The sequence below is a fragment of the Thalassoglobus sp. JC818 genome (assembly GCF_040717535.1).
GTDB lineage: Bacteria > Planctomycetota > Planctomycetia > Planctomycetales > Planctomycetaceae > Thalassoglobus.
This window is the reverse complement of sequence record NZ_JBFEFI010000001.1, coordinates 57,672-288,357: the sequence shown is the minus strand read 5'-3', so window position 1 is coordinate 288,357 and position 230,686 is coordinate 57,672. Positions and strand designations below refer to the sequence as shown.

Below are 230,686 nucleotides of genomic sequence, written 5' to 3'. Positions count from 1 at the left end.
CGGTCGTGTTGTAATGCTTGTCGAAAACAACTCCGTCGTGAGCGAGCCGGTCAAGGTTCGGAGTCTGTACATCTTGGTTTCCGTAGCAGCCGACCGAGTAAGTACACAAGTCGTCCGCGAACAAAAAAACAATGTTCGGACGCGTTTCGGAATCCTGACTCATACAGTCATTCGCGACGGAATTCATCGAGAGAATCACCAGCACGGCAGCAAGATGAAGTCGGAAAGAATTCAGCATTTCGAGCGACTCACATTAGATAAACAAGACGTTGACGGTCGGTTCGGTGACTCTTTTCTGTTCAATGCATGCTAAGAGACAGCCATTCAAAAACAGAAATGAACCGACAAATGTTCAATCTGAACAATCGAATTCAGCAGGCAACATAGAGATATTGCAAATCTACTTGAACCCACCCTCTGGTTGAAAGACACCCTCACCATTGAGAGCGTCCAATTCCACTCGAAGCCCGGAATCGCGAATGGTGCGATCGATGGTGAAGGTCAAAGTTCGGTGTCCTTTGTCCAATTGGATTGGAGCGAGAAGATCGTCGATCGGGGCTCCATCAATCCAGAGTTTGAGGCCATCGGAGCTGTTGAGTTTCAACTGAGCTTTTCCCGGAACGAGAACATTCACGTAGCTGCGCAGGAAGGTCTTATTGCCAGCTGGGAAGTCTTCCGGAGGAAGTTCTCCATCGACCTTACTGAATGCGGTCAACCACTCCGAGCCGTCTTCCGGAAGATCATCGTATTCAGAAGCCGAAACGACTTTCCACTTGCGGATGACCGGTTTTTCGTTGTTGGCGTAAGGCCCCGGCTTCCCAAGCTCGGAAAGAAACCTCACCAGGTCGAGAAACTCCTGACGTCCGTGTAATTGATCCGCGAGCCCTCCCGGCATGAGTGAACTCGAGGGGACCTCGTCTTCGATCTCTTCAGTCGAAATCCGGATCTCTTTTCCAGATTCGGACGAGTCGCGGACGATCACTTCATCCTCATTTCGAAAAGTGACAACTCCTGTCAGTACCTTTCCCGAAGTGAGAAGAAACGAACGTGCTTCGTAGTGCTCAGCAATTGCTGAATTTGGTTCCAGGATCGATTGGACGAGGTACTTGGTTTTGGCAGCTGCTCCAACAGCCACGAGGTTCGGACCGATTTCAGCGCCAGCGGGTCCAATCGCATGGCAACGAGTGCAAGCTGTACTCTTGCGACGATAGATCAATTCACCATTCGCTGGATCACCATGCTTCTCAGCCTCGGCAGCCAGTGCATCGATATCCTCAGCGAGCAGCAGGGCAGCCAGAGATTCTTCCGGTTTCACTGGCGCGAAGATGTCGACCAACTCGTTTGAGAGCAGTCCAGTCTCTCGATGAAAATTACTGACGCTCGCAAGAACTGCTGGGTGAATCGCCACATCCTGTAGCTTTTCGCTCAAGAGTTGATCACCGTTCTTTCGCAGCAAAATAAACTTAACGAGCTTCGCAGCATCGACCTGTTGCGGATCTTCCTGAAGCAGGTTCGCTGCTGCAGCAACGCCTTGAGATAAATCAGCTTGAGCCAACCCAGCAGCGGCGACATAGCGAGTTTCGATGTCTCCTCTTTCGGCGAGTTCGAGCAGCGGCTTCTCGTAACGTTGCTTGCTGGTGACAGCAAGAGCGACGGCAATCGCCTGTTTGACGTCCAGACTGACTGCATCGTTTTCAAGCAACGACAATTCATCACGACCAGCCATCCCCCAACTTCCAAGTGCCTCCGCCGCACGAATTGCAATGACTTCATTCTCGTTGTTGATTAATTCGCGAAGTCCGCGAAATTCTCTTCTGAGTGATTTTGATGCTTCACGTGTCGACATTTGCTCGAGGGTTTCAAGCATCGCGATCGTGGCGGCATCAGATTTCAGCCCGCCATTTCGAGTGAGAGCACTTACAATGGTCCTGATGTCGTCTTCACTGCCTGCGCTGAGCAACTGAGCCTGTATCGAGGCGGTCTCCTGATCAGATGGAGCCTCAGAGTTTAGAAACTCGGAAAGTCGTTTCTGAAATCCGAGGCCGGTACTTCGTTCCACAAATTCACGATGAGTCGACTTCGCAAATCGCAACTTTCCAGAGTCGAGAAGCGGTCGCCAATAAGGTTCGAGAGCTGCCATCGTTTGCGGAAGCGCTAGATCGAGGACGGGGTCACCCGGATGATCAAGTGAATTCAAAGCCGCCAAAAATGCCGCCGCGCGAGGGATAAATCCCGCTGACAAAACAGCTTCCATGCGCGTTCGAGGAAAAGGATCACCAGCTGCGACTGCGATCATTCCGACCGGATCGGACAGATCTTTGTGCCAGTAACGTATCACTCTCACACCCGCACTTCGGGCGTTGCCGTCTTTGGCAGCAAGCACACGCTTCAGAATGTCTTCGCTGACACGCTCGACGTTCTGGCAGGCCCACATCGCTTCCACGAGATGATGGTCATAGTTCGGATCATCTTCTTCGAGGGATTCAACCCATTGTTCTAAACCAATGAGAACTTCGTCCGCGTCGCACTCGCTTAGCTCTTTGCGAGCTTGATGTCGCGTCCAGGTTTCTTCGCTTTTCAGGTTCTCAATGAGTTCCTCAACGGGGATTCCGACGAGCTTCGGCTTTGCAACCAGCGGTCTTTCTTTGTGAGTAATCCTCCAGATGCGTCCATGATCGTGATCGCGACGAGGATCACGAAAGTCGTGTTGCGCGTGATTGATGATGGAGTTGTACCAGTCTGCGACATAGATCGCCCCGTCCGGACCGATCTTCACGTCGACCGGTCGAAAATTCGGATGCCGTGAACTGATTAGAGGTTCCAGCACGTTCGCGCTGAAACCAGCACCATCTTCAATGAGTTGATAGCGAACGACCGTCCGACTTTTGAAGCGTCCCGTCAGTAGTTGTCCACGAATGTCGTCTCCGACATGCGACCCGGTCGCGAGATCTCCGCCGCATTGTTTTTCGGTGCTGATGAGAGGTTGAACTCGCACAGCATCTTCGCTGTTGCCGGTCGCGGGAGAGAGATACATGATCCGCGGATTGTTGACCATGAATGACTGGCCCCAACGATCAAAAACGTGGCCCCAAGGATTTCCGCCAGTGCCTCGGCAAAACATTTTTAACTCCCGTGTCCGAGGATTAAACTGATACACACCTCCATTAAAATTCCTCAGCACTCCGTACTGAGTTTCAACTTGGGCGTGCAGGAAGATCCCTTCCTGAAAGTAGATCCAGCCTCCGGGACCGCGACGCCAGGCGCTGATCGAATGGTGGCTGTCTTCGATGCCGAAACCAGTCAAAACGAGTTCCTTCACATCGGCAACATCATCTCCGTCAGTGTCTTTGAGAAAGAACACATCAGGCGACTGGGCGACATAGCACCCACCGTTGGCCAGTTCGATACCGGTAGGAAGATAAAGTCCATCGGCGAATACGGTCGACTTGTCAGCGACTCCATCGTCGTCGGTATCTTCAAGAATGATGATCTTGTCGTTGGCGACTTCGCCCGGTTTCAATTGAGGATATGCCCACGAGCATGCGACCCACAATCGCCCGTGGGAGTCCCAGTGCATGTGAACCGGGTTCGCAAACATCGGATCAGCTGCAAAGAGATTCACCTGGTAGTCAGGGAGCAGATCAAATGTTTCAAGCTGTGATGCGGGATCGTGATTGTTCATCAACTCAATGTCTGCACCCTTTAAATTCGCAGTGCGAATGCCGCTTGCATCTTGAGCAGAGACTGCATCCGCGGAAGCGATTATAACGAGGAACAGGCAGGTCCAGATCACTGGATAAGATGGTCGATTCATATCTATGGCGAGCGCTTTGTTGAGGCGACGGTTTTCGATTGTGTATTCAAGCGGACGATTTAAGAAATTCATCCCCTTCGCTGCAGATCGAGTTAGAGACGCGCTTGGCTTTCCGCGTATTTAGTCAGACGTACGCGTCAGACACCAGTTCCGAGTTTTTAGCTCGATCCCGGCACGCAGTTCTTCATCCAGATCATTGGCAAGCTGGTTGAATTCGATGACTTCCTGAGGAAGCGCCTGGCCACTTGGTGAAGTGCGACGTTCACCAACAATGTGAACCTGATTGAGAGCTTTCCAACTGTAGGTAAACTGCAGGTTCTTGTCGTTCACGACTGATCGGAACTTCTCCAGTTCCTGGTGTGCTGGAGAGGAATCGATCGCAACTCCTTCCGCCCAAGCTTCGGCAGTGGCTGTCACGATGGATTCTCCATCGATGGTGAGTTGATATCTTCCGGAGCGGAGATGATCGACGATGAGTCGATCGCGGACGAAATCGAGTTGCGGCGGCAACGGCACTGCTGTCGGCGGGGGCAATCGCGGAGGAGAAGTTTCTTGAACACGGAAGAAAAACTTCGAATCAGTTGTCGACAAATCACTGATGGCGACACCGTGAGAATCGGTTGTCTGCGTTTCCGCATCGATTCGCAACGTCCAAGCCTGCGAGTCTATCGAACGTTCGTTCGCGAGCAGCTGATTTAAGAAGCTGTGGCTGATCGCCCAATACCCGTAGTCGTTGAGGTGAATTCCGTTGTTCGTCAGATTCGGTCCTTCCGACTCTTCCATCAGGTATCGAGACGTCTCGAAAAGATCGACAAAATGAATTTTCGCATCACTGGCGACTTCTTGCATCGCCCAGCGATAGGCACTGAGTTCCTCATTGCGTTTGTCACAATTGGGAGTCAGGCTGCCAAGGTCTTCGCAGGCAATCGGCGAAACGAGTATCAGCCGCACTGTTGACAATCCGTTGTAGGTCTTGCCTGCATAAGCGTCGATGAGATTTGCCAGCTGGCTCCGAAACTTTTCGAGGCCATTTTCCCCAGCAAACGATTCACCCATACCGAAGCACGCGATGATTACGTCTGTCTTGTGTTCTCGCAGCGTTTTTTCTTCCGTTGGAAAACCGGTCGGACGATCTCGGGCGCTCACCATGTCGCCACCCCAGGCAAGGTTGCGAATGGAAATGGGATTGTCGCGAGTCTGCTGCAACAGCAACGTTTCCAGATAGCCGTGAATTCGAAGCTGATCGGCAAACGTATTTCCAACAATCGCGATCCGATCACCCGGTCGAATCGGAGGCTCAGCAGCTGCAGACAATCCGATGGTGAAACAAATCAGAAACGCGGAAAGGAGAGGTGTTCTGAGCATAAGTGTGGAGTCATTCCATGTACTTGATTGCAATGAGGTCGAACAGCCTATCAGTGGAAGCAGCAAGCCTCGTCTGTCTCTTCGTTTCAGCGGCGCGGTTTCTTGTCTGCACGCTCAATTTGCCAGACTGAAATCTTCTCGTCAGCACCGGGAAGGGTAAGATCGAGGGACCAGTGAGCTGCGTTGACGAGCATTCGTACAAATGACTCTTCCGCAAAGTCCCCTGTGTGTCCGAACGAAGTTCCAAAGACTTTCGCCCCCCATTCGTTTTCCCATGCCCAAGCGACGACGTCTTCCTCGTGCGGCTGAACTTCGATTTTGCCGAATGCCCTGTTGATTGTTCTCGCTTTCCCATCCCCGGAGCCTTCGACGAGCGGGATGCATCCACTTTCCAGTCGCGTCAAGTAGAGAGTTCCGGGAGAGACCCATTTTCGCTTGGACACGTTTGCCATAATCGGATGGCTTAAGCCTTCCTCAACCACACGAATTTCCGTTTCGCCTGCTTGATGCACGACGTAGGGAGTTCCCAGGACTCGTCGGCCAAATCCATCGTTCCATTCAGATCGTGGATGCTCGGCAGGATATTTGAACGAGTGATTCGCGGTGCGAAGTCCGATCACCGGTTTTCCCGACTTGATGTAATCCTCGATCGGTTGCCACTCTTCATCCGGAAGCACGAGAAAACGCATGAAGAAAATGGCGAGATCCGCGTCAGCGAGTGCTTCAATTCCAGGAAGAACATTTTCCGTTTTCTTTTCCGGATCGCCCTCCCCCATCACGACGGTCGTTCGGAATCCAAACCGTTCGAGTTCCTTGGCGAAGACAGGCATCGAGAGTTCCGGGGAATAATGCAATGTGCCGACGACAATTACGGCATGCGGTGCTTCTTGATCAGCTGCCTGTGCGTCTCTTGGCGTCAGCCTGCCCAGCATAAGCATCAGTACGAGTGCAGCGAGAACGGGACCTCTTCGACGGTGCAGCTTCATAGAGAGATATTTCCTGTTTGTACCGATGAGGTATCTATGGAATAGAAGTTGATCCCCAACGATGGATTTCACGGGCTGCTTCTTACCGACTTCACAGCATCAATGATTCTGGCTTTCTGTTATCGAAAGCTCAAACCTACGGTCCTGATGTTCCCTCGTGAGTGGAGCTAACACTCTCGCAGCGATGGAATCCATCGAAGTGCCTTACAGAACCTTGTCGCTAAGTTCGGGAGTGTGATGTGCGAATTTCAATTCCCGTACTTAATCAAGAGAATAGTCGTCACTCCCACGCGGATGCTGTTCTTGAAGGTTCCTTCACAGCTCATCACTTTGATCACTTAGCCCAACGGTCGAATCGATAACGAGCAAACCGAAATGCATTCGTTGAACCTTGATTCAAGGCGATTCTCGGGAATCCGCAGTGTCGAGAATCTGGTGGTTTGACCGGTACTCTCCAGGAGTTTGACCGGTTGCGCGTTTGAAGACAGCACACAGTCGTTCTTTGTGCCGGTACCCTGCCAGTGGGGCGATCTGTTCGAGTGTCAGATTCGTTTCGCGGAGAAGTTGTTGAACTCGGGCAATTTGCGTGGCTGTGATTTCTTCATGAATCGAGCGATTCAGCAAATTGCGAAAACGGCGTTCGAGTTGTCGACGCGAGAGATTCGTGTACTCGGCAACGTCCTGAACTTTGATTCCCTCGCAAGCATGTTCTCGAATGATGCGGCAGACTCGGGAAATCTCGCGGTCATCAATCGCGTTCACCTGAGTGGAAAGCCGCTGCACAACCCGGGCAGGTTTGACGAACTCGACCGGGGCGATTTGCGCCTCTCCTTCCAGCATGTGCTTTAATGTTTCTGCTGCTCGAAATCCGACTCGGTGAGCGTCCGGTCGAATGCTCGACAGTGGTGGGTCACTCAGCGGGCAGATCGCGTCGTCGTCATCGACTCCGATCACCGCAAGGTCGTCTGGTACAGCGATTTCGAGGTTCTGGCAAATATTTAGAACATGCTGTCCGCGAATATCGTTGCAGACGAACAGTCCCGTGGGGACTTTCAGAGATCGCAACCAGGCGGACATCTGGTCCACGTCGACGAGACCGGTCTGCTCAATATCCGTCAGCGTTTTGTTGATCGAACCGGGGGACTGATACGAAGCGAACGGGCATCGCGAGTCGGCGGCGAATTCTTGAAAATGTCGCAATCTGTTCTCTGAATAGTGAGCATTCTGAAATCCGCAGAACGCAAATCGACGAAAACCTCGCTCCCAAAGGTGCGTGAACGCGAGGCGCGCGACTTCACGATCGTCGGTTTCAATTTGAGGAATCCTCTCAAAAAGACGCCTGCATCGAACGTCAACAATCGGAACATTCAACGCTCGCAGTGGAAGAATTGTGTGAGTATCAACGCGTGCGATGACACCGCTGAGTGAAGAATTTTGCCACCATTCTGGGAGTCCCGCATCGATCGACATTTCCTGGTGTAGCAGCGACCAGTTTGTGCGAGTGCGGGCGAAATCAGAGATTCCCCGAAGAACATCTCGGCCGTAAGATCGTGATGTCTCGACGAACAATCCGATTTTCGGTCGAGATAGAACTCTCATGAGTTGCTCTCAAATTGAGAAGCGTAGGCGATGTCGCAAAATGTTAATGTGATGTCGCATTCTATCCTCGACGGAATTCGCTCGCGAGTGCTAAACTTGTGGATGTTCCAAGATCATGTTTGAGGTTCAATTTACGTCGCAGAGCTTGGAAACCATTCGAGTGAAAACTCAGAATCCCCGCCATGCGCGTCCTGTCGCAGTTCATTCAAGTTGGAGCGTTCATGCATTTGGTTTGGACGAGAATTGTTTGCTTCTTGTGTTGCTTGTCTGCTGTTCTGCTGACTCTTCAGTCTGTACAGGCTGAAGACCAGAATTTTTCTGCAGCAGAGCTCGAGTTCTTCGAAAAGAAAGTCCGGCCGATTCTGGCTGAGCATTGCTATTCGTGTCACAGTGTGGACGCAAAAAAAATTCAGGCCAGCCTGCTCGTCGACAGTCGATCTGCCCTCCTTACTGGAGGAGACTCAGGCGAAGCCATTCTCCCCGGAGACCCTGACTCCAGCTTGCTGATTGAGGCCGTCAAATATGAATCGTACGAGATGCCTCCCAAGGGAAAGCTTTCCTCGGACGACATTCAGGCACTCGAAGACTGGGTTCGCATGGGAGCTCCCTGGCCCGACGAGGAAGCACCGACAGCCGCAGCAGCAACTCCAAAGTTCGACCTGGAATCTCGTCGATCAGAACATTGGGTCTGGCACCCGATTCGAAATCCGGCGATCCCTGAAGTCCAGCACGAGTCGTGGCCTAACAATTCGATTGATCACTTCATTCTCGCGCAGTTGGAAGATGCGGACCTGCAACCGACAGGTGACGCCAACCGCTCTGCTTTGATCAGACGGTTGTATTTCGACTTGATCGGGTTGCCTCCCACACCCGATGAGGTAGCTGCTTTTGTTGAAGACTCATCTCCTCAGGCAGTCGAAGATCTCGTCGACAAGCTCTTGGCGTCCCCACATTTTGGTGAACGCTGGGGGCGACACTGGCTCGACCTTGTTCGCTATGCGGAGTCGCGCGGGCATGAGTTTGATAACGATGCTCCGAATGCCTTTCAGTACCGCGATTACATCATTCGTGCGTTAAACTCCGATGTGCCACACGATCAATTGATCCGGGAGCACATTGCCGGCGACCTGCTTCCCAATCCGCGATTGAACGCGGAGAAAGGCTTCAACGAATCTATTCTCGGAACCGGTTTCTGGTTTCTCGGAGAATGGGTCCACTCGCCTGTCGACATTCGTAAGGATGAGTCCGATCGGTTTGACAACATGATTGATGTCATGTCGAAAGCGTTTCTCGGCATGACTGTCTCATGTGCGCGGTGTCATGATCACAAGTTCGATGCGATTTCCACAGCCGACTATTACTCCCTCTCTGGATTTCTGGAAAGCAGCGACTACCGTCAGGTGCGGTTCGAATCGCTTGAGCACAATCGAACTGTCGCAGTCAAGCTGGCCCAACTTGATGCAGAGTATCAAGCGAAAATCTCTGCAGAGTTGAGTAAGCGAAATGTCGCAACACAACGTTCAAAACCCGTGGACGAATCGCTGCGACAACTCGTCGTTATCGATTACGGAACTGTCTCTACTCCTGAATATCTGCAGGACGGATTTATCTTTGCGGCCCAGCCAAAGCGAGCTGGTGAGTTTTACTGGTCCGACGAAGGGGGCGAGTTGTCGCTCCGACTTTGTACGGAAGATGCCGCCATCAGTGACCCGATCTGGAATCAACTCGAATCGGTGTGGGAGAAAGGCGTTCATAACAAAAGTCGACTCGTCTCATTTCCTCGCAGCGGTCGAACCTTACGAACACCAACGTTTACCGTGACTGATGGGGATGTCGCTTGCAGAGTCCGAGGGGAAGGTCATGTCGTGGCTTGTGTCGATTCACATCGACTCATCGCCGGACCGCTTCATGGCGAAACAATCTCGAAAATCCATCCTGGCAGCGAATGGACTCAACTGAATCTGCAGCGGTACGTGGGACATCGGATTCATCTGGAGTTTACCCCTTCCGAAGGAACTCAGCTTCAGGTTTCGCTCGTTACACAGGGTGCTACGCCCGAACAACGTGAGGAGTTGAGCCGTCGAGTCGAGGCACAACTGACCGAGGAACAAACGAAAGCTGTCGACTCGTTTCTTGAAGGAGATGGCAGCGATCTGGTCGCCGAATGGAAAGCGGAACGTGAACGTCTTCAGACTCAGATCATGAATCGTTCTCAGCTTGCGATGGCAATGATGGACGGCACCGGGGAAGACGGAAAGATCCTCATTCGCGGCAATTCGTCTAACCCGGGAGATCACGTTCCTCGGCACTTCCTGACAGCTGTCGCAGGTGAAGAAGTCATGGAAATTTCAGTCGGCAGTGGTCGACTGGAACTCGCTGAGAAGATCAACGCGGCTGACAATCCGCTCACAGCGCGGGTGGCAGTCAACCGAATCTGGCACTTCCTGATGGGACGTGGAATTGTGCCGACGACGGATGACTTTGGAGTTCTGGGAGAGCGTCCAACCCATCCGGAGTTGTTGGATCATCTGGCGGTAAAGTTTGTGAATGATGGACGAAGCATCAAGAAAATGATTCGCGAAATCGTCCTCTCACGTGTCTATCAACTGGACTGCGTCCCCGTGGCGGAGTCCCTTCAAGCTGATCCAAAAAATCTCCTGTGGCACTATCGCCCGCCGAAACGGCTCGAAGGAGAAGTCATCCGCGACGCAATCTTGTCGATGTCTGGACGTCTCGATCCAACATTGTATGGAGAGCCTGTTCCAATTCACTTGACGCCATTCATGGATGGACGAGGACGCCCCGGCAGCAGCGGGCCGTTGGATGGAGATGGGCGACGTTCAATCTATGTCGCAGTGCGAAGAAATTTCCTGTCGCCATTCATGTTGACCTTTGATACCCCAGCCCCATTTAGCACGATGGGACGCCGAAACGTTTCCAACGTGCCGGCGCAGTCGTTGATTCTGATGAACGATCCATTTGTTGTTGAACAGTCCAAAATGTGGGCTGCGCGAGCGATGCAGGAAAATGATTCAATGGATTCGAGACTCGAATGGTTGTATCAGACAGCATTCAGCAGATCACCGACTGCGAATGAAGCTGCAGTTGCTATGGAATTTCTGACAGCTTCGAACACGAGTTCAGGTGACGCAAATGCCGAACGTACTGCTTGGGAAGATCTCGCGCACGCTTTGATGAATACCAAGGAATTCATCTTCCTTCGTTGACCAACGCATTCCTGAATCATCGCTGAAGACATTCGATAGAAGAGAGACTCACTCGACAGAGTTGGTAAGAAATCATGTCAAAGAATCACTTGTCATTCCCTTGTCAGCGTTACCGGCAAACGCCAACAACCCGGCGCGAGATGCTTCGTCAATGCGCAAGTGGATTCGGGGCGGTCGCTCTTGCTGGTCTTGCCAACAGCCCGGCCTTTGGCAACATCTTTGAGAATGGCACCGAACTCGGTCAGCCCGATCACGGACCTCATCACGAAGTTCGCGCGAAGAATGTCATCTTTCTGTACATGGATGGCGGGCCGTCTCAGATTGATACGTTCGATCCGAAGCCAATGCTCGATCGCTACGATGGCAAAGATCCCTCACAGCTGTTCGAAGTCGAACCGACACAATTCAACAACAACGGAAATGTTCTGGCGAGTCCGTGGAAGTTCCAGCAGCACGGTGAGTCTGGAATTCCCGTCAGTAGTCTGTTTCCGAATGTGGCCGAATGCGTGGACGAGCTCGCCGTTATTCGATCGATGGTCTCCGAGTTCCCTGAGCACACGTTCGCAAACTATTTTCTTCACACGGGAAGTGGTCTACAGGGTCGCCCGAGCATGGGGGCCTGGGTGAATTATGGGCTCGGAAGCGAATGCCAGAATCTGCCCGGTTTTGTGGTGCTTAACGGCGGATTGATTCCTCCCGGAGGACTCGATTGTTTCGGCAGCGGATTCCTGCCTGCGAGCTATCAGGGGTCTGTTTTCAAGCCCTCAGGCAGCGGCGTCGCCAATATTGAAAGAACGGAATCGTCCTCAGATCAACAGCGAAGCAAGCTGGATTTGATCGACCGGCTGGACCAGTTGGTCATCGAGGAATACGGGCACCATGACAGCCTGGAATCGGCCATCAAGAATTATGAACTCGCTTACGCGATGCAAATGGCCGTGCCGGAGGTGATGTCTCTCAGCGACGAGCCAGAACACATTCAGAAAATGTATGGAATGGAATCTGAATACGAGCCGACGCGGATCTACGCCGCTCAGTGTTTGATCGCACGACGAATGGTTGAGAAAGGAGTGCGATTCATCGAATTGACCTGCCCGAATGTTGGCGGGGATCGTTGGGACCAGCATGGGCAGCTCAAGAAAGGTCACGAAAATAACGCTCGAGCAGTCGATCAACCGATCGCGGCCCTGCTCAAAGACCTTCGCCAACGTGGAATGCTCGACGAAACTCTGGTTGTCTGGTCAGGCGAATTTGGGAGAACTCCCTTTGCGCAGGGAAAAGATGGGCGAGACCATAACCCGTTCGGATTCTCGGTCTGGATGGCCGGTGGCGGTGTTCGGCCCGGGACGATTTACGGAGCGACCGACGAATGGGGATACAAAGCCATCGAGAACCGGGCGGAAATTCATGACCTGCATGCCACGATGCTGCATCTCATGGGCGTCGACCACGCACGTTCAACGTTCCGCTTCGGCGGGCGAGATATGCGGCTCACCGACGTCAAAGGCCACGTCATTCACGATGTGATTTTGTAGTCGGTCATCGCTTTCGCACCCAAGTGTTCGTTAACTCGTTGACGAAGACTGCCTTCACTCATGCCCATTGAAGCAGTCTGGAATCTCTTCCGAGAAGCGATCGCGAAGTTTGTCCAGGTTCTGAGAAGCTGAACCATGCTGAAGAATTCAGCTTACGATTTCTCGAGGCGCAAAAAAAAACTTTCCGCCCGGATTTCTCCGGACGGAAAGAAGGCCCACTTCACTGGATCTGACGGCGGAATCATCGAAAATCTTTGAGTCCAAAATTGTCAGCCGACCCGCGCCCCGGCCCGGGTCGCAGATCAATCACAGTGTCATATGCAGGTTGTTGAGAGGTGTTTGTGAACGCCTCTACTATTCCAAGCGAGAACGGAGCCTGGAATGTGCCACGAAAGTGACAAGTTTCTTCGGATTTCCGAAAATTCAATTTGCACAGCCCGTTTTTTGACCTTCGAGGCACGATTTTCGAGGAAACTAGCAGCCTGTGCGAGAGATTTGCCGCTATCTCCGCTTTGAGCCGATAGCCGTAAACTCTTCGGGAAAATCGACCCTGTCAAGAAATGAGTGAGTGAAGAATGTTGCCGTGGACGTCCGTCAGGCGGAAATCTCGACCGGCGTGGCGGAAGGTTAACCGCTCATGGTCCATTCCAAGTTGGTGGAGGATCGTAGCATGCAGGTCGTGGACTTCGACCGGATCTTCGACGGTGTATTTTCCGATTTCGTCAGTGACACCGTGAACGTGGCCGGGTTTGAAGCCTCCTCCGGCAAGCCAGACGCTGAAGCAATCACGGTGATGCCCGCGCCCGTTGCTGCCTTCTTTGGTGGGCGTTCGTCCGAACTCCGTGGCCCACAAGACGATTGTCTCATCGAGCATGCCGCGTTGTTTGAGATCGGCAAGGAGTGCTGCGGTCGGCTGATCGACGTTGTAGGCGAGGTCTTTGTGTTCGTTCATCTCCCCGTGTGAGTCCCAGTTCGGACGAGATCCGGTGTCGATTAATTCGATGAATCGCACTCCGCGTTCCACGAGACGGCGTGCAACCAGACATTGCCAGGCAAAGTCAGCTCCGGGGCCTTTGACTTTGCGATCGATCCCGTACAGGTTGCGGATGTGTTTGGGCTCATCGTTGAGATCGAATGCTTCCGGAGCGGAATGCTGCATTTGGAAAGCCGTTTCGAAGGATTTGATTCTTGCTGCGAGGGCTGTGTCATGCTCGCGGGAATCGAGATGCAGCTTGTTCATGGAGCGAACGAGGTCGAATTCGAGGGTTTGAAGTGATTCGGTTTGTCCGGGCGCCCTCAGATTGGCAATTGGGTTGTCGCCGGGAATGACTCGGGTTCCCTGATGAACCGCTGGCAAGAAGTCGCTCGCGTAGACTTGAGTTCCCCCGTACGGCAAGTGAGGAGCAATCACGATGAAGCTTGGAAGATTCTGGTTGAACGTCCCCAGTCCGTAGCTGATCCATGATCCCATACTCGGTCTCGCGAATGTCGGAGAACCGGTATGCATTCCGAGAGTCGCTTCTGAGTGATCGAAGTGAGACGCTTTCATGGAGCGGATGAGGCAAACTTCGTGCATCATTTCACGCAAATGCGGAAAGATATCGCTCACTTCGGTTCCGCATTCTCGGTTGGGTTTCGCTCCGAAGAGGTTGCCCATCAATTTGTCTTTTCCCGAACCGTCGCGACCGTTTGCTGTCGACTTGGGGTCGAAGGTGTCGATGTGCGAGACACCTCCAGTGGCGTAAATGAAAATGACAGACTTCGCCGGTGCCGGTCGATGAGACAGTCGAGACCGCGTCGGATTGTCTTCGGCCAGAAGCTGAGAGAGGACGCCTGGCATCAGAAGAGATCCGCCAAACAGTGAGCGGATCATGGTTCGGCGGTGGAGGTTGGGAATTTGCATGTCAATCAAATGGATGTGAGTTTGGATTCTGACAATACAGGACAGCCGTTATCGCCGGTCAATCGATGTACAGGAACTCGTTAAGTCGCAGTAAACTTCGCACGAGGCTCGCCATGGCAGTTTTTTCCTGATCGCCATCGGAAGGAACTGCAGCTATGACTGCTGCAAGGTGTTGTTCCATCAATTCGATTTCTTCTGATGACGGATCACGGCATAAGATCGTTTTGAAAATGTGTTGCAGGTCGGCCGGTTCGGAGTTTTCGCCATCAATCCACATGGCAGACATTTTGTCTGCCTGCTCATGCAGAAACTCATCGTTCACAAAGTAAAGAGCTTGCAGCGGAGTCACCGACTGGTCTCGATCGCTGGTGCAGACGTTCGGGTCTGGACCATCAAACGTTTGGAAGTATGGCTTGGCGGTGAGACGCCGAGTCATCAGATAGACGCTGCGCTTGTTGCTGGGATAGTCGTCTTTGAAGGGGTGATGCTGGGTGTACTTCCACTTCGAATATGGAGGAATCGCGTACGGTTCGGTCTGTGGTGACGGGTCAAGCTCATGAGACAACGTGAGCAGAGTGTCGCGGATCGACTCGGCGTCGAGTCGTTGTCGGTGAAATTTCCAATAGAGAGTATTGGAAGGATCCGTCTTCAAGTTTTCACTGCGATCTTCGCTCGAAAGCTGATACGTCCGCGAATTCATGATCGTGCGATGAAGGTGCTTGATCGACCAACCGTTCTGCATGAAATCGGTCGCCAGCCAGTCGAGTAGATCGGGATGTGTGGGGACCTGGCCTCGCAGGCCAAAGTCACTCGTACTGGGCACAATTCCAACACCAAAGTGGCGTTGCCAGACGCGATTGACAATTACTCGCGCTGTGAGAGGGTTGGAGGCGTCGGTGAGCCATTCCGCGAGTTGGCGGCGTCCACTCTGGTCGTCCGCTTCTGATGCGCTCAGCCTCTGACCGCCGAGGACTTCTGGGAAGTGTCTCGGGACGACTGCTCCGAGTCGATCGGGTTCACCTTTGATTTGCACACGCGAGTCGTGGGGATTCGCATCCTGCACAGCGTACGCAGATGGAATCGGTGGGATTTCTTTCAGGTGATCCGCCAGCTTTTCTCCAGCACGCCGTGCACGAATGAGCATTGCGTCAAGCTCGTCTCGCATCTTTCGTTGTTCGTCGACAGTGGCTGTCAATGCTTTCGCGGCATTCTCAATCGATCGTTCTTCGCAGTCGTCGAGGAGTTTTTTCAACTCGTTTTCGAGTTGGGTTGTTTTCTCTTGAAACGGGCCAGCAATGGCGTCGACTTCCGACTGGCTGACGAGTGGAACAAGGTCGTGCTGTGTTTGGAAAAGTTCAAGTCCCGGGAACGGGTAACGGGTACTCGAGAAGATTCCGTAGAGACCGTAGTAATCTCGAGTCGAGATGGGGTCGAACTTGTGATCATGACAGCGGGCGCAAGAAATCGTCAGGCCGAGTACGGTGCGACCGAGATTGTCGATGGTGTCTTCAATTGTCAGGTGCCACGGATATCTTTCGACCAGCGAGCCAAACCTTCGAGACATTGCGAGATACCCGGTCGCAATCGAGAGTCGATTGCGCTCTTCGCGGTCCTCAGCTGGCAACAAGTCTCCTGCGATCTGCTCGGTCAGAAAACGATCATACGGGAGGTCGTCATTGAACGACTCGATGATGTAGTTTCGGTAGAGGTAAGCCTGAGGGATCGGGAAGTCCGAGTTGTCGCCAGCTGTGTCCGCATATCGAACCCAGTCCATCCAGTGCCGTCCCCAGCGTTCACCGTAGGTCGAACGCGAAAGCAAGTCATCAACCAATTTTGCAAACGCGGTGCGCTGGCCCTGCTCTTCAACTGCTTGGAGGAAGTTGTCAATTTCCTCGGGAGTCGGTGGTAGTCCGGTCAGCCCGTAAGTTGCTCTGCGAATTAAGGCGACGGGAGAAGCATCAGCGACAGGCTGCAAGTGTTCCACTTCGTGTTGCTTTTGCAGAAATCGATCAAGCGGAGAGTATGGCCAGGATTCGTCTTCGACTTCAGGAGGATTTGGAGAAGCGATTGGTTGAAATGACCAGTGGTCTGACAAGACCTCAACTTCGTCGTTGTCGGTTTTTGGCCACTTAGCGCCGTCAATAATCCATTGGCGAATGACTTCAATTTGCGACGGTGAGAGTCGATCCCCGTCGGGAGGCATCTGCAATTCTTCGACGGACGTTGTGACTCGCTGGAAGATTTCGCTTGAGTCGAGGTCTCTGGGAACGACCGGCATTTCTCCCGAATCTGCCTCGTGAAACACGGTCTTGCGGTCATCAAAGCTCAGGCCGCCGTTGCGATCATCGGCGGAGTGGCAATCGGAACAGTGCTCCTGAAAAATCGGCAGCACTTCCTTTTCGAAATCGACACCACAGCACGTGCTGGCGAAACATCCGAAGAGGAACAGTATCGAAAATTGATTCACCCAAAATCGCATTGTCGTGAATACTTCCAAGGTCAAACGAATCAAAAAGTTGCGATCAGTATATCTTCGACACTCAGCATTGTAATCTCTGATTCGAAAGAATGTCGTTCCGTTTGTTCGGGATGCTGAGCGGAAATTGAGGACTACAGGCCATTTTCCGCCCGTTTAAGTGGCCACATCGGTCGCTGAGGCAAGCCAAACTGCTGCGATGCTGATTGACAAACGATCAGTCCATTTGATGCTTCTTCATTTTGTCGCGAAGCGTCTGGCGATGGATCCCGAGGATTCGCGCCGCTTCCTGGCGGTTTCCGTTCGAGAGCTGCAAAACCTCCTCGAACAGGAGTGGTTCTGTCCGTTCGAGGAATGCATCGTAAAGGCCTGAGGTGATTTGACCGTCGCTTTGAGAGTCTGCCTGATGACGGACCCAGTCACGCACGGTGTTCTCAAGTTTGTCGAGTGGATGGGCATCACGCGAAAGCTTGATTGACGGCGATGCTTGAGGAATCCGATCCGCGGTGAGTTGGCCAGAGCGCGTGGCGAGAACGGCTTGCTCGATGACGTTTCTCAGCTCACGGACATTCCCGTGCCACGGCCGTTTGGCCAATTCTTCAATGGCAGAATCAGCGAGCGTGACGCGTCCCTGCGGATCGACTTCTCTCATAAACTTGTTTGCAAGAATTGGAATGTCTTCCGTTCGCTCGCGAAGTGGCGGAATCTGAATTTGATAGACATTGAGGCGGTAATAGAGATCTTCTCGAAATGTTTCCTCAGCCACCATCGCTTCCAGATTTCGGTTCGTGGCTGCGATTAGGCGAAAATCCGTTTGCCGCGGCTCGTTGCTTCCAACTGGTGTAATGATCTTGGACTCCAGGACTCGCAGCATTTTCACTTGCAGCGGAGGAGAGATGTCACCGATTTCATCAAAGAACGCAGTGCCTCGATGTGCTGCTTCGAGCAGCCCGACTCGATGATCGACTGCTCCGGTAAAAGCTCCGCGAGCATGCCCGAACAGTTCACTCTCGACGACCGATTCATTGAATGCGGGGATACAGACTGGAATGAAGGGTTGCGTTGCACGCTTGCTGTATCTGTGAACGGCGGCGGCGACGAGTTCTTTTCCTGTTCCACTTTCGCCGGTGATAAGAACCGGGACATCCTGATCGGCGACAAGAGCAATGTGTCGATAAATAGCTTGCATCGCCGGCGATGATCCGAGCAGAAGATCCGTTTCCTTTGCGTCTCCCACATCTCCAGAAACGGAGGTCTCAGTAGAAGCGTGAGTCAATGCTCGACTGACTGCCTGCGTCACTTGATCGAGGTCAAATGGCTTGAGCAAGTATTCGAAGGCGCCGCGGTGAATTGCCTGGACAGCGGTTTCCAGATCACCGAATGCCGTCATCACAATCACAGGTGTCTCTGCGTTGTTCTCACGGAAGTGATTGAGCGCGGAGAGGCCATCCATTCCAGGCAGACGCACGTCGAGCATCACGAGATCGGGAGACAACTGGTCGAAGTTTTTGAGTGCCTCTTCAGCAGTCGATGAAACTGTTACATCGTGGCCATCTTCGGACAGAGCCTGTTGAAGAGCCCAGCAGATTGTTGGTTCGTCATCGACGACAAGTATTCGACTCATGAAAGTAATCTTCGAAGTGGTGGCTACGATCTAAAATCATCTACTGACGGAAACATCGACGATGAGTTTCAGGTCAGTCGTATGAAAATGGTATTGGGGCACGATCAGCGTTTACGGGAATCAGCCTTGCGATGGAGAGGTTGAGGCTAATTCATCAGTTGGGCACGGGAGAACGAATCGAAACGTCGTCCGCTCTCCTGAAATGTATTCCAGGGAGCCTCCGTTGTCTTCGGCAGCTTGAACCGCAAGCGCCAGACCGAGTCCTGCTCCCTCGGGTTTCGTGGTAAAAAACGCCTGAAACATCTGTTGCACTACCTTGGGCGGAATCGGAGGACCTGTGTTGGAAATCTCGATGGCAATCTGTTGCTGATGGACACTTGTGTTGACATGCACTGATCCGCTCGGCCCAGTCGCTTCAATGGCATTAATGAGGATGTTCAGAAACGCACCGCGAAGTGCATCGGAATCTGGAACCGAACATTTAATGTTACTTGTCTCTGAAGTGAGTTCAATTTGCTGATGCACACACAGTGGTTGAACAAGCGATATAGCGTCAGCGAGAAGTTCTCCCAGTTGTCCGGGGACTGTTCGGCTCGAATGTCCTCGAGAAACGCGGAGCAGCGCCTTCATTTGCTCCTCAGTCAGTGAGAGTTGTTTTAAAGCGATCTGAATGGACTGATCTTCGGATTGCGGACATCGACGTTGATGAAGTTGAATCGAGACACGCGCACCAGTTAATGAATTTCGCAACTGATGAGCGAGGCCACCGACCAATTGCGTCAACATGAATGATCTCTCGGTGTCCTTAAGCTGATCCAACGACTGGTCGAGTGCAGACGACATGCTGTTAATCGACTCAGTCAGTTCCCGCAGTTCATCATCAACCGGAGAAAGCGGGACGGGAGTAAAGTCTCCGTGGGCGATGCGTGACACCTGTGACTGCAATTGACGAATTCGATTTGAGAATCGGCTGGCAATCCACATCGACAAAATCGTTGTCAGAAGAACGAGTGCGATACCAATCAGAATGGGCGGCAGGATCGCCTGCGATCGCGCAGCTTGGAATCGACTTTCTGAGTAAAGGATCAAGACTCGGTTTCGTTGCGTGCCTGCTTTTCGTGTCACCAAACGAGAGAGATACCGTTGCCCGAAGAGTGTTTTGATGGCTGTGGAATTCTGTGATTGTGCGTCGGAAATCTGATTTTGTTGTCGTTGGATGGATGCCTTAAGGGTGGTGCCGACAATCTTTCCCTCGTCGTCGAGAACGATGAGGTGTGCCGTCGACAAGCGGTGCAATTCTTCGAGGATCGCTGGAGTAAGTGGGTAGCTTGCTGACTCGATTGTTGAGGTGACTCCATCGAGTCGTGAATGCAATTCGCGGTCAACTTGTTGAATGGCTGTCCAGACGGCGAAGGCAGCGACGATGGCGATGGTCACAATCTGAATCAGAACGAACGGAACCAGGATCTGATTTCGAATGGGCCAACGCATCTTGGTCTCGGTTACGGGCAGTTGATCAATCAAGGGTGAAAGAGTTTGACTGATTCACATGAGCATGCACAGGGACTGATTGACGTTTACGCAATCTGACAATAGAGCTCTCCCGAAAACCGCCGTTGGGGAGTTTCTCGCCATCATGGCGAAGTGTTCGCCAAGATTCAGCGTGTCTTGTGGCTCAAATCAGAAAATTCGACCCGAAATCCAGGCAATTTCCCCAGTCAGAGCATTTGTCATTCAGCGGAACGATATTTGTTGATCACAGCCTCTCACATTCGGAATTCCCCACTGTAGAAATTGCGAGCAGACCAAGAGACGCTCTTCAACATGGAGTACGCAGAATTGTTGATTCGGAAATCAAGACAAAAGGGATTTACTCTCATTGAGCTATTGGTCGTGATTGCGATCATCGCGATCCTGATCGCCCTGCTCCTTCCTGCCGTTCAGCAGGCAAGAGAAGCAGCGAGACGAACACAGTGCAAGAACCATCTCAAGCAACTCGGTCTTGCTGTCCACAATTATATGGACGTCAATCGGTACCTTCCCCCGGGAGCGTCCATCGATCTGTCTGTGACCAATACCGCGAACAACGGGTCATGGGGAGTTCATGGACGTATTCTCCCGTATCTTGAGCAGGGGAATCTCTACAACGGCGTCGATTTGTCGACGGCATGGGATTTCCAAGCTGCGATTGATGGCGTCAAAATTCCGGTGTATGCCTGTCCGAGTGATCCGGGTAGCGATCGCGCCCGTGATCCAGGCGGCGGAAAAGTAACGCTCTATCCGACCAACTATGGATTCAATTACGGAACGTGGTTCGTTTTTGATCCCTCGAACAGAAGAAAAGGCGATGGGCTCTTCGCGCCGAATGCGAGTTGGAGTTTTCGAGACGCGGTTGACGGGTCTTCAAACACATTACTCGCGGCAGAAGTGAAAGCGTGGACGCCCTATCAGCGAAATGGGGGACCTTCGCAAGTCACGGTCCCTCAGAATGAGACTGAAGTCGAGGTTGCCGTCGCATCTGGAGTGCAGTTCAAAGACACAGGACATACCGAGTGGCCAGACGGTCGAGTTCATCACTCCGGAGTCACGACGACACTTCCGCCGAATTCACGGGTTGTCTACAACAATGGAGGAGCGGAACACAACGAGATGGACTACAACTCCTGGCAGGAAGGCAAAGATGGCGCGAACGGAAATCCAACGTACGCAGCCATCACTTCTCGCAGCTTTCATACAGGGACCGTGCAAGTTGTGCTCATGGATGGAGGGGCTCGAACAATCAGCGAGAACATCGACCTTGGTGTCTGGAGAGGTTTAGGAACTCGGGCTGGTGGTGAAATCCTTGGTGAATTCTAAATCGGTTTCATCGAGTATTCACAAAATCTGAACAGTGAATGCTGATGCTCAATGAAACCTTGTGAAGTGCAAACAGGGAGAGCGCGACGTGCGTTCTCCCAGTTTGCTTTTTAATTCTCAAAACGAACTCAAGAGTGAATCACAACGGTCTTCGATTCGGTCATTTCTTCAATCGCATATTTCGGGCCTTCTTTACCCAGTCCGCTGTCTTTGAGTCCACCGTAAGGCATTGAGTCTGTTCGCCACATTGGGCCCCAGTTGATGTGGATGTTGCCGCTTTGGACTTCTTTTGCGAACCGGACGGCTGAGTCAATATCTTGAGTAAAGATGCCAGCGCTGAGTCCGTAACGCGTGTCGTTCGCCATGCGGATGGCGTCATCAATATCACGAGCACGAGAAACCGCGACCCCAGGGCCAAAGAGTTCGTCGTTGACGATTTTCATGTCCGGCTTCGATTCGAGGATCAACGCGGGACTGACGAAGGCTCCGTTTCTTTCGCCTCCACAAGCCAGTTTAGCACCCTGCGAAACGGCTTCCTGAATCCATTCTTCCACTCGCACAGCATCGCTCTCGCGGACCATCGGACCCATTTGGGTCTCTTCCTGAAGTGGATCACCTGCGACAATGCTTTGAACTTTCGGGATGAGCCGCTGCATTAACTCGTCGTGCATGCGCTCATCAACAATTAAACGTTGGGCGGAGATACAAACCTGACCAGCGTTTGCATAACCGCTGGCAACAACGGCATTGACGACCTTATCTAAATCAGCATCGGGAAGAACGATTAAGGGACTGTTTGATCCCAGTTCCATCGTCACTTTTTTGATTCCTGCAGCATGACAGATTTTTTCACCGACTTCCTGGCTTCCAGTGAAGCTGATCTTTCGGACTCGGTTGTCGCTACAAAGCTTGGAGCCAATCGTGCCGCCCGATCCAGTAAGCGTCGAGATACCCTTGGCCGGAAGACCCGCTTCGAGGAGCAGCTTGACGAACTTTAGAGCGACAAGCGGAGTATCACTCGCCGGTTTTAAGATCACCGAATTGCCCCCGGCAAGAGCCGGTCCAACTTTGTGGCAAACGAGATTGAGAGGGAAGTTGAAGGGGGTGATTGCTGCAACGACTCCGCATGGCACACGCAGCGTAAATCCGAGTTTGCCCGAAACACCTTCTCCTCCATCGAGAGGGAGCACTTCACCCGTCAGGCGTTTGGCTTCTTCCCCGCTGAGTTCGATTGTCTGACGTGCCCGGTCGACCTCGGTTCTGGCCTCATGAATTGTTTTGCCCTCTTCCTGGCTGAGCGTCCGCGCGAGGTCTTCGCGGTTCTCGACCATCAAATCCGCAGTTCGGCGGAGAATTTCAAATCGTCGATAGCCTGACAGCTTGGCCATCTCAGGAGCGCCCTCGACGGCAGTGACCAGAGCGGTCTCGATGTCGTCGGCGCTCGCCTTGGGAACTGTGTCGATGACTTCTCCCTTGGCGGGGTTGAGGACTTCAATGCGATCATCTCGATCCTGCCACTGACCGGCGAGGTAAAATTCCATGACAAAGTAACTCCGGTTGAACGTTTTGAGAACGACACTTACCCGATGTCTGTTGGCGGTGTCTCGTGAGCTTCTTGAATCTGATCGATCAGCAACAATCGCTCCGATTCAGAGATCAATTTCGACAGCTGGCATTCTATCAATTCCTAGAGCAGGTTGCTCTTTCCTGTGCACTCGCTTGCACCGTTTCACAAGATAAAAGGCTGTGCTTGCTCATGCACACCAAATCAAAAAAAGTTCGAAACAACTTGTCCGAAACGAATTGGCGACTTCACACGAACTCCGCGCGTTCGGTGAAACCTCTTGAGAAGGGAGACATGTCGGTGTGGCAGCGAGCAAATTGTTCGAGAATCTTTCAACGATGCGTTGAAGTGGTACGTAACTACTTTCACATTCGACCGCTTTCGGCATGTCGGATGTGACTCCACTTCAACTTCATTCAGAAAACGGAGTGTGGCATGATGAATCCTTCGTCAGACGATCAATCCACTCCAGAGCAGACGAACTCCAATCGTGAAGATTCGTCAGATCACGTCGATGGTAGCAATTTGCCCGAGGAAAGCGGCAGTCTGGAAGTCTCCTTTCAGACGCGGGGCTGGCGACGCATCTCCTCGGAGAATCCGTTCTATCTTCTCAGCGCAGCTTTGGTGATTCACAGCACCGGGCTTTCCATTGTCTCCACTTCCGAACTCGACCAGTATTTTTTGCTTTCACTCATTTCCGGATATCTGCTGCTTGTCGCTGGTGTGGCGATCTTTCTGGTGCGTTTCTGGAAAGTGTGGGACGATGCGAGGTCTCTCTTCCTGATTCCCATCTTGCTGATGTTCGAACTTTCTCTCGTGTTCGACCGGCCACTTTCATCCGGTGAAAATAGTGGAGTCTTTGGGCTTCTGATCGTCGTTGCTGGCAGCTTGTTTCTTTCGGAAGTTGTGATTCGTCTGTCCAAAATTCGTCTCCCGATGATTTATCGTGGCCCCTTTTACATACAACTCTCGTTGTTGTTAGCTTCGGCTTTCATTCCGTATGCCGTCGAAGCAACTCAATCTCCAGCGATGGTCCGATGGGCGATCTTCAGCGTGAGTGTTCTCGCTGGGATTTCGATGTTGACGCTCATTCCAGCTGTCAGAAGCGGTCGGGAAAAGGTTGAAGAAGCAGGCTGTCCTTGGATCTGGCCGTATCATCCGTGGGCGCTATTCGTAGTCGTTTGGGTTTGTTTTGGGCTTCGAATCTACCTCCTCTCGATATCATTCGACCCAGCGTGGGAATTAAATGCGAGTCAGGCCTACGAAAATCGACAGACGATGTTCACCGGGTTGCTGCTTGTTCCGATGTTATTGGGGATCTGTTGGCTCGCGATGGAAGCAGCGATTGTGCACAAGAGTCTGTTCGCCAAGTGCCTGGCCTACACTCTTCCGTTTGCGTGCATTGTGCTGACTTCTTTTCCTCAGCAGTTAAACCCTGCAGCAGCTAATTTTGTGCGAGACTTTTCGTCACTGCTTGGACGACCCGTCATTGTGGCGAGCGTGGCGAGCATGTTCTTGAGTCTGATTTACTGGGCCAGAGGACTGCGATTTGGAAGGCGATGCACGGTCTTCGCGCTCATGTTGCTGGCGTGGGTGTCATGGGATTCTCAGCTACCAATAACGTCCAGTCAGGTCAGCGTCCTCTCTTTTGCCGTAGCGTGCTGCATTCTCTTTGCTGAGGGGATTCGTCTGCGAAGCTCTCAATTGGTGCTCGAAGCATGTTGTTGGTGCATCTTGGCACTCGGTGAAACGAGAGTTCTGACAGGTTGGCCACTGCCTGAAGTCGAGATTCAGGTTCACCTGGTTCTTCTGTCCATTCTGCTCACTGCTTTGATGATTCGAGACGAACTCATCGTTGGCCTGTTTGGCTTCGTGATGTTCTTGTTCACGTTTGGGGCCGTACGGATGGCACTCTGCAGCTTCCTGGGAGCTTACGACATCATGTTCGCCAGCATGTATCTGGCTGGGCTGCTGGCCTGCATGATTCTCGTTGAGATTGTCGTCAGAAATCCTGAGCTGCGAGTAGTAACATTCATCGTCGGGGCATGTTTCTATCTGAGCATCTTCTGGGAAGGTGGAAGATATTTGCAGCAGAACCTCGACTGGAATGGTGTGCAACCCTTCATGCTTGGGCTGTTGATGTTGCAACTCGGTGTGACTGTCAGTGCTTATAAATCCGGAAACCTTGCAAAGATCTTCGGGGGTGAGAACAGACTTGATCAGAGCCACGGGGGAGCGTGACGAAGGTCATGCTTGATTCTTATTGCTTCAAAATTGAATCGAGCGACTCGGAAATTTTCTTGTTTTCGAAATACGGATCGTCAAAGTCTTCTCCGTATTGCTTCAATGCGTGCGCCAGTCGTTCAGCGACTCCTTCGGTGCCAGGGCGACGATAGAAGTTGAGGAGTTCATCCGGATCGTCCACTGCGTCGAAGAGCCACGGGTCGTCGTTCACGGAGACAATCAGCTTGTATCGGCTGTCAATCGCTGCGACCCATTGAGGGCGTTGACCGGCATTCCGCAAGAAGGTGACTTCGCTTTCGCTTGAGGCATCCGGCGCTGGTGCAGAGATTTTTGACGCAAGATTCCGGCCGTGGTCGTCCGGATTTTCTGCGAGGTTCAAAAGTCCCATGATGGTCGGTGTCAGGTCAACCGTGCCGACTGGTTGTTCGTAAACCTGCTTTGCTGCAATTCGATCAGGGAGCCGGAAAATCATTGGGACGCGTGCTGAACCTTCGTAAGGATTCCCTTTGTTGTGTCGATCGTGTTCGAAGCACAGGTCGCCATGATCACTCGTCAGGACGATCAAGGTGTTATCGAGTTGGTTCGTTTCCTTGAGTCGATCGAGAATGCGTCCAATGTTGTCATCGATGCACTGCACCATTCCGAAGTATGACGACATTAGAGAGCCACGAAACGGAGGATGTGCAGCGTTCGGATCTCCTAACCAAAGTGGCGGAGGGAGTCCGGTATCGTAAGTTCGTGGCGGCTTGAAGCGGAGGCTGTCAAACCGGTGATCGTATGGAGGCCGCACTGTGTTGGGGCCGTGTGGATCGGGGTAACTGATGACGGTCAGAAACGGTTTGTTTTCGTTTTCGTCCGTAATGAATTCCAACGCGCGATCGGTGAGGAAGTCGGTTGAGAATGTTGTCTCGTCTGCACCATCGACGTCGTAAGTTGGTTTGCCGTTCTTTCGGGCTCCGACTTCCGGAATGCCGTCTTCGATCACAAATTTCTTCCAGTGTCCGCGATTGAACATGAACTGTTTGTGTTCAAATCCACCATCGACTTTGGGAGCCCATTCGGGCTTTCCGGTTCCCCCAAGATGCCACTTTCCAATGAAGGACGTTCGGTAACCAGCAGCGTTGAGTCGATCCGCGAGAGTGGGAATTGAGCGATCGAGGACAAGGTCATTGGCGGGGACACCGGTTGCATGCGGATATCGACCGGTGATCATCGCTGCTCTGCATGGGGAACAGACTGGTGAGGTTGCATAGGCACGTGTGCAGATCACACCTTCATCTGCGATGCGGTCGATGTGCGGAGTCGGAACAACGGCATCTTCACCCCACATCTCCCCTTGCCAGCGTGGCATCTGGTCGCGGTAGCAACCGAGAGTTCGAAAGTTGTGCTCGTCGGTGATGATCAGCAGGACATTCGGACGATCGTTCCCGAAGCTGCGAGAATAGAAAAGGCTGAGCAAAAGTGTCGTCAGAATGAAGCTGCGGATCGAAAGTTTCATTGCATGCCTGGTCAGTTGGGACGTACATCGAACTGAGACAAGTCGGAGAATTTTCGAATTGTCTTCATCACTTCGCACAAGCAAACAGTACACAACGGATTCGAAGTGTCCAAGCGAATGCGTAGGCAAACACAAGTTGCTCAAACGAAAAAGCCCTGTGTGTTTACACAGGGCTTCGTTTGTTGAGGCGAGTTTCAACTACCCTTCAATCTCGTGTGAGATGAGGAAGTCGTTGGGGATCTCGTACTTCTTCTGAGCGACGAGGGCAAAGTAGTATAGCGGGACGCCTTCCATCGAGAGTCGGTGCCGGTACTTTTCGAGATGATGCAGGTTGAGGTACTTGGAGAAGATCAACTGGCGAATCAATCGAGAAAACCCGGAGTTGTCTTCATGATCAAGAAATGACTCTTTGATGTTGAACGCGACCCATCCCCCGGGGCGGACAAGCTGCAATGCCTGAAAGAACGCTCCGCACGGAATGTCACCAAATCCAAGTGCGGCGACTGAGGTCAGGCAATTGATCGACCAGTCATCGAGATCACGAAGTTGCTCATCATTCAGATCAGTAAAGTCAGCGACGTAGTATTCGTCGTAGACATCCGGGCGATCGCGATAAGCTGCCTGTTTGGCCTGCGGAATAATGTCGGCTCCGACGAGTCGGGCGACACCGTAACGCTTCAAAACTTCTCCCATGATTCCGTTGCCAGCACCGAGATCGAGCACTCGTAACTCAGTGAGATTCTCGCCGATCTCCCCCACTGCATCGTTCAGAATTTTTCCGACTCGCTCTGGAGAGGTACACTTGAGGCGTTCGTAGAAGACCTGCTCGTAGAGACCCGGCCGCAAGTAGATTTCATCGTAGTCGTGGAAGCGAATCTTTTTTTCCTGGCCATCTTCGGTGAGTAAGAATGAGACTTCATCCTGTCCGAGATGGTGAGATTGTTGGGGAGGGAATTGAATCTGATATCGTTTTTGCATGGAATCGGTGGGTGTTTAAACTCCTGAAGGCTGTCACGGAATGAGATCTCACAGACCCGCAGAGTCATCTCCAAACGCTTTCGGAGAGAACCCTGAACAAGTCAGGAACATAAGGGCGAGACTGTCACGAAGCGTGATTAATCTCTCTTCGCTTGAGCTCGTTGCTCTTTCCAGTGCACTCGCTTGAGCGGCCTCACTCATTCAAAAGCTGAGTTTGCTCGTGCGAGTCAGTGCAAACCGGATCAGAAAATGCTCGAAAGCATCAAGCTCTTGCTGGTGCACTTGACTGAATTGTTCGGAATGGTAGTCACCTTGTTGTTTGCTCGTGCGAACTCACGATGACCATTTCGAAGAATGCACTCACGGAAGCGATAATGAGCCCATTGTGGCGGTAGAGGGGCAAATGTCAAATGCCTCTTTGAGAGGTGCGACACTCGAACGCGCAGAAGTGTGAAACATTCAAAGTGTCGGTAGATCGAACATGTTCTTCATCGCGAATGAACAAAGATGTGTGATGATTCAGAGTGATGAGTCGTTCGATTCGTTGACTGCGACCAGTTCGCGATGAGAGGGTTCCGGGGCGGAAGTCGGTTCGGGCGACGTGTAGTTGCCTCGGAAATCCATCCATCGTTTCGCCTGGAAATCATACAGCTTGCAGCGTTTGACTAGATCGAGATGTGCCCACGGGGACCATCGAAACACGATGATCTTCCCTTCTTCGCTTTCTTCGAGAACCTGCTGTGCTTCCTTCAGGTGATACAAAGGAATTGAGGGGCGCGCGTGATGAGCGTTGTGTTCCATAATCCAGTGGAAGATCGGATTGATCGGCCCCGGAAAGATGACATGCACAGCCGACTCTGCTTGCGATGACTCTCGTTTCCATTCTGATTGATCGTTGTACCAAACGAGTTCAGGGTGTGTGTGATGCAGGTAGATGACCAGCGACATCATCGTATTCCACACAGCGAACGGGATCACCGCTCCGAACAGCAGAGCATTCCACATCGAATGTGATTCGTGAAACCATCCCGACAGACCGCCGACGACTAAGAACGCCAGATAGGAGAGTCCGCAAATCGAAACAAAAGCGATGTCGAGCAGGTAAACGGTCTTGTATGTTCCTCGCACTTCTTTCCGCGACGGAAACATGATCTTCTTGATCCAGAACTCGATGAAGTAATAAACGAAGATCCCTGCCCAGCTACGGTAAAGCCGATACAGAAATCGATTCGGTTTCGAGAGTGATTCATATTCCGCCAGCGACAACGGAGTCCACACGTAGTCGCGTGGGCTGAGATTCGTCCAGCGGTGATGAGTGTGGTTGTGGACCAGAATCCACAGGCTGAAAGGGTGCAATGCCGGGAGAGTCGACAGCCTTCCCAAAAAATTGTTGAGCCAGCGATGGGGCGTCAAAGACTGGTGACCGGCATCGTGTCCCACCACAAAGAGAAGCGAGATCATGAGTCCAGCGATCAGGGACGAGAGAAGTTGCCCGACAGGATGTGAAGCCGTCAAAGCATAAGCAAGTGCAGCGACGAGCACGACTGCGTCCAGCAGAAAGAACGCGATTCCACCGATAGCGGATCGCCGACTGAATGCGACTGTCTCTTTGTGTGTGAACGGCATCGTTTCAAAAGGTCAACGGAACACTTCGTTTGTGTTCTCGATCACATGCATCACTTGGCAACGAATTGAAGAAACCAGAGAGAACGGATTGTCAGTTTACGCATCTGATCACTGAGAACAATCCGAGAGTTGGGATTCCGGGCGAACAAAGAGACTTCTAGATCTGTCGATGTCGGATTTTCTGGACAATCCGTCAAATGAAGCAGACGTCTCGGCTCAAAGAGCTCGTTGTCAGGTGCTGGAGAAACTTTGATTCTTCGCGAGTCGTTGTCCCAGTACATAGCCAACCAAGCTCGAGAATGTTCCGGTCAGCTCGGTCGGAATCATTGTCGGTAGAGAATCGGGGGGCCAAGGATAGCCACGATGGATCAGCCAGATTCCTGTGCCCAGCCCGACAGAGAGTAAACCTGTCAGTTCTCCTTTCGGCCGTCCAAAGAGTCCCATCGTGAAGGGAACGAAGAGCCCGACGAGTGCGATTTCGAAAGCAACATCTAATAAGTCGAGAATCTCTTGCCCGAAGAAGGCAAACGGGAGGCTGACAGCAGTCACAGCGACGACTGACCATCGGTCGATGGCAAGCTTGGATGACTTCCACCAATTGAGTCTCCCGAGAAGATTGTGCGCGAGCAGCGCAGAGGGAGACAGCAATGCACTCGTGCAAGTGGATACGAGAATCGAGATGAGCGAAACGACAAACAGACAAGTCATCGGTGTGGACAGCAATGCATCCGAGAGCGCGAACAAAATTCCACCACCATCATGATCTGGAAGCAGAATGCGTGAGCCGAGTCCGATCCAGACTGGTAGCAAACCGAAAAAGAGATAGATCACCCCAGCCAAAACGCAAGCTTGTTGTGCAGTGCGGGCACTGTTCGACGCGAAGACACGTTGCATTAAGTCCTGGCCAGGTAGGTTGCCGAGGACTCCATTCATCCAGGTGCCAACCCAGAAAGCCATGGCGATAACCCCCGCTTCCGGGAGGAGTGTTCGATGCTCTCGAGGAGTGACTTCCCAAGCATGGCGAAAACCATCAGCGACGGACCCATCGCCGAACTGCGACATCAACACCGCGAAAAGCACGATCAGGCTGATGAGCACGAGGATGATTTGCAGCGTGTCCGTTAACGTGACGGACCACATACCTCCGCTCATTGTCAGGAAAAGCACGAAGGCTGCTGCCACGAAAATTCCGGTCGATGCTGAGATCGGAAAGTAGTGATTGAGGAGCGTTCCGAGTGCGATGTACTGAGCAGCAATCCAAGGAACGTAACCGGCAGCTTGGACAAGACTCGAAATGAATTCTGTTTTCGGTCCGTAGGCTTGAGCGAACAGGTCACCGGTCGTCAGAAGCTTTCGGTTCCAAAGTGGTTTCGCAAAGAAAACACCAGCAACGATCAGCGAGACACCCGAAGCAAACGGATCGAGGATTGTGCCTCGCATCCCTTCATCTCGGGCAGCGTCACTCGCACCCAGAACAGTAGCAGCGCCAAACCATGTGGCGAGCAATGTTCCCCAAGCCAGCCAAAGCGGCAATCGTCGACCAGCGACGAGATAGTCTTCCTCAGTATTCACTCTGCTTTGAGCATAGCGGCCCAAAGCGATCATGATGATCAAATAAACAAGCAGCGAACAGCCGACCCAAAGTTCCATGAGTGATCCAGAAAGACCTGAGCATGACGAGGAGAATGAAGCAGGCCGAAGCGTGGCGAACGGCGGATTATGGCGACGGAATTCGTCCGCCGCTAGTCTTCTTTCTCCTCCGTTTGGCAGCTATCTCACTGGGCAATGAAACCGCCAAATGGATCGAACGAGTTCTTCTGATTGTTTATTGATCGCTTCACGTGCTAGACCGGTCGGCAGCGCTCCGATCCTCGTCGGACTCCCTTGCCCGACTGCCTATTCATCACCGGTTGGTCGAGAATCTTCTTCTCGAAAGATGTCAAACTCAGGTGCTGGGCAGCGTCCTTTTGCTTGGTCATAAACGAGGCGAAGCGAAGCCTTGCTTTCCGGGATCAAGCCGTGATCTCGTGTTGTTGCCCGCCACTCTCTCAGAAGTTGGCGATGACTCTCCAGTGTCGACTGAAAGTCAGGATTGGCTGCGAGATTATTGATCTGATGCGGATCGGCAATCACATCATAGAGCTCTTCGGCAGGGCGACTTCCAGCATCGTGATAGCTGGCTTGAAGCGGAGAAAGTTCTCCAGCTTCGAAGAGAGTTCTCAATTCAACGATCGTCGGAAACCGGTCTCGGTATTGCGACTGGTAGAGCGGACGGTCGTTCGTCTCGTTGTCGATATAACGAAACTGATTCGTTCGAACCGCACGAATTCTGTCGACGGCAATTCCGCATCGGTCTCTTGCTGAAATGACGTACTTGCGAGGCTGTTGACTGGCGGAAAGCAGGTCGTGTCCTTCCATGTATCCCGGAATGTCGAATCCCGCCAAAGCCAGAGTTGTCGTCGAGATATCAATTCCACTGACAAGATCCGTCCGAACTGCTGGTTGCGAAGCAGTGGAAGAAAACCTTTCAGGGATGCGGATGATCAGCGGAACTCTCGTTCCTTCTTCGTAGAGGAACTGCTTCGATCTTGGAAGCGGAGATCCGTGATCGGTGAAAAAGAAGACAATCGTCGTTTCCCACAGGTCATATTCCTTCAGCGCGTCAATGATCGCTCCGACCTGTTGATCGGTGTAGGCGATTTGCTCGTAATGACGAGCGATTGCATTCCGAAAGATTTTGTTGTCTGGATACTGAGGAGGGACAGATACCTCGTCTTCGGCGATCCGACTCGAAGAGGGAAATTTGCTTCCGGTCTCCCCTCCCCACTTTCCCCCAGCGAGCTGAATCTGCCCGAAGAATCGCTTGCCCCGCAATTGAGCAAGCCAGGACAGATCACTGCCTGGCAGGTGGCTCTTAAATCCCGGACGTTCAAACTCTGGTGAATACATTTGCTCACGCGGTCGTGCAAAGTTGTAATCGTCCTTGGCTTCATTGAACGTCAAGTATCCTGCTTCGCGAAAGAGTTCCGGAACGGTCACGACGTTTTCCGGGAGCGGATCTTTGATCATCGTGCGATGTTGATGAAGCCCGAACGTTGTCTGCATTGTTCCGGTGATCAACGCGGAGCGAGTTGTGGAACAGACAGGTGAAGGCATGAACGCGTTTTCGAAGAGAACGCCGGATGAAGCGAGGCGGTCGATGTTGGGAGTTTGTGCAAGCGAGTCGCCGTTGCATCCGAGCCAGTCGCTCATGTCATCGACATAGATCCATAAGACATTTGGACGCTGGCTCACGGATTCCTCTGCGTGAGCACAGTTGCTTACCAGACATGCCACAAGGACGAGTGAAGTGATGATCGCAAGTGATTTCGTCGGCAGACGCATTATTCCGAGTCCTTCGCAGCAGGTGTTTCGACAGCTTGAAGTAGTTCGTTGAGTGGCTGTATTTCTGGTTTGTACGAGAGCGCCAGCATCCAGAAAGTCCGCATGAAAGAAACTCCAACGACGATGAGAATCAGAGAAATGAACCAGGTCTTCGAGAGTGGTTTTCGACTTACAAGCGGAGCATAAACTCCGAAGATTACCAGGCCCAGCCCGAGCAGACTGACGAAGGCGAACATCAACTGAATTGCTCGACTTCCTGAGAAAGACACAGCATCCGGATTCGCTTGAGACACTTCTTGCTGAATCTTGTGAACGAGCTTTTGAAACTCTTCTCGATGGTTCGATGCCTTCTGTCGATACTTCTTCGATCCCATTCCGATATAGCTGGTCGAGATAATCTCGATCGATCTTCCCCAGCGAGGAATGAGTCGACACGCCTTCATGGTAAACAGTCGCCCGTCTTCCGTTTCTGCTTCTCCCGAATCAAAGACCTGAACCGTTTTGATGTCGCTGAATTCGAGGAAGCGTATCGGTCTTCCATCATGTCGCGAAAGTTGCACGCCGCGCTCGGTCAACTCGATCAGATGCCCTGCTGTGAATAAGTGCTTGCGAAACCGATAACTCATAACGCTCGCTTGAATGATGGTCACATGTTGAATTGTTGACGGGTCAGCTTCCGCTGTAATGGCTTCAAATGGCATAGCAGATATTGGCAACGATTGAAACGTGCCGCCTCGAGTTGCCCGAGGGCGTATGTCCTTCAATCACTCTGAGAAGTGTGCAGAACACGGAGTGATTTCATCCGCTGAAGTTCCAGCTTCCCCCACGATCGATGCAAGTATAGACACGAGTTGAAATGTTGCTTTAGAGCGCACTTTGGCTGTTTTCGGAGCAGTCGAACTTGGCTACCGATCGGCGTTTTCATCTCTTTTTCCTCAGAAACGAAATCGGATTGAACAATTTCCCGGTGAAATGTGTTCAGACGTCACAAGTCACGGAGGTGAAGTCTGATCGATCAATTGGCACGGTTCGTGCGACAGTTGCTAACCCATATCTAACGTCAAGTCTTTCGAGTTCATCGAAAACGTTTCCCAATCAGGAAGTTCACCGAAATGCGAACGTTTTACAGCGTTGCGGCGCTCATCATGTTGATGTCGAGTCACCTCTACGCAGGTTCGGCAATCTGGGGGCAAGAGACATTGAGGGCAGGTTGTATTTGCAGTTTCTCTGATCTCGATCGCTATGCGAGAGCATTATCTCTTCAGAAAGCTCCCGAGAGTCCCGAACTCCCGGATTCAATTTCGAATTTGTCGTATGACGACTACCGAATGATTGCTTTTCGTCCAGAGAGAGCGATCTGGTGGAATCAGTCAAAACCGTACTGGTTCGAATTGTTCCATCGAGGATTTGTGCATCGCAACAAAGTCAACGTCAGTCTGATCCACAATCAGACCGAAACGAAATCACCAAGTGAGGAAGCTGTTCCTTTTGACCCAACTTTCTTTGAGTATCGAGGACCGCTGGCCGGTCGAAACGTCCCTGCCGATACCGGATTCGCGGGCGTGAAAATCGTCGGCCAGTTCCCGAACGCTGACGACGGTCAGGAGATGCTCACGTTTTTAGGAGCGTCTTATTTCCGAGCCCGTACTGCAAATACAGTTTACGGATCTTCAACGCGAGGACTGGCGCTGGATGCTGGGACGGATAAGTCCGAAGAATTTCCCGCCTTTACCGACCTCTGGATTGTCGAGCCCGAACCTGAACAGAAAACGCTAACCGTTCTGGCTTTAATGAATAGCGAATCTGTCGTCGGAGCATACGAGTTCGAACTTCAACCCGGCACGACGAACACGAAGGTCGACGTCCGAGCGCGACTTTATTTTCGAAACACTGATTGCAAGATCGGGATGGCTCCACTGACAAGCATGTGGATGTGGGGAGACGCGATTGAACCACCTCCACTCGACAAGAGACCGTCAGTACACGATGCCGACGGATTAATGATTGATGCTGGTGACGCTGGAACAATCTGGCGATCTCTCTGCCGTCAGAGTTATCCCTCACTCTCGAAATTCGAGGTAGCGGAACTGCACGGGTTCGGCCTCATTCAACGTGAGCGACGATACAGCCGTTATCTCGATGACGAAGCTCAATATCACCGACGTCCTGACGTTTGGGTGAAGCCTAAGAGTCCGTGGCTCAACGGAACTGTGGAATTGCTCGAACTGCCCGCACCACATGAAGGGCATGACAACATCGCCGCCTTCTGGGTCCCTGGCGATCAAATCAAAGTCGGTGAACCTGTGGATCTGGAATATGAAGTTCAGTTTCGCTCTGTGAAACCAAGATCGAGCGAATTCTTGGCACGGGTTGTGCGACATTCTTTATCACGAAATGAAGATGGGACGATCGACGTACAACTTCACTTTCGTGGATCAGCGATTAAAGAGCTTTCGGAGCAGACTCCGGTGTCACTCGACCTACTCACCGTTCGCGGCGAGGTTGTTGAGCAACAAAGTTGTAAGACAAAGACCGGCTGGCGAGTGGACCTGAAAATCGACCCGATTGAAGTCACAGCCCCGGTTGAAATTCAGGTCACTCTGAAAGACTCGAATCGGCGGCTCTCCGAAACCTGGTCCGGTTTGTGCTCTCATCAAGTTCCGAAGTATCAATTTCCGCAGGTCTATACACGAATCGACTAATTCGACTTAACAAGTTTCTGAGTTCCAGTAACTTGCGGGTGAAACACTAAGCAATCTTCACTGGCGCCTCGCAAAGCCAATTACCTTCGTTTCACAATGATCACATCAAGGAGATGGTCATGAATAGTTACAGCTCAACTAAGAAGTTCCCAGAAAACGCAACTCAGGTCATTGCCGAACGTCACGCAGTGCCGCCTGAAGTGCCATTGCAATTGGGCAATCCAATGCAACTTGAATCAGTCCGTATGTTCTCAACGGACTTCTGGGCAGGCGTTCTCACGACGCTCACCGTCTCAGGTCTGTGGAGAGGCTAACAGTCCTTCCGCAGAACTTCGGACAACTGTGGTGAGTTGATCCGTTCAGAAGTTGCCTTATCAGACGCTCTAATTTCTCGAAGGCATCTCGATCGACGTCGATGAATCGGACCCGTGTGCGCGGCGAAGGTGCGCAGTATCTCATGCTGAGTGGTGACAAGATGGTCAATGTAAAGCAAACACTTCCGACTCGACCTCATTGGGGTACTCGCACTGTGCGAGTTCTCCTCGCGGTGCTGTCGATTCTTACAACGTCATGGTTATCTCTGGAGTATTTGACGTTCGTCTTTCACGGCGAATTAAACATTCTGGAGGCAGTCAGCGTTGGTCTTTTTTCCATTCTCAGCCTGTGGATCAGCTTCGCATTCTGGGTCGCGACGATTGGCTTCTTGACTCTCGTTGCTCAGAAAATGTTCCGGATTCGTCATCGAAGTGAAAAGCGACCCACATCTGGTGAAACGTTGCAGACACGCAATGCTATTCTGATCCCAGTCTACAACGAATCACCCGCGATGGTTTTTGCGTCAATTCGCGCCATGGTTGAAAGCCTGGTCAGCACGGGGCAGCACAAGCACTTCGACTTCTTCGTGTTGAGCGACACTCAGAAGTCGGAAATATGGCTTCAGGAAGAACGTGTGTGGGCTGAGACGGTGAAGCTGATTCCGGATGGAATGTCACTGTTCTATCGCCGTCGAATAAAAAACGTGTCGCGGAAGGCGGGTAATCTCGCCGAATTCTGCCGTCGCTGGGGCGGCGGATATGAGCACATGATTGTGCTCGACGCAGACAGCGTAATGGAGGGAAAGACGTTGGTGGAAATGGTCCACCGCATGGAGACCGATTCGCACTTAGGGATTCTGCAAGTTCCACCGAAGCCTGTACAGCGAACGAGTCTCTTCGCGAGGCTGCAACAATTCGCAGCGACGATTTATGGAGCGGTCTTCCTGAAGGGTTATGAAACCTGGACTCAATCAGAAGGGAACTATTTCGGACACAATGCGATCATTCGAATCGCAGCTTTCTCTGAGCACTGCATGCTGCCTGTTCTGCCGGGGAAAGCTCCTCTCGGCGGAGAGATTCTAAGTCATGACTTCGTCGAAGCGGGTTTGATGTTGAAGGCGGGGTTCAAGGTTGAAACTGCGGATTTGGGCGGAAGCTACGAAGAGTGTCCGACTACAGTCGATGATTACGTCATTCGTGATCAGCGGTGGTGCCAAGGAAACCTACAACACGCACGTCTGTTAATGTGCTCGGGGTTTGAACGTCCCACGCGTATGCACTTTGCGACCGGCGTGTTCTCTTACCTCTCTGCAGGTCTCTGGATCCTGTTCATGTCAACGAGCTTCCTGGGGGCATATTTCGATTCAGCGAATGCTGGATCAACAGGGAGCGTGGCACACCTGTTCCTGACGATGTTTGCGATGCTCCTCGCCCCAAAAGTGTGGAGTTTCGTTTGGAACCTCATCCAGCCAGAACGATTGAAGTCGTTGGGGGGGGCTGGGAAACTCTTCGTCAGTCTTCTGCTGGAAATCCTCGTTTCAATCCTGATCGCGCCGATCTTGGCGATCTATCACACTTCATTTGTCGTGTATGCGATTCTTGGGAAGTCTGTGCAATGGAGCTGTCAGTCGCGAGATGACCGGGATGTGGCATGGAGAGATGCAGCGACGCGATATTGGCCACACACGGCCCTCGGAGTCGTACTCACGCTGATGAGTTTCTCAGCATCTTTGTCGTTCGGTTTGTGGATGCTTCCGTTCACTGCTGGGCTGATGTTGTCGATTCCGCTGATCACCCTGCTCGGCAGCGCTCAGCTGGGAGTCGAAGCGAAGGAGCGCGGATTGTTTCTGATTCCTGAGGAAACCAACCCGCCAGAACTCTTGAAGCAACGAAGTCAGTACAGGAACGAACTCTTGGCGACCATTCGTGAACATGACTTCAGCAACGAACTCTTTTCTGACCCCGATTACATTGATCTACACTTAAAGATCTTGACGGAGACCTGCGGGGAGTCGGAAGAAAACTCGGCGATTGAAGGATTCGACTTTGAGGACTGGCCGACCCTAAGTGAACAGCAACGTTTGGCGATTTTGTCGAATGCCCACGAAATCCGTCGAGCCCGTCAAAAACTGAGCATCAGTCAAGGCGTTTGAACGGTGTGACTTAGTTGCTTTGACGATTTGCAATCTGGGAAGATTGAGTTGGGCAGATCACCCAATCGGGGGGCTGATGGCGGTGACAAGATTCAAGGGGGGGATCTGTCTCCGCGCAATCGGCCCCCGGCTGGCCCACTGCTTGGGAGGCTGATCTTCAGTTGAGTCCGATTGTCTCGGCTCTCGAAAACTTGTGTTTCGATGAGAACGGAATTTTAATCGCTTACAGATTTCAAGTTGCTTGTGGATCTGGCGCTTTCCGGCACATCTGCTGGGGCGGTTTTCGAATCATTCTGAAGACCGACCGCAGGAGGTTAACGCTTTGAGTTCGAAGGTCGGCTAGAATCGGAACCAATCAAATTCGAAAAACGAAGAATTGTCGCTAGTTGCACGCTGGATGGGACTTACGTGGTCTTGGTGCGGTCCCGGACTGAAGGAATTCGGCAACGAGTTCGTAATCGTAGACCGATTGAACTTCGGTTAGCCTGTTGCCACTTAGGTTGAGATCGGAAGACGCGGCAAATTTGAAGACTTCGCCGCTTTCCGGATGCTCGAAGAGAGAAATGGAATGCACGTAAACCTGGCAGTTCGTGCGGTTGTGTAGGATTTGAATCTCTTCCAGGCCAACTTGTTTCACCGTTGAGTGAAGTCGATTGAGTAGCACTTGTGATTCCGCACCGGAGTAATCACCTGCAAACGGGATCGCAACATGAGAGCCGGGAGCCTTCCAGCGGAAATCTGGACCAGCAATCGGATTCTCTCCGACAAAAAAGAAGCTGGAGTCATTCAACAAGACTGATTGCAGGAAGACTGCTGCAAACGATGATGGATGATCAATGAAGTGATCTGCCGTGAGAGTCAAATTGTTGAGATGAGGTTGTTGCTCGGCGAACTGATTGAGAACTTTTGCAAGTTTGTCGAGCAAGTCTCGATTTGCCCGCTTGCGAGAGTATTCAATGTTGTAGACCGTACGGAGACTCACTCCCAGTGCGGCAGCGAGGTCTTTTCTCTTGAGGTCAAGCTCATCCAGGTAGTGGGTGAGATGGCCGGGAATGGTCTGGAATCCTGTTCGCGGTGCCGGCATCTAAAAATCTCCCAAAAGTCCGTCGTCGTGGTGAGATCACCTATGATGAACGGATGACATCAGCCGGGATTCACTTCCCTTCCAACGGCATTGTGCAATCAGTTGACTTCAAACTGGTTGTAAAACCGGTCAAAGGGAAGCATCAGTATTGAAAAACATGCAAGGCGCGTTTCGCAGTATTTCAATTCGACCGAAAAATTCTTTGCCAGTGATTTTTAGCGGTTTGAGGCAAACCGATTGATGAAATCTACTAATTAAAGAGGAATCGATTTCACACGGTGTGTCAATACCGCACACTCAGATCGGTAACTTCACTGGCAGTCTGTGCGCAAACTTCCGGCAGCAGCTTACAGCTTTGTTGTCGCGTAGAAGTCTTGCATGCTGATGTACATGAACGCAGCTGTCGCGATGCTGATTAAAAGCAGGGCCGCTCCGATCCAACGCGTCCGCTTGATCTGCCACCACATCAAGACACCAGAGAGTGCCCACGTGACCATCGCAATTGCCATCGTGTCAACAAACAACGACCACAGGCTTCGTCCATTCCAGTGTGGAGATTGACCGTGCGAAGTGTGCAGTCGCATGAAAAACGCTCGCGGGGTAAATCCGTCGTCACCATTGTAGTGAGTCACATCAACATGGCCGTCCTTCAGGACGTAAGTTACGCGGGCGAGTTCTCCATCGACCGTGGCCAGAAAGTTGAGCTTTGCCCATCCAAATGGTTTTGGGTTTCCGGAAGTGATCCCTGCTTCGTCAAGAAGGGGGCGCACCGAATTCAAAGCTGAAACGTGAGGATCGTTGTCGATCTTGATGAAGCTTTGAAGGTCTTCGATCACCGGAACGGGTGTTTCAGGATTTTCCGGAAATGTGACGAGATGCGATTCCTGGGTGACGGGATCGATGTGAACGACGTGACGTTCTCCGTTGGCGAAAACTTCGAAGAGCAGATCCCCTGTGAACTCTGCTCGTGAGTTCTCTGCGAGGAGGATTTCGGATTGCGGGGTCGCAGCTTGGAGAGTATCGACGACCTGCTGCGCGAATCCTTCCGGAGTCGGAAACTCTTTCATCGGAGTGGTTGCGATGACCTCTTCCGAGAGTGGCTGCATCGCGACTTCTGGAAAGAGCCATTGGTGGTTGTACATTGCGCCCGTGATGCCGTAGAGAAGAACCCACGGCAGGAGCAGCAGTCCCGAGTAGAGATGAATTCGGCGGATCAACTGCATCAACCGAGTTGAAAGGCGTTTTGGTCGACGCGAATTGCCGTTTGTCTGAGTGGTGGTCTCTTCTTCGAAGCTGGCTTGTTCGGGATTTTGCATAATCTGAGTTTCAACTTGGTGAGGAATCTGCGCGCATGTTCGATCGGAATCGTACGGTCAAGTGCATCGGAATATCAAAGCCAGCAGGTTCTGTCGCTGCCGGAGAATTTACACTCGCTGTCGGTGGAGTACGTCGTTTGCGGCCTTTTGCTGGAAAATTCTTCGAGTTTGAAGGCTCGGTCCCAGTATTGTGAAGTTCTGGTCGCAGGTCGATTGTTTCCTCGAAAAAGAACAGTCAGAATCACGACGGTGAACCCATTGGCCACGTTCGATCACATGGATTGAAAGCCAGACACCTCGTCACAGGTCATAGAAAGCGCCGAATCTATGCGTCTCTTTTTGCTGGGATTGATGATCACTGCGTTCGGGAATTCGAACGTAATCGCCGCCGGTGAACGACCGAATATCGTTCTGATTCTCGCTGATGATTTGGGATTTGAGACCGTCGGCTGTTACGGAGGAACTTCCTACGCGACACCGAATCTCGATCGATTGGCCTCGGGCGGGATTCGTTTTGATCGGGCCTATGCCCTTCCCCTTTGCACCAACACGCGGATTCAATTGATGACCGGTCGCTTGAATCTTCGGAACTGGAAGGCCTTCGGAATTCTGGACCCGGAAGCGACGACGATCGGACATCTCTTACAACGAGCTGGCTACAAAACCTGCATGGCTGGCAAGTGGCAACTTACAAGCTACGACCCTCCGGACTATCCCGGAGCAGAGCTTCGACGGAATACCGGCATGCTTCCGAAGGATGCTGGTTTCGATGAATACTCGCTGTGGCACGTCGGGCACACGGAAGACAAAGGTTCGCGGTACGCTGACCCAGTCATTGTTCAGAACGGAGAAGAACTGACCGGAACTTCCGGGAAATATGGTCCGGATATTTGGTCAGACTTCATCGGTGAGTTTATCGAGCAGAATCAGGAGAGACCATTCTTCGTCTACTACTCGATGGCACTTCCGCACAATCCGATGGTTCCCACACCCGATAGCCCGGAATGGAACGACCCGGAGAAGCGTCATGTCGAAGAGACGCGACTGGCGAAAGACATGATCGAGTACACCGACAAAATGGTCGGAAAACTTGTTGCGACACTCGATGCTCTTCAGCTCCGCGACAACACGTTGGTCCTCTTTTACAGCGACAACGGCACAAACGTACGAGTCGCATCCCGAATGGGAGACCGAATTGTTCGAGGCGAAAAAGGCAAGGCGACCGAGTTAGGAATTCGCGTGCCAGCAATTGCGAATTGGCCAGGTACGATTCAAGGCGGAGTTGTCTCCAAAGATCTGGTCGACTCCGTTGATCTGCTCCCGACGCTTCTCGACGTTGCAGGGGCCGGCGAACTGATTCCAGAGAACGTCGACGGCATGAGCTTCGCCAATGTTCTCACTCAGGAAGAGTCGGGCAGTCGCGAGTGGGTCTACATTCATCAAGACCCGCGTCCGGGATGGGACAAAGATCGCTTCGAACTGATTCGAGTTGCGATCGGCGAACGCTTTAAGCTGTACGAAGATGGTCGACTGATCGATCTCGCAAGCGATGTCTTTGAAGAAAACCCGCTCTTCGTCGCTGACGATTCTCCGAAAGAGCGTGAAGCCCGCATCGCATTGCAGAAAGTTCTCGACTCGATGCGACCCTACCCCATTTTTGATCCCAGTCGCGTGCCTCGTTCGGACCCGTCACAGGTTTTTGAACGCTATCAGTTTCAGGATCAGGGCGGAGTCATCGTCGTTGAAGCTGAGATGATTCCGATTCAGCGAGATGAGTCATGGGCGATGGAAATAGCTCTCCCGGCTGCAACAGGAATTGGCTACTTGAGATCGCTCCGTTCACAGTCAGATTCTCCTGAGTCCGGAGTCACGAAAGTGAGCCTGAATGCCAACATCGAAGGCGAGTGGCGAGCGGCGGTCCGTGTCCGAAGCGATCACCCGGAGTCAGGTCACGAAAACTCATTCTGGATGAAAGTCGCTGATGGTCCCTGGATGGTCGGAGTTCTGCCGAAGAACGTCGCTTCGGGAGAATGGGGCTGGGTCGATGAATTCACTGTCATCGACGACCCTACAGAGCGTGTCGATCAGTGGAGGTTCGAAGAGCTTGCGAATGAAATATTGATCGCTCCTCGGTCACCAAATCTGAAGATTGATCGACTGGTCTTCTATCAAGACGATCGAAAGGATCTGGCCAAAAAACTCACTCTGCCGGTTTCTGACTTCCATCCCTGGTCGAGCAAATACCCCGCTCCTGGCGAAGAAGTGGGAACAACCCCTTAGCGGTCTCGCACGAATGCTTCTGAGCAATAGCCTCATTTCCAGGCTTCTAGAGGTGGGGCGGGTCAACTTTGCGTAGACGTATTAGAGTACGTTGATTCTTTGATGAGCACAGCTGAGCCCGCGGGTTGATCGGCGATTCTTGCCGCTTCGAGGTCGGTTTGTGCCGATCTTCTGCCTCACTTCTTGGGGGCTGAGGTGTTGGATAATGGTTAACTATCAGGCTTTGCGGCGGATTCGGTGGCAGGACTTGAGCTTAAGTTCCAATTGATGAAGAAAATCAGTTGAAGTACTTAGGGCCACGCTTCCCGATTCGTATGAGTGCTCTTTTGACCTCGAGAAGCGATTCCCCAATGCTCTACTGACTCAAATCGATGAGATTCCATGTTGTTCCCGTCTCTCCGCAGCAGCTTGTCGCAGATCTTCTTTGCATCAGCCATCGCGTTTACGATTCAATGCTCCGGGCTTGTTGCACAAGACTTTGTGCCGTTCGGCATTGATTCGGCCGCTTCGGAATTCACCGAAACGGACTGGATCTCGCTTCCTGGTTCAAAGTCGGAGGAAGACGCTTCATCCGCACCCCGCCAGCAAACGTTTCCCGCCAATCGGTCCACCAGGTGGTTTTCAGGGACTTCTCAAGCTGGGCAGAACTCCACTGAGCAGGCACAGAGTCCTTCCGATTCGTGGAATGGACAGGAATCACAATCAAGTGGCAACTTCACGTTGATGCGATCGCGCCGACCGGTTCGGACTGAATCGCCAGGAGAGATTGAAAACCCCGCCAACGCGAACAATTCCGTAACTGGCGAACTCAATTGGCAGTCGGGGCAACCGCAGAATTTTTCCGGGAATCAACTGGCCCCGATCGTCCAAGAAGCGACTCCAATTCGTTCCTACACTCCCTCGTTTGAGGCAGGCGGATTCAAGTCTTTGGAGAATCCATCTCAAGAACGTTCCAGTGAAGCTGCGCCATCGAAAGTTCACTTCGACCAGCAGGTGACTCCTGTTGCGGCGGTGAACGACAGCGGAGAAACCGCTACTTCGGACTCCAATCAACCACTGGAGAAACTTGCAGTTCCAGCAGCAAGCACAGATGCCGGATCTGAAGCTCCCGCTGAAGAGGCTCCTGTTCAAACTGCTCAAGCTGAATCTGGTGTCGGAGCTGAAACGGCCAGCGAGTTGACATTGGAGGAAATCGGACGAAAACGATCTGTCGCGGAATCCGCAGAGGTTCCCGAAGATGTCAAACCTGTTGTCCTTTCGCACTACGCGAAGGCCACGGAGTTTCTGAAACTCTCTGAAGATGCCGCCAATAAAGCTGTGGCTTACAAGGCTGAGATCGACGCTGCGACGGCTTCCATCGATGAGCAGAAGGGAAAATTGGGCAAGGAGTTGGCACCGCTTTCCCTCACCGCAGGAGATGCTGACCTCGCCACTCTTGAACAACAACTCATCGTCGAGCAGGAAATGCTCAACACGGCTTCGAAGAGCCTGGAGGACTGGGAGTCTCGCTCCAAGGTTCGTAGCGAACGCCAACCGCAGATGCCTGTCATCATCAACCAGGCTCAGGAGAAAATCGCTAAACTGAAAACGCAAATCGGAGCAGCTCCAATTCCTGGAGAGCATCCTCTCGTCGCCGAAGCTCGTCGAACAGAACAGACGGCCCAACTGAGACTGCTCGAAAAACAGCTCGATCTCTATCACGTCGAACAGCTTCGTTATGAAGCACTGAAGGACTTGTTTCCGCTCCAACGCGACAACCTCGTCCGTGAAAAAAAACACGCGACCAAACGACTGGAAGCTTGGAAGGAGCAGATCTCCACAGCTCGTCGTCTTGAGTCCGAAGCACAAGCCCGTGAAGCTCGACGAAAGTTGCAGGACGCGCATCCTGCACTCCGGACGCTCGCGGAGCGAAACGCCACATTGACCGAAACACGCACGCAATTGCAGGATGAACTGACGTCAATTGCGACCGACCTCGAACAGGTCTCTGAGCAACTCGAATCTGTGGAAACGGATTACGCAACGGCCAAGGAAAAGGTCGACAGAGTTCAGAACGAACTGACGACCGCGATTGGTTTGTATCTTACTAATCAGCGCGATCACCTTCCCAATGTCGATCGATTTCTTGCGATGAGAAAATCAGCCGCTGAACGGGCTGCTCAGTGGCAACAAGAGTTGATGCTTCTCGAAGATGAGCGCGGCCGCTTCGGTGACGTGGTCGAGGTGGCCAGATCTCTCGCAGAGAATCATGAAGAATACGGTTCATCCACCGAGATCGAAGAGATGGCTCTGACGCTCGCTCAGGATCGTCGGAAGTATCTTGGCGACCTGATTGGCGACTATAACTCCGGACTCCGAAATCTGGCCGATCTGGATGTACAGGCTCAGAACCTCGCAAAACTGGTAGAAGAGTTTCGCTCTTACATTGATGAACGGGTCTTATGGATCAAAAGTGCTCCAGTCGCGGAATGGGGAACGTTCGAGCATGCTTTGGAAGGGGCAATCAAGTTTGGCTCTCCATCACAATGGGTAAATGTTGTTACCACGATTGTGAATGCACTCGTGCAACGTCCCGCACTCTCAACGACGATCATTGTTGCGTGTATCCTGCTTGTCCTCTTGCGTTGGCAATCCTTGGGATGGCTTCGAAAGATCACGTCTCGAGCCGACAAGCATGAGCTCTCTCCGATGGTCGCGATGCCAGCGGCACTCGGATTAACAGCTTTGATTTCGATTGCCATTCCTGTCGCCATCTTGCTGACATCGTGGTTAATTCAGACCTTTGCAATTTCGAACGATCAGTTTTCCACAGCCCTGGCGACGTCTCTACTTCGTGCAGCTTTCTATGCTGGGACGATCGAGCTGTTGCGACAACTCACGCGTCGCGGAGGAGTCGGCGACTTCTTCCTCGGTTGGCCCGATGAAGTCACCGCTCGAGTCTATCGCGCGTTGACGACGCTCATGATTCTCACGACGCCACTCGTTTTGATCGATGGTGTTGCGATCCACTTCAATGACGGTCAGTACGTGCAGTCGTTGGGGCGAGTCATGTTCGTTTCCGGAATGATCGTGCTGACGTTTGTTATGTATCAAGTCGGTGCTGCGATCACGTCTTTGCTGTCGACCGGCAACCACAAGCGTTCAAGAATGATCTTCCGACTCGTGAATGCAATCATTCTGTGCGGACCGACAGCATTTTCTGTCCTGTCTCTCATGGGATATCACTACACAGCCAAGAAACTCCTGTTCCGTCTCGAGATGACACTTCTTCTCGCTGCCGGACTTGTGGCTGCGTTCTCGTTTGCCAAAAAATGGGTGACCGCTGCGAACCATCGTTTCGCGTTGGCGAGCCGCTTCCATCGACGACACAATCAGGCGGGCAAGAAGTCGGAAGTTGAAGTCGAGAATGCCAGCCCGGAGTTACATCCTCATCATCTTTCCGAGCAAATCGGTCGATTTGCCAGCGGTCTGGCGATCGTCGTCTTTCTCGTCGGTGCGTGGAACATCTGGATTGAAGTGCTTCCCGCAGTGCAGTCAGTTAGCAACGTCGAGTTGTGGCGAACGACTGCCCAAGTCACTGAAGTTGTGGATATCGGAGAAGGACGTTCGGAAACTCAGCTTGTGACTCGTGCTGTCCCGATCACGATTTCGAAGTTGATCTTCGCAGTGATTTTCCTGGCGATGACGTTCGTTTTCAGTCGTCATTTGCGAGCTGTTCTCGAAGTGCTTGTTTTCCGCACGTTTACGATGGATGACGGAGCAAAGCATGCGGTCACGACGATCGCAGGTTATGCATTAACCCTGGCGGGAGTAGTCACTGCCTGCCAGACGATTGGTGTCGGCTGGTCGAGTGTGCAATGGCTGTTGGCCGCATTGACAGTCGGTTTGGGTTTTGGACTTCAGGAGATTTTCGCGAACCTCGTTTCTGGTCTGATTCTGTTGCTTGAACGACCAGTTCGAGTGGGCGACGTTGTCACGATCGATTCCGTGACCGGAACCGTCTCGAAGATTCATATTCGAGCCACGACGATCGTCGACTTCGATCAGAAAGAATATATCGTTCCCAACAAAGAGTTCATCACTGGGCGGATGCTGAACTGGACGTTGTCAAACAAAACCAACCGCCTTCTGGTTCCCGTTGGCGTTGCCTACGGAACAGACACCGACAAAGCCCGTCAGTTGATGAAGGAAGTCGCAATCGCTCACCCAGTTGTTCTGGACGACCCCGCCCCATCCGTCACCTTTGACAGCTTTGGCGACAGCGCCTTAAATTTAACACTGCGTTGCTATCTACCGGATCTTAAAGATCGATTGGCGACATTGACCGAAATTAATCGAGGGATTGATCTCGCGTTTCGCGCGAATGATATTGAGATTCCATTCCCACAAATGGATCTTCATCTCAACGAAGAGCAGGTCCTCAAAATGCCTATCAATGCAGAAATCGCTGGCCCCCCTGCTCCGCAACTTCGCAAAGCGGGTTAGGATTGGGGAGGAATCATTTGCTCTCGACTTGTTCGAAAATGATGATTACAGGATCGCATTCACGGAATGCGATGATCTGGTGATTGCCATGCGGAAGCTGCACATCATTGGAAGGAAGAACTCCGGGAAAACGACACTCGTTGAGGATCTCGTACGGGTACTCACCGGTCGTGGTCTGAACGTCGGGACGGTGAAACACACACACCACCATCACGAGTTCGATGTCCCGGGGAAGGATTCCTTCCGCCATCGTCAGGCGGGGGCGCGCGTCGTTGGGCTGATCGGACCGGAGATGGCGGCTGTTTATCGTGATCATCAAGACTGCTCGCGCGAACAAGCTCTTGAGTGGATGTCACCTGCATTTAATGAATGTGACTTCGTTCTCATCGAAGGAAATCAACACACCACCGCTGCGAAGATCGAAGTGTGGCGTGAAGCTGTCGGTCAGCCGGCATTAATTACTTCCGATCCGACGATTCATGCTGTCGTCACTGACGACACTTCTCCGCTCGAAGACTGTCGGGTCTGGAAAAGAACTCCAATTGAACAATTGGCGGATCACATAGTGAGTTTTCTCAACTCCGCTGAATGATCAAGTGCTCTAAACTAACCAATCTGGTTTGAAGATCATCAGAACTCCGAGGATGAAGATCAATAGTCCGCTGATCAGCTTCAGCCAGCGGCCTTCTTTCTCTTGAAGCTTTCGCTTGCCGAGAGTGGCGACTGCGATCACAACCATGACGCTGTCGTCAAACATGTAAGCGATATTGTACAGAGCCAGGTAAGCATAGTTCTTCCACGCGGAGTAGCCCTGCATCGTCAGGACGTTCGTGTAAAGCGCTGGAAGCCCAGCTGTACACAGCAGCTCGACAATATTTACGAGCACTGCCAAGACGACCGCACCCGCAAGAGCTGCCCACATTGTCTCGGCTGTGATGATTTTTCTCGCTCTGGCGTAGATGCCAGGCTTTGCCGAATCGGGAATGGAAAGCGAAACACCTTGGCGAAACGCGAAGAAGTCTTTGATGTGAATTGCCCCCACGATCACAGAGAGAATTCCCAGAGTGAGCTGAACTCCTCGCAGGTATCCGATGAGCAGAAAGACATTCAGCCAGGCCGCCATGAATGCGAAGTAGGCCAATCCAGAGATGAGAACGAAAACGCCAGCAATGGCGAACATCTTTGTTCGGCTTTGAAGATTCACGAGAAGCGAAAGGAGGAACAGAAGCACCCACATTGCACATGGATTAAATCCATCTACCAGCCCGATAGCGATTGTGAAGGCAGGCATTCCGATTTCGCGGGCATTGATCAGACCGAAAACGGGCAGGTCCACGGTCTGCTTGTCAGAGGGGCCACTCGTGTCCAGATCATATGGCAACGGTGCATCTTCTCCAGTTCCTTCGATTGAGGGCGCGCCTTCTTGTCCACCCGGCGGTGGAGGCAGTGAATCCCCCGGAACAGGGAGGTCTGAAGGCCCCGAGGATGGCGGAGGAAGTGGAAGATCACCGCCTGGAACGGGAAGTTGTGAGTCGCTGGCGGGAAGTGGGAGTGGAGAATCAGTATCAGGCGGCGGCAAGTCTAGCTCACCATCACTCGCAGTCAGAACGGCGACGAATGAGATCAGCCACCCGCCTGCGTACGCAAGCTGTGCTCGTGGAGTCTTTAGTACGAACTGAAAGACTGTCGAGCCATCGAACGGACGACCGTGAAGAGGAATTTCCTTCGGCGTCGAAGGTGAGTGATCAGAGAGAAGCTGCGAATCGTTTAGTTCGCGTTCACTGTTTCGGCTGAACTTTTTTTTTGACTCGCACAACTGCGTGACCAATAGTCGAGCGTTTGCAGGATCTGCTTTCCGGTCGTCGATTCGCGATCGAACCCAATCGTCAATCCATTGCAGTAGTGAATGACCGGAAGACTAGCGGCCCGTTGTCCGTAGCGTCGCACAATGCCTTGCATTTCCTGATTGGCAGCCTGACTGGTGATCACTTCTTTGTAGACGATCTCAAGCGCGGGATAACGCGAGCCGTATTTGGCGAGGAACGCTTTCGTTGCAGCACAGTGAGGACAGCCGTTTCGGACATATGCGGTCATCCTCAAGATTTCATTGAGCCGAGTTTCGAGTTGATCCGGACTCTGAATGTCTGCAGCGACGTACTTCATCCCATAGACAGCCGGAAGTTTGACATCGGCAAGTCGGAAGTGTTTAGCGATCTCGTCGAGGCGCGTTCTCACGTCCGGAGATTCGTTCAAGTCACGGAAGTGGAGAATCAAACCACCTCGCTGGGCTGCAAACTCGCGCAGCTTCGCCTGAAGTTCCGCAGCTTCGTTCTGTCCGGAGTCGTAGAAGAATTCGATCGAAAAGCATTGTTGTGACGGTTCATCTGCTGCCAGCAGGCCGATCGGAAGAACGCAAAAAAGAACGACACTCCAGAGATGAGAGCGCACAGCGAATGGCGTCAGAGACAGCACAGAAGCTCCTCCTCAAGTGATTTCACGGAAACACGATCGACCCACTCAGCCTGCCATGCTTCGGACGGATAATCAAGGAAGAAGTTCAGAGCGCGGACGCGATTCTGACGTTCGAGGGGCTTCTGCATACTTGCAATGGCAGAATCATCAGACGGACTCTGATCCATCCGATCGTAACGCTCGGCAGAGATTGCGTAGTATCTCATTCGGTTCAATGGGAGGATGACACGTGTTCATACTGAGTCCACGAACGAGCTTCATCGGACTGGAACCACTCGAAGATTGTCTATCCCAACCGATCTGTTGCAACATGATAGTGAGGATCTTCAGAGACGTTGACTTCGACGAACTCGCCTGCACGATCCAGCAGCTGACGACATTCCTCACTCAAGTGAGTCAGGTGAAGACGTTTGCCTGCGTTGTCGTACTTCTCGCTGATAGAGTTGATCGCTTCAAGACCTGACTGGTCGTAGACTCGCGAAAAGTAGAAGTCAATCACGACGTCGTCCGGGTCGTTCTCGAAGTCAAACAGGTCTTTGAATGAGCTGACCGATGCGAAGAAGAGCGGGCCGTGAAGCTGATAGATTTTGCTTCCATACTGATTGAATTTGACGTCGGCAAAAATGTGAGTCGAATGCTTCCAGGCAAAAACCAGTGCCGAAACAACAATCCCGAGGATCACAGCTGTTGCGAGATCATGCATGACGACGGTGTAAGTGGTCACGAGAACCATGACGAGAACGTCGCTCGTCGGCATTTTTTCGAACATCTTAATTGACGCCCACTCGAATGTTCCGATGACGACCATGAACATGACACCCACAAGGGCAGCCATGGAAATCTGTTCGATTAGCGGTCCGAGGAAAAGCACGAAAATTAATAAGGCGACTGCTGCAGTGATTCCGGAAAGACGCCCTCGACCACCGGAGTTGACGTTGATCAGCGACTGACCAATCATCGCACATCCGCCCATTCCACCCATCAGGCCACAAAAGAGATTCGCAGCCCCCTGCCCCAAACACTCTCGGTTTCCCTGCCCTCGTGTCTGGGTGATTTCGTCGATAAGGGAGAGAGTCATCAGCGACTCAATCAGGCCGACGCCGCACAGAACAATTGAATACGGCAGGATGATCCAAAATGTATCGAGGTTGAATGGAACCAACTTGTACTGCAGGAAAAACGGCAACGGGAGTGAACCGCTGATGCCTCGCGCCGAGTTCGGTGAGGCAGCAGCGACAGCCAGTTCGTCAGCAACCGTCTCACCGCTTTCGGTTGCCTCGACTTCATTCACTGCGACGGCAACCTCCTCCGTTGAATCAGCCGCGCCACTTTCTGAGTGATGCGAACCATGTCCGGTGGAATTCTCGGCTGCGGCGAGGTTCGTTCGCAACATGTCTCCCACTGTCGCAATGTAGTGCTGCCCCTCAACATGTTCGATGTTGTGATTAATCCCGAGTGAAAGAAGCGTCACGACAACAATCGCTGCAAGAGAAGCTGGGACGGCACGAGTTAATTTCGGGAGAAGCCAAATAATGGCCATTGTCACAGCGACCAGAACGAGCATTACAGCCAGTCGCGGTCCGCTGAGATAGACCAATTCGCCGGAGCCGGAAAGCGTTTTGAAACTGCCCAGCTGTGCTAATCCAATCACAATTGCCAATCCGTTCACGAACCCCAGTTCCACTGAGTGCGGAACCATTCGAATGAGCTTTCCAAGACCCAGCAGGCCAGCCAGCACCTGTAGCACACCGCACAACATCACTGCCGGAAAGAGGTATTCGATTCCATGTTCGGAAACCAATCCGATGACGACGACAGCCATCGCTCCTGTTGCTCCCGAGATCATCCCCGGACGACCACCGCACACGGCGGCAATCAGGCCAACGAACGCGGCGGAGTAAAGTCCAATGAGTGGGGAAACGCCGAGCAAAAATGCGAAAGCAATCGCTTCGGGAACGAGTGCCAACGCGACTGTAATCCCCGAGAGAAGATCGCTTCGAACTGACTCAGAATTCTGACGAAAGAAATTGAGCATGGTCTTTTCTGTGCGGTATTCAGGCTGCAACGTGCTGAGCTTTGCGCTGAGACAGCAAATTTACGGACGGTAATTGTGCGAACAGTAGTGGTTGTGCGTGACCGATCTTCAGATGGAAGAGGTCAGTGAAAGAGGCTTGACTATGAAATCGCGTCGCGTTCAGAGGGACTGTGAAAGAAACAGTCGCGCGGCAACTTCTGTGATGCGGTGCATCAGTTGGCCGGTCGCGGAAGAGTCAAGGTGGCGTAAACATGGCGGAACAATAACGACCGGCATGACGAGCGGCAACTCAAAAAGAAGCAATCATCTCAGAGACTCGAGTTTCATCGATACGCAGCGTGTGACAATGGTTTTGACGCGATGAAAAGCGTATCAAGTATTGTTACGTGCTGATGCGTTGATGTAATTCGATCAAGAAACAGCCATGCTGTGCTTAAACGTACCGATGAAGGCGTATCCATTTATTCTGTCGCTGGGGTTTGACTTCTCATGTTTTCTGCTTGGGAGATCACAAGGAGGCAAGAGCGCGCAATGTGACAATTCAGCCAGGTTCCGAAGTCGTGTGGTCCCACAGCCCCTTTCGTTCAAGCAATCGGGTGCGATGGCGTGCGAGCCGCATTGGTGCCCGTTGAACCGATGAATGATGTCTGCTTTGCCGAGTTCTGTCGATGTTGGCTGGCTCCCAACTTGGAACCGAATGACCTGGTACTGAAGAATAGCTTGAGTGCTCACCAAAATTGCCTTAAGCCGTCCAGAGACTACCTCCGAAACAACGACGGCATGGGCGATCGGAATGTCCTCGACCACGAACAAGAAGGTGTGCAGTGGCCTCGAAATTGAAAGAATGAAGCGTCACGCGGATACATCGATTCGATGATGCATCCGCGTGATCCTCTATCAGAATCTCGACGGACTGTCACACAACAAGCCACTCAGCGGATTAAGAGTTGGACACTCCCTGACGCCGAGATCGACGAGCGAAGAGTGTTAAAGTTCCGAGGCCGAATAGAGCAAAACTGGTCGGTTCAGGGATCGTAGTAACTTCGACAGACAGTTCTGAAATGAAATCTGGGCCACCGATCGGAGCGGGGGTGAGAGATCCAAAGGAGATGCGGACAACATTCGGTTCAATGATCGGAACAGGGTTCGTTACGAACGCACGTTCATCAATGATGAAATCCAAAAACTCTGGAACTCCGTCCAGGAATTCGAGGCTTGGTTCGTCAGGCAGGTCGATATCGTCTGATTCTGTAAACGTCTGGCCGAAAATCGTAAACTCAATCATCAAACCGGATAAAAAATCAATCTCTTCATCACCGATTCCAGTGAGAAGTGAATCGTCGTACGTGAAAGATCCTGTACCGACTGTGCCTGCAAACGGCGAGGAAGCGTCAACGGTTGCGGTAAACGTCTTCGTCACCATCCCAGCATCGGAAACCGAGGTCGCGGTGGCCATGGCGACCATAACGAGTAGATGCCCAAGTTTTCTCACTGCAAATCTCCCCATAAAATCAAATGAATTCAGCAGCATGCAAAACACCATCGTTTCACACTTCTAAGACTGAAGGGTTCGACATGTTCCCAGCGAGTATCAAGTTGCCCGTTTACGAAAGTCAACGTGTTTTTCTCAATGTTCCCAAAGTTGTTTTTCCAGTCCAGAACTAGACTCTTCTCAATGATCGATGGCGTGAATGACCGCACGTTATCTCTGAATTGAAGTTCAAGAAGTCGCTGAAAGGTGCGGAAGGTCGATCGATCGGAGTTCAGAACCCGGTGATCAACAGCCGAATTCCCGGAACTTCGCCTTCAAGATTTTCCCCGAATCACTCGACTAAGGAGGAATCTAACTGACGACGGCGCATTTCGGACTCTGAAGGTTTCGAGATTGAATTTTCGTCCAATTCGCAACTTTTCATTTGCGTCTGTCAGACTGTCGGAAGACTTGAGACCCAGTTGCGGTACGAAGTCTCGACACTCCGCCGAGCAGGGGCACTCAAACGTCGATTGACTGGCCGACTCGTCAAGTTGGAACCGAACAACCTGATGTCGATGTACAACTTGAGTGCTCACCAATCAACGGCAGTCTTGGAAGCGATCCGTTCGGCTGGAGCAGACCTTCATTTGGTGTCACCGTGTTTTCCTGATCTCCCTCCAATTGAGTAGATCATCAGCGAGCACTATGAACACTTTCGTGAACTGGCCGCATGCTGCCTCCGCTTCTTCTGAAACAACGACGGCATAGATAATCGGAATACCTTTAGTTGGCCGGTGCTTTTGCCGAACGTCGGTTGTCAGTGACGAGGAGCGGAGCTCGTCGGCGATACGGAAGCTCTAATCGACGAATGTTTGTTGACAATTTTCCGGCGCGGTAAGACTCCGCGATTGCTACTGGAATCTTGGCTTCCGCGAGGACCACTTTCGCTCTGTTCTCTTGTGTACGAGAACGCATTTCCTGCTCATAAGCGACAGCCATCGCGCGTCGCTTTTCAGCAGCTGCACGAGCGATTCGAATATCAGCATTGGCTTGGTCGATTTGCAGAGATGCGCCGATGTTGCTGCCCACGTCGATATCTGCGATGTCGATCGAGACGATCGCGAAAGCAGTCTGTGAATCGAGTCCCTTGGTGAGCACTTCTCTTGAGATCGCCATGGGGTCCATGAGCGCGTCTTGATAAGTGTCACACGATCCGATTGCTGACACAATCCCCTGACCGACGCGTGCAATGACAGTTGTTTCAGTTGCTCCGCCGATCAATTGAAGCAGGTTTGTGCGAACGGTGACGAGCACGCGCACTTTGAGTTGAATTCCATCTTTTGCGACACCATCTAGTGTGTCCTGGTCTGCAACTTCCGGGTCGGGACAGCGGATCACCTTGGGATTCACGCTGACTCGCACAGCTTCCAGAACATCGCGTCCAGCCAGATCGATCGCTGCTGCTGTTTCCCAATCGAGCGGAATACCAGCGCGATTTGCCGCGATGAGGGCGAGAGTCAGCCGTAGAACATCTCCGCCAGCGAGATATTGGGCTTCCATCGCTTGAGTCGTGATATTGTCAATGCCTGCCTGAACGGCCATGACACGGCACTGCATGATGACTCGCGGATTAACGTTTCGCAGAGACATTAAAAACAGTTGAAACAGGCCAATGCGTGCTCCAGAGACAAGCCCCTGCAGCCACAGTGAAAAGTATCTCCACACGATGGCGACAAAGATCACACCTACCGCGCACAACAGGACAACGAGCCACGTCGGAAGCATACTCGCGGACTTTCAAAACTCGAGTCCGATCCTGAAAAGAAAACAACAGCGGACTGGCGACCGCAATCGATCCGATTTGGAACCACTCGATGACAACATAAACTTGGATACACGCTTTACCAGCAGGTCGGCACACGGAGGAAATTCGACCTGATGAATTATAAGCGTGGCTGCAATAGTCAGATGACGATGCGAAACATCCGTCAGGCTGTAAGTTTCAATGTGGCCAGTCGCTGTCGTTAAAATTCTCGAACATACCTGAAAGGCAGTCTGACCCGGAAAGAGAACCAACAAGTGTTAATTCTGCTTTCAAATCAGCACCGCACTTTCAGTTATGTCAGAGTGTTTTTTGAAGGAATTGCCGAAGCAATTTCCATTCACGCAGTGCGGACGTTTTCCGCACGTGGTCCTTTAGGGCCCTGGCCCACATTGTAAGTCACTCGCTGACCTTCACGAAGGTCGTCGTATGCAACGCCTTCGAGTGCTGAGCTGTGGAAGAACATGTCTTTTCCACTGCCGTCATCGATGAATCCGAATCCTTTGTCGGTGATTCTTTTGATTGTGCCTTCTGCCATCTCTGTAATCCAATACTCTCAAAAAGTGATCGTGCTGACGCTGACGGATGAAACACTCAATCGTCGTGCCTGCACATAACAAGTTTGATCACTCATGAATCTGGTGGACGCTTTCACTGTAAGGTTTTGTGAACGGCGTCCACTTTAGATTCATCAGTCGATCCGGGTGCTTTCAGTAAATCGAATTTGCTCTGCCGGTGAAGAAAGTTACTTCATAGCGTTGCGATGTATTCTGGTTCATTAAGTCGTCGGTTTCGCGTCGCGTTGACGTCGTGGAAACTTTGGTTTCGAACGTCGTTTCTTCTTCACGCCCGACGGTCGCCCTTCAGAATTCGAAGTTGTTGAGACAGTCCGATCCGATGAGTACCGACGCTTTGACTTTCCGTTTTTGGAATTCTTGTCACTCGACGATGAGGGACGACTTCCGTTATGTCGGCGAGGTCCACCATGACGACCTTTGCCGCCTCCGCCTCCATTTGGACGACCACGTCGACGCTCTGGTCGTGGGAAGTCTGGATCGACAGGAATTTCCTGTCCGATGAGTCGTTCAATTCCACGCAGTTCGCGGAATTCTTGCCCCGAACAGAACGTCAATGCAATGCCTTCGGCTCCAGCTCGTCCCGTGCGTCCGATACGGTGCACGTAGTTCTCGGCTTCCATTGGAAGGTCGAAATTGATGACGTGGGTAATTCCCGTGATGTCGATTCCTCGAGCAGCAACATCCGTGGCGACGAGAACGTCGACACGTTTGCGGCGAAATGCTTCGAGTGCCTTCTGGCGAGCGTTCTGCGACTTGTTTCCGTGAATCGCGGTCGCACGAATTCCATCGTCCATAAGCTCTTCAGCAACTGAGTTCGCTTGACGCTTTGTCTTTGTGAAGACGAGCGTCTGGCCAACATTTTCACCCGCCAAGATTTTCTGAAGGGTCTTCAACTTGTCTCGCTTTTCGACAAACAAGACCTGCTGCGCGATCTTCTCCACGCTTGTGGTCTCCGGCGTCACGTTAACGTTGACCGGATCCCGCAGGAGGCTGTTAGAGAGTTCAATGATCTTCGGTGAGAGAGTCGCTGAGAAAAAGAGCGACTGTCGCTGTTCTGGAAGCTGTTTAATGATCCGCTTCAGGTCGGGAAGGAATCCCATGTCCATCATGCGGTCAGCTTCGTCCAGAACGAAGACCTCGAGACGGTCGAGTTCGATGTGCCCTTGGTTCATCAGGTCGAGCAATCGGCCCGGTGTGGCAACGAGAATGTGAACTCCTCGTTTCATCGAACGCACTTGTTGACGTTGGCCGACGCCACCATAAATCAGGGCGTGTCGCAGTCGGAGATGGCGTCCATACTTGCTGCAGCTGTCGCCGATTTGAATCGCCAGTTCGCGAGTTGGAGCGAGAATCAGAGCGGACGGCCGGTTGGGGGTCGCTTTGCGATTTCGTTTTCCAAGCATGTTGAGGATCGGCAAAGCAAACGAAGCGGTTTTTCCGGTTCCGGTTTGAGCGCAACCCAGAACGTCTTTCCCCTCAATGGCTGGGGGAATGGTCTGTGCCTGGATGGGAGTTGGAGTCTTGTAGTTTTCGTCAGCGAGAGCACGCTGGACGGGTGGGATCAGATTCAGTTCTTCAAACGTAGTCAAAATGTTTCTTTCTATAAGTCTTGTGAGGTAACACCGCTCGTTAGCAATGTTGGCGATTTGTTTCGATCCGCAGTTTTCGCAGAAACCATCCAATGGTCTCAAATTGAGAAGCTCACTTGTGACTGCGTTTTGATCTCACAGTTGCCTGCGATGAACGAATGGCCGGACCGGTTGCCCAGAAGAACTTCAGTGACAATCACTTGCCAGGTGGATGACATCTGTTCGAGTGATTCATTCTTCTCTGCTCATTCACAGGATGCATTTTTGTTGGCATCTTCTTGCGATTCCCTAAAAAACCTGCGAATAATCGAATTCGAAGATCATACAGACAGGAATCACAGGTGAATGGCCGCAACCGGGATAATTCACTCCAGACGATATTGTCTCGGATGTGAATCAGGATTTCGTCGGACCGGTTCGATTCGTTGATGAAGCCACAACGTCACCATCACGGGAAATTGTGGATCGGAAATGTGAACAATAGAGGCTCGGCAGAAAGAAAAATCATCTTCTGCAGAAAGACCGCTAACCAAGGAATTCTGACCAAACAAGAAAGATTCAGAACTCGGAGCGTTGTCTTGCAACGCAGGCGGCTTCCCAGAGCGGTCAACACAACCGATAGTTGGCAGCAGTTCGGCATCACTTACAGGTCAATGCCAAAACAACGGGACTGCAAAAGGATCCACCTTTGCTCCAAAATCCCGCTTGATCGGAAAACGCCCTCACTCACATGAATAACGCTACTCGCTTGATTCCGACCATTTTGATTCAGTAGACAACTGAACATCTCTACCGAATCTGCAATAACAATATCAATGACAACTCACAACGCCAAGTCAGAAATAACAATTTTTAATCCACTTTGGGCGATCTCCCGTTGATTGTTGGAGACTCTTCAAATTTCGTAGACTCCAAACGGCAGAGCGGAGGGTGACTGAAAAGCGGAGGTGTCAAGAAGCTTGTCACCCTCAGTTTCACTTTCTGCATCAGCCCGCTGAGGAGTTTGGTAACGTCGATCGATTGAGGGCACAATCGGCAGAATACAAAATCTTTGACCATCTTCCCCTACTCAGGTTCACTCATTTCTCAATGGATAGTCATCCGAAGATGCAAGATCCCAATTCGCAACCTTCGTCCAGCCATCACCCGCTTCCCCGCAGGCAGATCGCGCTGCAGTGTCGGCCGGTGGTGAATCGATTTGTGCGGAAAGTGCAAGACGATCTCAGCGATAACCTTGTTGCAGTTGCTGTTTATGGTCCGGCAGTGACCGAGATTTATGATGTGCGATATCATCGGGTACACGTTCTGATCGTCACCAATCAGCGTGACGTCAACGGTCTTCTCGCACTTGGTGCATCTTCTGGACAAGCGATTCAGGAAGGCATTGCGCCTCCGTTGATTCTCACTGAGAAAGCACTGACAGCTTCCTTTGATGTCTTCCCGCTTGAGTGGTTGGACATCCACCAGTTTCATGTGAACCTCGTTGGAGAAGATAAACTCGCAACCGTCGACTTTGACCACTCGGATGTTCGCCTGCAGTGTGAACGGGATCTACGAACCCTCGACATTCAAATTCAGCGAGGCATTCTCGCCAGTCGCGGAAATCGAAAACGTGTCGAGCGGATCGAAGATGCATCTCAAGACACTCTCGTTCGCGTTCTTCGCGGGATCGCTTGGCTGACAGGTGATAGAAAAGCTTACCTCCCTCTTCCACTCGTTCAACGCTGTGAGGTGCTTCTTGGAAAGTCGCTCCCCGGGTGCCGACAGTCGATCGACCACGAGGGCCGCCACGATTTGCAAACACTCGGCCAACTCCTCGACGAACTCGGACATCTCGCAGGTTGGATTGATGTTGTTTAGAACTCATTTACAGAGGGGCGTTTTCTCTCCGATTCAGCAAACAGAACAAACGTCGCGATCCACATGGTTGAGGAAAACGCTGACGCCACGGGCGGTCATTGTCTGCGCAGTGATTCTCTCTTTTGTGTTTTGGGGAACGCCCAGACTAATTGCTCAAGACATCGTTCCCGACGACGGCACCTTCGTCATTGACCAGGTGGGAGTGTTTACTCCCGAAGAGGAACAGCGACTGGAAGGCTATCTCCGCGAACTCGAGCAGAAAACGACTGCTCAAATGAAGGTGCTGGCTGTCGCGACAACTGGAAATCTCCCAATCTTCGACTACGCCCAGAAAACGTCCGAAGCGTGGAAACTCGGAACAGAGAAAGAAGACAACGGTGTTTTAATTGTGCTTGCTGTCAGTGATCGCCAGGTGCGCATTCAGACCGGATACGGGATCGAACCGATTCTCCCGGACAGCTGGTGCGGGACCAATTCTCGCGATGTGGCGAAGCTCTATTTTCGACAGGAGCAGTACGCGACCGGTCTCACTGAGCTTGCTCTGCGGGCTGCGACCAAAATTGCTGACGAACAAGGTGTCGAACTGACCGGTGTGCCTCAACGACGAGCTGCTCAAGGCGAGGAAATGAGTCCCCTGGCCTTCTTCGTGCTGATGGTCATTCTTTTCATTATTTTGTCCAATATGGGAAAGAGGCGAGGACCACGTGGACGGGCCGGAAACGGTTGGTGGATCGCCCCACATTCAACCTGGGGGAATGGAGGCCGATCGTTTGGAGGAGGAGGTGGAGGTTTTGGAGGCAGCTTCGGTGGAGGCGGAGGATTTGGCGGCGGCGGAGGAGGAGCGAGCTGGTAGCTTTTTCTGTAGTCACGAACTTTCACAATATGCACCCGCATACTTCGAATATACGAACAGTCGGTTCCCACCCTGTTCTATTTAATTCTAAACGAGATAAAAGGCATTCCTGATGAAGTCGATAATTCCTGTGTTAATTGTGCTTGGACTGATTGTTGTAGGTATCGGAGGTTGCGCAGTCTCTGGATACAACCAGGTGATGTCTCTGGATGAGAAGGTCAAGTCGAGTTGGGCGCAAGTAGAGACTCAACTTCAAAGGCGATACGACCTGATTCCGAATCTGGTTGAAACAGTCAAAGGTGTGGCTGCGCAAGAAGAGTCGATCTTCGTCGGAGTCGCCGAGGCGCGAAGCAAGTACCAGAACGCTACAACGATCAATGAGAAAGCTGCAGCAGCTTCTGGGTTGGAGTCAGCACTTGGTCGACTTCTCGCAATCCGGGAAGCTTACCCAGAACTTCGCAGCAACGAGTCCTTTCTCAAGCTTCAAGACCAACTGGAAGGAACTGAGAATCGAGTGTCGGTTGAACGTGGACGGTATAACGAAGCTGTTCAATCGCTGAATTCCTACATCCGCGGGATTCCAGGAAGCCTCTGGGCTTCGTTCGCAGGCGTTGAGAAAGCAGAGTACTTCGAAGTCGAATCAGACGCTGCACGCGAAGTTCCAAAAGTCGATTTCGGCGAATCGTCCAAGGAAAGTGCAGCCACAAGAACGCAATCGCAGAAAGCCATCACTCAGGAAATCGCACGCAATCGGGTCGGCATGAGCATTCTGCTGTCCTCTTGAGTTAGTGACTGTCGGGAGTTTGCAACGCTTCGATTGTGAGTTTGAACGAACACACCCTGCAAAGAGAGATGAACCTCTTTGCAGGGTGTGTTGCTTTTTCAAAGGTCTTCTTCAACTTCGGTTCAAATGAACTTCAGTTGAGTTATCTGAGACGCGGAAGATTTGAGCATCTTCGGATTTGATTTGCACTCTCTCGTTTCACTTGATGGAACAGCACAAGCGAATGCACAGGAAAGCGCAGCTTGCTCTAGTTTCCGGTTGGAAGCGGAATCTTCACGCCATCTTCTTCGAGTTGCTTTCGAACCCATTGGAACCGCTGATATTCGCTCAGTGTCAGCGGGCCTGTGTACGTCTCGCTTTGCTTTTTACGAGGAGGGTACTTGAGGTAAGTCTTCATCAGGTTGGAGACCTGCTCGTTATAAGTAACAGCCACCCAGGTATGCTCCGTGAAGTTGTTCATGAAGACGTCGTATCGTTCCTGAGGGTCTTGCAGCAAGTCGAAGACTTGAGGAACGGTCGCAACGTACTTATCAGCACCCTTCCATCCGAGGTTTGAGTCGACGGAAAGGCCACCGGTGGCTTGTCCATCATCACCACGCAGATTCGTCACGAATTTGTACTGATTCACGCGAACCGCACCAGGAGACAATTCGTTCTCGGTGAAATAGTACCACGCTGTGCGATCTGACTTTCCAGTGCCTGTCAGAACTGGTGTCATGTCGTAGCTGTCGAAATAGATGGGCTCCCCTTCGCGGTCGTTTTCGGGGAGTTTGGCTCCAGCGACTGAAGCGAATGTCGCCATCAAATCGAGACCGCCAACAACGTCATGATTTCGAACGCCTGCTTTGACTTTTCCTGGCCAGACGACGATGGCTGGAACGCGATTGCCACCTTCACGGACAGTTCCTTTTGTTCCTCGGAAGGGAGTGTACCCTGAGTCAGGATACACATCTTGCCACGCTCCGTTGTCTGTGGTGTAGAAGACCAGTGTGTTGTCATCGAGCTTCAACTCACGAAGCTTATCCATCACGTTCCCGATCCGTGCATCAAGTTCGACTGTTGAATCGGCATACTTGGTTTTGGAAATCGACTTGTGCTTAAACTCAGGAGCAGGCAGGTTGGGTTGATGATTCTTCATGAAGTTGATGTTGATGAAGAATGGCTGCTCCGGATTCTTCGCCGCATCTTCCAGAAACTTAATTCCGGACTGCTCGACGTATTGATCGAGGAAAGGGATGCCGACGATGCCTTTGTCGGGGGTGTCGACGTACTCTCCGTTGACTTTCCAGTCTTCTTTGACGGGTTGCCCAGCGAGTCCAGATAACGAGCCTTTGGTGACTTTGTTAAACATTGCGCGAAGGTCATCGCTCATGTCCGGAAACCAGTTCGGGTCTCCGTATGTGTAGGCATTTAAGTGATAGAGAAAGCAGTGCTCCATCACGTCGTAGCCCTGTGCATTCGGGAGTGCGTAGTCTGACTCTCCCAGATGCCACTTACCGGTGAAGTAGGTTTTGTACCCGGCCGTCTTCAGCACGGAACCGAGAGTCCATTCTGCAGCGGGAAGTCCGCCTCCTTGTCCTTGGAAAGCAACAGTTGTCATTCCGCTACGGTTTGGAATGCGACCTGTTTGCATCGCAGCACGACCAGGAGTGCAACTGGGCTGTGCATAAAACGAGAAAAATGTCATTCCCTCGGCAGCGAGACGGTCGAAGTTGGGGGTCGGCATCCCGCGGCCTTCCCCTCCCCCGTAAGGACCAAGGTCCCCGTAACCGGTATCGTCGGAAACGATCAACAGGATATTGGGTTTCTTGGATTGACCAAAGGCAGGACCTGCAGCGACGAACATCAGCAAAACAGCCAATTGCGCCCGCAGCATCCAACTCAGCGACCATGGAACTTTCGGCATCGAATCTCCTTCGCGTAGAAAAATGATCGGCCTTCATCGAAAGCCGACTGCTTAAAAGTCACGAATATCATTTGCCAAGACAATCGCGACAGACTTTCTTTGATTCTGACTTTCGAGTGCGAACTGCCCTGTTTGTCAGCCTTCTCGAAGGCTACTTCACGCCAACGGAATTTCAACATCATTAAAAACGATTGAATAGATATTCACAGGAATCACATCGGATCCGAAGTTTGAGGAAAGGCTGCGGAAGTTTTCGATAGCAAACTCTGAACGCGACGTGTTGAAATAGATGGGCGAACGTGTGAAGTCTCGGTATTCGTCGTTGAGTGAAAAGAATATTGGAAAGGCGGAGCAAAAGTTGAACAAGAGATGGTGAAGCAAAAGATGACCGCATAAAAAATGGGGCGTACGCTGATGCGACGCCCCGGAGTAAATTGGAGATGTTGAAGGAGAGTGAGTCTTTCGCGAAACGACCTTCACTCTCCGTACTGGATGTTTCTAGTTGTCCTTGCGAGTGACGATACAGCACCAGTCATTATTCAACGAATTCGGAGCACTTCCCAGGTCGACGACAGATCCGCCGGTGACGGTCGATACGCTGCCTGTTGCCCAGGCACCCCCTTTACGTGGATTGATCCATTGGACTGTGAATTCGCCTTGGCTGTCACTGAGGTTCAAATGGAATCCGGTTCCCTTTTTCTGGTCGTAGATCGCATAGACGGAACCAGGATCTGCTAAGCAGAACCCACGCGGCATGTCGACGAGCAATTCATTGTGAGGAGCCATTTCCAGCAGCGGCAGTTTTGTTAATTCGTTGACTGCGATCCCGATATGTCGCGGCATCGTCTTCGTGATGCGATAGTCGTCGATGATCTGGTCATAGTCGTGGTTCTCTGGCTTTTTCAGATACCATTCGTATCCACCTCCTCCGCTCAAGTACCATGGCCACATTTTTTCGATGCGGCCTTTGTGGTAGTCGGTCATCGTTCCGTGAATTTCATCTCCTGAAATAACGAGTGGATGACCCGCTTCCGCTGATTTCTCTCGCCACTCTTTGACGAAGTCGTAGATCGATTGATTCCCAAGTCCGGATTGAACCGCAGTCATATCAAAATTGGGATCGCCCACGAGTGCAGTCCACATTTCGACAAGTTTCGGCCCTCGATTGTGGGTTGAAATAGGATGATTGTAAGCGTCAAGGTTTTTAATCCATGCAGCTTGTTCCTTCAGTTCGTCATAAGTGAAGTCGTTTTCTTCACCCAGATCGAGTTGGAATGCAAGATGATGCCCAAATCTCGAAACCATTTCTCGGAAGAACAGTTTGCGAATTCGCCCGAGTGGTACTCCTTCGCTGTTGTAGTACTTGTCGTTCGATGCTTCGCACAACAGCAGGTGCATGAAGATGCCAACGGTCTCAGCGTGAGAGAAGGCGATCTCCCACTGATCGAGCTTGCTTACGTCGTAGTGCTCTTTGTCTTCGTGGGCAATCGTCGGGTATGTGTCATCTCCATCGTCTTCGACACTCATCGCCATGATGTACAAGCTCGACACGCCGTTCTGACGACCGAGGTAATTTAACATGCCAATGAAGTTTCTTCCGGCGTTTTCTCGGGTTTCTTCCGGACCGTCGTTGCGTGTCCAGTCAGGGTCGCCAGCTTCCCAGTCCTGTGTATGTCCGGCAAATCGATGCAGGTAGATTTCCGATTTCGGAATGTCTTCGTAGAGTGGGCCGCGTTTGTTGTTGGAAGTTGTGTTGTCGAAACCGTAGTACCCCAGCATGTTTTCAGGAACTCCGGGGCCTCCCTTCAAGAAGACATCGCCATTCGAAAACGTCAGGAAGTGGTGGCCTCGGTTGAGAATCAGACCCTTCTCTGGGCTTCGGAAATCTCGTCCTGACTTGTCGGATTCCGCGACTTTGAAAGTGCCTGACTGCCCATCTAAAGGTGTCCAAGCTTTTCCTGCTTGCGGATCAGCGGAAATGGAAACGTCGTCTCCTTCTCGAAACGAAACATTCCAGTTCCACTCTCCAACTTCATTTGGGCTGAAGCATGCCCGCCACTTGTTGCCGGAGTCTGCTCCAGTTTGTCCAGCGTTTCCATCGGCAGCATAAAATCCGGGGACGGTCATTCTCTGACCGCTCGGTCCTTCAAACGTGACATCAAGTCGATATTGAAAGTAAGGATTCGGTCGAGCGGTCTCGCTGGTCTCTGGCCCGTCAAAAGTCAAAGAAACACGATGCCAACGCATGAGGGTGTCCGGGTTATCTGCTGATCCGCGAACTTCGACAGCACGACACTCCTGGAGATTAGTAATCGCCATCAACTGCACGAAGCAGAGCATCGCGATTATCCGGTGAGGAATTCTCTTTTTCATCGGGACATCTTTCTGTGAGCACAACGAAAACAATTGAGTTGAAACGCTTGCCAACTCACACCAACGAGAGCGGTCGCTGCGAGATCGAGCGAACTGGCCTTCGCGATTTCGCACTCGCATCAATGATCACTTTAGCGATCATTTTTCTTTCGTGAAAGGAAACGAACGTGAAAAACCGTTTCGTCATAAGAAATGGGTTGTGGAGGCTCTGAACCAACCTGAATGTCTGAAATGACCCACGAAATTCGGCAAAACGGGAGCAGTTCGGCAGTGATCTTGAGACGTCGGTTCTGTTGACTCGTTGCATCAAATTCGGAGTTCGTCGAACGAAATGTATTCAACAAAAAATCCCCATCGTTGGGCTGCGAGCAGTTTCAAGACTGATTCGCAGATCAACAATGGGGAGCTTGGAAAACTGGAATTGCTGAACTCAAAAGAAACAGGCGCGGGCATGTTCAAGTATCGCCCGCATCAGAATGAGAACGCGATCTAGTTGAGATCGACTGTGACCGACTTGAGCTGACCAGTGAACTTGAACGGCATGTCGTAACCATCCATGACTGGTGTGCCTGTGTCGAAACCGACATCAAAGGTCTCATCCAGCGTCACACGATTTGGAATACTCTTCTCGACGCGGCCTTCACCGACTTTTTTATCATCAACAAAGAGGGATAATGTCGCACCTGCGAATGGTTTGTTCTCATCGGTGATGTAGACAGCTTTCAACGTCACTTCGCCGGTCGGAATTCGATCGTCCGATTCGATTGTGAAACGCTCGACTCCAGCTAGGTTGTAGTGATAGATCAAGCGACCATCTCTCACCATGAGTCCGTATCCCGCAAATCTTCCTCCCTGCGTCAGCAGCATTCCTTCTCCGCCTGTTTCCGGGAGCGTGACCTTAGCAGTAATCGTGTGACTGCGGTGCTTGAGATCCGGAGCAGCTCCTTCGGGGAGTCGGAGGAGATTCGGATAAGTAAAGGTTTCCCGACCGGCAGTGAGACTTGGGCGATTGGCAACGTCCAGACGCTGAGTCTTGCGGTCATCAAGTGGGAGGACCTGATATCGCGCAGCTTCGGAGAAGAAGAGTTTGACGAGCTCAGCCAGTTTCTCGGGTTGCTCGCTGGCGAGATTGTTCGCCTGACTGAAGTCTTCTTCGACGTGATAGAGTTCCCAGTCCATATTCAGCAGATCGCGAGCAGGTGACTCGCTGTCCCAAGGGATTCCGCAGAGTGCACTCGCCATCCAGCCATCATGGTAGATCCCCTGATTGCCGAGCATCTCAAAGTACTGCGTCGTTCGCCGATCTTCGGCGTTGGCATTATCGAAGGTGTAAACCATGCTGACGCCTTCAATTGGCTTTTGGGCGACCCCGTTAAATTCTGCGGGAATTTGCACACCAACGACTTCTAGAATTGTGGGGGCAATGTCAATCACGTGATGAAATTGATCGCGAACTTCCCCGCGAGCTTTAATGCCCTTTGGCCAAGAGATCGCGAGACCGTTTCGCGTGCCCCCGAAATGGCTGGCGATTTGTTTGGTCCATTGAAACGGAGTGTCCATGGCCCACGCCCAAGCTGCCGGAAAATGGTTGTAATTACGATCCGTTCCGAGCGTGTCGATCGCTGCGAGTTTCGTGTCGAGCGGTTCTGGAATGGCGTTGAAGAATGTCATCTCGTTCAGAAGACCACTCAATCCTCCCTCTGCACTCGACCCGTTGTCGCCAGCCATGTAGATGACGAGCGTGTTGTCGAGTTCCCCAAGTTCTTCGATCGCATTCACGACTCGGCCAACTTCATGGTCGGTATGCGCAGTGAAACCAGCGAAGACTTCCATCATTCGTGCGTAAACCCGTTTTTCATCGTCCGGTAGTGAGTCCCATGCGGGCAGTGAATCGGGGCGAGGAGTCAGTTTTGCATCTTCTGGGACGACACCGAGCTTCTTCTGTCGAGTGATTGTCTTTTCGCGGTAAGCATCCCATCCATCGTCAAATTGGCCATCGAATTTATCAATCCATTCCTTCGGAACTTGATGAGGGGCATGCGTTGCACCCGTTGCGAAGTACACAAAAAACGGACGTTGAGGAGCGACTGCTTGCGAAGCACGAATCATGCGGATGGCGTGATCGGCGATGTCTGTGGTGAAGTGATACGGTGAGCCATCCTCGTTTGTTTCCGGTGGTTCCAGTCGTCTACGATTTTCGACAAGAGCCGGATGAAACTGATCGGTGTCCCCTCCAACGAATCCGTAGAAGTAATCGAAACCGAGACCGTCGGCCCATCGGTCAAATGGGCCAACGATGCTTGTTTCCCAGTCTGGGACATTGTGGTTCTTCCCAAACCATGCATTGGCGTAACCGTATTCGCGGAGGATTTCGGCCATCGTCGCTGCCGATGCGGGGATGATTCCGGTGTATCCCGGGAAACCCGTCCCAGCTTCCCCGATCACACCGCTGGCCACCGAGTGGTGATTTCGGCCGGTCAATAGGGCTGCTCTGGTCGGGCTGCAGAGGGCAGTTGTGTGAAACCGAGTGTACTTCAAACCGTTCTCGGCAATCCGATCCAATGTCGGTGTCGGGATTCCTCCCCCAAAGGTTCCAAACTGTCCGTACCCTGCATCGTCGACGAGGACGAGCAAGATGTTTGGCGGGACCTCAAGTCCGAACGTGGCAGGAATTTTCAACTGAGGTTTGACAGCTTCGGAGTCTTTATACGTCAGTCCAATCTTTCCCTGAAAAGACTCTTCCGGCCGCGGAAGCAATTCCTGAGCATCGCAACTATGAATGTGAGTGAAATGTAAGCTGGCGACTAGCAAGGCGGTCGTCAGGTAGTAGACATACCGTCGCGGATTTGGGGACATGACTTTCCCTTGTGAGAGGTCTCGGGTTTTCATTGTGAGAAAGGACGCAACGAAGAGGCGGATTCGCCTCAAACTGAAAGGAAATTGTGAAGTGCTTTCCAGGCTGCGAAGATGTGGACAACACTCGTTTTAGTTTGCGTCGATCTTGTGACCGATTCAAGTGGACCGACGTTTTCAATCGAGAAATTCGATCCGTACAGAATCACTCAGTTTTCAATCGGTGAAGAATCCGAGTACCCACCAAGGAAGCAATGGTGTGAGAGAGGTGGTGCGACCGGCCGAGGCCAGGACCTGAGATGCGAGCGTTCGAAGAAAGCGAGTTGATAGAAAAACAGCCCGTCGGAAAAAGCTGGCCCACATCTTTGGAACTGAATGAGCCCGGCCCGGATATCTCACGCAATTCCCAGTGCTCTGCCTTTCCGACGAGGCTGTTCCTTGATTCGACGACTTGCAAGTAATGTGTAAGCTTATTTTGAAACTCAAGTTAAGAAACAAGAGTCCTCTGGCTCACAAATGTAGCCGATTTCTGAAGCCTGAACACGAACGACACGCGCACGTTCGCCTTGCGTGGACGTTTTGTGTTCAGTAACTTCTCGATGATCGGTCGAATCAGTTTTTGTGGGTAAGTTGAATGACGTGGGCAGCTGACGAAATCAAGAGTTCTTACTGTTGTAACCGGCGAGTGCTAAAGCACTTCCGTGAACGACTTGGATGGACGCAGGCGGAACTGGCGAAGAAAGCGGGCTACAGCGAACGGCTTGTCAGTAAAGCTGAGTCGGGAAAAGCAATTTCTAAAAAAACGATCGAGCATCTTGCCGAAGCGGTCAGTACTCCGACAAACGTTGTTTTTCCCGAAGACCTGATTTCCGATCCTGTCCAGATCGCGCGAAAATACATCGAAGGACTGTATGTCCATCAGGCGGATGGGTTTCGTCACTTTCGCCCCTATCTCGATGAAGACGTCGAATTCTACATTGCAGGAGACCCGCAGACCGTTCCCTTCGCTGGTCGATACAAAGGCCTTGAGCAAATCCAGGCACTCTTCAAGCAGTTCTTTTCATTTATCGAATCGCCTCCGAATCACGATTATGAGCCTCATTACAAATTCATCGGTCAGGGGAACGAGGTGATTGTTTGGGGCCAAAGCTGGCTGCACCCGATCGGACGACCACTCACCGAACCGATGGAACTCACCCAACTCATGAAGTTTCGTCGGGGTAAGCTCTACCATTTTGAAGATCGTTACGACACCAGCCTCGCTGAGAAACTCTTGAACGATCAAGCTCACGACTCGTTCGATGACTGAGGACTTTACTGTCGTTCGAATGCGGTCGATGAAGTCTTGGCGATTGAATGCATTCAAAAACGAAGCCCACTTCACAGAAGAAATGGGCTTCGGGATCAGTTTTCTGGATAGCACTGCTGTTGCTAAGGACTACTCAACAACTTCGATCTCGCTCGGCTGCCATGACTTGTCAAAGAATGACTCGAGTGGGCTGTAAAGCCGAAGAATCGTGAACCAACCTTTTCCGGGCATCGTTTGAATCCAGTTGCCGCGCTGGACTCCCTGTGGTTGTTCAGGACCAAAGTACACAGTGGTCGTTCCATTAGGATTCTCGACAGCGGCAGGAGAGGGGTAGTTCTGGCTTCCGGCTCGTGGGTAATGCTGCGGAGTCCGAAGCATCGAACGGGTCTGATTGTCGTAAAGCGTGAATGACCAGAACGCTGCTGCGGGAATGTTGGCAGGGAGAGTCACCTTGTAGGTTTTGCCTCCATCGAACGGGGTTCCCTCTGGATCCAGAAAGCACATCAGGTATTGCGAACCGACTCTGGGAATTCGCATGATCATTCCGGGAGAGTCGAGTGTGTATGCGTAGTAAAACGCGGTCCGCGAATCGAGAGTTCTGGCTCCAGTTGCGGGGAGTGGTTCGAACATTCCTGATTTCGTAAACATCGGAGGTGGGGTTTCGAAAAATGCTCCTCCTTCGAAGAGCATGTTGCCCCATTGGGAATTGGGATAATACGCCCAATCTGGATGAGAAACGGCAAACCGCCAGTTCAAACTGCGTCCCGTCGCAGTTCCCAAGGCTGCTGCTTCGGTCAGAATCGACTTCAAGCGATCGTCGGGTTTGAATTCCTGACCCTTAACGATTCCAATTGCTGCGAGCTGCCCGGACAATTCAACGTCATAGCTTGTGGCTGGTTCGTTCTGCACGTTCTCATTGATGAGTTCGAAAAAGCCGTAGTCACTGGGTGGAATTGTATTGAAGGCCTTTCCGGTCGCTTCGACGAAACGCGTTTCCGGCACAGGCGGGTTTTGTCCCAATTTGACTTCCCCTTCGAGAGCTTGTGCGATGCTTGTTCCGAAACCTCCTGGAGTGTACGGATAGATTTTGAGGTTCTTCTTGATGTTGTCGACGGCCGGTTTGGGATCATCCTTAACGAGGAAAGAGCGGGCGGCGTAGAGGACTCGAAGAGTTTTTGAGTGGGCGACGAAGTATCCTCCTTCGGGCAAGGGCCCATCATATCCCGGCGGAACAAGCAGATACTTCCCACCCATGCCTCGGTCCGGTCCGGGGCGGCCGATGTCGATGATCCATGAGAACCACATATCATTGATCGTTCCCAACCCCAAAGGAGGCTGTTCAATGACCATCGGTCCTTTGCTCAAATCGACTGCAGACAGGTAATAGACCGTGTCGGCGTTGGCTGTCAGAAAGAGCGAGTGCGAATCCATGAGCTCGGAAAAGATGACAACGTCGTTGTCGTTGACTCCGATGCTCTGGAAGCCTTTGCGAATCGCAAGGGCTGAAGCGCCGCGAAAACTGTTGTTGTAAACGTTCAATGCTCGGGCGAGGTCGAGAGTGTCTTGCACCGTCTCAGCTGTCTCGACAGTCGGAACGCCATCTTCAAATTCCAGCGTCCCCATGCGTGTTTCCAGGCGATCGGGAGTCTTGAGAAACGATGGAATGTCTGAGTCAGACTGCCCCCAACTCACACTCGAAAATCCAATTGCCATCGGCAATACGAAGAGAAGTCTCAGCACCTTCAATCGCAGCATGACTCAACCTTTCCAAAGACAATCCCACGGCGCACACATCACGTTGACATGACTTGGAAATCACAACCGGCAGAACGGAATTTCTTCTCGGGAAACCCAAGACATGAACGCATTTGGAGAAGCGTTTCAGCTCACGTGATCACGGAGCTTCGACATTTGAGATCATGGCGTTTCCAATTCGATCCCGCAATCAGGTCGTGGCATCTTCCGATTGAATTCACATTCACCGCGACGATATTCTGAAGAAGATGGGTTCTCGGAATCCTCGGATTGGTTTCTCCTTTCGACGGTCAAGAAACTGTCGCGAGAATGAGTTTCTCAGGAGAACGGCGTCGCAAATAATTGCCCATGTGGATAATGAGCAGATGAATGACATTCAGCAGGCTGCCTTCGAACTTCGGTTTTCCGAACTCCAGAAAAAACTGAGCGAAGAAACCTCGTTGGACGGGACTCTGTTAGCAGCCTGTTCGGCACATGACCCAGATGCAGACGTCCAAGTTGACGTGATTCGCTATCTCATTCGCTGTGGAGTTTCGGCCAATGAGGTTGACAAGAATGGGGTGACTCCCCTGCACCGTGCTGTTCGGTTTCGAAATCTGGCTGCAGCGCAGGAGTTGATCGCGCAAGGAGCGAATGTGAACGCGGTCGACAAGAAATCTCATTCGACTCCGTTACATCGAGCAGTCACGAACACCGGTGCTCCGTCGACAGCTGGGAAGTCTGACGTCGCCATCGAGATCGTCAAGTTGCTCTTGGCCAGTGGTGCTGACACTAAAATTCAGAACAAAAACGGGAAGACACCAATTGAGTACGTTCGCAACGAAAAGATGAAAGAACTCTTCGAGACCGTGAAGAGTTCTTCAAAGTGATGGGTGGCTGAAGCATCGTGCCGCTCGTCGATTCGAACGAGCAACGAATCAGTTTTCGGAATCTTTAATCGGGAGCAGCAAAGTACCCGCCGTCGAAGGGCTGAGGCATTAAATCGAGCATGTTGTACTTTGCTCGGATTCCATGAAGATCTGCGAGCAGAATTTCACTGTTACCGGTGAATTCCCAGAGAATCTGTCGGCACGCACCACACGGCGGAGTGGGCGAGTCGGTGTCCGCGACAACGAGGACACGTCGGAATTTGCGGTGCCCTTCTGAGAGTGCTTTCCAGACAGCGACCCGTTCAGCACAGACCGTCAGTCCAAAAGTGGCATTCTCGATATTGCACCCCGAAAAGATTTCGCCCGTCACTGATTCGACCGCTGCTCCAACCTGAAAACCTGAGTACGTCGACACAGCATTCAGTCGAGCATCTCGCGCTGCTTTGAAGAGGTCGGTGAATTCGCCGCTTGGATCGAGATTAGTTTTGGAAATTTTGCTTCCCATTATGTTTTCCCTTTCGGGATTTGTTAAAGCAGGACATTCATTGTTTCTCTCAATTGGCTGCACCCGCAAACGAAGTATTGTGTTGTACAACCGCCCTTCTCTAGAGATTAACGGCATCGCGTCAGAACCGGATGAAAACTTCGGTTCGGAATCTCAGGAGCAATTTGAGGTCGCGAGCCGATGGCTCATCCCGGAAACGAAAAAACGCAAGATCATCGCGGCGAATGCGATGATCTTGCGTTCTGAACGGAACTCAGTCGGCTCTCAAATGAAGCATGACTGAGGCTGGTGTCAGATCATGTCTTCGCTGACAGCCAGGAACTCTTCGACGCGTGCGTCGACAATATCGATACTCTTGTTCCAGAATTCCGGCTGAGTCAGGTCGTACCCGAGAGTCGATTCGACAGCTTCTTCTGCGTTGGAATTCCCTGTAGCGATCAAGAGTTCCCGGTATTTCATCGGGAAATCGTCCCCGAATTCATCGGCGGTGGAATACACACCCAGCGAGAGAAGATAGCCGAAGGTGTACGGGAAGTTGTAGAACGGCCAGCCGGTAATGTAGAAGTGCAACTTCGAAATCCAGAACGCTTCCGACCAGTCTTCGAAGGCGTCGCAATATGCTTCCTTCTGAGCTTCATACATCAACTCGGTCAGTCGATCGGCGGAAAGTTCTCCGTCCTCTCGCTCGCGATGGAAGTGGTCTTCGAACAGGAAGCGAGCATGAATGTTCATCATGAAGGCCATCGAATCGCTGAGCATGTTGTTCAGAATGCCCAGCTTTTCCGCTGGTTTGTTGGCTTCGGCAAGTCGTTGATCCCCAAGGACAGCTTCGGCAAATGTCGAGGCTGTTTCTGCGAGATTCATGGGATAGTCCTGCAGTAAATACGGTTGGCTGCGCAACACGTGAGAGTGATAGGCGTGACCGAGCTCGTGGGCGAGCGTCGACATATCGTCCGGGCTGCCCTTGTAGGTCATGAAGATTCGCGACTGCTTCTTGGTTGGCAGTCCAGTGCAGAAGCCACCCTGGCGCTTTCCTTCGCGGTCTTCGACTTCCACCCAGCGTTCGGTCAGTGCTTTCTCCGCGAACTCTCCGAGGTGATCGCTGAAGCCGTGAAACGTCTTGATCACGGTTTGGCAGGCATCATCGTAAGAAAGTGAGTTTCCGCCCGAAGTTGAAGCTTGCGGAATCGGAGCCATTTGGTCGTACCAAGACATCCGCTCGATGCCAAGAAGTTCCGCTTTGCGTTTGAAATACTTGAGCAGTGAACCTTTTCGCTCGCTGATGACGCTCCACATTGTTTCGAGCGTTTCTCGCTTCATGCGGTTGAGGCGAAGCGGGACGGAAAGGTGGTCTTCAAGGCCGAGACGTTTGTATTTGACGAGTCGAGTGCCGGCGATGTGATTCAACGCATCAGCGCAATCATCGGCTTTCGTTTTCCAGGCTTTCTCAAGAGCGCAAAAGTTGTTCTGACGGACTGCTCTGTCAGGCAGATCGACACGCACTTGTCCGGGAGACTTTTTGACGATCTCGCCCTTCTCCATCAGACTGACACGCAAATCACCCGAAATTCGGTCGTACATCCGCCCCCAGGCGTGAATTCCATCGACGCTCAATTCAGAAAAGAGCATCTCCTGATCTTTAGGAAGGCGAAGTTGCGCATTCGAGCGGCATTCTTCGAGGAAGAATCGAATCTCGGTCAGATACGGAGCTGCATTGGCGAAGGCATCGAGTTCCTCGTCGGTGAGATTGCGAAACGCCCCTTCGACATTGGTGAAGACCTGATTCGAAAGCGGACCCAGTGCAGCGAGCGCTGCTTCGATTTGTTGGAACTGTTTGTTCCCGGCTTCGGCGGCGGCATGACATCCAATGAAAGCATGGAGGTCGCTGGCTCGAGAATAAACATCGGAGATTCTTGTGAAGAATTCGCTCCACTCGGACGCCGATGCAGGTTCGACTGCTGGCAGGTTTTCTGAATCAGCAGCAAGCTGTTTGAGATCGGCTTTGTATTCGTCGAGGACCGACTTGAATTCATCCGAGGAAGGATGCGGGTAGAGTGAGTCCAGGTCCCATGTCAGTGCGAACTGCGCTGCGGTGCTCATAGTCAATCCGTTTGTTGTGCTTGATTCGAAGTGAATTGTCGATACGCACAAATGTAGTGGTCGACACAGAAGCGCGGCAACTGGTTCGGCACCTGATCGTCAGACTTCATCGACTTCTCTCCGCTCGATGGAACTTTTGTTTGAAATCAGGCAGACTTGTGGCACGTAACGTATCAGTTTTCGTTGTTTCAAAATGCAACAAGACGTCCCGGATTTTCAGTTCGTCGGTGGTGCGTTCTGACTGCCGAATTTCAAAACCTCCGTCCACTCCGCAACACCGGACATCATCAAATCAAAGAGAATGATGGACCCTCTGGCCTCTGCAAAAAGTTGGATCGAAACTCAACGAGACCGTATGATCGGGCTCGTCGAACGCTGGGCAGTTGTCAATTCCGGGACGATGAATTCATCCGGAGTTGGAACAGTCGCTCATCTCATGCAGCATGAGTTCGCCGAATTGGGAGTCACTCCTGAATTGATTCCCGTTGATCCCGTCGAAGAACTCAACAATCGAGGAGAAGTGGTCGCTCATGCGCTAGGCCCGGCACTATCGGTCCGTTGTCGACCACACGCACCGCGTCGAGTCTTGCTTGTGATCCATATGGATACGGTCTACGGAATCGACTCTTCATTCCAGACTGTCAGACGCGACGATGACCATCTCTACGGACCGGGTGTTGCCGACGCGAAAGGTGGTGTCGCGGTGATGCTGACTGCCCTTCAGGCACTGGAGCGGCATGTGAAAGCGACGGGCAACACTGAACTCGGTTGGGAAGTCCTTCTGAATCCCGACGAAGAAATTGGCTCCCCGGGATCAGCACGGTTATTGGAAGAGTCCGCCAGGCGCAACCATGTCGGGCTGCTGTTTGAGCCTGCACTTCCGGATGGAAGCCTTGCTCATCACCGCAAAGGTTCGGCAAATTTTCATATTCGGTGCGTCGGAGTATCCGCTCATGCTGGCCGGCACTTTGAAGAGGGAAGAAATGCCATCGCTGCGGCAGCTTTCCTTGCTTCGGGAATTCACCAACTGAATGGAAACTGGGAAGGAACGACGCTGAACATCGCTCGCATCGATGGAGGGGGACCATTGAACATGGTTCCACGGATGGCGGTCCTCCGTCTCAATGTGCGCTATTCTCAATCAGAGAATGAATGTGAAATTGCATCCGCGATTGATGAGCTTCAGCGAAGTGCTTCTCAGCAGTTTGGAGTCGATGTCGAACGATTCGGCGAGTTCAACACTCCTCCCAAAACGATCGACGAGCGTGGGCAGTTCCTCTTCGATCAAATTCGCGAGACTGCAAAAAATCTGGAAATTGATTTGAACTGGCGGTCGACCGGAGGTGTCTGCGATGGAAATCGACTTGCTGGCTGGGGAGTTCCCAACGTCGACACGCTCGGCGTTTGTGGAGTTGGAATTCACAGCCCGGACGAATTCATGATTTTAGACAGCCTCACGGAGCGAGCCACACTCACTGCCCACACCCTCATCAATTGGACATTCAGGTCAGACCTTTGGCCTGGCCCCACTCTGCCGAGTTGAACACAACACCGAAGACGCAGCTCACTGCATATTAGAAAGCGACTCAAATGCCTGATCCGACAACCCAAGCGGCCGCGTGTTTTCACGATGAGCGAATTCTGAAGGCTCGACAATTAATTCGAGAAGCGATTTCGGAACACCGTCAGAAAATTACTGCGCCTTCGCCACCGGTTGACGAGAACAAGCTTGAGTACGAAGTGATGCTGAAACACTTCGGGCATTTGCGAGGAGGTGCGTTGTACTATCCGTTCCTGGGAAGCGGTTTCGGGAATGGGGCGCTGGTTGAGCTTGCTGACGGAAGCGTCAAGTTTGACATGATCACCGGAATCGGTGTGCATGTTGCCGGGCATTCGAATCCCGAATTGATCGACATGCTTGTACAGGCAGCCATCTCCGATTCTGTGATGCAGGGAAACCTTCAACAGAATTTGGAGTCTCTCAAGTTGTGTAACGAGATTGTCGGCGTCGCGCGAGAGAGCGGTTCGAGAATTCGCCACTGTTTTTTGTCGACGAGTGGAGCCACTGCCAATGAGAACGCGTTGAAGATGATGTTTCAGGCGAAGTTCCCGGCAGATCGAATTCTGACTTTCGAAAACTGTTTCGCCGGTCGAACCATGGCGCTCGCGCAACTGACCGACCGTCCCAAGAACCGTGATGGACTCCCCCAGAACATCAACGTCGATTACATCCCGTTCTATGATGAGAATGATCCATCGGGCAGCACTGAACGTTCACTCGCGGAACTGAAACTACTGCTTGCTCGCTACCCAGGTCGACACGCCGGAATGTGTCTGGAATTGATTCAGGGAGAAGGTGGTTATTACTCCGCTCCGCGCGAATTCTTCCTGACGCTGATCGATCATCTTCGCGATCACGATGTCCCGATTTTCTTTGATGAAGTTCAGACGTTTGGTCGAACGTCGAGACTCTTTGCGTTTCAGCATCTCGAACTTGATGAATATGCCGACGTTGTTTCGATTGGGAAGATGAGTCAAGTCTGCGCCACGTTATTCACTGAAGACTTCAAACCGCGACCGGGACTCGTCAGTCAGACATTCACCGGAGCGACATCATCGATCTACGCAGCTCGTTACATCATCAACGAATTTCGCGAGAAGAACTATCTCGGCTCCGATGGCCGAACGATGCAAATTCACGATCTCTTTGCCAAGCATCTCAACAAGCTGCATTCCAAACATCGCAAGTGGATCAATGGTCCTTGGGGATGCGGAGGGATGATCGCTTTCTCTGTCTTTGATGGCAGTCCTGAACGAACGAAGGAATTTCTGGACAAACTCTTTCAGGCTGGAGTCATCGCATTTCCTGCCGGTCAGCAACCGACCCGCGTGCGAATGCTTCCGCCGCTATTAACCATTACCGATGAGCAGATTCAACAAGTCTGTGAAATCATTGGAGATGTGCTCACCGAGATGGGGTGATTTCGGAAGTTCACTTTGCCCCTTGCGGGCTGCTTGCGTTCGAGCGACAGAAATCGTCTCAAGCAAACAGTCTCTGTATGAATGATGAAAATTCGGGATGCTGTCTTCAGTCAAGTCGGCATTTTGGGAATTTTTGGCCCCGAATTGGGCTGCGAAATTTCCGAGATCTTTGGGCTGGGGCGTGCGTAGAAAGTTGGGGAGTCTGTTTCGTTGTGGAGAACTCTCTTGCACTCGTTGCAGCTTGAAATCGAATGCGTCGTTAAAAGCGGAGGGGAATTATGTTTGTCATCCGTCCCGTCGAACTCGACGATCTCGATGATCTGGCAGCCCTGGCAGATCTGACCTCGTTCGGACTGACGACACTCCCTCGGGATCAGGCACTCCTCGAAAAACGAGTCCGTGAATCTGTTCAGTCGTTTGCGAATATTCCCTCGGGAACTCCGCGTGGGCAATCATATCTTCTCGTCCTTGAAGACACTTCGAACTCCAAGGTGATTGGAACATCGGGGATTCTGTCGAAAGTCGGCGGGTTCGAGCCGTTTTATGCTTATCGCATCGAAACGAGTATTCACGAATCGACGATGCTTCAGATTCGGAAGGAAGTTCCCGTACTGCATCTGGTTGCGGAGCACGATGGCCCGTGTGAAATCGGTAGCTTGTTTCTCCATCCAGACTATCGGCACGGCGGGAATGGGCGACTACTCTCGCTCTCTAGATTTCTCATGATTGCGCAGTTTCCTCACTTGTTCGATGCACAGGTGATCGCCGAAATGCGCGGTGTCATTAACGATCAGGGACAAAGTCCGTTCTGGGATGCCATTGGGAAACACTTCTTCGATCTGGACTTCCCCAAAGCTGACTATCTGAGCATCGTGAACAAAGAGTTCATCGGTGACCTGATGCCGGTCCATCCGATCTACATCACTCTTCTTCCGCAAGAGGCTCAAGCTGTCATTGGTGAAGTTCACGAGAACACCGTCCCAGCCCGCAAGCTGTTGGAGTCGGAAGGGTTTCGGTTCAATCAAATGATCGACATTTTTGAAGCGGGGCCAATTCTTGAAGCGAATGTGGAAACGATCCGAGCTGTCCGTGATAGTCGAGGTGCTTGCGTGATTGACCTCGTTGATAGCATCGAGGGCGGAGAACAGCGGATCGTCAGTAATTCATCGCAAGATTTTCGAGCGACGATGGCTTCAATCGAGACCAACCCGGAAGGAGTGATTCTCGAACGGACGACAGCAGAAACGCTGCAGATCGAAGTTGGAAGCATCGTACGACACGTCGCTCCCAAGGGTGCTTTGAGCCAACCGTGGAACTTGCGTGACTCCAATTCGGGAAGGTGAATCGACGATGACTCATGAGGGAAAGAACTGGATTGACGGACGCTGGACCGCTGGATCGGGAGAGAGTTTTTCATCTGTAAATCCAGCAACCGGCGAAGTGCTTTGGAGCGGTTATCAGTCAACCACAGTGGATGTCGATTCCGCAATGCAGGCAGCTAAGAACGCTTCAGAAAAATGGGCAAAGACACCACTCGAAAAACGGATCGAGATTCTTGATGCCTTCCAGTCGCAGCTGGAACAGAACAAGGATTCACTTTCGCGGGCGATCAGCGAAGAAGTTGGTAAACCTTACTGGGAGTCGCAGACTGAAGTTCAGGCGATGATCGCGAAGATCCCGACGACCATCGACGCGTTGAATGAGCGGCGAAGCCCGATTGAATTGCCGCAAAAATTTGGTTCCGCGAAAACGTGGTATATGCCTCACGGCGTGATGGCTGTTTTTGGCCCGTTCAATTTTCCCGGACACATCAGCAACGGACACATCGTCCCGGCACTGCTCGCGGGGAATACCGTCGTTTTCAAACCGAGCGAATTAACACCCCTTGTTGCGCAAAAGACGTTTGAACTCTGGGAAGCTGCCGGCCTTCCACCGGGAGTACTGAATCTTGTGCAGGGTGCCAAAGAGACCGGTATCGCCATCGTCGATCATCCGAAGATCGATGGCGTTCTCTTCACGGGAAGTGTGCCTGCTGGAATCGCAATTTCGAAGGCACTTGCAGCTCGTCCGGAGGTGCTGCTGGCACTCGAACTCGGTGGAAACAATGCTCTAATCATTGATCGAGTCGATGACATTGATGCTGCTGTCTACACGGTCATCCAATCGGCTTTCATCACTTCTGGACAGCGATGTACTTGTGCACGTCGCCTGATTCTTCCTGAAGGAAATCAGGATGTACTTAAGAGATTGATCGAGGTTGTTCCAACTTTGAGCGTTGGATCACCCGGAGGGGAACCGGAACCGTTTATGGGGCCGCTCGTCTCTTCTTCCTCTGTCGATCGAGTGCTTCAGCAGCAAAATCATTTGAGCTCACTCGGCGGGAAAATCTTGGTTGAAGCACGTCGACTCTCTGACGGACCGGCATTCATTTCGCCGGGGGTGATCGACGTCACCGACATCGCCGAACGTCCCGATGAAGAGATCTTCGGCCCATTGCTGCAAGTGGTTCAAACGAAATCGTTTGATGACGCAATTGTCGAGGCTAATCGAACTCATTTTGGACTGGTCGCGGGACTGATCTCCGAAGATGAGTCCCGGTTTGAAGTGTTCCAGCGGAGAATCCGGGCTGGGCTTGTGAACTGGAACCGGCCGACAACCGGAGCGAGTGGTCGACTTCCATTCGGTGGAGTTGGGCTGAGCGGCAATCACCGGCCTGCGGGGTTCTTCATGGTTGATTCCTGCAACATCCCGGTTGCGTCTCTTTCCGCTCCAAATCTTGAACTTCCCGATCAACTTTTGCCTGGAGTCCAATTGTGAATGAGTCAGCCGCAGCGGTCGAATTGAATCTCGACGGGCTCGTGGGACCCACTCATCATTATGGGGGACTTGCTCCGGGAAATATCGCTTCGCAGAGTCACCGATATCAGGTTTCCTATCCGAAGCAAGCTGCGCTGGAAGGCCTCCGCAAGATGAAGCGGCTTGCGGCACTTTCCATTCCTCAAGGTGTGTTGCCTCCGCACTTTCGCCCTGATATCGACGCTTTAAGAGCGTTCGGACTGGAAGGGACGGATGAAGACGTCCTTGCTCAATCACTGTCGGAGCATCCCGATCGTCTTTCGATTGTTTCCAGCGCATCGGCGATGTGGACTGCAAACGCAGCGACGGTTTCTCCGAGTGCCGACACCCAGGACGGTCGCGTTCACTTCACACCCGCGAATCTGCAAAGCACTCCGCATCGACGACTGGAGACCGAATTCACGACCGCTGTCTTCAGGAGAATATTTGACGACTCAAAACACTTCGTGATCCACGATCCACTCCCGGCGACGGATAAGTTCTCGGATGAAGGGGCTGCCAATCAGATGCGAATGGTGAGCGCGTACGGACAGCCCGGTCTCGAAGTGTTTGTCTATGGTCGCAGCCCAGGATCACAGCTTCCGAAGAAGTTTCCTGCAAGGCAGACACGAGCAGCCTGTGATGCGATCGCACATAACCACCTCCTCAATCCGGATCGGGTGAGTGTGGTGCAGCAGACACCTCGTGCGATTGACGCTGGAGTCTTTCATAATGATGTCATCGCAGTTGCGAATGAAAACCTGCTGCTGTGCCACTCGGCAGCCTTCGTCGACCAGCCCAGGCTCATCGATCAGTGGAAATCACATCTGCCGAGCTTGCGAGTCGTCCAGGTGTCGGAAGATCAACTTTCGCTTGAGGAGACTGTTCGGAGCTATCTCTTCAATAGTCAAATCGTGTCGCTGAAAACGGGGGAGATGTTACTTCTCTGTCCCGAAGAGTGTCGGCAATCTTCAGCGGTCATGAGGGTGTTGGAAGAACTTCAGCAGGACTCGGATTTGAAATTGCGGATCGAATTCGTTGACCTCCGCCAAAGCATGCAAAATGGAGGCGGTCCAGCGTGTCTTCGATTGCGTGTGGTTCTAACCGAACGAGAATTGCAGGCAATGAGTTCGTCAATTCTTCTAACTCCTGAGTTGGCAGCGACACTTGAAGAGTGGGTGAATCGGCACTATCGAGACGAGCTGACTCTCCCGGATCTCGCAGACATCAGACTGGTTGAAGAAGTGAAGGTTGCGCTCGATGAGCTGACGGAAATTCTCGACCTGGGACAGATCTATTTATTTCAGAAATAGAGTTCTCAGCGTGTCATGAGTCTGCTGAGTTTCTGCGGTCTGTGCTTTGAAAGATCTTGTCCGCACTCTTAGCGACAAAACCGCTGAAGAGAGTTCCGTCGGCGGTTGGATACCGTTTCGCGAACTCATAGTAACAGCCCGGAATCCGAAGTGGTCCGTCGGCGAAGTTGACATCGATCATCGAGGCGAGAGTTGATGACTGTTCGAGGAAATCGGCAGGCGAACCTTTGATTTCGCCTCCCTCTGAGTTCAGTTCGAACCCCTGCTCTTTCAAGAGAGTGTTCAGTTCTTCAAGGCTGCCAATGTGCTCAAGTGCATTCACAAACACAGTGAAGTGGTTCGCACAGTACCCGTATGCGGAGAGCCAACCGGCGTACTCGCTCTCTTCTGAAAGCGTTGTGTACTGCTCGCTGGTGACTGTCCAAGGCCGTCCGAGTAGACAAAGTTCCGGTGACTTCGAGATCAATTCTTCACCCTCAGACAGCAACCCTTTCACAGTACTTTGAAGCTGTGAAGACATCTCTTCGAGAAGTAATTCGCTGATGAAGACCTTCGGGCGATCCGGAAGCGGGTGTTCATAGTGACGGGCGAAAAGCTTCTTCTGCGGAAACTGGTACTCCCCTCTCGCTGTGTATCCACCATCCACAAAGGGTTTAGCCAGAACGTCGATCGACACGCGAGGGTCGTTGACCGTTCGAAAAGCGACATGGTCGTTCACAATTCGTTCGCCACGCTTTGTGAGCATCTCAACAATTGCACTGGCTTGCGGATTCATTTCGCAGAAGTTGATCCAGAGTTTGTCGAACAATCGATCGATCGGATCCATGAGAGTTACCTTTTATGTTCGGCGATGTTTCAACTCGGTGTGTGAACGAAGTTCGTCTTCTTGCTCGTACATTATACGCCTCTGCAAATGAGAGAACATACGCGATGCGAAAACCGGTCGCGTTCCGGTGCACGATTGTTGCGACCATTTTGAGGAAGCGCTTGCCAAGAACTTTCCCGACCGACTACAACGGAGGAGACGTACTTGAGTGCTCAGATGTTTGTGTTGTTGGCTGTTTGAGACTGCGCCTGAGAATTTGACCTCCGGAGATGCGATCAATGACTGATGGAATTCCATTGGCCCGACGAACTGTCCTGCAGATTGGGGCAATCGGGCTGCTCGGGAAGTCGCTACCTGCGATCGCCGGACAGGAGGCTGCTGCTCATCGTCGAAGCTGTATTTTCATGCATCTTCAGGGCGGGGCGAGCCACATCGATCTGTTTGATCCGAAGCCACACGCCGTCTCCGAAATTCGCGGTCCGTTTCAGTCGATCGAAACAAGCCTTCCGGGCACGCGATTCGGAGAGCTGATGCCATACTCCGCCCGAATTGCGGATCAGCTTTGCATCATCCGTTCGATGACTCACAAGTTCACAAACCACATCGCTGGGACTTATATCTCGCTGACCGGCTCTGAGAATCAGCAAGACCGGGATCGTGAAGCACACGGAGATGACTTTCCGGGGCCAGGTGCCATTTTGAACTATCTGTTTCCCGGACAGCACAGCGTGCCGAGAAGTGTTTCCCTTCCTAACTGGCTCAGTATTCCCGGTCCCTCGAATCGAATGCCCGGACAATACGGCGGGTTTCTGGGAAGCCTGCACGATCCATTTGTGATCGAAGGTGATCCCGCATCGCCAAACTATCAACCGCTGTCGTTGTCCATTCCCGATGGCCTCACTCCTCCGCGACTTCGCAAGCGATTGTCGCTAACGGAGCAACTTGAATCGGCTGCGCGAATCCTCGATGCAGATGTCGCCACGCGTCACGATCATCTGAGACAGTCGGCACTCGAACTTGTCGTCGACGGCAAAGTCCGGCAAGCGCTTGACTTGAGCAATGAATCAGACGAGATGCGTGATCGCTACGGACGAAATCGTTTGGGACAGTCACTCTTGATGGCCAGACGACTCGTTGAAGCGGGAGTTCAGTTCGTCTCGTTTAATGAATTCAATCAGAAGTGGGATACGCACGGAGATCTCGAAAACCGGTACAATCACATCGTGCCTCCGATGGATCAGGGCTTCGCTGCTTTAGTCGAGGATTTAAAAGAACGCGGCATGTTGGAGTCGACACTCGTGGTCAACACCGGTGAGTTCGGTCGGACGCCGATGATCAACAATCTGGGTGGTCGCGATCACTGGCCGAATGTCTATTCAACGGTGATCGCGGGCGGCGGGTTTCGCCCGGGCATCGTCCACGGAGAAAGTGATTCAAAAGGAGCTGAGGTGGCGAGCAATCCCGTCAGCCCGGCTGATTTATTGGCCACGTTCTGGCACCAGATGGGAATTGATCCAACGACTGAGGTGCATGATCGTTTGAAGCGGCCGATGCAGATTTCCTCTGGCGAGATTCTCAGGTCATTGATCGCCCAAGGATAGAGTTCGATTTGCCGAACATCCTGCGGCTGTTGTTTGGCTGTCGTATTTTCATCGCTGAGGTCATTTGCAACTTCCACTGAAACATATTGTCGATCAAAGAGTGAACCAAAGAACTCATCGATCGATCACCATTCACTTCTTACCGCGCGGAAAGCAACATTCATGAGAAAACTGTTATCCCGGACATGTGTGGTCAACCTCTTCGCGGTGGCAAGTTTTCTGACAGTTCTGTGCGTCTTCTTCGACAGTCTTCCCGCTCAGACGAAGAAGCCTCGGTCTGGTCAACGGAGATTGGTTGACGGAAAGAGTATTGAGACTGGAAACCCGGAACCGGAAGAAGATCCAGAATTGATTCAATTCGGGATCTACCACGAGACTGCTCCCAGAGCCAAGGCGACGAGTCCGCGACCGACAACACTTCCGCTCAAACTGAACCCAGATGATCGTATTGCTCTCATCGGAAACTCGCTTCTCGAAGGGACTCAAAACTACGGTAACTTGGAAGCGTTACTGCACCAGAAATTTCCTGAGCACAAACTCATCGTGCGTAATCTCGCCTGGAGCGCGGACACTCCGGACCTGCAACCGCGTCCTGAAAACTTCGCAGATCTTGATCAGCATCTGACGCATGAAGAAGTGGACGTGATCTTCGCCGCTTACGGCTTCAACGAGTCATTCGCTGGAGATGAAGGATTGGAGGACTTCCGCGACTCGCTCACGAAGCACATCCAACACCTACAGTCACATGCGTTCAACGGAGAAAGCGGACCGCAGATTGTTCTCGTATCCCCGATTGCCTGCGAGAACATCGAGAACGTGCCAGCTGCGGACATGAACAACAAGAATCTGGCCAAGTATCGCGACGTCATTGAGAAGGTGGCAACGGATCTGCAGGTGGCGTTTGTCGATGTCTTTGTGGAAACAGCTGAGACGTTCCAAAAGGATGAGACAAACTGGACTGTCAACGGAGTCCACCTCAATGATCATGGCGACGAGTTGTTCGCCCGCACTCTCTACCGTGAGCTGTTTGGAGAAGAAGCTTCAGCCATCGACGCCAATTTGCGAGATGTGATTATCGACAAGGATCGCCAGTATTTTCGCCGATACCGTCCTGCCAACACCTTCTATTATACGGGTGATCGCAACAAATCATACGGGTATCTCGACTTCCTGCCTGCAATGCGCAACTTCGACATGATGGTTGCCAATCGCGAAGGTCGTATTTGGGACCTCGCGCAGGGAAAAGAGGTCGAAGATGCAATCGACGATTCCAACATCCCTCCACTTCCGAAGACGAAGGAATCCCGCGGCGCGAACGAGTGGATGTCAGCAGCTGACGAACTTGCATCGTTCGAGATTGATCCTCGCTTTGATGTCACCCTCTTTGCTGGAGAAGAACAGTTTCCGGAATTGGGGGCTCCGATCCAAATGAGGTGGGACAATCGCGGGCGCCTTTGGGTCAGCTGTTCCACAACTTATCCGCACGTCTATCCGGGCAATGAACCGGACGACAAAATCGTCATTCTCGAAGACACGGATCAGGATGGACGTGCGGACAAGTCGACAGTCTTTGCGGACGACTTGCACATTCCCCTCTCCTTCGAATTCGGTGATGGCGGCGTCTACGTCTCTGAGATGCCGCATCTGACTTTTCTCGAAGATCTCGATGGCGACGACAAAGCTGATCGCAGAACGCAATTGCTGACCGGATTCGGGACGGAAGATTCTCATCATGCTTTACATGATTTCACTTGGACTCCCGATGGCGATCTGCTCTTTCGTGAGTCAATCTTCCATCACTCGCAAGTGGAAACTCCGTATGGTCCGATTCGACAGCAGAACAGTGGTTGGTTCCGCTACGTGCCGAAGTACCAACGCCTCACAAGTTTTGGAACTTACCACAGCACGAATCCCTGGGGAGTGACGTTTGATGATTGGGGGAATCACGTCGCCAGCCATCCCATTTTCGCTGCGGCGTTTCATTCACTTGACCCTGCCTACCCGAATCAGCATCCGAAACCGGCCGGGCTTCAGGCCTACTCCGGAACATGCGGCCATGAGTTTGTTGATTTCGCTTCCTTCCCTGAAGAACTTCAAGGCGGCTTTTTGAAGGCACGCTACAAACCAACTAATCGCCTGGAAATTCACAAGTGGAATGAAACACCGTTTGGGTTCGAAGAAGAGTATGTCAGCGACCTGATCTTCTCACGAAATCTCAGCTTCATTCCGGTCGATCTTCGGTATGGACCGCGCGGTGCAATGTATCTCTGTGACTGGTACAACCCGGTGAAGGGACACGCTCAATATTCCCTTCGTGATGAACGTCGCGATCGTCATTCCGGGCGAATCTGGCGAATCACTGCGAAAGGCTACCCGTTGAGTGATGCTCCGAAAATCGCAGAGGCATCCGTCGAAGAACTTCTCGACAACCTGAAACGTCCGGAATACCGAATTCGGTACTGGTCCAAACGTGAGTTGAGAGAACGCGATCTCAATGAAGTCTTGCCAGCACTGAATGCGTGGGTTGATCGCCTCGACTCCTCCGATCCCCGCTACCGACATCATCAAATGGAGGCGGTCTGGACGTATCGATGGATCGATGAACGCAATAAAAATCTATTAAGAGATCTGTTGGCGTGCGATGATCATCATGCACGCGCAGCAGCGACGCAGCAACTCCGCTACTGGCATACATCTCTTCCTGATTCAATCGAACTGCTGAAGAAGTCTGCAAACGATCCGAATGGGTTGGTTCGCATGGAAGCAGCCATTGCAGCGACGTACATCGGCACTGAACGTGCCTTTGAAGCATTGCTCGAAGTGGTTCAGCATCCCGCTCAAAGTCATCTCGCCTACGCGATTCAGTCAGCTATTGGATCGGCTCCAATGGTTCGTCATTGGGAAGATCGACCTGAGTTGAAAGTTGACTCAATTCTCGCCCGACTGCGACGCAGCAGCCAGTTGAAAGAACCTACCCCTTCCGCTTCAGAGAAGCAGTTTGATCTACAGGATGATCTTCTGACTGTGCGGATCTCCTGTCTTCCCGAGCGAATGCGTTATTCGGTGACAGAGATCACAGCACTCGTCGGGCAACCGGTCAAAATCGTTTTCTCAAACCCTGACGCAACGGATCACAATCTGGTCATTGTCAAACCGGGGGCGCTTGAAGAAGTCGGGATGGCAGCGAATGAAATGGCGAAAGATCCGAAGAATGCGAATTCTGACTTTCTTCCGTCGGACAAGAAAGATCTGATTCTCCACGCTTCTCCAATGATTGGACCGACACGCAAAACTCAAGTGGACGTGCTGCGGTTCAATGCTCCTGCAACGCCCGGGATCTATCCGTTCGTGTGCACGTTCCCAGGTCACTGGGTGATCATGAAAGGGGATTTAATTGTCGCCAACGATCTGAAGGAGGCTGAACGTCTATTGGCCGAACGTGAACCAACATTCGTTCAGGAATGGGTCATGGAAGACTTTGCAAACCTTCAAGTCGCCGACGATGACGAGACAATCATGCGGGGCATGCAGTCTTTCGCGAAAGCAAAGTGCACCCAGTGTCATCAAATGCACGGTCACGGAGTAAACCTTGGTCCGGACCTCACAAAAGTCCATGAACGGTTCAAGGGTATGAAGTTGTTGGAACAGATTCTCGCTCCTTCATCGGACATCCACAAAGAGTTTCGGAACGTTCAGTTCTTGCTCACGAACGGCCGAATTCTCACTGGCGTGGTCGTCAAGGAGACAGACGCTGAGTATCACATTGCGTCGAATCTGCTGATCCCGGATCAAGTGACAAGAGTTCCCAAGCAGCAGATCGAAGAACAGCACTTTTCAACGATTTCGCCGATGCCTGCCGGGTTGGCCAACGTGCTTGAGAAGCAGGAAATTGTTGATCTGGTCTCGTTCCTTCAGGCTGGCGGATACCATCCTCCAGAACACCTGAAGCATCATCACTCAACCAAGGAGTGACCGACAGCACTGTTGAACTAATTAGCAATGATTGCTCGATCATGAGATTCAGTTTTGTGATTTCAGCAGGTTTGCTGCTCAAGTTGTTCAAATAGACAACAGGTGTTTGACTGACTTCAATCGCTGGCTACGATGCTTGGCTCACGTTTCAATTGTTGGGAACTCAAGGAGAGTTCTCACCACGGAGGGCGAGCGATCGACAATGAACGATTCCGATTCAAAGCAAACACGAAGCCTGTCAGTCGCTGACATTCTTCTGTTCGTAGTCAGTATCGCCGCCGGGAGTTTTTGTTACTTTCGAGGGATCTCAACTTATCCACTCGTGCTGGATGAGCATGTCGCGTACTGGATCGCCGGAGCGGACAATCCGGGAAGTCTCTGGCAGCGGAGTTTGAATTACTCTGCCACTCCTCCGCTTTCTTCAGTGCTTCAATTGTCAGCGATCCAGGTGCTCGGGAAATCGGAACTCGCAATGCGTCTTCCGTCTTATCTGGGCTATCTGACTGGGCTCATCGGCACGTTTCTCTTGGCACGTGAGCTGTTCGGAATTCGGGCTGCTGGTCTCGCTTCACTGATGATCGCCTTGCTCCCAGCTTCTCTGGAATGGTCACGTCTCGCGCGTCCGTATGGATTCAGTTTAGGCTTAGCTGCCATGAGTCTTTGGCTCACAGTTGTTCGACTTCGCACACCGCAGAAGTGGAATTCGCTGTTCGCATGGGGCGGATGCAACGTGCTGTTGATCTGGACGCACTACCTGAACGCTCCACTGGTTGGATTGGAAGCAGCCGCGCTGTTGTGGTTCGGTGCATGGAAGCTGTCAGGTTCTGTGAGACCTCGAATCAGAACACTCATCGCGATGTCGGTCATCGCCCTTACGGTCATTCCGTTGATCCCAAGCCTCCTTCGAATGGCACAATGGTCTGAGGTTCTCAACTTTCGTCCGACGCCTCCATCGATACTGGAAATCTTGGGGCCACTCTGGTGGGCAGCGGTTCCATCCTCACTTCTTCTAGCAGCTCTGATTTCGAGTTTGACACTCAAACGGTCCACTGAATCTGTCCCAACAGACTGGAGAGCGTTCGCAGTTGTTGCCTTGTGGGGACTCGGAGGGGTGTTGCTTTTGGGAGTTGCTTCGCGGTGGATTCCAACACTCGCTGAAGAGAGATACCGGGTCATCTATTTGCCTGCAGCATCGGCGTTTCTGGCGGGGATTTTTACTCACAATTTTGGAAAGACGATCGCCACTGTAGCAACAATCTGCCTGATCACCGTGACCTGGAGTCTCAGCGACGGTGTTCCGTGGAAACCGGATAAACTCGCCGCCCCAGCTGCTTCCGATTGGAGAGAGTTGGCAAAAATTGTAGGAGCGGGATCGCACGAAGATCAGTCAGTCATCGTGGGAAGCGGATTGATCGAAAGCCGCTTGGTTCCGGCCATGTTTGAAGACGATGTCTTGATGGATTACATCGCCTGCCGAATGGGGCGATTTTACCTCCCGACTCCGCAACAACGAACCGCCCTGCCCTGGATTTGGACAGATGATGCCAAACTCAATCGGTACTACACCGATCTAGTTAAGGACCAATCGCAGCTGTGGGTTGTCGCAGGCACAGATACCGATCTTGGGAGAAGGACATTGACTGGAATCACGAATTTACTTCTGCGGTCCGGATATCGAGAGGTTCGAGAAGACAGAACTCCAACAGCCACACTTCGTCAGTTCAAGCGAATTGATCCGATGAAAGAGGATGTGAGTTACACTATCGCAGAGTGAGGACACCAATAGAATCAAAGACTTCAATGAGCTGATTTAGTCTTTGGGTGCTGCAGTCTTGGAATACATCCCAGGGATCGGGGGAGCAAACAAGCCGACGTGATTGAATGGGGCGAGCATCTCTCGGATGAGGCTGATGTGTTCCGCGATACGTTTTGCACTGCGGTCCGATGCATTGAGTTCATCAAGTGAATGAGAGAGCGTCGAGACCGTCTCTCGAAATGAAGAGTTTCCGCTACAGAGAAAGTCTCTTCTCCCAGAGTTGTAATTTCGCTCGAACGTCGTCGCGGCCGCAAAGTAGACCATCGTCCAGGCAGAGAACAATTCAAAATCCCAAAGCGAGCGATAGCATCCGGAAACCATTTCGTCGATCAACCGAAGTTCAGTCAGAATCGATTGCGAGTAGGCATCGAGATCGTTGTCTCTCGTTGACAATTTTCCAGAGACGATGATGTCAGCGAGTCGTTGAATTCCGCTTAATGAATGAGCGATTCCGGTGCTGTGGAGTGGATCAATAAATCCGATCGTCGATGGTACGGCTGCCCAGTTTGTGCCTGCTCCGGATTGCCGGAGTCTTTGAAGTCGACCTGTGGAAAAGGCTTTTCCGGGGACTGAAGAGAAGTGAGCATTACCGAAAAGGCTGGCAGGAAATCGATTCTTAGGATGACCCCAGTCACCTGCTTCGAAGATCGATTTCATTTCGCTACTTGCTGCTGAATTGGGAGTCGAAACGAATCCGACACTTGTCGGTCCTCCGTCGAATCGCAATTGCCAAAGCCATCCTTCTTTGGTCAAGTGGTGAACTGCGGAATGATCAACGAAGTATGGGAAGTCCTCGATAATTGCTTCGTGATGAGACAGCCAGTCATTACATAGGGGGATATCATCAAAGTGGCTGAAAACAGCAGCTGTTTCTGTTCGAAGTGTATGAGTCGTATCTGCAATGCCCAGCGACGAGAGTAAAACCCCGTTGGCCCCGGAAGCATCGATGACAAAATCAGATCGCAGTTGTTCAACTCTTCCTGATCGACGAATCGTGAGAGACCATCCGTGAGGGGGGACTTGTTCGATCTCTTCGACGATGGAGGATGTCCAGTCGCCGACTTCAAGTTCGAGTGCCTGCTCAAAGAAGAACTGATCGACGTCCGCTCGATACCATTGAGTGTCGGCGAGTTCATCGGACTCGCTTGCTGCAACGAGAAGTTCGCAATCGTGATCAGTGGTCGCTTGATAGCCGGATTCTTTGCCATGCCAGACGTAGCTGAATCCTCGTTTACAGCCATGACGAAGGTGGGGATAAATTCTGGACCACGTTCCGTAGCGGCACAACGGGGCAAGACGGTCGAGGCTGTAGTCTTGAACGATCTGTGAAAGAATGAGATCCGCCGAAGGTGTGGAAGATTCGCCAATTGCGAACCGCGGATGAGTGCCTGAGTCGACGATCGCAACTTTGAGGCCGCTCTTCGCGAGCAGCGACGCCATCAAGCTTCCGCTGAAACTGGCTCCGAGAACAACAACATCCCAATGAGACACTGACTTCAGCTCCGGCATTCTGCACATTCGATTGACGGTTCAATCGTCTGTTCCAGGTTCATTCGCTGGAGACGTTGAACGCGTTGCTCCCGGCAGCTTTCACAAGAGAAGAAACGCTCTGCATCCCAAAGGTCGATGGTGACTCGTCCTCGCTTCATCTCCAGGCAGCGATTGAGAATCTCTTCCATCGATGTTCCAGTGGGAGGTGAGAAGTCCCCTTCCAACTGCAACTGCTCCATGATCCCGTTCCCCGCGCGTGTCGGAATGACCGCGCACAGGCTGACTCCGCGATCGAATGCAAAAGTCACCGTCCGCTCTGCCCACTCAATGCCCTCTCCTTCACTCAGGTACGGAGGACGCAGCAGAACGAAAGCCCGGGTTCGAATCTGAGATTGGTTGAGAAAATCGGTCGCACGCTCGAAGTCTGCGAGTGTCATGTCTTTGTTCAGTGCTGGAAGAACCTGTGGATGACATGTCTCCAGACCGAGTGCGATTTCTAATTTTGAAGGCGCGATTAAGTCTCGAAATTCCGTACACGCATCACCGCAAAGCTTGGGGTGGTTTTCGACAATGACAGTTTCGAAGCCACGGACGAGATCGGCGATCTCGCCATATTGGTAGCGAGGAATCGCTTTGGGGTCAAAGAAATTGCCGCTGTTGTAAAGTTTGATCTCGCGTGCTGGCGGGAGTTCGCTCAGGGCAGAGCGAATCTGTCCGACAATTGAAGCTTCCGGTGCCGAGCGTGGTAGCGTGTTCTTCCAAAGATCACACATCAAACATGTGAACGGACACTCTGCATTCGTCAGCAAAAGTGTCGCGACATCGACGATCGTTCCGGATGCATTTCGTTCCTTCTCAACGAAGAATGCGTAAGCTCGCTCCAGTGAAACAGTGTTGCGGGCCGGGCGAGCAGCACGAATCTGTCGTGTGGTTCGGGAAATGATTTGCATCGGACCGTTTTGAGGGAGTCTCGGCACTCGTTTAAACGTGAAAACAATACGCTCGATTCGACCTCAACATGGGCAGAAGGAGGATGTTCAAGAATCGCTCACAAGAGCAGCCAACTTGACGCCCTCCAAGACTGAAAACCGTAGGAAGTGTCTGCTAGCGGTAAAGCGACTGAAAACTTTCACGATAGACGCGTTCATCCTGCGGGAAGAACTTTTCGAATTCTCCGGCTGGAGTGACTCCGTGTTGGAAACGTCGCTTCTTGTAAATCGGCATCTCAAAGCCGGTGACTGCTTTAACACCTCGCGAAACGATTTCGCCCTTCAAGCTGTAGAGCTTTTCGTGATCCCAATCTGTCAACTCGATAAACGGAATCCCTTCAGCGACTTCAATCACATTGGGGAGTGCGAACGGGCTGAAGTCGTGAAACCCGAACATCCTTCCCGGAGCCCAGGAACGGACGTGACCGCGACTTTGGCCTCCCGAATAGGTCAACGAGTGCTTGACGGCATCCACACCCCAGCCTTCCTGATACAACATGACATTGTTCAAGACGCTTCGGATTGTGAGTTCGGGGTTCTCTTCGATGGGGTAGTCTTTTAGGTTCTCGTCTCCGCCATCGCCATCGATCAGCCATTTCCAGTCGGGATACTTTTCACGAATCTCCCGACAGAGCGCAACCGCCAAAGTCGCCACTTGAGCGTCGAGGGGCTTGTAGTCCTCCATCACTCGAATCCCTTCACGGAAATCAATCGTCTGGGCCGTGACCGGGACTGTCTCGAGGAAGAGTTCGAGGTCAAGCTGTTTTAAGAAGTCGCGAGATTGGATTTCGTCCGTGCCGGAACCTTCAATGGAAAGCGTGAACGCCTTCAATCGCGAGGGAGATTCTCCTCGTTTGAGCAACAGGTTGTACAAGACGAGGAATACGGCACCGCTATCGATACCGCCAGAGAACAAAACACCGAGTGGTTCTCGCAGATCAATGAACTTCAAGAACCGTTCGCACTCGGTTTCGAGAGCGCCGATGTAGGCAGCCCCGATTTCATCCAGATCGGCCGGCAGTTTATTCTGTTCTGGTGCGAAAAAGCGGCGAGTGACGGGATTCGGATCGGGGCATCCGATGAGTTTGAGTTCGAGAAGGTGGTGCGCTGGGACCATCCTCGTGTAGCTGGGATGAAACTGGCCATCGAGTCCTTCTGCTTCCAGAAACTCAGCAATCTGGTCGATCCTTTCAGCAACAATCAGGCAAGGACCTTCGGTTCTTTTGGCCAGAAAGTAACGCATGGGCCGGCCGAGGGAACGGGCCATGCGAATGAGTTGCCCTTCTTTGGCGAGCAGAGCGAAATGCCCCTCGATCTTGCGGATCTCGGAAACGTTTCCGCTTTGAACGACGCGACAGGCTTCCTCAACACTCATGTTGAAGATCTGATTTGCGTCGGTATCGAGCAAGTTGACCAGACGTTCGACAGGTTCTTGAAACTTCATGTTCAATGGAAACTCTTTGAAACTCAGTAACAGAATGGAAAACATCGACTTGCACGGGCTGACTCATCGAATGAAGAGAGTCGGCAGCTAAGGTGCAAGAGAAGAGTGACTTTTCAGTGTAGGATACCGTTTGTGGCGGTCGGATTGAAACCATGCACGTTCAGACTGCTCGACGTGTGACGCAGTGAATGGTGTCGATAGTCGTCACGAAGAACTTTGAAATGGGTGACGCGAGTTCCGTAGGGTAAACGTGGAGATTCCAGAGGAATGTGCTTTTCTTGTCTTGCAGCCCCCTTGGATTCCCCGTTGGCGATGTCATAATCGTGACATGATTTATCGTCTCTTTCTGCTCTTCACAATCGTTCCGGCACTCGAACTTGTCGTCCTGCTTCAGGTACACCACTACGTGTCCAAAGCTTGGGGGACAGGCACGGGATTGCTGGTCACTGTCGGAACGATCTTTCTGACCGGAATCGTCGGCGCCTGGCTTGCTCGCCAACAGGGGGCAAGTGTTTTGCGGCAGCTTCAAACGCAATTGAGAAACCAGCAAATGCCCGGTCAGGCGTTGGCTGATGGCGTTCTTGTGCTGATCGGTGCTGCTCTGTTGTTGACTCCCGGATTTCTGACAGACATCTTCGGCTTCAGTCTGTTGATTCCAACGACGAGGGCGACCTACCGTCGCGTGGTCATGAAGTGGTTCGAGCAGTATTTACGCCGTCGACGTGCTGGCGGAGCGGACGTATTTGTTGTTGACGCCGTTCCCAGCGACAAGTCGCCTGTCGATCAGAGTCCCGAGAAACGACTCTAGATGTCGCGTGTTGTCAGTCCTCGACGAATCAATAACTTGCCGGATTTGGTGTTTCCTCGCAGGTTCCAATGATTCCATGTTAGACTGTGCGAGGTTTGCGAATGCCGGATCGTCGGATGTTGTTGAGTCAGAGGTCACATGCTTGAAACGTGGTTGATTAATCAGTGGGATCGAGTCCGAAATAGCTTGTGGTTCATCCCGACATTCGGGCTGGTGATATCTCTCTTCGCTGCCGTTTTGATGCTGAACGTTGATGCGACTGTCCGTGCGGAGCGGCTCCCTTCGATTTCCTGGGCGACCACAACTGCTTCGGCCGCGATGGCGACGATGACGACTCTGGCTGGCTCGTTGGTTGGTGTCACTGGCGTCGTTTTTTCGATCACGATGCTGACGCTGGCGCAAACGTCTTCGATGTATGGTTCCCGGCTGTTGCGTTCGTTTCTGAATCACAATATTGCTCAGGTGACCCTGGCGACTTTCCTGGGAACAAGCCTCTATTGCTTTACGATTCTATGGGCGATCCGCGGTGACGAGGATCTCGGGACTTTTGTTCCGCACCTGTCTGTCGGTGTCGGTTTGATCGGCGGGATGCTCAGCTTCGTCGTCTTTATTTCGTTCATCAATCATGTCGCAGAGGCCATTCAGGCGACGAATGTTGTCAGAAGTGTGGCTCACGATTTGTCAGACGCGATCGATCGACTATTCCCCGAAGAGATTGGCCACTCACGGGAAGATCATCAGGATGCGTCGGACGAAGATGCTGTGAGCTCTGGGAGTACCATCCGGTCGACCAAGGAAGGCTACCTGCAAGCGATTGACGGAGAGACCTTACTGCATCTCGCACGTAAGGAAGATCTCATTATTCAGCTGCGTTGTCGGCCCGGTGACTTTCTCATCAAGGGGATGCCGATCGCTGCTGCTTCTGCGACTGCGGACGCTGACGAGATCAACAAAGAGATCAATCAATGTTTTCTCGTAGGAAGTCGCCGAACTCCGCGGCAGGATGTGGAGTGTGCAATTCTAGAATTGGTTGAAGTGGCAGTGCGAGCTCTGTCTCCCGGAATCAATGATCCGCAAACTGCCATTGCCTGCTTGAATTATTTGGGAGCGTCAATGGCCAAGTTGGCCCAGCGAGAGTTCCCGGACCCCTGTCGCCGCGACAAAGATGGGAATATTCGCGTCATTGCGTTTCCGCTACGATTCCCGAGCGCATTTTCATCAGCCTTTGAAGAAATTCGTCGGCATGCGAAGACTTCCTTTTCTGTGACCGTGCACTTGATCAGAGTGATTGGAGTTCTTGCTCATCAAGTCCGTCGGACTCAAGATCGCGAGGCTGTTCTGCAGTTCCTGAATGTCATTGAACGGGAAGCGACCGATTGCCCTCATGACATCGATGATAAAACCGAAATTCTGGTGCTGGTGAATCATGTGCGGCAGACTCTCGACTGCGAAAGCTCTTCTGCGGAGTTGGCGTCTTAGGCTCGTTTTGATGGAAGTTGTGGGGATCGATTCATGAAACTACGTCGAATGAAAACACTTGGGCGACTGGCGCTGGTGTCACTGATCTGGCTGGGGCTCAATTATCCCAATTTCGCTCAGGAAGAAGTTTCGCGACAGCCCCCATACCCGAACAGCAGGCTCGTCAAAGATGTGCAATGGGCTCCGGTCGAAACGGTGATTCGCAAAGCCAAGGGTGGAGACAATTGGCCGATCACCTGGGCACGCGATGGTGCACTCTATTCGACTTATGGAGATGGATGGGGATTCGAACCGCTATTGGAAGACAAACTGAGCTTAGGGCTGGTGCGGATCGATGGAGGCCCGGAGGACTTCAAGGTAGTCAATCTTCGCTCTGCAACGATCGAACAACGTGGTCAGGGACGGCACGGAAGAAAGTCGTGGGGAATTTTGTCGGTCGACGGAGTGCTCTATCTGTGGCTTGGGCATGACAATCTTCATGGAGGCGAATCGACTCTGGCCTGGTCTGAAGATCACGGAGAAACCTGGTCTACAGTTGACTGGAAGTTTGCAGAGTTTGGACTTCTGGGGTTCATCAATTTCGGACGCGATTACGAAGGAGCCCGCGATGAGTTTGTCTATGCTTACTCGCACGACGCCCCAAATGCCGATGGTCCAGCGGATCGCTTTATCCTGATGCGGGCTCACAAGGATCATCTCCTCGAGAGGGACGCTTGGGAGTTCTTTGTGCGAACAGATGCCAACCAACAGCCGGTCTGGTCAAAGCGGATCGAAGAGCGAGGAGCAGTTTTTGAGCATCCTGACGCCTGTCTCCGATCGGCGATTACATTCAATCCCGGCCTCAACCGCTATCTGTGGTGGCAAGCGATTCCTCAGCCGCCTGGACATCCGGACCGGGGAGACACTCGCTTTGAGGGAGGATTCGGGATCTACGATGCCCCGGAACCGTGGGGGCCCTGGACGACGGTTGAATTTGTCACCGATTGGGACATTGGACCGGGGGAGCACGGTGATTTTCCCACGAAATGGATGAGCGAAGATGGTCGGACAGTTCACCTGGTCTTTTCCGGTGATGACTGTTTTTGCGTTCGGGAGGCAGTCTTCGTCACTGAATAGCCGAAATTGAACGAAAAATCACTGGGAGGATTTCGCTGGTTCTTGGACGAGAGACCAGTTTTTCCTTTCCGGAAAAACGGCCTCAAGGCTGCTTAAAACGCTTTCGCGATTGTTTCTGAAACTTGATACTTTTTGCAGTTCTTGTGCGATTCAAGACGCTGTCGCTTGCATCCGCGTCGTTTCAGTTCTAAGAGAGTCGTTCTTGCGTTTGAATTTTGACAACAGGCGGCGAAGATGGACTTATGTCGACTCAACAGGTTTCCCTTGTTCACATTGCTGACGTGGGCAGTTCTCCTTGTCGTCATCGTGGTTGCGCCGACATTTGCTCAAACCACTCCGTCAACTGAGTCCGACACAACGCAGGCAGCCGATTCGCATGATCATGATCATTCAGATGAACATCAACACGATCACGTGCATGACCACGATCATGAGAGTGGACACGAGCACGCTCACACCGAAGGCGCTGACAAGATTGAATCGAAAGTTTGGTGGCTGATTGTCGTGTACAGTCTTCTGATTTCCTGCTCGTCTTTAGCAGGAGGCATCCTTCCTGGACGGATTGCTTTGACGCATACCCGGATGCAACATGTGATCAGCCTGGTGGGCGGACTCATGCTGGGGACGGCAATCTTCCATTTGCTTCCGCATTCGCTCTATTACATGGGAAGTCAGGGAGTTGAAACTGTTGCTTTAGCGCTCATGACCGGTGTTGTGACGATGTTTTTTCTGCTGCGTGCCTTTCACTTCCATCAGCACGAATTCCCCGAAAACGCAGAGCCGGCTCTCACCGAATCTGCCCATGCAACAGAAGTCGAAGTCCACGAGCACGATCATTCTGATTGCGGCCACGCACACCACCATCATGCTCATAGCGTTCATGAAATGAGCTGGGTGGGAGTCTTCATCGGCCTCGCGATTCACACGATCATCGACGGAATCGCACTGGGCGCAAGCGTTCAGGCGGAAGCTGCCCACTCCTCAGCTCTTGGGCTGTTCGGCTTGGGAACTTTTGCTGCCATCGCTTTGCACAAACCGCTCGATGCTGTTTCGATCACAACGTTAATGGTTGCTGGCGGATGGTCGAATCGCTCTCAATTGATCGTCAATATTGCCTATTCTTTGCTGTGTCCGCTCGGAGCAATCGTTTTTCTATTTGGAATCTCTTCACTCGCTGCGGGATCGACGATGGTCATCGGGACCACGCTCGCCTTTTCCGCGGGGGTCTTTCTGTGCATCTCACTCAGCGATCTTTTGCCGGAAATGGAGTTCCACTCGCACCACCGGCGAACTCTTTCAGCCGCACTGCTGATTGGAATTCTCATCGCATGGCTGATCCGGTTTCTCGAACCCGCCCATATTCACTAAGTGACTTCTCAAGCTAGGATGTTCCACATCGACATTTCGGGCAGTGATCACGGCTGATTGACCAACCGAGCCAAAGCACGGAACGTCTTCTGATCGATACAACCGGAATCTTCCGCGTGACTGTCGATTGAGTTCAAGCTGCCTGACGTTCTCATGGAGTTTGGAAAGTCTTGGTCCGATCAAAGAGAAGAGAACCACAGGTTCGATTGTAGAGATTCCGCACGTTTTCACTTTTGGCAGGGCTTTCCGCGACCTCTGGATCTGGTCGAGACTGACACAAGGATGTGATGTCGATGAGTCAATCCACGCAATGGAAAATTCCTGTGCTCATCGTCCTGCTTGCCTCCTCGAATCTCTCAGCGGGTGAGGATTTCTGGTCGCGCTCGGCAATCTTCGGAGAGAGTGGCGAGAGTGAACGGGAAATGGAAACGGACCGTGATTCGTTCACGCCTGCGACGACCACCGTTCCTGGGCAGATGACGATGATTGAGTCAGCCTGGTCGTTCGTCGACAATCCCATCGTGCCTGACACGAACAGCTTTCCCGAACTTCTGGTCCGTCACGGTGTGACTGACTGGCTGGAGGCACGTTTCGTGATCAACTATGAAGTCGGCGGCGCAGGGAGTTCAGTGACAGGTGGGGCGAACTCCGATCTGGACTTCGGAGAAGAAGATGCTGGGGAAATCGAGCGAGAAACCTCCATCAGCTACGGCCTGAAAGCCGCCCTTACTCAGCAAGATGAGTGGATTCCGGAAAGTGCCTTCATTTTTCAGGCATCGACGCCGATTTCTGGCCCCGAGACCGCAACGAGCTTCGTTTCGACATACGTATTTGGATGGCGACTCGCAAATGATTGGCTTTGGGATTCTTCGATTCGATACGGATACGGATCTGCGGAGGGAGACCACTTCAATCAATGGGCCCCTTCGACCGTCCTCAAGATTCCGTTCGCTGAACGCTGGAACGTCCACGCTGAGTACTTCGGAATCTTCTCAGAGGGAAAGGAAGAAGAGACGGTCCGGCACTTCGCCAGCCCAGGAATTCATTGCCTCGTCACCGAGAATCTCGAAGTTGGTATTCGTGTTGGCTGGGGATTGAATCGACAGTCGGCCGACTTCTTCTCCAATATCGGTTTCGGCTGGCAGTTTTAAATCTGACGCGTGATTTCAGCGCACTCGTCAAAGCGATTTGGCTTCGATGACCGTTGATTCGGCTCGCCTCGCAACTCTGAGCGGATAGCAAGCTGGTTTACGGACTCGAAGTCGCGACTGATTGGGCGCGGACTCCCTTTCCAGATTCTGCACACAATTCGGCCAGTTCAGGCAGAAACTGTGCGTACGCAGCATCGGCAGCGACGTTTCGCGTTGCACCGGGATCGGATTCAAAATCGATCAGTTCAATGGCGTCCAATTCCCCTGTATCACGATGTCTCCACTCCGTGTATCGGAATTGATTTGTTCGAATGCTGGTGCCGAGCATTGGAGTACCGGGAGGTTTGCTCTTTCGGTACTGGCTGAAGGCTGCCTGCTTCCATTCTCGATCAGGTTCATTCAGGACAGGAACGAAACTTTGCCCGTGGCAATGTTCCGGGATTTCGAGGTTGGCCAATTCGCTGAGCGTCGGGAAGATATCGACAAACTCAACGAGTGCTTTCGACTCCTGATTGTCCGTGATTCCGGGAGCAGAGACAATCAAAGGAACGCGTGTTGCGATTTCGTAGTTGGTGTGTTTGCACCAGTCGCCAAAATCACCGACATACCATCCATGATCTCCCCAGAGCACGACGATCGTGTTCTCGCGGAGGTTAAGTCGGTCGAGTTCATCGAGCAGTTTGCCTACTTGCGCATCCGTGTAGCTGACCGCAGCGTAATAACCGTGAATCAACTCTGCTGACAACTCGTCGTCGAGATACGGAACGTTGTTCGGAATTCCCGGGTAGTTCTTGAGTTCTCCCCAGCCCGAGCCGGCGTAGGGAACTCCATCGATGACGTCCTCTCGTGATGGAATCTGAATTGAGGAGCGATCATACAAGTCCCAGTACTTTGCTGGTGCATTGAAAGGGAGATGCGGCTTCAGGAATCCGACAGCGAAGAAGAATGGCTTGTCCTGCGTCGCCAGGTGTTGCATCACTTTGACAGCTCGATCGGCAGTGTGGCCGTCGGTGTATGCATCATCGGGAACGTCCCCGCCGTTTTCGAAGGCGGGGCCTGTTTTCTGATTGGCTTTGGCAGATCGCTGTTTTGGCAGCGGAGCTCTGGGAAGTACGTACCCTTTGCCTTTGTTTCGATCAGCCGGTGCAATGCTATCAGCGGACAGGCTCCAGCCTTGCGGATCATCTGTGCGCGAGTGATACACTTTCCCAAGAAAGGTGGTTTCGTATCCGTTGTTGCGAAAGTGCTGCGGAAGAGTCAACACTTCCGGCATCTTGGCGCGAAGCGGAGTTTTATAGTCCCAGCACTGAGTCGTTTCCGGACGACAACCACTCATGAGACTCGCTCGAGACGCTCCGCAAACGGCGACTTGGCAGTAGGCTCGATGAAATCGAACCCCTGACTGTGCGAGTCGATCGATGTTCGGAGAATGGATATGACTCGCTCCGAAGCACGCCAGCTCAGGACGCAAGTCGTCGACAGCGATCATTAAAACGTTCGGACGATCGGCAGCTTTCACTTCGTCGTTGTGATGAATGACGATACAGAGAGTTGCGAGCCCCGCGATCAACAGACGAATGTTACTGGGAATCGTCATATGGAAAACCTAACCATCAATTTGGATGTCAGCAGAAGTGATTGTGAAGTTGGCAGAGATCAGTTTCGCCGTGTATTTGTCAACTGCGAAGCTATTTCGTTCGAAAGATTGGGCTGTCCACTAATTCAAGCAACAACGACTTCAGGCGTACCTCTTCATTTGATTGTTCATCGATAAGTTCGCTGATGAGTTGTCTTTCCCGATAACTCAGTGAACGGCCTGTCGCGTATGTCAGCATTTTCTCAGACAGGCATTGCGTGAATGGCTTTGGGTTTTCGATGAGCCATTGTTTCAGGTCGGTCACGTTTGCGAGAGGAGATCCATCCGGAAGCGTTCCGGTTGCGTCGACGATTAGTCCGTCCGTGGTGCGAACCTTGCCATCCACTTCGGTATAAACTGGGTAAGACGTTCGCCATCGTCCGATCGGATCGAAGTTCTCCAGCACAAACCCCAGCGGATCGATTTCGCGGTGACAGCTCGCGCAACTCGCTTCCTGCATGTGGGCTGCCAGACGTTCTTTCGGAGAGTTGGCACCTGTCGTGTCGGGAGTGAGAGCCGGAACAGCGTTCGGCGGATCGGGCGGAGGTGAACCGAGAATGTTTTCCAGCACCCAGACTCCGCGCAGAACCGGCTGCGTGTCGACTCCGTTGGCGGTTGCCATCATCACCGCTGGCATACAAAGCAACCCGCCCTTGTTCGAGAGTCGAGAGACGGTCACTCGCGTGAGAGCTGTTGTGTTCTTCTTTGCCTTCTTCGATGCATCACTGGGAAATTCATCCAGCTGATAGATGTCTTTCGCGACCTGTTCATTGGTCAAAACAAAGTCGGGAGCGATCAGGTCCAGCACTGGCTGGTTGTTGTCGAGGACCCACCAGAAGGTTTCTGTGACCTCTTCGGTCATGGCCTGACGGTGTTGATTTGTGAAATTGCGAATCAGTCGTGTGTCCGGCATCAGGCTTTCAATTGATGAGAGGCCGAGCCATTGCTGTGGAAAATCGGAAGCGAACGACCGGTCGATCAATCGCTCGGCTTCAGCACGCAAAACTTCGCTCTGTCGAAGGACATTCGCTTCCGCTTTCTTCATCAACTTCTCGTCGGGTGGGCTGCCGGTCAGGAAGTAAGACAACCGGCTCGCCAGCTCGTAATCGTTCAGTTCTCCTGTTCCAACGCTGCGGTACAAGAACGACGGCGAAATGAGAGCCATGCGAATTGCGAGATGCAAACCATTTTCGAGTGAACCTGAGCGATCGAGTTCTGCGCTTGCGATCTCCGCAAACTCTTGTGCTTCGGCTTGAGAAACGGGTCTTCGAAAGGCTTTTCGGAGGAACTTCGTGAAGAATGCTTCCAGCGATTGGCGATCGGTCTTTCCGTCGAATTCGCCCATGAGTTGGGATCGTCGACGTTCTCTCTGTTCGTCTTCGAGGTCCGCTTGTGGGTCGAAGGCTCCGGTAATCTGGACGTCATGGATGGCGACGTACGGTCCCTGTTCGAAGAATCGGTAGACAAGAGTCTCGCCTGAATTGACAGCATTGCGAGACATTTCTTTGACGACTTTTTCGACCTCAGCATCTTCGATCGTGAGTGTTTCGTCGTTCGCCTTCGCGGTCTCCAGGACTTCGCGAACTCGCTGCCATCCGCTGCCGCCTCGGGCTGGGTTACCGACCTCGGACCAAGCTGCGGCGAGTTGTCGATCTTCTTCGAAAAGTTCGGTTAGGAACTCTGAATAATCGTCTTTGTTGTCGTAGTCGAGCGGTCCGTTCGGATAGCGGAAGAACAGCGATTCCCCTCGATCCAATTGAAGGTCAAATTCGATGGTGCGGGGTACGGAACTTCCAACTTCCGCTTCGTAAAACTCTTTCGCAGTATCACGAGGATCTCGCATGGCCTCGACCCGCAGGATTGGAACGGCATCACTTCCCTCAGTGGAAGAAGCCGTCACTTGAACGCGATATGTTCCGCGCTGAGGTGCGACGAATCGAGATGGCCAGGTAGCGTGGCGACGGGTGTTTTTGCCGGAAGAAGCCAGTCGCATCGCTCCATCGATCAAACACGCTGAGGAGTAGCTGATGGTGAGGTCGTTTGCGGCAATGTTGAATTGCCGCGATGGAATGATCGGACGGGGAGGAGCAAAAAACTCGTCAGCGACAATTGCAGCTGTCTCGGCAAAAGCTTCGAGATGAGATGGAGAAATGACCAGCGCTTCTCCCTGGTTGTCAAATCCGTGCTGAACATTATCCGGAGGAAAACTGTCCGGCAGTTCGAAGTCATTGAGTTCAAAAATGGAGGCGATCGAGTTGCGGTATTCGCGACGATTCAATCGTCGCAGCGGAGTTCCGCCAATAGGACTGTGTTGACTCAACTTCTCGTCGATCCAACTTAACAACAACTCGCGATCTTTAGCTGCGAGCGGGTCACCTTCGGGAGGTGGCATGACTTGTTTTGAGACCAGCGTCAGAACCTTTTCCCACTCAATCAAGGAGTGCGAAGCTGACCAGTCGATTTCATTGCGGTCAAAACGAACATTCCCCTCGGCATAATCCTCGCTGTGGCAATCCGTGCAGTGCTTTTGTAGCACTGCCTGAACGGGCTGCGGAATCTCTTCAGCAAAACTGACGGCTGATATGCAAAGGACGATGAACGAGGAGAGAAATGCTGGTGAAAACCGTTGCAGCAGTGACGAGTGAATCATGTCGTCCATTCTCGAAATTCTCCCGACGCATTCGAAAACGTGCCTGTTTCGATTCCGAGTTGATTGAGCAAAGTCACGTAGAGTTCACCGAGGAGCGGGGATTTTTCATCATCAGGATCAACAGCGATATGTTGACCGTGTTGAAACCCTCCGCCAGCAACAATGGTTGGCAGATCACGGTTGGAATGTCGACTGGCATCGCCCATGCCTGTTCCGAACATCACGATCGTCGAATCAAGAAGTGGTCGTCCTTCCTGATCAGTCTTCTCTTTCAATTGCGTCAGGAAACGGCTGAGACACTTCATGTGTTCTTGCTCAACTCGGATTAAATCGCGAACGAGGTCCGGATCGTTCCCGTGATGTGAGAGGGCGTGATAACCTGCGCGAAGTGTTGATCCGTCGAGTGTGAAAACCTGGCCCAGACCCGCAATGAAGAGGGTCATCACTCGAGTTGAATTCGTTTGAAGAGCGAGAGCCATCAGATCGAACATGATTTGCTCGCACTCGAGCATCAAAGTGGGAGCAACGGGATCGTAAGGCGGCAACTCGTAGTCGACTTCGACTGTCCCCTGCGCGAGATGGTCAAGTTGACGACCCATTCTCAGCTCGAGTTCCCGTAGCGAGGTGAAATACTCATCCAGCTTGGTTTGATCGGTTTGGCTGACAGTTTGTTTGAGTCGCTTCGCTTCTTCTCGAACGAGGTCGAGCGAACTGCGACCTGAGCGAAGCAGGTATTCGGAGCGGGCTCGATCGTCTTCTGTGGAAAACAACTTCGAGTAAATCACACTCGGGCGGTTGATCATCGGGAGCGGAACACCGGTCCGTGTGTAGACCATTCGCTGTTGTGGGATGTCTCCAGCACAGAGCTGAATGGATTCAAATCGGGTCGATTTGCCAACTTGCTCTGCAACGACTTGGTCGAGAGAGATCTCTCCGACATTTTTCCCGCAGAGATAGTTATCCCAGTTCTTGTGACCATTGCCTGCCCGGTGATCTAATCCGGAGAAGATCGTGAAGTCGTTGCGGTGTCCGGAGAGTTCTTCCAGCAATGGAGTCATCGCATAATCGCGTCCCGTTTGTTCGGGATAGACCGCCGGTCGATAGAGTCCGAGATTGGAACCGACGCATACGAGGTTCTTTGCGGGTGCGGCCGAAGAAACCCGAAGTTGTTGGCCCGTTTGTGTCTCGCTGGCCACAAGTTGATGCGCTCGCGGTGCGGACTCCAGAAGTGGAAGCGTCAATGACGCACCAGCTGCCTTCAAGAAAAAACGTCTTTGAAGGGGGGGAGTAGACTTAGCTGTCATAGGTCAACTCTGCAGGGGGAGATCCGGGCGGGAAGGAACGTCTCATCAGTGGTGGGCCTCAAAAGTATCGACGTTCTCTGATTTCAAATCTTAACCCAGATTTAGAGGCAGCGAAACCCACAATACTCCCCCAAGCCGGATTTGCTCTCGTCGCCGATTAATGCGTATTCTCTTGAGACCGGGAGGCTTATTGACCTTGGGCGGCTTCGTTCCGACAGGAATCGAAGAATTTGCGGACCTTGTCGAGTTTTTCTCGCGTGAAAAATGATTGGCCGCCATGCCCTGCCCCTTCAATAGTGATGAGTTCAACTGAGAGATCGGCGGACTCGTAGAGTTCAACGATACGTTCGCTTTGGTCGAGAAGAACGGTCTTGTCATCTGTTCCGTGGAAGATCAGCAGTGGAGGGTCATCCGAGGTCACGTAAGTCGCTGGGCTGGCGACTGATTCCATTTCGGGATCAACTTTTCCAGACTTCAATCCTCCCAATAATGCAAAGCTTCCGGACTTCGTGGTGTAGGCACGATCGGGTTGAGTTCTTCCGCGGAGAACAAAGTCCGACGGCCCAAAGAAATCGACGACAGCTTGGACACGTGAGGATTGATCGAGGTTTCCTCCCACTTCTCCTTCGAGGGATTCCACATCGCCAGAGGTTCCGAGCAACAATACGAGGTGGCCGCCTGCGGAACTTCCGCCGACTCCGATCCAGGTTGAGTTGTAGCCGAATTTATTCTGATTTGCGCGAAGCCAGCGGATTGCGCTCTTACAGTCATGAATCTGGGCGGGGAAGACTGCGGTGTCCGTAAACCGGTAGCTGAGACTCGCGACAGCGTAGCCATCCTCAACCAGAGGTTGAAATCGAGGGTTGTTCTTCGATCCCGCCCGCCATCCGCCTCCGTGAATCCACACGAGTAGAGGTGGAGATTCGACATTAGCGGGAAGCATCAAATCGAGCTTCAGGTCTCTGTCGCCCACTGTGGCATAGACGAGATCACGATGTGTGACATTCTGCTTGGGACGTTTTGAAGAGTCCGCGGGCTGAGAGTCCTCTGCCTGACACGTCCATCCTGTCATGACCGCGATGCAGAGAACTAAATGGCTGATGTTGAGAGAAGGCATGTTGATCGAAACCTCTTGAGAGTGATGGATGCAGAACTCCGACTCTTAATGTCGTGAAGAAATCGATGGTCGAATGGTGTTTGAAATGACTTCGATCGCAAGAGCATTCGACGCTCTTGAGTTGATCAGCGCCCGAGCCGGTCATCTAAAATTCGGTTGAGTCTTTCCACAGCTTCCGGGTGTTGATTCGCAATGTTCTGTGTCTCGCCAGCTTCTGAATTCTCGTCGTAGAGTTCGGATTCGCCTGACGAATGCGCAATGAGACGGTAGTCATCGGTTCGAACTGTCCGCGCATTTCTGAAATAGGAAATCGCTGGATGTCCATCTTTCTCAGGAGAAGTAAGCCAAGGTCGAAGTGTGACGCCGTCGACGTCGTTTGGCATTTCAATTCCCGTGAGATCGCACAGAGTTGGGAACAGGTCGATTGATTCGACAATTGCTTTCGTCGAAGCACCGGGGTGTGGCATGTCTTTGTAAGAGATGATGAGAGGTGAACGGAGTGACTCTTCGAAGAGCGTGTGTTTGCCCCAGACTGCGTGTTCGCCAAGATGCCAACCGTGATCACCCCAAAGGACAATCACGGTCTCGTCAGCTGTCCCGGACTGATTCAATTTTTGAATCAGTTTTCCGACTTGGGCATCTGCGTAGCTGACACATGCTGCGTAGTGCTGTCGAACTGCGAGTGCAAAATCGGCGTCGGAGTTTGGATCTTGTCCCCAGCGGTTGTACTTCATGAACTCGCCCGACCCGTGCCACGTCGTCTTTCCGTTGGGACGCGAAGGATGGGGGATTTCCGGGAACGTCGCATCGGAGTAATGAGTCAAATATTGCTTCGGCGCTCCGAACGGGAGATGAGGACGGAGAATTCCGACTGCGAGGAAAAACGACTTCGCTTCCTTGGTCAACTGATCTATTTGCTCGAGTGCGGTCTCGATGGAAATGCCATCTGGGTAGATTGAGTCGGGACCTTCTTCCGCCTGGAAGACATCCATCTCTTTCGCGTTTCTGCGAATCTCTCCGTGTGCAAGTCCGTGCATCCAGCCGCGAGGATGCTGCCATTCACCAGCTGGGAGGAGGTGTCGATCCCATGAGTTGGGCATTTCAGGTTGGTCGTCGTCGTTCCAGTCGGGACCACCTCTTCCGCCTGGGTGATGTGACACTTTCCCGACGGAGACAGTTGTGTAACCGTGTTGGCGAAACCAGGCAGGCATGCTCGGAGAAACGGTCTCTGGTTTCGAGAGCAATTTCTTCGCTCGATCGAAAATGGCATTGTTGCCAGCGCCGCCGTACTGACCGGTCAGCAGCGTGTAGCGAGACGCACCACAGGTGGGAGCTTGGACATAGTGTCGATGAAAGGCTCGTCCATTCTTAGCGAGTTGATCAATGTTTGGAGAGTGAATGTAATCAACGCCAAAGCATTTCAGTTCTGGTCGCAGATCATCGACGCAGATGAGAAGAACATTTTTCGCAGCATCTTCCGCAGACAGATTCGGAAGGAGAGCTAGAAAGAGAAGTGGAATGCTGAGGATTCTGAACATGAGCGCGCTCAGGTGGGACAAGAGGAATGATGCGGACCGAATGCTGGTTTGAGGATGACACCTGCTGCGCGAAAGAGCAATGCAGGGATCAAGAACTGCATTCGACCGATCAAAGAGAGACTCTAAAGGAGAGCGCTTTGATTCTCACTCCTTCCGCTCACTCGGTCTTTCACTCATCCCTCATGAGGATGATGGAACTGACCCTCGAAAGCAGACGGCAGTCTTCTCAAGGTTTCCGAATTGCGTATTCGTTCAAGAACATCGAGACCGTCGATTCCACGACGCACTTACGCACAGCCTTTGACGGAGCGGGCTGACCTCCGATGAGTCGCGGCCAGAGCACACCTGCGTTGAGCAGTCCGACAAATTGTCGGGCGGCGAACTTTGGGTCGTGAACAGCTAGTCGTCCATCTTCAGTTGCGTCACGGAACCACTTCAGGATGACATTCTGAGAAGCGTAGAACTCACAATAAGTTGACTTCGCGACTTCGACAGAACGCAGGCTGAGCGGAATGGAAATCCGCGCAAACGAAACGAAGGCCGGAGAACAAAGCTGTTCGACCTGCATCGTGGCGATCGTTATGAGCTGAACCTCGAGCGGAGTCTGTGTGTCGTATTCGCATTCAATGTCAGCGATCTGTGCGAAGACTTCCCGACGAATTTCCTCAAAGAGCATTTCCTTGCTGCAGAAGTGGTTGTAGACCGTCCGCTTGGAAACCCCAGCCCGTGCTGCGATTTGATCCATGCTCGTGGATTCGAAGCATCCGATGTCAAATTCCAGAATGGCTGCATCGAGAATGGCCCGCCGTTTCCGATCAGAAAGTGACAGCTTTTTTGGTGGTAGTTTGCTTTCTCCCATGTCTCCTCTCAAAGGCCTTTACATTTCGAAACACCTGCGTAAACTATACCGTGTAGTTTACTCTCAGACAAGTCATCTTAACGATGTCATGATGGTGTCGAGGCATGATTTATGCCCGCAAGTGCAGTTGCAACGCTCGAATCTGCAGTGTGATCGGGCAGGCTGACGGCTCTCAGTGTCGTTTTCTGTAGGATTCTCCAAGTATGCGAACTTTGTCTGTTGTCGCTTCTTTTGCGTTAATGTTGTCGCCCTTGATCAGTGGATGTCAACCTGAGCCAGTTGAGGTCACCCCTCCCCCGCCTCCGACGATGACTGTCGCCGAACCTATTGTGATGACGATCGTGGAATGGGATGCGTATACCGGTCGCCTCGAAGCTGTCGAATTTGTCGAAGTGCGGGCCCGAGTCGGTGGATACATTCAGGCAATTCCGTTTGATGAAGGTCAAGTCGTCGAGAAAGGCGATCTGTTGTTCGTCATTGACCCGCGACCTTTTACCGCAGAATTGAATCGTGCCGAGGCTGCAGCCAACCAAGCCCGGTCACAATCGGTTGAAGCTCAGGCCAAGCTCAAAGAAGCCGAGGCGATTAAGTTACAGTCCGATGCACAACTTGAACTTGCGCAGACACGTGTTCACCGTGCCCGTCGACTTGCTCAAAACAACGCAACCTCGCAGGAAGAAGTGGATCAGCGGGAAGCAGAATTCCTACAAGCTCAGGCTGACGTCGAAGCAAGTAAAGCTGGCATCAGTTCCGCTGAAGCTGCCATTGAAACAGCAGAAGCAGCTTTCAGATCTGCTGAAGCTGGGATCGAAACTGCTCAACTGAATCTGGAATATACTCGAATTCATGCTCCTGTAGATGGGAGAATCAGTCGGAAGTTTGTGACCAAGGGTAACCTCGTCAGCGGTGGAACAGCGACATCAACGTTGCTGACGACGATCACTTCGGTTGATCCCATCTATTGTGTGTTCGATGCGAATGAACAAGAGGTGTTGAAGTACACTCGACTCGACCTTGCTGGAAAGCGGGCGAGTTCGAGAAAAGAAAAAAATCCGGTGTATCTGCGGATCGTTGATGAAGAAGGTTTCCCCCATGCAGGGCATATGGACTTTGTTGACAATCAGATCGACTCTGACACTGCGTCGATGCGCGCTCGGGCCGTCTTTTCAAACGAAGATAAAGTTTTGGTTCCGGGGATGTTCGCACGAATTCGAATTCCCGGGAGCGCTGCTTACGAAGCAATCCTAATTCCGGATTCTGCTGTAGGGACCGACCAGTCTTCACAGTTTGTCTACATCGTCGAAAACGGAAGCATTGTGCCTCGATCAGTAGAGCTGGGCCCGATCGTTCATGGGCTCCGAGTTGTTCGAGACGGTCTTGATGCTGGAGATCAACTTGTAATTGAAGGAATGATTCTCGCCAGACCCGGTATGGAAGTTCAGACTCAGCCAGGTGAAATCGAAGTCGTCGAAGATGGTCTTCCGAATAAAGCTGAGCCGTGGCCACCGGAGAAGTGGATCTCTCCAGAGCCTGATCAACTGCCAGAACCTTTGTCTTTCCGATTGCAACAGAAGCGTGCTGAGACTGAGCAAGGAGGCGAAATCCAATGAAGTTCCCACATTTCTTTATTGAACGCCCCATCTTTGCCTCCGTCCTTTCGTTTCTGATTTTATTGGTCGGCGGAATCACCTACTTCTCGCTGCCGGTTTCGCAGTATCCGGATGTGGCTCCACCAACGATTGTGGTGCGAGCAAGTTATCCCGGAGCGACACCGGAAGTCATTGCAGACACTGTTGCGACACCGATCGAACAGGAGATGAACGGTGTCGACAACATGCTTTACATGGAGTCGTCATCAAGCGCCGACGGCACCATGCAGCTGACGGTGACGTTTCAGCTGGGAACGGATCTCGACGATGCACAGGTTCTCGTGCAGAATCGTGTCGCTATCGCTGAAACGCGTTTGCCAGACGTTGTGCGTCAAATCGGTGTGACGACGTTGAAGCAGATTCCCGACATGCTGATGGTTGTCCACCTGACGTCGCCGGATGAAAGTCGCGACGAGCTTTACATTAGTAACTTTGCATTTCTTCAGATTCGAGATGCTTTGATGCGTCTCGACGGCGTCGGAGACATCCGCATCGCAGGGGGGAATGAGTATGCAATGCGTGTCTGGCTCGACATCGAGAAAATGTCTCATGTCGATCTGACAGCCGGGGATATCATCCAGGCGATTCGAGAACAGAATGTTCAAGTCGCAGCTGGGGTGATCGGACAGCCTCCGACAGACGATGCGGGTGCATTTCAGCTAAACGTGACGACCACCGGGCGATTGCAGGATATCGAGGAATTCGGTCAGATCATCGTTAAACGCGGTGAGGATGGTCACGTGACTCGCCTCAGCGATGTCGCGCGAGTGGAATTGGGAGCCCAGGATTACTCACGTCTGAGTTACCTCGACGGCAAACCGGCGATTGCAGTTCTCATTTATCAGCGACCGGGAACCAATGCGGTTGATACAGCTGCTGAAGTCAAAACTCGGATGGCAAACTTGCGGGAGAGCTTTCCGGAAGGTGTCGATTACGAAATCGCCTACAACCCGACTGACTACGTTGAAGAGTCGATCGAAGAGGTGTTTGCGACGTTGTTAATTACAACGGTCCTCGTTGTCTTCACAGTCTTCATCTTCCTTCATCACTGGCGACCGACAATCATTCCGGTCGTCGCGATTCCGATTTCGTTGATCGGGACGTTCGCTGCTATGCAGTGGCTGGGCGTGACGTTGAATACGCTCTCGCTGTTCGGGCTGGTGCTGGCGATAGGAATTGTGGTCGACGATGCCATTGTGGTGGTAGAAAACGTCGAGCGACTGATCGCGGAGGGATTGAAGCCGCGGGAAGCAGCACATAAAGCAATGGATGAGGTCGGGTCTGCGCTCATTGCGACAACTCTGGTGTTGATCGCGGTGTTCGTGCCGACCGTGTTCGTCCCAAGCATCAGTGGAAAGTTTTATCAGCAATTCGCGTTGACGATCTCGATATCAACTGCGATCTCAACATTTGTCTCTTTGACTTTAACTCCCTCACTGTGTGCATTGTTGCTCAAGCCGAAAGATGCACCCAAGAACCGTGCTGGACGTCTTCTGGACTTGATGTTCGGTTGGCTGTTTCGGGCGTTTAACTGGACATTCGATTTAACAAGCAACATTTATGCACGGATGATTTCAAGCCTCATTCGAGTTTCGATTGTGGCCATAGCTCTTTATGTCGGACTGCTCGTCTGTACCTGGTACAGCTTTGGAATGGTCCCGGCCGGGTTTATTCCGGAACAGGATCAGGGCTACCTGATTGTGAGTATCCGGTTGCCGGATGGTGCTTCGCTTTCGAGAACTGACGAGGTGACAAAACAAGTCGCTGAGATTGGAAGCAAGATCGACGGAGTTGCTCATTCGGTCGGAATTGTGGGACTTTCCGGCTCAACATTCTCGATCAGCCCGAATGCCGCCGTGGCTTTCCTTCCGCTGGAAGATGCCAAAGAAAGAGCCGCAAGAGGGCGTGGAGCGAATGTTATCGTCGGTGAGATGCGAGCAGCTGTGAGTAAAATCAATGCTGCGGAAGTCTTCATTATTCCCCCACCACCGGTTCGTGGTATCGGTCGAGGTGGCGGATACAAGTTGTACATTCAGGACCAAAGTGGTGCTGGAATGGCAGCACTAAATGACGTCACTGAGAAGATGGTCATTGACGCCAATCAGCAACCGGGGCTCGTTCAAGTCTTTTCCAACTATCGATTGAGTGTCCCGCAGATTTATGCAGATATTGATCGAGTGAAAGCTCAAATGCTCGATATTCCGATGAGCAATGTGTTCGACGCGCTGCAGGTCTATCTCGGTTCGACTTACATCAACGATTTCAATCTGCTGGGACGGACTTATCGCGTGACAGCACAGGCGGAACAAGAGTTCCGGGATGAGCCTTCGGATATTCTGAGGCTACGAACGCGAAGTGCCAAAGGTGACACAATTCCGTTGGGATCAATCGTTGAAGTCCGACGTACAGTGGGACCAGACCGACTGGTGAGGTTCAACTTGTATCCTTCGGCGGATATCAACGGCGCAACCGTGCCGGGGTATAGCACCGGACAGTCGATCGAGTCGTTGGAAGCTCTCGCAGATGCCAACCTCCCACCTGGGTTTGGCTATGCTTGGACGGAAATTGCCTATCAGGAAAAGCAAGCTGGGAACACGATTGTCTTCCTGTTTCCTTTGGCGGTTCTGTTTGTGTTTCTCACGCTGGCTGCTCAATACGAGAGTTGGCTGTTGCCGTTGGCGATCATTTTGATCGTTCCGCTCTGTCTGTTGTTTGCGATTCTCGGAATTTGGTACCGGGGGATGGACAACAACATTCTGACTCAGATTGGTTTTATCGTGCTGGTCGGATTGGCCTGTAAGAATGCGATTCTGATCGTTGAATTCGCGAAGCAGGAAGAAGACTCGGGCAAAGATCGTTTTCAGGCGGCCATCGATGCATGTCGAATGAGATTGCGACCGATTCTGATGACAGCTTTCTCATTCATTCTGGGAGTGATTCCACTCCTCATCGCGACTGGGGCCGGTTTTGAAATGCGTCGCGTTTTGGGAACAGCCGTGTTTAGTGGAATGCTCGGTGTGACGTTCTTCGGTCTGTTCCTGACTCCTGTGTTCTATGTGGTTCTGCGCCGGTTCGCCCGTAAACCGGAAGTTGCGACTGCAGATGGCAACGGAGCCGCATCACTTGCGATTCCGCAGGTAGCAGCGCCGTCAAATGCAACTCTCGTCAAGACTGAGCAGAAGTCAGAATCGACCTCTGAGAAGCCTTCCGAAGTTCAAGAAGTCACTCAAGATGCTGAATCTACTTCTTCAACGTCAGGAAGTTCGAATTCAGATTCCTGAAAAGCGAATTGGTAGAAGTGCGGGAAGAACTAGAAACGAGCCCGAGTCGGGGATTGAGAAAACCTCAACGGAATGTCCTTGAAGCACCGCAGATTGTAGTTCTGCTGGTGCCGAAGGTTCTGAGTTTTGACTTTCATCGACTCAAGATGGGGAAGCAACGTGCGGAAGGCGATATTGGCTTCCATTCTCGATAGTTGCGCCCCCACACAGAAGTGCGGTCCGTGGCCGAACGCGAGATGATGGTTGTTCGGCCGGGAGATATTGAATTCGTCGGGATTCGGAAATCGTTCCGGGTCCCGGTTAGCAGAGCCGAGCATGACGAGCACGAGGTCTCCCGGACGAATCGTACGTGTGCCGACCTGCACTTCGTCGAGAGCGATCCGTCCAACAAACTGAAGCGGGCTGTCATATCGCAGACACTCTTCCACAGCATTCGGAATCAGAGACGGTTCGTCGATCAGTTGTGATAGCTGATCGCGGTTTTCCAGCAGCGCGATCAATCCGTTGCCGAGCAGATTGGTCGTCGTTTCATTGCCAGCGGTAAGCAGCAACATGCAGTTCGCAATGAGCTCATCGTACGAGAACTCTGCATCTGTGCCCTGCGACTGCACCATCAGTTCGAGAAGTGATGTGTCCGCTCCGGGGGCAATACGTTCTGCCTGATGGTGAAGGTATTCTCGAAACGCACGAACACTTCGTAGACCTCTTTCAAGTTGCTCATCGGTGATCTTTGCGTAGAAATTCGTGGCCACAAAGGCGAAGTCGTCGCACCACACTTTCACCTTATTGCGGTCTTCAATTGGGATTCCCACCAGCTCGGAAATCACCATCACCGGCAGAGGAATGGCGAAGTCGACCAGAAATTCCATTTTGCCGAGGTCGACTGCTATCTCAAGCAGGTCATCGACTCGAGACTGAATCACAGCCTCCCATCGTTTCATTGCCGAGCGTGTGAAAGCATCGTGAACAATGGCTCGAAGATGTTTGTGGCTCGGCTCATCATGCTGCAGCATTAAGTGGCTTAAGTGATCGAAGAGAGGTTCGAACTGTGGCTGCGGGTGGAGCCTGCGTCCGACAGCAATACGATCAGATGAGAATCGACGGTCGTTGAGAACAAATGCAACGTCTTCGTAACGTGTCATTACCCAGGCTTCTAGCCCTTCGTCCCAGTGAACCGGGTCTGTCTTTCGAAAGACCGAGTAGATCGAATACGGATCTTCGAACATCGCCGGTTGGAAGAAAGACGTACTGGGTTCGAGTGAAGCGATGCCGGCCTTCATGATGGTTCTCTCATAAGACGCACAATGTGACCGGCAAGTCATTGTGTACGACTTGATCATAATCGATCGACGACAAATACGAATTGGTTCACCGTTCGGTGAACAATTCGGAAGTCCCGCACTTCAAAGAATTGTCTGGCCGGCCCCCAAACTCTCTGAGTCGAACAGATTAGCGTAGTGACCGGATGAGAATCAATCATTCCCCGACGCAGAACGGAGTTGTCGGATCGGAACTTTCTTCACGTTTCGTGATTGAAAAGTTGTTTTGGCTCACAGACTGGTGGAATGTTCGACGATATGCGAACCGTTTACGGGATCGAACTGGTCTCTTCGAATGACGTCAACTGTTTCAACGCAGGCAGTGACCGGGTGCTTCGGAAGCACGTCTTTTCTGAGGAAATCGAGAATCGATTCACACGTCTCTGACGTCATGATGACTTCGATTCGCACTCGCGACTCTGAAATGGCTGCCCCGTCGGCGATTCCCCGACGTCCAATTCCACGACACGTCAGCGACGTGAATCCGGTTGCGCCGAGTGAGACAAACTGCGATTCGAGCCACTCTTCGATGTCACTCTCAGCAACGACCGTCAATCGACGCATCACTGCCAATCCGCGTTTGCGAGCTGCATGTGCGTTGTCAGCCAGTGGTTGGAGCGAGTCGAGACCATGGACTTCGAACTTTAAACCTTCGTTTGTGAAGTCGCGCTCGATCTCATGCAGCTTTTCCATCACGCTGTGGTCGACGAGTTTCGTTTCCGAGACATCCACAATGAGATTTCGTCTTTGAACAAGCCCGATCTCTTCGATCTGTCGTTTGAAAGGAATCCAGTTACTGAAGACGGCTGATTCCCGTGCGAGAATCAGACTCGTCTGATCATCAATCTCCTGCACTTCAATATACGGCTTGAAGAGCGATCGAATTGGGACACCGTTCGCAAGGTGGATGATCAACTTCAGGACAATTCCAGCCGCGACACCGACGAGCAAATCCGTAGCGAGCACGACCAGCAAAGTTGTTGTGAAAATCGCGAGCTGCTCTTTCCCGATTCGGTAGACCTGCACAAATTCTGTAGGATGAGCGAGTCGGTAGCCTGTATAGACAAGCATGGCAGCGAGTGCTGCGAGCGGAATTCGATGCAGAACCATCGGGATCAGGGCGACACAAGCGAGGAGAAAGACTCCGTGCCACAGATCTGCGAACCGTGTTCGGGCTCCATTGTCGATGTTGGCCTTCGACCTGACGATCTCTGAAATCATGGGAAGACCGCCGACCAGTGCTGCCAGCAAATTACCGATCCCGACAGCCGTGACATCCCGATTCATATCGGTCTTGCGCTTCCACGGATCGAGCACATCGATTGCCTTCGCGCTGAGAACGGACTCCAAGCTTCCGATGATGAAAAACATGATGACCCACTTCCACGCTTTCAGTTGCGAGAGCGCACTGAATTCGGGAGTGGTGATATCGTTGAACATTCCGAAGACTCGGTCGGGCATTTTGACGAGATATTGTTCGCCGAGTTGGTATTGATGCCCTTGCAGCGTATAGGAGTGTTCATGCAAGAGGTCGAAAGCCATTCCCATCGGAACGGTCACCAAGAGCACGATCATCGGTGATGGGATTTTCTTGAGGAATCCCATCTTCTTTCCGGCAATCGGCCAGAGGAACATGATGAGCAGGCTCGTCACTCCAATTGCGGCAATCGCCGGGTTCGCCTCTAAAACATAGTTGGGGAACTCTCGAAGCATTTCGAGCGGTTCACCACTGCCTGACACACCGAGAGCGACCGGAAACTGTTTGATGATGATGATGACACCAATCGCGGCGAGCATTCCGTGCACGGCAGAGATTGGAAAGAATTCTCCCAGAATTCCTCCGCGAAAGAGGCCAAAAAGAATTTGAATGACAGCGGAAGCGGCACCGACTGCGAGTGCGGCTCGGTAGGCTGTCAGGTCGGCGTCGGTCCATCCGTTCGTCATTCCATTGCCGCCAAAGTCTTCAATGCAACCAATCGCAATCACTATCAGACCGGCAGCTGGCCCTTTAATTGTCAGCTCGCTGTTGCTGATGAAAGTGGTTGTGATCGCACCAATGATCGCTGTAAAGATGCCCGCAATTGGAGGAAATCCGGAAACGACGGAGATCCCCAGACAGAGCGGAAGCGCGATGAGAAAAACGAGAAACCCGGACAACACGTCGGACTTCCAGTAGGTCATGAATCCCTGACGGTTTCCTCGGGGGACTTCTTGAGCGTGTGAATTGTTCATCTTGAATTATTCCGTTGACAAGCCGAAGTCCACGGGCAAGGACTTCGCCGAAGTTTCATGTTCGCTGAGTGTGTGAAGTGAGACCGGCAGTTTGCGATGTTCGAGTAGTGCTTTGGCTGCGTGGTATCTTGAGTTGATGCCGGGTTGGGGAATCAGACCACCGCCAATCATCATCAGGGAAAGCACGACAATGATGATCCGTTCGGTCAGTCGACAGCCCATGGAAACCGATGACTGATGATGCGTCCCGGTGAAGATACGGAAATAGGCATTCAGTGCTGCGATTCCGTTCAACGTCATGGCCAGAACGACGATAAACCCAATGAATGGGTAGACGTCGACAGCCCCTTCGACGAGCAATTCTGCTCCGATAAAACCAATCGTTCCCGGGAAGCCAATCGACGCCAGTCCCGTGAGTAGAAACGTTCCCGCGAGATAGGGTGTCTGTTCAGAGAGCCCATGGAAGCGATTGAGCTTAAGTCTTCCGATTCGAGCTTCGACGCATCGCAGAATGAGGCCCAAGCCAAGAAGAGAGATACCGACCGAGATCCAAACGCAGAGTGCTCCGGTGAGCCCGACCGGTGTGACCATTTCCAGTCCGACCAGGACGAGGGCACTGTTGCTTAGGAAAAGGAAGCAGAAGAATCTGCGTGCGTCTTGCTGCACGGTGGACATGCACGCAGCATAAAATGCAGTGATCAGCGAAATCATTGCAATGCTTTGAAGTGCCCATGACGGAGCGATCGGGAATACAAGCCGCATCACCGCGTACGCCCCGGTCATCGGGATGACGAACAGGATGGCTGTCCCGAAAGTGGCTTTCTCGAATAGATCTGTCATCCAGCAATGCAGCGGAAAAGTGCCATTGCGGATGAGTGCTCCTCCAGTCAGAAGACAACCACCGACGATCGAAAGTCCCACCGATCCAGAAGACACGTCGACGAGCAACTGCCCGGTAACCAGCAGTGCGACGAACTTTCCCATGTGAATCAAATAGACGCGAGTGCATTCACCGCGTTGGCGCAACTCAACCCAGGGTGGGATCACTGCTGCAGCGAGGAGTCCAATGAGCAACCAGGGAGTGCGGCAAGCGAGTGTTGCCATCAAGATCGATTCTGAAAGGAGCGTCCAGCCGAACGAGAACCGGTTGACCTTTGTTCGGAGAGTGGTAACGACGATCGAGAAGTAAAGAAATGCTCCGAGTGGAAGCAGAGGTGCGCTCAACTCGTCAATTACCAGAACGTCGTGACTCAAGATTCTTTCGAGGAAATCCCATTGGTCGTGAGCTTCGAAAGATTCGAGCATTCCAAAGTCGATCCACTCACCGGTTGCACAGACCAGCGTGAGACCACAAGTCACAATGCTGACAGTCCGCGCGAGATGACGGTTCTGCAGCGAGAACGAAAGAATCGCTCCGAGTAGTGGTAATAGCACACTCAATTCAAGCCATGGGAGGTGGAGTCGCGGCATTAGACCATCTCCTCCACAGCCTTCAATTCGGCAACCGGTTGGGGCTGTTCTTTCTCGTGGTTGCCAGAAAGAGTCTCGGTCCAGGACTGTTCACATTCATTGAAGAATCGGAACAGCTTCACGAACGGTTGGACCACATACCCGTCAATTAGGTTGTCTAAATACCCACGTTCATATGCGAAGCGATAGGCGGCCATTTGAAGCGGTGTGGTCTTTTCAGTCAGGTTGGAATCGACGGAATTCAGGCGGATGCCGACTGCGTTCTCCATCGCTTTGTGATCATGCAGAAACGATGGGGCTCGAAGCAGTTGCAGTGTTCTTAGGCAAGCGTGCCCAATCATATGGATGAGTGCGATGTATCTTAGACCGAGGCCGATTTCGACGGTGATGACTCCGATTTGTGTGAGCGATGCATACGCGAGTGAGTTCTTGACATCGTTCTGAACTCGCGCCATCAGCGAACCGGAGATGGCAGAGATTGCTCCGAGAGCGACGACCGCAAAGCTCAATAACGGCGAGACATTCAGAAGTGGACTGATTCGCAGGAGAAGGTAGGTTCCAAGATGGATCGAGAGTGCTCCATAGAAAACGGCACTGGACGGAGTGGGTCCTTCCATTGCTTTCGGAAGCCATCCCGAAAATGGAACCATTCCCGATTTGCCCGCGGCAGCCAGAAGCAGTAACAGTCCCACAGGAAGTGCTTGCCAGGAGGTAATGACCGCCTCACCATTGGGCCAGGTCCCCTGCCCCATCAGCACGTCGAAGTCTCCCTTTCCGGTCAAATGATGCAACAGCAAGGCAGCGACGAGAAACGCGGCGTCTGAGAAACGATAGATCGACCAGATCCGTAAACCATTTCGCACGGGACCGGGGCGTTCGTGAAAGTACGCGACCAACAACGCTGACGATAAGCCGACAAGTTCCCAACCAAAAAATAGAGTTTCGATTGTTCCAGCCACGGTCGAAACAATAATTCCCAGCATGAACAGTGCGTAGAGCAGGAAGAATCGTTGATAGCCACGATCTCGCTGGAGGTAAACATTGGCGAACGCGCCGACGGTTCCACACAACACATAAGACAGAATCGAGAATGGAACTGACAGTCGGTCAAACACCAACTTCAGATGGAAATGGAAACCTTCTTCGTGAACTTCCACCCAATTCCCGAGCTCAATGGGGACTTCGCGGATTCCGGTCGCGAGCATGGTGACCAGAATGGCGACAGCACTTGTCAGTCCCAGGTATGCACATGTTTTGGCGAGGCGTGTTTGAGTCGATTCGGCGAACGGTCGACCGAAGAGCAACGGAAGACCAAGGCCGCCAACGAGGATCGTGGGGCATAACACGACAGCAACACCGACGACATGCAGGAACGAAGATATGTTCATCTTGCCCCCGTTGTGCGAAGTTGCTGGTCCGAGATGTGTTCTTCAGTTGTCTCAGAGGAGACGGTCGATTGCTCAGCAATTGAGTAAAACGGAGTGTTGGACCGGGAGCCTTGATAGCACTCAAGTGATGAATTCATTTCCGGAAGTTCGTTGAGCGATGAATGAAACGGCTGAAACTCTTCTCCATCGAAAATGAAGGCTTCGGCAGTTTGTGGATCGAAGACCGATAGCCTCACCCAACGTCCCCGGCAAAGCCTCCGAATCGTTTCGTTTCGATCCATGATTGATAGGAGTGCTTCAGGTGTTGATTCGATGATGAACTGAATTCGGATCGGTTCATGAATTTCGGTCATCTGCTGGTAGAGTCCTGTCCGGAGGTCGCTTGCAGTGCCTTCCATCACTCCAAGCATCGAGACGATGTTGTGCGGCAGTTTGGACCCGGATCCATACTTCTTTGAATCAACGGTCGAGAAGTAGTATTCGAGGTTGATTCCTGCACAGACCGGGATTGCTGCCGAAAGAATCCGCAGCAGAACCGAGTAGTCTTCATCGTCGGATGATGGATCGTACGAATTCAGAAACGCTCGACGGTCGAGGAACAACCCGCGAGTCCATTTGCGTTGACCAACGACACAGAGGGCGTTAGTCGCATGGTTGTACTCAGGTCTCGCCTGCGAAATGTCCTGCGCACGGGCTTCGACGTGACACAAAGCTTCTTGTGGAGTGACTGTCAAAGGAACTGCCGTGAACCTGCGGCAGCGTTCGTGAGCGTTTCGACGGCGTGCTTCTTCAATCGTTACGCGAGCTGACTCAATCGTGCTTCGATGAGATGCGGGAAGTTGATCGAGGTCAAAGAAAACGAACGAGTCGTCGCACGTGTTGTGATAGGCTCCGACAAACTTCGTGTCCTCAGGAATTTGGATTCCAGCTTCAGCCACTTTTAATCGCACACGCCAATCGTTGGCCATGGCAGCGAAGGCTCGGGCATTTGGGCCGCCACGTTTTCCGGCACAGGCTCCACAGCAATATGCGGACTCGTGTGGGTTATTTAAACTTGACGAACCATGACCTGAGATGATGACGAGTCGTGAAAAGTCTTCCGGTTTCAGAAGTCCCAACTCGTGAAGCAGTCGACCTACATTTGCAGCCATTTCATCGACTGAGAAACCAATATGCCCGTTCGTTGGACCGGGATCGTCTTGGTAGCGTTCGAGTTGCAACTTCGTGACTGGCGGCAATTGCAGGAATGCTCCAACAGCTTGACGAATCTTGGCAGTCAAGCGAGGAAAGAGGACTCGTGCGACGAGCGGGGCTGTCGCCAAAGATCCGCTGATCCCTGCGACGATTCCGCCGAAGAAGGTGCGGCTTTGAGTGTGAAACGCATGATTCGCCCGTTCGAGTCGTCGCCGCATTCGGGTTCGATCGCGGTGAACTCCTTCGAATGTGTATCCCACGTCTTCGACAACGTAATGACTCGGCGTCATGACTCCTGGGCAGAGTGCTTGAAAGAAGCTGTCGGCTGCCCCTCGGTAGTACATCGCGACACCAAAGAAACCGGCCGCACTCAATGTTTCGCAACTCGGTTCGATCTCTTCGAGGTGTCTTCGGAGAGACTCTTCTCGGTCATCGATACATGTGACGAGTTGGAATAATGGCCTCTGGTGAGATTTTGCAGAGTTCTCGCTGACGCGACGTGAATGGGCCAGGACCGCGGATAAGGCTGCGTTGTGATACTTTCGCTCGTACGCTTCGTGAAACGTTCGCCGACGTTCAATCGACGGAAAGTTGTCGATTTCGTCTGCGACTTCCTGCCATTGATCCGAAGAAAGCTCATTCAGCTGCGCGGGCGTCCAACCGAGAATTTGAGCCAATTGGAACAGAGGAAAAGCTCGTCGCTCGATCGAAGCTTCATTCTGATGCGCAACGTTTTCTTGAGCCCAATCTATCTTGGAATTGACGGCTTCAGTATGAGAATTTGTCTCTCCTGCAAGATGATGCAGAGCATGTTCTTCCAGGATCAGTCGAACGGTTAGGAACTCGATCAGAGTTCCGTGCGGGACTGGTCGCGAAACTTTGTTGCGATGCGATTCGAGAAAGTGAATCATCCCAGCCCACCCCCCGAGAGCGAGGAGTGTCTGAGTGATAAACTCCTCTCGCTCTGCTTCGCTGATCTCAAATTGTGACAGCGACAGGTCAATTGACTCTTCGGGAGAGATTCCAGAGGAGGACAATTCAGAGAGCGTGTGCGCAACGTCATGAAACCACTGTGGCATTCCTTTGGAAGGATGAGAGTGCAGACTGATGAAGGATGCGAGGAATCCAAGTTCCCGGTTCGGGAGGTGCCAGTCCGAAAAGCCTTGATCGAGGAAGGCAGCACAAAAACGAATCAGGACATCGTTGACAGTTCTGTCGATATCCTCGCCGGTCGCTTGAAGATAGACGTCACGCGGGCGGACGAACTTGGCGACTTCTTTTTCGCTCTTATTCGAACTTGCTACTCCATCAATGCACAGGTGCCAAAGTGATTGCAGTGCGATAGTCTCCCATTGCGCCTCACTCCATTTCGAGTGGTTTCGACCAACTCTGTCTCGAAGCTCTTTTTGATTCTCTTGCTCGAGCGTCTCGACCCAAGAGCGAGCGGATTCGATGACGCCCTCTCGCACCTCTTCATTCACGGTAGAGCAAATTCGGTTGAGGGCGTGGCCTTCGTGGATGAGCCACTCGAACTCTGCATCTGTCCCCTCAAAGATCGGATGACGTAGCATCGCCATCCGTATTTGAGCCCGTGTCGAGAGGCCTGCGACCATTTGATCGGAAGCGTCGCTGAGATCGTGTTCGACGACTGCTTTCAGATCGTCGATGGAGATTCGTTCCTCAGCGCACAGCTCTTGATATTTCACTTCTGACAAATAGGGTTCCGCGTGGTACTGCTTCTGTCCCTCAACGACTGCGTCATGAAATGACTTCTTTTCATAAGCATGGAGAGTGTTGTGATGAACGAATTCTTCAATGGGGCCCTGGGAAGGTAGGACCCGCGATGCGCGCTCGATGAGGTTTCGAATCAACTCAATTCGCTTCTCGCGATTGATCGAAGTGAGTGGGACCGAATTGGGAGTCGAAGAGTCTTGGAGCACGTTCGGAATAAGCTTCGAAGGATCGACGTCCATATGGCCCAGTCGATCGGGAGGCATGGTGAGTCGCGAGGCAAAAAGAACAAGCCCGCACCAACGGCAAGAGCAGTGCCAAATCGTAGGAAAAAACGTGCTCACCATTACTTTGAAGGAATGGCGACACTTTTCCCAATCCTGAGATCGATTCGCAGTCAGAGATTTACTCACGAGTGCCCGGAGAACTGATCATCTTGCGGATACGTATCTGCAAGAAGAGCGGCGAACGTGCAAGACTTTGCAGAGAGTGTGCAATATACTGCAGGCAGGAATACCAATCAGACTACAGGAGTGCCGACATGCAGAAGCTCGTCGAGGGAATCCATCAGTTTCAGGCGACTTCATTCAGCCAACAACAAAAGTTGTTCGAAACACTCGCAGAGGGGCAGCATCCACTCGCTCTGTTCATCACTTGCTCAGATTCTCGAATCGATCCGAATCAGCTCACGCAGACCAAACCCGGAGAACTCTTCATTCTGCGGACAGCTGGCAACATTGTTCCCCCGTATGGCTCTGTCTTTGCAGGGGAAGCTGCAACGATTGAGTATGCCGTCACCGCCCTGAATATCCGTGACATCATTGTTTGCGGACATTCCCATTGTGGTGCGATGGGGGGGCTTCTCAAGCCGGAAGCTGTCGAAAGCATGCCTGCGGTCAAGTCCTACTTGAAATTCGCAGAGTCGACCCGCCGGATTGTGGAAGAGAACTACAAGCATCTAACCGATCCCGCAAAGCGTCTCACATTGACTGTTGAAGAAAACGTCCTCGTTCAACTGGAGAGTCTCCGCACACATCCTTCAGTCGCTGCAGCACTCAGCCGGGGAGATTTGAAGCTCCACGGTTGGGTTTACAAGTTCGAGACAGGTGAAGTCTTTACGTATGATCCTTCGAAGAACGAATTTGTCGGGCTCGGCGAAGCGACCAATCTGCTCGCAGAAGAGAGTCGATCGCTGCCGCCCATCTAAAGCTTGATATTCATCCCTATTGCAAGAGCTGATGACCGAGAAAAACCTAGATCCCGCACGAAACAATTATCGTCTGGTCATCATCGGACTCATGGTTTTGAGCGCGGCGTCACTCGCTGTAACGATCTGGATCATGGTCGACTTTCTTCGCGAACAGAAGATTGTCGACGAATTAATTCGCCGACTTCCAAGTGACGCAACAGCGTCTGCTGTGGAACTGGCTGGCGAGTTGAAATGGCAGTTTCGGTTGGCGATTCTGGTGCTGTTGAATCTGATTGTTACTGGAATTGCGGTGGTTCTGCTGTGGCGTGCTTACCGATCTTCGCTTGACTCATTGAGAGATTTCAAAGCCCTTGCCGGCGATATTCTCAACAGCATGGATCAAGCCGTCATCACAACTGATCTCGCTGGACGTGTGACAAGAATCAATCGGAGGGGAAACGACCTCTTGTCGTCGGGAACCGACTGCATCGGGCGCTCGCTCGAGGATCTCTCTACGAATGTTCCTTTGGAGCTTTTCCGGAAGGAGTGGATGCAATCAAAGTCGCCCGGCGAGACGCGAGATCTGACCGTTCAAGTTCAGGGCGACGATCGAACGCTTCGTGCTTCATGCCTCACATTGTGTGACATCGAGAACAATGAAATCGGAAATGTTCTGCAGGTACACGATGTTACCGAACAAATTCTCATCGAAGAAAAGATGCTGAGAATGGAACGGTACATGGGGCTCGGTGCCGTCGCGGTCGGATTGCACCACGAAATTCGCAATCCACTCGCAGCTTTGTCATTGCATGTGCAACTGCTCGAAGAGGAACTTGAACAGGTCGGTTCAGGTATCGAAGTAGAACGCATGCTGGAGGTGATACAGACCGAGATCAACCGCGTGAGTGGTGTGCTGGAAGGGTTTCGAGACTTCGCCTCGATCGGTCGTCTTGAGTTAGAAATGGTCGACCTTCAGGAACTCATTGAGAGGATCGTGAAGCTATTAGCACCGCGCGCAGCACAGCAAAAAGTGGCGATTAATTTTCTCTCGTCAGGGACGCAACCTGCTGAAGTGGCTGCTGACCGGATGAGATTGGAACAAGTCTTGCTGAATCTTCTGATCAACGGGATGGAGTCCATGCCTGATGGAGGTGAACTCTCGGTCGTCGCTGAAGTCGAGAATAACCTTGCTCTGATCCGTGTCTCAGATACCGGTCGCGGTATTCCGAAAGATCTCCATGATCGTATTTTCGATCCGTATTTCAGCACGAAGAGTGAAGGCACAGGCTTGGGGTTAGCTCTTTGCGATAAAATCATGAGGCAACATCAAGGAAAGCTTGAGTTCCAAACTTCAAACCGAGGAACAACCTTTCAGCTTTCATGGCCCGCCATCAAGATTGAAGAAGTTATGGCTTAAGAAGTATGGATGAACCATTTCATATATTGATTGTTGATGACGAGCCGAACATTCGAGCGGGTCTTGCTAAGGGGCTCGAGAAGCATGCGGAGTTGATCACAACTGCTGGTTCGGTCAATGAAGCCATTGACATTCTCGTTAGAGAAACCGTGCATCTCGTCATCGCCGATGTTCGACTTCCGGGAGATCGCGACGGTCTAGATCTCGTGACATACGTCCATCGGAACTGTTCGGCCACAACGATTGTGATCACTGCTCACGGAACTGTAGAAACTGCTGTCGAAGCGATGAGACGCGGCGCGTTCGACTTCATCACAAAGCCTGTTGATCTCAATCTCATCCGCGAGCAGGTCGCCCGTGCCGCCGAACACTACAAGTTGCAGGCGGAGAATCGTGTTCTGAAAGGAAAGCTCGCCGAAGCTGGTGAGATCGTCGGAATTGTCGGGAATTGTCGCGCTCTCAAGGATGTTCTCGATCAGATTCGTCAAGTTGCTGATACTGATGCGACAATTCTCGTTCGAGGCGAAAGCGGGACGGGGAAGGAATTGATCGCACGAGCAATACACGATTTGAGCCACCGCTCGAACGGGCCTTTCATTCCAATGAATTTGGGAGCCCTTCCAGAAACTCTGCTCGAGAGTGAATTGTTCGGCCACGAGAAAGGTGCTTTCACGGGAGCGTCCCGTCAGAAGCCGGGATGCTTCGAGCAAGCAGTTTCGGGAACGCTTTTTCTCGACGAAATCACGGAAATCCCAGCGAAAAGCCAGGTCGATCTGCTTCGCGTTCTCGAAACGGGACGATTCGCGAGAATCGGTGGGGAAGAAATGCTGACATCCGATGCACGAATCGTGTCAGCGACGAATCGGGATATCGAACAGCTAGTTGAAGAAGGAACGTTCCGTGAAGATCTCTTTTACCGCTTAAACATCGTTCCGATCGATGTTCCTCCGCTCAGGCAACGCCGAGAAGATATTCCGCTTTTGATTGCGTACTTCCTCAACCACTTTTGCCTCCGACACCAGCGACCGGAAAAGTCTCTCGACAGCGATGCTGTCCAACTATTGGTGCAGGCCAATTGGCCGGGGAACATTCGTCAATTGAGAAACGTCATTGAACGCCTTGTGGTGACTGTGGGACGAGATGTCATCCAGGCTCAGGATTTGCCGACGGAATTTTCCATTAGCCCAACCCAGGCCGAGAAAGAATCTCGCTCACTGGCAGAGGTGACTGAAGCTGCGGAACGAACCGCTATTCAAAGTGCTCTCACGTCGAACAACTGTCATCGCGAACAGACCGCAAAAGTGCTTGGAATCAGTGTTCGAACGCTGCACTATAAAATGAGTCGATACAATCTTCACTGATACTAAATCGAAACGATTCCCTCAGCTCCACTTACTTTAGGAAATCGACTCTGCTTTCGGAGTTTCTCGTGGAAGAGCTGTTTGCTCGCCGCCTGACTTTGAGAGAACTCGATCAGCGACTTTTTGCCGCTCGACATCGTCAGTCTCCACGGCGACGATAATCTTTCCGGCAGTGATCGCCTGATCGTAATAGTCGGCGAGTTCCTTTTCAGCGCCGCGAGTTACCATAAGTGCTGCGAATGTGCCAGTGAGAGCAGCTCCGAAGAAAACTCCAAGGACGGCCACTGCGGTTCCGGCTGTCGTCAAGAGTCCAGCTGCGACCGCAGCTGCACCCATTCCCAGAGCTGCCAATCCGGATTTGTTGAGAGCTTCATTACGTTTCTCTTCACCGGGATGTTCGTGAATAAACTCTTTGAACTCTCGTTCACAGGCGTCCATTGAGCAGACGACTCCGATTTCTTCCTTGCTGAAGCCCTCCTGCTGAAGTTCACTGATGATTTCTCGCACCTGCTGTGCATTGTCGCACACGGTCAAGCGGATTGGATATTCTGATGAGGGTTGCATGACAAAATCCTTCGAAGAGGAGGTGAGGTTGAAGTTAAACTTTCCGAGGCGGCGTTGGCGAATCAATTAACTCGCTTCAGATGACGATGAATCTTTAACGTCGTTGTAGCGATCCTGAGCGTCTTCGAGAGCTTCCTTTAACTCATTCCAAGTTTCAGCAGCTTGCTCCTGCAGTTCTTGAGAAGCTTCTTCACCCGACTCTTGAAGCTCGGAAAGCTGTTCACGCAACCGTTCGCGATGTTCATCGATTGTGCTCAACGTCTCGTTCCAGTTTTCTTGAGCCTCGTCCTGAAGTTCGTCGCCACGATTGCGAAGTTGTTCAATCTCATCGTTGGTCTGTTCAAGCTGAGAATTCACTGCTGCCAGGAATTCATCTTTCTTCAGTTGGACAAGATCCTGAAGCGACTCAACAGCCTCTGATGTTTCTTCGATCACTTTGTTTGCAGTGACCGTCTGAGACTCATCTGTTGGTTCCATACCTGGATTTGCGGTGTCGAAATCTTCCGACTCAAAAGTCGATTCATTCTGTGCGATGTCATTCGATGAATTCGAATCTGTACACCCAACAGCGAAAAGACAAACTGAAGCGAGAGTCATTGAGACGAGATTAAAGCGTTGCATGGGGTCAATCCTTTGTTCAGTAATTTTAGTTAAGTGAGGTGAAAAGTCGTTTGTGGTGGCCCGAGAGTCAACACATTGAAAGTGATCACTCTTCGAGTCGAAAACCAATGCGAACCGTTGCCTGCCAGTGAGCCACATCGCTTCCATCGATGTCTCCACGGAGCTCGACAACTTCAAACCATCGAAGCCCACGCACCGAATCGGATGTTTTGCGAATGGCGTTCCGAATCGCGTCGTCACTGCTCGTCTTGGAAGTTCCAACAACCTCGATGCGTTTGTAGATGTGGTCAGACATGGTTCACGGTCACTTTCAATTCGAATTCGTTTCGCGGAGGAAGAAGCAGTTCACTTCTTCAGGGTAGACGCAAGTCGCGTGCCGGCAATCTATCTCGGTGGATAATGACAGCCGGTCGGGAACGCTTGCTTTACTGATACTCTCGAATTCGCCACGCCTGAGCGGCTGACCGCGAGTCGACGTATTCAGCCAGTCGGAGAAACAGTTCCTCAACTCGCGGTGCATTTGCTGCACTCGACATCTGCTTCAAAAACGAAGCCAAAGCTTCGTCGAATTCGTGCTTCAGGGCGACGACTTCATCAGCATCCATTCCAGGTTGGAACGCGATTGAATCAAGAGTTGATTCGAGTTCTTCGTCACCTGCAAACTGGATCCACACGTTGAGGACACCACCTTGGTCTTCTTTCTGAAAGCGTGTCACGGCCGATTCGAGATCGTGTTCTTCTTTCTCAAGAGTGCGATAGATCAATTCTGTTCTCTCATCGCAGATCCACCGACTTGGAGGAGCGAGTCCCAGTCGTAATTTCCGTTGACACCGCGAGATCCGCTGTAAGACGTCTTTCACCTGTTGGTAAGTCATGGCCGAATTCCTTCTGGAGATCGAGAACCGCATTGATCGATTCGCTTCTGCCTTCCGCTCCAAATCGGGATCTTCGCTCCAGCCGAAACTGGTGGCTGATCGGTCGGTTTGGTGCTTAGCCGCCCAGTCAGTTTGATCGATTGTCTTTCGACACGATGGAAAGAGTGGACGACGATCGCTTCAAAAGCGGAAAACAGTTGATTTGCTGTTGTTCAGATGGAATCGCAATAAGCGTTCCTAAGCGGTCGGAACGTCGCCCCGGAGAGGTAATTCGGTAGGTGCCCAGAATTGGCGTGAAATCGGTTTCCGACGTGGCGAGTCGGAGTCATGTCACTTGTTTTCTAAGTTTTTAGCTGATGACTGCCGCTCCTCAGCTTCAGATTCGCTTGATGTAGGCTTCTTGATCCACCGATACTCAACCCGACTCAGAACCGTCAGAAATATGATGGCGAGCACCGTTACTTGAATGGCCAGCCACACCCTTCCAACGGAAACGGCGATGCCGATACCTGTCGTCAGATAGATCGAAGCGGCGGTCGTGAGACCTTCGACCTCTTCCTCACGGTTATGCACAATCGTCCCTGCACCGAGGAAGCTGATTCCGACAATGATTGCCTGAATCACGCGTATTGGGTCGGGCGTTAACTCGCCGGAAACGGAATCGCCGAGCTGATCGAGAGTACTCGGGGTGAGAACGACGAGCAGCGCCGAACCGGCAGCGACGAACATGTGAGTGCGCAGCCCTGCCGGTTTGCCTGAGAGTTCACGTTCAAGGCCGATGATCGCACCCAGAAGTGAAGCAACAACGATCTCACTGAAATCAGACACCAATCCTCCATATGGTTTCGGACATGAGACAATGATTACCGAGCACCTCGATCGAACGTTCGTTCCAAAAGGGGGCGATCGTGGTGAACGGTGTTCGAAAAACGAGTCCGACTTTATGAGACGGAATTCTTCATCGAGTTGATGTACGTGAAGATCCCGTCTCTATTGCAAGGTGTCTCGTTCATTGATGAGGTTTCGCAACTGCTGTGCCATATTCTCCGATAAGCACTGTGATTAAGTGCGCGAGTCATCCTCCGTGAATTCAAACGCTCTTGAAGAATGCGCGAAGTCTACAGCTCATTCGAAAGATAATTCGAGGCTTTGAATCATTGGTTTTGATTTGTTCTCGGTTGAATCGGTCAGCCTAACCTCCACTTGAAAGCCGTATCCTTCAGGAAGATCGGAAACATCCAGCCTTGCAGGTGTCTTGCTGACTTGCTTTGAGAATCCGTCAACGTAGTCGTATGTCTCTTTGACGTCCCGCCAATCCGACCACTGATCGATTGACCCATCGTTATTCGTGTCGACACCGGCTCTCGCTTCTACTGTTTCGACCCAAGGGCCCGGGCTGACAAAGTCTGAATCTTGTTGAGTGACGAGATAGAACTGGCCCTCAGCGAACATGATGTCGGGATCGGGGTGACCATTCCCAACGTGATCACAGAAAGTGAACTGTTGATCGAGCGATGGGGAGGTGAACCAGCCGGCGCTCATCTGTTTCGTGTCGACAGGGTCGTAATCACAGAAGAGGTAGTATTGTCCGCCGATACAGATCGCTGCCCAGTCGCCGTAAGCATTCTGTTCTGGTTCATGAATTTCATATTCAGCCACGTCTATTTTAAACTTTTCAGGATGCTCTTTAACCCAGTGGGGATGAGTATATGTCCCGATCTTTCCAGAGGGATGTGTGCGTTCATCCACGGGCGGAGGAAGTGTTTGGAAATCGTTGACTCCGTCCTCACTGACTGCATGCGCAGCGAGTGGAGAGTCCCAAGCATGAGTGCGTGCGTTGATTGGGCTCCAATCTTCGACAATCAGATGAAACTTCCCATCGAGGTCGCGAATAATTCCACAGTCTGATCCGTGAGTCGGATCGTCATAGGCCAACCCCTTGTGATCTCCAGGAAGCCCGTCGAAGAGATTGCTGTCGACGTAAACATGCGGGTCCTGGTCATTTGGAAAGTCATAGTAGAAGTAGGCTTTCCCATCCGCGTATTCAGCAGTGGTCATCCAGGCCGAAAAACGCTCTGTGATGGAACCATGATGAACCCAGTTGACCATGTCTCGGCTTTGCCATGCATGGTATCCACCCAGTCGAGGCATGAGTCCACCAGGTGCATCGAATTGATTGGGGAATGGAGTGGTTTGTAAAGGGATATTGAAACCGTCGAGTGTAGCTGGCTCGGGAGTGAATTCTGTCGATGGTCCGGCTTGACCATTCCCTGAATTCTTTGGCTGATTCGTTTTGTAGCGACCAAAGATCCAATAGTTTTGCGGCCCGACTCGTAGGAAGACTGGTGCGTCACCCAGATTGACTGGTCCAAGATTTTCGATTGGATTCCAGTTCTGCCACACAGGCGATTGAGTCAGAGTCACGGAGGATGGCTTCTTCTTTGTGTCGGTGGAGAGAACCTTGGTCCGGAACTCCCCTGCTTTGCCCGATGGAAAGATCACGCCATCCGCGACATCTAATCCCTGTCGGATTTCAAGTTTGGACTCCCAGTCTGCGGAACCGCTAATCAAGAGAGAGTCGTTCGCTGGGGCAGTTGCTGCTGCAAGTGTGATGCAGAAGAACGTCACGTGCGATATGAGAGAGTGATTCGAGTTGGGAGTCGTACGCATCAACGCCACTTTCTTATTTAAGACCACAATGGTCAATGGGTTGGTGGGAGAGCTTGATCTCACTTGTTGTTACGGTGAGGCTCAATGATCCAGTGACGACATCTCTTCGTTGCAATTAAATTTGCGACGTTAAGTCGATTTTTGAAGCTTTTGGTGGGCGTGGTAGGGTGAGGGAAAGAAGGATGTTCGCCGTTTGTTGCTCTAGAATTTCGAAGATTGTTCGAACCAAGGGAGGGATCAAAGTTGCTTGATATGGTATTCGATCGCTCGCTTGGATGCGAGCATCGAGATGCGATCGATTGCAGAATGCGGAGAAGTGCGCGTGGAGCTCATGCCGAATAAAAAGAGAAGCCGACGCAATTGCTCCCGCTGAGGAAGAACTACGTCGGCGATTATTTGTCGAGTTTTTTGCGTGATTTGAAGTTGATCAGTTCTGTGGAGAGTCACAAAATGCTGGCATCATTCTGCGTTTCGTTCTTCGAGGGTTTCTCGAAGACTCGCTGCTGCTTCTCGCAATTTGGCGAGGGATTCCTCGGTTACGCGGACAGCTTCCTCAGCTTCGAGGACAGCTTGCAGGAGGGCATCCTCCGAACTGGCGGGTGATGCTTCTTCTTGTGGAAGAATGGACTCGTCGCGGCTCGCCCGGGTTCTCAGGGGCCACGGGACTTCGATGCGGGCCATTGCTTGTGCCACAGGCAGATTAAATGGTTCTCCGTGAGTTCCATACTTCGTATCGAATGGATGTATGCGACCACTCGCGTCAGCCACTAACAGCTCCGATCCTGCGGGATTGAAGACGAGTTTGGTGACTTCGTCAGCCGTTTCGAATTCGTCAATCACTTCACCTTCTGGAGTGATAATGACAACTTCATTTTCTCGGCTTCCCAGTGCAATCAGACCTGACGGATGCCACGCCGCTGCCCGAAGTGCACCTTTTCCGAAGTCCCAGACAGCTTGTTGTTCACCGGTGTGAAGGTTCCAGATGCGGGCGGTTCCGTCTTCTCCTATGGAAAGCAAGTGATCCGAAGTGGGCGACCAGACGAGCTCGGGGACCGCACCAGTGTGCCCACGCAAGTTCAGGAATTCTTTTCCTTCGTGCGTGCTCCAGATTCGAATCCCACCAAATCGGTCGCTTCCCGCGACAAGGAGGCCATCCGAACTGAAACTGACAGACAATACCCAGTCGGTTTGTCCGCTGAGTGTTGAAATCACTCTCTGTTGCTCAACGTCGAAAACTCGGATGGATTTCCACGGCCCACCCCACGCGAGAAATTTCCGATCGGGAGTTGCGTCAGCACTGAGGACGGATTCATATTCCTCTGGTGTTTCGATGAGTCGCTGACCGTTCGATACGTTGAACACGACGACCTTTCCGGAATCGCCGCCGAGTCCACCACCTGCAATCAGCCACTCGCCGTCGCTTGAGTATCGAAGCGAGAAGACTTCACCTTCCGGAAACGTGAAAGCCTTCCGTGTTTCGTGTGACACAGCGTCCAGAATGACGATCTGCTTCAAGCCTGATACCGCAATTTTTTCTCCCTGAGGATCGATGGCCATTGCTGTGATCGCGGTCAGTTGCGTGAGTGGAGTGACTGCCGAAAGGTCCCCAGACTGACTGCCTTTGGAAGTGGCCAGAGTCGGTTCTCCACCTGGTTTGGAAATCAGTCCTCCTGCGATCCAGTCGTGCAACAGCTTGATCTCTCCGGATGGAATTTTCGGTTTGCCCGGAGGCATCGCCGGTTCTTCCAGATGAGCGACAACGGTGTACAGGAGGCTGTTTTCTGGTTCTCCTGCAACTACCACAGGACCGGAGTCCGAGCCCGCCTGAAGGCCAGAGAGGGTTGAAAGATCAAGACCGGCTCTGGGCTGATTGCGAGAGTGACACGAGGCGCATCGCTTTCGAATCACTGGCCGAAGCTGGTCGTAAGTGACAACATCTTCCGATGACTGAGCGAATGATGCTGTTGCTTGGCTCAATAACCAACAGACAGTCAAGACAGACAAGCGACCTTTACTCACTTCAAACTCCTGATGTGATCTGTCTGGATTGTTGGCCAGACCTATTCTTGACTCGCGGTGGATAAAACTCGAAAGAAAAAGAACGGTGATATTTATTAGTGGTTGAAGATAAACTCGTTCGAGTTAAACAGAGCCCACAACAGGTCTTCAAGATCTCCAGCGATGTCTTGGCTGGTGCTAAGCTTGACAGCAATAGCTGTTCTTTCGCTTTCTGTCGGGCGGCGAGATAAGCATCTCTCATAGAGTTCGGCGACCACAGCCATGGCATCATTATGTTCCTGAATGAGTTCGGAGACGATTTGACCCTCTTCGATTTTTCCGGTCGTCACTTCCCCATTGAGAAGATGTAGTGCCTGGGAAAGGGTTGGAGATGTCGAGACTTCGCAGCTGCAGGGAGTATCTCGATCAGCTCGTCCGAATGTCGTCAGGAAGTAATTGAAACTTTGACCGTCGGCGACATGGACTGCGCGACTTCCGGGAGGCAGGTTGGGGAATTCTTCTGTTGTGCCGTTGACCTGATTAATGCAATCAAGCAAGACCTCCGCTCGGATTCGCCGGATTCGGCTGTGTGAGAAGTGCCTGTCGTCCCAGGAGTTTTCGTCGGTTTCGCTTGATGAGAGCTGATAGACGCGTGAGATGCAGATGTCGCGAACGAGCGGCTTGATGTCGAATTCATAGGCAGCCATCCGCTTTCCGAGTTCCTGTAGCAATTCCGGATTAGACGGAGGGTTGCTGACACGGACGTCGTCATAGGGCTCGATGATTCCAAGTCCGAAGAAGTGAGCCCAGACGAGGTTCGAGATGTGTCGCGAAAATGCATTATTGTCATAATCCGTGAGCCATGAGGTCAGAGCCTGCCGGTAATCATCGTCCGCGGTTAAGTCGGCAACGTCCCCTCCTAAGAACATCGGATCGACGGGTTGGCTATTCACGGGATGAAGCATCTCCCCTTCGCCAGTGTTGAAAATTGTCAGTTCGCGAGGGTCAGAAGCATTCTTATAGCCGACCTGACTGAAGAACGCAGCGAATCCGTAGTAATCATCCATTGTCCAGCGATCAAATGGATGGTTGTGGCATTGAGCACATTGGATTCGCATTCCGAGGAACGCTTGAGCGACGTTCTCAGCCAACAGCAGCGGTGAAGTTTCTGTCTGGAAATAATTGGCTTGGGGAGTCGTAAAAGTCCCTCCGCTGGCAGGCAAGACATCGGCCAGGACATCGGCGATTGTGGCACCGGATTGAATTCGTTCGCGGAGCCACTGATCGTAAATCTGCAGTCCTTTTTGGCTGAGACCGTTAGCTGTGCGAACCTGAAGAACTTCCGCCCACTTCATGACCCAGATGTCGAGGAACTCCGGCCGCTCAAGTAGTTCATCAACCAGTCGTTCACGTTTGTCGGGGCTTTGGTCTTCCAGGAAGCTGTGAAGTTCCTCAGAAGTCGGAAGTAATCCTAACAGGTCGATGTAGACTCGTCGGATAAAGACTTCATCGCTGGCGATCTTTGAAGGCGTGAGGTGTAAATTTTTCCAGTGAGCAAGAACCAGTTCGTCAATGTAATTGTTCGCAGCAAATTCTGGAGCTTGATAATCCAGTTCCGGACGAACAATGAGGCTGGTCCCAGAAGTGAAAGCATCATAGCGAGCGAGAATGAAAGCGGTTCCCGGTCCAGTGCTCGTGACGAGTCCTCGGTCCGTGACAACTGCTGATCGTTCGTTGTTGCTCAGGAAGACCGTCATGTCAGTGACGTCACGTGTACTTCCGTCGCTGAAGTGAGCTGTGACCGTTAAGAGTTGGTCTGAGTTTGTTTCGTTGAAGATAGCTTGTTCCGGGAAGACTTCGATTCCGACCGGGACTGGTGTTTCTGCAGGATCGGGTTTTGCTCCGGACTGAAGCCATTCGACGAGGATGCGGTACTCGCGACTTTCCTCATCGAAGAGCTGGCCGCCCGTATGTGGAACCATTCCAATCGCTTTGTTGACTAGCAAACAATCTTTGGGGGAAGCAAGATTGATGCGGCGCCCTGCAAATTCACGAGTGATGCGTTGATAGTCGCCATCAGGGTCGTAGCCGTACAGGCTGAGCTGAAAACCGTCTTTGCCTGATGCCTGCCCATGGCATTTCCCAGCATTGCAGCCGGAACGCGTCAGTACTGGTAAGACATCGTTGCGAAACGTTAAGGCTGGAGAAACGTCTGCGTTTGTGACTTCAACTTGAACACTCGCATCCAACCCGTCGTGTGAAACGAGTAACTCTGTTTCTCCGTTGGCAACGGGAGTGACGAAGCCATCGCGGAGGATGATGATTCCAGACTGCTTAGGAGCAATCGATGCGCTCAGTGAAACATCTTCGGTATGCCCATCAGGATAGGTCTTGACGATGACCATCGACTGAGAGGCCCGCTTGGAAGTGAGTTTCACTGTCGGTGGGTAGACAGACAATCTCGGCTGCGAACTGTTTTCGAACGCAAGAACGCAATGCGGAAGAATGAACTGGAAGACCAGTGCAACAGCCACCAGTAGTCGTGACGACTTCATAAAATATAGTCCCTTCAAAATTCAGGGGATTTATGTCGATTTAGTCTGTGATTGTCGATTCAGAGGGATCATCGGAGTTTGCTTCCAGACGCTTATCGGGAGTGGTCTGAATCGTTCTCAGAATTTCAAGCGGTGTGAGAGGGCGCCCCGATTCGTCCATCTGAAAATCGTCACGGCTGACAATCTTGACGCTGCCGCCACGACCAATTCTGTAGACGACTTGATGGTCATCCCATGAACCGGAGATCTCGCAATGCAATCCCTCGAAGACTCCCAGCGGAGCGTTTTCTGCGAAGTCGACTTCAAACGTGACTTCGTCGGCATCGCTCGCTAACTGAACGGGTTCAGCAGAGACTCGAGATGGCAAACCTGCGAGCGTCGCAATGCACGAAGCGGGGATCTTTCCAGTGACGGCGAGTGGGATCGTCAAGCTGACTGACGTTCCGGGAGTTGCAAAGAGTTGCCCAAGTTCAGCCGAGATGGGAGATTCGATCACGTTGAACGATAAGATTTGGGTCGCGACTGCTTGGCTTTCCGAAGCTGAACTTTGTCGACCGTATGATGAACGACCAGTCGCAGCAGCGGTTTGGTCTGTCTCCTCTGTGGGCTCTCCAGCTTTTCCTTCAGCGACGATGGGCCAGCTTCCGGTTGTTACATGCCCATGAGAGCGAAGTTCATAACGACCGATGGTTTCGTGAGAGGGAATCGTGATCTTCTCGGGGCCATCGACCCAAGTCGGAAGAAATGGGATCGAAACCTCGATCGGGTCGTGAAAGTCTTCGTGGCGATCAACTTGGACGAGCAACTCGACTGAACCATCTCGCGCGAGACCAGTCGGCGGCTCGAGAAACGAGATCTTGAAGGGAACGGGCTGGGTGACTGCGAGTGCAAGCCGATCTAGCTCGACACCTTGAAAGAGTCGGTCTGCTGAACCAGCAACGAGGTCGACAGGCTGACGATACCCACCCAGGATTGTTGGTCCGTTGTGAGCACTGCGAGCCATGATTGGCAACAGGGATCCACCAACTGAAGCATCGTCACCGGCGGTGAAAATGACAGGCATTAAGTATTCTTCTTCGGTGATTTCATCGCAGTTCGCTTTGACGCCGGCTGGAAGTTCAGGAAACTCAACCGACGAGTTTCCTGACCATCGATTCCGTCGGACACCAAAGAAACCAACCGAACGGTTCCCTCGAGGAACAGAAATCGTCTGCCCGTCTTGAGTGAGTCGAGCCCGCTTGGCGAGAAATGTTTCCAGCGATGGTTCGATATAGTCCGCTTCAACCCGATAGACGAAGCGTTCACCCCCTGCCCTTTGCTTGTCAATCACCTTCAGAAAATAGACTCCGTCGTGCGGGCAATTCCATACAAGCCCGCTATCTAATCCGTGGCGGTCATCGTTTGATGTGATCAGTGAGCCATCTTTGCCGTGAATGCTAATCACAGTGTCGACCGGAGATCCAAGCCGTGTTGCGTAGGCTGCAAATTCAACCATGTCCCCTTGACGACAGCGAAAACTGAAAATGTCTTCGTCACCAGGTTCGGAAATGACTCCGTTGAAGGCGATTGGGAGATCGGGGCCGTCTGCACTCTCGTCAATCCTTCCATTCGGTTCGATTTCAAGAAAGTTCCCGAACGCTGAAACACGGAATGGAATCGGCGTCGGTGGCCGTTTTCCGTCCAGTTCTGGGAAGAAGTCATGCGTCCCTGTTGTTGTGACCTTTAAGTTCTGGTTCCAACTAGCTGTTGCGTCGCCTTTGACTTGTACTTCGATCGATTGATTAACTGGTCCGCCGGGCGGATATACATAGTCTGGACGAGGAAAGTCTCCCACGTGCAGCACATATCGCGTGTTTTCGTCACCATCTGACCCAGACGTGTCGACGGAAATGTTGTATTCACCATCGGTCGGAGCAAGCATTGAGAAGTACGGGTCTTGTCGGGCAAGGTTGGTGTCATCAGCACTTGTCACAACTGAGCCATCCGGTCCGGTGACTTGCAGCCTCGTGTCGGTCAGATTCATCGCGAGTCGAATTCCTTCAACTTCACCCGCCAATCGTTCACCTTTCTTGAGGGCAATTCGATAGTGATCGACGTCACCCGATTCGACTACCCCTAGAATTGACACCCCAGATTGAATTGGCTGTGCGGCAGACGGGTCGTTGTTCGGTTCAACTTCATCGATGACACCAGAAGCGAGAATGCGAAGCACTCGCAAGTCTGAGAAGCCGTCATCATTCCTCAGTCGATAGGGATGATTTCCAAGCGGGCACTCGGTCGTCGCATCAATCGTCGCGACGAACTGACCTTCGTTTTCAGGATCAGCGTGAACTTCATGACAGATGAGCCCTTCTCTGTAGAAGTGGACGTCCGATACTATGCCAAGTTCAGAACCTTGAAGGCGAAGCTCAAAGCGGCTCCCCTGCTTTCCCACACCGGGAAGGGCTTTTTCTACTTTCGGAGGTGCAGAAAAAGCGGTTGAGCTTATAACGAAGATGCCGATCAACAGTGAGTGAGCACTGGCTTGCATGTGCACAATCATCCCCCTTCAACAGATGAGAACAGTGCGACGGACAAACTCGGTCTTAACGAACGAGTTGTCGTCGCCTCCCGTCAAACTGTTACAACTTTGAATACGCCTGTGATTAACCGATGAGCCCTGAGACAACTTTTCCATCCACAACGATTCGTTGAGGACGGTCACCCGGTGACATTAGATAGTCTCCACCATCAATTCCGAGCAGGTGGTAAACGGTGTGGGTGTAGTCTTCGACAGAGAGCGGCTGATCAGCTGGTTCGGCAGCGAGTCGGTCCGACTCTCCGAAAGTTTGACCACGCTTAATTCCACCTCCAGCCATGACAATACTGAACACGCGTGGCCAGTGGTCGCGTCCACCACCGGCATTGATTTTTGGTGTCCGACCAAATTCGCTTGTGACGAGAACAAGCGTCGAATCGAGCATGCCACGTTGATCGAGGTCTTGGATGAGACCGGAGAAACCACGATCAAAATCGGGCATCGCTGTTTCAATTCCGCGATAGTGGAAGGAGTGCGTGTCCCACGCACCGTAAGTGACCGTTATGCAACGGACACCAGCTTCGACTAAACGCCGAGCAATCATGAATCGCGGACCAGTCGATGTGCTGCGCCCGCCACCTCCACTGATGCCGTACAGTTCTTTTGTCGCCTCATCTTCACCTTCGAGTGAGAAGGCGGCTTTCGCTTCTGGCGACGAGAGCATGTCGTAGGCTCGTTGATAGAACGAATTCATTGTCGCGAGCGAATCATCATTTGCCTGTCGATGAAAATGATCGTCAACGAGTTCCTTCCAGCCTTTACGGTTGTCAAAACGAGCGTCGTCGATTCCGGGAGCCATGTTGAGGTCTCGAACCTGAAAACCTCGCCGAGATGGATCGGCTCCAAGTGCGAACGGGCCGAAAGCATTGCTAAGGTAGCCGCTACCGAAGAATTCGCTGCCTTGTGTTGGAACACAGACATAGGGAGGTACTGCTCCGCGTTGTCCGAGTTTATTCGAAATCACACTGCCCATACTTGGATAAACCAAAGCCGGGCTCGGACGGTATCCGGTAAACATGCTGTGTTGTCCGCGTCCATGATCGACGTCAGAGTGTGTCATACTACGCACGACCGTCATCTTGTCAGCAACTTTCGCAGTGTTCGCCATGTGCGAACTGAAGCGAACCCCGGGAATCGAAGTTTCGACAGTTCCGAGGATGTTTCCGCGATATTCAACCGGGGAATCAGGCTTCGGATCAAAGCTGTCCATGTGGGCGAATCCACCGGACAGATAAATCTGGATCACCGATTTGGCTTTAGGTTGCGCCTCGTGTTTCTCAGCTGCAAGACTCTGCGATTGAAGGAGCTGACCGAGTGTTAGGCCCACGCCACCAGCCCAACCAGCGTAAAGAAAGTCACGTCGCGACTGACGATTGAAGTGAGATGGATCTGCGTACCAGGTACCAGGTGCGGGGCTCTTTGGCATAAGATGAACTCCTTTGTATGTTGTGATTATCAACTTGTTGATGACTTGGTGATCGAAGAAGACTGTGAAGGAAAATTCAAGAGGACGAGAAAGTGGTACAAGCTAAGATTTCGCTGGGATTAATTCAGAAACGAGGCGAATCAGACCTTAGTTCTCTGAGTCAGTTTCGAGTGAGCGTCCAGCTGGCGGGAGATACTCAACGACCAGTTTCGGACGTTGCGCGATTTTGTCGAAATCGGAGGTGTAGAAGTCCCAACCGTTTCCACCCGTGTTAAGAAAAGCCCAACCGTGGTTTTCGTCCCCGCTGACCCAAGCCTGCACCGTGTCGGTCACTTCAAAGGGGACGTAAGAAGCACTGGCCGCGATATTGCCGAATGTGAACGACTCCTTGGACCGTTGTGCTTCAAGATCATCAGCTGTCACGCCTGAGATCATTTTGTTCCAGGTGGGGGCCTCGCCAAATGGGACAAGCATGCGATGCAAGTGAACCGTGTTACCCTGATCGAACGCACTCACCAGCAGCTTGGCTGAGACAACAGTTGCACCGGGCGGAATTTGGCCGGGTTCTTCTCCGATAATGCCGTCAAACCGCATTAAGACCTGACTCTCTCCGCCTCCGTTATTTCCATCACAGGTTGCCTGTGGATTGGAATTAAGAATGGTGGTCGGAGCGAGTTCCCAGATTTCGACATCGATCGTGCCGTGATAGCCATTCACTCCGAAACAAAACGAAGCAGTTTTCGAAGCGAACTTGTCATCAGCTTCGGCTGATCGAAGCAGACAGACGGATGCAGCAAATAAGCCAATAGACAGAACAAATGATCGAGTACTCATGTGAACCTGATTCCTTCCTGGAGAAGTCAGCGTCGTTGAATACCCGGACCGTAGCCCGCCCGCGTTAAGATCCTTTAATCATCAAGTCAAGAATCGGCAATGAAGTGCGTCGACTGAATCTGCTGTGAACAGTATGGAAAAGAATCCCTGATTTCACATATTCTTCATTCAGCAATTCGTGCCAGAAATTGCTGTCAAAATGAATGCGTCCAACCTCTGTATTGATTCAAGAAGGAATATATTCGACCAAACCGATCGTTCACAGAATCGAAAACAAACCCAAACGCGAGACCATGGTTCCTCTCGCTTTTCGATCACAATGCCACCTTATTCGGGTTTTCGCACCTTCAGGGCTTCACTTAGTATTCGTACTCGTTTTGACAACGCAACTGCGATCATAGTCGACTTTGCAGTCTAACGATCTTTTTCCGATTAAAACCAAATGGATTGTCTTGCCACACATGAAGACTGGTAAAACTACTCGTCAAACAAGCCTCAGCAGCCAACATAGGATCGACTGGTGCGTTAATCTGGTTTGCGTAGTGATCGCTGGTGTCTTTCTGGTTCCCTATTTACGGACTCAGCCTGAGAGCGTTCATGAATTCACTCGAGGATTTCCCGACTGGCAACGAACTTCTGTTTCTGTTTTCTGCCTGTGTTTTGATGGCTTCTGTACTCTTTAAGCTCTTTTCTCCTCGCCTTTCTCATCTAAAGTATTTCTGGACTCATCCACCTACATGGTCGGCTTGGTTAGTTGGTGGAGTTCTCGTTTGCGGATTCGATTTGTGTGTCGGTTTGTCGAATAACACTTACTCCGCCTCGTGCTTGGAATGGCTCTTCTATGGCGGTGGTTCCATTTTGACAGTTGCTCTCGTCCGTCTGCTCAGTTCGGTAGGAGATTACGTTACCGAAACTGCAGAAAGCGTTCTTCCAATTTCCGGAGGATTAGATGCGGTCGACTGGTCCAAGTTGGAACCTTGGCTTCAGTCTGATGCACCAGCTGCCCAAGACTTTCTCGGTAACTATTCAGTGTCTCAGCGACTAAGCGGATTGCTCGCGGATGGAATACGATCCATTGGAATTGTCGCTCCATTCGGTGCAGGCAAATCGAGCGTGGTGAATTGGATCGAAAAGCAATTGAATCAAGATTCGGGTGAATATTTGATAAGTAAGCATAGTTGTTGGGGATTCGAGACTTCAAGAGCATCGATTCACTCTTTGCTGGCGGATGCAATTGGTAAGGTCGAAGAAAGAGTTGACACTTTTGAAGTAAGCTCACTTCCTGAGTCGTACCGGCAAACGTTTTCTGCTGGTGGTGAATGGCTGGACAACGTCTCCAGTATTTTGTTTGGTCAGAGAAATCCCATCGACCAATTCCGTCAACTGTCTGCGTTACTCGGCGATATAAATGTTCGTTTGGTGTTCGTGGTTGAAGATTTAGATCGCAATAACAGTCAATCATTCGACATTCAGGACGTTCTGGCTTTCCTTCAGCAGCTTAAGGACTTCCCCAACCTGTCTTTTATTTTGACCGGTGGGCTGAATTCAACTGCAAGGATCGACTTCGCAAAACTGTGCGATCACATCGAATACCTCAGAACGATATCTATTCAGCAAGCTGGTGACCTTGTATCTGCTCTTCGTCAGAGATGCTTCGATCAAGAAGCAATTTCTCACATCTGCCTAGCTGACCCAAGTAGTCATAGTTGGCAAACAAAACAGTGGTTGCACCTTCCGTTCGATCGTGGGATTCACCCGCTGGAATCGATTGCCCGCTTGCTCAATACTCCAAGAGCTTTGCGTCATGCATTGAGTCTTACTTATCGAGGGTGGCAGAACCTCTATGGCGAGATCAACTTTGATCATCTCTTAGCTGTAAATGTGCTTCGTTACGTTGCACCGGAAGCATTCTCTTTTGTGCTGCGGCATTGGCATCGATTCCATGAGAAGCCTCCGGAATATGTGATTGAAAGTGATCGAATGGATCGAATCCAGACTTCGCTTTGCCAAGAATGGAGCGAAGTCTGTTCGGTCGTGGATTGGGATGTCGAAGCCGCAAGGGCACTGATCGATCTAATCTTGCCTTCAGCTCAACTTTGGCTTGAGGGTACCGACTCAAGCAGTTTAGATCGTCTCCAGGGTGTTCAGGACGAACGGTATTGGAATCGAGCGTTGACCGAGAATGTCTCTCCTGATGATGTGCGGGATCAGACTGTGCTCAGAGATATAAAGCAATGGTTTGACAATCCCATTGGTGAGGCAGCATTAGCGGTCGGTATTAGTACTGATCCTGCTTACAGTACTGTTTGGGAATACTTAGCTCATGAATGGTTTTACAATCAGCGAGATGAAATTTTGCTTCTTTCCAGTCAAGTGCTGGCGCAAATTCAGCAAAGAGACGGATGCGAAGCGTCGAATGAGAGCCAAGGATTTATGCCAGTCGAGCGTTTCGCAAGTCGGAATGTTGAACTAGTCAAAGCTAATGCTAAGTGGCTTGAAGGTCAAATTTCGGAGGCAGCAACTTCGAGTTTGGAACTTGTAAATTCACTTTGGTACTACTGGGGGGCTGGGGTCAACGGGATCCTCAGACCAGAAGATCGTGATCGAGTTCGTCGCCATATCAATCTTACTTTACAGCAGCAACTAGTCACGCCCGAAGCGTTTGCTCAGATCGTCAATCCTTCGTCTCGCTATACGATCTATCATTTGGTTTTTGATCCTGGTGGACATACGCCAGTGCACGCTGGCACGGCATTGTGGAAGTGGATTGGTCCAGTCTTGATGGAAGGAGTTCGATGTGGGCAAGTGGCTGCTGCGATTGGTGTTTGCGGTCTGATTCTCAAACGAGACGGTTCATCGCTCGGGGTTCGATCTACAGCCGACATGGAACGACTGCGGGAGTTCTTCGGGGACGACGCAGTCGAACTCGTTAATGGCATCGAGAATTTAGTTCCAGAGATCGATGAGAACAACCGAGCTTTTGTGAAAGAAATCGTGCATTCTGCTCGTTCGAGTTTGGGGACAGAAATATGAACGTCGAAAAGGACAACAACAACTCGCGAATGAAAAGATGGCTTTCCAGGACTTCAGAAGGGACATAAGGGGATCTCGCAGCAATGAAAACTGTTGATGACGCAGCTTGTGTGTGCAGCTGGTTCAGCGATGTTGCGTTTCTGGCGCCAATAGAACTCTTCTCTCGCTCACCGATTCTTATGTAATTCGATCAGCGTATGGCTCGTTGGTTCGGGGTTCTGTTCCAATCCACAGTATGTTCCCGTCGATGTCTTCGAACTTCATTGCGTACGCCCAACTCCAGTTTTTCGGCTCTTGTCTGACCTTTGCTCCGGCGTTCTTCCACTCTTCAAAGAGTTCTTCACTTTCCACGCCGATCCAGACCCACTGTGGGGGCGATGGGCCAAACGCTTCAGCCAGCATCAGGCTGCAACCATCACGGTTCACCAAGCAAATCTTGCTCCCGTCTTCGCCACCCCACTCAAGGTGAAATCCAAGTTTTTGAGTGTAGAACGCGATGCTTTGAGTCAGGTTCGAGACAGGGATCACCGGGATCGTGTTTTCGATTTGGCGAGTGTTCGAAGTCATGTCTCAATATCTATGGTGGAACTTTGCGGTGACGGTCTGACGATTGAACAAAGAAGTGGTAAGAATTCCGTCAATGAGTCATCAAGCGGTCTCGTAACTCCGGTCTCTCGTTTAGGGTAACATTGCCGTCAATGTAGAGTCCACAATTCCGGGGCAATCTGTGACGTCGCGCCGTATTTTTTTGGCATTATTAGGCTTGGAGACTCTCGAATTTCAAGTTGAGTTTGATTGCCTAGCTTGGCGGGATTGAAGAGTAAGGTGTGCGCAGAGGCGAAAGTCGATTATGATGATGCGCAGTGCGGTAGTAGTGTTGATCTGTTTATTGGAACACGTGTGAGAACGTCGAATCGTCCGAAGCATGTTGGGATTCTCGTCGAAACTGATGATTCCTGGGGTAGGAACATAGTTGAGGCGGTGTGTCGATTTGGTCGCGGTCGTGGCTGGACAGTGTTGATTACTCCGCGTGACCCGCAAGGGCGTTTACGATTGCCGACTGTTTGGAACGGCGATGGTGTGATTGCGTCGCTGCGGAGCGAAGCTTCGGTTCGGCATGTTGAGAGTCTGGAGTTGCCGGTTGTGGATGTGGGGAACATGGTCCCGAAGCATGACTGGTTGGCTCGTGTTGCGACCGATGATGCTGCGCGCGGTGTGATGGCGTTTGATCATCTTCGCGAGCGAGGCATCGAGCACTTTGCGTGTTACGCCCCGCCGATTGGTCGTTACTCGGATATTCGATCTCTGTCGTTCAAAGAAGCGGTTGAAGAAGGCGGATTCGAATGTGCAATGTATGAATCGACATCCGAAGACGCTGCAGGATGGTTGACGAATTATTCAAACGTTCGACAGTGGCTTTCGACTCTTCCGCGTCCTTTGGGAATCTTCGCGGCCGATCCGTATCCAGCACGGCAACTTGTTGAGATCTGTGCGTTGGAGTCTGTTCGGATTCCGGACGACGTTGCGGTCCTTTCGGGTGATGATGATGACCTGTTGTGCAATGTGGCTTCGCCTCAGATTTCGGCAGTCGAGTTGGCGAGTCATCGGATTGGAGAAACGGCGGCGCAAACTTTGGATCGCTTGATGAAAGGTCGTCGTCCTGCGAAGCGACCGGTCTTGATTCCTCCGCTCCGAGTTCGGGAACGCCACTCGACCGATATTCTTGCGATGGCAGATCATGAGGTCGCCGAAGTCTTACGTTACATTCGCGACAATGCCGGACAAGGGATGACCGTGTCCGATCTGTTGAGAGAGTTTCCAATTTCTCGCAGGAGGTTGGAGAAGAGATTTCGGGCGGTTTTGAATCGTAGCCCTGCGGAAGAAATTCGACGTGTCCGAATGGCTCATGTCGGACGCCTGTTGTTGGACTCTGATATCCCTATCGCTCAGATTGCTGTTGAGGCTGGTTTCGCAACGAGCGCATCGCTTTCGCAGGCGTTTCGCCAGCACTTCGGGGCGACTCCCAGCGAGTATCGTCGGCGGAACGATTTGAAAGAAAACTGACGCGGGAAAATATCGAAAGTGATTTGCGCAAACGCGAATTGTTGTTTGGGCTGACTCCAGTAAAATGGAGAGTCCAAATTTGCCTACCGATCACAATTGCGGAATCTCCTTCCCGAATGTCCCCCCGGAACGATTTTCACTGAGGTCTTTCTGTGAATTCATTGTTGAGTTGCTGTTTTGCGTTCATGGCCATCTGGCTTGGATTGCTTGTGCACAGCGTTTCCGGCCAATCCTCAGACGCTCTCAATCCTCCCGAGACGATTGATTTTGAGCGAGACATTCAGCCGATCTTTCGTGAGCACTGCTACGAATGCCACGCGGGAACCACTGAGGAGGGCAATCTCAATTTGGGGATTAAGGAAAGAGCGTTCGACGGTGGTGACAGCGGGACATTGATCGAAGCTGGAAAGGGTGAAGATAGCTTGCTGTTTCAAATGATTTCCGGCGACGAGGGGGAGCGACTCATGCCGCCGGATGGGAGTAAACAGCTTTCGGTTGAGCAGATTGAACTGGTTCGTCGATGGATCGATCAAGGTGCCGTCTGGCCTGCGAGTGCGAATGTTGTCAATCCAAAGTTGGATCGAGCCAAGACCCATTGGGCGTTTCAACGTCTCGCCGAACAAGCGATTCCTCCGTCGCGGCATTCTCATGACAACTGGTCGAAGAGTCCAATCGACCGCTTCATCTATCAGAAGCTGCATGAGGCAGATTTGCGGCCAGCTCAGCCTGCTGATGCGAAGACGCTGGTCCGTCGATTGTATTTCGATCTGATCGGACTACCGCCAAACCCGGAACAGGTGAGTGAGTTTGTTCGCGATCACAATCTGGATCCTGACAAAGCAATTGAGAAGTTAGTCAATCAACTCCTGGATTCTCCTCACTACGGAGAGCGATGGGGACGGCACTGGCTGGATGTAGCACGATATGCCGACAGCGATGGGCAGGAAGCAGATACAGATCGACCATTCGCTTTCCGCTACCGCGACTTTGTTATCAAAGCTTTAAACGATGACATGCCTTACGATCAATTCGTACGGTGGCAGATTGCGGGAGACGAATACGCCCCCGACAGCGACGCTGCCGTCTCGGCAACCGGGTTTCTCACTGCTGGAACGTGTTACAAGCTGCCGGATTCCTTCCTTGAGAGTGAGCGACTCTTAAATCGCTATAATGAGCTGGACGATGTGATCTCTACTTTAGGGTCCGGGCTACTGGGGATTACAGTTGCTTGTGCTCGCTGCCACGATCACAAGTTCGATGCGTTCTCGGCGAAAGATTACTATCAGTTGCTGGGAGTTTTTCATAGCGGTGATCGCGTGACGGCAAAACTTCCGAGCGGCGAAGACGGGTTTTTCTTCAAAGACTTCGATAGTGAGCGAAGGACGACGTGGTTGTTTCGCCGTAGCGACTTCTACGATCGCGAGATCGAGCTTGATCTCGGGTTCCCTGAAATGTTGTCTGCTGGTGCTGATGCGAGTCAGTATTGGGAACAAGCGAAAGCTGCTTACTCTGAAATGGGCGAGCCCAAGAGTACGCTTCAGCGGCGGGCTCTGGCCAATTGGATTACCGATACCGTTCAAGGGGGCGGAGCGTTACTGGCTCGTGTGATCGTCAATCGGGTTTGGCATCACCACTTCGGAAAGGGAATTGTCCAGACGACGGGTGACTTTGGTGTTCGCGGCGTTCCGCCGACGCATCCGGAACTGCTCGAGTATTTGACGGATGATTTCGTCGACTCCGGTTGGGAGCTGAAATCACTTCACCGCAAAATCCTTACAAGCGCAGTATGGCAACAGTCGAGTACTCAAGAAGCTGTTGATCCTCGCGGACTGAACGTTGATCCGGGCAATCAATTGTTATGGAAGATGACTCCAGTTCGGCTTGAAGCGGAAGTGATTCGGGATGCAATGCTCTCGGTGAGTGACACATTAAATCTGCAAGCTGGTGGGCCAGGATTTAAGCCTTACATCTCTCCAGAAGCTAATCTCGCTCGGAATATTCAAGGCGAACGCTATCCAGAAAATGCTCCCGATGACGCCAGCACACGAAGACGCAGCGTGTACATGTTCCACAAGCGGCTGATTCCCTATCCAATGTTCCAAGCATTTGATCGGCCGGACTTAATGGTCAGCTGTGCACGCCGCACAAACACTACGGTCGCACCGCAAGCGATGGTGATTCTGAACGATGGTTTTGTCCGGGCTGTTGCTCGTGAATTTGCAGAGTTGTTAGTTGACAGGACATCTGCGGAGTCGTCTTCAACCGATGTAAACCTCGACTTGGTGATCGAATTAGCATTTCAATTGTCCTTCTCCCGTCTCCCGACTGAAAGTGAAATTTCAGCGTCAACGGAGTTTCTGGAAACACAGATTCAAGTGAGATCGGAACGCAGTGAAGAGAATCCTCAACTCGAAGCTCTGACCGATTTTTGTCAGTCACTTTTCGGGTTGAACGAGTTTATTTACGTGAATTAGGTGGCCTGATATGAAAAAGCAGCCTCAATTGTTTCCGTGTGGTCGCGTTGCCTCACTGCTCAGTCGACGAGAGTGGTTGTGTCGAGCGGGAGGCGGTGCTGGGATGGTTGGACTCGCCAGCCTGCTCGCTGACCAGAACCTTCTCGCTGCACCTGATCCGGTGGATTCAGAGGAGCCGATCACTTCACTCCTTCCGAGAGCAGGTCATTTTCCTGCCAAAGCCAAGTCGATTATTTGGCTGTTCATGGAAGGGGCTCCCAGTTCGGTGGACATCTTTGATCCGAAGCCGGAATTGGAAAAACGAGATGGCCAAAAGACCGACATTCAGGCGTTCTTTGGCAATCCTGGACCAATTATGAAGTCCCCGTATTCGTTTAAACAGTACGGAGAGTCAGGACAGTGGGTGTGCGATAAGTACACGAATGTTGCCAAACATGTCGACAAGATGGCATTTATAAAGTCTTGCCATAGCGAGTCGAATGATCACGTACCAGCGATCTATCAGATCAACAGCGGGCTGCCTCGTCCGGGCTTTCCAACTGCGGGAGCCTGGGTGACGTACGGTCTGGGAAGCGAAAATCAAAGTCTGCCCGGTTACGTCGTGATGGGGAATACGCAAGGAGCAAAAGGCGGGCCGCACAATTGGGGGGCAGGGTTTCTGCCCTCGACGTTTCAGGGCACGCTTTTCCGATCTCAGGGGACTCCAGTTCTCAATCTCAATCGGCAACCGGAGATCACCCAACAGGACCAACGTGCTCAACTCGACTTAATGGCGAAGTTGAACGATGAGCATATGAGTCGACACGCCCGGGACGCCGAGTTTGCCAATCGAATGCAGTCGTTCGAGTTGGCATTCCGAATGCAGCAAGAAGCGACGGAGGTTGTTGATCTCTCCCGTGAGACGCAGGCTACACATGACATGTACGGCATCAATGATCCCAGATCTAAGTCATTCGGATCGAAGTGCCTGATGGCCAGAAGGCTTGTCGAAAGTGGTGTCCGCTTTGTGCAGGTTTACAGTGACGGGGAATGGGACGCCCACGACAATCTTGAAGAGAATCACACGCACCATTGCCAAGCGACAGATGTCCCCGTGGCGGGACTACTGGCCGATTTAGAACAACGCGGCCTGCTTGACTCGACGCTTGTCATCTGGGGAGGCGAATTCGGGCGGATGCCGATTTCTCAGAACGGTAAAGGCCGCGACCACAATCCGAAAGGCTTTTTGCAATGGATGGCAGGTGCGGGGATCAAAGGCGGAACCAGCTACGGAGAAACCGACGAACTCGGTTATGAAGCTGTCGAAAATCCGGTGAGCGTCAACGATCTCCATGCCACCATGCTCCACTTGCTTGGGATAGAACACGAAAGATTGACTTATTTCCACAACGGTCGCAGCTATCGCTTAACAGACGTCGCTGGAGAAGTGATTCACGACATCCTTGCATGACACATGAGTGCGAAGTCCGCCGAAGTCGTCTTACTCGTTTAAGAATTCTGCGTGACATGTTTGTAAATGAGTTCATCGAGTTTCTGATATGAGAAACGGAAACCCGGTCACCAATTTGGGAGCCTTCCCTGCGAGATTCGAAGAACTTTGAGAAAAGTCGAGCGCGTTGTCGATTGAAGTAAGTTGAATTCGACTGATGGAAAACGATTCAACTCAATAAGGATAAGTGTTTCATGCCGCGGTCGTCGAATTCCGTTCAGCTTCATCGTGTGCTTCGTGCTCCAGCTTCTCGTATCTATCAAGCCTTCCTGAACCCGGATGCACTCTGCAGGTGGCTGCCTCCGCGCGGTTACATCGGCAAGATTGATCGCTTCGATCGATTTAATCCGCAACAGGGAGACAGCTTTCACATGACGTTCACCGCATTTGCAAACGGTCACAGCCATTCATTCACAAGCTACTTTGTCGAATTAGTTCCGTATAAGAAAATTCGTCTGTGTGACGAATTCGACGACCAGGCCCTGACTGGCAAGATGAGCAAAACGATCACCTTGCGATCAGTGAAGTGTGGAACAGAGCTGAGAATTCTGCATGAAGGCCTGCCGCAGGCCATCCCCGCTGAAAAGTGTTACCTGGGATGGCAGGAGTCTTTGCTCCAACTTGCCGACCTCGTCGAACCGGACTTCTCGCAAGCCGACTAAATGTATTGAAGTCGCATCGCGTTACGAAATCTTCGAGACTCTTGCTGAATTGTATTGAGAGTACTCTTTGCTTTGCTCTCAATCTCTTTGTTCGGAGGGCAATTCGTTGATGTCGTGGTAGCCGACGAAATCAATCTGGTCATGATGGTCTCGGAACAGTCTTCGCAATTCTGAAAGAGATTTCCGGCGCATTTGATCGTCTTCAGCTCGCTGCGCCGCAAACGCGTCGACGGGATGATTCTCTTCGGACAATTCAGGACGTAGGTAGTAAGCGTCGCCAGCGTGCAATAGCCAGCGGTCCCCTTGTTGGATGGCAACTCCACAGTGGCCGAGCGTATGGCCAAAGAGCGGAATTAGCAAAACCTCCGAGGAATGTTCCAGTGGGAGCGAGCGAGCTTTCAGCCCAAACCATTCACGATCGTTGTGTTCGCAGAAAGCCCACTTTGGGCGATGTTCAAAGTGAGATGAAACATAACGTGGAAGTTCATTGTTAAGTTGATCCAACTCTTCTTTGGCAAGATGTATGGTGGCATTCGGGAAGTCTGCCAGTCCGCCAGTATGATCAGGATCACAGTGTGTCAGCACGATGTGGTCGACGCGATCAGGAGAGAGTCCAAGTTTTTCGATTTTCCGGACGGCCGTGTCCACCTCGTTGAACTGGAATCCTGCCAGATCAATCAGGTCCTGACCAAGTCTGCCTGCAGGATCCTGAACGTCGAGTAATCCAATTCCGGTGTCGATCAGAGTCAACCCCTGCTCGTCTTCCAACAAAAGGCAGTGGCAGACAACAGTTGGATAACCACTCACAAGAAGCGTTCCGCAGTTGATATGATGGATCTTGGTCATTGGACTACTTGAATTCGGTTTCTCTTGAGTGCGAAGGCATTCTCGATGTGACTCTGTCGAGGTCGGTGCGAAACTGGAGTCTAATCGAAACTCAGATGAGTCAGAAGGAATCGCAGAGATTCGACCTATTGATGAATCACGTGCGCGCAGGCAAGTTATGCATCTGCCGAATCACCGGATGGGAATTTCCTCACGGCAATGGAAGTGAAACGGATATGCATGAATATGTTGTCAATCTGTCTCACGTGAAAAATATCTGGTCGATCGTGGAAGAAATTGACGAGTGTGAGAGCCAACGATTGATTGACGTGGCGAGGATACGCTCTGCCGAATTACTCAATAAGGCGGACAAAAACATGTCCGATGTTGAGCGGATGGATGTTGAAAACGTCAAATCGCTCTGTCGGCTTCCCGACAAGACACTCCTTGAAGCGTCGACAAACATCATCAGTGACGTAATCAACTTCTCCGAAGACGTTATGAAGATATTTAAGTCAGTACTTTCGACCCGTGAGTTGACAGGCAAAGAACAGCAAGTTGGAATCATGCTGAACGAATTGCTTGACCAGGTTCTCAAGATCAGCGGTCGCAACACACGCAATAAAGGTTGATTGACGTCGGATGCCCCCTTTTTCATTTGATTCACACAAAACGCAGAATCAAACGAAAGTACCGTTCATTGGACGATCGTCGTTGCGTTCTCAGTTGCCGGCGGCAAGCTGTCATTTACGAAGCAAGCTTAACGTTTCTGTTCGGACGGTGCGGAGTGCGGGCCAGAGTCCGGCGATCAGGCAGAGTGACAGGGTGAAACCGAACCCAATTGCGAGTTCTTTCCAGGGAATCACGAGAGATGGGGGGCCCGCAAAGAAGCCTCCCCCGTAGCGAGCCATTCCGACTCCACTCCATCCACCCACGATGCCAAATGTCAAACTGAGCAGGCAAGCGGCAAGTCCGATGAGAATGGTCTCAGCAATGATCAGGCGGAGGACCTGCCACCTAGTAATCCCGATTGCACGCATCACACCAAACTCCCAGGTTCGTGCGCGGACCGATGCGATGACTGCGTTGGCGACCGCCAGTGACATGATTGCCAGAGTGATAAGCGGAAGCATGCTCATTCCCCAAATTGTCGCTTCTGCGTGCATTCGAATTGCCCGGTCGACGGTCTCGGTCGCGGTGACTCGGGCAAACGGCCGATAAGATGTCATGCTGCCGAATCCCTGAACATCAATGGTTGTCCCGGCGTTCGACTCAGCAATTTTCTGTAGTTCCGATTCAATCGCAGCGAGTGAGGCAGATGATTCTTTGTTCAGCCAGAAAAACTCCGATTGCGGCAAATGGAAGTCCGCTTGCACATCCTCACGACTTGCGAACATCATGGCGGCGGTCCGAACATGATGGCGTCGCACTCCGGAGAATTTCGTGATCCAGTGCCAGCCCGGAAGAGAAATGACACCTGCGACGCGATAGGTCACAGTCTCGTCGGGAGAATTAGGTGGTTGAAAGGCCAGCTGATCGCCCGTTCCGATTCCAGTGAGCATATGAAAGTCCTCCGAAACGAGGCATGCCCCGCCCTTCTCGAGTTCTCTCGCTGCAGACTCTCGATCGCCATCGACGAACTCAAACTGAAAGAGTGGATCATTGCCACCGATAGCCCGCTGTGGGTCGACTCCGAATAGGACCGCATTGTCATATCTGAGCGAATCCGGCTCTTCACCTTCAGGCCAGCGAAATCGCGGTTGTTCAATCGTGACAGGTAAGACCTCGTCGGACTTGATTCCTTCGATGTTCTCGATCTGCTGAAAGCTGTCGTCGTCCACTCCCACGGGATGAAACGCTACCAGAACATCGGGCATCCAATCACCGGGCAGAAACGGTTGCAGCATGGAGTATCCCCAAACCTGCGTCGATGTATATAAGCCCAGTCCAACAGTTAAAGCGAGCGTGGCTCCAATCGTTCGCCACATGTTGCTTGAGAGTTGGGTGTCCACGAGTTGATTGTCGAGCCAAAAGAGCTTGCTCAGCAAGGGGGAAAACCAGCGTTCACAAATCGTGATAACTGCGGGAGTCAGAAGCACAATGCCGAGCAATAGAGCTGGGTAGGCAATGACCGAATAGCTGAAGACACCCCATTCGGGAGCAATCGGCAGCAGAAAGACGATGACCGGTGCCAGACAAGCCAGTACCAGACCTGCAATCGTGAATGAAATCCAACGACTACGACGAGGTGACGGGATCTGTTCGGACATCGCTTCAAGTGGTGTGATTCTCATGACTCTCCAGACAGGGAGAATCGCCGCCCCAAGTGCACCAGCGAGTACTGTGGTCAAACTGAGTGTAATCGTTGTCCAGCCAAGACCAACTCCAGAATTAAAGAGTCCCGGCATGACTAGATTGCCCAACGAGATCAACATCGCTCCGGTCAGCAATCCGCCCGCCCACCCGAGCCCGGACAATAGTAAACTCTCGAAAGCTATCAATCCTCCGACTTGAAGACGCGTCAGTCCAATCGCTCGGAGCATTGCAAATTCGCGGCTACGCTCGGTGACACCCATGCTGAGGGTCGACAGGATCACGAAGACCGCAGCCAACGACGCCATTCCCGTCGCTGCCCATGCTTGAGAACGTTGAGATGAGACGCTGCGCGTGGTCTCCATTCCTCCGCGGACCGTTGAATAATCAACTAATCGCAGCGGTGGTTTGATCGCAGAAAATTTCGACTTCCAGGCATCCTGAAATTCTTCTGTTGAGACCGTATCTCGGAGGGCAATCTGCAACACTGTCGGTCGCGCACCGAATCCTGTGATTTGCTCGGCGATCTCAGGGCGAACATAGACAGCGTTGGTTGCGACGCCTTGAACGTAAGCACTCGGAAGAGCCAGTTCCGCTTGTTTCGGATTACTCTCGGCAGCATTGCCTGAGTCCATTTGTTTGGAACTCTGCTCCGGATTTTCAACGGCGGATTTGGGACTGTTCTCTCGACCTTCTTGAGGAGTGCGGCGGGGGCCTTGGAGATTGAGCGATGGGGATTCCAGTGCTTGCTCAATGAGTCCGATAACGGGCAATTCCATCTGATTCGCCAGAGAAGTGACGAGAATTCGATCACCGACTGAAATCTTCAGGTTTCGCGCTGTATGCACTCCCAACACAGCTCCCGGAGTATCTGGCTTTCCGTCGAGCCAGTCTCCTCGAACCAGTTCATACGGTGGTGAGACGGCGGGAGTTCCAACCAACAGTGGGTCGATGGGGGGAGCACCGTGGACTGGAGGTTTTGACCCGACCAGCAACCCGAGCGTCGTCTCCGGTTGAGTTGTGTCGCTCGGCTGGGCGATACGTGTGACCGTCACCCGTGATTGAGAGACTGGATTCACTTCCAGCACGCCAACATCGCTTTTTAGTTCCTTGAGGATCTGTTCATCGACGATGTTGGAAGCACTCGGCGGGCCGATCGGAACGATCAGCGCATCGTAACGCCCAAGATACTTCTGAGCGTTTTCATCAAACTGTGACACCAGTGCGTCGTACCCGCTGACAACCCAAACGACAGCGCATGTCGAGGCAATGACTCCAAAAATCGTGATGAGCGGGCGCCCAGGGTGATGCCACATCTGCGAGAAAACGAGTTTAGCAATGAGACTCCAGCTTTTCATAAACAGAATCCACGAAGTTGTATATTTGTCTGGGCGTCAACATCTGTCCTGATAGTTGTCGCTTGAGCGGTACGAGAAGTGCAAGAAATGCGCCGGTATGAGACGTGTTCTCTTGCAGGCATTTCGATTCACCAGATCGGAAGTTTGTCGCAGTCTCTGCGCAAGTTTCATAGGTGCGGCGAGTCTTTCTGAATCAAGCACAGGCTCGATTTTTGGGAATCGTTTCGCTCAACTTGTGGCGAGAGATGCGTCACCTGCGGCGAAAAAAACGCCTGTTGAAAACTGCTTAGATCCCCATTGAATGAAATTCGAATATGAACGACTCTCCAGATTCAACTCCACTGATCGTCGAAGATGTTTGGAAGACTTTTTCACGTGGCGCTTCACCGGTCGAAGCGCTGAAAGGTATTAACCTTGAAGTCAAGAACGGCGAGTTTATCGCGATCATGGGGGCATCTGGATCAGGAAAGAGCACGCTGCTCCACGCTATTGCCGGATTGACGAGAGTGGACTCCGGTCGCATCCTCATTTCCGGTCAGGACATCTCGGAGTTGTCGGACTCTCGGCTCACAAAGTTTCGACGCAAGCATCTGGGGATCGTGTTTCAATCGTTCAATCTCATTCCGACGCTCTCGGCTGAGGACAACATTCGCCTCCCTGCTTCACTGGGCGAACATCATGAAGATCAGGTCGACGCGCTTCTCGAACGACTCGGAATTCAAGATCGACGAAACCACATGCCCGGAGCCATGTCAGGTGGCGAACAGCAGCGAGTCGCCATCGCGAGAGCCCTCTCTTGCCAGCCAGACTTGTTATTGGCTGATGAGCCGACCGGGAGTCTCGATTCGGTCACTGGCCAGGAGATTTGTAAACTGCTCAGAGGACTTTGTGACGAAGAGCAACGCACCATTCTGCTCGTGACTCACGAACCGAACGTGGCCATGTGGGCGGACCGTGTCGTAGTGCTTCGAGATGGGACGAATCTCTCGGAGTTTGAAACTCCAGATCGTCATGACCCGTTGGAAGTCGCTCAGCAATATCAAAGCTTACTCACTGTAGGGAGCTGTTAATCCGCATGTCACTTAATCTGCGTGGCCAGTTAATCGTCCAGAGCGAATTGCATCCCTTTGCTTACAGCAGGCAGTTCAGCACTTCCATGATGTGCTTCGGGGATTTCTTGAAAGTGAACTTCCAGATTGTGAATGCCAGCTGATTGGAGGCGTTCGACCAGTTGGCTGGCATCGCCGATCTCGGTTTCTTCTCGAAAAGCTGGTGGTTTTTCTTCTTCGTGTCCGGGTGGGGGATTCAGTTCGAACTCACCGATCGTCACGAGAAGTCGAGTGTTGTGAGCAAGATGTTCTTGATGGGAGCTACCTTGGGGACGATCAGCGAGAGTTTCGACTCCGGTTGAGAGTCGCTGCACGAATTGTCTTTCTTCATTGATCAAAGAGCCAGCATTCCACCACAGCGATGGGCTCGAAGTCACGAACGTCTGGAAACTCTCCGGGTTCTTCAAGAACGTATGTAGTGCGAAGAGACCGCCGAACGAGTGCCCAAACAAAGTCTGGCGGTTGGTGTCAATTTCGAAGCGGCTTTCGATCTCCGGCTTCAATTCATTCTCGATGAACTCGAAGAACTCTTGGCATCCACCCGTCTTCTGGTTGGAGAAAGGCTTAGCTTTTGTATTGAGCCATTCGTGATCAGCGGGCGGCGTCAAATCGAAAGTTCGACGTCCTCGTCGGAGAATCGGATCGTCTTCAATGTATCCGATTCCCACAACGACAGCTGGACGATCATACCGCGACTGCCCTTCGACGGCGGCGATGACGATGGGAAAGCTGGAGTTGCCGTCGGTGTGATATACTACGGGCCAACCCCGCGGCGGGCGTTCGCCCGACGGTTGTGCAACGAAGATGCGGTAAGTTCGTCCATGGACCGAGCGCATGTCGAACTGTGCCGTATTGGGAATGCTGACTTGTGGCAACTCAGAACCGGTGATCACACCTGCGTGATCGCCAGCTACTGCGAGTCGAGAGCCGATCGTCATGATCAGGAGAAGATGAAAGATGCGGTGCAACACTCGGTTCCGTCGCCAGCCTATTTCGGAAGATCTAAGTTACTCAGGCAGAACTTCGAGAGTCGCGGAGTAGACCAGGTAGCGGACTTCAGCTTGCTCGAGTGAGGTTTTGTCATCTTGAGCTGAAGTGGAAATCCAATACATCCCTGGCTTATCCCAACTCACGGTGAACTCACCGTGGGCATTGGTTGTGACTTTCTTTTCTTCCAGTTGATTGCGGTAACGAGTTCCTCCGCGGATCACGGACAATTGAAGTCCTTCTTGAGGTTCGCCGTTGACCAACATTCGGAAAGTCGCGTCTTCGCCGACGTACAGATCGTTAGGGTGAGTGACAGGAATCATTTCCAGTCCGTCACCGATTGGTGTCATCGCTTCTGTCGTCGGGCTATTCTTGGTGACGAAAGTTTCAAGGCGACCGAGGCTCTCCGAGACCTGAAAATTCGTTGCGTCATCTGGCACAGCATCTTTGACTTCACTCGGCAGTCCCCGCCATCGACGACGTTCGCCATCTTTTTCCCAGGACGCGAAGCAGAACTTGCTCATCAAAGCGATGCGATAGGTTCCGTTCTGTGTGAGTTCGAGATCGAAAACACTGCGGTATTTTCCCATCGACTTGTTGACTGCTTCCGCCTCTGATCCATCGGGAGCGACGATCTCAAGGAATTGCAGCGGCAGCGGAACGTGATTGAAGTAGAACAAGTCGTTCGAGGCACACGCGTCGACGGTGACCCACGCATCATCCCCAGCGAATTGTGTTTGGGATGGAAGAATCCAGAGTTTGTGAGCGAGGCACGTGTTGCTCAGAACGGTCAACATCACGAGTGTTGTTGCGAATCGTTGAATCATCGTCTTCTCTCAATGTAGGAAAGGATGGTCGAAGTTTAGTTGTTGGCAGGTGCTGAAACCTCGAGGGTGATCGAGCCGAGTTCAGTCTCACCCGATTCTTGAGCCTGCTGCGTTGCTTTTGGTGGCCACTGAAACGGGAGTCGGAGCATTTCACGTCCGCCGACTTCACGAGTTGCTTCGACCACCAGACTGTAATCTCCCGGCTTCAATTGCTTGATCTGGTCTTCAGTCACGCGAATCCGGTGTTCGCCGACTCCGCGAGTCGCGCCAGAGACGGCATCGACAGATTCGTCCATCTCACGTCCACCTCGCCGCCACCATTGGCGAAGGTCGGGGAGCCATTTCTCGCCGTGCCCTTCGTCGTTGATGCCCTGTTGGTACCAGACAGCGATGTGCTCCACTAGGGTACGTGACTCGTCTTCAATCCAAACTGCTACATAAGGTCGGTGGTATTCGCGAACTCTGATTCGCGGGAGCTCCACGCTGATCAGCATCGGAACGTCATTTCGCGACGCCGGTTCTTCAGCGAAACTTCGTAGCTGTGTATTTCTGCAGAGCGTTGGGAGGAAAAGGAATAGGCTGAAGCCTAAGATTGCCAAACGCTTGGAGGCCATAGCTTGGCTCATTATGTCATCCTGGAGAAAGTGAATCTTCATACTGCGCTAAATTGGGAAGCGTTGATCAGGCTTCGTGAACAAATTCTCAGACGAGTACACGAACTAATAGTTGAGCGACCCCTTGCCCTTTTTGCCTTTCGAATTTGTCCACTGATATTCGATCTTGCCGGGCGTTTGTTCGATTGTGATTTCGTAAGAAGTCTTCTTTCCATCTGTCCCGGTAGCGGTGTAATTGCCATTTCCGGTGGGCGTCAGTTCCATGGACATCAACTTCAAATCTTCCGCGAGGAGAAACCGGATCTGTGATTCTTTTGCAAGTCCAGCAGCGGTTGCTTCGACGTCAGACTCTGATGGCTGAGCGACTTCGTTCCCGCCGCATCCAACCAAGAGAGTTAAGGTCAGTAGTGAGCTGAGTAGTCTGTGTTTCATCATTCTTTGATTCAAGTAAACTGATCGATCAAGAGAACGCTGGAAAGAGTCATTCGATCGGGTTGGTATGTTCAGTCACGGCATTCGGGTTGATGCCAGAGACGCTGGCATTGAGGTACCAACGTCTCTGTCGATTCATTTCCAGTCAGCGTGAAACTGGAGCGAAAGTTCCTCTTCCGTTCCGAACAAGAGGCTCTGTATGGCATGACGTATTGATGATGACGAACAGAGCAAACTCGTTTGTTTTGCAGTCAATCAACCCTCAGGACGAGAGAGCTCCTGTCGCTGAGGTTCGTCCCCGAAAAGCACACGCAATGCGTTAGAACGGCGTTTCGACTTCGCCACCACCGGCTGTCCATGCACCCCGATAGACATCGCGATCGACGGAATCACTGATGAAGTGGACACTGCCGTCCATCATCAGGAACTGGGCTCCCCCGGTGTGGTAACTACGGGCTGCAGTTGCTTTGGAAGATCCGTAGGCAGCGTCAGGAATATCGTTGTTTGGAGTGAGGTATCCGTTCATGACGCAACCGCCAGGAATGACTGCTCGCAACCAAGATGTCAGGCGATAGCCGTCTGTGTTTTGGTATGGAGGTGGTAGTTCAACAGCGTCGTAGGGCTGTGCGACAAAATACATTCGGTAGAGGCGGACGTCGTTGTTCGTTCCTGTGGTATCGCTTCCGGGGCCGCGTGTTGACTCGGCGAAGGCGATTGTATTGGACGTGCCGTCGATGCAGTCCCGAATTCGCGTGCTTGATGAGCACCAGAAAAGTCCGTTGTTGCGATTGATCGGATGGAGTTGGTTGGTTCCATCATCGCGGCCATCGCCACCATTGGCGGCATAATTCGTCCCGGCGTATTCAAAAGTGTTTTGAAATGGTTCGATCGCCACGGGAGGGGCTGGATCGCTGGGGCACAGAAACATTGGAACGACTGTCTTCGCGACCGGCACCATTTCATCTGGAAGTGGTTGTGCGGCGGGATGTCCAAGATGGAGGTCCCAGTCGATGAGATTCTGCAGATTGGCCTGATCACAGTACGGCAGGAGACGAGCCAGCGGCGAAAAATCGTCGGGGTACCCTGCTTCCAAGGTGTTGCCCGCACTGGGGAGAGTTTCCGCATATGTGCTCATGTAGTTGTGCAGAGCCAGACCGATTTGCTTCATGTTGTTCTTGCACTGAGTTCGTCGTGCAGCTTCGCGGGCTTGCTGGACAGCTGGGAGGAGCAGTGCAATCAGAATCGCGATAATCGCGATGACGACGAGCAATTCGATGAGCGTGAAGGCGGGTCGTTTAGGTGGGCCGCTTGTAGAAACGGGACGCATGTGAGGAATTCCTGATCTAAAGAGGTAGCTTCGTGCGAGCTAAAAAAGCGGTGGACCGAGAGTGAGTTTTCGAACAAGTGCCACTAGTGTTAATTGACACTGAGTCTCAGTTGCAGGACTCTAGTGTCGTCTGCTTGCGAGTGCAAGGGGTTGTGAGCAATTTTCAGCCGGAGAGTTCTGTTTCGAAGCTGGAAGCAAATCACACGCCATGCCTGCAGATACGATCACTTCAAAGTCACGGAGGTGGTCAAACTGCAGTTGCGTTCACCTGGTTGTCAGAAGACCGCTGTTGTGTGAATCAGTTCGGCGGGCCATGTGGAGTTCTCTTCGCGTCGAGTGCTTGTTGTCTGTGGCGGAATTTTCGCCAAGAGTGGCGAGTGCACTGTCGTTGGCCATCGAGCATTGCTGTTGAAGTACTGGGAATCCACGTTTTACCCATTGGAACAAACCTTGCGTTAAAAATGCTCTCACCGATTTGTGCTGCTTTCCCCGATCGCCTGTAGAATGGATGGCCGTTGTCGTTCAGGCATGTGCGGGAAACTTGCTTCGAAGAAAAAGGTCGAAACTAGATGATCTCAAATCTCGTACTCACAATTGCGATTGCTGCATTGCCGGCGCAGGTCCAGGAGTCTTCTGGTTCTGTTGAATCACGGCGAAGCGAAGTTGTTCAGAAAGGCTTTGCCTTTTTGAGGGATCAAGGGCAAGCGGAAGACGGATCCGTTTCTCCGCAAGTCGGTTCGGGGGTGACTTCGCTGGCAGTTGCAGCTGGATTGAAGAATGGACTTTCGTTAGATGACCCGCTCGTTTCGCGTGGGCTGTCCTATCTTGAAAGCAAGATTCAGGCGGATGGTGGAATCTACGCGAGCGACCGGTTACGGAACTATGAAACGTGTGTCGCAATAATGGCTCTCGCGGAAGCAAATTCGGTCGCAGGCGACGGTCGCTACAATACTGCCTTGAAGAACGCTGGCAGATTTATTCGTGGTCTCCAGGTAGGCGTTGATGATGGAGTCTCCGAATCGGACTCACATTTTGGAGGTGTTGGCTACAGCGGCAAGGAACGGCCGGATCTTTCGAACACTGGATTCTTCATCGAAGCCCTGAGGTCGTTGGATACTCCTCCGGACGATCCTGCAATTCTCCGAGCGTTGGTGTTCGTGTCTCGATGCCAAAATCTTGACGCCCAGTGGAACGACACCGTTTTCGCTGACAAGGTGAAAGATGGGGGGTTCTACTACGTCATTCCCACTGAAGCCGTCGATCCTTCATCGTCCGAACGATACACCGAGAACGGCGGTCTCAGAAGTTACGGTTCGATGACGTACGCCGGGTTCAAGAGTCTGGTTTATGCGGGACTTGAGAAAGATGACCCACGAGCGAAAGCTGCACTGGAATGGATTGCTGCCAACTACTCTTTGCAGGAGAATCCAGGGCAAGGGATTGCAGGGTTGTACTACTACTTCCACACATTTGGGACCGCATTGGATGCGTCGGATCTGGAAGTGATTGCAACTCCTGAAGGAAATCGAAACTGGCGGTCGGACTTGGTCCTTCATCTCGAGGAATCGCAGCGGCCGGATGGCTCTTGGGTAAATGAGAATCGGCAGTGGTTCGAGAATGATGCAAATCTCTGTACAGCGTTTGCATTACTGTCACTCTCCCATGCAAAAGGTACCGGAGAATGACGAACGCCGACTCGGCGCAGCGTGAGAGGACGCCCGGCAGTGACAACCTGTTGCCTGGTCTGAAAAACTGGCTGAATTGGCAGCACGGTGTCGTTCTGTTGGTCGTCCTGAATGCTCTTTTGTTGGTTGGTGTCTTCGCTTGGGTCTATTTCGATGCGGAAGCTCCATCCCGATCCGGACCCTTCTTGAATGGGTTTCGTTGGTGGTCTCAACCGTGGGGTGAGTACGTTCCAGTTGTTGCGGACGTGGTGGACTCTGATGAGTCTTACGGCGCTGCGATGCTCAGCGTGTTGCTTGCTTGCCTGTCACTGTTTCTGGGTGTGATGTCGCTGCGGGTTGGCCGATGGCGCCAACGGGCTGCGGTTTCGGTGATTGCGTGTGTTCTGGCGGTTGGGTGGCTGTTCATTGGATGGAATTGGGATGTGTTGCGACTTCGTGGGAAGGGGCTGAAACTGACAGGCGACCTTATTGCAGTCCGGGAGTTCGCAGTTCAGCTGGAAAGTGACTGGCCAGATCAAGATGGTGAGATCGAAGGCTTTGGGGCATTCCTCGCTTATCCCTATGGATCACCGCGTACGTTATTGACGCTTGGCGAAACCTGTGTGCCGGGAACCGGATTGCGCGTCGCTGCTGTGGAGCGCACACCTGGAGAGTCCATCCGGTTTCAGCTGTCCGGTGGCAAAGGCGATCTTTGGTTTGAGTGGCGCAGTGAAGGCACCGTGCCGACGGGTTTCACGGGAGGCTTGCAACAGGGCTACACGCCAAAGGCCTACTTCGAGGTCTCGGACCAGCTCTTTCTGGTTCGATACGTGCCTTTTGGTTCCGTGGTCGTGGCAGAAGCAATATAGGCCGACAATCATGGCTTCAGGCTGACCTGCCATGCGGCCGATTTCGTAATTGCGAGCCATTTGTTCGAAAAGTTTCGGGATATGCCTCTTCAGTTCGTCCCACAACTTGACAAACACGCATCTTTGTTGAGAATGAGTCTCAGTTGCATCAAGTGGCCTTCGGGCCGTGTTTCTCTGCTTAACTGTCCAGTTTGTATAGGTATCGGCTCAAAGGGTCGGCCACTCAAACTCGAAAAATCAGCCAGCCACCCAGGGCCATTTGCCCAGGCAGCCAGCAATTTATTGTGTCAGAAGAAATTCATTCTGCTTTGAGCAGCTTGAATTCAGGTGTCATCTGAAAGTTGACAACGGTGAATGTTTCCATCGGTTAGTACTTCTTGGAATGACAGTATGATGACTGGCTTGTTCGAAGATGCTCTTAAAGCCTATGAGGCAGGCGAGTTTGAGAATTCACTTCTGTTGATCAAAGAATTCCTTCGTCGTAAGAAGGAAGACGGTCGCGGATGGGAGCTGCTCGGTCTCATTCAATATAGTCGCGGGCGAATCGCTGTTTCTGTCTCTGCGATTGAACGAGCCACTCTTTATGTGCCTCTGCGATCCGTGACTCGTGTTTGCCTTGCTCTGGGGTATGCGAGAGTCGGACAGGAGGAACTTGGACGCGATCTCTTGGTCGACTTAGTCAACGAACCTGTACTCACAACGGAGTTGTTACTGCAGGTGGCGGCGGGACTGGACTCGCTCGGTGAACCGGGGTTCGCGCTTCAAGCAGCTCGCACTGCGACAGAAAAGGACCCCGATCATGCTCAGGCGTTTTATGATCTGGGATACTATGTCGGCCGGTGCGGATATCCATCAAGTGTTATTGAGGCATTGGCTCGTCACGCGATTTCGCTGGAACCGGAACGGGCTTGCTATCGCATTGGACTGGCGAAACTGCTCGTTGGCCAGCAGAGAGAAGATGCTGCTTACGAACTGGTTCGAGACCTTTCTATCGAGCAGATCAAACAGGTGAATTGTCACAAGTGTTTGCAGCGAATTGTTGAGCTGTATCAGAGTGTCGGTGACTACCGACGGGTGATTTTGTGTCGTGAGAAGCTACTTCAACTCGAACTGAGAGAGTATCTGAGCGACTGCTGACAAGTGTTCGCATCGATATGTGAAAGGATTGATTCGAGATGGACTCATTCGAATTACTCGCATTGCATCTGGAAATATTCCTGGCGGTAGGCATCTTCATGATGCTCTGTAAAGCTGTTCACTTCTCAGTTCAACGGCGACTAACACGCTTCAAGCCACGCAGTCGTCAGTTCCCTCCGGTGGCTGCGCTAAATAGAACGAGCATCGGAAGTCAACAATTTACTGGAATGTTTGGGAGAACCCGCGTGACAAACGATTTTCGTCAGATCAACACCCGCATGCTCGGTGATCTTCATCAAGTCATTGTGCTTACTTCACTGTTGTCGCTGCTTATCGGTAATCGCTCCGCCGCATCGGACGACTGGAGTTCGTTTCAAGACGGGGGAAGAGTGCAACGCACAGGTGAATCAGGTCACAATGACGAAGGTGAGTACGAACTTGAATGGACAACTGACGTTGAGGGCTATGGGCAGTCCAGCCCGGTAGCCTGGAATGGCGCTCTGTATGTCACTTCTGTTTCCGGTGAGAATAAAGAAACGCTAAGAGTTTCTGCGTTCACATTGGAGACTGGCAAACAACGCTGGAAACATGAGTTTCCGAATGCAACACCGCAGGAAAGCTCCAACTATGTCAGTAAAGCGGCCCCGACACCTGTCGTCGATGAAGCGGGTGTGATCGCCTTTTTTGAAGGTGGCAACGTAATCGCTCTGTCGCATGAGGGGGAAGTCCGCTGGCAGCGAGACCTTGTTGCAGATTACGGCGCGATCGATGCACGGCACGGGATCGGTTCTTCTTTGGAGCAATCGAAGGATTCCGTTTTTGTGTGGGTCGAACGGAGCACCGAGCCTTACATTCTTGCCGTTGATAAATCGACGGGTGAGAACATTTGGAAGGTTGAAGGCTTAGGTGTCACCAGTTGGTCAAGTCCGCGACTCGTTGATGTTGAGAGTGCTCAGCATCTCGTTTTCAGCGGATCGGGAATGCTCGTTGGAATTGATCCGGGCACAGGAGATCGACTGTGGCAATTCGATGAGATTTCCGGAAATACAACACCGACACCAATTCCAGTTGGGAACGGTCAATTTCTGATCGGGGCAACTGATGGTCGCGGAGAGTCTGAATCGGGTAGAGCTGCACAATCGAACGGGATTGTTCAAATCGCCAGGAACTCTAACGGAGACTGGCAAGCGAATTATCTTTGGCAATCCAAACGTGCGACGAGTTCTTTTGGCTCGCCAATCATGGCTGAGGGCCGTTGTTTCTTCATTAACCGCACCGGAGTGATGTATTGTGTCGACGCAAGTTCGGGAGAAGAAATGTACGCCGAACGAGTTGGAGGAAGCGTCTGGGCGACACCGATTGCGATGAATCAACGGATATTTCTTCCACTCAAAGATGGAAAACTCGTCATCGGGGGAATTGGTGATTCGAACGAGATGATTACTGAATTGGAAATTCCTACAGCATCAGAATCTGGCGACACAGAAAATGGTTTAACGATCTATGCAGCCATCCTCGCAGGTGACCGGGTGATCTTACGGACTGGTGAGAAATTGTTCTCTGTCAAAGCTGGTTGAGCGCTACCGATCGCGTTCGAATCCACTTCGAAATTGGATGCGGATGCTGAGTTGGGACCGAAGTGGGGTGCCTCACATGGCCGTTGATCGAGTGATTCCAACGAGCGGATGAAAGAGTTTTCGGAGTGAGTGGACGCAGTGCTAGATTCCAATTTGAATCGAGCAGCCTTCATCGACTCGCTTCCGTTACGACAGCTTCGTTCTTGTTTTTATACAGAAGATCATTATTTCATGAATACGATCAGAACTCTTCTGCCGCTACTGGCCCTCTTCGGTGCTTTGCTGCCAGCAGCTTCTACACTTGCCGAAGAATTTCAGTTCTTCCACGAGAACGTGTTAGGGACATCGTTTGAACTACGTGTCGAAGCCGACTCAAAAGAGTTGGCCGAGCAGGTCGAGTCAACCGTGCTTGCCGAAATCGGTCGTCTTGATCAGGTCTTAAGTCGGTACAAAGTTGATAGCGAGTTGATGCGATGGCAACGCGGAGAGTTAACTGCAGGAGTTTCGGATGACTTGGCGATCGTTCTGACTCAGGCCGAGCAATGGAGGCAGCGCACGGGAGGAGCATTCGACGTTCGCTCCGGTGCGTTCACTGCTGTTTGGAAGCAGGCTGAGAAAGATCAAAAAGTTCCACCACAAGAGCTTCTCGATGGGATCGTTAAACAGCTAGGTTCAAAACCGTGGCAACAGCAGGCGAACAATATTTTCGATCGCAGCGATGATCTTCAAATCAGCCTCGATGGACTTGCCAAAGGCTATATCCTCGATTCTGTCAACCAATTGATCACAACTCGTTTTCCACAGGTGCGGCAGGTGACTGTCAATATTGGTGGGGATCTGCGTAAGACCGGTCAAGAGTCGCTGACAGTTTCTATTGCCGATCCAGCGAATCCAGCAATCGGGGCAACTCCGCTCGCGAAGGTGGAAGTCGTCGGGGAAGTTGGTTTGGCGACGAGTGGAGGCTATCACCGCAACTTCGAAATTGATGGCCACAAACACTCACACATCTTAAACCCGTGTGACGGGCAGCCTGTGAAGGAAGTCGTCAGTGCCACGGTCATTGCGCCCACTGCGATGGAAGCCGACGCAGCTGCGACATCTGTCAGCGTTCTCGGAGTGCGTGAAGGGATTCGATTGATTGAAACCCTCCCGGGTTATGAGTGTTTGATTGCTGACGAACGGGGAATCGTGGCTTTCTCTTCGGGGTGGCCAACGAATGAATCTCGCACGCAGTTAAGCTTTGTTGTGTTTCAAGAAGACGAGGAAGAAGCAGCTGAAGACTCTGTCGAAGAGAAGAAACCGACCAATGGGCTTTTCGTTGACTTCAGTTTGCCGCGGCAATCCGGTGGACGATATCGGCGCCCGTACGTCGCAGTCTGGCTTGAAGACCAAGATGGTTACCCGGTGAAAACATCTGTCTTGTGGATGATGAAAACACAACCGGGGCCAAGGTGGTATCGAGATTTGACTCGCTGGTACCGCAGCGACCGACTTCGAAGAATCGTCGAAGAGACAAATCTGATCGAGACTACTTCCTCGGCGACCCGTGGGGCGGGAGAGTATAGTGCTCACTTCGATGGAACAGACAATTTGGGAAAGAAGCTGCCTCCCGGTCAGTACACACTCTGCCTGGAAGCTGCCCGCGAACACGGGACGTATCAGATTATTCGGAAATCGGTCCAGCTTGGCAGTGATCCAATCGACATTCAGAAACTCGAAGGCAATCAGGAAATCGATCAAGTTTCCTATCGGTATGTGCCATGGTCCAATTCGCAACCCTCGGAATAAACTGTTAAGTTGCCTCCCGCTCTCGATGAGAGCCTCTATCGTTTGAGAATCGATTTCTGCTTGTGGAATTCATTTTATGGTCACGTCAACCGGTCTCGTCGACGAAACTCCGAGACCTGTGCGAAAGCGGAAATTGTATGCAGCGAGCGCAGCTGCATTTCGATGGGTTCACATCTACTTCTCGATGTTCGGTTTCGCCACTCTAATGTTCTTCGCGTTCACTGGGATTACTCTGAACCATCCAACCTGGTTCGGAGCTGGTGAGCAAACGATGCGCGACTTGGATGGACAGATTCCCGATTCGGTCATTGGAATCGTTGTCGAAAGTCCGTCAGGTCCGCAGGACGATGAATCGGAGTTGAATATCACGGTCGACGAGCTTGCCATCGCTGAATGGCTCCGTGCGGAGCATCACCTCAAGGGACGCGTGACCGAATTCGAAGTCGACGAATTTGAGTGTATGATCGTATTCAAAGGGCCGGGCTACGCGGCAGATATTTTCCTCGATCACGAAACCGGGGATTACATGCTGACAGAAACTGCGAGCGGTTTGATGGCTGTGATGAACGACCTGCACAAGGGCCGAGACACGGGAGCGGAATGGAGTCTGGTCATTGATATTTCGGCCATTCTCACGATGCTCCTGTCGATTTCCGGTTTCGGTCTGTTGTTCTACCTGCGTCGCCGCCGACTCTCCGGAGTAATCACCGCATTCGCGGGAACGATTGTTCTCGTCGCTGCATGGGCCATCTGGGTTCCGTAATTCCTTCCGTTGGTGCCATCGAGAGCCACTATGGCAACGGACTCAAGTGTTCGAATCGTCCCTCGTATGTGACCTCTTTCTCGAACCTTCATCCGAATCATTCCGCAAGTGACTCCGGCACTCTGATTCTGGCGAATGACAATCGCTGCTGTCTTGTGCTTAGGTGTGGAGCTATCATTTGAATGAGTCGCTGATTGATCGGATTCCAAAATCAGTGCTCTAGACGCGCCGACCGCTCTCGAAAGCAGTCGAAGATCGAGTTATCGAAGGGCAACTCGCTGAGAGCTTCCTGTAGGTTTTTCTCCCCTGCCCCGTCGTCGTTTCTTTGTCCGGAAGAAGCGTTTGCTTGACCGCATCGCTACAAACTTGAATTGAATCTGCTTTAATATCGGCAGAGAATCGCAGCGATTTGATTGAGAAATGGATGGTCATTATCCCGATTGTGGAGATCGTCAATGCATAAGCATTTCGGCCGGTGGAAAAGGCTCCAGGTTATAGGCGCCTGTTGGACGCTCTCTCTCGTGTTCGCTATTGGGAGTCAAAGTCTTCTCGCCCAGTCTACGAATCAAAGTCGCCACCCTTTGCGGATTCCATCCAATCCGCTTCGATTTGGGGATCGCTCGCTGGAGAGCACGATTCGGACTGACGAACGGTATGGCCACGACGGACTGTTTCAGGGACCAAGAGGCTGGGTTTACTGGAACTATCTGGAGAATCCCAAGCCGATTCAGAATCCCAATCTCTGGCCGGATATGCGGTCGACGTATTTCATCGGACGCTTCGCTCTGCCTGCAGGCAGTTCGATGAACTTGCAAGGAAGCTTTCCGTACGCAAGGTTCTTTCAATTTGCTCTCTACAAATTTGAACGGAATACGTTTGTTGCTTTCGGCGAATCACTCAAAGGGCATGAGATTGAGCCCGACTCCGGTTCGATCAATCCGTTTGTCTCTGGGGAAGATCGATTGAACGAACATCGAGATTTCACCATTCAGGTTCTGGCGAAAGACCCACCCGAGAATCCAGGTCACCGGGGCCCGAATACGTTGTATGTCGGTCGGGAAGGGAAAGAGATTCAAGGCGTGATTCGAATCTATTTGCCCGATCAGGATCAGGACGGAACCGGTTGGGGACCGCCTGCTACATCGTTCGGCGGGCAAGGTTTTCCGACGTACACTGGAAGACTCACTGACGGGACGGAACTCTCGCAAGAACAGGTGATCGAGCAGTTTGGACGGCCGATCGTGGGGGAAACCACACAGCCCATGACCACGGATCAGTGGGTTCAACTCGTGCATGCTGAAGACAACGATCCAGCATTATCTCCAGCGACCGCTCCGGCTCGAAATCCACCCGAGTGGGAGAAGTTCACGACGATTCAGTACGGCGTCGTGGGAGCATTCAAGTCTTCAGAAGATCGCGCCAAAATTCCCTTTGATGGACCTGTTGAAGGAGGAGGCGAAGGCCCCTACCTCGTGACGTATTTGTCACGGAAATTCGGTCCGGTCTATGTCATGAAAGGGAAGATGCCGACGTTTCCCGACACTTATGCGGGCGCCGATGATCGTGGTGCAACGACAATTCCTGAAACGCAGACACAATATTGGTCTCTTGTCAGCTGCGAATCGGTTCCGAGTGGACAAGTCGTTGACGGTCTGACCGATTTCCAGATCCCTCTTGACGAGAATCGCCAATACACAATTGTTGTCAGTCGACCGGAAGACCGACCTGCCAATGCGACGTTTGAGAACGGGGTGGCCTGGGTTCAGTGGAGTCCGCGGGGCGAGGGACTTGCCGATTCTCGAAACCGTTCAGACTTCGGAATGTTGATCTTGCGAATTATGGGCAACAATCCAGGCTGGGCGGAACGTCCGGACAACATTGTCAAAGCTGGCACTGGAAAGAGTGTGATGGGGGAATACTTCCCACGCGGTTTCTATACGACGAAAGAAGAATTCGAGGTCACGATGAATGATGAGCAAGACAGTCAAATCATGATGACAACCGGGAACGGTCAACAGAAATCATTGACGATGCAGAGCTTGAAGGATTCGCGTGGATATTTGTATTGCGAACTCGTCTTCAACTACGGAGAGAATGGAAACGACATTTACAGCACCTCACCTCTCGCCCCAGCCGATCTGGACTGGTGGAACAATCTTGACGTTCAAGAGATCGCCGCGGATTTTGGTGCGAATTCTGTTCAAAAGAACGGACCACAATGGTGGTCGATGGATGAAGTGGGGGTGATGGCCTCTGAACCGGTGGAGGTGGCTGGTATCAAGATGGTCTTTGGAGCCCACCTTCCAGCAGGAACACTGGAGATTCCAAAGTACACGGTGTTCAACCCCGCAAAGTATCAGAACCTACTTTGGAAAGCAGGCAGCTCGATTTACCAACTCATTGATCCCGATGGTCATGTCTACGTTTTGCAAGGACACAAGATTCCGGCCGATCAGCTCGCAACACTGGGCGAGGAGTTTCAGCATCTCCCGGAAGGTTGGAAATATCGTGTACAGCAACTGGACCACGATCTGGTGATGAACCTGACTCCTCGCGAGCCGATTCCTTCAGTTCAGGATGAGTTCCATCAGATTTACATCCGTATCCCGAAATAAGGTCTCGCAGTGTCTCGGAATGCTGCAGAGGATTCCGACTTGTGTCACATTGAGATGAGTCACACTGAGAGTTCGTAATCACGTCGATCGCTGGCGGTTCAAGGCAGCTCAATTCGCAGCCGGTTCATCAACCAGGAAGATTCAATGTATCGCTCCTTGCTGCACTCATTGAAGTGGAGTGTTTTCGTCATTTCGCTGTGCTGTCTTTCACATACAGTGATTGCGGCTGAACCGGAATCCGACGACGACTTTCTCTTTCACGACTCGCACTTTCACCTGACGAACTATGTCCAGGAAGGCCCCAGTTTGTCGGAGTTTCTGAAGCTCATGGATGGTAAGGTGGGGCGAAGCATGGTGTGTGGAATTCCATTGCAGCAACAATGGATGTACGCCAACACCGGAGACTTTGCGCCGACGTACTACACCCAGACCGATGCCCCGCTCTACTATTACTCATTCACCGATGCGATCATCGCTCACGAGTATCTGCGTCTCTCGCCTGAAGAGCGAAAGCGGTTTGATCCCATGATCACCGGATTTAATCCGACCGACATGTATGCCGCCGATCACATTCGTCGAGTTTTGATGACATTTCCTGGAGTCTTTTCAGGTATCGGGGAATTCTCGATCCATAAGGAATTCGTCTCTTCGAAGATCTCGGGCGAAGTCGCCACGCTCGAGAACAAAGCTCTGGATCGTATTCTGGAATTCGCCGCCGAGGTCGGACTGCCGGTTGTCCTGCATTGCGATGTCGACACCCCCTTCCCTCGCCCGGATCAAGATCCCTATATCGTGGTGAAGCTGAAAGAACTTGCCGATCGACATCCCGAGACGACCATCATCTGGGCACACATTGGTTTGGGCCGTGTTGTCAGGCCGGTCAAGGATCAATTAGCGATGGCTGAACGGGGATTACGTGAGCGAGAGTCCAAGAACATCCACTTTGACATTTCATGGGACGAAACCGCGAAGTACCTGGTCGGAAAACCGGAAGCAATTAAAGCAACGGCTGACCTCATCAACCGCTTCCCGACACGCTTTTTATTTGGGACTGATTGTGTCGGGCCGAAAACACAGGACCAGTACCTCGAAGTTTACGAAATGTACCAACCTCTGTTGGCAGAATTGACGCCGGAGTCCAGGCACCTCTTACTCAAAGGAAACTACGAGCGCATTTTCGATCAAGCTCGCCGTCGCGTGAGAGCATGGGAAGCGAAGAATGTTCGACGGGAAACGACTCCCCCGCGTGATTAAGAATGCGACCGACTTGACGCTGCGGAATTGATCGCGTACACCTGTGTTACATGCACAAGATGTGCATGACGGTTGGTTGTGTTTTGGGCAGCCGAACACAGTCAGCAGCGGCAATCATTGAAGAAACCCGCATTTTATCTTCAAGGAGGATGACTCGCCCCTCGACTAGGAGTCAATGACGGTGTTGATCAAACGCAAGCGAATGCTGATGCTGCTTGGGCTGGTGTTTTCGTTATGGACAGCGGGCTTAGCTAGGAGTCTCTCTGCAAAGCAAGACTCTCCCTTGACTGGTCGCTCTTCTGCAGAGAGTGTCTGTATCAACATTCGACTGATAGAAGCAGGTCGTCTGGAAAAATCTCCGAAACCATGCGGCACCAAAATCGTCTATTTCGAAGGATACGGGCCCGCCGATGAGTTGGCCGAATGGCTGTCAACTCGCAAAGAAATTGAAGAGTTGAATCTGATTTGCATCTGCTTCGTCGAATCAGACATTCAAGCCATTTTAAATCTTCCGAATCTGGCGCATCTCAATTTACGTGGGTGTCGATTGACGTCCGATCAGCTCAACAGGTTGAAGTCGCATCGATCCAATCCCACGATCGAACTCAACAGTATCGTCTTGATCTCGGAGTGATTTTACACATCGGATAGAATGACGACATGAGCGGCGTCTCGATCTACTTGCTAAGTTCAAAAGAGAGTTGGCCCATTGACTGGCCGTTGACTTGCAGCGTGAGTCCGTGAGTTCCTGGGTAGAGTTTGTAAGTCGTCGCATTTGCTTTGAGGACGTGCTTCTTTTGGATTGGAACAGTTGATCCCTTTTTCAGATCCAGGTGAAGGAGTTTGTAGACCTTGGGATTGGTGGTCCCATTGGACTTCATGAAGTCGATTACATAGTCGATGAGAACTCGTTCGTCTCGGAGAGCAGAGACGTCAAAAGAGAACTCAACCGCTTCACCGAACTTGATCGCTTGACGTTCGAGTTGAAACTGCTTGACTTCCACCTTGGGATTCGAACGAAAGCCTAAGACTTCGAGAGCCTTCGGATCTCCTTTCTTAATCAGAGTTCGCAGGGCGTGTTTGGTCATCCAGTCCAGTTCTTTGTCGTCCTGAATCGCAAGTTCTCGCCAGCGAGTTAATGTCTCAATTACCACCGAGGGTTCCGACTTGGCGATATCATTCAGGTGATTGGCAACAGAGCGAGTGACATACCGCGTGGGATCTGCATGGAGTGTGTCAAGGATCGGGATTGCTGATGTGTGAGGAATCACGAGTCGGCCGGACCATGGCAATCGGGGACGAGTTCCTTCACTCGCAAGTCGTCTCACATGGTAATTGCGGTCCTTCGCCCACTTGGCTAATTCGGTCATCGTGACTTCAGTATGCTCATTGATAAAGGAGCGGATTGCGTCCTCCATCGAAAACCGCATGGTTAACTGCTTTAGAGTTCGTAGCGAGACTTTGACGTCTTTCTTTCTCAACCCATTTCGGACGACATACTCTCCCAGCGGTGCGAAGATGAAGTCACCGAAGTCGTTGTCGGATTTGGATGGGTCCAACTGTGGCGGAAGTGCAGCTGTGATTTGTTGCGTTGCTATTCGAAAATCATCCGAGACAAAGTTCTCAAGAGTGCTCGCAAGGTGAACGATTCGTTGTTTCAACTCGAGTTTCGTCAGTCCATCCATCGCCCGTCGAACGAAGTTGTTTTTGTCGAATTGCGGGTCAGCAGCCACGAAAAGATCAGCGAGGTAATTGACTCGTTCGGAATTGAAAAGTTGGTCTTTGAGGCTGAACTTCTCTATGGCATTCTCTGTCACAACAAATCCTTTGGTCTTCACGAAGCTGGGGCTGAATCGTTTGCGGGAACTTTACTGCGTTTGGGTGACGAAATCGCACACTGCACGCGAATTTTTCGAGAAGTCGCATTCGAGGAACGGCTTAGTGTAGAGGCTCAAGTCCGTATCTGTGTAGCGAGAGTTGCGATGGGCTGATTCAGTACTTCACTCCTGAGTCAGTGACTTGCGCTCTTCCGAGAAGACATCACCCGTCGGATGATCTGGCAGAGTCGCTTGCCAGTCCTCAAGTTGCTTCTTGAGTTCGATGACGACATCAGCGTTTGACTGTTTGACATCTGTTCGTTCAAGCGGGCTGGCCGCGATGTCGTAGAGCTCGACGTGACTTCCATCAGCGTTACTGACCAGTTTCCAGTTCTTCGAAACAACAGCATATGAAACCCAGTGATCAGGACGATTCTTTGCTGCTGGCCAGCGTGATGGGTATTTCCAGAACAATGGCTTCTCACGCTCCGGAGCTGGAGTTCCTAAGAGGACGGAGACCTGGCTGACACCATCGGGTTGATATCCGATCGGAAATTCGGCACCGGTGATTTCGCAGAAGGTCGGTAGGAGATCGACCGCTGAGATGAGAGACCGATCGTCGACTTTCCCAGCGGCAATTGTTCCCGGCCAGCGTGCGATGAAAGGAACGCCGACACCTCCTTCGAAGAGAGAGGCTTTGAATCCTCGACGACCACCCGTGATGCCTTTCGACGCGGCGATTCCCCAACCGGCTCCGGTTGCTGTGTCGTAACTGAGTGTCAAGTCTGCTTCGTTCGAATCTCGTGCGGGACCGTTATCGGAGCTGAAAATGACAAGTGTGTTCTCGGTCACACCGAGGCGGTCTAAAGCATCCAGAACTTCTCCAATGCGATCGTCGGCGTGAGAAAGGACCGACGCATAGATTTGAGCTGCTCGGTCCTCAATGTGTCGAAATCGCCACTCGTATTTTGGGACGGTATGAAATGGAGTGTGGGGTTCATGCAGCCACAGGTTGACGAAGAAAGGCTTTTCATCTCGCACAGATTCTTCGATGAATTGCACGGTGTGCATTGCGTCTTCATGAACAGGCATCTGCTCGCCGGAACAGTTAAAGACTCCGTACCGATCATAGCCATAGACATCGGGCGTTGGTGAGTCAGGGATCATGTCATTGGCAAGATGCCATTTTCCGAAGTGTGCAGTTGCGTAACCTGCGTCTTGGAGCATTCTCGGAAGCAGAGGGGCCTTTGGCGAAAGCCAATCGGGCATGTTCCGCTTTGCGTTACTCGGCACCCAGGCGAAGTGACCGTCAATGTTGTAGCGGGCGGGAAAGTGCCCGGTCATGACTGCTGTGCGGCTCGGAGAACAAACACCGCTGGCAACCGTAAAGCGATGAAAATCGGTCCCTTCTTCGGCCAGCCGGTCGATGTTGGGAGTCTTCACATAGGGGTGACCGTGACAACTCAAATCGCCCCAGCCCCAGTCGTCTGCGAAGATGAACAGGATGTTCGGCTTTTCCGCTGCCATGGCCCCCGTCAGCGGATAGAAAAGAGAGGACAAGAGTACGAGCGCAGCAAGAATGACTCTCATCGACGGACTTTCATATTGGAACTGAAAAGACGTTTCTTCGCGCGACAACCACTCCACCTAGACAATTGTTTCTGCCAGTGGAGAGGGAGTCGATTGATTCTAAAGATCGCTTTCAGCTCTCGTCAATTTGGCAGAGTCAGACGAATAAGCACAGGAAGTGCTCATCATCTTCAGAAAAACTGAGACGAGTCGAATGGTCACATTCTGATTGAGACCGAGATGTCAGTGCTTAACGACGATCGAATCGATGTAGGCCGCGGCAGCTCTTTTGAAGGCTCGGGTGTCTCCTTTGACTCGACATAGGGTTTGCAACCCCTGCATCATCGCGAAGAAGGCGAGTGCTGCATTTTCTGGCGTTCCTTCGAAATCGAGTGTCTCTTCTTTTCGGCCTTGAATGAAGATCATTGCGAAGCGTCCGGTCGCTGCTTCCGCAGCTTGCTTCAGTTTAGCCAATGCCGTTGGAGTTAAAGCATCTGCTGCGCCGCCGAGTGAAGCGAGGAGGCACGGGCGGTCTTGTTTCAAGCCTGTTTCAAAGACTTTCGCGACTTGTCGCAGCTTCTCAGGAGCGGAAGTGTCCTTCTCGACAATCTCCATATACTGGGGGCCATGTTTCGTGCTGCATCGATCGATCAACGCATCGACGAGTTCCTCCTTGTTCCTGATGTGGTGGAACACGCTGGGCTTGCGCAGTCCAACCGCGTCGGCAATGTCCTGAAACGTAACGGCATTCAGGCCACGACTTTGAACAAGTGATTCGGCTGCATCAAGCAATTTCTCTTTCATGAAGTGATCCTACCAGCCGGTAGGTTGAAGGCAAGACTCTCGAATGGATTCAGTTGACGTAGGCATTGAGGAGTTGGTTTTCCGGAAAGGTAGGAGTTTTTCGTTGATCTGCGGCCGGAGGATGCGTAGGCTACCAACCGATTGGTCGGTTGCTGTGCCAGGGTAAGAATTTGAGCAATTACCGTGAGTTCATAATGCGAAGAGTTTTGGGAATTGTGAATCAGAGGTCGATCCGCTCGTTCGACAATGATTACGTCATTTCGCAGATTCGACGTTGTCAATTCTATGTCCCGGACTACGAACTTGTAGTGATGTTTGAAGGTCACAAAATCTGTCGAAGGGATCGAGTACAATGAACGTCAAAGCTTATGCTGTTTCCAAAGCCGAAGGAGAATTTGAGCCCTTTGAATTTGAATTGGGGGAGATCGACGCCACTCAGGTCGACATCGACGTTGAATCATGCGGAATCTGTCACAGTGACCTTAGCATGGTCGATAATGAATGGAGGATGACACGGTTCCCATTGGTGCCTGGACATGAGGTTGTCGGAAGAGTGAAGGCGGTCGGCGACCATGTTTCCCACTTGAAGGTTGGAGATCGAGTCGGTCTTGGGTGGCACTCGGGATATTGCATGGTGTGTGATCAATGCATGAGCGGCAATCACAATCTGTGTGGTAAGGCTCAACCGACGATCGCGGGGCGTCACGGTGGATTCGCTGACACTGTTCGGGCTGAAGCCGCCAGCGTTGTCAAGATCCCGGACGGACTTGATGCGGCGGAAGCGGGACCCCTGATGTGTGGCGGGATCGCGATGTTCAACCCGATGTTTCAGTCAAATCTGAAACCGACGGACAGCGTCGCCGTCGTGGGGATCGGAGGACTCGGTCACCTTGGATTGAAGTTTGCGAAGGCATGGGGATGTCATGTCACAGCCTTCACTTCCGAATCTAAAGTTCAAGAAGCTCTCGACATGGGAGCCCATGACACGGTGAACTCGCGCGATCCTTCTGCGATCAAAAAGGCTGCAGGTCGCTTCGATCTCGTTCTATCAACAGTCAACGTCCCGCTCGACTGGAATGCGATTCTGGCCACTCTGAAACCGCATGGAAGTTTGCAGCTTCCTGGGGCAGTGACCCAACCTTTGGATGTCAATGTTCTTCCTCACATGATGTTTAAGAATCTGTCCGTCGGGTCATCGCCGGTTGGACCGCCTGTTGTGATTCGCAAGATGCTTGACTTCGCTGCGAGACACAACATCGCCCCTGTCACCGAGCACTTTCCCATGAGCAAAGTCAATGATGCCTTCGAGCGACTTCGCAGTGGGAAAGCACGTTTCCGCATCGTGCTTGATCGTGACTGAGTTGCTAGCGGTGCTGTCAATCGGAACTTGAGTTGGCCGCGAAACTAAATCACTTCATTCGTATGAATCTGTGAAGAGGAAGTTCATTAATGGTTAAGCCTCAAACTCAAGTTCCGGAGCTGTCAGTGAAAACTGTTGGCGGTTCAGAATGGACTCTCGCTGATCAGCAGCCTGAGAACTTTACCTTCGTCTTCTTCTATCGCGGCCTTCACTGTCCGATTTGCAAGACGTATCTCCGCAGCATCGATCGAAAAGTTGGTGAACTCAAAGCGATGGGAATCTACGCGGTCGCGATCAGCAGCGACTCTGAGGAACGAGCGACTCGCAGCAAGGACGAATGGAAGATTGAGAATCTACCCGTTGGCTACGGTTTGACAATCGAGAAGGCCCGCGAGTGGGGGCTTTACGTTTCGAAAGCCATCAAATCCGCAGAGCCTGAGATCTTCAGCGAGCCGGGGCTCTTCATTGTACGCCCCAATGGCGAACTCTACGCTGCATCGATTCAAACAATGCCGTTCACTCGGCCCGGCATCGATGAATTGATCTCCGGGTTCAAGTACATCATCGAGAACGAATACCCCGGTCGCGGTGAAGCCTAATTGAGTATTGTCTCTTACCTCTCTGAATCTCTCGCAGCTTGACGCTGGAAGATCCTTCATCTTGAGAAACTTGTAAGCAATCTCACACTCATCGTAAGAATTGAGTTTCGGCGAGTGCAGAGATTCGATGAACATGATCTATTACGATCTCTTTGAGACCAGATTGGATGGGCGATTCGGAGTTGAAGAGATATGGGATGGCTGTGGCTGTTAAGTTCAATTGTTTGTGAAGTAATTGGGACGACGTTTCTCAAACTGGCTTCTGAAGGAGATGAACGCAGCGGTTTATATTCGTTCTGTGTTGTCGTTCTCTACATTGCGTGTTTCGCTCTGCTCGGCGTGGCTATGAGACACTTCCCTCTCAGCACCGTCTATGCGACCTGGTCAGGATTGGGAGTTTCGCTGCTTGCGATCATCGGCGTCATGATGTTCGGAGATCAGATCAATCCTCTCAAAGTTATTTCGCTGGTACTGGTTCTGGTTGGAATCGTGGGACTGAATTTCAGCGGCGTTTCACACTGAGTCATCATGCAGATTACACAAATCAGAAACGCTACCATCCTGCTTGAACTCGGCGAGCATCGAATTCTAATCGACCCGATGTTTTCAAGTGCTGGCGTGCTTCCGGGTTTTCGACTTTTTCGTGGAGAGCGGCGGAAGAATCCGTTGACTGAGTTGCCGGCTGGCAGTGAGCAATTGATGGAGACAGCGACTGAGGTGCTGATTACTCATGAGCATCCAGATCATATTGACCCACCAGCGATCGATTGGATAAAAGCTCGTGGCCTCAAAGTCTGGTGCAGTAGCATCGATGCCTCGAATCTCCGACGTAAGGGTTTGAATGCTCAGAACATCGTTGAGGATGCTGGTGACCTGTCCGTCGAAGTGATCCCTGCGACGCACGGACATGGAATGATCGGTTGGCTGATGGGGCCCGTCGCTGGCTACTTCTTATCACTTCCCGATGAACCGACCATCTATATCACAGGGGATACAGTTCTGACAGACCGAGTGAAACATGCGATCGCTCGCTTGAAGCCACAAGTCATCGTCGCTCCAGCTGGGACCGCCAATTTTGGGGTCGGGAAAGACCTTATGTTCAGCAAGCGAGAGTTGATCGAGTTGGTCGGCCTCGCTCCGGGAAAGGTTGTTTTCAACCACCTTGAATCGATCGATCACTGCCTCATGACTCGTGCGAATCTGTCGCAGATTATGGAGAAAAACGGATACTCTGAAAAAGTTCTTGTTCCAGCGGATGGCGAAAAACTGCACTTCTCCAACGATGATCGCGATTCTCGCGTCGCTCCCGCACAGCCGGTAGATTCCAAACCGGGAGTCCAAAAGTGGCTCACCGCAAAATTTTCCGGAACGTAGGCACATGAACGGAGCATCGCGTTTACAACCTGACGTGAAACAGCCCTTTCGTACGAGGCTGAAGGTCTGCTGCATTTCATCGATCGAAGAGGCACGCCTGGCGGCTGAATGCGGAGCGGACGCCCTCGGACTTGTCGCAGCAATGCCAAGTGGTCCGGGACCAATTCCCGACGAACTGATCGCCGCGATTGCTCCCACTGTTCCACCTGGGGTCGCGACGTTTCTGCTAACGCAGGAAAGGACGGCCGACGCAATCATCGATCACGTTCGAAGAACCGGAGTAAACACCGTTCAGATCGTCAATGACGATATTGATTTCGCAATCTACGAGCCAATTCGTGTGTCGCTGCCGAACGTTCGAATTGTTCAGGTGGTTCATGTGCGAGATTGGAAGTCACTCGACAGAGCTCTTGAATTCGCTCCCTTCGTCGACGCTTTACTTCTCGACTCCGGAGATCCTTTAGCTAAGATCCAGGAATTAGGAGGAACCGGGCGAGTTCACGACTGGGCCATTAGTCAGCAGATCGTTCAGCATTCTCCCAAACCAGTCTATCTAGCCGGTGGGGTACATCCCGGTAATGTCGCAACTGCCATCCAAGAAGTGCGCCCTTTTGGAATTGATCTCTGTAGCGGAGTTCGAACCAACAAGAAGCTTGACCGCGAAAAGTTGATGCGTCTCGTCGCTGCAATGCAGACAGTAGATAGCACGAAGTAAAGAGTTGTGATGGTCGATGTTCGAGAGTTCAACGAGTCCGACTGGAGCGCCGTCTGGAAGATTCTAGAGCCGATCTTTCAGGCCGGAAAGACGTATGTTTTCTCTCCTGAGATCACCGAGATGGAAGCTCATCAGGTGTGGATCGATGCTCCACGATCGACTTTTGTAGCTGTCGATGAAGCGGGCACAATTCTTGGCAGCTACTACCTCAAACCCAATCAGCCAGGTCTCGGCAATCACGTTTGCAACTGCGGCTATGTCGTCGGCGAGTCAGCGAGAGGTCGCGGTGTCGCCTCAGCGATGTGTGAACATTCACAAACCGAAGCCGTTGCTCGGGGATTTCGATCGATGCAATTCAATTTGGTCGTTTCAACGAACGAAGGGGCGATTTGGCTTTGGAAGAAGCTGGGATTTCAAGTCGTCGGCACCTTGCCCGGTGCGTTTCGACATTCAGAGCACGGATTCGTTGATGCCCACGTGATGTTTAAGCAGTTGACAGAATGTGAATAGCTGTAGCAGAGAAACTCCAATTCAGTCGAAGTCTTCAAACTTGCGATGCATGTATCACTTCTCGTCTTCTTCCAATGGTCTCCGGTCAGCGAATGGACCCCATTGAAGCCGTTTTTCGTACTCCTTTGAGTTCTGATACGCTGTCGCGTCATAGTTCGGATTGAGTTTCGGAATTCGAGCTCCGACACGCTCGAAGTAGTCCATCATCTCGGAAAACATCTTGCTGTGTTCGTCGGGGTGAGTCCCGGAGATGTTGTGAACTTCACCCATGTCTTCTGCAAGATCGAACAGCATCGGAACATCCGGTTTTTCGTAGAAATGCAACAGCTTTCGGGTCCCGGAAACGACTGCCGAATGCGGCATGCTCGATCGGTAGTGAGGGTAATGGAAATAGAGATTCCGCTGCAGGAAGTCTACCGTAGCTGGCTCACCGGTCATGTAACGGGCGAGACTGATTCCGTCGATGTTCTTCAAACTGGATGGATCACCACCAGCCCAGTCCACGAAAGTCGGCAGGAAGTCGTAGTTAACGACGTTGCCCGTAAAGACTGACTCTGCCTTGATCCCAGGGCCACGGACGATCATCGGGACGCGGATTCCGCCTTGCCAGACCCACCATTTGGCAGAGTGGTGCGGTTGAGTGAGGCCTTCTGTCAGCAGCAATTCATCGTGGCGATAACCATTGTCAGAGACCAAGACGACATAGGTGTTGTCCTCAATTCCCAACTCTCGAATTCGATCGAGGACGGCTCCAATGCGTCCGTCGAGATCTTCCGCCATGCCCAGCCAGATTGCTGGATCTTCTTTGCGTTTCACCGTCTCAGCAGTCTTGCCAATTTTTTGATAATAAGCCTGGACAAGCGGATGCTGGGTATACTTCTCTCGCGTCGCTGGCAGACACTCGCGACCTTCGTGCATCGCGTAGTGAGAAATCTGCAAGTAAAACGGCTGACTTGCATTCGCCTGTTCGTTCATGAATGAGAGAGCTCGCTCTGTCACACTGAACATCAGCTTGGGATCAGTCAGATCGTCTGGCAGACGTTGTTTTTCATCGTCTGAGAGCGTGTTGCCGGGATTATTGCTCGTGTCCCCATCATGCACGACATAACCTTCGTCACCGGGATCACCGCGCATGTGCCATTTTCCAATGTGTGCGCTGACATAGCCAAGTGGCTTTAGTGCCTCCGGAATCGTGACAGCATCTTTGTCGATCGTCATATCCGAGACACATGGGATCACAGGAAAATCGGGGTAGCCTTTCTCATCGAAATAGTCCTGTCCCCGGTCGTTCATGAAAACGGTGTATCCGTTTCGCGGCGAGGATTGACCGGTCTGAACGCAGACTCGAGACGGAGAACACTGGGGTGACGCGTACGCATTTGTGAATTTCATCCCCTCGCGAGCCAGTCGCTCAACGTTTGGCATTTGCACAACGGGCATGCGAGAATTTGGCATCGAATCGTTCATCTCAACTGGCGAACCGTTCCACGCCCAGTCGTCAATAAACAGAAGAACGATATTCGGCTTTTCAGCAGCTTCAATGGTGCCACTCAACATCCATGTAACCATCAGAAGCAGTCGCATGAGAACTGTTCTGCCGAAGAGAAAGCCAAAGTGACTGGGAGTGCGATGCATTAACTAAACTTTCTTGGGCTGTCAAAATCTCTGAAGTTGCGGCATTGCAACTTGACTTACTGCTACATTTTGGAAGGCTGTTTCTTCTTTCCGCCAGAAGATGCTTTTTCGTCGTATTGTGCTTCAATGGCCATGAAGTCGTCGAGAATCGCTTGCAAGCGATTACGATCGGCTTCGTGTGCTGCGTCTGTGGTGATGGTTTCGCTGTAGCGTGAAGCGTCCGACGTGATCGGGATGTCGTACAGGTTTCCGTCTTGATTGAGTCGGAAGCGTTCTTCGCGAACAAAGTAGCCTCGGCCGTAGTTGATCAGTACTCGCTCTCGATCTGTGCCTTCGCCTCCCATGATCAGATGGGAAAGGTCCATGCCATCGACTTCGCGGTCCAACTCGATCCCGGCGATTGATTGAATCGTCGGGAGAACATCGACGAGGCAGAAGAATTCGTCCCGAACGCCCGGCTTCACTTTAGCGGGCCACCAAGCGAGCAAAGGAACTCGACTGCCAGCTTCCGTCATCGAGCCTTTGCCACCTTTGATGTCTAAGTCTGGCAGCTTGCTTGTGATGCTCTTATGTGTTCCATTGTCTCCTGTGAACAGCACCAAGGTGTTCTCTTCAAGGTTGTGCTCTTTGAGTTTGGAAAGGATGTCACCAACCACTTGATCCATGTAGGTGATCATGTGGCCAAAGGCTCGAGTTTGTTTGTCGAGGTCGTCGGTGAATTTTGATTCGGACCGTTCTTTCAGAGCGGGTGGGTTAATAAACGGAGAGTGGACCAGGGCCATCGGGAAGTAGAAAAAGAATGGCTCATCTTTCTTTCGATCGATGAAATCAAGAACGAATTCACGATAGTCGTCGGGGCCGAAGTCTTCAGGAGCACCATTGATAATCGTGTCTTCGCGGTAAATTTGCGGACCGTAGTATCGACTCGCTTTCTTCCCCTCATAAATCCAAGTCCACATACAGTACTCGTCAAAGCCGTGTTGGACGGGCTGCTGTGGGTATTCGTCGAACTTGCCCAGCTGCCATTTGCCTGCAATGGCTGTTGCGTAGCCAGCATCACGGAAATCATGAGCAAAAGTCCTGATGTCCGGAACGAGTCGAATGCCTTTGCCTTTTCCGATCAGGCTGCGATAGCCGGTTCGGTTGGGATACAGGCCGCTCATGATCATGACGCGAGTCGGAGTACAGAGTGGCGTCGCGTACGCATTGTTGAAGCGAACTCCTTCCGCCGCCATCTGGTCCAGGTGCGGAGTCGTGTAAATCGTGCTGCCATAGCAGGCCAAACCCTCAGCTCCGATGTCATCCGCCATGATGACGATCACGTTCGGTCGGTCAGCAGCGATCAAAGATCCTGTAAGAATTAAGAACGCAGCTGCCAACAATCCGGTTGAGTTACGAAGTCGGAATCTGAAGTCACGTTGCCACGTCATAGCTGAGTTCCTGATGCACTGATAAATACTGCGAACCGGATCAAACTGCGGAGGTGACGACTACCTGCTCTTCGTTCGCTCACGGTCCGCCTTACGGGGAGTTGAGTTGATGGCTCCAGCTTGACGACTCGGAAGCGGTTCGACAATCTCCTCCATGGACGGCAGCATGCTCGAAAGCTGAGTTTTGAGCGTGCTGAAGTTGGGGTTGTCAGTTTGGTTTGTCCACTCGTGAGGATCACTCGTCCGGTCATACAGTTCTGTTACCCCGTCCCAATATCGAATGAATCGAGCGGTCTCAGTGCGGACGGACATGTGACCATCATAAACTGTGATGGCCGGATGAATTCTCGGTGCCTGCACGTCTTTGAGTAACGGCAGCAGAGACTCTCCATCGAGATGGTTTGGTCGATCAATTCCCAGCAAGTCGACGAGTGTCGGGTAGATGTCGAGGAGAGAAACTGGTCGTGTGCAGATTTGATTCGTTTCAGTCACGCCCGGCACGCGCCACATCATCACGCTGTCCGTTGCTTCTTCCCACAACGTTGCCTTCGTCCAGTTCTGTTTCTCGCCGAGGTGAAATCCATGGTCGCTGATCAAAACGACAATGGTGTTCTCGTGGTGCGGACTTTCGTCGAGTGCCTTCAGAACGCGTCCCATGTGAGCGTCGGAGAATGAGACACTCGCCAGATATCCACGGATTGCTTCTTTGACTTGCCTGGTCTCTTTGATTTGTTTGTCCCAACCGAGATTCACAAATTGCTGGCCAAAATCCGGAATGTCGTTGAGATCATCGGCCTGAATTGGTGGAAGTTCGATCGCGTCGAGGGGATACATGTCGAGGTACTTCTGCGGGACGTACCATGGATAGTGCGGATGAAAAAGACCACACGCGATGAAGAATGGTTTGTCGTGTTGGCGACTTAAAGCTTCGATCGCGGCATCGGCCAGTCGCTTATCACTCATTTCATCTTCGTCGAGGTGAGTCGCCCCCCAGTCGCGTTCTGTAAGTTTGCCGCCAGCGTTGAGGGCAATTCCATTCAGCGGAGCTCCCGGCGGAGCTGGGGTCCGCTTGTGATTCATTGAAGCGTCATACTTTACTCCGGTGTCGTATCCGTGAGTCACCTTGCCGAACGATCCGATCCAGTAGTCCTGATCTTGAAAAGTCTTGAACAGCGAAGGGACATCTTTCAACACTTCACTGTCATCAACTTTGACTCCATTTCGAGAAACGCCAGACTTCCATGGCGCGACACCAGAAAGAAACGCAGTTCTCGAGGGTGTACAGACCGGGCTGGCGGTGTATGCGTTGTGAAACAGCACGCCTTCGCTGGCGAGTTGTTGGATGTTTGGAGCGACAACTTTTCCGGAGTACCGCGTTGGGTCTTCCAAAAGCCATGTATTGAGGTCGTCGACAATCAGCAACAAGACATTCATGGACCGATTGTTATCCAAATCCGCAGCCTTAGCTGTGGAGACTACCGGCGCAACTGTTAGTAACAGCAGTGGCAACATACATCTCATTGGTCCATTTCCTTCCGATCAACGTTACGCGCAACTCCTGCAGGTCTGAGGTGATTGCGAAGTTCGTCTTCAAAAATATTCAACTGTGACTTCAATCTTGCAGCCACATCAGGGTGAGTGCTCAAAAGATTGTTTTGCTCGCCGATATCGTTCTGGAGGTTGTAGAGCGTCTCAACTGTGATCTTCTTTGCCTTCTCGCTGTTCGCATCCGACCGCTTCGAGCTCTTTGCCTTCGGATCTTTTTCGATGGCAATTCGGTATTTCCAGTTCCCGACGCGGATACCCTGTATTCCTCGGCCTCGCAGGTAGTAAATCGCATCATGTGGAGGCTTCGCACTCGGCTCTCCAGCGAGCAGCGGTCCGATGTCTTTCCCGTCGATGATGCGGTCGTTAGGAACCTCACCGCCAGCCAGTTTTGTCAGAGTTGGCAGCAAATCCATGGCAGTGATTGGTTCGTCGGATTCAGTGCCTTCTGGAATTGTTCCAGGCCAGCGAGCGACGAACGGAACGCGAACTCCTCCTTCGAGAGTCGATCCTTTTACACCTTTCAATGGCCCTGCACTACCGCCTTTGCTGACGTTGGGACCATTGTCAGAAGTGAAAATGACCAGCGTATTGTGATCGATTCCGAGTTCTTTGAGGGTTCTCAGAATCTCCCCAGTGCTCCAGTCGAGTTCCTGAATTGTGTCGCCATAGATTCCGCGATCGCTGCTGCCGATAAATTTCTCCGATGCATGCAGAGGAATATGTGGCATATTGTGAGCCACATAAACGAAAAAGGGTTGGTCTCTCTTCTCAGTGATGAAGCGGACGGCCTCTTGCGTGTACCGTTGAGTGAATTGTGTCTGGTCAGCAGGAACTTCGATGACGACGTTGTTACGAACGAGCGGGCATGCGGCCGTTTCTCTTTGAAAAATGCCATCGCGAGTGTAACCCTCTCGGAAGATGCAGCCCTCTGCGTACTCTTTAAGTCTTGGGTAGTAAAACTGGCTGTTGGATGACGGTGTTCCAAACCAATAATCAAAGCCATGGTTCAATGGCTGAAACATCTCCTCATTGCCGAGGTGCCATTTTCCGATGATTGCCGTCGCATACCTCTGCTCTATCAACAGCTCCGGAAGCGTAATCTCTTCTGGGTTTAAGCCATGGTTGTTGCGCGGAAACAGAACTCCGCCGATCCCGATGCGTGTCGAATGGCTGCCAGTCATCAGCGACGCACGCGTCGGCGAACAGACTGGGGAGACATAAAAGCTATTGAATTTCGCTCCCTCAACGGCCATTCGATCGATATTCGGAGTTGCAATGTCGTCAGCCCCGTAGCACGAGATGTCGCCGTAACCCAAGTCGTCAGCCAAGATGACGATGAAGTTAGGCTTTCGATCTTCCGGAGTTGCTGCACATGTCTCGAACGTCGAAATGGGAGCAAGAAGTACCCAGATCAATGTGAGAAGCATGATTTGTTTCATCATTCCGATGTCTTTTCGTACTGTGTTGGAAGCTCATCGACCCATGATCGCAACTGTTTTCGGAGTTGGGCAACAACTTGCGGGTGATCGGCAGCTACGTTCTTGCTTTCACTCGGATCAGACGCGAGATCGTAAAGCTCGACCCCATTGTCGCGCCTGCGATTCAAGTGCAATTTCCAGTCACCATCGCGGATTGCTGGAGCGCTCCCGGTGCTGCTTGTCTTCCACATCAGTGGTTTGTTGCGCTGTCCGGCCGTTCCGAAGAAGACTTCCGAGATGTCTTCACCGTCTAATTGCTCGGGCAATTCATTGATCCCTGCAATCGAGCAAAGAGTTGGCATCCAGTCGATGAATGAGCAAACGCTTGATGTATCAACTCGACCCGCTTTGACTTTGCCTGGCCAGCGAATGATGAAGGGGACTCGCGTGCCTCCTTCGTACTGCTCGTGCTTTCCCCCGCGAAATTCTCCCGCGTAGCCGAGCATGTTGTTCGAGAACTCTCTCGCACCTTTCTTGCCGAGAATCACAGGTGCTGGTCCGTGATCGCTGGAAAACACGACAATGGTGTTTTCCTTGAGTCCCAGTTCGTCGATCGTTTTCAGTATACGACCGACGTTTAAGTCGATTTGATAAACATCGCCAAGGTATTGCTGCATCGACTCATCTAAATCGCCGCCGATTTCCAGGCACTCATCGAATTTGTGCTGCATGGTCGGAGCAAAGTCTCTCCGGTCAACACGGACGTCTTTGAATCCGGCGACCAGGTTCTCTGGGGTATTGACGGGAAAGTGCGTCGCGTGACCCCAAACGTTGACGTAAAAAGGACCGTCCTTGTTCTCCTTCATGAAATCGATCGCTGCCGAGTACAAGTCGTCATCACGACCTGCGGTTTTGTCGCGACTCTTGCCGATGGTTTTGATCGTGTCGATGCCGTAAGTGCCATCACGGTCATCTGGTCCGATGTGCCATTTGCCGAAGTGACCGGTTTTATAGCCTCTTTGTTTGAGCAACTCGGTAATCGTCACTCGGCCTTCGAATCCGTAATCCGCGGAGTATTTCTCGAACCGGGCAGGAAATAACCCTGTCATGAGTCCAGTTCGACTGGGATTACATGTCACGCCTGTCACATTGAACTGAGTGAACCGCGTTCCTTCTGCCGCGAGTGCGTCGAGCGAAGGTGTTCGAGCGTACGGATGTCCATAACATCCGAGGTCACCGTAGCCGAGATCATCTGCAAACAGAAAGACAATATTTGGTGGTTGATCAGCAGCTTGCAGGCTCGTTGCTAGCCCAGCGAATAATAGGATCGCGAATAGCGATCCGGAAAACACTGATAGAGTGGTGTTCTTCATTCTTTATTTTCTCCCAATGGTGTCAGTCTCGACGATCGGCCATCAGTCCGTTGTTGATTTAGATGTTCAGCCAGTTGCTTGGCGATTTTCGGATGTTCATCGATGACGTTATTCTTCTCACTCGGATCGTCCTGCAGGTTGTAAAGCTGTGCGTGGAGTTCATCCTTTCGAGGGACGCGTTTGAGCGTCGGACTTGGCTGGCCTTCGACGTATTTCCATTGTCCACTACGGATGGCGAAGTTTCCGTTGGGGCTGTGAACGATCATTGACGGCCGCAACGGCTCAGTATGCGGCGTCCCGAGGATTGCAGGGAGCACGTTAAAGCTGTCTTCAGCGACAGCCTCGTTGGCTGGAATCGGTTGACCGATGATTGCGGAAAACGTGGCGTACATGTCGACGAGGCTGACGGTTTCATTACAGATCGATCCAGCCTGAACATGTCCTGGCCAGCGGACTAGAAACGGAACTCGGAAACCACCCTCGTAGATGCTGTGCTTGCGACCGCGCCAATCGCCGTTGCAATTGAGCCCGGCTCGGTAAGCTTCAGCTTCAGGGCGATCTCCTTCCGTCACTAGCACACCACCATTGTCGCTTGTGAAAATGACGAGCGTCTCTTCTGTAGCATTCATTTGCTCGATGGTGTCCAGAATTCGACCAATCGACATGTCCAACTCGTGAATCCAGTCTCCATAAAGACCGGTTCCACTCGAGCCCTGTGTTTCCTCTGAGGGTGTATACGGAAAATGGATGGCAACGGGTGCGAAATACAGGAAGAACGGCGTCTCCGGATTCTGTTCTCCCAGCCAGTTGACGGCGTCCGTGGTTAGTTCATCCATCACGTTCTCGTCGACTCGCTGGGGAGCGTCAATCCCCATGAAGTCCCGCCCATATGGCGACTCCCCCGCATCAATTGTCTGGTCCGATCGAAGTCCAACCACCTGTCGATTGCGGACATAAACACCTGAGGCATCACCATGGTTTTGAGGCACAGCGAAGTGGTAATCGAACCCCAAATCGAGTGGTCCTGGCGAGAGTTGTTTCGTGAAGTCAGCTTTCGTGATGCCATAACCGAGATGCCACTTACCGATAGCTGCGGTTCGATAACCGAACGACTTCAATAGCGACGCAATGGTCGAACGCGAAGTCTCAATGTGCAGCGGATCGGTGGTGTTGACCACGCCATGCTTCTGATTCGTTCTCCAGTCGTACCGCCCCGTCAGTAAACCGTAGCGCGTCGGAGAGCAAACCGACGACGGAGTATTGGCGTCAGTAAACCGTCTCCCCTGCTTGGCGAGTCTGTCGATGTTTGGAGTCCGAATGAGTGACTCATCCGCTCCGTAGCTGTTCAGGCTGCCGTGCCCAAGATCATCAGCGAGGATGATTACAATGTTCGGAAGGTCTGCTGCCATTGCTTGATTGGAGGCAATAGCCGAGCACAAGAGCAGCAGTGCGGCTAGTGGGGTGACCACGCGCCTTGAAAACATTCGGTTGAATCTCTTCGTCATGGTAACCTGGCAATCTCTTCTTGTGCGGTGCGATAAAGCGAAGCGACTTCGTCCGCGCTCAACGCTCGATCAAACAACGCCACTTCATCAATTCGGCCATTCCAAACGTCAGTCAAACTTGCGTCAGTTCCGAACCAAAGCGGATCTGATTCACTCACAGCCAATGCTTTAAAGGGAGTTGAGGCGACAAGTTTGCCCTCTTCGAAGAAGCTGACCGCCTCACCATCGACCGTCACAACGACGTGCCGCCACGATTTCAAATCCAACGATGAGTCGCCGGTGAGCGATATGAGATCGCCGTCTCTATCCTTGATGGTCGCTTGCAGCTTTCCGCTTTCGTCAAGACTCAGAGAAAAGTTTCCGCGTTCATCGTTCAAGTTCGTGGCAACCGTTCCGATGTGTGATGCCTCTTCGAGATAAACAAACACCGTCAACGAGAATTGCTCCGTGTTCCATGCTGGTGGCGAATCGACACGTCCTCCGCGGCCGGTTGAATCAGCACCGACACGCAGCGAACCTCCCACGAATACACCCTTCGCATGCGGCGGACGTTTCCCATCGCCGGTTAACACCACTCCAGAATACTCGAGCGGTTCAGAGACCAATCCTCGGTCTCGAATGGGCATTCGATAGAAGGCCAAAGGCGACAGTCGCTTAATTGCTCGAGCGTAATTCAAACTCGGCTCATCGAAATTGCGAATGAACCGGTCGGTCGCGAGAGAGATGTCTTCAGGCTCAGATGCATCGTCGGAAATGCGAAGAGCCTGAGACGCTTTCAGGTCCACCGACTTTGAGGAATCGCGCTGATTCGACATTCCCGGGTGGACTCGAACAAGCCCATCAAACACGTGGACTTCGCTCGCTCCACTCTCGACATCAACCGAAAATTCAGTGCCGTAGTCGACGACCTCCGCCTCAGGAGTCTCTACGGTGAAGCCAATTCCTTCGGGGGGCACTCGGGCTGAAAGTCGACCTCGGTGAAGCACGACTCGCTTGTCGTTGACGGCATCGAAACTGGCAGGAGCCTCAACATAGACCATGACTCCTCCGCCAAACTGCAGATTCAAGAGTCCTTTCTGCAATTCGTAACCACCCACTGGTAAGCTTGAGTCAGTCCATAGCTGGCCATCCTTTGTGAGCACTCCGCTCACATTGCTGATCACCAAAGCTGTCGGGTGTTGAGTCGGAATCGGATTGTTGCGCCCAGCGAGTTGCAAGAATGCGATGAAGAGACAAGCTGCTGTTGCGAATCCAGTCACCGTCAGCAGAAGCCCCTTCGACGTTCGGACCTTTTGCATGTGACGAGTTTTCTGCGGCGAGTTCGACTCTTTCAACGAGTTGACAGTCCCCTCATTCAGGGCATTCGTTTCAATGTGTTTGCGTTGTAGAGAACGGCGTAAGTCCGCGTGAAGTTCGGTACGAAGTGCATACCGCTCAAGGTTCTCCGGGACTTGCAGCCACAGTTGAAATTCCTCCACTTCTGAGTTGGAAGCACTCCCGTCAAGAATTCGATCAATGAACTCATCGCTGACGTACATCACGAATTCTCCATCGCGAGACGGCGTTGGATGCAATTCGCAAGAACCGTGCGAACTCGTGAAAGCAGGACACGCACCGAGCGACTGGTTGAACCGGTCTCGTGAGCCATTTCGGCAGCGGATAGATCTTCGACATACTTTAAATCCAGCAGTCGACGCGACTTCGCAGGCAATTCATTGAGACAGGCTTCCAATGCTTTCCGTCGGTGACTTCGACCGTCAGCCTGTTTCGCGATCGTGTCCGCGAGTTGGCTGAGGAGATCGTCCGAGAAGACAATCTGCGTCCGGTTTTGAGTTCGGTAGAAATCAATCACACGGGACTTGGCAATCCATAGAGCCCACGCGACGAAGGGACGAGTTGCATCATATTCGTCGAACCGGCGTGCCAGTTCCTGAGCGATCCGCTGAACGACGTCTTCGGCATCATGAAATCCGGAAATGGATGCAAACACGTAGGCCGAAATCGAAGGCTCGGCACTCAACCAGCAACGTGTGAATTCAGCGCGTTTCTGAGTCTCATCCATTCGCAGCGTTCATCGCTAAAGATCGGGGGGATGTCTGTATGCCGACGGCGAATTGCGATCGTTAACAGCAATCCAGAGAAAATATCAATTCTATTCGATTTGAAAGGATGGAACGATCAGCTTCGGAGTGAGAACGGAGTTGAACCTTGATCAACGAAGTGTGCGAAGCAAACGGGCTCGAATTCAGTTCGTGTTTGCTTTGTAATGGAGATTGCGATCAATAAAGTCCACAAGCCGAACTGAACGAATGGCCACTCGGTTTCTCGCTGAGAATCTTTCGGTTTTCGTGTAAGGATTCTGAAACCGCGTGTTTAACAGCTGACAGGTAAAACTCAGATTTCCCCAAGAGGAGTTGAAGCGTCGTATGGCACCGCTTTCCGAAACACGCGAGAGCCTGATCATTCAGGTGAAAAACCCCGAGAACCGGGTCGCGTGGGAAGAGTTTGTTTCCATTTACCGGCCGGTGATTGTGCGTACTGCTGTCGCTCGCGGAATGCAGCTGGCAGATGCTCAGGATCTGGCACAACAAGTTCTTTTGGCGGTGGCATCTGCCATTAGTCGTTGGGAGAAGCGAGACAAGACAACTCGATTTCGCCATTGGCTGAGCAAAATTACTCGCAATGCGATCGTCAATGCACTCTCGCGAGGCCCCAAAGACCGAGCTGCCGGAGGGTCTTCAATTCAGGAATTGTTGGCTCAATACCAGCAGCCCGATGTGGAAACGGTGTCGCTGATCGATTGGGAGTATCGTCGAGAGCTTTACCTGCAAGCTGCGAGGATCGTTCAGAAGGATGTCCAGAACGAAACCTGGCAGGCGTTTGAACTCACGGTCATCGACGGAATGAGCAATCAGGAAGCTGCCGAAGTTCTGGGAAAGTCCTTAGGAACCATCTACACAGCCCGTTGTCGCATCATGCAGCGACTGCGTGACGAGATCGCCGAAATGGAGGCATCTGAACAATGAATCAGCAACTTTGTGACCCCAATCGACTCTCCTCATTTTTGGAAGGAGAGCTAAGTGCTGAAGATGAGCGGAAATTGACCGCGCATCTCGATGAATGCGAGACCTGCGGGACTGCACTTGAATATCAAGTCGCGGAAGCATCTGTCTGGAGTGAGGCGAGTGCCTTTCTCAGTGATCAAAAGTCTCAGGACCAGAATGTTGACTTCTCTGTAACGAACTCGTGTGAGTCACAAATCACGCTCGTGCTGTCCCAGCTTTCTCCGACCGACGATCCGAGTTCGCTCGGACGGATCGGTGGATATGAAGTGACCGGAGTCATCGGAAGTGGTGGAATGGGCGTAGTCCTGAAGGCTCGCGATCCTTCCCTCGATCGTATTGTCGCTGTGAAAGTTATGGCTCCGCACCTGGCGGCGAGTGGTTCAGCCCGCCAGCGTTTTGCTCGCGAGGGAAAAGCTGCTGCGGCGGTGTTGCATCCGAATGTCATCGCCATTCACGGCGTCTCCAACGAAGACGAACTACCGTACCTAGTGATGCCCTATGTCCGAGGCAAATCTCTACAGAGACGAATCGACATTGATGGTCCGTTACCGCTCGTCGATATCCTTCGAATCGGCGCCCAAGTCGCAGCAGGACTAGCAGCTGCCCACGAACAGGGGCTCGTACATCGAGACATTAAGCCTGCCAACATTCTTCTGGAAAACGGTGTCGAGCGTGTCACGATCACCGACTTCGGTTTGGCTCGCGCGGTGGATGATGCGTCCATGACCCGCAGCGGAGTCATCGCTGGGACACCGCAATATATGTCTCCGGAACAAGCCCGTGGCGAACCGATCGATGAACGCAGCGATTTGTTCTCACTCGGTAGTTTGATGTATGCGATGTGTACCGGTCGCTCTCCGTTCCGAGCTGAAACAAGCTTCGGAGTTGTCCATCGAATTGTGAATGATTCGCCACGTCCGATTACCGAGATCAACCCGGAAGTTCCCCTTTGGCTGGAAGGACTTGTGATGAAGCTCCTATCTAAACGCGCCGACGATCGCTTTACTTCGGCAGAGGAAGTCTCCGATTTACTGGAAGGATGTCTTTCGCACACACAGCTTCCAGGCACGACTCAGCTGCCGGTTCGCGTCCACGAATTTGCCTCGAAGCCATCACGGAAGCCCCAATGGAACAAGTGGGCGACACTAGGCTTCTGTTTGTCGATGGCATTCCTGGCAGGTGTGCTGCTTCTAATGAAGACCAACAATGGAACGTTGCAGCTTGAAACCAACGCTGATGCCGAAGTTCCCGTAACTATTCGACAAGGCGAGAAGGTTGTTGACCAGCTGATGGTCTCCCGAGAAGGGACTAAGATTCGGTTGGCGGCTGGGAACTATATCATCGAAGTTGATGAAGAAGGCTCTCTCTTTACGATCGACGATAATAAGGTCACGCTGAAGCGAGGTGACACTTGGATTGCCAAAATCACAATGGGAGATTCACCTCTTCGTCCTGGTGGAACGACTGACAGGCGCTCGCCGTTCACCGACATCAGATTTGAAGAGGATGGAGAGATCATTGTCACGCTAGATGGCCAAAACTACGAATGGCTTTCGATAGACGGTGTCAAAGTCAGCGAATTGATCACAGCTTCGAAACGTTTTTATGGCGTTCAGTGGCACAAGAGAATCGCGGAAGACTTAATCGAACTTCTCATGAAGATGGGAAAACAACCGGGAGAGAGTGCAAACTTAAGTCTCCGTAATTCTGAGACTGGCAAAGTCGAAGACCTCAGGAATGTTCCGATGACTGAAGAGAACCGATCCCAGATCTATCGCAAACGTAACTTCAAAGACCAACTACCGAATTAAGACCGGTACGATTGAAAACCGTCTTCAGCGACTCCCGTCGGTGACCGTGATTTGTCTCACGAGAAGGCAGTCGCGGTCACGTTCGGGAATCACATGTGTTTTTACCTGCAAGCGATTCTTTGGACAAATCAGTTATGGGGCAGTCTTTATTCGTTGTAGTTCAATGACAACGTCGGCTGCCGGCAGCTTGAACTCACTGGGCCGAGGCTTGCCTGTCCACTGCTTCTCTTTCCAAGTGCCGACGACACAGCACACCGTCAACTTGTCCCCGTTAACTTTGTAGATTCCCAATGCATCGGCACCGGTCTCCGCTGATTCATACGATCTGTGATCCCAAATCTTCGGAGTGACTGACGCATCGAGGTCATACGTTCCAGCCCACAACTCCTGATTGTCTGCATCCAACGCTGCATAAGTTCCGTCTTTCCGAAAGACCAGACGTTTGGCATCTTTGGTGCTCTCCGGAGGTTGCACTTTGATGATCTCCCAAGTGCCATGAAAGGATTCAACCGACTGTTCAACGGATTTTGCTTGTTCATCGCACTTCATGGGATCATCAGCTCTTGCGTTGGAATTTGCAGTCATGAGTATGAGAATAAGCGGAATGAATTTCATGGATCTCTCCTTGAGTTGAGTGTTCGGAAGAGCAGGACTATCGTAGGCCGCCAGATGCAACGATGACCTCGCCGGTGAGCCAGGCTGCATCGTCAGATGCGAGAAAGGTGACGACTTTGGCGATGTCTTCAGGAGTTCCCATTCGTCCAAGTGGAGTCATGGAAACAAGCTGTCTTTCAATATCGCTACTGTTTCCGTAGAGCCCTGCTGTCTTAGTCCCTTCGCTAAGAGTTGCACCTGGATTGACCGAGTTGACCCGAATGTTACGGGGAGCCAGTTCTTTCGCTAGCACGCCCGTGATTGCATCAAGGCCCGCCTTGGTCGCCGAGTAGATTGCATATCCAACGGGGTGCGATCGTGAGGCACCGGAGCCGATGTTGATGATGCTTCCCCCGGTCGTTCCGAAGTATTTGAGCGACTCACGAATGACCAAAAGCGGACCCAGCACATTCGTGTTGAACTGCCGATGGAATTCCGTTTCCGTCATCGACTCAATAGGCTCATCTCGATAGACCCCGGCGTTGTTTACAACAATGTCGATTTCTCCGTAAGTGCGTATGGTCTGTCTCAACAATCGAACGACATCATCTGAATTGGACACGTTTCCTGCGACCGCAATTCCCTGTCCGCCAGCGGCTCGAATATCATCAATGACTGTTTCCGCACCTGCTTTGTCGGTCGCATAATTCACAACAATGGCTGTACCAGCAGCAGCGAGGTCTTTCGCAATGCCAGCACCAATCCCTTTCGATGCTCCAGTGACAATAGCGACTTTGCTTTTCAGATTGGCCATGTTTGACTCACTTCTACTCCTGGTCGATGTTGAACGTTTAGACAAGTAGGACTTAAGTTAGCTTGGGCAGTGCAAGTCTTCCTAAACTATGGACGAATCTTCAAAGAGGAGATTCGATCACCGTCAAACTCAAAAGCAAATCGCAGTACAGCCGTCCCTCCGGGGAAGTTTCCAGTCAACCGGCAGCTGACGATCGTTGTGTCACCCTGCTGTTCTGTCGTGAGTGGTTCGCACTCGTATTGGTATTTTGACGAGGCGGCATCTTTCCATTTCTTGATGGAATCGCGACCTTCATAGGTGTGGCCTTCGTCCGAAACGACGGCGTTGTCGGCAAAGCAATTCGCCACGGCGTCACTCCCGATTTTGTCAGCGTGAAAATAGGCAGCGACTGGAGTTGGAAGGTGAATTGTCATGTCTAACCTTTCAGAGATGGAGAGGAATGGATTTGCTTTTTCAATCTTTTTGACACAGTTAATGGTCGACTGTGACAGATCTCTCGCGAGTTTTTCACTTCTTAAAAAATCGCGCAATGGGAGACATTGAGAGTTAAAGAAATCGAGTCTGGTAGAGAGTGTGACTCGGATAGAAACGTGAATCGACCTAAATCAGTTGAGTCGCAATGACGTTCGGACATCGTCGCGTTGGAAGATCTGGCGCAACCACTGAATCTCGTCAGCGGGACGAAGAAAAGGATGTTCTCGATAGAGTGCTGCGTGCTGTCGCTCGACTATGTCGTCGATGTCGCGGATCGTCTCACCAGCTACGTCCCGAATGCGCTCGACATGCTCTGGTGCAAACATCAACTGAAGCGGGTCGATGTGACCATCCTGAATAAAGCCGCGAGTTTTCTTTGGACAGCGGCACGGATTGTTGGCGTTCACGAGACCGCATTGGTTGTTCATAAAGTTGTGGAGATCACGGCGGGCTCGCGAGAGGCATTGACGGAAGTTGTCAGGTGTCATCTCCAAGACTTCGCCACCAACAGTGTCGGTAGCACCGAGAATCTCGCCCAAGATGAAGATCAGTCGTTGCTTTCGATCGAGGCATAGCAGCATTCCGATCGTACAGCTGTTCTTGGCTTCCTCAATGAGAATCGGAAGCGCCACCGGAACTGAATTCGTATCGGGCAATTCGAGGTCCGGAGTGCTGTTGATCGCTGCTCCGTAATCAGCGAATGTCATTTCGTGAGCCTCGGCGCCCCTTCGCTTCATGTTGAGAACATGGTTGGTGGCGATGCGGTACAACCAGGTGCGAAACTGACTTTCGCCCTTAAAATTGCCGAGCTTGGTGATGACTTTGACGAGCACTTCCTGAGTTACCTCTTCAGCATCCTGGGGATGAAAAACCATCCTCACGGCGATGTTGTAAATCCATGCTTGATGGCGCAAGACCAGTGCTTCGAGTGCATCGCGATTGCCACTATTGGCTCGGCTGACAAGTTCGATGTCCGAAGCTTCGTCTGTCGCGACTTCGTGAAATGGATTTGGCATGACTCCAGAACTCCACTGTGATGAATTGGGGAGCGTATCTGAAGCTTGGACACTTCTGGCGAGAGAGTGTGACAAGTCCGGCCGAACAATTCTGAGAAAATTTCGGTTCGACTGCGAGATGTCAGCATATTTTGCATCGCGATCAGCGCACCGACAAGGCCAAACGGTTGGAAGTCAACTCCTGTAAAAGAGTTGTCACACCTGATGGTCGTTTGGAATCTGAAAACGAAATGAGCAGCTTGTGATGTCTACGAGTTATTCGTCTGCACCGATACAAAGCAGCTTGCCATCTTGTGTGGCCACGTAAATGCAACTTCCACCGAGCGCGAGTCCATCAAAGACCGGTTCAGCTGATAGTTCTAACTCGGACTTGATTTCGCCTGAGGCCAGGTCGATCAGTCGGACAAATCCGCCTCGTGTATCGTCGGCTCTGTCGAGTCCGCCAGCTGCGATCAGGTAATGATCCGTCATCGCGAGTGCAGTCAGCTGGTTGGGACGTTCAATTTCCAGTTCGTGCGTTGCTTCACCGACAATTTTGAGTACGTTCGATTCTGCATTGAAGCTGGCCGTTGTCGTCGGCGACCACGCAAGCAGTTGTCCGCTTGCACCCCGCGCGGACCAGGTCTGAATCTCTTTTCTCAATGCGAGATCGTGTTTCGTCCATGAAGCTTCCAGTAGACCAACTTTGCCACCCCGGAGGTGTGCCAACTCTTTGGACTGATTGTCCACCAGTTCCCCGGTGATGGAATCAAATCGGAGGTTCCCAAGACAGACGAGTTCTTCATCTTTGACAACATAGTCACAGACTCCGCGAAACTGTGATACGTCCACCTTTGACGACCAAATAGGACGCCCGTTAGTTGCGTTCATCGCATGAACAACGATTCCGCCATCTGCATCAGGTGCCCTGCCAGCTGCGGTGAAAATCGTGTTCGCTTCGAAGAGAACTGTTCCCGCGACCGGCCATGTCGATTCCACACTTCCGAATGCCACGATTCGTCGATCTGCTGGAGCAACTCGGGATTTCCAGAGAAGCTTTCCGCTCTCGGCTGAAAGACAGTAAACGTATCCATTGTGTGAACCGAAAATGCATCGGCCTTGCCGCACCGATGGAGGGGAATCAATTCTGCCGCTCGCAGTGAATTCCCAGCGAGTTTCGCCAGTCGTTCGGTCAAGTGAGAACAGCTTCCCTGCATCAACATCCGCGACGAAAACAGCCTCCTGAGAAAGCGTCGGAGCACTGAGCAAATTTCCTGCTCTCAGTCGCCAGGCCTGTGACGAAACTGAATTCTGCCATTCGGTCAGCGAGACAGACCACTGCTTGGCAAGTCTTTCACTGAGGTCGATTGAAGCATACGCGCTGCGTTCCCCATTGCCGCGGTAGACCGACCAGTCGCCATCCTCAGTGTTGGCAGCGTCAGTATTCAACTCGCCAAAGACTTCAAGACGCGCTTGTGAATCATCCGCTTTTTCCAATAGGTCATCCGAGTTGTTGGAATGCATGCCCATGAATCCGCGAATTGCTTCAGAGAAGCAGCCACAAGCATGCGGATGTGAATAGACGAGTCCGTTGGCCGGAACGAAACCCAGGCCACAGCCACCCCGTGTAAACTTGAACGGATGCTTCTCCCCGGTTTCGAAATCAATGAATGTCGCCTGACGAGGGATCATGATGTAACGGTCTGAAGCAATCAAAAGCTGACAACCCATTTTTGCAGGCGTGGCTGTGTTCGGCCACGGTCCGATCGTCTCGAGTTCGCGGCGAACCTCACCAGTCTGCGGATCGAGTCCAACCCAGAGGTTTTGCCCGCTGAACTCTCGCGGTGAATTTTGGGCGAGCATCCAGACAAGACCATTCTGAAAGAAATGCCCCACGAAGCGTTCGTCAACGTAGTCTTTTCCCGGACGTGCGTCCGTCGTCGATGACCAGAGATGTTGACCGTCTGAAGCTGAGTACATGTGTAAGTGACCGTGCGCCATCAACGAGACGTATTCATCCGTCACGAAATTGAGTTTAACTCGCGCAGATTGCACATTGGGCTGTGTGCTGACTCGCCACTCTGCAGAGCCGGACTGGGGATCAATACAGACCAACTCGTGTTGAAAACTTCCATCTGAGGACCGGCCCGAGACAACGACGATGGCGTTTTCATGAGTCAGGCGGAAATCCGAAATTGTTCCGTCTTCAAACCTCCACAGCTCTGCTTCAAGGTCGAAATTAAGTGCTTGAATGATATTCGAACCTTGAGCCAGGATGAGATTGTCAAGCACGAAGATCTGCTCGATCGGTTGTTGGACGTGACTTGCACCGATGAGGTCTCCGGTTTGAAGATCGAAAGCCAGAAGACTGGTCGGACCAGCAGCGAAGAGCCTTGTCGATGAAGCGGCCAAGCGTGGATTCGTCTCACCATTTCCTGTAACAAACGGCCCGTTCCAGGGACGCTGCCACTTGACGAGGCCATTGTAGGCATCTCTGGCAACGAGGTATTGATCCATCGTCTCTTGGCCAACATTCTCTAGGACGTTTTGTGTCACGTAGAAGTTGACGCCTCCGGCGGAGACAAGTGTTTGTGTGCTGGACTTTCGGCCTGCCATCGCGAAGAGTGGCCCTGAAACCCATTGAATTCCGCTTGGGATATCAATCTCACGATCTCGCGTGGTCAGACTTCCATCGCCGCCATGCCATTGGTGAGTCCACTCGTCAGTGTTCGGATTCTTTGGTTTGACAATTCGTTTGTTACCAATGAATGCGACTCCACCTGGAGCTAACACTCTTTCGATCTCACTTCGTCCGACGCTCTCTGCGTCATCGACGACAATCAAGTTCGCTAGATTTTCTGCATGAGGAAGATTTGCGTCCTTCCAACGTTCGACGATAACGCTCGCAGGTGGATTGCTCTGGTCAAGCTTGGATTGCAGGTTCTGTACGTCTTCGAGATTAGGGGAGAGGCAATGAATCAAGAGGTGTTCATTGTCGGCGAGCTGTTGAAGTTTCTCGGCGTCTTGTCCCAGATAGAGGCACAATCCCCTCGGAATCTTCGCTCCGTCAATGTCTTGTGCGCTGCTTGTGGCAATGCAAAGCACACTTGAGAGCAACGATACGACCAACAAGTTCCACGGAGACAGCGAACGACCTGCCAACTTCATCTCACTTCCTTTTCTCTGAACGATGAGTGTTCATCCGCAAGGCTAGGAGAGTTCGATTAAGAATTGATCAGAAAACGGCAAAGACTCATTTCATTGGAGATGTTCAGTCCGCCCGTCAGCTCGATCCAAAGTTGGCTTTCTTTGTTGCTGATCAATGGAAGACAGGCCTACTAAGCTTGATCGAGAGCAGCTGAGAGGAAACTCGCTGGTGACATGAAGGAATACAAAACTGGAATGACGAACAAGGTCAGCACAGTCGCGAATGTCAGGCCGAAGATGAGTAGCCAGGCCAATCCTTGCCATAGCGGTCCACCAGCTACAGCGAGCGGAATCAGGCCTCCCACTGTTGTGGCGGTGGTCAGGAAGATCGGCATCAGTCGTTGCCGAGCAGCATCGACGATTGCATCTTGGTATTCCTTGCGTGTTAATGCTTGCTTAGTCTCGGAAGTCTTCTGCCTCATGACGATATCAGCAAATTCGACAAACAGAATGGCCGAGTTCAAAACGATTCCGAATAACGCCAGCACTCCAAGCTGCGGCATGAATCCGAATGCATTGTCTGTCACCCAAAGACCGAACAGCGCCCCGACAAGTGCTAAAGGTAAAGTGACCATGATGATCGAAGTTCGGGCGAGGCTGTTGAACTGAAAGATGAGTAACAGAATAATTGCGATGAAGGACATGCCGAAGGAGCGGAACATTTTCCACTGAGCTTTCATTGACTCTTCAAGTGCGCCACCAATCTCAATTCGAAACCCGGGAGGCAATTCAGCTTTCAGTTTTTCCATTGCGTCAGAATTGAAAACTCGGTTCGTAATGTCGTTTCCTGACGCTCCGTAATTGATTCGCGATCGAACTTCGATTGTTCTGTTTCCATCGCGCCGGTCAATACTTTCCAACCGCCATTGCGGTATCACATTCGCAATCGAAGCGAGAGAGACCTTCCCGGCACGACTTTCGATGTGAGAGTAATGAACCGATCCAAGTGACCGTCGGCTTTCGCGATTCAAACGGAAATAGACCGGGATTTGGCGGTCATTCTCACGGTACATTGTCAACAGTTTTCCAGAGAAATAGGCATCGAGCGTTGACGCAACTTCGGTGTTGCGAATTCCCGCAAGGCTGGCGAGATTCGAGTCGACATCGACAAAGAGCTGTTGGCCCGAGACGCCCCACGAGTCGTTGACGTCCCATGTGTCAGGCTCTGAATCGACGATTTCTCGGACCTGATTAGCGATACGCCGAAGTTCGTTAGCATCCGCGAGTCCATTTCCCATCACTCTCAAAACGACTGGATCAGCAGGCGGACCGAGTGACAGTTCGACAGGAACAATTCGAGCGCCAGCGATGGGCGAAAGCCCTAGGCTTGCATCTCCTTGCCGTGCGACAACGCGCAGCTGTTCGGCAAAATCATGAGTCAACTTGCCATTCCTCGTGTGAACTAAAATTTCAGCATAGTTCGGCTTTAAAGATTCTGGTTCCCATGCCAAATACCATCGTGAACCTCCTCCACCGACGATCGTACGCATATTAAACAGACGTTCGTGCGAGTTCCCTTCCGAGTCGACATACGGGCTGAGAGCGCGAATCATTTCTTCCACTCTTCGAGCAACTTCGTTCGTTTGTTCAATCGAAGCAGATTCAGGCAAATAGATTTCAACGGCAAACTGGTCGCGTTGTGTGAGAGGAAAGAATTCGCTGGAAATAGGAAGTTGAGTCACAAGCATCAACATTCCGATAGACGCTGCTATCGTGACGATTCGATGACGAAGTGTCCAACTGACAGCACTTCCGTAGATGCGATAGAAAATGCCGCTTTGAGTCTCGTCTTGCTGCGTAGATGCTTCCTCATTCTTACCTCGGAGTTTTCGCCGCAATGCACCGAATTTTCCCATTAACCAAGGCAGCGGCGCCGTTGGACGATTTGGGTCGCGAGGAGGTCGAATAAACCACGCAGCGAGAATGACGCAGAATGTCATCGCCAAGAGCCAACTCACCGCGAGCATGACGGAGAGCGTAATTGGCAAGCTGTAAATGAACTCACGGTTGGCGCCGTCCATTGCGATCAACATGGGGATAAACGCAGCGACCGTCGTGGCAGTGCCACTTAACATTGACGGGCCGAGCATTTTCGCCCCAGCAACTGATGCTTCGCGAGGACTCATTCCGGCGATCTGATTGGTGCGACTTTGGTCGCAAACCTGAACGGCATTATCGACGAGCAACCCGAGCGAAATAATCATCGACGCCAAAGACATTTGTTCCAGTTGCACATCGAAGAGTGTAATGATCGCCAGCGATGAGATCACGACGAACGGGATATTGGCAGCCATCACTGCAGCCGTGCGAAATCCGACGACCAAATAAACCAGTACAACGACGACGAGAATCGCCTGTACGATATTCTCGCCGACCTCGCGAATACGTTGCTTCACGCTGTCGGATTGATCAGAAATGATCGACACGGCGAGATCAGGCGGCAACACACCAGTGCTTTGCAACTGAGAGACGCTTTGTTTGCAGAGATCGCAAATGTCAATAATGTTCGCGCCGGACTTCATCGAGACAGCCAGTATGATGGCAGGCGACTCAAACTCAGGAGTTCCGTAGCGGCAGATGCGTTGAGGCGGGTCGATATAGTCTCGACGAACGTCGAGACCCATACTCTTCAATTGAACTTGATTGACTCCTAATTCGCTTGCTTCATCTCCGGTTGCTACAACACCGACGACTAAAGAGTCAAACGCCTCCACTGCACTAACATCGCCGCTCGGTCGGACAAAAAAGCGTCCATCTTCACTGTCAATACGTCCGCCCGGGGCGACGATATTGTGCGACTGGGCGAGAGTTTCGATTTGATCTGTAGTCAGTTCGCGAGTCGACCAGTTTCCTTCATCCGTCTCGACGTAGATCGCTTCTTCTTGAACTCCAAACCTGCCAACCTGAGAGACGCCGGGTAAGAGTCGCAGTGAGTCGCGAATACGTTCAGAGAAGAGATCGAGTTGTCTTGGTGAATACTCGAACTGCGGTTCGATCGTAGAGTCGCCGTCGAGCGGCTGTTGATGAACGGCATACAGCAAGACGCTCGTATCCGAGAATTCATCGAACAGAAACGGTGAGATACTCTCGTCAGGCATCGCCACATTGCGAATTCGAGCCCGCACGCGGTCCCAGGCATCGTCGACTCGCGCACCTGGAACACTGTCTTCGAGTTCGACGAAGATCACGGACTGTTCGCTGCTCGAGGTTGATCGAATGAGTCGGACTTCTTCCAGTCCATCGATCGCATCTTCCAATGGGTCGGTGACCAGTTTTTCGATCTGCTCCGCCGAAGCTCCATGCCAGCGGGTAGTCACAACAGCGACCTTGAGCGTGAACTCAGGGTCTTCCCGGCGCGGCATCGTCAAGAAGCTAATACTGCCCCACGCGACCAGCAGAACCACCAACGTGATTGTAATTGTTGGTCGATTGATTGCAAATTCTGGAAGGTCTCTCATGGCTGGCCTCCCACAACCGGTGAGATCAAGACTCGTTCGCCGTCTTTCAAATAGTGAGTTCCCTCAGCAACGATTTGCATTCCGTCTGTCAAATCTCCCGGCGACTTTGGTGTGATGCAAAGTAAGACTGTTTCACCGATAACCGAGTCGTCTTCTGCAACGTCGACATAAACGCGACGCGCGGTCGGCTGGCTGTCGAGATCGTCAACGACGTGGACGAACGTCCGCCCCTGCTCTTCTCGAACAACTTTCATGGGGACGTAGAAACCGTCGGTTGGTTCATCGTGCGTCAGCGAAATTCGGACCACGTCACCCGACCGCAGTAACCAGCGTTGATCGTCGAGCATCACGCGTGAACCGTTCCATGATTCCATGGTAGTTCGGTCTTTGCCTGCGCTCTGGGAAACCTCCGACGGATTCGATTTGCAGTAGACTTGTCCGGTAATCAGATCACGGTCGACATCCACGTCTACGCTGGGGTCTGTGAAATCAATCGCGACAAACTTCCAGCGACCGAGATAGGGAATCTCGTCACTCGTGATTCGCACTGGAATTTTGGTGACTGAGAGCTCGTCATCCCCCGGCGTTGAAGGTGATCCCCACCGGCGATTCGTCACTTTCCAGACAAACATTTCAGTGCCAATCTCGTGGACGGATTCACGAACGACCAGCAGTCGACGATCACCCGTAATCATTGGACCGATATTCAAAGGCATGATCTTGTCAGTCCAGGCAATTGACTGATCGGCACACAAAGAGGAGTACTCGGAATCGTCGACTTCGTTTCGGACATGCAGCGTCACTGTAAAAGTTCTCGCTGCCGGGTCAGCGACTGTGTCGACTCGATATACCATACCGCTCAAACGCCGAGGGTCGCCTCTTCCATCGGTCACTTCAACTGGCAAGATGTCGCCGCGACGATAGCGTCGAGAGTCATGGGCTGTCACTTCAAACTCGATGGTCATTGGATCCATCATTTGCACGGTGACAACTGGATCTCCCTCTTTCACATACGTGCCGGGGACAGCGTGGATTTGGGAAATCTGACCGGGGAATGGGCTGAATAAAACCGCGTTCCTGAGATTGCGCTGGGCCTCTGAGAGTTGCTGCTGAGCCTGTAATACCTGTGCTTCAAGGACGAGTTGACGGGCTTTCGCTTCTGCCAGTTCAGCTTGCGAGCTGGAGAGACGGGACTTCGTTGTCGAAGCACGGGTTTGTGCGGCGTCGACCTCTGCCTTGGAAGTCGCATTCCGTTCCGCAAGCTTCAATGTGCGGGCCAGTTCCACGTCAGCAAGATCTGCCTCAGCTTTGGCGGACTCGATCTGTGCGGGCAATTGTTGCTGAATCGTGACCTGATTCGCGTCGCGGTTGAGTTTCGCGACCTCAACACTGGCCTGAGCAGATTCGACCGCAATACGAAGTTGTTCGTCATCCAGACGACCCAAAGGAGTTGCGTGCGATGAACATTCCGCGGCGTCATTTCCAATGTGCGGGACGACAAACTCATTGGGTTCAATCACTTCAACGACGCGGCCAGCGACTTCGAATCCAATCTGCTCCGATTTCCACGGGACGACTGAGCCCGTAATGAAGTGCGGAATCGTCGGAGCACTCGTCCGCAATGGAGTGATTGCGACCGGCTTCGGTGGCTTTTCAATCGGGGTAATTTCAGTTTGGTTTTGCGTACAGCCGCTCGCGCCGAAGCTGAAAAAGGAGAGAAGCATTGCGCTAATGACGCCAAAGTCATATCTTGTGGGATGCATCACTTGTCAACTTGGATGGACAGTACCGCTGCTTGCAAAAAGTAAACCGATTGGTGTACTTTATCTCATGGTCAAAAAAAGTAAACCCCAAAGTGCAACTTGTGAATCAGCCCCGCAAAGGCTGACTGATCGCAAACGAGCAGCGATCGTGCAAGCTGCCGTCAAAACGTTTCAGCAATACGGTTACTTTGCCGCCAGCATGAACGGCATTGCCGACGCAGCGTCGGTGAGTAAGCGGACGCTCTATAACCATTTTGACAGCAAAGAAGCGCTGTTCGACGCGATCGTTGAGGAGTTGAAGTGCCGCGTCGCACAGCTTCCGGCGTGTGAATTCGACGATTCTCGGGATCTTTCGAATCAATTGACCGAACTCGCGCACACCGAAGTTGATTTCTTCATTTCGGAAGATGTTCAAGCCCTGGCCCGAGCGGGGTTGTCACGCGTTCTCGGAGAGCCGGATGCTGGCCAGCATGTCGATCATCGTTTCTTCATTAAGCGGGTGACAACGTGGATGAAACAGGCGCAGGCGTCTGGCTGTCTACTTGAGGGAGACGCAGAGATCGCTGCACTGCAATTCGTCGGACTGTTGCGCACATTTGCGTTCTGGCCCACTATTGTTCACGGCGAAGCTCCGCCCTCGCGCCGAAAGCGGAATCAAATTGTGGCTCAAACTGTGGAAATGTTTCTCAGTCGATATGGAGTCGATTGAGTATCCTGCAATTCGACAAACATATGCTGAGTGTTTCGCCATCGTTCTTACAAGTATGAATGAACTAAGAATCGCGTATGGCAAATCAGCGGGCCTCAAATGTGATCTTCGTGACAATGACGTCTCCGGCGTAGCAGCCGCCTTGGTAACAAAGCTCTTTACCCCCTCCACCACCGGCGAACTTCTCCTGAACAGCTCGCACGACCGGCCACTCCTCGCCGTTCGTTGACCCGACCAGATAGAAAGAGCCATTCTTGTCGAGGAAACAGGAACGCCCGTAGTCGTAGCTCTTTCCCCCGAGGAAACTTGCAAACTTCAACCTGGAGAAATCGGATTTCAGCGCAACCACGATGACATCGTTGTCGTCAGATTTGAGCCGCTGCAACGCATCGTTCGTTGTGGGGAAGTCGTTCGAAGAAGTAGTCCCCGTGAAGTAGACCTCTCCTCGGTCGTTAGCGTAGACGCCATCGATCCCGTCGATGCCGCTCCCGCCTAAATAGGTGCAGTGCAGCAAAGCTCCAGTCGGGGATAACTTCGTCACAACCAGATTCCGTTCGCCTTTCAGATGAGGTTGGAGAACTCCCTCAGTGACCGGCATGTCATCATTGTCCGAAGAAATGACGAGGTAGGCGTTGCCATTCGGGTCGACGGCCATGCTGTGCGTGCTGTTGCCAAAATCGTTCCCGGAAGTACCGAAGTAGGTTGCATAGAGTAGATGTTTCCCGTCAGGACTCAGCTTGGCGATGTATGCGTCCTTGTCACCATTATGCGAACGGTCGTGCGCTCCCCGAGTCGTCAGCATATCGTCGGACTCTGTGGTGAGATTTAAGTAAACATTGTTCTGTGAATCGAGACGAATGCCTGCGTTTGGAACTTCCAACCGGCTTCCACCAATCCAGGTCGCCCACACAACACGTCGACCATCGGAGGTGACCTTCAACGCACCGCAATCGGCATCTCCACCCGGAGTCGGTTGGAATGCTCCCTCAAACCATGACTTCGGCGGTAGTGGACCCGTTCCCTGGTAGCTTGTCGGAAGATACACATCACCATCTTCATCGATAGCAATGTCCCGGCACAGGCGCCCAACACCAACGTATGATGCCCAGACAACCGCCGTGCCATCGGGGTTGATCTTGGCCACAAAGCCGTTTTGCATTCCGTAGATTCCCTCATCAGCTCCCTGGAATTCAGGCTGAAAGGCATCTTTCGTGACAGGAAAACCCGGGCCGGCGCGGCCAGCAACATAGACGTATCCTGCTCTGTCAACTTCAACTGCGTAGGCGCGGTCATAATTGGGTCCGCCCAAGAGCGTCGACCAGATCAGTTCTCCCGAAGCGTCAAACTTGGAAACGAACACATCACAGTATCCGCCTGAGCCAACCTTGTCGCCAGATTTGTCATGTTTGGTTTGGAGAGCGTTTGCTGTTGTCGGAAAATCGCTTGATCGCGTTCCTCCAACAACATAGACGTTGCCAGAATCATCGACGCAAACGTCTCTGGCATGTTCCCATTCAGACCCACCAAGATAAGTTGAAAACGCAATCTCTGCGGACAGCAACACTGAGTTCGTCATGCCAATAAACACCGCTGTGATGATCAACGACCATTGAGTGGTCTGTTCGCTGAATGGCACCCTGTTCTCCTGTTGCACTGGTATCGGCAGTGTCGATGACCAACTTCGGTCGGTCGGAACGATCGCGAAAATTCACATTTTGTCGAGATCCTATCACAAACCCCAGAAAACTCGCCAACCTTCAACTCTCGCCGAATCTCCAAATTGGCAGTCAACTCGAAATGAGTTCGCTGCAGTCTTTTCCGGCGAGGAGACTTCTCCCTACGGTTTAATCGAAGCAGAGAAGAGAGTCATCATAAGCATTTCTCGATCGCGAAGTACCATTCCGAATTTGGCATTCCCGAATGCCATGTTTGGATGAGCCATACGATTCGAATTGGTGACAGAAGGGCCGATTGAGAGATCGGTTGGTCCATTGTATTGCCCGAGAATGCGAGGGTGTTTGAGTTTGACTGCGGAAGTCTCAACTGCTGATAAGCTTTAGTTTGCAGGAATCTTCACGATCTGTGTGTTGAAGATGTTCCACGTGATTTCCGGGTCGCTACCAGTCGGTTTGAGTTCCAGCTCCCAAACGACTTCGGAAGGATTTGTGCGGGTATACTCCACGCACCTTGTGATTTGGTTGAAACGATTCCGGGTCTCCCATGTCATCTCGTGGATCTTGAATGGATCAGCGACTGCACCGTAGCCAACGAGAACATTGCCAGTCTCTGCCAACTCTGAAGCACTGCCCATTGCAATGGACACAAGTGGCAAGTCGCTAGCGGTCTCAGATGTCCAGATTTGACGAGCAATTCGATTTTCGAAGTCGACGTCATATTCAACGGCTCGACTTCTGGTGTCTTGGATTTTCGTCGGCTGACTGAATGGACGAGCACGGTAATTGCCATTGTCGAAGAGGAGTAGCGTGCCTTTGGAAGTCAACACAGGCGCGTGCTGATGCCATGGCCACCGGAAATTGCCTTCCAAGCGAATCAGCTTCGACTGTAGCTCATCTGGCCAACCCGTTGGCTCGCCAAAGATCCAATTAATTTCTCCGCTATTCGGGTCGAAATTGACGATCGCGCTCTGGTAGCGAAAGTTAACCATCACCGAACCATCGTCGAGCTTTGTGATCGAATTCGCGTGCGACCAGTCGATGGTGTCCGGGAAGCTTCGTCGCTTCCAATAATCAGAGAACGTTTCGTAGCCAATTCTCCTGACAGGCAAGTTTTCGAAAGCGTCCCATTCCCAGAGCACTCGGCCGTTCGGTGTGAATTCAATCACACGGTCTCCCATCACCCATTGAGTTTGCCGTTCAGCGTCGGCATTCGTCTCGCTCGTGTAGTAGTCGTTAATCTTTCGCCGCTTAGTCGACAGAGCAAGCACATTCCCATTGGGCAACAAATCGGCGTCGTGATGAAAAGTGAGTGCAGGGACGTCTTCTGAATTCTCGGCGTAACCTTGAGGGCGTTCCGCTGCGTACCACGACCGAGTCACGTTTCCAAGCAAATCAATTTCGATAAGGCGAAAGTCAGCTGTTACAAAGAGAATCCGCCCATCGTCGTGATATTCAAAACCTGCAATTCGCGATGCCGTTTGGTAGTACCACACTGGAGTTCCATCGTGATCAACCATTAGCAGCATTCCGAAGCTCTCGCCAAAACGCAGCTGCTGTTCGTTGGTCAGTTGAGCTCCAACAGGTACACGACGTCGAGGGTTGAGCAGTCGATAGCCCGGCTCGATTTGATCTTTCAATCTCGTTTGTGTTTCAATTCGTGGAAATAGTGCTGGATCGGTTGGGAGTTTCGGCGAACGAAATGTAAGTTCTTTAACCGTCGTTTCATTTCCCTCCGAGTCTTTAATTGCGACTGTCAGTCGATGCTCTCGGTCTGGACGGAAGCCAATCAGTGGCATCTCTGCGGCGACTTTCGTCGGCTCATCGAAGCCGACACTCCACTGGTTCGTTCCGTCCGTGATTGTGACTTCGGTCGTCACATTGTCATTCGCTTCGAACGAGAGAACAGCAGCTAGCGGCGCAGCTGGATTTGAGTTTTGTTTGATTGTCGCTGGTCGAAGGAACCGCGGTGCTTCGGCTCCGAGCGAATCAGGTCCCCCGGCGAGGATTATTGAAGTTAGGATCGCAAAGGTTAATAGCGATGGTTTTGGGCTCATGTTTCGTATTTGAGTCGTTGTTGATTCAGTCAAACCAAGTGACCAGAGCAAAGTGGAACTGTAAGTGACCAGTTCTTAAGCGATCGTGGGGACGATTCCCCCTTCGGTTCTCATAGCTGCTCCGTTGATCGCTCCTGCGAGAGGGCTCGCGACGAACGCGACCAGATTGGCGATTTCGTCCGGCTTGATCAAACGTTGAATGAGGGACATTGAGCGGTTCTCAGCCATGAATCGCTTTTCAGCGTTGGACCAATCTTCGTCAGGAAACAGTTCGCCTACAAACTCCTCGACACCTGGAGTTCTCGTTGGTCCCGGCAGCACGGAATTCACTGTCACTCTGGTTCCCTTAGTGAGTTGAGCGAGGCTGCGAGACAACGCCAGCTGAGCGGTCTTTGTCATCGCGTAGTGAGCCATCTCCGGTGACGGAACAACTCCGGATTCACTGCTGATGAAGATGACGCGACCGGTGTCTTGATCGAGCATCCGCTTGAGATAATGTCTCGCGAGGCGAACACCACTCATCACGTTGATCTCGAAGATCTTCTGCCAATGTTCGTCGGTTAAGTCGAAGAAGTCGACCGCTTCGAAGATTCCGAGGTTGTTCACCAGAATGTCAACTTCGGGATGTTCAACGATCGTCTTAGCAATTCCATCGTCCGTCCCATTGTCCGCAGCAAGGCCGATCAATCGAGCATCCGAAACTTCTCGCCAAATCTCTTTCATTGCCTGGTCGACGCTGAACTGGTTTCGACCGTTGATGATTGTAATCGCTCCCTCGGCTGCGAGACGTTTAGCGATTGCCAAACCGATTCCTCCAGTCGAAGCGGTGACCAAAGCTGTTTTGTTTTCAAGATGTAAATCCACTGCATCACTCTGTGTGTTGGAGGTTCAAGTGTTGTGAGAAGTTCAATCAACTATGACGACGTGTTTGATTCCCTGTCCGTTGTTCTTGAATTCAGACAGAAACGACGGGAGCTCTTCAAAACGACCAGTTTTCAGCGGCGGAGCTTTCAGTGATCCATTTGCAAGTTGGGCGAGAATCGATTCACCGGCGCGAACCAGTTTGTGCCACTGTTGATCTGAGCCAAATTCATGGGCAGCACCGAGAGCAATCTCGTGCAGCGACGCGCATCGCTGAAATGCTGGCTGAGGGTTTTGCTCAACCCGTCCCAGCACAGCGACGATGTGGCCGTAGTAACCGAGGTGATCGACTAGCTGAGTCGCTTGATCGGCGGAAACGAGATCAATGATCGCAGCGAAGGGTTGTCCGCCACTTGCGTTTCGCAATTGATCGATCCAATCGTGGTCGTGATAGTCGGCCGCAGCCTGAACTCCAGTCTGTGACAACCACTCATGGTGTTTCGCACTGGCGGTTGCGAAGACACGCATGTTGCGGTTCAACGCAAATTGCGTTGCAAAATGTCCGACGCTCCCGGCTGCTCCAGTGATTAGTACAGCCTCACCTGACAAGTCCGGCAGTTTTTCCAACGACTGCCAGGCAGTCAGGCCCGGACATGGCATCGCTGCAGCAACTTCATTACTCAACGAGTGTGGCACCGGGATCACAGCGCGTGCTGGCACTGTTGTATGTCGTGCGAAACTCCCCTGCCCTCGCAGATCGGTGTGGTAGGCAACACGACTTCCTACTCGCAGGTGCTGAACGCTCTCGCCGATGGCGACAATCTTTCCCATCCCATCGACACCGGGAATCTGTCCAGGACGCCAGTTGCTGTGACCATGTTCGATCAACTTCCAGTCAACTGGATTGAATGCAATCGTTTGGTTCTCAACGAGAACGTCGTGGCGCGATAGCGCGCCGAGGTCAACTGTTTGACGGTTCAGCGCCTCGGGTTCCCCGGGTGAATTCCAGCACCATGCTTCGGTCGAATTCATGGGTCCTCACTCCTACTGATTGAAACACTGAACGATTCGCATGTTCTGACACTTCGTTCCGCGCCCGCTTGGAACGCTGCCGATGGAGATGGGTAAACCTGCAGACTCGTAAAGGCGATCTCAAGGCTGAAATTCTTCGGGCGTCAACTGATCGAAGTCACATGCGACTGACGTTTCTTTTCGAGGAAGGCAAAGAAACAACAGCAAACTCTACGAGTGACGTGACAGTTCGAGATGTATCTCTTGTTGACTTACAATGAAAACGCTGAACCGGCGGGTTAGCGTTGACGAACTCGTTTTGGCCAATCCTCGTCGCAACTACGGTGCCAATCAAAACAGCCATGAAATCAAGCCGTTTAACGGCTCGAATGCGTGGTGTCCGTGTCGAAATGATGCGCGAGTCGATCACTGCGCTGTCAGAAATGTCTCTGCTATGCAATGAGAAATGCAGCTTTTGAGTTGGCGAAAGCTGCATTCAGGCTATGACGGCCAGACGGCGGTTACTCGTCACTTTCGTCCGACGTGGGATTCGGAATCTCGTACTTGTCAAGAAGTCGGTAGAGAGTGCGCCGGCTGACACCGAGCAATCGGGCGATGCGTGCTTTATTGCCTTCCTCACGGATCATCAATTCGGCGATGTGGGCCTTTTGGATTGACTCCAGGTCGTCGCCGGCATCATTCAAGGAAGCAGAAGTGTGAACCGGTTTGTCGGAAGCGCAACTAGCAACGACTTCGGGGAGATTCTTGAGGCAAATGATTTCATCATCAGCCAGAATTTTCGCCCGTTCAATGGCGTTGATGAGCTGTCGGATGTTGCCAGGCCAACTGTAATTCCGAATGGCATTCATCGCTTCGGGCTCGACTTCCCAATCATCGCCAGCGAAATGGGCGACCAGCAATTGGATATCTTCCGGTCGCTGTCGTAGCGGCGGGAGTCGCAGCGTGAGCACGTCAATTCGATAGTATAGATCTTCTCGGAAACGACCGTCTGCGACTTCTTTCTCCATGTCTCGATTGGTTGCGCTGATGATGCGAACCTTGACTTTCCGTTCCTTTGTCGAGCCGACTCTGCGAAGGGAGCCGTCTTCGAGAACTCGGAGGAACTTGGCTTGCAGCGATGGGTCGAGTTCGCCGATCTCGTCGACGAAAAGAGTTCCTCCGTCTGCAACCTCGAATAATCCTGGCTTGGCCACGGATGCGCCTGTGAACGATCCTTTTTCGTGGCCGAACAATTCGCTTTCGAGCAGTTGTTCAGGCAAGGCAGCGCAATTGATCACGATCATCGGTTTGTCGGCAACGTCGCTGGCTTGATGCAAAGCATGAGCGACCAGTTCTTTTCCAGTTCCACTTTCGCCTTGGATTAAGATGGGCTTGTCGGTTGGCCCAGCCCGCTGGATCAATCGCATGACCTCATTCATCGCCTCAGATTTTCCGATCATGTCGAAAGTTGGACGTGATCGTTGTAGCGCAACTTTGAGCTGTCGGTTTTCCTTCCGTAGTCGACTCGCTTCGAATGCTTTTTCAATGACGACTCGCAACTCGTCCATCTCGACCGGTTTGCTCAGGTAGTCATGTGCTCCAAGTTTCATCGCCTCGACAGCGGTGCGAACGGTAGCGTCTCCGGTCAACATGACTGCTTCGGTTTCACTGGCACGCTCTTTGACGGCCTCAAGCAACTCAAGCCCCGACATCCCGGGCATGGAGAGGTCGACGATGGCCAAGTCAAAGCTGTGCTTGTCGAGCTGCTCAAGGGCAGCTTCACCTGATTCACAATCGAGAATGTGATAGCCGAACTTGCGAAGCGTGCGGGCAGTCAGTGAACGAAAATCCGCGTCATCGTCGACAAGCAGAATCGACATTTCATTGGCGGACAAGTTCACGAGAGACGACTCCAAATCTACTCTTTGGGTTTCGATCTAGAAGTTAGTTTACTCGAATTTGAGGATTTCGAAATCTCCGACTGCGAACGAACCGCTTTTTCGATTGCTGCCTGAAGTTCACTTCCTTCAATCGGCTTTACCAGATACGCAACGACAGTTGAATGGACCGGTTTCGTCGGCGGATCTTGCGACGAAACGATGATCACTGGTGACTTCGAGCAGTGAGCGAGTGCCGAGATCGCAGCGATGCCATCCATTTCAGGCATTGCCAGATCGGTAATGATTAAGTCCGGGCAGCTTGTTTTACAGAGTTCTACAAGCTGTTTTCCGTTGCAAGCTTCTCCGACGACGGAATGCCCCAGTCGGGGAAGATATCGTCTGAAGAATTCGCGAATCTCAAGTTCGTCGTCGGCAACGGCAATTCGCAAGGGCTTTGTCACGGTTGGTCTCTCGGGATTACGAGTAAAAACTCAGCTCCGCCGCTCGTTGAATTGCGCACTTCAATTTTTCCGCGGTGAGCTTCCACAATCCGTTTTGCAATTGCCATGCCCAGACCGCTGCCCTTGTGCTTGGTCGTGAAAAAGGCTTCAAATATCCTCGCTCTGTGTTCTTCCTTTAGCCCAGGACCATTGTCGCGCAACGTCACGCACACCCCGGGCTTTCCATGAATGTCAGAATTGTCACATGAAATCTCTATGACAACTGGATCGTCACACGCTGCAAGTGCATTTTCAAAGAGGTTGCGAAAGACCTGTTCGAGACGGAAAGCATCGACTGAAACTCTCAGATTAATGTCGCTCAAATTCTGCTTCAGCTGAACGTTTCGAGAATTCCACGTTGATTCAAGGTGATTCCACGCCTTGGTCCATATCCCTGATAGATCACAATCGGAAATCTGTAAATTCATCGGGGCTGCAAAGCTTCGCATTTCGTCGTAGAGACGCTGCAAGTCTTCTCGAGCTCCAGCGATTCGCCGCAGGTCCTCATAAGATTCGGAGTCTTGTTCAAACTCAAACTTCAGCATTTCGACGCCGGATTGAATGCGCTGAAGTGCATTGCGACTCTCGTGAGCGAGTGCCGATAACATCTTGCCCATCGCAGCCAGTCGCTCACTCTGTACGAGCTGCTGTTTCATTTGTTCCATTTCGGTCATATCCGTCAAGAAACCTTCGATAGCTTCTATCTGACCGTGTGCGTTGACCACACCGCGACCTTGTTCCCAGATGACCCGCTCGTCGCCGTCGCGGTGCTGAATACGGTAGACAACCTGAAACGATTGACGTTGAGACAGGCTATCCTGAACAGTTTCCCAGATCGGTTGACGATCGTCAGGATGCATCAGCTCAGACCATGTAGGAACGCCTTGAGTTAACTTTTCTGCCGGATAGCCACTTACCTGAACGCATCCATCGCTGATGAATTCCATTGTCCAGTCTTTGTCATTGAGGCAACGGTAAGCTGCTCCAGGCAGGTTGCTCATTAATGTCGACAGCTGCCGCTCGCGAATTCTGACCGCTTCTTCTGCTCGCTTGCGTTCTGTAACATCGTGTACGACCCAGATCTCAACTTCATGGTCTTCGTACCCTGCAAACTCGACGGTCTTAATCTCTCCCGATCGACAGTTGACTTGAACTTCTCGCTTGAGTGGGAAAGCCTGAGTTCGATCTGCTTCATAAAGCTCCAGCATCTCATCGCATCGTTCGCGATAAAGTAACGAGAACCATTCGTCGACGGTTGATACCTCGTCAGGCGAGTAGCCGAACAGATCTTGTGCGGCGCGATTGAAGAAGACGGAATTGCCTTCGATGCAGATTGCGCTCGCGGGGAGTTCCTCGACCAAGCGTCGCAACCGCATCGAACTTGCACGGATGGCGATCTCTGCGTTCCGTTCGACAGTTAAATCACGTGTGATACTCAAGATGCCAGTGACGTCGCCGCTCGGATCAAACATCGGAATACCGTGAGTCTTAACGTTTCGCCTTCCGCCCTTCTTTCCGATGACATCATACTCCGTGGAGGCGCACTCGCCTCGCAACACATTCGCGTTCATTCGTCTCACGGCCGTATGATGCTCTGGTGCGATGCACCACCAGGCAGTATTACCAAGGACTTCCTCAAACGAGTCCGCTTCAATCATTGCGAGTCCGGCGCGGTTGATCACCTGGAATTTTCCATCGCGATCGAAGACCTTTACGCATTCCGGGACGTTGTCGAAGATCGCTTGCAGCAAGAAATTGCGATCAGCAAGCACTGGGAACGGAGGATGTTCTTCCTGCGAAAGGCTTACCCCGAACCAGTGATCTACTTTCCCATTCGCATCGACAACCGGAAGAGCGCGTTCGAGATACGAAAAGTATCTGCCGCAATAACGTCGATACCGAACCTGAAAGGTCTGTTCAGATTTCTCACCGTTCGCGGAATCGTAATTCCGAAGCAGCAGAGAGATGTCTTCGGGATGCACAGATTCGTGCCAATCAGCACTCTGATTGAGCTGGTGTGCTTGTCCAGTGAACTGGCTCCATTCCTTCGAGTGGAACAATCGATGACCGGCTGGCCAATGAGTCCAGACGATGATTTGCGATGCTTCCAACAGCAATCGAATTTCATCGTTCGACGTGAACACGCTCAGGAGTTGAGTGCCTGGAACAGACATGGTTCGCCGACTGCTCGTTACTACTCAGAGAAGGTAAAGAATCGAGTGTCAATCTACGGTTGCGGATCGATTGTAGAGTAATTGACGCGATTGTTTAAGCAGTCAAAAGGCAGAAGAAGTGGAACCACGGAGAAAGATCGCACGATGCTATAAGCCGCTCGCCACACGCTTCCCCAGAAATTTGGGTATCTGTACTCGAGATTTTTCTCTGTCGAGAGTTGTCGCGTCGAACTGGACCGAACGTCGAACAGCATGATTTTCCCGTCCTCAGCATAGATCAAGTGCTGATTGTCCGGCGAGAAACTGAAGTACCAACTCAACTTCGTGGGATCAGTTCGAACGTCCCAACGAGATCGAGAGTACACGGTGGTGGACAGCTCGGATGTAGTCGTCCCTCAATTTGCTGAGAGAGAATCGCCAGTTCGAGACCCTGATAATGCTTCGCTCTGGGAGGAAAACCTTCAATATCTGCGAGTTGATCGCGTTTTTGCCACTTGGTCACGCTGGCTTCTTGCAGCGCTTCATCCACTAGATGCCAATCGGGAGGGATCGCTCAAGCGCATCCACGGAGAGCGGCTTCATTCCTATATAAAGAGGGTCAGAAATCCTGTTCGACGCAATGCAGATCGATGAGGCCAGGTTTACTTTGAAGGTACTTCGCATAATGGGACGATCGGACTCGTCGACTCGATGAGTTGGCGAATTGTCACGTTGGCGAAGGCTGCCTCCGTGGCGGCGTAGGCTTTGTCGAGTTCTGCATGGAGAGGACACAAGGAGGTGTGAGATTCGAGTCCCAGCGGGCATGCATTGATTCTTTCTAGCGGAGCCACAGCGTTTACGATGTCCAGAATTGTCAGCTTGTCGGTGGGGATCGACAGCAGATAGCCGCCGCCTGGGCCGCTGCGCGAATCGACAAGGTCGACAGCCGCCAAGTCTTGCATCACGCGAGTCAGATAACGTCGTGGCACTTTTGTCTTTTCGGCCAGCACGTCCGCCGAAAGAGGCTTGCCATCGTTCGCTGCCAGGCATGTGACGGCTCTCAGGGCGTATTCAGCTGTTTTGGAAATCATGCTCTCGTCTCGCGCAACTTTCTAATTCTGCATCTTGACGTGCAGAATTCAATTCTATACCTTTGGGTGATTGTTTTAGTGTACGGTCGAAACAACCCCGCCAACAACCTTATGCCCACCGAGACGCCCATGCTCAGCGAAAAAACGATCCGAATTGTCAAGGACATCACCCCTGTCGTCGCCGCCAATGCGGAAACCATCACTCGGCGGTTCTACCAGCGGATGTTCGAAGGAAATCCGGAAGTCAAAGCGTTCTTCAATCAGTCGCATCAGCACAGCGGTGGCCAGCAACGGGCTCTCGCCGGAGCGATTTGCGCATACTTCGCACACATCGACAATCTCGAAGCTCTGACTCCGGCAGTCGAACTGATTGCTCAAAAGCACTGCTCGCTGGGAATTCAGGCCGAACACTATCCAATTGTCGGAAAACACTTGCTCGCTGCGATCAAGGATGTCATGGGGGATGCTGCCACAGACGAAATTATAGACGCTGTTGCAGAGGCATACGGTCTGTTGGCCGAGGTCTGTATCGGTCGGGAGGCACAAATCTATCACCAGCAGAAGTCACAATCGGGAGGCTGGAACGGATATCGAAAACTGGTGGTCGAACGGAAGGTTCCAGAAAGCGATATCGTCACATCATTCTATCTCAAATCAGAAGATGATCAGCCACTGCCGGATTTTCTTCCGGGACAGTATATCACAGTGAAAGTCGATCATCCGAAAACGCCCACCTCGCCTCGAAACTACAGTCTTTCAGATCGTCCCGGCACCGGCCACTTCCGTATCAGCGTGAAGCGAGAACCTCGCCCAGTGGACAACGCACCTGATGGGCTGATCTCAAGCTATCTTCACGATGAAGTCAACGAAGGTGATCGTTTAGACATCGGACCGCCCTGTGGTGAGTTCACGCTTGATCAAGCATCAACGAATGGTCGTCCCATTGTCTTGCTGGCTGGCGGAATTGGAGTGACGCCGCTACTGGCGATGGCCAAGTCGCTTCACAATTCCAACACGACGACACCGGTCTATTTCCTGCAGGCTGCGAAGAACAGTCGTGTTCACGCTTTGGCCGACGAAGTGCGATCACTGTGTGGCAACGGATCGAGTTTTCAGACGAAAATCGTCTACGACGATCCGCTGTCTGACGACCTCTCAAGCGGACGCTGTGATGTCGAAGGATTCGTCACGACCGAGTTGCTTCAAAACTGGGTGCCTTTCAGCGAGGCAGACTTCTACGTTTGCGGACCAAAACCGTTCATGACTGCCGTGTTCACCAGCCTCAGCGAACTTGGCGTCTCCGAAGATCGTATTCGACACGAGTTCTTCGGCCCCAAGCAAGACTTGCAGGTGAGCGAACTCGCGACAACATGAGCTTATCCATCCTCCCATCAACATATTGGAGGCGTTAGTCCATGATCCCGAGGCCAATCTTGCTCCTTCTTCGACTGGCTCACCATTTCGTCGATAAGGCGAGTGGCTTCGGATCGTGGACACATAATCTCTGCTGAACTATGGACCTTCAGCGATCATCAAGTGCTTGCCACGCTGAAAATGATTCTTGCAGTTTTCACGCGCGAGGATGAAATTCTTCAACCTGCCGAGATGTTGTCTTCTGAACCGACATCATTGACTGGTGCACGTCGTCTCGCCTTTCAGCGACCATCGATGCTCTCCACAGGAACCTCAGGGCAATCAATCGAGGTGACTGGCGGGAACGACTCCGTTCTTCTTAGGATCGTGTGCGGAATCGCACAAGTCTTTCATGTGCGTTCATTTGGCTTCAAACGATCAAAGAGACTTCAAATCGGCAGCCACTTTCAGAAAAGCACCGTCGCTTCCATTACCGACACTGACTTGCTCCACAAGCAAGTCAGTTTGAACGAATTCATTGACTCTCGTGAATAGAGAAATTTATGCGAACTCTTCTTTCAGCTTTCGTCCTGACAGCCTCACTCGTTGCATTGAGTGCCGTGGCGTCAGCTCAGAACACACTCAACTTCCCACAGATTGGACATGTTGACCGATTTGATCCGGCGCTCGACCAACTGATTGCCGAAGACGCGGTGATTGAAGTTTTGTGTGGCGGATTTGAGTGGGCAGAAGGCCCGGTTTGGGTTCCGGAGGAATCGAACAAGTTCGGCGGGTATGTTTTGTTTTCAGACATTCCTCACAACGCTGTGATGAAGTGGCAGGAGGGAACCGGCGTCTCTGTATTCATGAATCCGGCTGGCTACACCGGTGTCGCAGACTACGGCAGAGAGCCGGGTAGCAACGGTCTCGCACTGAATCCTGAGGGCAGTCTCGTTCTGTGCGAACACGGCGATCGACGCATCTCACTGCTGACTGAGGAGGGAGGTAAAATCACTCTGGCCGATCGCTGGGATGGCAAACGTTTCAACAGCCCGAACGATCTGGCGATTCGCAGAAATGGTGACGTCTTTTTTACTGATCCGATCTACGGGCTTCCCAACAGAGAAGATGATCCAATGCGCGAGATTGACTTCTGCGGCATCTATCGCTGCGAGCCAGATGGGACTGTCACCCTCCAATACAAGGAGATGTCTCGACCGAATGGGATCGCATTCTCCCCAGATGAGAAAACGCTGTACGTTGCCAACAGTGACGGAAACGACCCAGTCTGGCGTGCTTTTCCTGTTCAGGAAGATGGCAACCTCGGCACACCTCGCGCGTTCTTTGATTCTTCCAACAACGACCACATTCCTCGAGGCGGTGGTGATGGACTGAAGGTCGATGTTCATGGAAACGTCTTTGCAACCGGCCCGGGAGGTGTGCTTGTCATCTCTCCGAGTGGCAAGCTGCTCGGCCGAATTGTGACGGGAGAGAGAATTGCAAACGTCGGTTGGGGAAATGATGGCAGCGTTCTCTATCTCACATCTGACATGTATCTGTGCAGAATCAAAACGCTGACCAAAGGCGACCGATTCGAAAGATAAAATTCGAGACGACAGGCGAAGAATGGATCGTTTGACCAACGAAGTCTCTTCGAAGAAATGTGAAGGTTCGGGAATGAATCGTAGAAGTATGCTGAGTGCGACAGCGGCGTCGATCGCGATGGCTTGTAGCCCCGCTACTCGTTGGGTGACGGCTGCGCAAGGCTCAAAGCGTCAGTTCACCAAGGATCTCACTTGGGGTGCGATCGGAGTTCAGACCGATCAGCGACAGGCGATCGAATACGCCGCGAAGTATGGTTTCGAGTCGGTATATGCCGATCCCGGTTTTCTCTCCTCGTTAGACGACTCTACGCGTGCTGAGTTGAAGTCAACGATGACGGAATACGGAATTTCATGGGGCGCTGCAGGACTTCCGGTCGAATTTCGTAAGGACGAAGAGACTTTTCGGGAGGGCTTGAAAACTCTACCGGCGAAGGCAAATGGATTGCAGCTTGCTGGCGTTACTCGAGTCAGCACTTGGCTGCGCCCCTATCACGATGAACTGACCTATGTTGCGAATTTCAGGCAACACGCACGTCGGCTGAGAGAATGCGTCAGGGTGCTCGGCGACCATGATTTGCGGTTCGGGATGGAATATGTCGGCCCTAAGACTCTTTGGGCATCGGGACATCACAGCTTCATTCATACCATGGCTGAGACGAAAGATCTAATCGCCGAAATTGGACATGACAACGTCGGCCTAGTCCTCGACAGTTGGCACTGGTATACGGCTCATGAAACCGCCGATGATTTACGAACGCTGACGAATCAGGACATCGTCGCTTGCGATTTGAACGATGCTCCGGCCGGGATTGCAATTGATGAACAGATCGACAGCCGAAGAGAACTTCCATCAGCCACGGGCGTGATCGACTTGAAATCGTTTCTCGGCGTCCTGGTTGAGATCGGCTACGACGGTCCTATTCGCGCCGAACCATTCAACGCCAAGCTTAATGCCATGGAGAACGACGATGCCTGCAAAGCAACTTCAGACGCCATGAACAAGGCATTTTCGCTCGTCTGAATTGGGTGTTCTCGCGATGCTGATGACAGGTCTCAAGTTCAGTTGGCCAGATTGAATTTCACTCTCGCCGACTTTTGCGATGTTGAGAGCGAATCTAGCGTGCGCACGACCGATTTGGCATGGTTGCGAGTCTAAAACCGTATACAGTGTGCAGGTTGATCGCCTCAAGGGAGACGCGTAGTCTCCTGCCGTGCGTGGAAGATTCTCTTTGGCAGGTAGAAACCGGCTCCACCTACTTTGAATACTGAAAATCAAGCAATGACTCAGTCTCCAAAGAAAAGGCGGAGTTCCGTCTTTGGAGTTGATCTCTCTTCTGAGCATTGCAACAAGGCCCTTATTGATGAACTCGTCTACAATCTCTCTCAACTTTGAGCACAGCTACGCCGAGCATTTGCCCGATTTTTTTGCTGAAGTCAAGCCGACTCCGGTTCAGAAGCCAAGCTTGTTGCAGTTCAACACTTCGCTTGCCAGTGAACTTGGAATTGATGATCGAGGGCTTACTCCCGAACTGGTTCCACGAATCTTTTCTGGAAACGAGTTGCCTCGAGATGCCCGTCCAATCGCACAGATCTATGCGGGCCACCAATTCGGCAATTTCGTTCCCCAGTTGGGAGACGGTCGGGCACTGCTGCTCGGAGAGGTCATCGATCGACAGGGGAAGCGACGAGATATTGCTCTCAAGGGATCAGGGCGAACGCCCATGTCGCGCGGCGGAGATGGAAAAGCTGCGGTGGGCCCCGTGCTTCGGGAGTACCTACTCGGGGAAGCGATGCATGCTTTGGGGATTCCGACAACTCGCGCTCTGGCGGCCGTCGCGACTGGGGAACCTGTCATGCGTGAAAGGCCGCTGCCGGGTGCCGTTCTGACACGCGTCGCTGCCAGCCATGTGCGAGTTGGCACATTTCAGTATTTCGCAGCTCGTCGCCAAACCGAACATGTTCGAAAGCTCGCGGATTATGTGATCCAGCGCCACTACCCCGAAGTCAACGAAGCCGACGATCGTTATCTGGCGTTGTTGCAAAGCGTCGTCCAACGTCAGGCGGACTTAATCGCGAGATGGATGCTGGTCGGATTCATTCACGGCGTCATGAATACCGACAACATGGCGATCTCAGGTGAGACGATTGATTACGGACCATGTGCATTCATGGAAACGTACGATCCGGCTGCGGTTTTCAGTTCCATCGATCACGCTGGACGTTACGCCTACGGAAACCAACCGGCGATCGCACTTTGGAATCTCGCCCGATTCGCGGAGACGCTCCTGCCGCTGCTCGGCGATGAAAACAGCGAGCGAGCCGTTGCTGACGCGACCGCGATTCTCGAAACCTTTCTGCCGAGATTTGAACAGCACTGGTACAACGGCGCATGGACAAAGCTGGGATTGGCCGATTCCAAAAGCGTTGACAGCCTGAATGAATCCGAATGTGCCTTGGTTGATGACTGGCTCGAGCTGCTGAAAACGAACAAGGTGGACTACACCTTGGCGTGGCGAGCATTGGCCGATTTCGCGGAAGGAGACGAGAGTCCGCTTCGATCTCTGTTCAAAGATCAAACTGGACTCGAGAATTGGCTCGCACGCTGGACGGAATTTCAGGGGGAGATTGACCCTTCTCGTTTGGCTTCGACCATTCGCGCAGTGAATCCGCTTTACATTCCTCGCAATCACCTTGTCGAAGAAGCACTCGCGGCAGCCTCGAACAACGGTGACCTCTCAAGCTTTGAAGCTCTTTTGAGTGTCGTGCAACATCCATTCGACGAAAACCCGCAACTCGCCCGCTATGCAGAACCTGCACCTATGACGTTCACAGCGAACTACCAGACATTTTGCGGAACATGAACAGCCCGAATGTCGATTGAGAGAGGCTTGTTACATCGCTAATAGGAACTCTCGAACTCATTGGACCAAAGTACGATTTCTCAGTCACTGACTTCAATGTGTTTTCGGCTTCGTTTAGCGATTCATCAGTGACGCGGGCAGCCAATGCTTCTCGTCGACCCAATTCGAATTCTTTCTCGTCAGGCATATGAGACCCAGCCTTTAAACGCGAACCCGGCATAGAACAGACTGACGTCAGAAAACCCTGCCTCACTCAACAATCTTTCGTCATGTTCAGGATCGAGGATGGTCAGAAAAGAATCGATTGCCTCACGAGCTTGCGATGCCCTCTCCGGCGGGACTCCAGAGTTCACGACATAGGAGGCGTACCGCGCGAGCCATTGGGCTCGAGTTTCGCCGGATTGGGGAAAACTGAGATGAACAACGATGAACGGGGCTTCCGGCTTGAGTCGCTGACGAATGGACGTCAGCATTTGCTTTCGCTCCGCCAAGTCAGCAAAGTGCATCGTCAGGATACACGTCGCTGCATCGAAGGGGCCGTCTGGGGCAGCATCGACTTTGCCTTCGTGAAGAGTCACCCGCGAAGTGAGTGGCCCAAGCGTTTGCTCAGCGAGGCGTAACATCTCTGGTGACGGATCAACGCCATCGAACTCCCAAGTCGGCTCGGCTTCTGCGAACACTTTCAGCTCGAGTCCGCCGCCCGCACCGACAACGAGAATGCGTCCATTTTGCTGAACACGTTCCGCTAACAATAGCGTCGCCATCCGCTGCATGTCCGCGAAGCCCGGTACGGCAAGTCGTGGTGAATCCGAGTAATTGGCAACTGCTTCCGGGTTGTGAAAAGCTGCCTTCAGAACGTCTTCATTCGACTCCATGTCTGTTCCGTTTCGCTTTGAGTGAGATGCCTTGGGCTTGAAGTCGTTCGTGGCAATCGAAACTCAGCGAAGCAAGCGTGACTTCACCAAGTCGCTTGAGTAGAAGTTGTTCAGCTTCGTCGAAAGTCTTCCCGAGCGCCGCGTTCACGGATTGTTCCACAAGACATCCCGGCGATTCGGTTCGATTCCCAATTGCTAACAAAGAAGGGCTGCCGACGGCCTGGTAAATGTCCAGCAGCGTGACTTCATTGAGATCGCATGCCAAGGTCCATCCACCGCCGTGCCCCTTCTCAGACCGCACATATTCTCGCTTGCGGAGCCCCGCCATAAGCCGACGGACGACGACTGGATTTGTTTCCATCATCTTCGACAAATCGTCCGAAGTCACTGGCTCATTCAGTTCTGCCATATGCAGCAAGATGTGTAATACGCCTGATAGCTTGCTATCTCGTTTCATGTAACATATGATATTACGTGATGGCCCGGTCGTCAACTTTGACTGAGAATGCCGATGCTGGCCATCCACAACAAAGGAGACTTAAATTGTCACGACCTGATTGGAATGCAAGATTTTCCGAATCCGAGTTTGCATACGGAACCGAACCGAATTCGTTCCTCGCAGAGAATGCGAATCTGCTGACGACCCCTGTCCTTTCGATTGGTGAGGGGGAAGGTCGCAATGCTGTCTTTATGGCAACTCAGGGATTGAAAGTTCACGCGGTCGATGGATCGAGCGTTGGACTCGGGAAAGCTGAGAGGCTAGCTGCGAGTCACGGCGTCACATTTTCAACGGAAGTCGCCGACCTTAAGGACTTCGAACCTCAGCCAACTACCTACGGTGGCGTTGTGTCGATATATGCCCATCTGCCGAGCGTGGTCCGTGGGAAGCTTTATCCTCTTTTAGTGCAAACATTGAAGCCGGGCGGCATTCTGATTCTGGAGTCTTATTCGGAGGACCAACTCAACCGCAGCACCGGAGGGCCAAGAGAATTGGACCGATTACTGACGTGTGACAAGATCGAGAGTGAACTGGTTGGCCTCGAAACAGTCTTGCTGCAGGAAATTGATCGTGAAGTCGTTGAAGGCAAGTTTCACACTGGCATGGCTTCCGTCATCCAGTTTATCGGCAGAAAGCCGGTCTGACTTACCCCTCGCCGACCTGATGTGCAATGAGTAAAGTAAGGCGACATTCAGTCCCGTTATTGCGCAACAGTTTTTATGTTTGATCGACGGTTGCGTTTTCATTTTCTTCCTGGTTTGCTTGTCAACTACGGAATGAAGGGCCTCCGCAGAAAGCATTCGAAGAGAAGAAACAGCCCACTAATGACTGAAAAAGAAAAGATGCTGGCCGGCCAACCTTACAATCCAGGTGATCCCGAACTATTGGCGCGCTGGCATGAAGCCAAGCGATTGTTGCGACAATACGAGCAAACTCCTACGACTGAACGTGAGCAACTGACAGCCATTCTTGATGAGTTGCTGGGCTCTCATGGCGACGGCCTGTGGATTACTGCCCCGTTCTTTGCGGACTATGGAGAGAACATCCACCTCGGGGATAACTGCGAAATTAACGCGAATTGCGTCTTCCTTGACTGCAACACAATCACGATTGGGAACAATGCCCTCATCGCCCCTGCCGTTCAGATTTATGCGGCCTATCATCCCCTGAGTCCGACAGAACGTTACGGCGATCCTAATGGCACCGACTTCGCATTCTGCAAGACTGAATCAGCACCTGTCGTGATCGGCGACGATGTTTGGATCGGCGGAGGAAGTATCATCATGCCCGGCATACGCATCGGGAGCGGTGTGACGATTGGTGCTGGGAGCGTGGTGACACGAGACGTCCCCGACGGTGTCCTTGCTTTTGGAAACCCGTGCCGGGTGATTCGAAAAATCTAAAGCGACGCATCAGCGAAACTGATGTCTTCCTTGATGACGCAAAGCGATCCAGTGCCAATTGCAGTTCTTGATGTTGGTTTACGCAGAGTGCCGGATTGCCTCAAAATCGCGGGGAATAAATTCCTGTCGAGATGACATTAATCCCGGGATCTTCTCAGCAGTTCATCGTGGATTTTCCGTGACGATTTTTTGAAGGCTTGTTCATTGCTAAGTTCGGTCTCGGCATTGTTGGTGCCGTCGGAAGCGATGTCTTTCAGGCTAACGCCCCATTTCTCAAGCAAGGTCCAGTAGGTGGCAGAATCGGAGTGATCGACTCCGCCTCGGACGTATTTGCCGTCAACGAAAATGGTGCCCAGCCGACTGGTCCGAAACTGGTCGAAGTACTCGTCGCCTCTAGGCCCACCGCTGACGATGCCATGTTGACCAATCGCGCCGCATTCGTGGTAGATGATTTTCTCTGACTTGGCTTGCTGCTTTAAGTAAGCGCAAGCTGTTGCATCTTCCTGACAGTTCGCGACTCGTTCAGGATGCTCCTGGGAGCCCTGATGTAATGAAGAATTGGTCCAGTGGGCGATAAACCGCAGACGTTCCAACACACCGTGCTGACCTGTTGAGAGGCAGTGCGAAACCAGGATCGCAGGTTCCGTCAGCGATCCCCAGCAAAGCACATTGATTCGGTCACCGTCCTCGAGCATTTTCGCCTCTTTCAGAAGGGACAGCACGGTCGGGTAGTCGTCGAGTGAACGATAGTCTTTCGAGGTTGAAAATCTCTCGCCTGTCTCTTTGATGCAGGATTCCACGAATGCCACATCATCCGGGTATCCACCAAACCGCTCATTCAGTCGCTGAACGTCCGCACGATATGCGTCTCCGAAATAGAGATTTGCCCACGCAGCCTGGTCGGGCGTTTTTTGGTGTTCGGAGCGGTGAGTACTGGCAACGACAATGCCAAGCGTCTCAAATTCGTTGGCCATCAGAAGGTAACCGGCCATCGCCGAAACATCATCCGGATCATTGATGGTGCCGCGATGGTTGGTTCCCTCGAGCATTGGATCGCTCATGTCAGTGTAGATCCAGACTTTCGGCTTCTTTGACTTCTGGTCATCCTCGACAGTTTCTTCAATCTCAGGCGCTTCGTTCTGTTCTTGAGGTTCGTCTCGAGGGGATTCAACTCCTCTTCCCAAAACTGGCAATGACCCCATGAGCGAGGCACAGAAGGCCAGATAGAAGAGAACGCCGCACTTTGAGTTCTCAGGAATGAAGCGGAAGTTCGTGTTGGAGCACATTTCTAAAACTCTCTCCACTCGACCCCAAGTTGTTCCAACTTTGCTGCTGCGGTTAAAAAGTGAGCAGAAATCCAATAGATGTTCCAGACTTCTGCATAGCCACCCCGCATACCTTCGACTTGGTCGACCGCGTCGTGCTGTTGATAGTTCGTTTGAAACATCTGCTCGCCCTGTACGCCGTTAGCGAGGTTTGTCATCTGGCCAGCACTCACGAACAGCAGCTTTGCGATCTGTTCGTAGCGTTTGTCGCCAGTCCACTGAGCTAACTGCCACAATTCGGGGGTGAACAGCACACCGAAAACATCCAGGTGCTGATTTTGCACCGAAACGCTGGTCCAACCTCGAGTCTTGAAAGCGTGGTCGGTCAGTCGACCTGGAGGCAAAGGCACATCCCAGACGTAGAGATAACTCAAGACGACGTCACCTGCGTGAATCGCAGCATGAAGGTATTTCGCTTCCTTTGTGGAATCATACAGTGCACAGTATCCTTGCATTGCCGCCCATGCGCCTTCTTTGTCTTCGCACTTTGCGTCGAGTGTTCCCCCCCAGTAGGGTTCTGTCATGTCCTGATGTCGTTCAATCGAATGATCGGCAATCTTACGCGCAGCTGTCATTAACCGTTGATCACCCAGCAGTTGACTCGATTTGACCAATGGTGCGATCGCGAACGCCTCATTGGTTGAGACAGGACGCCAGTTGTCAGCGAGCACGTTTTCAGCAACGTGAGCGATTTTGTCTCTCAGGAACTCTTTCCATCGCTCGGATGCAGCACGTTGAGTAGAGTCCCCTTGTTGAGCGACAACAATCGCGTCCGCCAATGCGTTGAGAACTTGTGACTGCGAGAGGATGTTCTGCCGCTCGAGCCACTTGTGTTGCTCATAGTCGTAGACGATTGAAAAGTTCGCGTCTTTCGTTTTCGTTGGGGATGGGGACGTAACCAGAAAATCGAGCGATTCGATCGCTCGATCTCGCCAGACGTTTGGTTCATGCGTGAATTCTTCGAGCTTCAAAACTTGCAGAGCAAACCCGGGAACCTCAGCTCGATCGGCCCAGCCCATCATGATCCATGGTTGTGCCTGTGGCGGGCGAGTGCGGAAGCCGGAGCAATGATCGTCTGCATACCAGCGGTCAAACGTGTCTTGCAACTTGGCAGCGAGGACGTCTTCTGTTCTTGGCATTGTTCGATCGTGTTGTGGATCGAAGAGGTCAACTGAAGTCCACAATGGCTGATGAAAACCATGTCCCGTCGTTTCGTTGGTCGTCAACTGCAGGTAGAACTCTTTCTCGATCACAGCTCCCGGAGCAACTTTCACCAGATGAGCATCTGGGTATGGCAAGAACTTCTTCTGACGAGCTTTGACGACGCCCCTCTGCCCATTCGATGCAACCGGGCCGCTTTGAAGATTTAATTCGACTCCGCTTTCGTTTTGAACTAAGCCGAGCGACCACCAAAGATCTTCTCTTGCTCCGTAGGGCAGCATCGAGGGCCGGGAATGAAGTGCCGCTGTGAATGACTGGTCGGATTCGATGCTGGCAAACGGAAATGGGAAGCGATGCTCTTCGTATAAGCCCTCGCATCCTGGTTCCCCCGTCCATGTCGGGACACGTTCGCTCGCAATACGCGTCCCTGATGGGTTTCCAAAGTAGTTGATCCCTGGCAGAAAAGGACGAAGTGGCTGACCTCCCTGCTCGTTTACCTGAAATCGAATCGAAAGGACGACTGGACCACTTGGCTCGTCACCCAAGTACGTCCAACGTCGCTGGCCTTGCACGACGCCGTTCGTGAGTGACCGATACTGATCTTCGATTTTCCACTTACCATCAGGTGTTTCAACAACGCCGCTGAGAATACTCCACGGACCAAGTTGTTTCAGTTCGCTCGGGTCCGCGTGACTCTCTTGTTTCGGACCGTCGTTGCTCCAGCCTGTTCCGATTGTCCACAGGCCTTGCTCCGGAGCTTGGAGTGTCGCTCCATCGATCGACATCTTGATAGTGGGGAAGACTTCCAGTTCCGCTGCCGTAATATTCGAGCGACATACCAAAATCAGAAAGGTCAGAGTCAAAAAAGCGAAGTGAGGATAATAGAGACGCATGTAAACGTTACCTAAACAAAAGAAGACAGCTTGCATGGATTTCATGAGGCGAGTTCGATTCGGTAAGAGTCTTGACATTCAACCGGTATTAGGTACTGAACAGAATCGGCTGCCCGTAATCTGAAGAGTGACGCTTGAAGTCACTATTTGAATGCGCGTCGATTCGCCCGTTTCGGTGGGCTGGAAGGTGCGGGAAGTGTTGATAGCCATGTCATGAGCTTCTCCTTCAACTCGTTTGAGACCGCAGGGTGTTCAGCGGCAACACTTTGCTTTTCGCCTGGATCGTTGGTCAAATCAAACAGTCGATCCTGATTCTCCGAACGGACTAACTTCCAATCTGCAGATCGGATTGCAGACTTTTCCTTTCCTTGAAACGTCCATTGTAAGAAAAGATGTGCATGGGGTGCGCCCTCTCGGTCAATCTCAACATTGGAGCTGCGAGTGAATTCAATATTCGGAAGCCTGCACAATGTACTTGGAAGATAGAATACTCAATTCACGGATTTGGTTTTCCGCATGCTCGCAATCAGGTCATCCGGCAACTTTGATAATAGGTTATGAGAGGACTCGAAGTGTATGATGCTCTCCGACGGTATAGATCCAAGTAAGTACCAATAAAAAGTGAGTCGATAGTTTCCGTGCAGTCCCTTGTGTAGAGATCTGTTATCATCCGCTCAAGTTTGATCAGTGCGATATAGTAACTTGACGTGATCGTTGCTGCGTTCACCTACGACGGATGTCTCTCTCCAGTGTTGTGACTTAATTCGGTTGCCGCTTTCGACGCTTTGGTGCTGCGTCTGTTTCTTCGAGTCGGCTTTCATAATAGTCCGGGTGCCATCTTTTAGGGTCGCTGATTCGACGCGGTTCATTGTGGATGAGTTGCTGATCGTCTTGCTGCTGCATCCACTCAGAGAGTTGCCGCTTGAGTTCTCGAATTTGCTCGGCGTGTTCGGGTTCGTCA

163 protein-coding genes (2 of these 163 only partly in view) are annotated in these 230,686 nt (G+C 52.0%); 65 read left to right on the top strand and 98 right to left on the bottom strand.

Features of this window, described 5'->3' with window-relative positions:
- From AB1L42_RS01005 to AB1L42_RS00985, 5 genes are all read right to left on the bottom strand, one after another.
- Nucleotides 1-187 carry the beginning of a sulfatase gene (locus AB1L42_RS01005; protein ID WP_367051686.1) on the bottom strand. The gene continues 1,274 nt to the left of window position 1, outside the view, so 187 of the gene's 1,461 nt are visible here — the first part of the coding sequence; the start codon lies at nucleotides 185-187; its stop codon lies off the left edge, out of view.
- A gap of 213 nt (nucleotides 188-400) precedes the next feature.
- Nucleotides 401-3,886: a PVC-type heme-binding CxxCH protein gene (locus AB1L42_RS01000; RefSeq protein ID WP_367050226.1), complete on the bottom strand. Its 3,486-nt coding sequence runs from the start codon at nucleotides 3,884-3,886 to the stop codon at nucleotides 401-403.
- A gap of 48 nt (nucleotides 3,887-3,934) precedes the next feature.
- Nucleotides 3,935-5,179: an SGNH/GDSL hydrolase family protein gene (locus AB1L42_RS00995; RefSeq protein WP_367050224.1), complete on the bottom strand. Its 1,245-nt coding sequence runs from the start codon at nucleotides 5,177-5,179 to the stop codon at nucleotides 3,935-3,937.
- A gap of 86 nt (nucleotides 5,180-5,265) precedes the next feature.
- Complete coding sequence (locus AB1L42_RS00990) at nucleotides 5,266-6,165, bottom strand: ThuA domain-containing protein (protein WP_367050221.1); 900 nt, start codon at nucleotides 6,163-6,165, stop codon at nucleotides 5,266-5,268.
- A 396-nt stretch (nucleotides 6,166-6,561) separates the two neighbouring features.
- Nucleotides 6,562-7,764, bottom strand: a complete 1,203-nt coding sequence (locus AB1L42_RS00985; protein ID WP_367050219.1) for a DNA-binding transcriptional regulator — start codon at nucleotides 7,762-7,764, stop codon at nucleotides 6,562-6,564.
- 254 nt (nucleotides 7,765-8,018) lie between these two features.
- Between AB1L42_RS00985 and AB1L42_RS00980 the strand changes: the two genes are divergently transcribed.
- The gene (locus tag AB1L42_RS00980; protein ID WP_367051684.1) at nucleotides 8,019-10,991 is read left to right on the top strand and encodes a PSD1 and planctomycete cytochrome C domain-containing protein; all 2,973 of its coding nucleotides are present in this window, start codon (nucleotides 8,019-8,021) and stop codon (nucleotides 10,989-10,991) included.
- A 140-nt stretch (nucleotides 10,992-11,131) separates the two neighbouring features.
- Nucleotides 11,132-12,526, top strand: coding sequence for a DUF1501 domain-containing protein (locus AB1L42_RS00975; RefSeq protein ID WP_367051682.1), 1,395 nt, complete (start codon nucleotides 11,132-11,134; stop codon nucleotides 12,524-12,526).
- Nucleotides 12,527-13,079: 553 nt separating this feature from the next.
- Here the strand turns inward: AB1L42_RS00975 and AB1L42_RS00970 are convergent.
- From AB1L42_RS00970 to AB1L42_RS00955, 4 genes are all read right to left on the bottom strand, one after another.
- Nucleotides 13,080-14,429, bottom strand: coding sequence for a DUF1501 domain-containing protein (locus AB1L42_RS00970; RefSeq protein WP_367050217.1), 1,350 nt, complete (start codon nucleotides 14,427-14,429; stop codon nucleotides 13,080-13,082).
- A 58-nt stretch (nucleotides 14,430-14,487) separates the two neighbouring features.
- The gene (locus AB1L42_RS00965; protein WP_367050215.1) at nucleotides 14,488-16,908 is read right to left on the bottom strand and encodes a DUF1553 domain-containing protein; all 2,421 of its coding nucleotides are present in this window, start codon (nucleotides 16,906-16,908) and stop codon (nucleotides 14,488-14,490) included.
- A 214-nt stretch (nucleotides 16,909-17,122) separates the two neighbouring features.
- A complete protein-coding gene (locus tag AB1L42_RS00960) occupies nucleotides 17,123-18,529 on the bottom strand; it encodes a sigma-54 dependent transcriptional regulator (protein WP_367050213.1) in 1,407 nt (468 codons plus the stop codon).
- Between the two features lie 120 nt (nucleotides 18,530-18,649).
- Nucleotides 18,650-20,020, bottom strand: a complete 1,371-nt coding sequence (locus AB1L42_RS00955) for a HAMP domain-containing sensor histidine kinase (protein WP_367050211.1) — start codon at nucleotides 20,018-20,020, stop codon at nucleotides 18,650-18,652.
- A gap of 333 nt (nucleotides 20,021-20,353) precedes the next feature.
- Here AB1L42_RS00955 and AB1L42_RS00950 point away from each other — a divergent pair, with 333 nt between their 5' ends.
- Entirely contained in the window at nucleotides 20,354-21,385 is a 1,032-nt protein-coding gene (locus AB1L42_RS00950) for a DUF1559 domain-containing protein (RefSeq protein WP_367050209.1), read from the top strand.
- Between the two features lie 128 nt (nucleotides 21,386-21,513).
- Here the strand turns inward: AB1L42_RS00950 and AB1L42_RS00945 are convergent, their stop codons facing one another.
- Nucleotides 21,514-22,926 carry an aldehyde dehydrogenase family protein gene (locus AB1L42_RS00945; protein ID WP_367050207.1) on the bottom strand — a complete coding sequence of 471 codons (1,413 nt, stop codon included), beginning with the start codon at nucleotides 22,924-22,926 and terminating at the stop codon, nucleotides 21,514-21,516.
- A 458-nt stretch (nucleotides 22,927-23,384) separates the two neighbouring features.
- Between AB1L42_RS00945 and AB1L42_RS00940 the strand changes: the two genes are divergently transcribed.
- Entirely contained in the window at nucleotides 23,385-25,190 is a 1,806-nt protein-coding gene (locus AB1L42_RS00940) for a hypothetical protein (protein ID WP_367050205.1), read from the top strand.
- A gap of 19 nt (nucleotides 25,191-25,209) precedes the next feature.
- On the opposite strand, the gene AB1L42_RS00935 is transcribed toward AB1L42_RS00940, so the two are convergent.
- From AB1L42_RS00935 to AB1L42_RS00920, 4 genes are all read right to left on the bottom strand, one after another.
- Nucleotides 25,210-26,691, bottom strand: a complete 1,482-nt coding sequence (locus AB1L42_RS00935; RefSeq protein WP_367050203.1) for a sulfatase — start codon at nucleotides 26,689-26,691, stop codon at nucleotides 25,210-25,212.
- A 198-nt stretch (nucleotides 26,692-26,889) separates the two neighbouring features.
- Nucleotides 26,890-27,669 (bottom strand): class I SAM-dependent methyltransferase, encoded by a 780-nt coding sequence (locus tag AB1L42_RS00930; protein ID WP_367050201.1) that lies wholly within the window; start codon nucleotides 27,667-27,669, stop codon nucleotides 26,890-26,892.
- 519 nt (nucleotides 27,670-28,188) lie between these two features.
- Complete coding sequence (locus AB1L42_RS00925; protein WP_367050199.1) at nucleotides 28,189-29,295, bottom strand: fatty acid desaturase; 1,107 nt, start codon at nucleotides 29,293-29,295, stop codon at nucleotides 28,189-28,191.
- 231 nt (nucleotides 29,296-29,526) lie between these two features.
- The gene (locus AB1L42_RS00920) at nucleotides 29,527-30,945 is read right to left on the bottom strand and encodes a sodium:solute symporter family protein (RefSeq protein WP_367050197.1); all 1,419 of its coding nucleotides are present in this window, start codon (nucleotides 30,943-30,945) and stop codon (nucleotides 29,527-29,529) included.
- A gap of 23 nt (nucleotides 30,946-30,968) precedes the next feature.
- On the opposite strand from AB1L42_RS00920, the gene AB1L42_RS00915 reads away from it, so the two are divergent.
- Nucleotides 30,969-31,127, top strand: coding sequence for a hypothetical protein (locus AB1L42_RS00915; RefSeq protein WP_367050195.1), 159 nt, complete (start codon nucleotides 30,969-30,971; stop codon nucleotides 31,125-31,127).
- A gap of 64 nt (nucleotides 31,128-31,191) precedes the next feature.
- Here the strand turns inward: AB1L42_RS00915 and AB1L42_RS00910 are convergent, their stop codons facing one another.
- Both AB1L42_RS00910 and AB1L42_RS00905 read right to left on the bottom strand, forming a co-directional pair.
- The gene (locus AB1L42_RS00910) at nucleotides 31,192-32,679 is read right to left on the bottom strand and encodes a sulfatase (protein WP_367050193.1); all 1,488 of its coding nucleotides are present in this window, start codon (nucleotides 32,677-32,679) and stop codon (nucleotides 31,192-31,194) included.
- Nucleotides 32,679-33,380, bottom strand: a complete 702-nt coding sequence (locus tag AB1L42_RS00905; RefSeq protein ID WP_367050191.1) for a hypothetical protein — start codon at nucleotides 33,378-33,380, stop codon at nucleotides 32,679-32,681. Before AB1L42_RS00905 ends, AB1L42_RS00910 begins: the two co-directional genes overlap by 1 nt.
- A gap of 411 nt (nucleotides 33,381-33,791) precedes the next feature.
- On the opposite strand from AB1L42_RS00905, the gene AB1L42_RS00900 reads away from it, so the two are divergent.
- From AB1L42_RS00900 to mdoH, 3 genes are all read left to right on the top strand, one after another.
- On the top strand, nucleotides 33,792-35,381 hold the full coding sequence (locus AB1L42_RS00900) for a glucan biosynthesis protein (protein ID WP_367050189.1): 1,590 nt from the start codon (nucleotides 33,792-33,794) through the stop codon (nucleotides 35,379-35,381).
- Nucleotides 35,382-35,500: 119 nt separating this feature from the next.
- Nucleotides 35,501-35,695: a hypothetical protein gene (locus AB1L42_RS00895; RefSeq protein WP_367050186.1), complete on the top strand. Its 195-nt coding sequence runs from the start codon at nucleotides 35,501-35,503 to the stop codon at nucleotides 35,693-35,695.
- 101 nt (nucleotides 35,696-35,796) lie between these two features.
- Nucleotides 35,797-37,848 carry a glucans biosynthesis glucosyltransferase MdoH gene (gene mdoH, locus AB1L42_RS00890; RefSeq protein WP_367050183.1) on the top strand — a complete coding sequence of 684 codons (2,052 nt, stop codon included), beginning with the start codon at nucleotides 35,797-35,799 and terminating at the stop codon, nucleotides 37,846-37,848.
- A 382-nt stretch (nucleotides 37,849-38,230) separates the two neighbouring features.
- Here the strand turns inward: mdoH and AB1L42_RS00885 are convergent, their stop codons facing one another.
- A complete protein-coding gene (locus tag AB1L42_RS00885) occupies nucleotides 38,231-38,932 on the bottom strand; it encodes a helix-turn-helix transcriptional regulator (protein ID WP_367050180.1) in 702 nt (233 codons plus the stop codon).
- Nucleotides 38,933-39,279: 347 nt separating this feature from the next.
- Nucleotides 39,280-40,248 carry a PepSY domain-containing protein gene (locus AB1L42_RS00880; RefSeq protein ID WP_367050177.1) on the bottom strand — a complete coding sequence of 323 codons (969 nt, stop codon included), beginning with the start codon at nucleotides 40,246-40,248 and terminating at the stop codon, nucleotides 39,280-39,282.
- Between the two features lie 327 nt (nucleotides 40,249-40,575).
- Here AB1L42_RS00880 and AB1L42_RS00875 point away from each other — a divergent pair, with 327 nt between their 5' ends.
- The 3 genes from AB1L42_RS00875 to mobB all read left to right on the top strand — a co-directional run bounded on the left by AB1L42_RS00875 (nucleotide 40,576) and on the right by mobB (nucleotide 47,605).
- Nucleotides 40,576-42,528, top strand: a complete 1,953-nt coding sequence (locus AB1L42_RS00875; protein ID WP_367050175.1) for a sulfatase-like hydrolase/transferase — start codon at nucleotides 40,576-40,578, stop codon at nucleotides 42,526-42,528.
- A 381-nt stretch (nucleotides 42,529-42,909) separates the two neighbouring features.
- Nucleotides 42,910-47,013, top strand: a complete 4,104-nt coding sequence (locus AB1L42_RS00870; RefSeq protein WP_367050173.1) for a mechanosensitive ion channel domain-containing protein — start codon at nucleotides 42,910-42,912, stop codon at nucleotides 47,011-47,013.
- Between the two features lie 88 nt (nucleotides 47,014-47,101).
- Nucleotides 47,102-47,605: a molybdopterin-guanine dinucleotide biosynthesis protein B gene (gene mobB / locus AB1L42_RS00865; protein WP_367050171.1), complete on the top strand. Its 504-nt coding sequence runs from the start codon at nucleotides 47,102-47,104 to the stop codon at nucleotides 47,603-47,605.
- A gap of 9 nt (nucleotides 47,606-47,614) precedes the next feature.
- Here the strand turns inward: mobB and AB1L42_RS00860 are convergent, their stop codons facing one another.
- From AB1L42_RS00860 to AB1L42_RS00825, 8 genes are all read right to left on the bottom strand, one after another.
- Nucleotides 47,615-48,829 (bottom strand): hypothetical protein, encoded by a 1,215-nt coding sequence (locus AB1L42_RS00860; RefSeq protein ID WP_367050168.1) that lies wholly within the window; start codon nucleotides 48,827-48,829, stop codon nucleotides 47,615-47,617.
- Nucleotides 48,781-49,485, bottom strand: a complete 705-nt coding sequence (locus tag AB1L42_RS00855; RefSeq protein ID WP_367050165.1) for a glutaredoxin — start codon at nucleotides 49,483-49,485, stop codon at nucleotides 48,781-48,783. The genes AB1L42_RS00860 and AB1L42_RS00855 overlap by 49 nt, the downstream gene beginning before the upstream one ends.
- The gene (locus AB1L42_RS00850) at nucleotides 49,473-49,691 is read right to left on the bottom strand and encodes a hypothetical protein (protein WP_367050162.1); all 219 of its coding nucleotides are present in this window, start codon (nucleotides 49,689-49,691) and stop codon (nucleotides 49,473-49,475) included. The genes AB1L42_RS00855 and AB1L42_RS00850 overlap by 13 nt, the downstream gene beginning before the upstream one ends.
- Before the next feature lie 80 nt (nucleotides 49,692-49,771).
- The gene (locus AB1L42_RS00845) at nucleotides 49,772-51,520 is read right to left on the bottom strand and encodes a SulP family inorganic anion transporter (protein WP_367050159.1); all 1,749 of its coding nucleotides are present in this window, start codon (nucleotides 51,518-51,520) and stop codon (nucleotides 49,772-49,774) included.
- Between the two features lie 940 nt (nucleotides 51,521-52,460).
- Nucleotides 52,461-53,012: a PEP-CTERM sorting domain-containing protein gene (locus AB1L42_RS00840; RefSeq protein ID WP_367050157.1), complete on the bottom strand. Its 552-nt coding sequence runs from the start codon at nucleotides 53,010-53,012 to the stop codon at nucleotides 52,461-52,463.
- Nucleotides 53,013-53,777: 765 nt separating this feature from the next.
- Nucleotides 53,778-54,779 (bottom strand): flotillin-like protein FloA, encoded by a 1,002-nt coding sequence (gene floA, locus AB1L42_RS00835; RefSeq protein WP_367050154.1) that lies wholly within the window; start codon nucleotides 54,777-54,779, stop codon nucleotides 53,778-53,780.
- A gap of 377 nt (nucleotides 54,780-55,156) precedes the next feature.
- Complete coding sequence (locus AB1L42_RS00830) at nucleotides 55,157-55,354, bottom strand: cold shock domain-containing protein (RefSeq protein WP_367050151.1); 198 nt, start codon at nucleotides 55,352-55,354, stop codon at nucleotides 55,157-55,159.
- A 240-nt stretch (nucleotides 55,355-55,594) separates the two neighbouring features.
- A complete protein-coding gene (locus AB1L42_RS00825; RefSeq protein WP_367050149.1) occupies nucleotides 55,595-56,983 on the bottom strand; it encodes a DEAD/DEAH box helicase in 1,389 nt (462 codons plus the stop codon).
- 1,107 nt (nucleotides 56,984-58,090) lie between these two features.
- Here AB1L42_RS00825 and AB1L42_RS00820 point away from each other — a divergent pair.
- The 3 genes from AB1L42_RS00820 to AB1L42_RS00810 all read left to right on the top strand — a co-directional run bounded on the left by AB1L42_RS00820 (nucleotide 58,091) and on the right by AB1L42_RS00810 (nucleotide 60,480).
- Complete coding sequence (locus tag AB1L42_RS00820) at nucleotides 58,091-58,843, top strand: hypothetical protein (RefSeq protein WP_367050147.1); 753 nt, start codon at nucleotides 58,091-58,093, stop codon at nucleotides 58,841-58,843.
- Nucleotides 58,844-58,952: 109 nt separating this feature from the next.
- Nucleotides 58,953-59,696, top strand: coding sequence for a TPM domain-containing protein (locus tag AB1L42_RS00815; RefSeq protein WP_367050145.1), 744 nt, complete (start codon nucleotides 58,953-58,955; stop codon nucleotides 59,694-59,696).
- A gap of 112 nt (nucleotides 59,697-59,808) precedes the next feature.
- Complete coding sequence (locus tag AB1L42_RS00810) at nucleotides 59,809-60,480, top strand: LemA family protein (protein WP_367050143.1); 672 nt, start codon at nucleotides 59,809-59,811, stop codon at nucleotides 60,478-60,480.
- A gap of 247 nt (nucleotides 60,481-60,727) precedes the next feature.
- On the opposite strand, the gene AB1L42_RS00805 is transcribed toward AB1L42_RS00810, so the two are convergent.
- The 3 genes from AB1L42_RS00805 to AB1L42_RS00795 all read right to left on the bottom strand — a co-directional run bounded on the left by AB1L42_RS00805 (nucleotide 60,728) and on the right by AB1L42_RS00795 (nucleotide 67,615).
- The gene (locus AB1L42_RS00805) at nucleotides 60,728-62,326 is read right to left on the bottom strand and encodes an arylsulfatase (RefSeq protein WP_367051680.1); all 1,599 of its coding nucleotides are present in this window, start codon (nucleotides 62,324-62,326) and stop codon (nucleotides 60,728-60,730) included.
- 558 nt (nucleotides 62,327-62,884) lie between these two features.
- Nucleotides 62,885-64,759 carry a DUF5060 domain-containing protein gene (locus AB1L42_RS00800; protein WP_367050141.1) on the bottom strand — a complete coding sequence of 625 codons (1,875 nt, stop codon included), beginning with the start codon at nucleotides 64,757-64,759 and terminating at the stop codon, nucleotides 62,885-62,887.
- A 489-nt stretch (nucleotides 64,760-65,248) separates the two neighbouring features.
- On the bottom strand, nucleotides 65,249-67,615 hold the full coding sequence (locus AB1L42_RS00795; protein WP_367050139.1) for an arylsulfatase: 2,367 nt from the start codon (nucleotides 67,613-67,615) through the stop codon (nucleotides 65,249-65,251).
- Nucleotides 67,616-68,297: 682 nt separating this feature from the next.
- Here AB1L42_RS00795 and AB1L42_RS00790 point away from each other — a divergent pair.
- On the top strand, nucleotides 68,298-68,921 hold the full coding sequence (locus AB1L42_RS00790; protein ID WP_367050137.1) for a helix-turn-helix transcriptional regulator: 624 nt from the start codon (nucleotides 68,298-68,300) through the stop codon (nucleotides 68,919-68,921).
- A 129-nt stretch (nucleotides 68,922-69,050) separates the two neighbouring features.
- On the opposite strand, the gene AB1L42_RS00785 is transcribed toward AB1L42_RS00790, so the two are convergent.
- On the bottom strand, nucleotides 69,051-70,634 hold the full coding sequence (locus AB1L42_RS00785; protein WP_367051678.1) for a DUF1254 domain-containing protein: 1,584 nt from the start codon (nucleotides 70,632-70,634) through the stop codon (nucleotides 69,051-69,053).
- A gap of 407 nt (nucleotides 70,635-71,041) precedes the next feature.
- Between AB1L42_RS00785 and AB1L42_RS00780 the strand changes: the two genes are divergently transcribed.
- Nucleotides 71,042-71,545 (top strand): ankyrin repeat domain-containing protein, encoded by a 504-nt coding sequence (locus tag AB1L42_RS00780; RefSeq protein WP_367050135.1) that lies wholly within the window; start codon nucleotides 71,042-71,044, stop codon nucleotides 71,543-71,545.
- A 64-nt stretch (nucleotides 71,546-71,609) separates the two neighbouring features.
- Here AB1L42_RS00780 and cdd read toward each other — a convergent pair whose 3' ends face one another.
- Both cdd and AB1L42_RS00770 read right to left on the bottom strand, forming a co-directional pair.
- Nucleotides 71,610-72,050: a cytidine deaminase gene (gene cdd / locus AB1L42_RS00775; protein ID WP_367050133.1), complete on the bottom strand. Its 441-nt coding sequence runs from the start codon at nucleotides 72,048-72,050 to the stop codon at nucleotides 71,610-71,612.
- A gap of 291 nt (nucleotides 72,051-72,341) precedes the next feature.
- Nucleotides 72,342-74,150, bottom strand: coding sequence for a M3 family oligoendopeptidase (locus AB1L42_RS00770; RefSeq protein ID WP_367050131.1), 1,809 nt, complete (start codon nucleotides 74,148-74,150; stop codon nucleotides 72,342-72,344).
- A gap of 301 nt (nucleotides 74,151-74,451) precedes the next feature.
- On the opposite strand from AB1L42_RS00770, the gene AB1L42_RS00765 reads away from it, so the two are divergent.
- The 5 genes from AB1L42_RS00765 to astB all read left to right on the top strand — a co-directional run bounded on the left by AB1L42_RS00765 (nucleotide 74,452) and on the right by astB (nucleotide 81,280).
- Nucleotides 74,452-75,693 carry a hydrolase gene (locus tag AB1L42_RS00765; protein ID WP_367050129.1) on the top strand — a complete coding sequence of 414 codons (1,242 nt, stop codon included), beginning with the start codon at nucleotides 74,452-74,454 and terminating at the stop codon, nucleotides 75,691-75,693.
- A 47-nt stretch (nucleotides 75,694-75,740) separates the two neighbouring features.
- The gene (locus AB1L42_RS00760) at nucleotides 75,741-77,132 is read left to right on the top strand and encodes an aminotransferase class III-fold pyridoxal phosphate-dependent enzyme (protein ID WP_367050127.1); all 1,392 of its coding nucleotides are present in this window, start codon (nucleotides 75,741-75,743) and stop codon (nucleotides 77,130-77,132) included.
- 278 nt (nucleotides 77,133-77,410) lie between these two features.
- Nucleotides 77,411-78,475 (top strand): arginine N-succinyltransferase, encoded by a 1,065-nt coding sequence (locus AB1L42_RS00755; RefSeq protein ID WP_367050125.1) that lies wholly within the window; start codon nucleotides 77,411-77,413, stop codon nucleotides 78,473-78,475.
- Nucleotides 78,476-78,482: 7 nt separating this feature from the next.
- Nucleotides 78,483-79,949 carry a succinylglutamate-semialdehyde dehydrogenase gene (gene astD / locus AB1L42_RS00750; RefSeq protein WP_367050123.1) on the top strand — a complete coding sequence of 489 codons (1,467 nt, stop codon included), beginning with the start codon at nucleotides 78,483-78,485 and terminating at the stop codon, nucleotides 79,947-79,949.
- On the top strand, nucleotides 79,946-81,280 hold the full coding sequence (gene astB, locus AB1L42_RS00745; protein ID WP_367050120.1) for an N-succinylarginine dihydrolase: 1,335 nt from the start codon (nucleotides 79,946-79,948) through the stop codon (nucleotides 81,278-81,280). The genes astD and astB overlap by 4 nt, the downstream gene beginning before the upstream one ends.
- Nucleotides 81,281-81,293: 13 nt before the next feature.
- Here the strand turns inward: astB and AB1L42_RS00740 are convergent, their stop codons facing one another.
- Complete coding sequence (locus tag AB1L42_RS00740) at nucleotides 81,294-82,106, bottom strand: DUF1338 domain-containing protein (RefSeq protein WP_367050118.1); 813 nt, start codon at nucleotides 82,104-82,106, stop codon at nucleotides 81,294-81,296.
- Nucleotides 82,107-82,384: 278 nt separating this feature from the next.
- Here AB1L42_RS00740 and AB1L42_RS00735 point away from each other — a divergent pair, with 278 nt between their 5' ends.
- From AB1L42_RS00735 to AB1L42_RS00725, 3 genes are all read left to right on the top strand, one after another.
- Complete coding sequence (locus AB1L42_RS00735; RefSeq protein WP_367050116.1) at nucleotides 82,385-83,707, top strand: DUF1501 domain-containing protein; 1,323 nt, start codon at nucleotides 82,385-82,387, stop codon at nucleotides 83,705-83,707.
- 162 nt (nucleotides 83,708-83,869) lie between these two features.
- Entirely contained in the window at nucleotides 83,870-87,679 is a 3,810-nt protein-coding gene (locus tag AB1L42_RS00730) for a PVC-type heme-binding CxxCH protein (RefSeq protein ID WP_367050114.1), read from the top strand.
- Between the two features lie 202 nt (nucleotides 87,680-87,881).
- Entirely contained in the window at nucleotides 87,882-89,453 is a 1,572-nt protein-coding gene (locus AB1L42_RS00725; protein WP_367050111.1) for a glycosyltransferase family 39 protein, read from the top strand.
- A 36-nt stretch (nucleotides 89,454-89,489) separates the two neighbouring features.
- On the opposite strand, the gene AB1L42_RS00720 is transcribed toward AB1L42_RS00725, so the two are convergent.
- The 3 genes from AB1L42_RS00720 to AB1L42_RS00710 form a co-directional block, all read right to left on the bottom strand.
- Complete coding sequence (locus tag AB1L42_RS00720; RefSeq protein ID WP_367050109.1) at nucleotides 89,490-91,004, bottom strand: tryptophan 7-halogenase; 1,515 nt, start codon at nucleotides 91,002-91,004, stop codon at nucleotides 89,490-89,492.
- Entirely contained in the window at nucleotides 90,992-91,936 is a 945-nt protein-coding gene (locus AB1L42_RS00715; protein ID WP_367050107.1) for a radical SAM protein, read from the bottom strand. Before AB1L42_RS00715 ends, AB1L42_RS00720 begins: the two co-directional genes overlap by 13 nt.
- Nucleotides 91,937-92,090: 154 nt before the next feature.
- Complete coding sequence (locus AB1L42_RS00710) at nucleotides 92,091-93,419, bottom strand: asparagine synthase-related protein (RefSeq protein ID WP_367050105.1); 1,329 nt, start codon at nucleotides 93,417-93,419, stop codon at nucleotides 92,091-92,093.
- Between the two features lie 328 nt (nucleotides 93,420-93,747).
- Here AB1L42_RS00710 and AB1L42_RS00705 point away from each other — a divergent pair, with 328 nt between their 5' ends.
- From AB1L42_RS00705 to AB1L42_RS00685, 5 genes are all read left to right on the top strand, one after another.
- Nucleotides 93,748-94,227: an FxsA family protein gene (locus AB1L42_RS00705; protein ID WP_367050103.1), complete on the top strand. Its 480-nt coding sequence runs from the start codon at nucleotides 93,748-93,750 to the stop codon at nucleotides 94,225-94,227.
- A gap of 138 nt (nucleotides 94,228-94,365) precedes the next feature.
- A complete protein-coding gene (locus AB1L42_RS00700) occupies nucleotides 94,366-95,706 on the top strand; it encodes a DUF2254 domain-containing protein (protein WP_367050101.1) in 1,341 nt (446 codons plus the stop codon).
- Nucleotides 95,707-95,739: 33 nt separating this feature from the next.
- The gene (locus tag AB1L42_RS00695; RefSeq protein WP_367050099.1) at nucleotides 95,740-96,822 is read left to right on the top strand and encodes a hypothetical protein; all 1,083 of its coding nucleotides are present in this window, start codon (nucleotides 95,740-95,742) and stop codon (nucleotides 96,820-96,822) included.
- Between the two features lie 234 nt (nucleotides 96,823-97,056).
- Entirely contained in the window at nucleotides 97,057-98,190 is a 1,134-nt protein-coding gene (locus tag AB1L42_RS00690) for a ZIP family metal transporter (protein WP_367050097.1), read from the top strand.
- Between the two features lie 293 nt (nucleotides 98,191-98,483).
- Nucleotides 98,484-99,341, top strand: coding sequence for a transporter (locus AB1L42_RS00685; RefSeq protein WP_367050095.1), 858 nt, complete (start codon nucleotides 98,484-98,486; stop codon nucleotides 99,339-99,341).
- A 97-nt stretch (nucleotides 99,342-99,438) separates the two neighbouring features.
- On the opposite strand, the gene AB1L42_RS00680 is transcribed toward AB1L42_RS00685, so the two are convergent.
- From AB1L42_RS00680 to AB1L42_RS00655, 6 genes are all read right to left on the bottom strand, one after another.
- A complete protein-coding gene (locus AB1L42_RS00680; protein WP_367050093.1) occupies nucleotides 99,439-100,938 on the bottom strand; it encodes a sulfatase in 1,500 nt (499 codons plus the stop codon).
- A 91-nt stretch (nucleotides 100,939-101,029) separates the two neighbouring features.
- Nucleotides 101,030-103,636 carry a DUF1592 domain-containing protein gene (locus AB1L42_RS00675; protein ID WP_367050091.1) on the bottom strand — a complete coding sequence of 869 codons (2,607 nt, stop codon included), beginning with the start codon at nucleotides 103,634-103,636 and terminating at the stop codon, nucleotides 101,030-101,032.
- Nucleotides 103,624-104,931: a DUF1552 domain-containing protein gene (locus tag AB1L42_RS00670; RefSeq protein ID WP_367050089.1), complete on the bottom strand. Its 1,308-nt coding sequence runs from the start codon at nucleotides 104,929-104,931 to the stop codon at nucleotides 103,624-103,626. The genes AB1L42_RS00675 and AB1L42_RS00670 overlap by 13 nt, the downstream gene beginning before the upstream one ends.
- 187 nt (nucleotides 104,932-105,118) lie before the next feature.
- Entirely contained in the window at nucleotides 105,119-106,048 is a 930-nt protein-coding gene (locus AB1L42_RS00665; RefSeq protein ID WP_367050087.1) for an alpha/beta hydrolase, read from the bottom strand.
- A 125-nt stretch (nucleotides 106,049-106,173) separates the two neighbouring features.
- Nucleotides 106,174-107,586, bottom strand: a complete 1,413-nt coding sequence (locus AB1L42_RS00660; protein WP_367050085.1) for a sulfatase — start codon at nucleotides 107,584-107,586, stop codon at nucleotides 106,174-106,176.
- Nucleotides 107,587-107,812: 226 nt separating this feature from the next.
- Nucleotides 107,813-108,445, bottom strand: coding sequence for a TetR/AcrR family transcriptional regulator (locus tag AB1L42_RS00655; RefSeq protein ID WP_367050083.1), 633 nt, complete (start codon nucleotides 108,443-108,445; stop codon nucleotides 107,813-107,815).
- 308 nt (nucleotides 108,446-108,753) lie between these two features.
- Here AB1L42_RS00655 and AB1L42_RS00650 point away from each other — a divergent pair, with 308 nt between their 5' ends.
- The gene (locus tag AB1L42_RS00650; RefSeq protein WP_367051676.1) at nucleotides 108,754-110,055 is read left to right on the top strand and encodes an efflux RND transporter periplasmic adaptor subunit; all 1,302 of its coding nucleotides are present in this window, start codon (nucleotides 108,754-108,756) and stop codon (nucleotides 110,053-110,055) included.
- Nucleotides 110,052-113,375 (top strand): multidrug efflux RND transporter permease subunit, encoded by a 3,324-nt coding sequence (locus AB1L42_RS00645; RefSeq protein WP_367050081.1) that lies wholly within the window; start codon nucleotides 110,052-110,054, stop codon nucleotides 113,373-113,375. The genes AB1L42_RS00650 and AB1L42_RS00645 overlap by 4 nt, the downstream gene beginning before the upstream one ends.
- Nucleotides 113,376-113,404: 29 nt before the next feature.
- On the opposite strand, the gene AB1L42_RS00640 is transcribed toward AB1L42_RS00645, so the two are convergent.
- The 5 genes from AB1L42_RS00640 to AB1L42_RS00620 form a co-directional block, all read right to left on the bottom strand.
- Complete coding sequence (locus tag AB1L42_RS00640; RefSeq protein ID WP_367050079.1) at nucleotides 113,405-114,655, bottom strand: cytochrome P450; 1,251 nt, start codon at nucleotides 114,653-114,655, stop codon at nucleotides 113,405-113,407.
- Between the two features lie 270 nt (nucleotides 114,656-114,925).
- Nucleotides 114,926-116,926, bottom strand: a complete 2,001-nt coding sequence (locus AB1L42_RS00635; RefSeq protein WP_367050077.1) for a SulP family inorganic anion transporter — start codon at nucleotides 116,924-116,926, stop codon at nucleotides 114,926-114,928.
- A 6-nt stretch (nucleotides 116,927-116,932) separates the two neighbouring features.
- Nucleotides 116,933-118,396: a proton-conducting transporter membrane subunit gene (locus tag AB1L42_RS00630; protein WP_367050075.1), complete on the bottom strand. Its 1,464-nt coding sequence runs from the start codon at nucleotides 118,394-118,396 to the stop codon at nucleotides 116,933-116,935.
- Nucleotides 118,396-119,784, bottom strand: a complete 1,389-nt coding sequence (locus AB1L42_RS00625; protein WP_367050073.1) for a proton-conducting transporter membrane subunit — start codon at nucleotides 119,782-119,784, stop codon at nucleotides 118,396-118,398. The genes AB1L42_RS00630 and AB1L42_RS00625 overlap by 1 nt, the downstream gene beginning before the upstream one ends.
- Nucleotides 119,781-122,975, bottom strand: a complete 3,195-nt coding sequence (locus AB1L42_RS00620; RefSeq protein ID WP_367050071.1) for a DUF2309 domain-containing protein — start codon at nucleotides 122,973-122,975, stop codon at nucleotides 119,781-119,783. The genes AB1L42_RS00625 and AB1L42_RS00620 overlap by 4 nt, the downstream gene beginning before the upstream one ends.
- A 275-nt stretch (nucleotides 122,976-123,250) precedes the next feature.
- Between AB1L42_RS00620 and AB1L42_RS00615 the strand changes: the two genes are divergently transcribed.
- From AB1L42_RS00615 to AB1L42_RS00605, 3 genes are read left to right on the top strand one after another with little or no spacing between them, the layout of a single operon-like run.
- Nucleotides 123,251-123,916 (top strand): carbonic anhydrase, encoded by a 666-nt coding sequence (locus AB1L42_RS00615; protein WP_367050069.1) that lies wholly within the window; start codon nucleotides 123,251-123,253, stop codon nucleotides 123,914-123,916.
- 31 nt (nucleotides 123,917-123,947) lie between these two features.
- On the top strand, nucleotides 123,948-125,315 hold the full coding sequence (locus AB1L42_RS00610) for an ATP-binding protein (protein WP_367050067.1): 1,368 nt from the start codon (nucleotides 123,948-123,950) through the stop codon (nucleotides 125,313-125,315).
- Nucleotides 125,316-125,320: 5 nt separating this feature from the next.
- A complete protein-coding gene (locus AB1L42_RS00605) occupies nucleotides 125,321-126,676 on the top strand; it encodes a sigma-54 dependent transcriptional regulator (RefSeq protein ID WP_367050065.1) in 1,356 nt (451 codons plus the stop codon).
- Between the two features lie 36 nt (nucleotides 126,677-126,712).
- Here the strand turns inward: AB1L42_RS00605 and AB1L42_RS00600 are convergent, their stop codons facing one another.
- The 11 genes from AB1L42_RS00600 to AB1L42_RS00550 form a co-directional block, all read right to left on the bottom strand.
- A complete protein-coding gene (locus tag AB1L42_RS00600) occupies nucleotides 126,713-127,240 on the bottom strand; it encodes a hypothetical protein (protein WP_367050063.1) in 528 nt (175 codons plus the stop codon).
- Nucleotides 127,241-127,306: 66 nt separating this feature from the next.
- The gene (locus AB1L42_RS00595; protein ID WP_367050061.1) at nucleotides 127,307-127,861 is read right to left on the bottom strand and encodes a hypothetical protein; all 555 of its coding nucleotides are present in this window, start codon (nucleotides 127,859-127,861) and stop codon (nucleotides 127,307-127,309) included.
- 85 nt (nucleotides 127,862-127,946) lie between these two features.
- Complete coding sequence (locus AB1L42_RS00590) at nucleotides 127,947-128,156, bottom strand: dodecin (RefSeq protein ID WP_367050059.1); 210 nt, start codon at nucleotides 128,154-128,156, stop codon at nucleotides 127,947-127,949.
- A gap of 130 nt (nucleotides 128,157-128,286) precedes the next feature.
- Nucleotides 128,287-128,736, bottom strand: coding sequence for a hypothetical protein (locus AB1L42_RS00585; protein ID WP_367050056.1), 450 nt, complete (start codon nucleotides 128,734-128,736; stop codon nucleotides 128,287-128,289).
- Nucleotides 128,737-129,066: 330 nt separating this feature from the next.
- Complete coding sequence (locus AB1L42_RS00580; protein WP_367050054.1) at nucleotides 129,067-129,564, bottom strand: MgtC/SapB family protein; 498 nt, start codon at nucleotides 129,562-129,564, stop codon at nucleotides 129,067-129,069.
- Nucleotides 129,565-129,861: 297 nt separating this feature from the next.
- Entirely contained in the window at nucleotides 129,862-131,406 is a 1,545-nt protein-coding gene (locus AB1L42_RS00575) for a hypothetical protein (RefSeq protein WP_367050052.1), read from the bottom strand.
- Between the two features lie 459 nt (nucleotides 131,407-131,865).
- Nucleotides 131,866-133,425: a c-type cytochrome domain-containing protein gene (locus AB1L42_RS00570; RefSeq protein WP_367050050.1), complete on the bottom strand. Its 1,560-nt coding sequence runs from the start codon at nucleotides 133,423-133,425 to the stop codon at nucleotides 131,866-131,868.
- Nucleotides 133,426-133,520: 95 nt separating this feature from the next.
- Nucleotides 133,521-135,959 (bottom strand): DUF1549 domain-containing protein, encoded by a 2,439-nt coding sequence (locus AB1L42_RS00565; RefSeq protein WP_367050048.1) that lies wholly within the window; start codon nucleotides 135,957-135,959, stop codon nucleotides 133,521-133,523.
- A gap of 40 nt (nucleotides 135,960-135,999) precedes the next feature.
- Entirely contained in the window at nucleotides 136,000-138,489 is a 2,490-nt protein-coding gene (locus tag AB1L42_RS00560) for a PPC domain-containing protein (protein WP_367050046.1), read from the bottom strand.
- 115 nt (nucleotides 138,490-138,604) lie between these two features.
- Nucleotides 138,605-139,963: a DUF1501 domain-containing protein gene (locus tag AB1L42_RS00555; protein ID WP_367050044.1), complete on the bottom strand. Its 1,359-nt coding sequence runs from the start codon at nucleotides 139,961-139,963 to the stop codon at nucleotides 138,605-138,607.
- A 147-nt stretch (nucleotides 139,964-140,110) separates the two neighbouring features.
- A complete protein-coding gene (locus tag AB1L42_RS00550; protein ID WP_367050042.1) occupies nucleotides 140,111-140,797 on the bottom strand; it encodes a DNRLRE domain-containing protein in 687 nt (228 codons plus the stop codon).
- A gap of 597 nt (nucleotides 140,798-141,394) precedes the next feature.
- Between AB1L42_RS00550 and AB1L42_RS00545 the strand changes: the two genes are divergently transcribed.
- Nucleotides 141,395-143,830, top strand: a complete 2,436-nt coding sequence (locus tag AB1L42_RS00545) for a P-loop NTPase fold protein (RefSeq protein ID WP_367050040.1) — start codon at nucleotides 141,395-141,397, stop codon at nucleotides 143,828-143,830.
- Nucleotides 143,831-144,007: 177 nt separating this feature from the next.
- Here the strand turns inward: AB1L42_RS00545 and AB1L42_RS00540 are convergent, their stop codons facing one another.
- Nucleotides 144,008-144,397, bottom strand: a complete 390-nt coding sequence (locus AB1L42_RS00540) for a VOC family protein (RefSeq protein ID WP_367050038.1) — start codon at nucleotides 144,395-144,397, stop codon at nucleotides 144,008-144,010.
- A 333-nt stretch (nucleotides 144,398-144,730) separates the two neighbouring features.
- Here AB1L42_RS00540 and AB1L42_RS00535 point away from each other — a divergent pair, with 333 nt between their 5' ends.
- The 4 genes from AB1L42_RS00535 to AB1L42_RS00520 all read left to right on the top strand — a co-directional run bounded on the left by AB1L42_RS00535 (nucleotide 144,731) and on the right by AB1L42_RS00520 (nucleotide 150,519).
- Nucleotides 144,731-145,894: a substrate-binding domain-containing protein gene (locus AB1L42_RS00535; RefSeq protein ID WP_367050036.1), complete on the top strand. Its 1,164-nt coding sequence runs from the start codon at nucleotides 144,731-144,733 to the stop codon at nucleotides 145,892-145,894.
- A gap of 152 nt (nucleotides 145,895-146,046) precedes the next feature.
- A complete protein-coding gene (locus AB1L42_RS00530; RefSeq protein ID WP_367050034.1) occupies nucleotides 146,047-148,368 on the top strand; it encodes a PSD1 and planctomycete cytochrome C domain-containing protein in 2,322 nt (773 codons plus the stop codon).
- Nucleotides 148,369-148,378: 10 nt separating this feature from the next.
- The gene (locus tag AB1L42_RS00525) at nucleotides 148,379-149,818 is read left to right on the top strand and encodes a DUF1501 domain-containing protein (protein WP_367050032.1); all 1,440 of its coding nucleotides are present in this window, start codon (nucleotides 148,379-148,381) and stop codon (nucleotides 149,816-149,818) included.
- Nucleotides 149,819-150,051: 233 nt separating this feature from the next.
- Nucleotides 150,052-150,519, top strand: a complete 468-nt coding sequence (locus AB1L42_RS00520; protein WP_367050030.1) for an SRPBCC family protein — start codon at nucleotides 150,052-150,054, stop codon at nucleotides 150,517-150,519.
- A 78-nt stretch (nucleotides 150,520-150,597) separates the two neighbouring features.
- On the opposite strand, the gene AB1L42_RS00515 is transcribed toward AB1L42_RS00520, so the two are convergent.
- A complete protein-coding gene (locus tag AB1L42_RS00515) occupies nucleotides 150,598-151,365 on the bottom strand; it encodes an MBL fold metallo-hydrolase (protein WP_367050028.1) in 768 nt (255 codons plus the stop codon).
- 131 nt (nucleotides 151,366-151,496) lie between these two features.
- Here AB1L42_RS00515 and AB1L42_RS00510 point away from each other — a divergent pair, with 131 nt between their 5' ends.
- Nucleotides 151,497-151,976, top strand: coding sequence for a hypothetical protein (locus tag AB1L42_RS00510; protein ID WP_367050026.1), 480 nt, complete (start codon nucleotides 151,497-151,499; stop codon nucleotides 151,974-151,976).
- Nucleotides 151,977-152,087: 111 nt separating this feature from the next.
- Here the strand turns inward: AB1L42_RS00510 and AB1L42_RS00505 are convergent, their stop codons facing one another.
- On the bottom strand, nucleotides 152,088-155,015 hold the full coding sequence (locus AB1L42_RS00505) for an FtsX-like permease family protein (protein ID WP_367050024.1): 2,928 nt from the start codon (nucleotides 155,013-155,015) through the stop codon (nucleotides 152,088-152,090).
- A 314-nt stretch (nucleotides 155,016-155,329) separates the two neighbouring features.
- Here AB1L42_RS00505 and AB1L42_RS00500 point away from each other — a divergent pair, with 314 nt between their 5' ends.
- The gene (locus AB1L42_RS00500; RefSeq protein ID WP_367050022.1) at nucleotides 155,330-156,085 is read left to right on the top strand and encodes an ABC transporter ATP-binding protein; all 756 of its coding nucleotides are present in this window, start codon (nucleotides 155,330-155,332) and stop codon (nucleotides 156,083-156,085) included.
- A 29-nt stretch (nucleotides 156,086-156,114) separates the two neighbouring features.
- Here the strand turns inward: AB1L42_RS00500 and AB1L42_RS00495 are convergent, their stop codons facing one another.
- From AB1L42_RS00495 to AB1L42_RS00475, 5 genes are all read right to left on the bottom strand, one after another.
- Nucleotides 156,115-157,095, bottom strand: a complete 981-nt coding sequence (locus tag AB1L42_RS00495) for an alpha/beta hydrolase-fold protein (RefSeq protein ID WP_367050020.1) — start codon at nucleotides 157,093-157,095, stop codon at nucleotides 156,115-156,117.
- A 36-nt stretch (nucleotides 157,096-157,131) separates the two neighbouring features.
- The gene (locus tag AB1L42_RS00490) at nucleotides 157,132-157,938 is read right to left on the bottom strand and encodes a DUF4198 domain-containing protein (RefSeq protein ID WP_367050018.1); all 807 of its coding nucleotides are present in this window, start codon (nucleotides 157,936-157,938) and stop codon (nucleotides 157,132-157,134) included.
- 35 nt (nucleotides 157,939-157,973) lie between these two features.
- Entirely contained in the window at nucleotides 157,974-158,552 is a 579-nt protein-coding gene (locus tag AB1L42_RS00485) for a DUF2271 domain-containing protein (RefSeq protein ID WP_367050016.1), read from the bottom strand.
- A gap of 105 nt (nucleotides 158,553-158,657) precedes the next feature.
- Nucleotides 158,658-158,987, bottom strand: coding sequence for a hypothetical protein (locus tag AB1L42_RS00480; RefSeq protein ID WP_367050013.1), 330 nt, complete (start codon nucleotides 158,985-158,987; stop codon nucleotides 158,658-158,660).
- A 316-nt stretch (nucleotides 158,988-159,303) separates the two neighbouring features.
- Nucleotides 159,304-160,311, bottom strand: coding sequence for a DUF1559 domain-containing protein (locus tag AB1L42_RS00475; RefSeq protein ID WP_367050011.1), 1,008 nt, complete (start codon nucleotides 160,309-160,311; stop codon nucleotides 159,304-159,306).
- Between the two features lie 569 nt (nucleotides 160,312-160,880).
- On the opposite strand from AB1L42_RS00475, the gene AB1L42_RS00470 reads away from it, so the two are divergent.
- The 9 genes from AB1L42_RS00470 to AB1L42_RS00430 all read left to right on the top strand — a co-directional run bounded on the left by AB1L42_RS00470 (nucleotide 160,881) and on the right by AB1L42_RS00430 (nucleotide 172,612).
- On the top strand, nucleotides 160,881-161,996 hold the full coding sequence (locus tag AB1L42_RS00470; RefSeq protein WP_367050009.1) for a hypothetical protein: 1,116 nt from the start codon (nucleotides 160,881-160,883) through the stop codon (nucleotides 161,994-161,996).
- Nucleotides 161,993-162,844, top strand: coding sequence for a hypothetical protein (locus AB1L42_RS00465; protein WP_367050007.1), 852 nt, complete (start codon nucleotides 161,993-161,995; stop codon nucleotides 162,842-162,844). The genes AB1L42_RS00470 and AB1L42_RS00465 overlap by 4 nt, the downstream gene beginning before the upstream one ends.
- A gap of 390 nt (nucleotides 162,845-163,234) precedes the next feature.
- The gene (locus AB1L42_RS00460; RefSeq protein ID WP_367050005.1) at nucleotides 163,235-163,981 is read left to right on the top strand and encodes a hypothetical protein; all 747 of its coding nucleotides are present in this window, start codon (nucleotides 163,235-163,237) and stop codon (nucleotides 163,979-163,981) included.
- A 245-nt stretch (nucleotides 163,982-164,226) separates the two neighbouring features.
- On the top strand, nucleotides 164,227-165,558 hold the full coding sequence (locus AB1L42_RS00455; RefSeq protein ID WP_367050003.1) for a PQQ-binding-like beta-propeller repeat protein: 1,332 nt from the start codon (nucleotides 164,227-164,229) through the stop codon (nucleotides 165,556-165,558).
- 231 nt (nucleotides 165,559-165,789) lie between these two features.
- On the top strand, nucleotides 165,790-167,346 hold the full coding sequence (locus tag AB1L42_RS00450) for a DUF2271 domain-containing protein (RefSeq protein WP_367050001.1): 1,557 nt from the start codon (nucleotides 165,790-165,792) through the stop codon (nucleotides 167,344-167,346).
- Nucleotides 167,347-167,422: 76 nt separating this feature from the next.
- On the top strand, nucleotides 167,423-168,109 hold the full coding sequence (locus AB1L42_RS00445; protein ID WP_367049999.1) for a PepSY-associated TM helix domain-containing protein: 687 nt from the start codon (nucleotides 167,423-167,425) through the stop codon (nucleotides 168,107-168,109).
- 581 nt (nucleotides 168,110-168,690) lie between these two features.
- The gene (locus AB1L42_RS00440; protein WP_367049997.1) at nucleotides 168,691-170,724 is read left to right on the top strand and encodes a hypothetical protein; all 2,034 of its coding nucleotides are present in this window, start codon (nucleotides 168,691-168,693) and stop codon (nucleotides 170,722-170,724) included.
- 144 nt (nucleotides 170,725-170,868) lie between these two features.
- Nucleotides 170,869-171,978 carry an amidohydrolase family protein gene (locus AB1L42_RS00435; RefSeq protein WP_367049995.1) on the top strand — a complete coding sequence of 370 codons (1,110 nt, stop codon included), beginning with the start codon at nucleotides 170,869-170,871 and terminating at the stop codon, nucleotides 171,976-171,978.
- Nucleotides 171,979-172,159: 181 nt separating this feature from the next.
- Nucleotides 172,160-172,612 (top strand): hypothetical protein, encoded by a 453-nt coding sequence (locus tag AB1L42_RS00430; RefSeq protein WP_367049993.1) that lies wholly within the window; start codon nucleotides 172,160-172,162, stop codon nucleotides 172,610-172,612.
- A 43-nt stretch (nucleotides 172,613-172,655) separates the two neighbouring features.
- On the opposite strand, the gene AB1L42_RS00425 is transcribed toward AB1L42_RS00430, so the two are convergent.
- The 3 genes from AB1L42_RS00425 to AB1L42_RS00415 all read right to left on the bottom strand — a co-directional run bounded on the left by AB1L42_RS00425 (nucleotide 172,656) and on the right by AB1L42_RS00415 (nucleotide 176,168).
- A complete protein-coding gene (locus tag AB1L42_RS00425) occupies nucleotides 172,656-173,795 on the bottom strand; it encodes a hypothetical protein (protein WP_367049991.1) in 1,140 nt (379 codons plus the stop codon).
- A gap of 183 nt (nucleotides 173,796-173,978) precedes the next feature.
- A complete protein-coding gene (locus AB1L42_RS00420) occupies nucleotides 173,979-175,322 on the bottom strand; it encodes a sulfatase-like hydrolase/transferase (RefSeq protein WP_367051673.1) in 1,344 nt (447 codons plus the stop codon).
- 285 nt (nucleotides 175,323-175,607) lie between these two features.
- A complete protein-coding gene (locus AB1L42_RS00415; RefSeq protein WP_367049989.1) occupies nucleotides 175,608-176,168 on the bottom strand; it encodes a TetR/AcrR family transcriptional regulator in 561 nt (186 codons plus the stop codon).
- A 352-nt stretch (nucleotides 176,169-176,520) separates the two neighbouring features.
- Here AB1L42_RS00415 and AB1L42_RS00410 point away from each other — a divergent pair, with 352 nt between their 5' ends.
- The 6 genes from AB1L42_RS00410 to AB1L42_RS00385 all read left to right on the top strand — a co-directional run bounded on the left by AB1L42_RS00410 (nucleotide 176,521) and on the right by AB1L42_RS00385 (nucleotide 180,726).
- Entirely contained in the window at nucleotides 176,521-177,528 is a 1,008-nt protein-coding gene (locus AB1L42_RS00410; protein WP_367049987.1) for an NAD(P)-dependent alcohol dehydrogenase, read from the top strand.
- 89 nt (nucleotides 177,529-177,617) lie between these two features.
- Nucleotides 177,618-178,127 (top strand): peroxiredoxin-like family protein, encoded by a 510-nt coding sequence (locus AB1L42_RS00405; RefSeq protein ID WP_367049985.1) that lies wholly within the window; start codon nucleotides 177,618-177,620, stop codon nucleotides 178,125-178,127.
- A gap of 192 nt (nucleotides 178,128-178,319) precedes the next feature.
- A complete protein-coding gene (locus tag AB1L42_RS00400; protein WP_367049983.1) occupies nucleotides 178,320-178,649 on the top strand; it encodes a multidrug efflux SMR transporter in 330 nt (109 codons plus the stop codon).
- A gap of 6 nt (nucleotides 178,650-178,655) precedes the next feature.
- On the top strand, nucleotides 178,656-179,501 hold the full coding sequence (locus tag AB1L42_RS00395; RefSeq protein ID WP_367049981.1) for an MBL fold metallo-hydrolase: 846 nt from the start codon (nucleotides 178,656-178,658) through the stop codon (nucleotides 179,499-179,501).
- Nucleotides 179,502-179,505: 4 nt separating this feature from the next.
- The gene (locus AB1L42_RS00390) at nucleotides 179,506-180,216 is read left to right on the top strand and encodes a phosphoribosylanthranilate isomerase (RefSeq protein ID WP_367049979.1); all 711 of its coding nucleotides are present in this window, start codon (nucleotides 179,506-179,508) and stop codon (nucleotides 180,214-180,216) included.
- A 9-nt stretch (nucleotides 180,217-180,225) separates the two neighbouring features.
- Nucleotides 180,226-180,726 carry a GNAT family N-acetyltransferase gene (locus AB1L42_RS00385; RefSeq protein ID WP_367049977.1) on the top strand — a complete coding sequence of 167 codons (501 nt, stop codon included), beginning with the start codon at nucleotides 180,226-180,228 and terminating at the stop codon, nucleotides 180,724-180,726.
- A gap of 54 nt (nucleotides 180,727-180,780) precedes the next feature.
- Here the strand turns inward: AB1L42_RS00385 and AB1L42_RS00380 are convergent, their stop codons facing one another.
- From AB1L42_RS00380 to AB1L42_RS00345, 8 genes are all read right to left on the bottom strand, one after another.
- Entirely contained in the window at nucleotides 180,781-182,310 is a 1,530-nt protein-coding gene (locus AB1L42_RS00380) for a sulfatase (RefSeq protein ID WP_367049975.1), read from the bottom strand.
- Nucleotides 182,311-182,423: 113 nt separating this feature from the next.
- The gene (locus tag AB1L42_RS00375) at nucleotides 182,424-183,791 is read right to left on the bottom strand and encodes a sulfatase-like hydrolase/transferase (protein WP_367049973.1); all 1,368 of its coding nucleotides are present in this window, start codon (nucleotides 183,789-183,791) and stop codon (nucleotides 182,424-182,426) included.
- A gap of 60 nt (nucleotides 183,792-183,851) precedes the next feature.
- Nucleotides 183,852-185,312, bottom strand: a complete 1,461-nt coding sequence (locus tag AB1L42_RS00370; RefSeq protein WP_367049971.1) for a sulfatase — start codon at nucleotides 185,310-185,312, stop codon at nucleotides 183,852-183,854.
- Entirely contained in the window at nucleotides 185,309-186,778 is a 1,470-nt protein-coding gene (locus tag AB1L42_RS00365; RefSeq protein WP_367051670.1) for a sulfatase, read from the bottom strand. The genes AB1L42_RS00370 and AB1L42_RS00365 overlap by 4 nt, the downstream gene beginning before the upstream one ends.
- Entirely contained in the window at nucleotides 186,778-188,130 is a 1,353-nt protein-coding gene (locus AB1L42_RS00360) for a sulfatase-like hydrolase/transferase (RefSeq protein ID WP_367049969.1), read from the bottom strand. The genes AB1L42_RS00365 and AB1L42_RS00360 overlap by 1 nt, the downstream gene beginning before the upstream one ends.
- Nucleotides 188,127-189,539: a sulfatase-like hydrolase/transferase gene (locus tag AB1L42_RS00355; RefSeq protein ID WP_367049967.1), complete on the bottom strand. Its 1,413-nt coding sequence runs from the start codon at nucleotides 189,537-189,539 to the stop codon at nucleotides 188,127-188,129. The genes AB1L42_RS00360 and AB1L42_RS00355 overlap by 4 nt, the downstream gene beginning before the upstream one ends.
- Before the next feature lie 92 nt (nucleotides 189,540-189,631).
- Nucleotides 189,632-191,173 carry a LamG-like jellyroll fold domain-containing protein gene (locus AB1L42_RS00350; RefSeq protein ID WP_367049965.1) on the bottom strand — a complete coding sequence of 514 codons (1,542 nt, stop codon included), beginning with the start codon at nucleotides 191,171-191,173 and terminating at the stop codon, nucleotides 189,632-189,634.
- Nucleotides 191,173-191,697 (bottom strand): sigma-70 family RNA polymerase sigma factor, encoded by a 525-nt coding sequence (locus AB1L42_RS00345; protein ID WP_367049963.1) that lies wholly within the window; start codon nucleotides 191,695-191,697, stop codon nucleotides 191,173-191,175. Before AB1L42_RS00345 ends, AB1L42_RS00350 begins: the two co-directional genes overlap by 1 nt.
- Nucleotides 191,698-192,061: 364 nt before the next feature.
- On the opposite strand from AB1L42_RS00345, the gene AB1L42_RS00340 reads away from it, so the two are divergent.
- Nucleotides 192,062-192,661, top strand: coding sequence for a sigma-70 family RNA polymerase sigma factor (locus AB1L42_RS00340; RefSeq protein WP_367049961.1), 600 nt, complete (start codon nucleotides 192,062-192,064; stop codon nucleotides 192,659-192,661).
- Nucleotides 192,658-194,511 carry a protein kinase gene (locus tag AB1L42_RS00335; protein ID WP_367049959.1) on the top strand — a complete coding sequence of 618 codons (1,854 nt, stop codon included), beginning with the start codon at nucleotides 192,658-192,660 and terminating at the stop codon, nucleotides 194,509-194,511. Before AB1L42_RS00340 ends, AB1L42_RS00335 begins: the two co-directional genes overlap by 4 nt.
- Nucleotides 194,512-194,643: 132 nt before the next feature.
- Here AB1L42_RS00335 and AB1L42_RS00330 read toward each other — a convergent pair whose 3' ends face one another.
- The 7 genes from AB1L42_RS00330 to AB1L42_RS00300 all read right to left on the bottom strand — a co-directional run bounded on the left by AB1L42_RS00330 (nucleotide 194,644) and on the right by AB1L42_RS00300 (nucleotide 205,777).
- On the bottom strand, nucleotides 194,644-195,126 hold the full coding sequence (locus AB1L42_RS00330) for a TIGR03067 domain-containing protein (RefSeq protein ID WP_367049957.1): 483 nt from the start codon (nucleotides 195,124-195,126) through the stop codon (nucleotides 194,644-194,646).
- Nucleotides 195,127-195,163: 37 nt separating this feature from the next.
- Nucleotides 195,164-195,919 (bottom strand): glucose 1-dehydrogenase, encoded by a 756-nt coding sequence (locus AB1L42_RS00325; RefSeq protein ID WP_367049955.1) that lies wholly within the window; start codon nucleotides 195,917-195,919, stop codon nucleotides 195,164-195,166.
- Nucleotides 195,920-196,005: 86 nt separating this feature from the next.
- Nucleotides 196,006-196,332, bottom strand: a complete 327-nt coding sequence (locus AB1L42_RS00320) for a nuclear transport factor 2 family protein (protein ID WP_367049953.1) — start codon at nucleotides 196,330-196,332, stop codon at nucleotides 196,006-196,008.
- A gap of 192 nt (nucleotides 196,333-196,524) precedes the next feature.
- On the bottom strand, nucleotides 196,525-197,409 hold the full coding sequence (locus tag AB1L42_RS00315) for a sigma-70 family RNA polymerase sigma factor (RefSeq protein WP_367049951.1): 885 nt from the start codon (nucleotides 197,407-197,409) through the stop codon (nucleotides 196,525-196,527).
- Nucleotides 197,410-197,664: 255 nt separating this feature from the next.
- Nucleotides 197,665-200,556, bottom strand: a complete 2,892-nt coding sequence (locus tag AB1L42_RS00310; RefSeq protein ID WP_367049949.1) for a PQQ-binding-like beta-propeller repeat protein — start codon at nucleotides 200,554-200,556, stop codon at nucleotides 197,665-197,667.
- A gap of 170 nt (nucleotides 200,557-200,726) precedes the next feature.
- Nucleotides 200,727-204,053 carry an efflux RND transporter permease subunit gene (locus tag AB1L42_RS00305; RefSeq protein ID WP_367049946.1) on the bottom strand — a complete coding sequence of 1,109 codons (3,327 nt, stop codon included), beginning with the start codon at nucleotides 204,051-204,053 and terminating at the stop codon, nucleotides 200,727-200,729.
- Entirely contained in the window at nucleotides 204,050-205,777 is a 1,728-nt protein-coding gene (locus tag AB1L42_RS00300; RefSeq protein WP_367049944.1) for an HlyD family efflux transporter periplasmic adaptor subunit, read from the bottom strand. The genes AB1L42_RS00305 and AB1L42_RS00300 overlap by 4 nt, the downstream gene beginning before the upstream one ends.
- A 187-nt stretch (nucleotides 205,778-205,964) precedes the next feature.
- On the opposite strand from AB1L42_RS00300, the gene AB1L42_RS00295 reads away from it, so the two are divergent.
- Nucleotides 205,965-206,525: a TetR/AcrR family transcriptional regulator gene (locus AB1L42_RS00295; RefSeq protein ID WP_367049942.1), complete on the top strand. Its 561-nt coding sequence runs from the start codon at nucleotides 205,965-205,967 to the stop codon at nucleotides 206,523-206,525.
- An 85-nt stretch (nucleotides 206,526-206,610) separates the two neighbouring features.
- On the opposite strand, the gene AB1L42_RS00290 is transcribed toward AB1L42_RS00295, so the two are convergent.
- The 9 genes from AB1L42_RS00290 to AB1L42_RS00250 form a co-directional block, all read right to left on the bottom strand.
- Nucleotides 206,611-208,161 carry an SBBP repeat-containing protein gene (locus AB1L42_RS00290; protein WP_367049940.1) on the bottom strand — a complete coding sequence of 517 codons (1,551 nt, stop codon included), beginning with the start codon at nucleotides 208,159-208,161 and terminating at the stop codon, nucleotides 206,611-206,613.
- Between the two features lie 420 nt (nucleotides 208,162-208,581).
- Nucleotides 208,582-210,255: an aryl-sulfate sulfotransferase gene (locus AB1L42_RS00285; RefSeq protein WP_367049938.1), complete on the bottom strand. Its 1,674-nt coding sequence runs from the start codon at nucleotides 210,253-210,255 to the stop codon at nucleotides 208,582-208,584.
- A gap of 75 nt (nucleotides 210,256-210,330) precedes the next feature.
- A complete protein-coding gene (locus AB1L42_RS00280) occupies nucleotides 210,331-211,119 on the bottom strand; it encodes an SDR family oxidoreductase (protein WP_367049936.1) in 789 nt (262 codons plus the stop codon).
- 42 nt (nucleotides 211,120-211,161) lie between these two features.
- Complete coding sequence (locus tag AB1L42_RS00275; RefSeq protein ID WP_367049934.1) at nucleotides 211,162-212,148, bottom strand: zinc-binding dehydrogenase; 987 nt, start codon at nucleotides 212,146-212,148, stop codon at nucleotides 211,162-211,164.
- A gap of 500 nt (nucleotides 212,149-212,648) precedes the next feature.
- Entirely contained in the window at nucleotides 212,649-214,007 is a 1,359-nt protein-coding gene (locus AB1L42_RS00270) for a sigma-54 dependent transcriptional regulator (protein WP_367049932.1), read from the bottom strand.
- A gap of 38 nt (nucleotides 214,008-214,045) precedes the next feature.
- A complete protein-coding gene (locus tag AB1L42_RS00265; RefSeq protein WP_367049930.1) occupies nucleotides 214,046-214,468 on the bottom strand; it encodes a response regulator in 423 nt (140 codons plus the stop codon).
- Entirely contained in the window at nucleotides 214,465-216,681 is a 2,217-nt protein-coding gene (locus AB1L42_RS00260; protein WP_367049928.1) for a PAS domain S-box protein, read from the bottom strand. Before AB1L42_RS00260 ends, AB1L42_RS00265 begins: the two co-directional genes overlap by 4 nt.
- A 316-nt stretch (nucleotides 216,682-216,997) precedes the next feature.
- Entirely contained in the window at nucleotides 216,998-217,210 is a 213-nt protein-coding gene (locus AB1L42_RS00255; RefSeq protein WP_367049926.1) for a hypothetical protein, read from the bottom strand.
- Between the two features lie 112 nt (nucleotides 217,211-217,322).
- Nucleotides 217,323-217,751, bottom strand: a complete 429-nt coding sequence (locus AB1L42_RS00250) for an Rrf2 family transcriptional regulator (RefSeq protein WP_367049924.1) — start codon at nucleotides 217,749-217,751, stop codon at nucleotides 217,323-217,325.
- Between the two features lie 129 nt (nucleotides 217,752-217,880).
- Here AB1L42_RS00250 and hmpA point away from each other — a divergent pair, with 129 nt between their 5' ends.
- The 4 genes from hmpA (at nucleotide 217,881) to AB1L42_RS00230 (ending at nucleotide 223,569) form a co-directional block, all read left to right on the top strand.
- Entirely contained in the window at nucleotides 217,881-219,125 is a 1,245-nt protein-coding gene (gene hmpA, locus AB1L42_RS00245; protein ID WP_367049922.1) for an NO-inducible flavohemoprotein, read from the top strand.
- A gap of 542 nt (nucleotides 219,126-219,667) precedes the next feature.
- Nucleotides 219,668-220,708 carry an SMP-30/gluconolactonase/LRE family protein gene (locus tag AB1L42_RS00240; protein ID WP_367049919.1) on the top strand — a complete coding sequence of 347 codons (1,041 nt, stop codon included), beginning with the start codon at nucleotides 219,668-219,670 and terminating at the stop codon, nucleotides 220,706-220,708.
- Between the two features lie 73 nt (nucleotides 220,709-220,781).
- Entirely contained in the window at nucleotides 220,782-221,729 is a 948-nt protein-coding gene (locus AB1L42_RS00235) for a sugar phosphate isomerase/epimerase family protein (protein WP_367049917.1), read from the top strand.
- A 340-nt stretch (nucleotides 221,730-222,069) separates the two neighbouring features.
- The gene (locus tag AB1L42_RS00230) at nucleotides 222,070-223,569 is read left to right on the top strand and encodes a protein adenylyltransferase SelO (protein WP_367049915.1); all 1,500 of its coding nucleotides are present in this window, start codon (nucleotides 222,070-222,072) and stop codon (nucleotides 223,567-223,569) included.
- Between the two features lie 179 nt (nucleotides 223,570-223,748).
- On the opposite strand, the gene AB1L42_RS00225 is transcribed toward AB1L42_RS00230, so the two are convergent.
- Together AB1L42_RS00225 and AB1L42_RS00220 are read right to left on the bottom strand one after the other, a co-directional pair.
- Nucleotides 223,749-224,444 (bottom strand): class I SAM-dependent methyltransferase, encoded by a 696-nt coding sequence (locus tag AB1L42_RS00225; RefSeq protein ID WP_367049913.1) that lies wholly within the window; start codon nucleotides 224,442-224,444, stop codon nucleotides 223,749-223,751.
- Nucleotides 224,431-224,901, bottom strand: a complete 471-nt coding sequence (locus tag AB1L42_RS00220; RefSeq protein WP_367049910.1) for an Rrf2 family transcriptional regulator — start codon at nucleotides 224,899-224,901, stop codon at nucleotides 224,431-224,433. The genes AB1L42_RS00225 and AB1L42_RS00220 overlap by 14 nt, the downstream gene beginning before the upstream one ends.
- A gap of 86 nt (nucleotides 224,902-224,987) precedes the next feature.
- Between AB1L42_RS00220 and AB1L42_RS00215 the strand changes: the two genes are divergently transcribed.
- Nucleotides 224,988-225,587 (top strand): class I SAM-dependent methyltransferase, encoded by a 600-nt coding sequence (locus tag AB1L42_RS00215; protein WP_367049907.1) that lies wholly within the window; start codon nucleotides 224,988-224,990, stop codon nucleotides 225,585-225,587.
- Between the two features lie 180 nt (nucleotides 225,588-225,767).
- The gene (locus AB1L42_RS00210; RefSeq protein WP_367049905.1) at nucleotides 225,768-226,346 is read left to right on the top strand and encodes a sugar O-acetyltransferase; all 579 of its coding nucleotides are present in this window, start codon (nucleotides 225,768-225,770) and stop codon (nucleotides 226,344-226,346) included.
- Between the two features lie 137 nt (nucleotides 226,347-226,483).
- Here AB1L42_RS00210 and AB1L42_RS00205 read toward each other — a convergent pair whose 3' ends face one another.
- From AB1L42_RS00205 to AB1L42_RS00195, 3 genes are all read right to left on the bottom strand, one after another.
- Nucleotides 226,484-227,632, bottom strand: a complete 1,149-nt coding sequence (locus AB1L42_RS00205) for a nucleoside hydrolase-like domain-containing protein (protein ID WP_367049903.1) — start codon at nucleotides 227,630-227,632, stop codon at nucleotides 226,484-226,486.
- A gap of 2 nt (nucleotides 227,633-227,634) precedes the next feature.
- Nucleotides 227,635-229,770: a hypothetical protein gene (locus tag AB1L42_RS00200; RefSeq protein ID WP_367049901.1), complete on the bottom strand. Its 2,136-nt coding sequence runs from the start codon at nucleotides 229,768-229,770 to the stop codon at nucleotides 227,635-227,637.
- Nucleotides 229,771-230,484: 714 nt separating this feature from the next.
- Nucleotides 230,485-230,686: the 3' end of a sulfatase gene (locus AB1L42_RS00195; protein WP_367049899.1), read on the bottom strand. 1,265 nt of this gene lie beyond the right edge of the window; 202 of the gene's 1,467 nt are visible here — the last part of the coding sequence; the start codon falls outside the window, past its right edge; its stop codon occupies nucleotides 230,485-230,487.

Coding starts and splice junctions, on each gene's coding strand:
- AB1L42_RS00780 (WP_367050135.1), top strand. CDS start 71,042: ATGAATGACATTCAGCAGGCTGCCTTCGAACTTCGGTTTTCCGAACTC.
- AB1L42_RS00690 (WP_367050097.1), top strand. CDS start 97,057: ATGGACTTATGTCGACTCAACAGGTTTCCCTTGTTCACATTGCTGACG.
- AB1L42_RS00510 (WP_367050026.1), top strand. CDS start 151,497: ATGAATCACGTGCGCGCAGGCAAGTTATGCATCTGCCGAATCACCGGA.
- AB1L42_RS00985 (WP_367050219.1), bottom strand. CDS start 7,764: ATGAGAGTTCTATCTCGACCGAAAATCGGATTGTTCGTCGAGACATCA.
- AB1L42_RS00710 (WP_367050105.1), bottom strand. CDS start 93,419: ATGAAGTTTCAAGAACCTGTCGAACGTCTGGTCAACTTGCTCGATACC.
- AB1L42_RS01000 (WP_367050226.1), bottom strand. CDS start 3,886: ATGAATTTCTTAAATCGTCCGCTTGAATACACAATCGAAAACCGTCGC.
- AB1L42_RS00360 (WP_367049969.1), bottom strand. CDS start 188,130: ATGAAGAACACCACTCTATCAGTGTTTTCCGGATCGCTATTCGCGATC.
- AB1L42_RS00990 (WP_367050221.1), bottom strand. CDS start 6,165: ATGAAGCTGCACCGTCGAAGAGGTCCCGTTCTCGCTGCACTCGTACTG.
- AB1L42_RS00485 (WP_367050016.1), bottom strand. CDS start 158,552: ATGGCCTCCAAGCGTTTGGCAATCTTAGGCTTCAGCCTATTCCTTTTC.
- AB1L42_RS00725 (WP_367050111.1), top strand. CDS start 87,882: ATGAACGATTCCGATTCAAAGCAAACACGAAGCCTGTCAGTCGCTGAC.
- AB1L42_RS00610 (WP_367050067.1), top strand. CDS start 123,948: ATGACCGAGAAAAACCTAGATCCCGCACGAAACAATTATCGTCTGGTC.
- AB1L42_RS00715 (WP_367050107.1), bottom strand. CDS start 91,936: ATGCAAATCATTTCCCGAACCACACGACAGATTCGTGCTGCTCGCCCG.
- AB1L42_RS00480 (WP_367050013.1), bottom strand. CDS start 158,987: ATGATGAAACACAGACTACTCAGCTCACTACTGACCTTAACTCTCTTG.
- mdoH (WP_367050183.1), top strand. CDS start 35,797: ATGAATCGGACCCGTGTGCGCGGCGAAGGTGCGCAGTATCTCATGCTG.
- floA (WP_367050154.1), bottom strand. CDS start 54,779: ATGCTTCCGACGTGGCTCGTTGTCCTGTTGTGCGCGGTAGGTGTGATC.
- AB1L42_RS00940 (WP_367050205.1), top strand. CDS start 23,385: ATGATGAATCCTTCGTCAGACGATCAATCCACTCCAGAGCAGACGAAC.
- AB1L42_RS00605 (WP_367050065.1), top strand. CDS start 125,321: ATGGATGAACCATTTCATATATTGATTGTTGATGACGAGCCGAACATT.
- AB1L42_RS00885 (WP_367050180.1), bottom strand. CDS start 38,932: ATGCCGGCACCGCGAACAGGATTCCAGACCATTCCCGGCCATCTCACC.
- AB1L42_RS00770 (WP_367050131.1), bottom strand. CDS start 74,150: ATGAGCACCGCAGCGCAGTTCGCACTGACATGGGACCTGGACTCACTC.
- AB1L42_RS00785 (WP_367051678.1), bottom strand. CDS start 70,634: ATGGCAATTGGATTTTCGAGTGTGAGTTGGGGGCAGTCTGACTCAGAC.
- AB1L42_RS00795 (WP_367050139.1), bottom strand. CDS start 67,615: ATGTCCCCAAATCCGCGACGGTATGTCTACTACCTGACGACCGCCTTG.
- AB1L42_RS00765 (WP_367050129.1), top strand. CDS start 74,452: ATGATGGACCCTCTGGCCTCTGCAAAAAGTTGGATCGAAACTCAACGA.
- AB1L42_RS00355 (WP_367049967.1), bottom strand. CDS start 189,539: ATGGCAGCAGACCTTCCGAACATTGTAATCATCCTCGCTGATGATCTT.
- AB1L42_RS00955 (WP_367050211.1), bottom strand. CDS start 20,020: ATGCGTTGGCCCATTCGAAATCAGATCCTGGTTCCGTTCGTTCTGATT.
- AB1L42_RS00965 (WP_367050215.1), bottom strand. CDS start 16,908: ATGCGATTTTGGGTGAATCAATTTTCGATACTGTTCCTCTTCGGATGT.
- AB1L42_RS00655 (WP_367050083.1), bottom strand. CDS start 108,445: ATGGGAGAAAGCAAACTACCACCAAAAAAGCTGTCACTTTCTGATCGG.
- AB1L42_RS00340 (WP_367049961.1), top strand. CDS start 192,062: ATGGCACCGCTTTCCGAAACACGCGAGAGCCTGATCATTCAGGTGAAA.
- AB1L42_RS00870 (WP_367050173.1), top strand. CDS start 42,910: ATGTTGTTCCCGTCTCTCCGCAGCAGCTTGTCGCAGATCTTCTTTGCA.
- AB1L42_RS00420 (WP_367051673.1), bottom strand. CDS start 175,322: ATGGCAGCGGAAAAGCCGAACATCCTGTTCATCTTCGCAGACGACTGG.
- AB1L42_RS00970 (WP_367050217.1), bottom strand. CDS start 14,429: ATGCAAATTCCCAACCTCCACCGCCGAACCATGATCCGCTCACTGTTT.
- AB1L42_RS00235 (WP_367049917.1), top strand. CDS start 220,782: ATGAATCGTAGAAGTATGCTGAGTGCGACAGCGGCGTCGATCGCGATG.
- AB1L42_RS00915 (WP_367050195.1), top strand. CDS start 30,969: ATGACGAGGAGAATGAAGCAGGCCGAAGCGTGGCGAACGGCGGATTAT.
- AB1L42_RS00270 (WP_367049932.1), bottom strand. CDS start 214,007: ATGTCGATTCTGCTTGTCGACGATGACGCGGATTTTCGTTCACTGACT.
- AB1L42_RS00660 (WP_367050085.1), bottom strand. CDS start 107,586: ATGTTCAGAATCCTCAGCATTCCACTTCTCTTTCTAGCTCTCCTTCCG.
- AB1L42_RS00205 (WP_367049903.1), bottom strand. CDS start 227,632: ATGTGCTCCAACACGAACTTCCGCTTCATTCCTGAGAACTCAAAGTGC.
- AB1L42_RS00735 (WP_367050116.1), top strand. CDS start 82,385: ATGACTGATGGAATTCCATTGGCCCGACGAACTGTCCTGCAGATTGGG.
- AB1L42_RS00585 (WP_367050056.1), bottom strand. CDS start 128,736: ATGACTTACCAACAGGTGAAAGACGTCTTACAGCGGATCTCGCGGTGT.
- AB1L42_RS00460 (WP_367050005.1), top strand. CDS start 163,235: ATGATGACTGGCTTGTTCGAAGATGCTCTTAAAGCCTATGAGGCAGGC.
- AB1L42_RS00240 (WP_367049919.1), top strand. CDS start 219,668: ATGCGAACTCTTCTTTCAGCTTTCGTCCTGACAGCCTCACTCGTTGCA.
- mobB (WP_367050171.1), top strand. CDS start 47,102: ATGCGGAAGCTGCACATCATTGGAAGGAAGAACTCCGGGAAAACGACA.
- AB1L42_RS00390 (WP_367049979.1), top strand. CDS start 179,506: ATGAACGGAGCATCGCGTTTACAACCTGACGTGAAACAGCCCTTTCGT.
- AB1L42_RS00645 (WP_367050081.1), top strand. CDS start 110,052: ATGAAGTTCCCACATTTCTTTATTGAACGCCCCATCTTTGCCTCCGTC.
- AB1L42_RS00250 (WP_367049924.1), bottom strand. CDS start 217,751: ATGATTTCCAAAACAGCTGAATACGCCCTGAGAGCCGTCACATGCCTG.
- AB1L42_RS00450 (WP_367050001.1), top strand. CDS start 165,790: ATGAATACGATCAGAACTCTTCTGCCGCTACTGGCCCTCTTCGGTGCT.
- AB1L42_RS00200 (WP_367049901.1), bottom strand. CDS start 229,770: ATGAAATCCATGCAAGCTGTCTTCTTTTGTTTAGGTAACGTTTACATG.
- AB1L42_RS00490 (WP_367050018.1), bottom strand. CDS start 157,938: ATGATTCAACGATTCGCAACAACACTCGTGATGTTGACCGTTCTGAGC.
- cdd (WP_367050133.1), bottom strand. CDS start 72,050: ATGGGAAGCAAAATTTCCAAAACTAATCTCGATCCAAGCGGCGAATTC.
- AB1L42_RS00650 (WP_367051676.1), top strand. CDS start 108,754: ATGACTGTCGCCGAACCTATTGTGATGACGATCGTGGAATGGGATGCG.
- AB1L42_RS00975 (WP_367051682.1), top strand. CDS start 11,132: ATGCTTCGTCAATGCGCAAGTGGATTCGGGGCGGTCGCTCTTGCTGGT.
- AB1L42_RS00820 (WP_367050147.1), top strand. CDS start 58,091: ATGCAAGATCCCAATTCGCAACCTTCGTCCAGCCATCACCCGCTTCCC.
- AB1L42_RS00595 (WP_367050061.1), bottom strand. CDS start 127,861: ATGCAACGCTTTAATCTCGTCTCAATGACTCTCGCTTCAGTTTGTCTT.
- AB1L42_RS00225 (WP_367049913.1), bottom strand. CDS start 224,444: ATGGAGTCGAATGAAGACGTTCTGAAGGCAGCTTTTCACAACCCGGAA.
- AB1L42_RS00560 (WP_367050046.1), bottom strand. CDS start 138,489: ATGCAAGCCAGTGCTCACTCACTGTTGATCGGCATCTTCGTTATAAGC.
- AB1L42_RS00435 (WP_367049995.1), top strand. CDS start 170,869: ATGTATCGCTCCTTGCTGCACTCATTGAAGTGGAGTGTTTTCGTCATT.
- astD (WP_367050123.1), top strand. CDS start 78,483: ATGACTCATGAGGGAAAGAACTGGATTGACGGACGCTGGACCGCTGGA.
- AB1L42_RS00700 (WP_367050101.1), top strand. CDS start 94,366: ATGCTTGAAACGTGGTTGATTAATCAGTGGGATCGAGTCCGAAATAGC.
- AB1L42_RS00665 (WP_367050087.1), bottom strand. CDS start 106,048: ATGCCTTCTCTCAACATCAGCCATTTAGTTCTCTGCATCGCGGTCATG.
- AB1L42_RS00845 (WP_367050159.1), bottom strand. CDS start 51,520: ATGCTCAATTTCTTTCGTCAGAATTCTGAGTCAGTTCGAAGCGATCTT.
- AB1L42_RS00415 (WP_367049989.1), bottom strand. CDS start 176,168: ATGAAAGAGAAATTGCTTGATGCAGCCGAATCACTTGTTCAAAGTCGT.
- AB1L42_RS00275 (WP_367049934.1), bottom strand. CDS start 212,148: ATGAATTCGACCGAAGCATGGTGCTGGAATTCACCCGGGGAACCCGAG.
- AB1L42_RS00555 (WP_367050044.1), bottom strand. CDS start 139,963: ATGCCAAAGAGCCCCGCACCTGGTACCTGGTACGCAGATCCATCTCAC.
- AB1L42_RS00320 (WP_367049953.1), bottom strand. CDS start 196,332: ATGACAATTCACCTTCCAACTCCAGTCGCTGCCTATTTTCACGCTGAC.
- AB1L42_RS00400 (WP_367049983.1), top strand. CDS start 178,320: ATGGGATGGCTGTGGCTGTTAAGTTCAATTGTTTGTGAAGTAATTGGG.
- AB1L42_RS00345 (WP_367049963.1), bottom strand. CDS start 191,697: ATGGATGAGACTCAGAAACGCGCTGAATTCACACGTTGCTGGTTGAGT.
- AB1L42_RS00405 (WP_367049985.1), top strand. CDS start 177,618: ATGGTTAAGCCTCAAACTCAAGTTCCGGAGCTGTCAGTGAAAACTGTT.
- AB1L42_RS00755 (WP_367050125.1), top strand. CDS start 77,411: ATGTTTGTCATCCGTCCCGTCGAACTCGACGATCTCGATGATCTGGCA.
- AB1L42_RS00545 (WP_367050040.1), top strand. CDS start 141,395: ATGAATTCACTCGAGGATTTCCCGACTGGCAACGAACTTCTGTTTCTG.
- AB1L42_RS00305 (WP_367049946.1), bottom strand. CDS start 204,053: ATGAGAGACCTTCCAGAATTTGCAATCAATCGACCAACAATTACAATC.
- AB1L42_RS00675 (WP_367050091.1), bottom strand. CDS start 103,636: ATGGACGACATGATTCACTCGTCACTGCTGCAACGGTTTTCACCAGCA.
- AB1L42_RS00705 (WP_367050103.1), top strand. CDS start 93,748: ATGATTTATCGTCTCTTTCTGCTCTTCACAATCGTTCCGGCACTCGAA.
- AB1L42_RS00670 (WP_367050089.1), bottom strand. CDS start 104,931: ATGACAGCTAAGTCTACTCCCCCCCTTCAAAGACGTTTTTTCTTGAAG.
- AB1L42_RS00520 (WP_367050030.1), top strand. CDS start 150,052: ATGCCGCGGTCGTCGAATTCCGTTCAGCTTCATCGTGTGCTTCGTGCT.
- AB1L42_RS00625 (WP_367050073.1), bottom strand. CDS start 119,784: ATGAACATATCTTCGTTCCTGCATGTCGTCGGTGTTGCTGTCGTGTTA.
- AB1L42_RS00810 (WP_367050143.1), top strand. CDS start 59,809: ATGAAGTCGATAATTCCTGTGTTAATTGTGCTTGGACTGATTGTTGTA.
- AB1L42_RS00805 (WP_367051680.1), bottom strand. CDS start 62,326: ATGTTCGTCGCTGCAGGTCCTGCCTTTGGTCAATCCAAGAAACCCAAT.
- AB1L42_RS00925 (WP_367050199.1), bottom strand. CDS start 29,295: ATGCCGTTCACACACAAAGAGACAGTCGCATTCAGTCGGCGATCCGCT.
- AB1L42_RS00875 (WP_367050175.1), top strand. CDS start 40,576: ATGCGTCTCTTTTTGCTGGGATTGATGATCACTGCGTTCGGGAATTCG.
- AB1L42_RS00895 (WP_367050186.1), top strand. CDS start 35,501: ATGAATAGTTACAGCTCAACTAAGAAGTTCCCAGAAAACGCAACTCAG.
- AB1L42_RS00285 (WP_367049938.1), bottom strand. CDS start 210,255: ATGAGCCCAAAACCATCGCTATTAACCTTTGCGATCCTAACTTCAATA.
- AB1L42_RS00410 (WP_367049987.1), top strand. CDS start 176,521: ATGAACGTCAAAGCTTATGCTGTTTCCAAAGCCGAAGGAGAATTTGAG.
- AB1L42_RS00310 (WP_367049949.1), bottom strand. CDS start 200,556: ATGAAGTTGGCAGGTCGTTCGCTGTCTCCGTGGAACTTGTTGGTCGTA.
- AB1L42_RS00685 (WP_367050095.1), top strand. CDS start 98,484: ATGAGTCAATCCACGCAATGGAAAATTCCTGTGCTCATCGTCCTGCTT.
- AB1L42_RS00315 (WP_367049951.1), bottom strand. CDS start 197,409: ATGCCAAATCCATTTCACGAAGTCGCGACAGACGAAGCTTCGGACATC.
- AB1L42_RS00905 (WP_367050191.1), bottom strand. CDS start 33,380: ATGCCATTTGAAGCCATTACAGCGGAAGCTGACCCGTCAACAATTCAA.
- AB1L42_RS00615 (WP_367050069.1), top strand. CDS start 123,251: ATGCAGAAGCTCGTCGAGGGAATCCATCAGTTTCAGGCGACTTCATTC.
- AB1L42_RS00350 (WP_367049965.1), bottom strand. CDS start 191,173: ATGTACGTCAGCGATGAGTTCATTGATCGAATTCTTGACGGGAGTGCT.
- AB1L42_RS00505 (WP_367050024.1), bottom strand. CDS start 155,015: ATGAAAAGCTGGAGTCTCATTGCTAAACTCGTTTTCTCGCAGATGTGG.
- AB1L42_RS00945 (WP_367050207.1), bottom strand. CDS start 22,926: ATGGAATTTTACCTCGCCGGTCAGTGGCAGGATCGAGATGATCGCATT.
- AB1L42_RS00630 (WP_367050075.1), bottom strand. CDS start 118,396: ATGCCGCGACTCCACCTCCCATGGCTTGAATTGAGTGTGCTATTACCA.
- AB1L42_RS00930 (WP_367050201.1), bottom strand. CDS start 27,669: ATGCAAAAACGATATCAGATTCAATTCCCTCCCCAACAATCTCACCAT.
- AB1L42_RS00760 (WP_367050127.1), top strand. CDS start 75,741: ATGCCTGATCCGACAACCCAAGCGGCCGCGTGTTTTCACGATGAGCGA.
- AB1L42_RS00995 (WP_367050224.1), bottom strand. CDS start 5,179: ATGCTCAGAACACCTCTCCTTTCCGCGTTTCTGATTTGTTTCACCATC.
- AB1L42_RS00385 (WP_367049977.1), top strand. CDS start 180,226: ATGGTCGATGTTCGAGAGTTCAACGAGTCCGACTGGAGCGCCGTCTGG.
- AB1L42_RS00565 (WP_367050048.1), bottom strand. CDS start 135,959: ATGAAGTCGTCACGACTACTGGTGGCTGTTGCACTGGTCTTCCAGTTC.
- AB1L42_RS00880 (WP_367050177.1), bottom strand. CDS start 40,248: ATGCAAAATCCCGAACAAGCCAGCTTCGAAGAAGAGACCACCACTCAG.
- AB1L42_RS00330 (WP_367049957.1), bottom strand. CDS start 195,126: ATGAAATTCATTCCGCTTATTCTCATACTCATGACTGCAAATTCCAAC.
- AB1L42_RS00600 (WP_367050063.1), bottom strand. CDS start 127,240: ATGCAACCCTCATCAGAATATCCAATCCGCTTGACCGTGTGCGACAAT.
- AB1L42_RS00850 (WP_367050162.1), bottom strand. CDS start 49,691: ATGAGATACTACGCAATCTCTGCCGAGCGTTACGATCGGATGGATCAG.
- AB1L42_RS00470 (WP_367050009.1), top strand. CDS start 160,881: ATGATCTCAAATCTCGTACTCACAATTGCGATTGCTGCATTGCCGGCG.
- AB1L42_RS00445 (WP_367049999.1), top strand. CDS start 167,423: ATGGTCACGTCAACCGGTCTCGTCGACGAAACTCCGAGACCTGTGCGA.
- AB1L42_RS00830 (WP_367050151.1), bottom strand. CDS start 55,354: ATGGCAGAAGGCACAATCAAAAGAATCACCGACAAAGGATTCGGATTC.
- AB1L42_RS00380 (WP_367049975.1), bottom strand. CDS start 182,310: ATGCGACTGCTTCTGATGGTTACATGGATGTTGAGTGGCACCATTGAA.
- AB1L42_RS00370 (WP_367049971.1), bottom strand. CDS start 185,312: ATGAGATGTATGTTGCCACTGCTGTTACTAACAGTTGCGCCGGTAGTC.
- AB1L42_RS00365 (WP_367051670.1), bottom strand. CDS start 186,778: ATGAAACAAATCATGCTTCTCACATTGATCTGGGTACTTCTTGCTCCC.
- AB1L42_RS00640 (WP_367050079.1), bottom strand. CDS start 114,655: ATGAAGGCCGGCATCGCTTCACTCGAACCCAGTACGTCTTTCTTCCAA.
- AB1L42_RS00325 (WP_367049955.1), bottom strand. CDS start 195,919: ATGGCCAATCTGAAAAGCAAAGTCGCTATTGTCACTGGAGCATCGAAA.
- AB1L42_RS00210 (WP_367049905.1), top strand. CDS start 225,768: ATGACTGAAAAAGAAAAGATGCTGGCCGGCCAACCTTACAATCCAGGT.
- AB1L42_RS00900 (WP_367050189.1), top strand. CDS start 33,792: ATGCGAACGTTTTACAGCGTTGCGGCGCTCATCATGTTGATGTCGAGT.
- AB1L42_RS00500 (WP_367050022.1), top strand. CDS start 155,330: ATGAACGACTCTCCAGATTCAACTCCACTGATCGTCGAAGATGTTTGG.
- AB1L42_RS00230 (WP_367049915.1), top strand. CDS start 222,070: ATGAACTCGTCTACAATCTCTCTCAACTTTGAGCACAGCTACGCCGAG.
- AB1L42_RS00720 (WP_367050109.1), bottom strand. CDS start 91,004: ATGCCGGAGCTGAAGTCAGTGTCTCATTGGGATGTTGTTGTTCTCGGA.
- AB1L42_RS00680 (WP_367050093.1), bottom strand. CDS start 100,938: ATGACGATTCCCAGTAACATTCGTCTGTTGATCGCGGGGCTCGCAACT.
- AB1L42_RS00540 (WP_367050038.1), bottom strand. CDS start 144,397: ATGACTTCGAACACTCGCCAAATCGAAAACACGATCCCGGTGATCCCT.
- AB1L42_RS00800 (WP_367050141.1), bottom strand. CDS start 64,759: ATGAAAAAGAGAATTCCTCACCGGATAATCGCGATGCTCTGCTTCGTG.
- AB1L42_RS00395 (WP_367049981.1), top strand. CDS start 178,656: ATGCAGATTACACAAATCAGAAACGCTACCATCCTGCTTGAACTCGGC.
- AB1L42_RS00525 (WP_367050032.1), top strand. CDS start 148,379: ATGAAAAAGCAGCCTCAATTGTTTCCGTGTGGTCGCGTTGCCTCACTG.
- AB1L42_RS00300 (WP_367049944.1), bottom strand. CDS start 205,777: ATGCTTCTCTCCTTTTTCAGCTTCGGCGCGAGCGGCTGTACGCAAAAC.
- AB1L42_RS00950 (WP_367050209.1), top strand. CDS start 20,354: ATGGAGTACGCAGAATTGTTGATTCGGAAATCAAGACAAAAGGGATTT.
- AB1L42_RS00575 (WP_367050052.1), bottom strand. CDS start 131,406: ATGCGTACGACTCCCAACTCGAATCACTCTCTCATATCGCACGTGACG.
- AB1L42_RS00730 (WP_367050114.1), top strand. CDS start 83,870: ATGAGAAAACTGTTATCCCGGACATGTGTGGTCAACCTCTTCGCGGTG.
- AB1L42_RS00335 (WP_367049959.1), top strand. CDS start 192,658: ATGAATCAGCAACTTTGTGACCCCAATCGACTCTCCTCATTTTTGGAA.
- AB1L42_RS00515 (WP_367050028.1), bottom strand. CDS start 151,365: ATGACCAAGATCCATCATATCAACTGCGGAACGCTTCTTGTGAGTGGT.
- AB1L42_RS00960 (WP_367050213.1), bottom strand. CDS start 18,529: ATGAGTCGAATACTTGTCGTCGATGACGAACCAACAATCTGCTGGGCT.
- AB1L42_RS00375 (WP_367049973.1), bottom strand. CDS start 183,791: ATGACGTGGCAACGTGACTTCAGATTCCGACTTCGTAACTCAACCGGA.
- AB1L42_RS00590 (WP_367050059.1), bottom strand. CDS start 128,156: ATGTCTGACCACATCTACAAACGCATCGAGGTTGTTGGAACTTCCAAG.
- AB1L42_RS00475 (WP_367050011.1), bottom strand. CDS start 160,311: ATGCGTCCCGTTTCTACAAGCGGCCCACCTAAACGACCCGCCTTCACG.
- AB1L42_RS00465 (WP_367050007.1), top strand. CDS start 161,993: ATGACGAACGCCGACTCGGCGCAGCGTGAGAGGACGCCCGGCAGTGAC.
- AB1L42_RS00920 (WP_367050197.1), bottom strand. CDS start 30,945: ATGGAACTTTGGGTCGGCTGTTCGCTGCTTGTTTATTTGATCATCATG.
- AB1L42_RS00695 (WP_367050099.1), top strand. CDS start 95,740: ATGAAACTACGTCGAATGAAAACACTTGGGCGACTGGCGCTGGTGTCA.
- hmpA (WP_367049922.1), top strand. CDS start 217,881: ATGCTCAGCGAAAAAACGATCCGAATTGTCAAGGACATCACCCCTGTC.
- AB1L42_RS00635 (WP_367050077.1), bottom strand. CDS start 116,926: ATGAACAATTCACACGCTCAAGAAGTCCCCCGAGGAAACCGTCAGGGA.
- AB1L42_RS00910 (WP_367050193.1), bottom strand. CDS start 32,679: ATGCGTCTGCCGACGAAATCACTTGCGATCATCACTTCACTCGTCCTT.
- AB1L42_RS00620 (WP_367050071.1), bottom strand. CDS start 122,975: ATGCCTCCCGATCGACTGGGCCATATGGACGTCGATCCTTCGAAGCTT.
- AB1L42_RS00935 (WP_367050203.1), bottom strand. CDS start 26,691: ATGAAACTTTCGATCCGCAGCTTCATTCTGACGACACTTTTGCTCAGC.
- AB1L42_RS00740 (WP_367050118.1), bottom strand. CDS start 82,106: ATGGATCCGATCGATCGATTGTTCGACAAACTCTGGATCAACTTCTGC.
- AB1L42_RS00550 (WP_367050042.1), bottom strand. CDS start 140,797: ATGAGTACTCGATCATTTGTTCTGTCTATTGGCTTATTTGCTGCATCC.
- AB1L42_RS00220 (WP_367049910.1), bottom strand. CDS start 224,901: ATGAAACGAGATAGCAAGCTATCAGGCGTATTACACATCTTGCTGCAT.
- AB1L42_RS00260 (WP_367049928.1), bottom strand. CDS start 216,681: ATGTCTGTTCCAGGCACTCAACTCCTGAGCGTGTTCACGTCGAACGAT.